At 50.1% G+C, this 162,673-nt stretch carries 149 protein-coding genes, 6 tRNA genes, 1 pseudogene and 1 riboswitch; of the genes and pseudogenes, 104 read left to right on the plus strand and 52 right to left on the minus strand.

All coding sequences use genetic code 11. From position 1 onward, the window contains the following. Positions 1-256 (minus strand): annotated as a pseudogene (locus L1285_RS17905) (IS110 family transposase); the annotation flags it as partial. Positions 257-492: 236 nt separating this feature from the next. Further along, positions 493-1,224, minus strand: coding sequence for a substrate-binding periplasmic protein (locus L1285_RS17910; protein WP_235413548.1), 732 nt, complete (start codon positions 1,222-1,224; stop codon positions 493-495). Positions 1,225-1,333: 109 nt separating this feature from the next. Between L1285_RS17910 and L1285_RS17915 the strand changes: the two genes are divergently transcribed. The 10 genes from L1285_RS17915 (at position 1,334) to L1285_RS17960 (ending at position 17,950) form a co-directional block, all read left to right on the plus strand. After that, positions 1,334-2,026 (plus strand): DNA-3-methyladenine glycosylase I, encoded by a 693-nt coding sequence (locus tag L1285_RS17915; protein ID WP_235413549.1) that lies wholly within the window; start codon positions 1,334-1,336, stop codon positions 2,024-2,026. Then, positions 2,023-3,453 (plus strand): protein adenylyltransferase SelO, encoded by a 1,431-nt coding sequence (locus tag L1285_RS17920; RefSeq protein WP_235413550.1) that lies wholly within the window; start codon positions 2,023-2,025, stop codon positions 3,451-3,453. The genes L1285_RS17915 and L1285_RS17920 overlap by 4 nt, the downstream gene beginning before the upstream one ends. Positions 3,454-3,456: 3 nt before the next feature. After that, on the plus strand, positions 3,457-5,244 hold the full coding sequence (locus tag L1285_RS17925; protein ID WP_235413552.1) for an ABC transporter ATP-binding protein: 1,788 nt from the start codon (positions 3,457-3,459) through the stop codon (positions 5,242-5,244). Positions 5,245-5,355: 111 nt separating this feature from the next. Further along, positions 5,356-6,408: an OmpA family protein gene (locus tag L1285_RS17930; protein WP_235413664.1), complete on the plus strand. Its 1,053-nt coding sequence runs from the start codon at positions 5,356-5,358 to the stop codon at positions 6,406-6,408. 252 nt (positions 6,409-6,660) lie between these two features. Further along, complete coding sequence (gene acnB / locus L1285_RS17935) at positions 6,661-9,258, plus strand: bifunctional aconitate hydratase 2/2-methylisocitrate dehydratase (protein ID WP_235413554.1); 2,598 nt, start codon at positions 6,661-6,663, stop codon at positions 9,256-9,258. Between the two features lie 258 nt (positions 9,259-9,516). Beyond that, positions 9,517-10,497, plus strand: a complete 981-nt coding sequence (locus L1285_RS17940; protein ID WP_235413555.1) for an autotransporter outer membrane beta-barrel domain-containing protein — start codon at positions 9,517-9,519, stop codon at positions 10,495-10,497. Further along, complete coding sequence (locus L1285_RS17945; RefSeq protein ID WP_235413557.1) at positions 10,497-11,477, plus strand: hypothetical protein; 981 nt, start codon at positions 10,497-10,499, stop codon at positions 11,475-11,477. Before L1285_RS17940 ends, L1285_RS17945 begins: the two co-directional genes overlap by 1 nt. A 97-nt stretch (positions 11,478-11,574) precedes the next feature. Further along, on the plus strand, positions 11,575-15,834 hold the full coding sequence (locus L1285_RS17950) for a PKD domain-containing protein (RefSeq protein WP_235413559.1): 4,260 nt from the start codon (positions 11,575-11,577) through the stop codon (positions 15,832-15,834). Positions 15,835-16,069: 235 nt separating this feature from the next. Then, the gene (locus L1285_RS17955; RefSeq protein ID WP_125720310.1) at positions 16,070-16,702 is read left to right on the plus strand and encodes a 2OG-Fe dioxygenase family protein; all 633 of its coding nucleotides are present in this window, start codon (positions 16,070-16,072) and stop codon (positions 16,700-16,702) included. Between the two features lie 9 nt (positions 16,703-16,711). Then, positions 16,712-17,950, plus strand: coding sequence for a cysteine desulfurase-like protein (locus L1285_RS17960; RefSeq protein ID WP_235413561.1), 1,239 nt, complete (start codon positions 16,712-16,714; stop codon positions 17,948-17,950). A gap of 48 nt (positions 17,951-17,998) precedes the next feature. Here the strand turns inward: L1285_RS17960 and L1285_RS17965 are convergent, their stop codons facing one another. The 7 genes from L1285_RS17965 to glnA all read right to left on the minus strand — a co-directional run bounded on the left by L1285_RS17965 (position 17,999) and on the right by glnA (position 23,917). Beyond that, positions 17,999-18,184: a hypothetical protein gene (locus tag L1285_RS17965; protein ID WP_046004885.1), complete on the minus strand. Its 186-nt coding sequence runs from the start codon at positions 18,182-18,184 to the stop codon at positions 17,999-18,001. A gap of 126 nt (positions 18,185-18,310) precedes the next feature. After that, positions 18,311-18,769, minus strand: a complete 459-nt coding sequence (locus L1285_RS17970; RefSeq protein WP_125720304.1) for a cyclic nucleotide-binding domain-containing protein — start codon at positions 18,767-18,769, stop codon at positions 18,311-18,313. 116 nt (positions 18,770-18,885) lie between these two features. Beyond that, on the minus strand, positions 18,886-19,062 hold the full coding sequence (locus L1285_RS17975) for a hypothetical protein (RefSeq protein ID WP_156158646.1): 177 nt from the start codon (positions 19,060-19,062) through the stop codon (positions 18,886-18,888). A 106-nt stretch (positions 19,063-19,168) separates the two neighbouring features. Beyond that, positions 19,169-20,569 carry a nitrogen regulation protein NR(I) gene (ntrC, locus tag L1285_RS17980; protein WP_046004887.1) on the minus strand — a complete coding sequence of 467 codons (1,401 nt, stop codon included), beginning with the start codon at positions 20,567-20,569 and terminating at the stop codon, positions 19,169-19,171. Between the two features lie 53 nt (positions 20,570-20,622). Continuing rightward, complete coding sequence (glnL, locus tag L1285_RS17985) at positions 20,623-21,684, minus strand: nitrogen regulation protein NR(II) (RefSeq protein ID WP_046004888.1); 1,062 nt, start codon at positions 21,682-21,684, stop codon at positions 20,623-20,625. 57 nt (positions 21,685-21,741) lie between these two features. After that, positions 21,742-22,254 carry a DUF4124 domain-containing protein gene (locus L1285_RS17990; protein WP_235413563.1) on the minus strand — a complete coding sequence of 171 codons (513 nt, stop codon included), beginning with the start codon at positions 22,252-22,254 and terminating at the stop codon, positions 21,742-21,744. Positions 22,255-22,510: 256 nt separating this feature from the next. Continuing rightward, a complete protein-coding gene (gene glnA / locus L1285_RS17995) occupies positions 22,511-23,917 on the minus strand; it encodes a glutamate--ammonia ligase (protein ID WP_046004889.1) in 1,407 nt (468 codons plus the stop codon). Positions 23,918-24,329: 412 nt separating this feature from the next. Between glnA and typA the strand changes: the two genes are divergently transcribed. Next, entirely contained in the window at positions 24,330-26,150 is a 1,821-nt protein-coding gene (gene typA / locus L1285_RS18000) for a translational GTPase TypA (RefSeq protein WP_235413564.1), read from the plus strand. Between the two features lie 62 nt (positions 26,151-26,212). On the opposite strand, the gene L1285_RS18005 is transcribed toward typA, so the two are convergent. The 5 genes from L1285_RS18005 to L1285_RS18025 form a co-directional block, all read right to left on the minus strand. Continuing rightward, positions 26,213-27,061: a CZB domain-containing protein gene (locus L1285_RS18005; protein ID WP_235413566.1), complete on the minus strand. Its 849-nt coding sequence runs from the start codon at positions 27,059-27,061 to the stop codon at positions 26,213-26,215. A gap of 41 nt (positions 27,062-27,102) precedes the next feature. Next, on the minus strand, positions 27,103-28,194 hold the full coding sequence (locus L1285_RS18010) for an ABC transporter substrate-binding protein (protein ID WP_235413568.1): 1,092 nt from the start codon (positions 28,192-28,194) through the stop codon (positions 27,103-27,105). Continuing rightward, positions 28,139-30,274 carry a GNAT family N-acetyltransferase gene (locus L1285_RS18015; RefSeq protein WP_235413570.1) on the minus strand — a complete coding sequence of 712 codons (2,136 nt, stop codon included), beginning with the start codon at positions 30,272-30,274 and terminating at the stop codon, positions 28,139-28,141. The genes L1285_RS18010 and L1285_RS18015 overlap by 56 nt, the downstream gene beginning before the upstream one ends. Then, entirely contained in the window at positions 30,222-32,387 is a 2,166-nt protein-coding gene (gene uvrD, locus L1285_RS18020) for a DNA helicase II (protein WP_125720290.1), read from the minus strand. The genes L1285_RS18015 and uvrD overlap by 53 nt, the downstream gene beginning before the upstream one ends. A gap of 147 nt (positions 32,388-32,534) precedes the next feature. Continuing rightward, the gene (locus tag L1285_RS18025) at positions 32,535-33,479 is read right to left on the minus strand and encodes a chemotaxis protein CheV (RefSeq protein ID WP_046004893.1); all 945 of its coding nucleotides are present in this window, start codon (positions 33,477-33,479) and stop codon (positions 32,535-32,537) included. A 200-nt stretch (positions 33,480-33,679) separates the two neighbouring features. Between L1285_RS18025 and L1285_RS18030 the strand changes: the two genes are divergently transcribed. Both L1285_RS18030 and L1285_RS18035 read left to right on the plus strand, forming a co-directional pair. After that, a complete protein-coding gene (locus L1285_RS18030; protein ID WP_046004894.1) occupies positions 33,680-34,741 on the plus strand; it encodes a potassium channel protein in 1,062 nt (353 codons plus the stop codon). Further along, positions 34,738-34,935, plus strand: coding sequence for a hypothetical protein (locus tag L1285_RS18035; RefSeq protein WP_046004895.1), 198 nt, complete (start codon positions 34,738-34,740; stop codon positions 34,933-34,935). Before L1285_RS18030 ends, L1285_RS18035 begins: the two co-directional genes overlap by 4 nt. 26 nt (positions 34,936-34,961) lie before the next feature. Here L1285_RS18035 and L1285_RS18040 read toward each other — a convergent pair whose 3' ends face one another. Then, complete coding sequence (locus tag L1285_RS18040; protein ID WP_235413572.1) at positions 34,962-35,426, minus strand: EVE domain-containing protein; 465 nt, start codon at positions 35,424-35,426, stop codon at positions 34,962-34,964. 172 nt (positions 35,427-35,598) lie between these two features. On the opposite strand from L1285_RS18040, the gene tesB reads away from it, so the two are divergent. Then, positions 35,599-36,465, plus strand: coding sequence for an acyl-CoA thioesterase II (gene tesB, locus L1285_RS18045; RefSeq protein WP_046004897.1), 867 nt, complete (start codon positions 35,599-35,601; stop codon positions 36,463-36,465). Positions 36,466-36,474: 9 nt separating this feature from the next. Here tesB and plsB read toward each other — a convergent pair whose 3' ends face one another. After that, positions 36,475-38,901 (minus strand): glycerol-3-phosphate 1-O-acyltransferase PlsB, encoded by a 2,427-nt coding sequence (gene plsB, locus L1285_RS18050; RefSeq protein ID WP_235413573.1) that lies wholly within the window; start codon positions 38,899-38,901, stop codon positions 36,475-36,477. Between the two features lie 387 nt (positions 38,902-39,288). On the opposite strand from plsB, the gene rpsJ reads away from it, so the two are divergent. The 12 genes from rpsJ (at position 39,289) to L1285_RS18110 (ending at position 45,093) form a co-directional block, all read left to right on the plus strand. Next, positions 39,289-39,600, plus strand: coding sequence for a 30S ribosomal protein S10 (gene rpsJ / locus L1285_RS18055; RefSeq protein WP_005495349.1), 312 nt, complete (start codon positions 39,289-39,291; stop codon positions 39,598-39,600). A 27-nt stretch (positions 39,601-39,627) separates the two neighbouring features. Next, positions 39,628-40,263: a 50S ribosomal protein L3 gene (gene rplC / locus L1285_RS18060; protein ID WP_010386162.1), complete on the plus strand. Its 636-nt coding sequence runs from the start codon at positions 39,628-39,630 to the stop codon at positions 40,261-40,263. A 17-nt stretch (positions 40,264-40,280) separates the two neighbouring features. Next, positions 40,281-40,883 carry a 50S ribosomal protein L4 gene (gene rplD / locus L1285_RS18065; RefSeq protein ID WP_010386164.1) on the plus strand — a complete coding sequence of 201 codons (603 nt, stop codon included), beginning with the start codon at positions 40,281-40,283 and terminating at the stop codon, positions 40,881-40,883. Continuing rightward, positions 40,880-41,182, plus strand: a complete 303-nt coding sequence (gene rplW / locus L1285_RS18070) for a 50S ribosomal protein L23 (protein ID WP_010386165.1) — start codon at positions 40,880-40,882, stop codon at positions 41,180-41,182. Before rplD ends, rplW begins: the two co-directional genes overlap by 4 nt. Positions 41,183-41,199: 17 nt before the next feature. Then, entirely contained in the window at positions 41,200-42,024 is an 825-nt protein-coding gene (gene rplB / locus L1285_RS18075) for a 50S ribosomal protein L2 (RefSeq protein ID WP_046004900.1), read from the plus strand. 16 nt (positions 42,025-42,040) lie between these two features. Then, complete coding sequence (gene rpsS / locus L1285_RS18080; protein ID WP_010367084.1) at positions 42,041-42,319, plus strand: 30S ribosomal protein S19; 279 nt, start codon at positions 42,041-42,043, stop codon at positions 42,317-42,319. Between the two features lie 12 nt (positions 42,320-42,331). Then, the gene (gene rplV / locus L1285_RS18085) at positions 42,332-42,664 is read left to right on the plus strand and encodes a 50S ribosomal protein L22 (RefSeq protein WP_010386167.1); all 333 of its coding nucleotides are present in this window, start codon (positions 42,332-42,334) and stop codon (positions 42,662-42,664) included. A 12-nt stretch (positions 42,665-42,676) separates the two neighbouring features. After that, positions 42,677-43,378 carry a 30S ribosomal protein S3 gene (gene rpsC / locus L1285_RS18090; protein WP_046004901.1) on the plus strand — a complete coding sequence of 234 codons (702 nt, stop codon included), beginning with the start codon at positions 42,677-42,679 and terminating at the stop codon, positions 43,376-43,378. A 13-nt stretch (positions 43,379-43,391) separates the two neighbouring features. Next, on the plus strand, positions 43,392-43,805 hold the full coding sequence (gene rplP / locus L1285_RS18095) for a 50S ribosomal protein L16 (protein ID WP_070986409.1): 414 nt from the start codon (positions 43,392-43,394) through the stop codon (positions 43,803-43,805). Further along, positions 43,806-43,997: a 50S ribosomal protein L29 gene (gene rpmC, locus L1285_RS18100; protein ID WP_010376372.1), complete on the plus strand. Its 192-nt coding sequence runs from the start codon at positions 43,806-43,808 to the stop codon at positions 43,995-43,997. After that, complete coding sequence (gene rpsQ / locus L1285_RS18105) at positions 43,997-44,254, plus strand: 30S ribosomal protein S17 (protein ID WP_049863782.1); 258 nt, start codon at positions 43,997-43,999, stop codon at positions 44,252-44,254. Before rpmC ends, rpsQ begins: the two co-directional genes overlap by 1 nt. Positions 44,255-44,898: 644 nt before the next feature. Next, positions 44,899-45,093 carry a hypothetical protein gene (locus L1285_RS18110; protein WP_049863783.1) on the plus strand — a complete coding sequence of 65 codons (195 nt, stop codon included), beginning with the start codon at positions 44,899-44,901 and terminating at the stop codon, positions 45,091-45,093. A gap of 55 nt (positions 45,094-45,148) precedes the next feature. Here L1285_RS18110 and hemN read toward each other — a convergent pair whose 3' ends face one another. The 3 genes from hemN to L1285_RS18125 all read right to left on the minus strand — a co-directional run bounded on the left by hemN (position 45,149) and on the right by L1285_RS18125 (position 50,773). Beyond that, a complete protein-coding gene (gene hemN, locus L1285_RS18115) occupies positions 45,149-46,519 on the minus strand; it encodes an oxygen-independent coproporphyrinogen III oxidase (RefSeq protein WP_235413575.1) in 1,371 nt (456 codons plus the stop codon). 135 nt (positions 46,520-46,654) lie between these two features. Further along, entirely contained in the window at positions 46,655-48,604 is a 1,950-nt protein-coding gene (locus L1285_RS18120; RefSeq protein ID WP_235413578.1) for a HAMP domain-containing methyl-accepting chemotaxis protein, read from the minus strand. A gap of 138 nt (positions 48,605-48,742) precedes the next feature. After that, positions 48,743-50,773: a methyl-accepting chemotaxis protein gene (locus tag L1285_RS18125; protein ID WP_235413580.1), complete on the minus strand. Its 2,031-nt coding sequence runs from the start codon at positions 50,771-50,773 to the stop codon at positions 48,743-48,745. Between the two features lie 257 nt (positions 50,774-51,030). On the opposite strand from L1285_RS18125, the gene L1285_RS18130 reads away from it, so the two are divergent. Continuing rightward, on the plus strand, positions 51,031-51,792 hold the full coding sequence (locus L1285_RS18130) for an NADP-binding protein (RefSeq protein ID WP_235413581.1): 762 nt from the start codon (positions 51,031-51,033) through the stop codon (positions 51,790-51,792). A gap of 6 nt (positions 51,793-51,798) precedes the next feature. Here the strand turns inward: L1285_RS18130 and hutC are convergent, their stop codons facing one another. Then, complete coding sequence (hutC, locus tag L1285_RS18135; protein ID WP_235413583.1) at positions 51,799-52,509, minus strand: histidine utilization repressor; 711 nt, start codon at positions 52,507-52,509, stop codon at positions 51,799-51,801. A gap of 151 nt (positions 52,510-52,660) precedes the next feature. On the opposite strand from hutC, the gene hutI reads away from it, so the two are divergent. Both hutI and L1285_RS18145 read left to right on the plus strand, forming a co-directional pair. Further along, the gene (hutI, locus tag L1285_RS18140; RefSeq protein ID WP_235413585.1) at positions 52,661-53,881 is read left to right on the plus strand and encodes an imidazolonepropionase; all 1,221 of its coding nucleotides are present in this window, start codon (positions 52,661-52,663) and stop codon (positions 53,879-53,881) included. 24 nt (positions 53,882-53,905) lie between these two features. Beyond that, positions 53,906-55,771: a GGDEF domain-containing phosphodiesterase gene (locus tag L1285_RS18145; RefSeq protein WP_235413587.1), complete on the plus strand. Its 1,866-nt coding sequence runs from the start codon at positions 53,906-53,908 to the stop codon at positions 55,769-55,771. On the opposite strand, the gene L1285_RS18150 is transcribed toward L1285_RS18145, so the two are convergent. Next, on the minus strand, positions 55,768-56,826 hold the full coding sequence (locus tag L1285_RS18150; RefSeq protein ID WP_235413589.1) for a formimidoylglutamase: 1,059 nt from the start codon (positions 56,824-56,826) through the stop codon (positions 55,768-55,770). The genes L1285_RS18145 and L1285_RS18150 overlap by 4 nt on opposite strands. 75 nt (positions 56,827-56,901) lie before the next feature. Next, positions 56,902-57,408: a ribonuclease E activity regulator RraA gene (gene rraA / locus L1285_RS18155; RefSeq protein ID WP_046004914.1), complete on the minus strand. Its 507-nt coding sequence runs from the start codon at positions 57,406-57,408 to the stop codon at positions 56,902-56,904. Between the two features lie 161 nt (positions 57,409-57,569). On the opposite strand from rraA, the gene L1285_RS18160 reads away from it, so the two are divergent. From L1285_RS18160 to L1285_RS18170, 3 genes are all read left to right on the plus strand, one after another. Continuing rightward, on the plus strand, positions 57,570-58,091 hold the full coding sequence (locus tag L1285_RS18160; RefSeq protein ID WP_046004915.1) for a phosphatase PAP2 family protein: 522 nt from the start codon (positions 57,570-57,572) through the stop codon (positions 58,089-58,091). Beyond that, positions 58,088-59,140 carry an MJ1255/VC2487 family glycosyltransferase gene (locus L1285_RS18165; RefSeq protein ID WP_235413590.1) on the plus strand — a complete coding sequence of 351 codons (1,053 nt, stop codon included), beginning with the start codon at positions 58,088-58,090 and terminating at the stop codon, positions 59,138-59,140. The genes L1285_RS18160 and L1285_RS18165 overlap by 4 nt, the downstream gene beginning before the upstream one ends. Before the next feature lie 108 nt (positions 59,141-59,248). Next, the gene (locus L1285_RS18170) at positions 59,249-61,129 is read left to right on the plus strand and encodes a methyl-accepting chemotaxis protein (RefSeq protein WP_235413592.1); all 1,881 of its coding nucleotides are present in this window, start codon (positions 59,249-59,251) and stop codon (positions 61,127-61,129) included. A gap of 62 nt (positions 61,130-61,191) precedes the next feature. Here the strand turns inward: L1285_RS18170 and L1285_RS18175 are convergent, their stop codons facing one another. The 5 genes from L1285_RS18175 to priA form a co-directional block, all read right to left on the minus strand. Next, positions 61,192-61,554, minus strand: a complete 363-nt coding sequence (locus tag L1285_RS18175) for a gamma-butyrobetaine hydroxylase-like domain-containing protein (protein WP_235413666.1) — start codon at positions 61,552-61,554, stop codon at positions 61,192-61,194. Positions 61,555-61,594: 40 nt separating this feature from the next. Then, a complete protein-coding gene (gene hslU / locus L1285_RS18180) occupies positions 61,595-62,923 on the minus strand; it encodes an HslU--HslV peptidase ATPase subunit (protein WP_130244511.1) in 1,329 nt (442 codons plus the stop codon). 11 nt (positions 62,924-62,934) lie between these two features. Beyond that, on the minus strand, positions 62,935-63,453 hold the full coding sequence (hslV, locus tag L1285_RS18185; RefSeq protein WP_046004920.1) for an ATP-dependent protease subunit HslV: 519 nt from the start codon (positions 63,451-63,453) through the stop codon (positions 62,935-62,937). A 76-nt stretch (positions 63,454-63,529) separates the two neighbouring features. Beyond that, positions 63,530-64,063 (minus strand): SPOR domain-containing protein, encoded by a 534-nt coding sequence (locus L1285_RS18190; protein WP_125720260.1) that lies wholly within the window; start codon positions 64,061-64,063, stop codon positions 63,530-63,532. Positions 64,064-64,072: 9 nt separating this feature from the next. Further along, the gene (gene priA, locus L1285_RS18195; RefSeq protein WP_235413594.1) at positions 64,073-66,244 is read right to left on the minus strand and encodes a primosomal protein N'; all 2,172 of its coding nucleotides are present in this window, start codon (positions 66,242-66,244) and stop codon (positions 64,073-64,075) included. Between the two features lie 309 nt (positions 66,245-66,553). Between priA and rpmE the strand changes: the two genes are divergently transcribed. Both rpmE and L1285_RS18205 read left to right on the plus strand, forming a co-directional pair. Beyond that, positions 66,554-66,769, plus strand: a complete 216-nt coding sequence (gene rpmE, locus L1285_RS18200) for a 50S ribosomal protein L31 (protein ID WP_082078901.1) — start codon at positions 66,554-66,556, stop codon at positions 66,767-66,769. 623 nt (positions 66,770-67,392) lie between these two features. Continuing rightward, complete coding sequence (locus L1285_RS18205; protein ID WP_046004923.1) at positions 67,393-68,634, plus strand: malic enzyme-like NAD(P)-binding protein; 1,242 nt, start codon at positions 67,393-67,395, stop codon at positions 68,632-68,634. Between the two features lie 63 nt (positions 68,635-68,697). On the opposite strand, the gene metJ is transcribed toward L1285_RS18205, so the two are convergent. Continuing rightward, positions 68,698-69,018 carry a met regulon transcriptional regulator MetJ gene (gene metJ / locus L1285_RS18210; RefSeq protein WP_010386199.1) on the minus strand — a complete coding sequence of 107 codons (321 nt, stop codon included), beginning with the start codon at positions 69,016-69,018 and terminating at the stop codon, positions 68,698-68,700. A gap of 300 nt (positions 69,019-69,318) precedes the next feature. Between metJ and metB the strand changes: the two genes are divergently transcribed. After that, positions 69,319-70,542, plus strand: a complete 1,224-nt coding sequence (gene metB / locus L1285_RS18215; RefSeq protein WP_125720256.1) for a cystathionine gamma-synthase — start codon at positions 69,319-69,321, stop codon at positions 70,540-70,542. A 5-nt stretch (positions 70,543-70,547) separates the two neighbouring features. Continuing rightward, entirely contained in the window at positions 70,548-72,896 is a 2,349-nt protein-coding gene (gene metL / locus L1285_RS18220) for a bifunctional aspartate kinase/homoserine dehydrogenase II (RefSeq protein WP_235413596.1), read from the plus strand. A 58-nt stretch (positions 72,897-72,954) separates the two neighbouring features. Here the strand turns inward: metL and L1285_RS18225 are convergent, their stop codons facing one another. Continuing rightward, positions 72,955-75,402 carry a penicillin-binding protein 1A gene (locus tag L1285_RS18225; RefSeq protein ID WP_235413597.1) on the minus strand — a complete coding sequence of 816 codons (2,448 nt, stop codon included), beginning with the start codon at positions 75,400-75,402 and terminating at the stop codon, positions 72,955-72,957. 224 nt (positions 75,403-75,626) lie between these two features. Between L1285_RS18225 and L1285_RS18230 the strand changes: the two genes are divergently transcribed. The 9 genes from L1285_RS18230 to L1285_RS18270 all read left to right on the plus strand — a co-directional run bounded on the left by L1285_RS18230 (position 75,627) and on the right by L1285_RS18270 (position 84,608). Continuing rightward, positions 75,627-76,706, plus strand: coding sequence for a pilus assembly protein PilM (locus tag L1285_RS18230; RefSeq protein WP_046004927.1), 1,080 nt, complete (start codon positions 75,627-75,629; stop codon positions 76,704-76,706). Then, on the plus strand, positions 76,694-77,290 hold the full coding sequence (locus tag L1285_RS18235; RefSeq protein ID WP_235413599.1) for a PilN domain-containing protein: 597 nt from the start codon (positions 76,694-76,696) through the stop codon (positions 77,288-77,290). The genes L1285_RS18230 and L1285_RS18235 overlap by 13 nt, the downstream gene beginning before the upstream one ends. 3 nt (positions 77,291-77,293) lie before the next feature. Beyond that, a complete protein-coding gene (locus L1285_RS18240) occupies positions 77,294-77,896 on the plus strand; it encodes a type 4a pilus biogenesis protein PilO (RefSeq protein ID WP_235413601.1) in 603 nt (200 codons plus the stop codon). Then, positions 77,896-78,435 (plus strand): pilus assembly protein PilP, encoded by a 540-nt coding sequence (locus L1285_RS18245; protein WP_235413603.1) that lies wholly within the window; start codon positions 77,896-77,898, stop codon positions 78,433-78,435. The genes L1285_RS18240 and L1285_RS18245 overlap by 1 nt, the downstream gene beginning before the upstream one ends. A gap of 55 nt (positions 78,436-78,490) precedes the next feature. Continuing rightward, a complete protein-coding gene (pilQ, locus tag L1285_RS18250; protein WP_442960517.1) occupies positions 78,491-80,497 on the plus strand; it encodes a type IV pilus secretin PilQ in 2,007 nt (668 codons plus the stop codon). Between the two features lie 151 nt (positions 80,498-80,648). Beyond that, positions 80,649-81,167 (plus strand): shikimate kinase AroK, encoded by a 519-nt coding sequence (aroK, locus tag L1285_RS18255; RefSeq protein WP_046004932.1) that lies wholly within the window; start codon positions 80,649-80,651, stop codon positions 81,165-81,167. 30 nt (positions 81,168-81,197) lie between these two features. Continuing rightward, entirely contained in the window at positions 81,198-82,268 is a 1,071-nt protein-coding gene (aroB, locus tag L1285_RS18260) for a 3-dehydroquinate synthase (RefSeq protein WP_235413605.1), read from the plus strand. Further along, the gene (locus tag L1285_RS18265; RefSeq protein ID WP_235413607.1) at positions 82,268-83,740 is read left to right on the plus strand and encodes an SPOR domain-containing protein; all 1,473 of its coding nucleotides are present in this window, start codon (positions 82,268-82,270) and stop codon (positions 83,738-83,740) included. The genes aroB and L1285_RS18265 overlap by 1 nt, the downstream gene beginning before the upstream one ends. A gap of 37 nt (positions 83,741-83,777) precedes the next feature. Next, positions 83,778-84,608: a Dam family site-specific DNA-(adenine-N6)-methyltransferase gene (locus L1285_RS18270; protein ID WP_235413609.1), complete on the plus strand. Its 831-nt coding sequence runs from the start codon at positions 83,778-83,780 to the stop codon at positions 84,606-84,608. Position 84,609: 1 nt separating this feature from the next. Here L1285_RS18270 and L1285_RS18275 read toward each other — a convergent pair whose 3' ends face one another. Further along, entirely contained in the window at positions 84,610-84,795 is a 186-nt protein-coding gene (locus L1285_RS18275; protein ID WP_235413611.1) for a DUF2970 domain-containing protein, read from the minus strand. Between the two features lie 128 nt (positions 84,796-84,923). Continuing rightward, the gene (locus tag L1285_RS18280; RefSeq protein WP_046004987.1) at positions 84,924-85,223 is read right to left on the minus strand and encodes a hypothetical protein; all 300 of its coding nucleotides are present in this window, start codon (positions 85,221-85,223) and stop codon (positions 84,924-84,926) included. A gap of 176 nt (positions 85,224-85,399) precedes the next feature. Between L1285_RS18280 and rpe the strand changes: the two genes are divergently transcribed. From rpe to trpS, 3 genes are read left to right on the plus strand one after another with little or no spacing between them, the layout of a single operon-like run. After that, positions 85,400-86,089 (plus strand): ribulose-phosphate 3-epimerase, encoded by a 690-nt coding sequence (gene rpe / locus L1285_RS18285; protein ID WP_046004937.1) that lies wholly within the window; start codon positions 85,400-85,402, stop codon positions 86,087-86,089. Next, the gene (locus L1285_RS18290) at positions 86,089-86,754 is read left to right on the plus strand and encodes an HAD-IA family hydrolase (protein ID WP_235413613.1); all 666 of its coding nucleotides are present in this window, start codon (positions 86,089-86,091) and stop codon (positions 86,752-86,754) included. The genes rpe and L1285_RS18290 overlap by 1 nt, the downstream gene beginning before the upstream one ends. A 24-nt stretch (positions 86,755-86,778) precedes the next feature. Further along, a complete protein-coding gene (gene trpS / locus L1285_RS18295; RefSeq protein WP_235413615.1) occupies positions 86,779-87,783 on the plus strand; it encodes a tryptophan--tRNA ligase in 1,005 nt (334 codons plus the stop codon). A gap of 60 nt (positions 87,784-87,843) precedes the next feature. On the opposite strand, the gene L1285_RS18300 is transcribed toward trpS, so the two are convergent. Beyond that, positions 87,844-88,497 carry an XRE family transcriptional regulator gene (locus L1285_RS18300; RefSeq protein WP_046004940.1) on the minus strand — a complete coding sequence of 218 codons (654 nt, stop codon included), beginning with the start codon at positions 88,495-88,497 and terminating at the stop codon, positions 87,844-87,846. A gap of 228 nt (positions 88,498-88,725) precedes the next feature. On the opposite strand from L1285_RS18300, the gene L1285_RS18305 reads away from it, so the two are divergent. Further along, a complete protein-coding gene (locus L1285_RS18305; RefSeq protein WP_235413616.1) occupies positions 88,726-90,042 on the plus strand; it encodes an InlB B-repeat-containing protein in 1,317 nt (438 codons plus the stop codon). Here L1285_RS18305 and L1285_RS18310 read toward each other — a convergent pair. After that, positions 90,039-90,845 (minus strand): AraC family transcriptional regulator, encoded by an 807-nt coding sequence (locus L1285_RS18310; RefSeq protein ID WP_235413618.1) that lies wholly within the window; start codon positions 90,843-90,845, stop codon positions 90,039-90,041. The two genes, L1285_RS18305 and L1285_RS18310, sit on opposite strands and share 4 nt — an antisense overlap. Before the next feature lie 80 nt (positions 90,846-90,925). Here L1285_RS18310 and L1285_RS18315 point away from each other — a divergent pair, with 80 nt between their 5' ends. Further along, positions 90,926-92,089: an MFS transporter gene (locus tag L1285_RS18315; protein WP_235413619.1), complete on the plus strand. Its 1,164-nt coding sequence runs from the start codon at positions 90,926-90,928 to the stop codon at positions 92,087-92,089. Positions 92,090-92,129: 40 nt separating this feature from the next. Here the strand turns inward: L1285_RS18315 and L1285_RS18320 are convergent, their stop codons facing one another. Further along, positions 92,130-94,187 (minus strand): glycoside hydrolase family 97 protein, encoded by a 2,058-nt coding sequence (locus L1285_RS18320; protein WP_235413620.1) that lies wholly within the window; start codon positions 94,185-94,187, stop codon positions 92,130-92,132. Positions 94,188-94,359: 172 nt separating this feature from the next. On the opposite strand from L1285_RS18320, the gene L1285_RS18325 reads away from it, so the two are divergent. Next, complete coding sequence (locus L1285_RS18325; protein ID WP_235413621.1) at positions 94,360-95,022, plus strand: methylamine utilization protein; 663 nt, start codon at positions 94,360-94,362, stop codon at positions 95,020-95,022. Then, the gene (locus tag L1285_RS18330; RefSeq protein ID WP_235413622.1) at positions 95,015-96,265 is read left to right on the plus strand and encodes a hypothetical protein; all 1,251 of its coding nucleotides are present in this window, start codon (positions 95,015-95,017) and stop codon (positions 96,263-96,265) included. The genes L1285_RS18325 and L1285_RS18330 overlap by 8 nt, the downstream gene beginning before the upstream one ends. A gap of 25 nt (positions 96,266-96,290) precedes the next feature. Here the strand turns inward: L1285_RS18330 and sthA are convergent, their stop codons facing one another. Further along, complete coding sequence (sthA, locus tag L1285_RS18335; protein ID WP_235413623.1) at positions 96,291-97,727, minus strand: Si-specific NAD(P)(+) transhydrogenase; 1,437 nt, start codon at positions 97,725-97,727, stop codon at positions 96,291-96,293. Between the two features lie 41 nt (positions 97,728-97,768). Then, entirely contained in the window at positions 97,769-98,902 is a 1,134-nt protein-coding gene (locus tag L1285_RS18340; protein WP_235413624.1) for an acyl-CoA desaturase, read from the minus strand. A 115-nt stretch (positions 98,903-99,017) separates the two neighbouring features. Between L1285_RS18340 and fabR the strand changes: the two genes are divergently transcribed. The 9 genes from fabR (at position 99,018) to speD (ending at position 107,550) form a co-directional block, all read left to right on the plus strand. After that, positions 99,018-99,659, plus strand: coding sequence for an HTH-type transcriptional repressor FabR (gene fabR / locus L1285_RS18345; protein ID WP_046004947.1), 642 nt, complete (start codon positions 99,018-99,020; stop codon positions 99,657-99,659). Between the two features lie 65 nt (positions 99,660-99,724). Next, entirely contained in the window at positions 99,725-100,306 is a 582-nt protein-coding gene (locus L1285_RS18350) for an anthranilate synthase component II (RefSeq protein WP_235413626.1), read from the plus strand. Between the two features lie 44 nt (positions 100,307-100,350). Next, on the plus strand, positions 100,351-101,526 hold the full coding sequence (locus L1285_RS18355) for an HDOD domain-containing protein (protein ID WP_235413628.1): 1,176 nt from the start codon (positions 100,351-100,353) through the stop codon (positions 101,524-101,526). A 322-nt stretch (positions 101,527-101,848) separates the two neighbouring features. Beyond that, positions 101,849-103,060, plus strand: coding sequence for an aspartate aminotransferase family protein (locus L1285_RS18360; RefSeq protein ID WP_046004950.1), 1,212 nt, complete (start codon positions 101,849-101,851; stop codon positions 103,058-103,060). 75 nt (positions 103,061-103,135) lie between these two features. Next, entirely contained in the window at positions 103,136-104,164 is a 1,029-nt protein-coding gene (astA, locus tag L1285_RS18365; protein WP_235413629.1) for an arginine N-succinyltransferase, read from the plus strand. A gap of 13 nt (positions 104,165-104,177) precedes the next feature. After that, complete coding sequence (gene astD / locus L1285_RS18370) at positions 104,178-105,650, plus strand: succinylglutamate-semialdehyde dehydrogenase (protein ID WP_046004952.1); 1,473 nt, start codon at positions 104,178-104,180, stop codon at positions 105,648-105,650. Between the two features lie 175 nt (positions 105,651-105,825). Beyond that, entirely contained in the window at positions 105,826-106,164 is a 339-nt protein-coding gene (locus tag L1285_RS18375) for a DUF3802 family protein (protein WP_046004953.1), read from the plus strand. Between the two features lie 82 nt (positions 106,165-106,246). After that, complete coding sequence (locus L1285_RS18380) at positions 106,247-106,660, plus strand: OsmC family protein (RefSeq protein ID WP_235413631.1); 414 nt, start codon at positions 106,247-106,249, stop codon at positions 106,658-106,660. An 86-nt stretch (positions 106,661-106,746) separates the two neighbouring features. After that, positions 106,747-107,550: an adenosylmethionine decarboxylase gene (gene speD, locus L1285_RS18385; RefSeq protein ID WP_235413632.1), complete on the plus strand. Its 804-nt coding sequence runs from the start codon at positions 106,747-106,749 to the stop codon at positions 107,548-107,550. A 78-nt stretch (positions 107,551-107,628) separates the two neighbouring features. Here the strand turns inward: speD and L1285_RS18390 are convergent, their stop codons facing one another. Further along, entirely contained in the window at positions 107,629-109,722 is a 2,094-nt protein-coding gene (locus L1285_RS18390; RefSeq protein WP_235413633.1) for a TonB-dependent receptor, read from the minus strand. Positions 109,723-109,827: 105 nt separating this feature from the next. Here L1285_RS18390 and L1285_RS18395 point away from each other — a divergent pair, with 105 nt between their 5' ends. The 8 genes from L1285_RS18395 (at position 109,828) to L1285_RS18430 (ending at position 117,381) form a co-directional block, all read left to right on the plus strand. Beyond that, positions 109,828-110,217 (plus strand): acyl-CoA thioesterase, encoded by a 390-nt coding sequence (locus L1285_RS18395; RefSeq protein WP_125782413.1) that lies wholly within the window; start codon positions 109,828-109,830, stop codon positions 110,215-110,217. Between the two features lie 98 nt (positions 110,218-110,315). Next, entirely contained in the window at positions 110,316-110,732 is a 417-nt protein-coding gene (locus L1285_RS18400; protein WP_235413634.1) for an META domain-containing protein, read from the plus strand. 28 nt (positions 110,733-110,760) lie between these two features. Further along, positions 110,761-110,862, plus strand: a riboswitch (TPP riboswitch). Between the two features lie 164 nt (positions 110,863-111,026). Further along, positions 111,027-112,979, plus strand: a complete 1,953-nt coding sequence (gene thiC / locus L1285_RS18405; protein ID WP_235413635.1) for a phosphomethylpyrimidine synthase ThiC — start codon at positions 111,027-111,029, stop codon at positions 112,977-112,979. Between the two features lie 40 nt (positions 112,980-113,019). Then, positions 113,020-114,039, plus strand: coding sequence for an FAD-dependent oxidoreductase (locus tag L1285_RS18410; RefSeq protein ID WP_235413636.1), 1,020 nt, complete (start codon positions 113,020-113,022; stop codon positions 114,037-114,039). Beyond that, complete coding sequence (gene thiS, locus L1285_RS18415) at positions 114,036-114,233, plus strand: sulfur carrier protein ThiS (RefSeq protein WP_125782407.1); 198 nt, start codon at positions 114,036-114,038, stop codon at positions 114,231-114,233. Before L1285_RS18410 ends, thiS begins: the two co-directional genes overlap by 4 nt. A gap of 2 nt (positions 114,234-114,235) precedes the next feature. After that, the gene (locus L1285_RS18420; RefSeq protein ID WP_442960518.1) at positions 114,236-115,027 is read left to right on the plus strand and encodes a thiazole synthase; all 792 of its coding nucleotides are present in this window, start codon (positions 114,236-114,238) and stop codon (positions 115,025-115,027) included. An 84-nt stretch (positions 115,028-115,111) separates the two neighbouring features. Next, positions 115,112-116,632 carry a thiamine phosphate synthase gene (gene thiE / locus L1285_RS18425; RefSeq protein WP_235413638.1) on the plus strand — a complete coding sequence of 507 codons (1,521 nt, stop codon included), beginning with the start codon at positions 115,112-115,114 and terminating at the stop codon, positions 116,630-116,632. After that, complete coding sequence (locus L1285_RS18430) at positions 116,629-117,381, plus strand: HesA/MoeB/ThiF family protein (protein ID WP_235413639.1); 753 nt, start codon at positions 116,629-116,631, stop codon at positions 117,379-117,381. Before thiE ends, L1285_RS18430 begins: the two co-directional genes overlap by 4 nt. A 58-nt stretch (positions 117,382-117,439) precedes the next feature. Here L1285_RS18430 and asd read toward each other — a convergent pair whose 3' ends face one another. Beyond that, complete coding sequence (asd, locus tag L1285_RS18435; RefSeq protein WP_235413640.1) at positions 117,440-118,306, minus strand: archaetidylserine decarboxylase; 867 nt, start codon at positions 118,304-118,306, stop codon at positions 117,440-117,442. 34 nt (positions 118,307-118,340) lie between these two features. Beyond that, positions 118,341-119,393, minus strand: a complete 1,053-nt coding sequence (gene rsgA, locus L1285_RS18440; RefSeq protein ID WP_046004964.1) for a small ribosomal subunit biogenesis GTPase RsgA — start codon at positions 119,391-119,393, stop codon at positions 118,341-118,343. 173 nt (positions 119,394-119,566) lie between these two features. Here rsgA and orn point away from each other — a divergent pair, with 173 nt between their 5' ends. The 19 genes from orn to alr all read left to right on the plus strand — a co-directional run bounded on the left by orn (position 119,567) and on the right by alr (position 131,353). After that, complete coding sequence (orn, locus tag L1285_RS18445; protein ID WP_046004965.1) at positions 119,567-120,112, plus strand: oligoribonuclease; 546 nt, start codon at positions 119,567-119,569, stop codon at positions 120,110-120,112. Between the two features lie 177 nt (positions 120,113-120,289). After that, positions 120,290-120,365: transfer RNA gene (locus L1285_RS18450), tRNA-Gly, on the plus strand. 70 nt (positions 120,366-120,435) lie between these two features. After that, a tRNA-Gly gene (locus L1285_RS18455) sits at positions 120,436-120,511 on the plus strand. Positions 120,512-120,639: 128 nt separating this feature from the next. Then, positions 120,640-120,715 (plus strand) — tRNA-Gly (locus tag L1285_RS18460). Positions 120,716-120,923: 208 nt separating this feature from the next. Next, positions 120,924-120,999: transfer RNA gene (locus L1285_RS18465), tRNA-Gly, on the plus strand. A gap of 220 nt (positions 121,000-121,219) precedes the next feature. Continuing rightward, positions 121,220-121,561, plus strand: coding sequence for a 30S ribosomal protein S6 (gene rpsF / locus L1285_RS18470; RefSeq protein ID WP_010386261.1), 342 nt, complete (start codon positions 121,220-121,222; stop codon positions 121,559-121,561). A 30-nt stretch (positions 121,562-121,591) separates the two neighbouring features. After that, the gene (gene priB, locus L1285_RS18475) at positions 121,592-121,921 is read left to right on the plus strand and encodes a primosomal replication protein N (protein ID WP_125720176.1); all 330 of its coding nucleotides are present in this window, start codon (positions 121,592-121,594) and stop codon (positions 121,919-121,921) included. Between the two features lie 12 nt (positions 121,922-121,933). Beyond that, entirely contained in the window at positions 121,934-122,161 is a 228-nt protein-coding gene (gene rpsR, locus L1285_RS18480) for a 30S ribosomal protein S18 (protein ID WP_002962753.1), read from the plus strand. 35 nt (positions 122,162-122,196) lie between these two features. Beyond that, complete coding sequence (gene rplI, locus L1285_RS18485; protein WP_010386264.1) at positions 122,197-122,649, plus strand: 50S ribosomal protein L9; 453 nt, start codon at positions 122,197-122,199, stop codon at positions 122,647-122,649. A 411-nt stretch (positions 122,650-123,060) separates the two neighbouring features. Beyond that, positions 123,061-123,480, plus strand: coding sequence for a type IV pilin protein (locus L1285_RS18490; protein ID WP_328285055.1), 420 nt, complete (start codon positions 123,061-123,063; stop codon positions 123,478-123,480). Beyond that, entirely contained in the window at positions 123,467-123,928 is a 462-nt protein-coding gene (locus L1285_RS18495) for a pilus assembly FimT family protein (protein WP_235413641.1), read from the plus strand. Before L1285_RS18490 ends, L1285_RS18495 begins: the two co-directional genes overlap by 14 nt. Next, positions 123,919-124,314 carry a type IV pilus modification PilV family protein gene (locus tag L1285_RS18500; RefSeq protein ID WP_235413642.1) on the plus strand — a complete coding sequence of 132 codons (396 nt, stop codon included), beginning with the start codon at positions 123,919-123,921 and terminating at the stop codon, positions 124,312-124,314. The genes L1285_RS18495 and L1285_RS18500 overlap by 10 nt, the downstream gene beginning before the upstream one ends. Before the next feature lie 5 nt (positions 124,315-124,319). Next, the gene (locus tag L1285_RS18505) at positions 124,320-124,835 is read left to right on the plus strand and encodes a PilW family protein (RefSeq protein ID WP_235413643.1); all 516 of its coding nucleotides are present in this window, start codon (positions 124,320-124,322) and stop codon (positions 124,833-124,835) included. Positions 124,836-124,839: 4 nt separating this feature from the next. Beyond that, a complete protein-coding gene (locus L1285_RS18510) occupies positions 124,840-126,582 on the plus strand; it encodes a DUF7305 domain-containing protein (RefSeq protein ID WP_235413645.1) in 1,743 nt (580 codons plus the stop codon). A 154-nt stretch (positions 126,583-126,736) separates the two neighbouring features. Further along, entirely contained in the window at positions 126,737-127,288 is a 552-nt protein-coding gene (locus L1285_RS18515; protein WP_046004970.1) for an RNA polymerase sigma factor, read from the plus strand. Then, on the plus strand, positions 127,281-127,766 hold the full coding sequence (locus L1285_RS18520) for a hypothetical protein (protein ID WP_235413647.1): 486 nt from the start codon (positions 127,281-127,283) through the stop codon (positions 127,764-127,766). The genes L1285_RS18515 and L1285_RS18520 overlap by 8 nt, the downstream gene beginning before the upstream one ends. Positions 127,767-127,775: 9 nt before the next feature. Then, the gene (locus tag L1285_RS18525) at positions 127,776-128,717 is read left to right on the plus strand and encodes a DUF4097 family beta strand repeat-containing protein (RefSeq protein ID WP_235413648.1); all 942 of its coding nucleotides are present in this window, start codon (positions 127,776-127,778) and stop codon (positions 128,715-128,717) included. Between the two features lie 119 nt (positions 128,718-128,836). Beyond that, positions 128,837-130,216: a replicative DNA helicase gene (gene dnaB, locus L1285_RS18530; RefSeq protein WP_046004973.1), complete on the plus strand. Its 1,380-nt coding sequence runs from the start codon at positions 128,837-128,839 to the stop codon at positions 130,214-130,216. Between the two features lie 48 nt (positions 130,217-130,264). After that, positions 130,265-131,353 carry an alanine racemase gene (gene alr / locus L1285_RS18535; protein ID WP_235413650.1) on the plus strand — a complete coding sequence of 363 codons (1,089 nt, stop codon included), beginning with the start codon at positions 130,265-130,267 and terminating at the stop codon, positions 131,351-131,353. A 7-nt stretch (positions 131,354-131,360) separates the two neighbouring features. Here alr and L1285_RS18540 read toward each other — a convergent pair whose 3' ends face one another. The 4 genes from L1285_RS18540 to L1285_RS18555 all read right to left on the minus strand — a co-directional run bounded on the left by L1285_RS18540 (position 131,361) and on the right by L1285_RS18555 (position 135,302). Continuing rightward, positions 131,361-131,792, minus strand: coding sequence for a secondary thiamine-phosphate synthase enzyme YjbQ (locus L1285_RS18540; protein WP_046004975.1), 432 nt, complete (start codon positions 131,790-131,792; stop codon positions 131,361-131,363). After that, entirely contained in the window at positions 131,789-132,256 is a 468-nt protein-coding gene (locus L1285_RS18545; protein ID WP_235413652.1) for a chemotaxis protein CheX, read from the minus strand. Before L1285_RS18545 ends, L1285_RS18540 begins: the two co-directional genes overlap by 4 nt. A gap of 72 nt (positions 132,257-132,328) precedes the next feature. Beyond that, a complete protein-coding gene (locus L1285_RS18550; protein WP_046004977.1) occupies positions 132,329-132,763 on the minus strand; it encodes a transcriptional repressor in 435 nt (144 codons plus the stop codon). Between the two features lie 43 nt (positions 132,764-132,806). Continuing rightward, on the minus strand, positions 132,807-135,302 hold the full coding sequence (locus tag L1285_RS18555) for an EAL domain-containing protein (protein WP_235413653.1): 2,496 nt from the start codon (positions 135,300-135,302) through the stop codon (positions 132,807-132,809). A gap of 268 nt (positions 135,303-135,570) precedes the next feature. On the opposite strand from L1285_RS18555, the gene L1285_RS18560 reads away from it, so the two are divergent. Continuing rightward, positions 135,571-136,065 carry a YbaK/EbsC family protein gene (locus L1285_RS18560; RefSeq protein WP_235413655.1) on the plus strand — a complete coding sequence of 165 codons (495 nt, stop codon included), beginning with the start codon at positions 135,571-135,573 and terminating at the stop codon, positions 136,063-136,065. Between the two features lie 12 nt (positions 136,066-136,077). Here L1285_RS18560 and L1285_RS18565 read toward each other — a convergent pair whose 3' ends face one another. The 9 genes from L1285_RS18565 to cysG form a co-directional block, all read right to left on the minus strand. Beyond that, on the minus strand, positions 136,078-136,653 hold the full coding sequence (locus L1285_RS18565; RefSeq protein ID WP_125720154.1) for a hypothetical protein: 576 nt from the start codon (positions 136,651-136,653) through the stop codon (positions 136,078-136,080). A 151-nt stretch (positions 136,654-136,804) separates the two neighbouring features. After that, positions 136,805-136,881: transfer RNA gene (locus L1285_RS18570), tRNA-Ile, on the minus strand. A gap of 680 nt (positions 136,882-137,561) precedes the next feature. After that, positions 137,562-137,927, minus strand: coding sequence for a cupin domain-containing protein (locus L1285_RS18575; RefSeq protein ID WP_235413657.1), 366 nt, complete (start codon positions 137,925-137,927; stop codon positions 137,562-137,564). A 63-nt stretch (positions 137,928-137,990) separates the two neighbouring features. Beyond that, positions 137,991-138,758 carry a 3'(2'),5'-bisphosphate nucleotidase CysQ gene (gene cysQ, locus L1285_RS18580; protein WP_046003837.1) on the minus strand — a complete coding sequence of 256 codons (768 nt, stop codon included), beginning with the start codon at positions 138,756-138,758 and terminating at the stop codon, positions 137,991-137,993. A 15-nt stretch (positions 138,759-138,773) separates the two neighbouring features. Next, positions 138,774-139,373 carry an adenylyl-sulfate kinase gene (gene cysC / locus L1285_RS18585; RefSeq protein WP_046003838.1) on the minus strand — a complete coding sequence of 200 codons (600 nt, stop codon included), beginning with the start codon at positions 139,371-139,373 and terminating at the stop codon, positions 138,774-138,776. 12 nt (positions 139,374-139,385) lie between these two features. Continuing rightward, positions 139,386-141,110, minus strand: coding sequence for an SLC13 family permease (locus L1285_RS18590; protein ID WP_235413669.1), 1,725 nt, complete (start codon positions 141,108-141,110; stop codon positions 139,386-139,388). A 33-nt stretch (positions 141,111-141,143) separates the two neighbouring features. Continuing rightward, positions 141,144-142,559 (minus strand): sulfate adenylyltransferase subunit CysN, encoded by a 1,416-nt coding sequence (cysN, locus tag L1285_RS18595; RefSeq protein ID WP_235413658.1) that lies wholly within the window; start codon positions 142,557-142,559, stop codon positions 141,144-141,146. Beyond that, positions 142,559-143,506 (minus strand): sulfate adenylyltransferase subunit CysD, encoded by a 948-nt coding sequence (gene cysD / locus L1285_RS18600; protein WP_268795174.1) that lies wholly within the window; start codon positions 143,504-143,506, stop codon positions 142,559-142,561. Before cysD ends, cysN begins: the two co-directional genes overlap by 1 nt. Then, a complete protein-coding gene (cysG, locus tag L1285_RS18605; protein WP_235413659.1) occupies positions 143,503-144,924 on the minus strand; it encodes a siroheme synthase CysG in 1,422 nt (473 codons plus the stop codon). The genes cysD and cysG overlap by 4 nt, the downstream gene beginning before the upstream one ends. A 436-nt stretch (positions 144,925-145,360) precedes the next feature. Between cysG and deoC the strand changes: the two genes are divergently transcribed. The 15 genes from deoC to L1285_RS18680 form a co-directional block, all read left to right on the plus strand. Continuing rightward, on the plus strand, positions 145,361-146,107 hold the full coding sequence (gene deoC / locus L1285_RS18610) for a deoxyribose-phosphate aldolase (protein WP_235413660.1): 747 nt from the start codon (positions 145,361-145,363) through the stop codon (positions 146,105-146,107). A gap of 32 nt (positions 146,108-146,139) precedes the next feature. After that, positions 146,140-146,637, plus strand: a complete 498-nt coding sequence (locus tag L1285_RS18615; RefSeq protein ID WP_235413670.1) for a hypothetical protein — start codon at positions 146,140-146,142, stop codon at positions 146,635-146,637. Between the two features lie 128 nt (positions 146,638-146,765). Beyond that, positions 146,766-146,842: transfer RNA gene (locus L1285_RS18620), tRNA-Trp, on the plus strand. Positions 146,843-146,971: 129 nt separating this feature from the next. After that, positions 146,972-147,349, plus strand: coding sequence for a preprotein translocase subunit SecE (gene secE / locus L1285_RS18625; RefSeq protein ID WP_046003845.1), 378 nt, complete (start codon positions 146,972-146,974; stop codon positions 147,347-147,349). A 37-nt stretch (positions 147,350-147,386) separates the two neighbouring features. Then, positions 147,387-147,944 carry a transcription termination/antitermination protein NusG gene (gene nusG, locus L1285_RS18630; RefSeq protein WP_046003846.1) on the plus strand — a complete coding sequence of 186 codons (558 nt, stop codon included), beginning with the start codon at positions 147,387-147,389 and terminating at the stop codon, positions 147,942-147,944. Between the two features lie 177 nt (positions 147,945-148,121). Next, a complete protein-coding gene (rplK, locus tag L1285_RS18635) occupies positions 148,122-148,550 on the plus strand; it encodes a 50S ribosomal protein L11 (protein ID WP_010387320.1) in 429 nt (142 codons plus the stop codon). A 6-nt stretch (positions 148,551-148,556) separates the two neighbouring features. Then, positions 148,557-149,261 (plus strand): 50S ribosomal protein L1, encoded by a 705-nt coding sequence (rplA, locus tag L1285_RS18640; RefSeq protein WP_010387319.1) that lies wholly within the window; start codon positions 148,557-148,559, stop codon positions 149,259-149,261. Between the two features lie 332 nt (positions 149,262-149,593). Further along, positions 149,594-150,088, plus strand: coding sequence for a 50S ribosomal protein L10 (gene rplJ / locus L1285_RS18645; RefSeq protein WP_046003847.1), 495 nt, complete (start codon positions 149,594-149,596; stop codon positions 150,086-150,088). Positions 150,089-150,158: 70 nt separating this feature from the next. Beyond that, complete coding sequence (rplL, locus tag L1285_RS18650) at positions 150,159-150,521, plus strand: 50S ribosomal protein L7/L12 (protein WP_023400585.1); 363 nt, start codon at positions 150,159-150,161, stop codon at positions 150,519-150,521. A 265-nt stretch (positions 150,522-150,786) separates the two neighbouring features. Beyond that, on the plus strand, positions 150,787-154,812 hold the full coding sequence (rpoB, locus tag L1285_RS18655; protein WP_235413661.1) for a DNA-directed RNA polymerase subunit beta: 4,026 nt from the start codon (positions 150,787-150,789) through the stop codon (positions 154,810-154,812). Positions 154,813-154,907: 95 nt separating this feature from the next. Beyond that, positions 154,908-159,089 (plus strand): DNA-directed RNA polymerase subunit beta', encoded by a 4,182-nt coding sequence (gene rpoC / locus L1285_RS18660; RefSeq protein ID WP_235413662.1) that lies wholly within the window; start codon positions 154,908-154,910, stop codon positions 159,087-159,089. Between the two features lie 190 nt (positions 159,090-159,279). Continuing rightward, a complete protein-coding gene (gene rpsL / locus L1285_RS18665; protein ID WP_010387308.1) occupies positions 159,280-159,654 on the plus strand; it encodes a 30S ribosomal protein S12 in 375 nt (124 codons plus the stop codon). Between the two features lie 102 nt (positions 159,655-159,756). After that, a complete protein-coding gene (rpsG, locus tag L1285_RS18670) occupies positions 159,757-160,227 on the plus strand; it encodes a 30S ribosomal protein S7 (protein WP_046003850.1) in 471 nt (156 codons plus the stop codon). Positions 160,228-160,254: 27 nt separating this feature from the next. Continuing rightward, on the plus strand, positions 160,255-162,369 hold the full coding sequence (fusA, locus tag L1285_RS18675) for an elongation factor G (RefSeq protein WP_054016908.1): 2,115 nt from the start codon (positions 160,255-160,257) through the stop codon (positions 162,367-162,369). A 57-nt stretch (positions 162,370-162,426) separates the two neighbouring features. Then, a partial coding sequence (locus tag L1285_RS18680; RefSeq protein WP_235413663.1) for a GTP-binding protein occupies positions 162,427-162,673 on the plus strand: 247 nt, incomplete at its 3' end.

Genomic DNA, 162,673 nt, shown 5'->3' on the forward strand with positions numbered 1-162,673 from the left:
TACCCTTAACAAAGGGCTTTACGTGAATTGGCGGGATCAGCCTTACCTTGATACCTAGCTTTTCTAACTCACGTCCCCAGTAGTTTGAGCCTGAACAAGCTTCCATAGCGACAATGGCGTCTGGATAGTTCAGCAGGAATGGCAACAGCTTGTTTCTTTTTAGTGCTTTATTAAAAACTGGTTTTCCTGCCTGGTTAACCCCACAGACCTGAAGAATGTTTTTTGCCAAATCAATTCCAATTAGACATACTTTCATCTGAACACCTCTTGTGAGTTATATTGAATCGTCAAATCAATATTGGCGCATTGCGACGCCGTTTGCACTTGAGGTGTTCATCTCATCATCCCTGTGGAGGGCTCCCGGCGCGTAACGCGTGTTATCGGCGTCCATGCCTCGCGTTCCTCGAACTGCGAAGCGGTGCTTCGGTTTCTCGTCACCCTTGTGCAAAGTAAATGTGCTCGCGTTGCTCGCTGTCATTGTACTTTGCACTACTATTCAATGGCTGAGCAGTTTGATTGATAGCGGCTGAGGTAGCTGGGATCAGCTAGCAGCTTTCTAAGCGCTTCATTAAACAGTGGTGCGTACTTCTTGCTCTGCGGGTTGATTAATAAAAACCCCCGATTGATAAAAGCAGGCTTAGGCTGGCGTACAAGACGGGTCTGATCTGTATCGGGCAGGGCTTTTGCGTACACCTTTCCTGTCTGCTCATCTAAAATGATAATATCTGTGCGCTGACGAAGCAGAAGTTGTAAGTTTTTGGTTGTGTAAATGGCTTCAGAAGTTTCGATATCGTATTGTTTGATTGCCTGCCAGAGCGTCTCTGGGTAGGTCAGTCCTTTATTTATCAGAAGTCGATAGGGTTTGAGATCCGCATACGAATCAAATTTAAAAGGTGTCTCATTTAAGTGATAGAAATACAAAATTTCTGAGGTAATGGGGTGAGCGGTATACACGTATTCAGAGGCTCTTTTCTCATTAAAGTACCAATAGGCACTACCGATAAACTCGGACTTTTTCCCTTCTTCATATGCGCGTTGCCAAGGCATAAAAACAAACCGTACTCGGATATCGTGCAAAGCAAAGGCATCTCGGATAAGCTGAGCGGTACATCCCTGATCCTGACGGTGCCTGTCTACGTATGGTGGCCATTGACCTGTTGTAATGTGGACTGTTTCGGCGGCACAAGAGAGACTGTAAAATAAAACAAGAATAATGTATTTCACTGACAATGCTCTGAAAACTGGGCTAAATAAAACTATAGCGCTTATTGTTGAATAAAACGAATAAGCCAGGAAAAGTGATTAACTAACTAATTGAAATTAAGGCTAAGCTGTGGAAAGTTTTGTAGATATTTATGAGCGAGCGTGTCAGCGCAAAGGGAGCACGGAGATATTGGAATCATTACTTAGCGAACCATTATCATCAGTACAGCTCGCTCGGCTTTCCGATGATGTATGGCTGGAGGAGTTCACTCGAAAAATATTTCAAAGTGGCTTTTACTGGTCGGTGATCAACGCCAAGTGGCCCGGGTTTCGCGAAGTCTTTTGGGATTTCTCTGTTGAGAAGCTGCTGTATATGTCACCTGAAATGTATGAGCAGCGTGCTCAGGACGAACGGATAGTACGTAACTATAAAAAAGTACAAAGTATTGCCGACAACTGCCTGATGATCCATGAATTAGCCCTTGAGCATGGCTCTTTTAGCGAGTTGGTTGCGCATTGGCCCGAGGACAACATCATCGAATTGTGGTCACTACTTAAAAAGAAAGGTAGCCGGCTGGGAGGAAATACAGGGGCGTATGCACTGAGGGCAGTTGGCAAAGATACCTTTATTCTAAGCCGGGATGTAGAAGCCTATTTGCGGGCGCACGAGGTGATCTCGGGTGGCCTGCATAGCCTGAAGTCACTTCGCGCTACACAGACATTCTTCAATGAGTTACGTAATCAAAGCGGTTATTCGTTACAAACATTAAGTCAGCTCGTTGCTTACAGTGTGGGTGACAATTTGGCAGGAGTATCATCATGAGTCATTTCTTCCCACGTTACACCGAATTAGGCGAGGCTTATCTGGTGCCACAGCAGCCTTATCAGTTTGAACAAGCTCAGGTATTGCTGACGAACCAGGCGTTGTTAACTGACCTGGGTCTCGACCTCGATCAACAACAGCTAAAAAACTACCTTGCGGGCTTGTCTCAGGTGAATAGCATCCAGCCGGTTGCCATGGCTTACTGCGGACATCAGTTTGGTCATTTTAACCCACAGCTCGGTGATGGGCGGGCACACCTAATTGCGTCATTCACCGCGTCTGATGGCCTGAATTATGACATGCACCTCAAGGGCTCTGGTGCGACTGTGTTCTCCCGTGGGGGCGATGGCCTGTGTGCACTGGGCCCCGCTATCCGGGAATACATTATGAGCCAAGCCATGCACGCGCTCGATGTGCCAACAACCCACTGTCTGGCGGTCTTGTCTACTGGTCAACACGTTATGCGTCAAACGCAGGAACCAGGTGCGGTTGTATGCCGGGTTGCTCGCAGTCATATCCGGGTCGGTACTTTTCAGCTGATGGCGATGAACAAAGATGCAGCAGCCATGGAGCAGCTTGTCGACTTGTGTATTCGCGAGCATTTCAGCGATATTACCTCAAGGGGTGAGGCCCGTATATTCGACTTCTTCAAACATGTGTGCAGCAAGCAATGTGCATTGATTTTAAAATGGATGCAGGTGGGGTTCATTCATGGCGTTATGAATACAGACAACACCCTGATAAATGGTGAGACCATAGATTACGGCCCGTGTGCCATGATGGAGTCTTTTTCATTTGATGCCGTATTTAGCTCCATTGACCGACAGGGGCGTTATGCGTTTGGTCAGCAGCCAAATATTGCCAGCTGGAACTGTGGGCGCCTGGCAGAATCCCTGATGCTGTTAGTCGATGATAAAGACGCCGCACTTGAACGTTTTTCAGAAATTTTAAGTCAGTTTGCCGACGATTTTAATCAAGGCTATCAGCAGATGTGGACCAAAAAGCTCGGCTTATTGACGTGGCAAGAGTCTGATCAGGCTCTGCTGAGTGAGCTACTTTCCCTGATGCAGCAAAATAAGCTGGATTACACCAATACGTTTGCTGCGCTGACTAATTCACTGCACACTAACCCACTGTCGAGCTATACTGTACCGGAGATGCTATCGGGCTGGGTAGCAAAATGGCGCGAGCGGATCGGCGACCCTGGTGAAGCACACGCGATAATGCAATCCGTCAATCCTGCCATTATTCCACGCAATGATATGGTTGAGCACTTTATTGCAGAGTTTAATCAGGGGGACAACAGTAGTGCTTTCACCAGCTGGTTAAATGCGCTGAAAACCCCATACTTATATCAGACTTATCCCGCGCAGTGGCTGGCAACAATGTCCAATGAACAAGCCTACCAGACGTTTTGTGGTACCTGACCTATGAATGAACAGAGCAGTCAGGCACTGACCTGGCAGGAAATTAAACGACAGATACTGACACATAAAACGCCTTTGATTTATGCGCATCTGATAGCGCTGTGTGCAGCGTTGGTCAGCGTGCCAATTCCGCTTATGATGCCCCTGTTGGTGGACGAGGTACTGCTGGCACACCCAGGTACTGCGGTCGAGACCCTCAATCAGGTGTTGCCCGCGCAGTGGCAGGGAGCAACGGGCTATATCATATCGATATTAATCGCGGTGGTCTGTATGCGCTTGAGCGCTCTGGTACTAGGGGTCGCGCAGTCCCGCCAGTTCACGATTATTGGAAAAGACATTTCCTATCGGATCCGGGAGAGACTGCTGGGACATCTGGCACAGGTACAGCTAAAGGAATATGAAACTCAGGGCGCTGCGGCAATTAGTTCACGATGTATCACAGATATCGAGACATTGGACGGGTTTATCAGCCAAACACTCTCTCGCTTTCTGATAGGTATTTTGACCATTGCAGGCACTGCGGTGGTGTTACTCTGGATTGACTGGGTGCTTGGTTTGATCATTCTGACGCTGAACCCGGCCGTGATTTACTTTTCCCGGCAATTCGGCAAACGGGTTAAGGATCTTAAAAAACACCAGAATAATGCATTTGAGGCGTTTCAGAGTGCCCTGGTGGATACCTTAGATGCGATTGCTCAGCTCAAAGCGATGCGCCGGGAGCAAAGCTACTTCGACACGGTTATTACAGCGGCAAAATCACTTCGTCACCATTCTGTGCAGTCTCAATGGAAGACGGACGCGGTTAATCGCCTCAGTTTCACAGTTTTCTTACTGGGTTTTGAAGTATTCCGTGCAATTGCGATGCTGATGGTGGTTTTTTCCGATCTGACTGTAGGACAAATATTCGCGGTGTTTGGGTACCTATGGTTTATGATGGGACCGGTTCAGGAGATCCTGAGTATTCAATATGCTTACTATGGCGCGACCGCAGCCTTGCAACGTCTGAACCAGGTGCTGGCTTTCAGTACTGAGCCGCAGCAATCAAGCAACAGCGAAGTTTTCAATCAGCCAACCATTCAAATCGATTTTCGTCATGTCAGTTTTGCCTATCAGGATGGACTGCCGGTTCTGAATGATGTCACATTGAGTTTACCCAGCGGTAAGAAAACGGCCCTAGTTGCGGTTTCGGGAGGCGGTAAATCGACTCTTGTGCAGCTGTTACTGGGACTATATCAGAAGCAGTCCGGGGATATTTTTATTAACGGTATGCCTGCAGAGGAAGTTGGCTTTCATGCCATTCGGGAGCATGTTGTCACTGTGTTACAGCAGCCCATTTTGTTCAATGCCAGTATTCGGGAAAACCTGGCCATGGGCAAAGTATGTGACGATGAACAGCTATGGCACGCATTAAAGGTCGCAGAGCTGGCCGAAACTGTGATGGCTATGCCACAACAGCTGGATACTGTGGTCGGGCGCAACGGTGTGCGGTTGTCTGGCGGACAAAAGCAGCGCCTGGCCATTGCCCGCATGGTTGCGGCGGATCCGAAAGTGGTTATTTTAGATGAGGCCACTTCGGCATTGGATGTCGAAACAGAAGCGAAGATCCACCGAAATCTCAATACTTTCTTATCGGGCAGAACTACGCTGATCATTGCCCACCGCCTCAGTGCCATCCGCCAGGCAGACCAAATTTACGTGCTGGACGACGGGGTGGTGAGTCAGGCAGGCGATCACCACAGTCTGGTGGCCGAACAGGGCTTGTATCGGGTGTTGTTCGGTCATCAGAGCTGAATGTAAAATTAACAAAAAATTCCTAAATAGTGTTAAGTAAATATTAAGACTTAATCTACTATTATTACTGTAATTTTCAGATTGCACTATTATTTTAGAGAGGGAAGGATGATGAAACTAAGAATGCTGAGCGCTGTTGTTACAGCTTTGATGGCAACCGGAGCGTATGCGGATGACCATAAAGAAGGGGTTTATTTGGGCGTTTTCGGCGACTACTACAACGCTGAGTGGGAGAATAGCCGGGATGCGGCCGGTGTCACTGTTGATGATTCCACCGGTTGGGGCGCTGAGCTGGGCTATCGCTTCAGTAAATACTGGAGTGGTCGTATTGAATATGCTGACATGGACTTTGACTTGTCAGGGCTTCGCACTGATTCCGTTGATGGAGACAGAATCGGTATTGATGGTCTCTACCACTTTAATGGCGGCCCTTTCTATGCACTGTTTGGTCTGAAGTCAATCGATGTGTTTGACAGCAACACATTTGCTAACGTCGGTGCGGGTTATCGTCATCACTTTAGCGAGAACTTTGCTGCGAACTTTGAAACGGCGATTTATCAGGGCATTGATCGTGGTTACACAGATGTAGGTGCAAAACTGGGTATTAACTACTTCTTTGGTGGTTCAAGCAGCAGCAAGCCCGTTGAGCCAGCACCTGCGCCAGAGCCAGAGCCTGTGGTTGTTGTGGCTGCACCTGTAGATACCGATAAAGACGGTATTTATGACATGGACGATCAGTGCGCGAACACACCAATGACTGATGCCGTCGATGCACAGGGCTGTACCTTGTACGAAGATAAAGAAGTCACTGTTAGCCTGCTGGTGCGTTTCCCGAACAATAATTCCAGTGTATCTCAACAGTATCTTGACGATATTCAGGCCGTTGTCAGTTTCCTCAATGAACACCCTGAAACAACCGTAGTACTTGAAGGCCACACTTCAGCGGTGGGTAAAGCCGAGTACAACAAGTGGCTGTCTAAAAAGCGTGCCGATTCAGTTGCAAAGCAGCTGATTGATAAGGGCATTGATAAAATGCGCATCACAACGGTCGGTTTTGGTGAAGAGCGCCTGAAAAACATGGGTGACTCTGCACAGGCCCATGCTGAAAACCGTCGTGTAGAAGCAAAAGTAAAATCTATCGAGCGTGTTAAGGTACAGCGTTAATCCTAACCTGTTTTACAAAGGCCCGGAAATATCCGGGCTTTTTTGTGTCTTAAGCATTCATAAAAACACCGTTTTTCCCTATCTTCATTCATGTGATTTATAGCGAACATAAGGCGACTTAGTGGCCGTTTGATTTTCATCTATACTCTAAGACCTTATAATAAATCATCATATTTTATAGATAAGTAAATTTATTGGAGTTGTTAACTTAAAAATTTAATTATCTGTTCACGTCACCAAGAGGGCAATATTGTGCTTCAAGAATATCGTAAACATGTTGAGGAGCGCGCAGAGCAGGGGATTGTTCCCAAACCACTGGATGCGCAACAAACGGCAGAACTGATCGAGTTATTGAAAACGCCACCAGCAGGTGAAGAAGAGTTTATCGTTGATCTCTTTATCAACCGTGTACCACCTGGGGTGGATGATGCGGCATATGTGAAGGCGGGTTTTTTAGCAGCTATCACCAAAGGCGAAGCGACGTCACCTTTGATCACCAAAGCCTATGCAGCAGAGTTGCTGGGTACTATGCTGGGCGGCTACAACATTGCCCCAATGATTGAATTGCTGGATGACGATGAACTGGCACCTATCGCAGTAAAAGGGCTGTCTCATACGCTGTTAATGTTTGATGCTTTTTACGATGTTGAGGAAAAAGCCAAAGCTGGTAATGCCTTTGCTAAGCAAGTGATTGAGTCCTGGGCCAACGCTGAGTGGTTCCTGGAAAAACCAGCAGTTGCAGACAAAATATCTGTTACCGTATTTAAAGTCACCGGTGAGACGAATACGGATGACCTCTCCCCGGCGCCGGACGCCTGGTCACGACCTGATATTCCATTACATGCACTGGCCATGCTAAAAAATGAGCGTGATGGTATCACTCCGGATAAGGCGGGCGAAGTAGGTCCGGTCACTCAGCTGGAGGCGTTGAAGCAAAAAGGCTTGCCACTGGCGTACGTTGGTGATGTAGTCGGTACGGGCTCTTCACGTAAATCAGCTACTAACTCAGTGCTGTGGTTTATGGGTGATGATATTCCGTTTGTACCGAATAAACGGGTAGGTGGTGTATGCCTGGGTGGTAAGATAGCACCTATTTTCTTCAATACCATGGAAGACTCGGGTGCGCTGCCGATTGAGCTGCCGGTAGACGACCTGAACATGGGTGATCAGATTGACATCTATCCCTACGAAGGGGTTGTGAAGCGTCATGGCAGCGATGAGGTGATCACCACGTTTAGCTTCAAATCTGACGTGATCCTCGACGAAGTGCGCGCAGGCGGCCGTATTCCTCTGATCATTGGTCGCGGCCTGACAGACAAGGCGCGGCAGTCACTGGGTATGGAGCCGGAAGAGATTTTCTGCAAACCTAAGCTAATTGAAGATTCAGGTAAAGGGTTCACACTGGCGCAGAAAATGGTTGGTCGTGCCTGTAATATGCCAGGTGTACGTCCTGGTCAGTATTGTGAACCGACCATGACCACCGTCGGCTCGCAGGATACCACGGGCCCAATGACCCGGGATGAATTGAAAGATCTGGCGTGTCTGGGTTTTTCAGCAGATCTGACAATGCAGTCATTCTGTCATACTTCGGCGTACCCTAAGCCCATTGATGTGAATACGCACCACACCTTGCCTGATTTCATCATGAACCGGGGCGGGGTATCACTGCGCCCGGGTGATGGCGTGATCCACTCATGGCTAAACCGTATGTTGTTGCCCGACACAGTAGGTACTGGCGGTGACTCCCATACGCGTTTCCCGCTGGGCATTTCCTTCCCAGCGGGTTCCGGTGCTGTAGCCTTTGCGGCGGCGACCGGCGTGATGCCACTGGATATGCCTGAATCTGTATTGGTGCGCTTTAAAGGCGAGATGCAGCCCGGGATCACACTGCGTGATTTAGTCCATGCAATTCCATACTACGCCATTAAACAAGGCCTTCTGACGGTTGAAAAGAAGGGTAAGATCAATGAGTTCTCTGGTCGTATTCTGGAAATTGAAGGGGTTGAACACCTCACTGTAGAGCAAGCATTTGAGTTGTCTGATGCGTCGGCTGAGCGCTCTGCGGCAGGCTGTACGGTCAAGCTGTCTCAGGAATCCATTGAAGAGTACCTCAATTCTAATATTGTGATGCTGAAGTGGATGATCTCTGAGGGCTATGGCGATGTCCGTACCATAGAGCGTCGTATCACTAAGATGGAGGAGTGGCTGGCCAATCCAGAGCTGATGACGGCGGATAGCGATGCTGAATATGCCCATACAATAGAGATTGATTTGGCAGAAATCAAAGAACCGATTCTGTGTGCGCCAAACGATCCGGATGATGCGCGTTTGTTGTCCGAGGTAACCGGTGAGAAAATTGATGAAGTCTTCATCGGGTCGTGTATGACTAACATTGGCCATTTCAGAGCGGCTGGTAAACTGCTCGATAATTTTGGTGGCCGTTTACCCACTCAGCTATGGGTTGCGCCACCGACTAAGATGGACAGAGATCAGCTGACCGACGAAGGTTATTACGGTATTTATGGACGGGTTGGTGCGCGTATCGAAACGCCGGGATGTTCATTATGTATGGGTAACCAGGCGCGGGTTGCGGATAAAGCAACGGTGGTTTCTACCTCAACGCGTAACTTCCCCAACCGGCTGGGGACTGGCGCCAATGTCTATTTGGCGTCAGCTGAGCTGGCAGCGGTTGCGGCGATTATGGGTAAGTTACCGACCCCGGCGGAATATCAGGAATATGCCGAGCGGATCAACGCCACGGCAGCAGATACTTATCGCTACCTGAACTTCCATAAAATGCCTCAGTACACCAAAAAAGCAGATAGCGTGATTATTCAGCAGGCTGTTTAAGCGACCGAGTAAACAGCCTTAAAGAGCCAGCTTCAAGCTGGCTCTTTTGTGTTGAGCGTCTGCGACATCTTGCCTGCTTTTTCATTAAATCTTTCATATTGTTTCAGTTGGCTTTCAGTGTCTTAAAGTCATATAGAGCCCCTTGACTATCCTTTCGTCTGGCTTATTATTGTACAACAATGTAAAAATCTGTAACCAGGGAGTGGTGCGTTTTTCCTTGCGTTACTTTTTGATCCACTCTGCGCAAGGTCTAATGTTATGAATAAATCGCTCATTATGGCGTGTTGTCTGGTGTCAGGCACCGCGGCTGCCGCTCCTAACCCATCCTACAGTGAAATTCGACTTGGTTTTGAATCAATCGATTACAGTGAAGCGCTCAATGATTTGAGCGGACTGGGTCGTCTGACCCAGGATGCCACAGTCAGTAACCCCACAATACGACAACTCTCCTACTCAGGTATTAATGACGACTGGGGTGTGTATATTGGGACCGCTGCAACCATATACACAGGTCTGGATACCGAAACCTGGTATGTCAACGATTTCACAGATCCTAATGACAGCTCAGTGACACACCAATTTGGTGCGGTGCAGACCAATGACTTTAAAGTAAAGTCTAACGAAATTGCCCTGAGTGCCGCCTACAATATGACGCGTGCGTTGCAGGTGACTATGGGGGGGCGGGTATTCACCACCAGTTTTACCCGCTCAGACTTCCAGTTTGCACAGCCAGGGGCAGGCCAGTTTGATCAGGTTTTACAGTCAGCCCCCCGTGGGGAGAATGATCCGGTGGCCCGCTTTAACTTACCCGGACAAAACAACTTAGATAGCGGCGATCTCGAAGGATTACCAGGTAATTTACAGTCTGTGGTTTCCACCACTGAAGACCAAATGAGCATCATTGCGGCGGCGGGACTGCGTTATGACAGCAAATTACAGGATGCCTTTAACAAATTTAGCTGGTATGCCGATGCCGAAGTCACGCTTCCCGTTTATACTCGGGTACAAAATACCCGTACCATAGAAAAAACCCTCAGTGAGACATTTAATGGCTGGGGCATTCAGGCACGTGCGGGCGTGCGCTATCAGGTGTTTAAGACTATTGCCGTAATGGCGGGCGTGGATGCTTCCTACAAAGAGCGTGACGCTATCTCTGAGTCCGATGGTAATCGCCGTACTGTGCCAGATATAGAATATACCAACCTTTCTCTTTCAGCTGGCATTCAGTGGAGTTATTAATGAACAAACACAGCAGTATCGCCTTATTATTGGCAGTTTCTTTATTAGGCGGATGTAAAACGCTGGATTCGGTGAGCAACATTGTCAGCAGTAACAAAGCCTCCCCAGAGCAGATCCAGGCCGCGTACAACAAGGCACAGGCAGCCTATCAGGAAGCCCAGCAGGCGCTGGGCTTGTCTGAAGAGGAGGCTTTATCAGAGTACGACAGCGAGCGCACAGCCAAAGCCGACAAGCTTTGGCAATCTCTGCAGGAGGATTTTGCCGAATTACGTGCAAATCCGGCCGAGTCACTTGAAAGCGCCTCTTTATTTTCTTCAGATACAAAAGCAGATGAAGTGATGGCGGCAAGCCAGGAAATTATCAGTTTAATTGCGGCCGCACAAAGTGCAAAGCAAGCGATCATCAGTGTGCTCGAGCCGATCCGCTCGCATTTTGCCGTGCTGGATAAACTGGCAACCCAGCAGCATTTTGAACGCCGTTATGCGCGTCTTGAGGAGCGCCATCAGGACCTGAAAGAAATGCTGGTGGCAGGTAAGCGGGAACAAGTAGAAGGTTACTTACCTGACTTACAGTCTCAGCTAAATGCGCTGGAGCAAGATGCGGCTGAGCATTACTTTCTGGGGAAAGTGCTTGAAGATGTAACCAGGTTGGCAAATTCAGAAAAGGCTGAGGTTTTACCTTCTGTCTATCAGGACGTAAAAGCCACAACGGAGTCTGCACAAAGCTTTATTCGTCAAAATGTGCGCGCGTATGATGATATAGAGCACAAGGTGAACCTGGCAGAGTTACAAGTGAAAAGAATGGAGCAGCTTTTTGCTGAGCATATGAGCAGGAAGGCGGCAATTGACGATAAGCGCTCAGAAGCCCCGTTACTGGCGCTCGAAGCGCAACTTCTGGAAATGACAAATAAGGCAGGCTTAGGGGATCTGCGCCACCTGAGTTTTAGCGAACAACTGGAGGCCATTAATAATAAGCTTTAAATGAATAAACGCATGTTTTTGGGCATGCGCATTTTATCAGCAGGATGGAGCTGTGTGCTTCAACGTGGAACATTATAAATAATAAAGAATGGAAAAGATGGATAAATTAGCGAACTTCAGATGGAAAAATCTGGCTTTGGCTTCGGCCGTCGCCCTGGTATTGACCGGGTGTGGAGGGGGAAGTGATGATCCAGTTTCAGATACTAACGGGGAGCCAACCCCTCCTTCGGTAGACGACAATAATCAGGCACCCGAAGTCAGTATTGCCGATGTGGCTGAACAATTAGAGCAAAACGCGTTTACACTGACTGCCACAGCCAGTGATGCGGACGGCTCTATCGCGGATTATACTTGGTCGCATAATTCACCACTGCAACTGAGCGGCACAGACACAAATAGCGCAAGTCCCTCTTACACAGTGCCCGATATTACTGAAGACACCACCATCACCTTCAGCGTGACTGTCACGGACGATAAAGGTGCTACCCACAGTGCCAGCAAAGCGGTCTTGATCAAGCGAAAAGTGAACTCGGTGACCTTAACGGGGATCGTGACGGATAAGCCAATAGCGAATGCAAATATCACAGTATCTGCTGGTGAGTCTGTCATGCAAACGACCGCGGGCAGTGATGGCTCCTATCGGGCAACACTGACAGTGGATGAAAGCGAAGCCAATAGACCGGTGAGCGTGACAGCTTTAGGCATCGATGGGCAAAGTCAGGTGAAATTTGTATCTGTTCTTAATTCGGTGGCACAGCTTGAGCAGCAGGCTGGTGAAGATGGATTATTGGATAAAGAAGAAAACTTTGGTGTTAATATTACCAATGTCACTACTGCAGAATACGCTTTAATGACTCGCAGCGGCGCCAGTCTCACCACCAACACTGAGCTGGAACAGGCGCTTTTAAATGTAGACGCCGATGAAAAAATCACCCTCGCAGCACTGATTAAAATAGTGGTCGACAACGACGAATTCTCTTTGCCAGACGGAGTCAGCTCAACACTAGACCTGGTTGACGATGAGCAAACGGCGCAGCAGTTTGCAGATGATGTTAATGAAACAGACCCTAACCTGATTGAACAGACCAAAGCAGAGTTGAAAAATGACAGCGACCTGATTGACGACTCGATAGCGTCGCTCAGTGGTGAGTTCATTTTACAGACGGTTAAGCATTACAATGCAAAGGCTTACCATATCAACCTAGACGAGGCTGGTACGGGCTCTATGACGGCGATTAACACCGTTGAGATTGACCGCTGGCAGCAAGAAAATAATAAAATCACAATTGAATTAAAACAGCCATTGCATATTTTTACTCCGCAAAATAACACCAATCGGTCAGATTATATTGAGTCACTGGAAATGACCATATTGGCTGAGAACGATGTTTTCAGAACAGTCGATGTTATTGAGCGCGGAAATACTGTGGTTACCGGTGATAACCCCACAACGGAAATATACGAAGCCAGCTATACCAGTAACTTGCTGAGCAAGCAAAAAACGGCTCAACCTGACTTGGCTGAAATGCTTGGTATTTGGTATCTGCAAATAGGGGATTCGGATGGCCGCACGGAGCAAGATCCGCCGCAGAAGTTTGAGTTTAAGGCTGATGGCAAAATAGTACCACTTGATGACCCTGATGATGTACTGACTTGGAAGATCGTTGATAACATCTTAGCTATCGAATATCAGGAGGGTGAGTATAGCGGTACGATCAACTTTTGGCTAACCAAAAAGCTGGGTGCGGGCTATCAGTTTGTCAGTCTTGACAGCAGTGATCCGCAGTGGCCAATGACTGAATTTGGTTTATGGATCAAAGCGCAAGAGGATGCCAGCTGGACAACAGAAACCATGATAGGACGCTGGCATGGGTTTGTTGGCTTAGCGCAAGACCGCTTCGACATGGATCTGTTTGCCTCTGGGGAGCTGTATATTGATACCATTGATTATCATTATTCATGGCGGCTGACGAATGGTATTTTCTATCGTGAACGCTTTAAGCTAAATGGTGAACTCATCAAATACTGTGATGTTGCCTTAGCTAATTGTCATCTGGAAACCAGGGTGACTCATCAGCTTATCGCGGCGGTTGATGATCACTACTATCTTGAACGCCAGTTTGAGCGCTTTGACGACATGGGCGAACAAACGATGGATCTGCATGATGTACTTATTTATCGCTACTCGGCTTCCACGGCGCAAAATGTCTTTTATCCACGCAATATAGATGGCTGGCATGTGCTTTGGGTGAAAGATGAAGGCAGTGCAAGCTGGTCTCGCATAGAGTTTGGTACCGTAACCTACACAGAAGGGGATGGCAAAACTGTCACTAAAAATGAGCTCTATATCAATGGTAGCCTCCATGAATTTGAATTAGTCGACGGACGGCTGCAATTCACCAAGTCGGGTGTAAGTTATCAACTGGCCCTGTTGGAGTATACCGCGCAAGCGATGCGGATATGTTTATATGAAACCGAGTTGGGTTGTCAGGAGCAGGATCAGCAAACCTGGTACTATCAGCCGACACGGTTCACCCTCACAGCAAGCGCTGACGAGTTTGGACAGGTCTTCCCTGAGTATCAGAAGGTGATTGAAGGTGAGTCGGCCTCATTTTATATCCAGCCTGAACCGGGTTATATGGCGTCAGAAGTAACCGGGTGTAATGGCCAACTGGATGGACAAGAATATTTCATTGGATCTGTCACTGAATCTTGCGATGTGTCGGTTGTTTTTGCCCCATTGCCTGAACTTCAGGTTACGGCCAACACAACGACGGGGGGGAGCCTGTCACCGCTCAGTCAAATGATCACCCAAGGCAACACTGCAGAAATCTCTGTGGCCAGTGAGCAGGGATATGTACTGGACCATATCTTTGGCTGTAATGGTACGCTGGAAGGGGCGCAATATGTGATCCCGAAAGTGATGGAGAATTGCACTGTTGAGGCTTCTTTTAAAGCGGTAGACATCAAGGCTGATGGCTTTTTAAGTGATGTGAAACAGTATTATTCCGATACCGTTCAGTTGACTTACAGTGCAGATCAGAATGCACAAGTCAGCATGGCGCCCTATGGCCAGTTTGATGCGCAGTGGAGTGAGTCCGGTGAGGTGATGGTCTTTGTGCCGCAGCAGGAAGTATCGTGGACTGCCTTTGAGCACATCGCGGATAAGCAGGTTAAGGTAACTCATCGCCTCGAACAGTTAGAGCTGTCTTTGCGTGGCATGCCGAAACAGTTCAACTTTTTGAAAAAATTCACCCGATTGGAAGATGATGTCGAAGTCGACAGCTATGTTGAAAACCTGCAGTTGGATTTTGTTGCCAATACAGAGATGCTGACGCCATTTAATTTGGCCGGCACCTGGAGCGTAGCGGGTTTTGATCCCAATCAACCCACGCTGGATGTCACCTTTAATGATGACGGTACGGGCCTGCAAACCGTATTCGGCCAGGCTGCTGAGCCGATCAGCTGGTCGGTAACGGGAGATCAGTTAAGAGTCGAGCGCCAGGATGGGGAGACCAAGACGGTGCTGTTCTACGTTGAAAAACAATTCGATGTGGGATACCAAGTGATCGCAGTGCCGCAGTTTGACAATCAGGCACCAAGCAAAGGCTTGATGATTAAACATCAGGAGTTGGCACCCCGTACAGCTCAGGATTATATCGGTCGCTGGCGTTATATAGACGGGGTTGAGCTGGACGAAGAAAATTTTGCCATGGAGATTTTCGAAAATGCTGATCAGCCAGACTATCTAGATATTCAGTTTGGCGCCGCAACAACGTCATTTCAGGGGCGCTTGAAAGAGGGTCAACTGTTACGCAGTCGCTATGCCATTCGGGACGGTGAGGGCAATCTGATCGGGTATGAGCGCACTTGTCCACAAGGCAGCAGTTGCGACGAGTTTGATGAAATGGAATATCAACTGGTGGCGGTTTCCGCAGAGCGGCATTACTTTGTCAGAAATGTTTTCTTTAATGGTAACAAAACCAATAGCTTAGGGCGTATTCTTGTGAAAGAGTATACGATGGATACGGGCATACCAGAATCCAAAGATTATCTGTTTGACCGTATGGCAGGGGTTGAAGAGGGCTCAAACACCAATTGGTTGATCGAAGACAGTGCTTGCTCGGGCGAGGCCAATGGCAATGCCTGTGTGACCATCAATGAGGTTCAGCATGAAGCTGAGTTAAAAGCGGGTCATGTCTACTTTAATCGTGACGGAAGCGACTGGGATCTGGCAGTTATCCCGAATAGTAATTCGTTTGGGTTTATCGAGTTGCAGGTGACCGAAGTGCTTCCACCGCCGGGAGAGGGACCGCAAGTACCAGCGCAAAGTTTTGTTGTAAGGTTAGCGCTGTAATACACTGAACTAGATTAAATCTTGCCTGCCCGGTTGTTGGGCAGGCAGTATCAACTTATGTTAATAATCAAGATGGTTGTTCTGCGCAGGAGTTGTTTAGAACTATTATTTACCCAATTCATAAAAGAAGGTTAATTATTTCATTTTGGTGAATAAAACCAACAATTCAAAATCAAAATTCCCCTTCAAATAGATTAAGATCTCCGCCAAATTGTCATCCCTAGGCGAGAGCAAAATGACCGCAGTAAACAACCAGAATTTGCTACAACTTCGTTTTATTCAACAAGCGCAGATCGATGCCGTTAAACCTTCGTTTAACCGTCTGCCAGATAACCCGTATGCAGACGGCGCATTCAGAAAACGCCGTTACTCTGTATTGAAATTTGCCAATGGCGAGGTGGCATTGCAGCCGACCAAAGCCTTTGTCCAGGACGACTCAATCAATACCTTTCAGGGTAATGTTGAGCGCGTGTATGAAAACCTGGAAGACGCCCTGATCCACAGCGAGGGTTTCAAGCACCTGCTCAATGAGTTTAAAGCAATGACAGGTATCAGCGATGAGCGTGATATTGAAGTACACCAGTTCCGCATGCTGGCCATTGAGAGTGATACGCCACCGGCACCAGAAGGCGTGCATCAGGATGGTTTCGATCATGTGTGTGTATGTGGTGTTTCTCATGAGAACATCGCAGGTGGTGAGCTGTTGGTGTACGAGCACAAAGACGCTGAACCCTGCTTTAAAATGGAGATCAAAGATGGTCTGTTTGCCCTGGTCAATGACCGTGAGGTTTGGCACAACGCGACGCCAATGAACAAGTTAGATGCCACGCAGACCGGCTACCTGGACTGCTTTGTGTTCACCGCGTAAGAGGCCATTATGAATCTGAATCAAGTGCGTCGTCAGTTTCCTGCCCTGATGCAGCAAGTCGCAGGTCGCTCTCCTATTTTCCTGGATGGCCCGGGCGGCTCTCAGGTGCCACAGTCTGTGCTAAGTGCCATGTCTGCATACCTTGGGTACTTTAACTCAAACCTGGGCGGGGCGTTTTTCTCCAGCGATAAAACTGTCGAGCTGATGAACAATGCGCGTCAGGCGGTGGCGGATTTACTCAATGCCCCGGCCAAAGAGCAGGTTGTGTTTGGTGCCAACATGACCAGTCTGACCTTTAGCTTTAGCCGCGCGATTTCCCGCGACTGGCAGGCGGGTGATGAAGTGATAGTCACCAACGCCGACCATTTCTCGAACGTGTCGTCATGGCGTCAGGCTGCCGAAGACAAAGGCGCAAGTGTGCATGCGGTGAAAATAAATGAAGCCGACTGTACGCTGGATATGGATCATTTTCGTAGCCTGTTGAGCAGCAAGACCAAGCTGGTGGCGGTGACTTATGCGTCGAACACCACAGGCTCTATTAATGACATAAAGCAGATCGTTGAGCTGGCGCACCAGGTGGGTGCTCTGGTGTATGTTGATGCGGTGCACTATGCGCCCCATGAGCTGATCGATGTGCAGGCACTGGACTGTGATTTTCTGGCATGTTCTGTCTATAAGTTCTTTGGTCCGCACGTGGGTGTGGTTTACGGTAAAATGGCCCACCTAGCTGGCTTTACGCCTTACAAAGTAGAACCGGCCAAAGACGTGGTACCGGGCCGCTGGGAAACCGGGACTCAGAGCTTTGAAGGCCTGGCGGGTGTGGTGGCGGCCATTGATTACATTGCATCTCTGAGCGGTTTGCCAGAAGATACGCCACGACGTGAGCGTCTGAGCGTCGCATTTGCCAACACCAAGGCCCATGAAATGGCGTTAAGTGCGCACTTTTTGTCGCGTTTGCAAGCGTTCCCGCAGATCCGCTTATATGGTATCGCAGACACAGAGCGTCTGGCTGAGCGCACACCGACCTTTGCATTGACCTTTGATGGCATTGCGCCGCGCGCGGTGTCTGAATACCTGGGCAAGCACCATATTTGTGTCTGGGATGGTAACTTCTATGCGCAGGGGTTGTGCGAGCAGCTTGGCGTGATGGAAAGCGGCGGTGTAGTGCGGATTGGCTGTATGCACTATAACACCATCGAAGAGCTGGACGTTCTGTTCGGTCACTTCGAAACGTTACTGGCACAGTAATCATAAAAAAGGCGTCTGGTTAGACGCCTTTTTTAATACAGCTCCCCATTAGCAGCCATACTGAGGCTTGTTACTGACACAGCCCAGATAGCTCATACAGTACCAGGCAGGTTGCGTATGTGGGCAGGTTGCAGGGGCCAGGCTGTTACCGCCGGCAATGTCTTGTGTCTGCTTGTTATTCAGGGGGATAGAATTGAGTTGCTTGATAGATTTTTTCGATAGGGTTAGTTTCATGGTCCTGTCCTTAAGTGTTGTTTTAACAGGTCCATCATATTAGTATTTAGTCAAAGTTGACAATTGAGAAAATTTTAACCAATTATATTTGTCCAACGTGGATCTGTAACTAAAGGCTCACTCTCATTATAAATGATCTTCAATATAATGATTGAGCTGGCCTATCCGGGCGCTCATGCCCTCGATGATCTTATCCTTAATTTTCTCTCTGATCACATTCGGCAGGCGTGTCAGGGCATCGGGTGTAATGGCCAGTAAGATGGTATCTTTGCGTGCCAGCGCGCTGGTGCTGCGCTCCCTGTGAGTGATAAAGGCGCCTTCTCCAAGAAACTCACCCGGACCGACCCGGCCAATGGCATGATGTTGATCCTGAGTATAGATAGACAGCTCGCCGCTGAGCACAATATAGAGTCGGTTATCTTTGTCAAAGCGCCGAAATGCATGCTTATCCTGACTGACCAGGTAAAGGTGGCTGAATGACTCGAGCAACACCTGGCGCTCAGACAGTGTAAATTCTTTAAAAAAGCTCAGTCTGTTGAGTATTTCCAACTGTTTTATCAGCGGGATATGCTCCAGTAATTTCATTATTCAGTGCGCGATAGGATCAAGATGACTGCATAGTGCTTGCTTTTTAAGGTGGGGTCAAGGGACAAGCGCGTGGCGTAAGCCACCGGGTTGAGTCCCGGCGGCCAGGCATGTATTTAGCAGTTTGGATCATAAGGTGAAGTAGGGCAGGTTAGCCCCTGGTAGGTCATACATCCCTTGTTATAGGGGGAGCTGGCATACTGGCCGCCCGCGGCCTGTGGCGTTAACTCCTGCGCCAGCGGAGTTTTGTTGTTTAAGCGTTTGAGTGATTTTTTCTGTAATGTGATTTTCATAGTCGTTCCTTAAATATTGGGTTTTTTTGTGCAACGGCACTTTCTCAAAATACGATTTCCAGCTTTCAGGAACAAGTGATGATTTTTCATACAGGTGGCTGTGTACTCAGGTAAAGTTACGCTCCTTCAGTTTGCGGGTCAGGGTGTTGCGACCCCAACCGATTTTCAGGGCGGCTTCTTGTTTATGGCCATGGCATACAGCGAGCGCCGTTTTTATTAAGCGGGTTTCGAGCTGGGCCTGTACCTGAGGCCAGATGTCTTCTTTACCCTGATGCAGCTCCTGCTCCAGCCAATGCTGAAAGGCGTCGAGCCAGTCACCTTCAATGGCTTCGCTCGTGGCGGCTTTGAGCGGTTGATTCAGCTCCTCTGGCAGATCTGCGACATTGATAACATCGCCCGGGGCCATTACAGTTAACCAGCGGCAGCTGTTCTCAAGTTGACGCACATTGCCAGGCCAGTGAAATGCCTGCATCACAGTGAGCGCCTCTGGCGTCAGTATCTTGCAGGGCACTTTCAACTCTTTGGCACTGCGGGCGAGAAAGTTTTCACTCAGTTTGGCAATGTCTTCCCGGCGTTCCCGCAAAGGAGGGAGCTTAAGACGAACAACGTTCAGGCGGTGGAATAAGTCTTCACGAAACTCACCCTGTTCAACCAGGCGCTCCAGATCCTGATGCGTAGCCGCAATGATCCGCACGTCGACCTTCACACTGTGATGACCGCCCACCCGATAAAATTCGCCGTCTGCCAGCACCCGTAATAAGCGGGTTTGCACATCCAGTGGCATGTCGCCTATTTCATCCAGAAATAAGGTGCCACCATTGGCCTGCTCGAAGCGTCCGCGACGAATGCTGTCAGCACCCGTAAAGGCGCCTTTTTCGTGACCAAACAATTCCGATTCGACCAGATCTTTGGGAATGGCCGCCATATTCAGTGCGATAAATGGCTGCTCACGACGCGGACTGTGATTGTGCAGCGCTCCCGCAACCAGCTCTTTACCCGTGCCCGACTCGCCATTGATCAGCACACTCATGCTGGAGACGGAGAGTTTACCGATCGCCCGGAAAACCTCCTGCATAGCCGGAGCTTCTCCGATAATATCGGGCTGTTTGCCATTGCTGCTGGGGCGTTTGGCTTTGTTATTTTGCGAACTGGCCTGATAGGCGCGCTCCACCAGGGAGACGGCTTCATCCAGGTCAAATGGCTTGGCCAGATATTCAAAGGCGCCCTTTTGAAACGCATTGACAGCAGAGTCCAGATCGGAGTGGGCCGTCATGATGATCACCGGCAGGTTAGGGTGCTGTTCGGCAATCTCTTCCAGCAAGGCCATGCCATCTATGCCCGGCATTCTGACATCAGAGATCAACACGGCAGGCTGATCATAGGTCAGTGCGGTGAGCACATCCTGGCCGTTAGAGAAACTCTCAGTTTGAAAGTCTGCGCGGGCCAGCGCTTTTTCCAGTACAAAGCGAATAGATGCATCATCATCGACAAGCCAAACATTTTTCATGGTGTGATCCCACTTCTTAAACTAGGTTACGAACACACGTCTGTAAGACGTGTTTATGCTTCAAAGGGCAGGTAGATAGCAAACTCGGTATGGCCGGGCCAGCTGTCGCAATCAATAAAGCCATGATGCTGCTCGACCAGTGTCTGGGCAATCGATAAACCCAGCCCAGAGCCGCCTTCCTTATTGGTGACCATTGGGTAAAACAAGGTGGCTTGCATTTCCTGCGCAATACCCGGCCCGTTATCGGTGACCCGGATCTGTAAGGCTTTTTTCATCAGTTGCTTGCCGCGTCTTACCCGGTGACGGATCCGGGTAGATACTTTTATCTCGCCTTGTTCACCCAGCGCTTGCTGTGCGTTGCGAATAATATTGAGTACGACCTGCTGGATCTTGGCTTCGTCCATTATCACATCCGGGATGCTGGGGTCGTAGTCTTTGACCAGATGGATCCCGGGGGCACCATCGAGTTCACTCAGTCGGATCACGGATTCCAGCATGCGATGGACGTTACAGGGCTCCTTTCTGGGTAACTCATTGGGGCCCAGTAGTCTGTCCACCAGTTCGGTCAGGCGGTCGGCCTGTTCAATGATTAACTCTGCGCACTCGTCACGTTCTTCCTGCTGCACTTCGTACTGCAATAATTGCGCCGCTCCTCTGATCCCGCCGAGTGGATTTTTGATTTCATGTGCCAGTCCACGGATCAGGTTGCGGGCAGCCTGATATTGATGGGCCTGATTAAAGGCCTGATCGAAGCGCAGCTCCTCATCGATACGGCGACACTCAAGCTGAATAAACGCCCGACCCTCAAACATAAAACGCCGTGCAAACAGGTTCAATGTGCTGGCGCGGTTATCGATGAACACCACGTCTACCTTGTGCTGCTGGCAGTCGACGCCATCGTCCAGTACATAACGCTGGAGCCGTTTCATGTCGATCATGTGGTGATGAAAAATCGCTTCAAAAGGTTGGTTCAGTAAGCGTTTGCTGCCCAGCCCAAGCAGTTCGCTGGCACTGTTGTTGGCAAAATAAATGGTCAGATCTTCGGTTAGTAAGATCACTGCAGTGGAGAGATTTTGCCATAACTCGTGTATTAATTCAGAGGCGGGTTGTGCCATATTGGATCACCTTGCACCAAGTTGGTGCACAGCAGATTAGCACACCTGTTATTATAATCAACGGTTGAGCAGGCTGGCGCGGTGCAGGAAAAAGGTGGTTACTGCACTTTGGGCAACCAGCATGCCTTTGTCATCAAAAACCTTCATTTGCAATTTGTGTTCCCCCCTGGGCACATCACGCAAGGCAAATGACGCCGAGGTTTGTTTTGGACCAGCAGGCTTGCCATCAAGAAACAGCTGAACCTGAAAACCATTGGCAAATCGGGGGGTCACTAACCCACTCACATAAACGCTGCCACTGTTTTCCCGCAGTGTTTGCTGATCGCTGGGGGCGGTAATTTTTGCCTTATAGGTCACCACAGGCGTTGTCGGATTGGGGGTCAGAATGCTGGTATCCGTGGCCGGCATGGTGAGCATATTGGTGCTGAGTTTGACTTTCTCAGAGCCCTTTTTCGGCACATCGGAGTATACCCAATTGCCGTTTTTGTCTTTCCAGCGGTAGACCTTTTGATCCGATACAGCGCTGCCGCTGTACACCAAACACAGAATCACCCAATAAAGCCGCAACACAATTTCACCTTGCTCAAAAGACGCACATGACCAGCTATAACTTTAGTGCTTTTAGCGCAAGTTTACCATTGCACTGATACGAAAAAAGCCCGCAACGCGGGCTTGAGAACACATATGATTTAAGAGCGCAGAGTCAGCCTGTTCTTTCACCGAGCAGCTGCCTGGCCGGTGAGCGAATACGGCTTAATTAAGCATTCCGGGCTGCGCAGTGCACAAGCCTTATCAGCCTGTACACACCAGAACACAGAAAATCAGCTTATACGCTGTAGTACATTTCGAACTCAACCGGGTGAGTTGTCATGTTCAGCTTCTCAACTTCCTGAGATTTCAATCCGATGTATGCATCAATCAGGTCGTCAGTGAATACACCGCCCTGAGTCAGGAACTCACGGTCTGCATCCAGAGAATCCAGTGCTTCTTGCAGTGATGAGGCAACTGTCGGGATCTCTGCAGCTTCTTCCGCTGGCAGGTCATATAAGTCTTTGTCCATCGCATCGCCAGGGTGGATCTTGTTTTTGATACCATCAAGGCCAGCCATCAGCATGGCAGAGAACGCCAGGTAAGGGTTCGCAGTAGGATCCGGGAAGCGTACTTCAATACGACGTGCTTTTTCAGACGGTACAACCGGGATGCGGATAGACGCTGAACGGTTACGTGCTGAGTAAGCCAGCATAACAGGTGCTTCGAAGCCAGGTACCAGGCGCTTGTACGAGTTGGTAGAAGCGTTTGCAAATGCGTTGATAGCTTTAGCGTGCTTGATGATACCACCGATATAGTAAAGCGCTTCTTCAGACAGACCGCCGTACTTGTCGCCAGCAAAGATGTTTTTGCCATCTTTACCCAGTGACTGGTGACAGTGCATACCAGAACCGTTGTCGCCTACCACAGGCTTAGGCATAAAGGTCGCTGTCTTGCCATACAGGTGCGCCATGTTGTGGATAACGTATTTCATTTCCTGAATTTCGTCAGCCTTGATCACCATAGTATTAAAGCGTGTTGCGATCTCGTTCTGACCGGCAGTGGCTACTTCGTGGTGGTGCGCTTCAACAACCTGACCCATTTCTTCCAGAACCAGACAGGTCGCACTACGCCAGTCACCTGATGAATCTACCGGTGCAACCGGGAAGTAACCGCCTTTTACGCCTGGACGGTGACCCATGTTGCCTTCTTCATAGCTTCTGTCTGAGTTCCAGCTTGCTTCCTGGGCATCAATTTTGTACATAGAGCCAGACATGTCTGTTTTGAACTTCACGTCGTCAAACAGGAAGAACTCAGGCTCAGGGCCGAACAGTACGGTGTCCGCAATACCAGTAGAGCGCATGTAGTCTTCTGCACGCTTAGCAACAGAACGCGGGTCACGTTCGTAACCTTGCATGGTTGATGGCTCAAGTACGTCACAACGTACGATCAGCGTGGTTTCTTCTGAGAAAGGGTCTAGCTTAGCGGTAGAGGCATCTGGCATCAGGACCATGTCTGATTCGTTAATGCCTTTCCAGCCTGCGATTGACGAGCCGTCGAACATCTTGCCGTCTTCAAAGAAGTCTTCATCGGCCTGGTGATGAGGAATAGAAACGTGTTGCTCTTTACCTTTGGTATCCGTGAAACGTAAATCAACGAATTTAACGTCGTGTTCTTTAATAAGGTCTAAAACCGATTGTGACATGTGTCCTCCGACTCGTAGGGTTATTTTTTGTTGCAGTGCTCTGCATTTGCGCACTACTAAGCGTTATTCGTGCCAGTTTTTATAATGCATTATTAATCAATAGTTTATTTTTATCTGTAACATATGGAACCTCAATGCGCACCAAGTTGGTGCGCGTTGATATTGGAATTCGCACCACCCTGGTGCGCTGCGCAATGGTTTCAATGTAGCACATGGCTGTGACTGTGGAGCGATAAAACAGCATACTTTAGTTATTTCACGGGTTGGGCTGTAAAAAAAAGCTGGATAAACTTTCATCTGTCACATTATTAGGGGATAATACGCGACCTTTAATTGTGGATCGGCATCTTAGGTGCGCATTTTTGCGCGATTCGACTAGGATCACTGAGGGCCAACTTCTCTGAGTAAAAATATGAGCATTGAAAAGTTAAGAAATATCGCGATCATCGCGCACGTTGACCATGGTAAAACTACCCTAGTCGATAAGCTGCTAGAACAATCTGGCACATTAGAGACACGCGGTGGCAACGAAGAGCGTGTCATGGACTCGAATGATATTGAAAAAGAGCGTGGCATCACCATCCTGGCGAAAAACACCGCCATCGAGTGGAACGATTACCACATCAATATCGTAGACACCCCGGGACACGCCGACTTTGGTGGTGAGGTAGAGCGTGTACTTTCAATGGTTGACTCAGTATTGCTACTGGTTGATGCCCAGGAAGGTCCGATGCCGCAAACGCGTTTCGTAACGCAAAAAGCATTCGCACTGGGTCTGAAGCCTATCGTTGTTATCAACAAGATCGACAAGCCAGGTGCACGCCCTGACTGGGTAATGGATCAGGTATTTGACCTGTTCGACAACCTGGGCGCGACTGATGAGCAGCTTGACTTCCAGGTTATCTACGCATCTGCTATCAATGGTTGGGCGACGCTTGACCTGGATGAGTCGTCAGACAACATGCAGCCAATGTTCGAAGCGATTGTTGAGCAGGTAGAAAAGCCAGACGCAGATCCGGAAGGCGCGTTCCAGATGCAGATCTCTCAGCTGGACTACAACTCTTACATCGGTGTAATCGGTGTAGGCCGTATCAAGCGTGGTACAGTGAAAGTAAACCAGCAAGTCACTATCGTTGGTGCTGACGGCTCAACACGTAACGGTAAAGTAGGTCAGGTTCTGACTTATTTAGGCCTTGACCGTCATGAAGCGCAAGAAGCACAGGCTGGCGATATCATCGCTATCACAGGTCTGGGTGAGCTGAAAATCTCTGACACTGTGTGTGATGTCAATGCGGTTGAAGCGCTACCTGCGCTGTCTGTTGATGAGCCTACGGTAACCATGACCTTCTCTGTAAACACGTCACCGTTCTCAGGTCAGGAAGGTAAATTCGTTACTTCACGTAACATCCTTGAGCGTCTTCAGGCTGAACTGGTACACAACGTTGCACTGCGCGTTGAAGAAACCGACAACCCGGACAGCTTCCGCGTATCAGGTCGTGGTGAACTGCACTTAGGTATTCTGATTGAAAACATGCGTCGTGAAGGTTACGAGCTGGCGGTATCTCGTCCAGAGGTAATCCTGCGCGAAGTAGATGGTCAGCTGGAAGAACCGTACGAGACAGTAACGGTTGACGTTGAAGAAGAGCACCAGGGTTCTATCATGGAGCAACTGGGCCTGCGTAAAGCAGAAATGACCGACATGGCACCAGATGGTAAAGGCCGTATCCGTATGGACTTCATCATGCCTTCTCGTGGTCTGATCGGTTTCCAGACTGACTTCATGACACTGACTTCAGGTTCAGGTCTGATGTACCACACGTTCGATCACTACGGCCCACACAAAGGCGGTAACATTGGTCAACGTAAGAACGGTGTACTGATCGCAAACGCAGCGGGTAAAGCGCTAACTAACGCCCTGTTCAACCTGCAAGACCGTGGTAAGCTGTTCATCGGTCACGGTGTTGAAGTATACGAAGGTATGATCATCGGTATTCACGCACGTGACAACGACCTGACAGTTAACGCCCTGAAAGGTAAGCAGCTGACTAACGTACGTGCATCGGGTACTGACGAAGCACAGAACCTGGTTCCGCCTATCATCATGACACTTGAGCAAGCGCTTGAGTTTATCGATGATGATGAGCTGGTAGAAGTCACACCAGAAAGCATCCGTATTCGTAAGAAGCTACTGACTGAAAGCGAGCGTAAGCGCGCAAGCCGTCAGGCCAAGTAATTACTGTCGAATACAAAAAACGCCGCATTTGCGGCGTTTTTTTGTTGCTGTAGTTGGCGAGATCAGAATAGCCCATAGGCTTCTGTTTCTTCCGGTTCATAGTCTTGTAAGTGATCCGGACGGAAAATGGCGCTGGGGTCGAGCACCAGGCTGTGATGCTCTCCCTGTTTAATCAGCCCTTTCATCATTTTGCGGGTTTGCGGGTCAATCTCAAAACCCATACTGGTCATTTCATGCAGAGACTTGATGTCCGACTCATCGCAGTGAATATTGTCTTCGACCTGATCGACCAGCAGCCCAATGTGTGGCCGCTGCCCATCTTGGGTGGTAAATACGATGATGGGTTTGTGGTCGAGGATGATCTGATCCCGGGCTGATTCAAACAGGCGGATCAGCTTCATAAAGGTGGTTGCTTTTTCTTTTTCCAGCAATCGCAGGGCCTCATCTTTATCACCCTTGGCATTGAGGGTGAGCAGCTTGTCGGCGAGCGCGTGGAGCTTATTATGGGGCTCCTCAAAGCGTGCCAACAGTGTGCGTAAGTCGTCATTGTCGGTTTTAAAGCTGTAGTACCACTTGCCAAAAGCGCATTGCTTGGGATCTTTGGCTTGGGTAAAAGGCTGATCGTTATAGATGCTGCGTTCCAGCTCTGCGAGCCAGGCTTTGTGATCTTGCTCGCGCTCTTGCAACATAGTGACCATAGACTTGTTTATGTCGTAGGACGATTGGTTATTCAATATCAAACCGAGGTCGAAAATAGGCGTCGGTGTGCCCATATAATCTTTTACCCCCATAAAACTGGGGTTGTCGTTGGGCAAAGAGGTAAGGTTGCCTTCATAGCGCTCCGTCAGCAGGATATCCAGTATCTTTAGTGAAATGGTTTTTTTCCCTACCCGAAAATTGATTAAGTCCATGTCTGCCTCTGTACGTTAACGTTATGCCCTAAGCATAGACATTATTGAAAATAAGATCGATACACACGGGGTTTATTCTCCGTGCCTGTGAGCCCAAAAATAGCCCTGATCACCGGGTCTTTTTTTAGCACCTGTTGCATTGCGCCACTCAGGCATGCACGTTGGACAGGTTGTGGGCAGTAGTTGAGCGCTGAGATAAAAATGGCGGCGTTAAGAAAGCCCTCAAAGATCTGCGGGCTGACAGCCAGTGTATGTTTGGCAGCCAGAGTGCGAAATAAATCACACAGCTGTGCCTTGCACTCATTCGGGTTGGGCACAACTTCGCTTATCATCAGCGTGGGTTGACTGGTCAGCTTGGCAAACAGTGCACTGGACGAAGTGAAAGACACCCCGGTAAAGGTGCCTTTAAACCCCCGGTGCATGGCTTTGTCGATAAACACCGAAAGAGGTTGGTAAGTGCCAATCATCGCCACAGCCGTCACTTCATTGCGCATGATCGCCTTGAGGGCCTTGTTGATATCGGCACTGTTGCGGCGAAAACGCGCCGTGACTTTGGGGGAGAGGCCGCGTGCGTTCAGTGCCTGGCGAAAACTTTTCTCCAGAGTCAGGCCAAACTCGTCGGCCTGGATCAGCAGAGCAATGGCTTTGTGTCCTTGTTCATCAACCAGGTAACGGACCTGTTCAGTGGCTTCATCCATATAGCTGGCGCGCCAGTTAAACACTGGATAAGGTGTGTCGTGGCGCAAAAAGTCCGCACCGGTAAAAGGCATTAAAAATGGCAGTTGATGGTGCGTCAGAATAGCCTGGATGGCATGGGCGGTGGGCGTGCCCATGTTACCAAACAGGGCCAGTACCTTATGCTGCTCAATCAGATAACGGGTGTTGATGACGGTACGGCTGGGTTCGTAGCCGTCATCCAGCACCATCAGTGAAACCGGTTGGTGAGATTTGCCTGGTCGGGCGTTGGCATAATCAAAGTACAGCTGTGCCCCTTGCCTGAGTTGCTGACCAATGTCTTTGGCCGGGCCAGTCAGTGCGACTGACATGCCGAGCCTGAGCTCGTCATCGGCGATAAGCTCAGGGCTGCCCAGCAGGGCAATACAGCAACTCAGGGTTGAGATTAATTTCAGCATGTACTTCCGTCACTATTGACCGCAATGCGGTTTGTCGTTGTTTTTTTGTAGCCAGACTTACAGTATATTCTAATACTTTTGGCGGGTGACGTTGTAATAATAGCCGAATCGTTGTGACTTGGGAACTGGCTGATAATCGGTCCAGAAGCGATGGGTGACAGCGGATCAATTCGTGGAGCAGGGCCGCTATCTGCTGCTCTCCCGCCGGGGCACTGGCAAAGTAGGCCAGTTGTTGTAATAACAAGGCGTCGGGCGTGTTGTGCGGCAGGGTTTTACACAGTTCAGTAACCAAAGCGCAGGGGAAGTCGCGATACAACTCGCTCAGCTGATTAAACCACAGGTGTTTAAACCAGAGTTGCAGTGGCTCCAGCGCGATTGAGTCAGTCACCGGCTTGATCACCAACACGGCAAATTCACCACTGGCTTTGTCCTGCTTAAACCCCAGTTTAACGGGACGGTACTGGTGGTGTTGCCAAAATCTGAGTAACTGTGCGTTACAGCCAAAACTGCTGCCGAAGTAATCTACCTGGCCGCTGAGCTGTTGCTCGGCAAAGCATAACAGCTGACTACCAATGCGTTCTCCCTGTTGCTGTGGTGACACCGCAATCCGCACAACGCGGGCACCAAGGCGCTGAGCAAGTGCCGGGTTGCCGGTCAGTTGTGCAAGCTGCTGCGCCATTAAATGCCCGGCCGGGCGGCGTGTTGTTGCGGCTATATCCTGGCTGAGTTGCGCATCAAAACCGCCTTCCAGCTTGAGCAGGCACACCGCCACCACACAACCTTGCTGACGAACAAGGTATAAGCGATTGTGCGGACTGTCGAGCAGCTGGCGCAGATCGTTCACTGAGGTTTGATAATGTGCCAGCACCAGCAGGGCAAAAACCTGAGACAGGGTCTCTTCATCCGTTGCCAGTTGTGCGCCTGTCAGCGATTCGAATAGCAGTGGTGCCGACGGTGCTGTTGGTTTTTGATAGTCACAATCCAGGGCAAACAGCTGGCGTAACCGGGCTTCAAGCGGATCTTGCTCGCTGTAGCGGATCGGTTGACTGAGAGATAAGCTCAGGCGCTGCGGATGGGTGTGCTCAAGCTGTCTGGCAAAGCGCAGCGTATAGCCCCGGCCATTGCCTTCATAGCCAATCAGGGTGCTGGAAAACACCACTTTAGGGTACGCATTCAACAGCGACATCAGCATGGGCACGGGGATCGCTGCGGCCTCATCAACCAGTAACACATCACAGTCAGGGCGCTGTGCAAGTAGCTGATCGGGCGGCATAAAGCGCAGGTTTGCAAGCTGGTTAAGCTTATCGGTGACCTGCTCATCCAGTGCCGCGCCAAGATGAACAAAACTGTTGTGCACCGCGCGGCGCTGCTGCGCGCATAAAATAAAGCTTAGCGCTGGCAGGTCTGCGGCTAGTTTGCCCAATAACGAAGACTTGCCCCGACCACGGTCGGCGCTGAGTAACACCGGCCCGGGTGCAGGCTGCGTTAAGTGTTCCGTCAGCTGGATGAGCGCGTTGTGTTGCTCGCGGGTGTCGAGTGTCGCGCGCGGCGCGTTGTAGTGCTGTGGCAGTAAATCGCCCTGTGCCTGGCTGATCTGCCACACTGAGTTGCTGCCTAGCAGGCGCTGCCAGCGCTGCAAGTAGGGGCTGGATTGTGCGGTTTCGTTATAAGACAGCCAACGTTCCAGTGCCGGATCGCACCAGCTATGCCATTGAGATAAGTCCGGAGCAAGTAAAATCAACAGGCCGCCAGCTTGCACTGTGCCTGCGGCGGCAGCCAGCTTATTCGGTAGCAAACCGCTGTAGAGGTCGTAAACGACGCTGGAATACTCCTGGCCCAGCACCTGATGCAGATGTTCCGGCCAGCAGGCACCTGGCAGCTCTGTGTGCTGACTCAATATCAGTGTCGAGTCAGCCAGGGTGGGAAACAGGCGCTGCACTTCTTTGTAAGTCCAGTGCTGCTCGCCGCTGATCAGCAACAGCTGACGATGTCTGGCCTGCTTGAGTTGGGTAAGCAGGCGCGCCAGCTTAGAGTGCTTGCAGTCTGGCATAGGCAGTGACCAACCACTTGCTGCCGACATCGTCAAAGTTCACCTGAATACGTGACTGTGCGCCGCTGCCTTCGTAATTGAGTACCGTGCCGGCCCCAAATTTGGCATGTAATACGCGCTGGCCCAGGCTGAAGCCACTGTCTTCAAACGCGGCATGGCTCACCGAGCCGCTGAAACGACCACTGGGGGCCGGGCGTGACACTTGCGTCTTAATGCGAATTTCTTCCAGGCAGTCTTCGGGGATCTCGCGTAAAAAGCGCGACGGGCTGTGGTATTTTTCCTGGCCATAGAGGCGGCGGCTTTCCGCATGACTGATATAGAGCTTTTCCATTGCCCGAGTCATGCCCACGTAACACAGACGACGTTCTTCTTCAAGGCGGCCGGATTCTTCATGGCTTTGTTGTGACGGGAACATGCCTTCTTCTACGCCCACCATAAAGACCAGTGGGAACTCCAGACCCTTGGCCGAGTGCAGCGTCATCATCTGTACCGCATCTTCGTGTTCGTCAGCCTGACCTTCGCCAGACTCCAGCGAGGTATAGGCTAAAAACCCTTGCAGTGGTGAGGTGAACTCTTCTTCAACCGGCAATTCAAACTGACCGCAGGCGTTGATCAATTCCTCAAGGTTTTCGACCCGGGCACGGCCTTTTTCGCCTTTTTCGGCCTGATACATGGCCAGCAGACCCGACAGTTCTATGGTGGTTTTGGCTTGCTCGGCCAGCTCCAGTTCCATCAGCTTGTCGTCGAGCTGTTCAACTAACTCAATAAAGCGGCGAATAGCGGTGGCGGCGCGTCCGGCCAGGTGGCCCTGTTCCAGCACCGCTTTGGCGGCATACCACAGAGGCAGCGACTCAGCGCGGGCACAGTCGCGGATATGACTCAGGGTTTTGTCGCCAATGCCACGGGCAGGAGTGTTGATCACCCGCTCAAAGGCCGCATCGTCGTTGCGATTGCTGATCAGACGCAGATAAGACAGGGCATCTTTGATCTCCTGACGCTCGAAAAAGCGCATGCCACCGTAAATGCGGTACTTCAGACCTTCCTGTAACAGCGCTTCTTCCAGCACCCGCGACTGGGCATTACTGCGATAAAGCACGGCGCAATCGCTCAGTGCGTTGCCGCCTTGCAGCCAGGATTTCACTTTACTGACCATAAAGCGGGCTTCATCCAGCTCATTAAACGCCGCATAGACGGAGATAGGCTCGCCCTGATTGCCATCGGTCCAGAGGCTCTTACCCATGCGCTCGGCGTTGTTCTGGATCAGCGCATTGGAGGCTTTCAGTATGGTGCCGGTAGAGCGATAGTTTTGCTCCAGACGAATGGTTTGCGCATCAAAGTCGGTCAAAAAGCGTTTGATATTTTCAATCCGTGCACCGCGCCAGCCATAAATACTCTGGTCGTCATCGCCCACGATCATAATGTTGCTGTCGCTGCCCGCCAGCAGTTTTAGCCACAAATACTGAATGCTGTTGGTATCCTGAAATTCGTCGACCAGCATATGGCGGAAGCGCTGCTGGTAATGACGCAGTAGCGTGGGGTTTTGTTGCAGTACTTCGTAGCAGCGCAGCAAAATTTCGGCAAAGTCGACCAGTCCGGCGCGATCACAGGCGTCCTGATAGGCGGTATACACCTGTAACATCAATTGTTCGTTGACGTCATAGGCGGTGATGTCTTTGGGGCGCTGACCTTCGTCTTTGCGTGCACTGATATACCAGCTGAGCTGCTTAGGTGGCCACTTTTTATCATCTATGTTCATCGACTTCAGCAGGCGTTTGATCATTCTAAGCTGGTCGTCAGAATCCAAAATCTGAAATGATTCTGGCAGATTGGCCTCGCGATGATGGGCGCGCAAGATACGATGGGCGAGTCCATGGAAGGTGCCGATCCACATGCCACCGACCGGATTTTGCAAGGTCTCTTCGACCCGGGTACGCATCTCTTTGGCGGCTTTGTTGGTAAAGGTTACGGCAAAAATACTGTACGCCGAGGCATGCTCAACCTGCATCAGCCAGGCGATGCGGTGCACCAGCACTCGAGTTTTGCCCGAGCCTGCGCCCGCCAATACCAGCATATTTTGCAGCGGTGCAGCCACCGCTTCACGTTGTTTGTCGTTTAAGCCATCAAGTAATTCTGATACGTCCATCTTTGCGCCCGTCGTCTTTATTCAGCGCAAAGTATACCTAGGGCAGGGCACAAAGCCCAGTTTGGTGCGGGTATTTTGCACGTAGTTAAAATTAACCACATGAAAAATATAAAGTTTAAATTATCACTTACCTGTTTTTATATACAGTTACTGATTAAGTACGTCTTTCAGTCTGCGCTGCATTTCTTCAACCAGGCGATCTGGCTGGAATTTTGACAAAAATACATCACAGCCGACTTTCTCGACCATGGCTTTGTTGAAGCTGCCGCTGAGCGAGGTGTTGAGCACAATATAGAGGTTCTTCAGGCGGCTGTCGTTGCGGATCTCATAGGTTAAGCGATACCCATCCATGACCGGCATCTCCGCATCGGTGATCACCGCCATCAGCTCCTGCTCAACATTGATGCCTTCATCGGCCCAATGTTGCAACAGTTTTAAGGCCTCATGACCATCGGTGGCGGGCAATACTTCAATGCCCAGCTGAGCCAAAGTATCCGACACCTGACGACGGGCAGTGGGAGAGTCATCCACATGCAAAATTTTGCGGCCCTGAAACTCATTGATGATGTTTTTATCCAGGATATTTTCAGGGATCACCACATTGTATTCGATGATCTCAGCCAGCACTTTTTCGACGTCGATGATTTCAACCAGCAGCTCCTGGTCACCCCGTTTCAGCTTAGTCAGTGCGGTTAAATAATGATTGCGACCAACAGAGCGCGGCGGCGGCATAATATCAGACCAGGTGGTGTTGACGATTTGGTCGACCTTGCCGACCAGAAAAGCCTGAATGGTGCGGTTGTATTCGGTGATCACCAGATTACTGTCGCTGTCGTATTCACAATGCGGCATGCAAATGGCCTGACGTAAATCGATCACCGGAATGGATTCACCCCGAATGGTAGTAACACCGGCTATCTTAGGATGGGCATTGGGCATCTTATTCAGGTGAGGCAGCTTAACGACTTCTTTGACTTTAAACACGTTGAGCGCGAACAGGTGTCGGCTGTGCAGATGGAACAGCAATAGCTCAAGGCGGTTTTCACCCACCAATTGTGTGCGTTGATCAACGGATGCTAATACTCCAGCCATAAAGCTACCCTAAGATACGTACCTTCTCTCAGTATATACTTATTAGATAATAAATTAACACTCTCTGTGCATACAATTTGCCCCCAACCAGATACAACAGGATGAAGCCGACAGGTTAGTGTTGTGCAGCGGGGTATCTCAGTTGCATAATCCTGATTATTCAGTATGGTAAATCAGAGACTTGCATTAAAGGAAGGACGATGCCTTTGTTATTTAAGCGTTTGCTGCTGGTATTGCAAACGCACATTGATCAGGCCAGCTGGCCCTTGATTGGACTGGCAACACTGCTGCACATGGGAGCGACCTGGGCGTTGCTGTGGCTGGCACAGGAGCATGCCTTACTGCCCGTCAGTACCTATATCTATTATTACGTGGTGACCACATCAACCGTGGGATATGGTGATTTTAGTGCCACGACGGAGCTGGGGCGCTGGGTGGTGGCTGTATTTCAAATCCCCCTGGGCCTGGCACTGTTTGGTATTTTGCTGGGTAAAGTGGGACAACTAATTACAATTTGGGTTAAAAGAGCAATGAAGGGCGATAAAGACTATTCACATCTGAGCGATCACATCATTATCTTCGGCTGGCATTCAACGCGTACAGAGCGCATGATCGAATATATTCTGGCTGACAACAAGCGTATCGCACGGCGTATTGTGCTCGCGGTCTGTGATGAGATGGAGCATCCGCTGTTGCGTTTTACTGAGGTAGATTTTGTCCGCCTGGTGAGTTTTACCGATGATCAGCAACTGGCGCGCACCGGACTGGCTTATGCGGATAAAATCATTGTTGATGGCCAGGATGATGACCAAACCTTTACTACGGCGTTAAAGCTCAGCCCCATGGTGAAAGACGCAGCGCACATCAGTGCCCATTTTAACGATGAAACCAAAGCTCAGTTGTTGCGCCAGCATTGTCGCAATGTGGAGTGCTCAACGGCTATGTCTGCCGAGATCCTGGTGCGCTCAATGCAAGACCCCGGTTCAAGCCGTATCCAGGAAGAACTGTTATCGACCCTGCATGGCGACACCCAGTTTAGCTTACAGCTACCATTATCGTTGGGCACCTTAACCTTTGGTCAGCTATTTTTATATTTTAAAGAGCATCATAATGCGACTTTGCTGGGCGTGGCACACGACCTCAGTGGTCGCGACATGGACTTAAACCCACCGCTGGATTATGCGCTGAAAGGAGGCGATGTATTGCATTACATTGCACCGCAGCGGGTACTTCATAGTGAGGTAAACTGGGAGCGAGTATGACCGACGAATTGATGTTACTGATGGGGGCACTCTGCCTGTATTTGCTGCCAATCGGACTGGTTGCAGGCAGCAAGCGCACCCGTGGCCATGAAAAAAATGGCTGGCTGATTGGTACCTTGCTGTTTTCCTGGCTGGCGCTGATCTTGTACTTTTCGATGATCCCCAAAGGGGGGAAACAGAAAAAACACCGCTGAAGGGGCTATGCGCTGGCCTGGCGGTGCTATTGAGCGCCGCCAAGCTGGCAGATGTGTGTCCACTCCGTTTCGGTAACGGGCATGATGGATAGTCGGCCGGCTTTTTTCAGCGCCAGCTCGGTGATGGCTGCATCGGCTTTAATTGCCTTAAGTGTCACAGGGCGTGTCAGATGTTGTTCATAGCGCAGTGTTACACCCACCCAGCGAGGGTTGCCCTGGCTGGACTTGGCATCATAATAATCACTGCTCAAGTCAAACTGGTGGGGATCGACCTCTGCGCCCTTAGTGACTGTGGCGATACCCACAACGGCCGGAACTTTACAGCTTGAGTGATAAATAAAGACCTGATCGCCCACTTTTACGTCGTCGCGCAGAAAGTTGCGTGCCTGATAATTGCGGATCCCTTCCCAGAACGTACTTTGCTCCGGGGCCTGATGCAGATCGTCAATGGAGAATGCGTCGGGTTCGGTTTTAAATAACCAGTATGCCATATCAATTACCTTGTCTTTGAAAGCAGGGAGTAAGTGTATCGCACTCTTGTCTGACGGGCTATGTGTTGGCCCCTCTCCTGGCTTAACCACCTGATTTACCATACGATGCCTCTTGTTACTTGCATAATAGTGTATAATTATGGGATCAGCTACGCAGTGAAAGAGGTGTGCAATGAGTCAGGCATTACAGGGGTTGCTGGATCTACTTCAGCTCGAAGAAATCGAACAAGGGATTTACCGAGGCCAAAGCCAGGATCTGGGCTTTCCGCAGGTGTTTGGTGGCCAGGTGATGGGGCAGGCCTTGTCGGCTGCAAAATACACCTTACCGGCTGGCCGTTATGTGCATTCGCTACATTCGTATTTTTTACGGCCGGGCGATGCCAGCAAACCCATAGTGTACGATGTTGAAAATATTCGCGACGGACGCAGTTTCAGCACTCGCCGGGTCAGCGCCATTCAGTACGGCAAACCCATTTTTTATATGACCGCTTCTTTTCAGGGCGACGAGCCCGGTTTGTCACACCAGTCTGAGATGCCTGATGTGCCTGCACCAGAGGCGCTGCGCTCTTCGCTGGAATTCTATCAGGATAAAGCGGATTTAATCCCAGAGCCGCTGCGCGCCAAGTTTACTCAGCCCATGCCGATTGAGATGCGTCCGGTGGAGTTTCACAACCCATTTCAGCCAGAGGTGATGGAGCCAACCCGGCATGTCTGGTTCAAAGCCAATGGGGCTATGCCCGACGACCGTCGTATCCATAATTATCTGCTGGCATATGCGTCGGATTTTGAATTTTTGCCGACTGCGTTGCAGCCACACGGGGTGTCATTTATGCAGCGGAATATGCAAGTGGCGACCATAGATCATGCAATGTGGTTCCACCGGCCATTCCGTATGGATGAATGGCTGCTCTACAGTGTAGACAGCCCCAGTGCCAGCAATGGCCGAGGTTTGGTCAGAGGGCAGTTCTTTAACCGCCAGGGCGAACTGGTGGCGTCGACCATTCAGGAAGGGGTAATGCGCCAGCGCGAAGCGCGCTGACGCATAAGGTTACAGCGTATCTCGGATAGACTGCCAGATCCGTGCTGGCAGCAGATCATTGAGGTGATTAGACAGCGTCGCCAAAGTCGGTGTGGCGTTAATGCTTTGCTTATCGGAAATACAGATAAACCCTTGCTCCTGCAACACACTGATCAGGTTGCTTTGCACTTTCTTATCAAAAAACTCCGGGCTCTTAATGCCGTGTAAGGTGCCCAGTCGTTTTGCCAGCACTTCACTCTCGCTCTCCAACGTGGCACGTGCAATCCCCTGTTCACGCAACAGCAGGCTGACGGTGATGGCGTAGCGCTCCAGCGTGAGGTGGATCACTTTGCCCAGCATTTCAAGCTGTGCCAGTGCCTTGTTGTCTTTGACGACCGTGGCAAGGTGGCCATCAAAGTCAATCAGGCCTTCCTGGGCAAAACTGTTCAGCACCGCTTCAATATAGCCATCGCGCAGGTCGTGCATAAACCACTCTTTGGCAAAAAGCGGGTAAAGGCTGCTGAGGCGTTCCCGACACTCAGTCACGGTCACGCTGTAACGGTTAAACAGCATTTGCGCAATCACACTGGGTACGGCAAACAAGTGCAATATATTGTTGCGGTAATAGTTAAACAGGGTGCGCTCTTTTTCCTTGATGGTGATGATCTCACCCAGCTCGTCTTCCAGTACGTCGAATTTATCCAGCATCAGCGCATGCTTTAGCAGGGCCTCTGCATCTTCATCCGGTGCCGTGACATTGGTGTCGTAAGGTGCCTGGTTTTGCAAACTGAGATAGAAGCGTAGCTGGGTTAGCAGCTTCTGTTTGCTCAGCGCGAACTGCTCATTACACAGCAGCACCATAGCCAGCAGGTTAATGGAATTGAGCGCCGCGCTGGCGTTAATGTTCGTCATGATCTGATCAGCGACCTGTGCCACCTGACCATTCAGCCATTGTGGTTTGGCACCTTCATCCTGGCCAATGGCATCGCGCCAGTCGGACTGATGTTCATTCAGGTACTGATTAAGGTGGATAGGCTCACCAAAGTTCAGATAGCCGCGGCCATAGTTTTTGAGGTTCTTAATGGCTTTAAAGACCCCGGCGACGGACTCATTCTTTTTGCTGCTGCCCGCTAACTCTTTAAGATAGGTGTTGATCTCCATCACATGCTCATAGCCGATATAGACCGGGACGATGGATATAGGCCTGTCGATACCGCGCAGCATCGACTGCATGGTCATGGCCAGCATGCCGGTTTTGGGTGGCAACAAGCGACCGGTGCGGCTGCGACCCCCTTCGGTGTAGAACTTAACGGAATAGCCTTTAATGAACAGCTGGGTCAGATACTCTTTAAAGATGGCGGAGTAGAGCTTGTTACCGGCAAAGGAGCGACGAATAAAGAACGCGCCACAACGGCGGAAGATCCCGCCGGCCGGGAAAAAGTTGAGATTGACCCCGGCGGCTATGTGCGGCGGCACCAGGCCCTGATGGTAAATCACATAGGTCAGCAACAGGTAATCCATGTGGCTGCGGTGGCAGGGCACATAAATGATCTCGTGACCTTTGTCGGCCAGCTCATGCACGCGTTCGGCATTTTTGACTTCAATACCGTTGTAGAGTTTGTTCCACAACCAGGTCAGTACGCGATCGCCCACGCGAACCATGGCTTCGGAATAGTTGGCGGCAACCTCTTCAAGTAACTCCAGCGCCTTTAAACGCGCCTCGTCATGGCTTAGCCCCTTGGACTTGGCTTCATCGGCGATGGCCCGTTTCACCGTGGGGGCAGCTAGCAGGGAGTTAAATAAGGCTTCGCGCGAAGGCAATTTAGGACCCGTCGCGGCCAGTTTCTGACGATGAAAGTGCACCCGTGCGACGCGCAGCAACTTATGAGGCAGTTCGTCGACGTCTGCTTTGTCAGTCATTAGCTGATCCAGCGCGATGGGCGCGGAAAAACGTACCAGGTTGTCGCGACCGGAAAACAGCACCACCATGGCCTTGCGCAACCAGCTGGGGGTCAGTGAATGGCTGAACAGAGTACCTAAGCCTGGCTTTTCTTTACCCGGGTTACGGCCCCACAGCACAGTTACCGGGATCACCTGCGCTTTGATGTCCGGGTGCGCCCGCAGAGCAGAGAAAATGGCTTTACCCTGCTCAATCGCGGTGCTTGGAGCGGGTGTTTTACTCAGCAAGGGCGTTGGATTTTTAATACCGATAAAGCGCGGCAGCGTTTTGCTGCCCAGCAATTGATCCTGCATCGGGCTGGGCAGCCCCAGCTTTTTACACATCGCATTCAGTGCCGCCAAGTCGGCCCGGGAATTGAGTCGGGCAACATAAAAGGTCGGTAAACTTGGGTCCAGATCGAACTGCGACACGGGGTCTGCCGGCAGCAGTTTGCTTCTGACCAGTAAACAGTTGGTCCATTGGGCCACTCGGTTGAGCCCCTGAGAAAGTAAGCGCATAGCGATACCAGATTCGTATTTTTGCTGTATAGAATATCAGGCTTTAACTGGACTGACCATTTGTGTCAGCACAATGACAAGGCCGATGTGTGCAATCCTCTGCGCAAAGTATAGCTGCCTTAATCGACTTATAATGTAGACGGGCCACAGGACAAATAATTTTGCAATAATTGTTGCATTTATCACCAGTGTCATTATAATGCTCAAACTTTCTGTGATTCGTCACACGAAAGTCATACATAGGCCTGGATTTCAGGCACGTAAACAGGAACTCCGATTTGGAGTTCAATGGTAGAAATAGAAGAACAACCGACCTCTTATATTTTGAGATGGCCTCGGGGGTTTTTTTATGCTCTTTTTAAATGCTCTTTTAATTGAGGTTTAAGAATGTCAAATCAACGCATTCGTATTCGCCTAAAAGCTTTTGACCACCGTTTGATTGACCAATCAACGGCGGAAATCGTGGAAACTGCGAAACGCACTGGCGCTCAGGTACGTGGTCCAATCCCACTTCCTACTCGCTTCGAACGTTTCACTGTATTGATCTCTCCGCACGTAAACAAAGACGCGCGTGATCAGTATGAAATCCGCACCCACAAACGTCTGATCGACATCGTAGAACCAACTGACAAGACTGTAGACGCTCTAATGCGCCTAGACCTTGCTGCTGGTGTTGATGTTCAAATCAGCCTGGGTTAATCGAAAGATTAGAGAGGTTTTAGGAAAATGGCATTAGGTCTAGTCGGTCGTAAAGTGGGTATGACACGCATCTTCACTGAAGATGGTGTATCTATCCCTGTGACAGTTATCGAAGCGACTCCTAACCGTGTTACTCAGATCAAATCTGACGCAACAGACGGTTATGACGCGCTTCAAGTTACTGCAGGCGAGAAAAAAGCAAGCCGTGTAAACAAACCAGAAGCGGGTCACTTCGCTAAAGCTGGTGTTGAAGCGGGTCGTGGCCTGTGGGAATTCCGTCTTAACGGCGGTGAAGGTGAGTTTGAAGTAGGTGCTGAGCTTACTGTTGAGCTATTCAACGAAGTAAACAAAGTAGACGTTACTGGTACTTCAAAAGGTAAAGGTTTCCAAGGTGGTGTTAAGCGCTGGAATTTCAGCACGCAAGACGCTACTCACGGTAACTCTCTATCTCACCGTGCTCCTGGTTCAATCGGTCAAAACCAATCACCTGGTAAGGTGTTTAAAGGTAAGAAAATGGCTGGTCAAATGGGTAATGTGCAAACAACTACTCAGAACCTAGAGCTAGTACGTGTTGACGCTGAGCGTAACCTGCTTTTAGTTAAAGGTGCAGTACCTGGCGCTATCGGCGGCGACGTTATCGTTAAACCAGCTGTTAAAGCTTAAGTCCTGGAGATTTAGTGATGGAATTAGCAATTAAAGGCGCTGGTGCGCTTGAAGTTTCCGAAGCTACTTTTGGACGTGAGTTTAACGAAGCATTAGTACACCAAGTAGTTGTTGCTTTCGCAGCAGGTGCTCGTCAGGGTACTAAAGCTCAGAAGACACGTTCTGAAGTTGCTGGTGGTGGTAAAAAACCATTCCGCCAAAAAGGTACTGGCCGTGCACGTGCTGGTACAATCCGCAGCCCAATCTGGCGCAGCGGTGGTGTGAGCTTTGCAGCTAAGCCGCAAGATCACAGCCAAAAAGTTAACCGTAAGATGTATCGCGGTGCGATCAAGAGCATTCTTTCTGAGCTTGTTCGTCAAGATCGTCTAGTAGTTGTTGAAGAATTTGGTCTAGAAGCACCAAAGACGAAAGAACTAGTAGCTAAGCTGAAAGAGCTTGAGCTTAAAGACGTATTAATCGTGACTGAAGAAGTAGATGAGAATCTATTCCTTTCTGCACGTAACCTGTACAAGGTTGACACGCGTGATGTAGCTGGCATCGACCCAGTAAGCCTAATCGCTTTCGATAAGGTACTGATTACTGCTGCTGCTGTTAAGCAACTTGAGGAGGCGCTAGCATGATCCGTGAAGAACGTCTTTTAAAAGTAATCCTTGCTCCACACATCTCTGAGAAAAGCACTGTGTCTGCTGAAGAGAACAACACGATTGTTTTCAAAGTAGTTAAAGATGCAAACAAAGCAGAAATCAAAGCTGCTGTTGAGAAGCTTTTCGAAGTAGAAGTAACTGGTGTTCGCACGCTAAATGTTAAGGGTAAAACTAAGCGTACAGGCATGCGTTTCGGCCGTCGTTCAGACTGGAAGAAAGCCTACGTTACTCTTAAAGAAGGCAGCGAGCTAGACTTTGTCGGCGGCGCCGAGTAATAAGGGGAGTTAGAATTATGGCACTTCAAAAGTGTAAACCAACTTCTGCGGGTCGTCGTCACGTCGTTAAAGTGGTTAACCCTGATCTGCACAAGGGTAAGCCTTACGCTCCGCTATTAGAGAAAAACTCTAAATCAGGTGGTCGTAACAACAACGGTCGTATCACGGTTCGTCACATCGGTGGTGGTCACAAGCAACACTACCGTTTAATCGACTTTAAACGCACCAAAGATGGCATCCCAGCTAAAGTTGAGCGTCTAGAGTACGATCCTAACCGTAGCGCAAACATCGCTCTTGTATTATATGCAGACGGTGAGCGTCGTTACATCATCGCACCTAAAGGTGTTAAAGCGGGTGATGCAATCCAGTCTGGTGTTGATGCACCAATCAAAGCTGGTAACGCAATGCCTATGCGTAACATCCCAGTAGGTACAACGGTACACAATGTTGAGCTTAAGCCTGGTAAAGGTGCTCAGATTGCCCGTTCTGCTGGTGCATATGTACAGATCCTAGCGCGTGAAGGCCAGTACGTGACTCTACGTCTACGTTCAGGTGAAATGCGTAAAGTTGAAGCGGATTGTCGCGCAACTATCGGTGAAGTAGGTAACGCTGAACACATGCTACGTTCACTAGGTAAAGCTGGTGCAACTCGCTGGCGTGGTGTTCGTCCTACAGTTCGTGGTGTTGCCATGAACCCGGTAGACCACCCACACGGTGGTGGTGAAGGTCGTACATCTGGTGGTCGTCACCCTGTGTCTCCATGGGGTAAGCCGACTAAAGGTGCTAAGACACGTAAGAACAAGCGTACTGATAAATTTATCGTACGTCGTCGTACTAAGTAATAGTTGAGGAATTGCCATGCCACGTTCTCTCAAGAAGGGTCCATTCATTGACCTACACTTGCTGAAGAAGGTAGAGAAGGCGTTGGAAAGCGGTGACAAGAAGCCTATCAAGACTTGGAGCCGTCGTTCAATGATCATCCCTAACATGATCGGATTGACCATCGCTGTCCATAATGGTCGTCAGCACGTACCTGTATTCGTTACAGACGAAATGATCGGTCACAAACTAGGTGAATTTGCACCTACACGTACTTACCGCGGTCACGCTGCGGATAAGAAAGCTAAAAAGCGTTAATCGGAGGGTATGATGGAAGCATTAGCTAAACACAAATTCGCCTCTGGTTCGGCGCAAAAAGCACGTCTAGTTGCAGATCAGATCCGCGGACTTCCGGTTGATCGCGCGCTAGAAATCCTAGCGTACAGCCCAAAGAAAGCGGCTGTATTAGTTAAGAAAGTACTTGAGTCTGCTATCGCTAACGCGGAGCACAACGAAGGTGCCGACATTGATGAGCTTAAAGTGGCTAAAGTATTTGTAGACGAAGGTCCTACAATGAAGCGTATTATGCCACGTGCTAAAGGACGCGCAGACCGCATCCTTAAGCGTTCAAGCCACATCACTGTTGTGGTTTCAGATAGCTAGGAGATATAAGTAATGGGACAAAAAGTTCATCCTACTGGTATTCGCCTAGGTATCTCAAAGCCTTGGGTATCTACTTGGTACGCGAATACAAAAGATTTCTCTGAACAGCTTTTTGGTGATCACAAAGTGCGTCAATACCTTACTAAGGAATTGAAAAACGCTTCTGTGTCTAAAATCGTTATTGAGCGTCCAGCTAAATCTATCCGTGTAACAATTCACACAGCTCGTCCTGGTGTTGTTATCGGTAAAAAAGGTGAAGACGTTGAAAAGCTTCGCCACGCTGTAACTAAGCTTGCTGGTGTACCTGCACAAATCAACATTGCAGAAGTACGTAAGCCAGAGCTTGATGCACAACTAGTTGCTGACGGTATCTCTTCACAGCTAGAGCGTCGTGTAATGTTCCGTCGTGCTATGAAGCGCGCGGTACAGAACGCAATGCGTCTGGGTGCAAAGGGTATCAAAGTTGAAGTTAGCGGCCGTCTAGGCGGTGCTGAAATCGCACGTTCTGAGTGGTACCGTGAAGGTCGTGTACCTCTACACACTCTACGTGCTGACATCGACTACGCAACTTCTGAAGCTTTGACCACTTACGGTATCATCGGTGTTAAAGTTTGGATCTTCAAAGGCGAAGTTATCGGTGGTCTTCCACTGAAACAAGAAGCTGAGAAGCCAGCCAAGCGCGCTCCGAAGAAAGCTAAAAAAAGTGCTAAGTAAGAGGTAGCGACTAATGTTACAGCCAAAACGTACAAAATTCCGTAAAGTGCACAAAGGCCGCAACCGTGGTCTTGCAAATAGCGGTAATAAAGTTAGCTTCGGTTCTTTCGGCTTGAAAGCGACTGGCCGTGGCCGTATGACTGCTCGTCAAATCGAAGCAGCTCGTCGTGCTATGACACGTCACATCAAGCGTCAAGGTAAAATCTGGATCCGTGTGTTCCCAGATAAGCCAATTACAGAAAAGCCGCTTGAAGTTCGTATGGGTAAAGGTAAAGGTTCTGTTGAATACTGGGTTGCTGAAATTCAGCCTGGTAAAGTACTTTACGAGATGGAAGGTGTTTCAGAAGAGCTTGCTCGCGAAGCATTCAACCTAGCTGCTCGTAAATTACCTTTCAAAACCACTTTTGTAACTCGGACGGTAATGTAAATGAAAGCTAGCGAACTTAAAGACAAAAGCGTAGAAGAGCTAAATGCTGAACTTCTAGAGCTTCTGCGTGAGCAGTTCAACCTGCGCATGCAAGCGAGCACTGGTCAGCTGGCTCAGACTCACGAGCTGAAAAAAGTACGTCGCAATATTGCGCGTGTTAAAACGGTTATCAACCAGAAGGCAGGTGCATAATGAGCGATAAGATCCGTACTCTTCAAGGTCGTGTAGTTAGCGACAAAATGGACAAGTCAATCGTTGTTGCTATCGAGCGTCAGGTTAAGCACCCGATCTACGGTAAATTCATCAAGCGTACAACTAAGTTGCACGCACACGATGAGAGCAACACTGCGCAAGCAGGTGATACTGTGACTATCCGTGAATGTGCGCCGATCTCTAAGAAAAAATCTTGGACTTTGGTAGACGTTCTGGTTCGTCCTAAGAAAGCTTAATTTTAGTTTTTAACTAAATTAAACTTTTGAAAAGCCCCGGCCTTTTGGCTGGGGCTTTTGCGTTTGGGGCACTCAGACTGTTCAGAAGGGTTTGCTGAATAGCGCGACGTTCCATGAATGTGCAGCATTCCAAAACCCTCTAAGAAAACATCCTGGACTTTGGTAGACGTTCTGGTTCGTCCTAAGAAAGCTTAATTTTAGTTTTTAACTAAATTAAACTTTTGAAAAGCCCCGGCCTTTTGGTCGGGGCTTTTGCGTTTAGGGCGATCAGGTTATTTTAGGGGTCGTCTGAATAGAATGGTCATCCGTGAATGTGCGTCACCACCAAAACCCCGAAGAAAACATCCTGGACTTTGGTAGACGTTCTGGTTCGTCCTAAGAAAGCTTAATTTTAGTTTTTAACTAAATTAAACTTTTGAAAAGCCCCGGCCTTTTGGTCGGGGCTTTTGCGTTTGGGGCGATCAGGTTATTTTAGGGGTCGTCTGAATAGAATGGTCATACGTGAATGTGCGCCATTCCTGGGGGATATTCTTGCAGAGGTACTGTAGCGATGCGTGTTACGTTGCTAAATCAAGGTATTGGGGTTGGTTGTTTTTTGAACTGTGCTCGGTGGTGCAATTCACTTTATTATTAAGGAAAACCCAATGAAATTAAAACTCAACAAAAAGCCGATGAAGGCGTTATCCCCAAGCACAACCACAATGCCTGTTGATATGACCCCAAAAGTTGCGGGTGGCTCACTGCTCGCTTGTTTACCAGTTGGCACGCGCGGTTGTCGAACCAATAAGTCCTGTGATCACTTCTGTTTTATTTCCGATCCTGAGGTTCATGGCTGTTAATTGAAGCACCACTAAACGGGTTGTACGTATGAGGTGCTTCCCCTTTTGTAGGTCCTTAAATCACCCGTGAAAAGCGGGTGTTTTTGATCTGTTGTTGCAGGTAGGCATCAAAACACATGCAGATGATGCGGATAAACAGGTTGCCTCTGGCGGTTACTTCAATACGCCGCTCGCTGAGCTCAACCAAGCCATCGTCCGCCAGTGGCTGAAGCGCCGCCAGGGCATCAGCAAAATAGTCATCAAAGTCGATGCTATGCGCTTTGGCAAAGGCGTCTTTATCAAGCTCAAAGTGGCAGATCAGTTGTTTGATTGCTGCGGCGCGTATTATGTCATCCTGAGTGAGCTTCACGCCTTTATGAATGGCGCTATGGCGCTCAGTCACAGCCTGATAGTAAGGCTTCAGGTCTTTTTCATTTTGTAAAATGGCATTGCCAATCTGTGATATGGACGACACGCCCAGACCCAGCAGATCGCAGTTACCATGAGTGGTGTAGCCCTGGAAATTGCGGTGCAAGTGATTGTGTCGCTGTGCCACAGCCAGTTCGTCATCGGTTTTGGCAAAATGGTCCATGCCAATAAACTGATAGCCTGCGGCGGTCATCTGTTCCAGCGTTTGCTTGAATATGGCGAGTTTTTCCTGTGGTCCCGGCATATCGGCTTCTTTGAGCTTACGTTGTGCAGCAAAGCGCTCCGGCAGATGAGCATAGTTAAATACTGATACCCGGTCCGGGCCGAGTTCAATCAGCTGCGCTATGGTGTCGCGATAGGATGCAACGCTCTGATGTGGCAGGCCGTAGATCATATCCATATTGATGGACTTAAAGCCCAGGTCGCGAGCCTGTTTGAGCAAAGACAGTACTTCGTCAACCTGTTGTGGGCGATTGACTGCTGCTTGTACCTGATCGTTAAAATCCTGCACCCCGAATGATACCCGGTTAAAACCGAGCGTTTTTAACGCTGGCAGCATGTCGCCGGCCAGCGATCTGGGGTCTATTTCAATGCCGCGCTGGGCATCCGGTGTAAAGGTAAAGTGCTGCTCCAGCATGGCGACCAGTCGGGTCATTTGTGCTGTAGTCAGAAAGGTCGGTGTGCCGCCACCGAGATGCAGTTGCTCCACCTGGTAGTCTTTAAACAGAGGCGCCTGAGCGGCGATTTCCAGCTCCAGATGATCAAGATAGACATCCGCCTTAGACTGATGGCGGGTGATAATCTTATTACAGCCACAGTAATAGCAAAGCTGGTGACAAAACGGAATATGGATGTATAACGACAGCGCCCGGCTCTGCGAGTGGGCAATGGCGTCCACCAGATCGCTTTGTGCGTAGCCCGACTCCAGCGAAAGAGCCGTTGGATAAGAGGTATATCTGGGGCCCGAGATATTGTACTTGTTGATAAGGGAGTCATCCCACTGAGGTAATTTAATCACGATCGCACTCTCTTTACTATTGAGAAGGCCAGTGTAAGCAAAGTTGTGCTGTGGGGCGTTGATCTAAAGCAAAAGGAAGCGCGGCGCGGGACCGAAACGACCCGCGCAGAGCCCAGATATTGATTGAAATAGGTATTAGAGCCTGAACTGATCGATTAGGGTATTGAGCTCTCTGGCGACTTTGCTCAATGCTTTGGCATCCTGTGAAACTTGCAGAGCGCCCTGTGCCGTTTCTGCCGCACTTTCACTGACGTTGGTGACACTTTCAGAGATTTGCAGAGACACCGTATTTTGCTCCTCCGACGCACTGGCAATTTGCAGGTTCATGTCGCGAATGGTACTGATTGAGCTGCAAATGGCCTGTAAGGTCGCGCCAGCATGCTCTGTTTGCTCCGCAGAATGCTCTGCATGGTCGACATTGCGATGCATATGCTCTACCGAGCGTTTTGCCTCGCTTTGCAGTCGCGAAATCATCGTCTGGATCTCTTCGGTACTTTGCTGGGTGCGACTGGCCAGGCTGCGCACTTCATCGGCCACCACGGCAAACCCGCGGCCCTGTTCACCGGCTCGTGCTGCCTCAATCGCGGCGTTCAGTGCCAGCAGGTTGGTTTGATCGGCAATGCTGCGGATCACGTCTAAAATGGAGCCCACTGACTCGGTTTCGCTTTCCAGTTGGGTAATGGATTCACTGACCTGCTGAATGCTGCCAACCAGTTCACTCATGGCCTCACGGGAAGCTTGTACCACTTGGATCCCGGTCTGTGATTGTTGATCGGCGTCGGTGGCCGCATCGGCAGCAAGCTGGGCGCTTTGGGTAATTTCCTGGACCGTGGCGCTCATTTGCTGCATGGCGGTGGCGCTTTGGGTTAACTGGTCCTGTTGCTGATCGGTTTCACTTTTGGTTTGCTCTGTGACGGTGATCATGGTGTCTGAGGTATCGTTCAGTGTGGTCGTTGCCGCTTTGATCTTGCCCACGATATCGCGCAGGGTTGTGGTCATTTCTGACATCGCCCGGTAGATACCTGTGGTGTTGGTGGTCGCAAACTGATAACTGAGGTCGCCCTTGGCGATGGCTTTGGCCAGCGCTTCTATCTCTCTGGGTTCTCCGCCTATGGGGTCGTGCAGTAACCTACTGACATACCTGCTCAGGAAGACACCGGCACACACCACTAACACCGAGACGATGGAAACCCACAGCACCGCCTGTTCGCTGGCATGCTGTGTCTGAGCGCCCAGCTTATCCTGGCGTGCTTTTATGTCCAGTTTAATATCTTCAAGGGTATTGGCGACTTTTGGGCCCAGTACGTTAAGGCGTTGTTCAATCAGTTGATTGCGCTGTGAAATGGTCTGATTGATGGCCTTCACACCACTTAGATAGTCCAGTTTGCTTTGTAAAAAGCGCGCCAGCAAGCCCTGTGCAGGTTGCCAGGCAAAGGCACCGGCCTGTTCATCAAGTAAGGTGGCCAGCTTGCTGAACTCAGTTACGGCTCGCTGATAGTCTTCCGCGGCATTGGTGACCAAAAACTTGGTGACAAACAGGCGCCCCAGCATCAGGGTTTCTTCGAGCTTGGCGGCAGCGTATAAAGCTTTGCTGTCCTCACGCTGATAGGCGGTGTCCACCACTTCACTGAGTAAGGTGCGCATTTTGGCTCCGTTGACATCCAGCTGATTGGTCACAATGTCATCGCGGCGGGCATACAGTTGCACAATTTGCTCAAAGGCGGCGCGGTACTGCTCAATTTCGTCTGCACTGGTATTGAGTTGAGCGCGATACTGCGGGTCGTCTATGCTGCTCTGGGCCTGGTCCATTAAATCGCTGAGCAGCGCAAAGCGCTCATTGAATCCGGCGATGTTGGCCGCATTTTGCTCTTTGAGGTATTTCAGGGCATTGAGGCGCACTAACAACAGGTTTGCCTGAACGCGGCCTTCCAGGTTGCCATTGCGGGCCAGAGTACGATACTCAATAAAGTTGTTGTAGCCCGAGCTTAGGCCCAGCCAGGCTACAACAGAAACGATAGCCATCAGAGTAATGAGCGCACCAAATGAGTACGCAAGCAGCTGCGTTAGTTTGAGGTTTTTAAGCATAATTAAGCACGATTTTGCAAAGAGTCACCCTTTAAGTGATCGTCTGCAATGGAGCATTAGTCAAGTTTTAGCAAGAGGCTGGCAATGAAAGAAGCGAGAATAAAGTGCTAGCCCGGCATTCGGGCTAGCAACGTATGATTATAATTTGAATTGGTTTACTGTGTTGTTCAGGGCCTTGGCCAGACTGTTCAGATCCCGTGCTTCATCTGCCAATAAATGGGCATGGTTGGCAGTACTGTTCACCAGGTCGTTAATGGCATTCAGGCTGTTATTGATGTCTTCCGCGACCACCGTTTGTTCTTCCGTCGAAGTGGCTATCTGATGGCTCTGATCCTGAACTGTGCTAACCGACTCCGTGATGTTGCGCAGCGCATCCAGCACTTCCTGGGTCTGTCCAACCGAGCCCTCGGCCCGATCCTGGCCCTGCTGCATCATCACCGATGCCTGCTGCGCAATTTGTTGCAGACGCGAAATCATATTGCGAATATCGTCGGTTGATTCTTGCGTGCGACTGGCCAGGCTGCGTACTTCGTCAGCAACCACCGCGAAACCACGACCCTGCTCACCGGCTCGCGCGGCCTCAATGGCGGCGTTCAAGGCCAGCAGGTTGGTTTGCTCTGCAATGCCATTGATCACATCAATCACGGCACCTATGTTACTGGTTTCCTGCTCCAGGCCGGCCACGACTTTAGCCGCTTCACCGATATGGCTGGCAAGCTCAGTCATCACTTCCTGCGCCTGACCGGAGCGGGCAGCACCGTCATTGGTCATGCTTTGCACCAGATCTGCGGCGCGATTGGTTTCATGGGCATTACGAGAAATTTCCGTGACTGTGGCGGCCATCTCGGTTACAGCAGCACTGACACTGTCGACCTGTTCTTTCTCTTGCTGGATCTCATTATTGGTGTTGGTCGACACATCCTGTAGCTGCGCCGCGGCACCACTGAGCTGTTGCGCCTGCGCGGCGGTATCGAGCATCATGCTGCGTAGCTTGTCGATAAAGGTGTTCATATGGTGCGCCAGCTGGCCGACTTCATCCTGACTGGTAATGTCGATACGGCGGGTCAGATCACCTTCGCCCGATGCAATATCGCGCATGGTGTTGGTCAGTGTCGTGATAGGGGCTGCTATCATGTGCGTGGCCCATAAAATCATCGCAACAATAATGGCAAGGATAAGGACCACCGCTGTCACGGTACTCATTACGGCTTCGTTAACCGGCTCTTCTATCAGGCTAACGGGGATCAGCAAGCCCAGATGCCAGTCCAGGATAGGTTTATCCAGCTTCACATTGTTGAACACCACATAGTAATCCACGCCCTTGAGCGTGACCCTGGCCGCACCTGCACCGTCTGCACGCATTGCCCGGTTAAGCTCGGCAAAGCCCTGGGTGTCGGCAAATTGTCTTTCCAGTGCTTCCAGGCCTTCTTTGCCATTGGGGCCTTCATCTGTGATAGACAGTTGATGACCTGTTCGCTTGGATAAATGCACGACCTTATAGTTGTGGTCGAGCAAGAAGCCATAGCCCTGACCATCGAACTGGATCTGCTCGACCAGCTCACTGATCTTATTGATCTGCAGGTCAACCCCGCCAACGGCAACGAGTTCGCGCTGGGCATTGTAAACGGGCTGCTGCACCACGGCAGAAACCGCACCGGTATTAATGTCGACCGACACCGCACCGACGTATAAACCGCCATGGCTCAGCGCATCTTGCCACCAGGGACGTTTATAAGAGTAATAAGGACGACCGTCTGAGTAGTTAGAGGTACGCTCATTTTCTTTGAAGTATTCACCAGTGCGTGCCGAGGCCATAAAGGCGGACAGAATGTTTTCATCGCTGGCAGAGATCCGGATAAAGTCCTGATTCACTTCCTGGTAGGCCAAGTCCGCACTTAGCGGTTTTTCTCGCTGGGTGTAGCCGTCAAACCAGTTGACGTTGTGCGGGTTGGTAACAAAGGTCTCTACTATGGCACCGTAACGAGAAAAGAAAGATTCCATGGAGAGCTTTTCGGCATATAAGTGGCTCTGCGCTTCGCGCTCTATCCCTTCCCGGGAAAGCTGGGCAATGTGGTTAACGAAATACCCTGATGCAGCAACCAGTAAAATTGAAATGGTACCGCCAATTAAAAAGAGGATTTTTTTTCGAAGAGATAAATTTTCTAACATGCGTTTTTTCTTTTTCTTGGGATCAGGCAAGCCTCAATCAAATCATATCTTGTACAATAAGGCCACAAATTACGGTGGTTGATTGATAACACTTGACGAATAATCTTTACATCCATAATCGGCATTAGGGACAGATACTTTAACTTTTAGCAATAAATCAGCCATTTTTCTTACCGCTTTGAAAGTCATGGGCTATTGCCAGTACATGCCGGGCTGTAGCATCATGCGCACAGCGCGTAAAACCACAGGAAAATGATATGCACAATAAACTCGTTGTGGCCGGGGCCGGCTGGCTGGGTATGCCGGTTGCTCAAGCGGCTGCGGCTCAGGGCTGGCAGGTACAGGCAACCCGGCGACAACCACACGATGATGAACTATCCCGGCAGCTGGTGCATGACGGTAAAACACTTGTCCATAATGTGTCGCTGCAGCAGGCTTTTTGGCTTTGTGCCATGCCACCGGGTGCCCGGCGGGAAGACAGCAATTACCTGGCGACGTTAGAAGCAGCATTAGCGTTGGCCACCGAGTTACAGATGAGCGGGTTTTTGCTGTGCTCCAGCACCGGCGTGTATGCCGATGCAGATGGACACTACACCGAGCATGGGGCGCTGGCAGCAACCGATTCACGACGTCAGCACATTTTGCAGCAGGCTGAGCAATTAGTGTTGTCCCATGGCGGCAAAGTGCTCAGGCTTGCGGGTTTGGTTGGGCCTGGGCGGGAGCCGGGGCTGTTTATTGCGGGCAAAGCATTACGCAGCTCAGCGCAGGAGCGGGTCAACATGGTGCATCGTGATGATGTGGTTGCGGCCATTATGTGCGTCATGAACCAGTGGCCTCAGGCCAGAGCCGTTTATAACATTTGCTCACCGGCCCACCCGCTGAAGCAGGATTACTATCAGGCACATTGTGCCCAGGCTGGCACCGCGCCGCCGAGTTTTGCCAGCGACGACAGCAAGGCGCGGATCATTGATGGTTCAGCCATCGAAGCGCTTGGGTTTAGCTACCAACACGCCATCTGAGGTCCGTTATTTTTTGAAGGTCAGGTGACCGCCCAGGCGATATTTGCTGCCCGGTGAGATTAGCCGGGCAAAACTGACAATCCCCCCTTGCGACCAGGTTCTGCGGATCAATTGCAGGCAGGGCTCTTCATGAAACATGTTCAACCACTGACAAATATCGGGGCCGGGCATAATGGCTTCTACGGTATGGCGCGCCTCGGTCAGCGGGGCAATCTGGATCAGATATTCATGAGGGGTGATCCCGGTGAAGTCCTGCTGCAGATAATCCGGGGCCAGCTGCGGGTTTACAAAACGCTCTTCAACCTGCAAAGGCTGCTCATTTTCGTGATGCACCAGCACGCTGCGATACACCTGACTGTCGACTTCAACACCCAGCGCAATGGCGATTGGCGCAATGGCTGCGATGGATTCAAGCGACAGCACCACGCAGGTGTAATGTCCGCCGCGTTCTTTGAGTTCGTCGGCGATATTGCGGATCTCCAGCAATGACGACTGGGATTTAAACCGTGCCACAAAGGTGCCCAGCCCCTGGCTGCGGGTCAGGATCCCGGCATCACTCAGCTCACTGAGTGCGCGTCTGGCAGTCATGCGACTGACCCTGAATTGGGCAGAGAGCGCGTTTTCAGAGGGAACCCGCTGATCTTCCTGCCAGGCACCACTGCGGATCTGTGCAATGATATGTTGTTTTATTTGTGCAAATTTGGGTTGCGTTGTCACAATCTCATGCCATGGTTAGTAAAGAAAAACCGACTCGGGTGTCAGGCTGAGCGAACATAGCTCACTGATAAACATGGCACACCTCTATTGTATATACAAGCTTTCTTGCTACACTCAAACCAGCAAGTTAGAGATGAGGAATTGCGTGGTGATGGTAGTAGATTTAGTGGTGCTGGATGTTAATCTGGCGACAATGGACCCGGAGATTGAGCGTCCTTATGGCGCCATTGAGCACGGGGCGATGATGGTGAAAGATGGGCTGATCTGTTGGCTGGGTGCGCAGTCGGAACTCCCGGAATTTGATCCGGTGACCACGCCGACTATCTCGGCAAAAGGCGCCTGGATGACACCGGGTCTGATCGATTGCCACACCCATATTTTATTTGCCGGCTCACGGGCCCAGGAATTTGAGCAGCGTCTTAATGGTGTGTCCTATCAAGAAATCGCGCAGCAGGGCGGGGGGATCGCAACAACCATGAAGGCAACCCGTGCGGCGGATCATGAGCACCTGTTTGTGGTTGGTAAAACGCGACTGAATGCGTTGCTCAGCGAGGGGGTGACCACAGTCGAAAGTAAGTCCGGCTATGGTCTGGATTGCGACAGCGAGATCAAGCTGCTGGAAGTCAACCGCATGCTCGATGAGCATCATCCCATCAGTGTACAAAGCACCTTCCTGGGAGCGCACGCGCTACCGCCGGAATATCGTGATGATGCCGATGGCTATATCGACCTGGTATGTGAGCACATGCTTCCTCAGGTCGCAGAACAATCCCTGGCCGATGCGGTCGATGCATTTTGCGAAAACGTCGGCTTTAGCAATGAACAAACGCGCCGCGTGTTTGCCAAAGCAACTGAGCTTGGTCTAAAGGTGAAGTGTCACGCCGAGCAGTTGTCTAATCAGCATGGCAGTGAGCTGGTGGCTGAATTTAATGGTCTGTCCGCCGATCATATTGAGTACCTCGATGAAGCCGGTGTTAAGGCCATGGCCAAAGCGGGGACGGTCGGCGTGGTGCTACCGGGGGCATTTTACTTTTTACGTGAAACCCAGCAGCCACCGATTGAACTGCTGCGCCAGCATAATGTGCCGATTGCCCTGGCCAGCGACTTTAACCCCGGCACTGCACCGCTGTGTTCTTTACGTCTGATGCTGAATATGGCGTGTACCTTATTCCGTATGACGCCGGAAGAAGCATTACTGGGTGTTACACGCCATGGTGCTAAAGCGCTGGGTTTGTCAGACAGAGGTATGCTCAAAGTCGGCATGCGTGCCGATATGGTGCTGTGGCAGGTCGGTCATCCGGCTGAACTCAGTTATCAGTTTGGCGTAAATGACCTGTTAAATACCTGGATTTCGGGTAAACTTGTGCAATAGTAAGAATTTTGCAATGGCCTGTTGATGACAAAAAAATTGCTGCTAAAACAGAGTTTTCACAGCATTCTGATGCTGCTGGCATGCTGTCACCCTGGGGTTATGGCCGCAACGGCCAGTATGTCGGTAGCGTCATTTTGGCAGGCCTCTGATGTTCAGTCCCCCCTGTTAATGGCTTTTATGGCAGGGGCCTTGCTCAGTGCCAGCATCGGTGCTACCAGTGTCAGTCAGCAGCCGTTGCACCGACTGATTTATGCGACCACCACGGCGGTGGCTCTGGCCTATCTGGCCAATTCTGCAGTGTATTTTGCTTATTTACTCATCCCGCTGTTACTCTTGCAAGTGTGGTTGGCCCTGCGCACCAAACAACGGCGATTTCAGCTGATTGCGTGCCTTAGCCTGGGTGGTGCCGTGCTGGCGCTGGGTGGGGCATTGTACTGGGGGTTATCGCCGGGCCTGGTCGTGGCGGCCCTGCTGCCGGTGTTCTTTGCTGAGCTAATGCTGCCCAGAGCTGCAGCTGAGTCGGCGCAACAGCCAGGCACAGATGAAAGCAAAACCGCGGATATTCTCGAATTACCCGATCGGGCCGGGTTTCGCACTGCGTTTTATGATTTCCGTCAGCGCGACCCCAGTGCGGCCATGCTGGTGATGATCCGTCTGGAAGGGTTTCAGCAGGTGAACTTTCATCTCGGCCGCGAGTTTGGTGACCTGTTACTGGCCCAGTCGGCCAATCGCATTAAACAACATTTGCAGCATCCGGACGTCATGCCAATCCCTTTGGGTAATGATGTATCGCGGTTGGCGCATTTAGGCGGGCTGCATTTTGTCTTTGTCTGTAGCCTGGTCAATCAGCACCATTTACATGAGCAGATGGTCAATGAAATCATTGAAAGCACATTAAAACCTTTCAATGTAGGCAACTGCACCATCGAGGTTAAAGCGCGCGCCAGTTATGTCAATTGCGATGAAGAGCAGGGACAGTTTGAGAACTTATTAACCTGCGCATTTCTGGCGCTGGATAGTCAACCCGACAGCCCGATCGCGCCATACCAGCAACAGATGCAAATCAATCGCCTGGAGCAACAAGCCCGGCTGGCTGAGCTGGCACACATCGACTTCAGAAAAGAGCTGGAGCTGTACTTTCAGCCCGTGGTGCGCAATGAAGACGGTGACATTGAATTTCTGGAGCTGCTGCTGCGCTGGCAGCATCCTAAACAAGGGATCCTGGCAGCAGGCAAATTTATTGAAGACATCCGTATCGCCGGTCTGGCCTTACCGGTTGCGCAGTATGTGATTGAACGAGCTGCCGAAATTGCCCTGGCATTGCGCATGGAAGGGATTGCGATGCCGCTGAGTCTGAACCTGTTTGGCCCGGAAATGCTGCATGAGGAATTCATCGAGTTTATCGATCATGTGCTGGTGGAGCACCAACTGAAGCCAGGGGATTTGATCATAGAGTGTCCTTCCAGTTTGTTTACCAGCCTCGACCCTCAGGGCATTGCCATGGTGTCGCGGTTACGCTCCATGGGGCTGCGCTTGTGCATAGACAGCTTTGGCGAAACCCCGGTTACCTTGTCTAAGTTGCCTCAGCTGACCGTTGATTACGTCAAACTGGGTCGCTCTTTAACCTCAGATCATGGTAACCAGGGATCATTCAAAAGTGTCGTGCGTGGGATTGTCGAAATGCAGCAGATCCAGGCTTGCAAAGTGATTTGTGAAGGGGTGGAATCGCCGGAGCAGCTGCAATTTGTGAAAAGTCTCAACACCTTTGCGGCGCAGGGCTATTATTTTGCCCGGCCCCTGAGCAGTGTGGGCATGATCAGCTGGCTGAAGCAATGGCGCTGGGAGCATCCGGAAGATGGCTCAGCTTCGCCTCAGCCAGACTCACATTAAACGCCTGTCTTACGCGCCTGTAAGTAGCTACATACCAAAGAAGCCAATACCTGACCGGCATCGCTCAGCCCTTGCTGCAAGCCTTGTGGGTGGTGCTCCGGTGCCGCTTCACACAGGTGTAAATAGCGGGCGCGCTCCTGGCGGGCGGCCAGGTGAACAAAATGCTCCGCATCATTGGCCGTAAAGCCACAGTTGGTATAGGCGCTGACTGGCATCCCGGAGATGGCATCGACATCCACTTCTATCCCCAATGGCGCTTGTCCGGCAAAACGTTCCAGGCCAGTATGACATGCCTCAGTCAGGGTCAGCGTGCGGCGCACCAGAATATCCTGGTAACTGCTGTAACTGAATCCAGCTTGATCTAATGCACTGATAATAGTGTGATTGTTCTTCTGTTCATGCATGCCGACCACATGGTAATCCGCCAGATAGCCTTGCTCAAAGGCATAGCTAAAACCGTTACCGGAATGGCGTCCTTCCAGCGCGCGAAAATCGGCATGGGGATCGAAATTGATGGCGTGGCAGGCCTGCTGAGTGCTCTGAGATAACGCCTGTAACAGGCCAAAGCAATTATTGTGGCCACCCCCTATCACTATGGGTGCCAGCCCGGCATCAAAGACAGCCCGCATCACCGCGCTTACGCGCTCATCAAGCCGACCGTTCAGCTCGCGTAACTGCTCAAGCTGCGCCGGGTCGCGATTGTCCAGGTCCGCGCCTTGTTGTTGCAGATCATCACAGCGCACTTCGCCCAGCAGCAAAACGTCATCCGGGGTTAAAAAGCGATTACAGGGCAGGTTCAAGAAGCGCTGTAAAAATGCTTGCCAGCCCAGGTGAGCGCCACCTCGACCACAGTTGGCCCGTGGACCCAGATCTTCGTTGATGGCAACCAGGACGTACTTAATGCCAAACTGAGCGGCATCGCGCAGCGCCTGCGTTAGGTCATCTTTGGGTTGCAAAAAAGCCAGGGTTTGCCAGAAGCGTTGTTCGTTTTCACGGCTGGTGCAATAAGCGGCAATGTCCGCTTCGGTATAAATATGAAGCCAGTGGTTACTCATAATTCAGGTCGATCTATGGGGTTGAACCGGGCAAAGGTGAACTTTACCCGGAGAATTAACAAGGTAGTTGCTGTGTTATTCGCCCTGTTCGTCGTCGACTTCCAGTAGCAGCTCTTCAGCAGAGATAATGATGCCGGTGGCATCAGCATACAGGTAATCGTCGTCGTAGAAAGACACGCCGGCAAAGTTGACTGGAATGCCCTGCTCACCACTGCCATGGCTGTCTGCTGCGACCGGAATAGAGGCAATCGCCTGGACGCCAAGATCACATTCTTCCAATTCTTCGACATGGCGCACTGCGCCATAAACGACAATGCCCTGCCAGTTATTCTCGATGGCCAGTTCAGCCAGCTCAATGTCGATGAGTGCACGGCGCGTTGAACCGCCGCCGTCGACCAATAAAACTTGGCCAGTCCCATCCTGCTGAAGTACCTGGTTGATCAACTCATTATTCTCAAAGCACTTAAGCGTTTTGATCCGCCCGCTAAAGGCGCTTTGACCGCCAAAATTGATAAACATTGGCTCTAATACATCAACGGCATCGGCAAAATGGTCACATAAATCGGAAGTGCTGTAATCCATACGGGCGTCCTCGAAAATAACTGAATTCACGGTCCAGTATACTCCCATTATGTAGGGGCGCAATGCTTTGAATCAACATACATAATTGTGTCACAAAATTGTCGTGGCAGTGTTATTTAGCTCTTCTATGCTGAAATTGTGAACAAATGTAAGCATGAACTATGAAAACACAGATCATCAAACTCGATACGGCGCTTTATTTTGCCCTTTATAAACCCGAGTGTAAGCCCTGGTTCAAAATGGTGATGTTGGCACTGTCGAAAAGCGGAAACGGTGGGCTTTATGTGGTACTGGGTATCCTGAGTGCACTGTTTATGGATTCGGTCGGGCAGCAGTTTGCCTTGTGTGCTGTGGTTGCGTTTGCCATTGAACGACCACTCTACCTTTATCTGAAGAACCGTATCGCCAGGGTTCGGCCCTGTGATTGCCTTGCTGTTAAAGCCATGCTTACACCGAGTGATAAATTTAGCATGCCGTCCGGACACAGTGCGGGTGCCTGGTTATATGCGACCTGTCTGATGGAGCATTTTCCGGCATTGGCGCTGCCCTTGATGCTGTGGGCATCAGGTGTGTCGTTATCGAGGATCGTAGTCGGTGTGCATTATCCAATTGATGTCATTCTGGGTGCGATGATAGGCAGCGGATGTGCTTTGCTGGCAATAGGAGTGGTAGGGGAATTATGAAGATTTTATATGGCGTACAAGGAACTGGTAATGGTCATATCACCCGTGCCCGGGTGATGGCAGAGTGCTTTACACGTTTGGGTATAGATGTTGATTACGTGTTTTCCGGTCGTCCGGACGAGCGTTATTTTGATATGTCGGTGTTTGGGGATTATCAAACCCGGCGCGGGATCAGCTTTGCAACCCGACATGGGCGGTTAAATTATCAGGGCACGCTGCAGCAGCTGCGCGTTGGTCGGTTTATTCAAGATGTACGACGCTTCGATATGCGTGGCTATGACATGGTATTCAATGACTTTGAACCGATCACGGCATGGGCTGCGCGCCGTGCTAAAGTGCCGGTCGTTGCCATGAGTCACCAAAGTGCCTTTTTGTCACCGCAGGTGCCGATATTTGGTGGCAACTTTTTGCTGCGCTCATTGATCCGCTGGTTTGCACCCGCTGACATTCACCTCGGTGTGCACTGGCAACCGTTTGCACAAAACATTGTGCCGCCTTTTATCCCTTACCAGCCTGGTGACTTTGGTAATCAGTCGATAGCAAACAAAGTGCTGGTGTACCTGCCATTTGAAGACTTGTCACACATAGTGGAGTTGCTGAAAGACTTTCCGGATAAGGAGTTCTACTGCTATCACCCGGATGCCAAAGATACTTCACTGAATCATATTCACTTGCGTGCCCCTTCGCGTGAAGGGTTTATTGCCGACCTTGCTAATGCGTCGGGGGTGGTGGCCAATGCCGGGTTTGAACTATCCAGCGAGGCGCTTAAGTTTGGCAAAAAACTCCTGCTTAAGCCTTTGCAGGGGCAGTTTGAGCAGCAGAGTAATGCCATGACTTTACAAAACTTGGGACTGGCCCAGGTGATGAATTATCTTAACTCCGAAGCACTGGATGAATGGCTGGAGTTACCCGCCGGACAGCAAATTAATTTTCCCAGTGATGCGACTCCGTTAGCTTTGTGGCTAACTAAGGGACAATGGAGCAATGTCACAGAGCTGCATGATACGCTTTGGCAGGCGGTGCTCAATAAAGCACCAAAGGCCGCTTAATTAATGCGCAATTAGTAATAAAGTCGTGCAAAATTGACAAATAGTGCGCGGCGTTGCTGACGGAATAATCTATACTTATTGCAGGTCTCGTAATAATTGGGTAACCGTATGGCAATTCTGGAAAATCTGACCATTAAACGGCGCTTGCAGTTGAATGCGCTGGTAGTGGGTGTGGCTTTAGTCGTTATGCTGGCAGTGATCATGATCGAAGCCAGTACCATGCGCAAGCTGAATGAAACCATTCAGTACGCGGAGGAACTGGATATTCATGAGCTCTCCATGCGCAAACACGAGAAGAACTTTTTGTTCTACAAAGATACTGAGGCACTAGATTTATATGCCAGGGACTACAGTGAGGTGCAACGTAAAGCAGGTCTGTTGGACGAGATATTTGCTGAGTTCGATATTGACGATAGTAACTTACGCGAGTTTGAACGCCTCGCGCAAACCTATGTAGACGACTTTAACAACGTCGTTGATTTACAAAAAACCATCGGCCTGCATCCCAAAGACGGGCTGTATGGCGCGCTGCGTAGTGCCGTTCATGAAGTCGAAACTATGCTGAAGCAGCAACAGCGTGACGATCTGCTGGTCAGTATGTTGATGCTCAGACGGGCAGAAAAAGACTTTATGCTGCGACTGGATTTAAAGTACCTGAAGAAGTTTGACGATCAAATCAGTAAGTTTGAAGGTCAGGTAAAAGCCGCAGGCTTTGATGCGCAGTACGAGCGCCAGATTTTAACGCTGATCAAGCAATATCAGACTCGTTTCAGAAATCTGGTCGATGCACAGACCAAGCTGGGCCTGGACCTTAACAGTGGCGCTTTGGGCAGCATGAAGCAAAGCGTGGAACAAAGCGATGCGGTAGTGGGCCGGATTGTAGAACAGGCCAAGCAGGCGGTGGCAGAAAACACCCAAATGGCACAGATGGCGGCGCTGATCATCTTTGTGGTGGCATCGGTGCTGGTGATGATTTTGGTATTATCGACCAGCCAGTCGATTATTCGTCCGGTTGAGCGGGTTTATCAGACCATAGAGCGGATCCGCCGTGAGAACAACTTGCGCATTCATATTGAGCAAACGGGTAACGACGAAATCACCCTGATGACCAAAGACTTTAATAGCCTGATTGGCGACTTCAAAGAGCTGATTGGCGATGTGAACAATGCGCTGGCGATCATCAATGACGCAACTCATCACTTGTCAGATACCACGGCACAAACCAGTGCCGGTATGACTGAGCAGCTCCATGAAGCCGATATGGTGGCAACGGCGGCAACTGAAATGCAGGCCACCATTCAGGATATTTCGCACAATACCGAAGCGGCGGCGGAAAAAGCCGAGTCTACCAATAAGAATGCCCAGCTGGGTCGCACTGAGGTGACCTCAACCATTGAGCACATCATGCAGCTGTCTGAGTCTTTGGGTGGGGCATCCGACGTAGTAGGTCAGTTAGAGCGAGATGGTGAGACCATTGGCTCTGTCCTTGATGTGATCCGGGGTATTGCTGAGCAAACCAACCTACTGGCACTGAATGCGGCTATTGAGGCTGCCCGTGCTGGTGAGCAAGGTAGGGGCTTTGCGGTGGTGGCAGACGAAGTCCGCTCGCTGGCGCAGCGTACCCAGGATTCGACTCAGGAAATCGAAAGCATTATTTCGACCTTGCAGCAGCGCACCCGCGAAGTGGTGAATATCATGGAGCAGTGCCGTGAGCAGGGTAACGAGAGTGTGGCACAGGCAGAGCGTGCTGGAAATCTGCTTGGGATGATCACAGAAGATGTGCAGACCATTATGGAAATGAGTACGCATATTGCCACTGCCATTGATGAGCAAAAACAGGTGGCGTCAGAAGTGAACAAGAATGTGGTTAAGATCCGCGATATTGCACAGGTGGCATCGGAGCATGCCAGCAGTAATGCGCAAAGCAGTGAGGAACTGTCCGAGCAAGCTCGTAACTTGTACGAGTCGGTAGAAAAATACCAGGTGTAGTGATGCTATGCCAGGTAAAAGAAAAGGCGACCTCAGTCGCCTTTTTTGTGTCTGGTATGCCCTTATGGCATGAACTTGATCGGCACATCGTGCTTTGCCGACACGCGCTGCTGATAGTCTTGCCACAGTGTCTCGTGTTGTTCGCACAGCTTTCTCAGGTATTGCCAGCTGAACAACCCGGAGTTGTGGCCGTCATCAAACACCAGCCTGACCGCATAGTGGCCGACCGGCTCGATTTCACCAATGGACACATTCTGTTTGTTGAGCACCAGTTGTTGCTGACCGGGGCCATGCCCCTGCACCTCGGCCGAGGGGGAATGAACACGTAAAAACTCAGCGCTGAGCGAATGGCTCAGATCATCATCAAAGTGCACATCGAGTGTTTTTTGCACCTTGTGGTAATGCAGTTTAGTTACTTGATACATAGGCATAAAAAAGCCCGATCCAGGACCGGGCGATTATCTGTTAAAGAATAAAGCGGCTCAGGTCTTCGTCCTGGACCAGCATATCTAAATGTTTATCGACATACGCGGCGTCGATTGTCAGTGACTCACCGGCTTTGTCGGACGCATCGAATGAAATTTCTTCCATCAGCTTTTCCATCACAGTATGCAGACGACGGGCACCGATGTTTTCGGTCTTCTCGTTGACTTGCCAGGCGGCCTGAGCAATACGCTCAATTGCATCATCACTGAATTCGATGCTGACACTTTCTGTGTTCAACAGGGCCTGTTGCTGCTCGGTTAAAGAGGCATGAGGTTCTGTCAGAATACGTTTAAAGTCTTTCGCCGTCAGTGCTTCTAATTCAACGCGAATAGGTAAACGGCCTTGCAGCTCAGGAATAAGATCAGAAGGCTTAGCCATCTGGAACGCACCTGAAGCAATAAACAGAATGTGATCGGTTTTGACCATACCATGCTTAGTGCTGACGGTAGAGCCTTCAATCAGCGGCAGTAAGTCGCGTTGTACGCCTTCGCGGCTGACATCCGGACCTGACGCTTCGCCACGCTTACAGATCTTATCGATTTCATCGACGAACACGATGCCATTTTGCTCAACGGCAAAAATCGCCTGCTCTTTGAGCTCTTCCGGGTTAACCAGCTTAGCGGCTTCTTCTTCGACTAAGAGCTTGAAGGCTTCTTTGATCTTCAGTTTACGGCTTTTCTTCTTGTCGCCAGACAGGTTCTGGAACATGCCCTGCAACTGATTGGTCATTTCTTCCATGCCTGGCGGCGCCATGATCTCTACCTGAGGCGCTGTTTCAGCGATGTCGATGTCGATCTCTTTGTCATCCAGCTGGCCTTCGCGTAGCTTTTTACGGAATACCTGACGCGTAGAGCTGTTATCGCTTTGCTGAGTTTCACCCCAGGCGTCTTTCGCCGGTGGCAGCAGGGCGTCCAAAATACGCTCTTCCGCGGCTTCTTCAGCGCGGTGCTTGTGCTTCTTGGTTTGCTGCTCGCGGGTCATTTTAAATGACACTTCCACCAGATCACGGATAATGGTCTCGACCTCTTTGCCGACATAACCGACTTCGGTGAACTTAGTGGCTTCCACTTTGATAAACGGCGCGTTCGCCAGCTTAGCCAGGCGACGGGCAATTTCGGTTTTACCAACACCCGTTGGGCCGATCATCAGGATGTTCTTTGGCGTCACTTCACTGCGCAGCTCTTCAGGAAGCTGCATGCGGCGCCAGCGGTTTCTCAGTGCAATGGCGACGGCTTTTTTCGCGTTGTCCTGACCAATAATATGTTGGTCCAGTTCATGGACGATTTCTCTTGGGGTCATTGCTGTCATGGCAATTCCTATTACAATTCTTCGATGGTTTGGAAATTGTTGGTAAAAACGCAGATATCTCCTGCGATTGTCAGGCTCTTTTCCACAATTTCACGGGCACTCAGGTCGGTATTTTCAATCAGCGCGGTGGCTGCGGCCTGGGCAAAGTTACCGCCACTGCCGATGGCAATGAGGTCATGCTCAGGCTGGACTACGTCACCATTACCTGTGATGATCAATGACGCGGTTTCGTCTGCAACGGCCAGCAAGGCTTCTAATTTGCGCAGCGCTCTGTCGGTGCGCCAGTCTTTTGCCATTTCAACGGCCGCCCGGGTCAGATGGCCCTGGTGCATTTCCAGTTTGGTTTCAAAGCGTTCAAACAAAGTGAACGCATCGGCAGTGCCACCGGCAAAGCCTGCTAGTACTTTACCGTTGTAGAGGCGACGCACTTTTCTGGCGTTGCCTTTCATTACCGTATTGCCAAGAGAAACCTGGCCATCTCCGCCAATTACGACTTTGTCGCCTCGGCGAACACTCACGATAGTTGTCATAGTATTCCTTAATCAGGAGGCATCAGCCTCATCTGTAAACTCAATTAGGGTAGAGATAGGGACGATTTTACGAAGATCAAGTCCACTTCCAGATCCCACAGCTGACAATATTTACTCGTTCCAGCTTGTTTTTATCGCTCTCGGCGCCGCGTTTGGTGTCGTAAGGACCCAGGCGCACTCGATACCAGACGCCGTTGGAGCCTTCGGTACGGCGGATCTCTGCGATAAGTCCGGCAAAGGCCATCTTGGCTTTCATTTGCTCGGCCTGTTTATAGGTTCTGAACGAGCCGCATTGCATCTGGTAGGGGCCCTGGCTCTCGATTTTCTTGACCTCGACTTTTACCTCGTGATCTTTAATGTCTTTAATAAAATCCGGCGGACGAGGTAAATCTTTTTCGACTTTCGGTTGCTCAGCTTGCTTGGGGGCTGCCGGGCTGGTGGTTTGCACCTCAGGTTTGCCGTGTTGTGTGATGTACCACAGGCCATAACCAAAGGCACTGATCAGTACCAGCGTCAGCGCGGCAAAAAACTTGGGAAAGGGCTTGGCGGCCTTTCCTTTTGCGGCCTTTTTACCGCCCGGTTTCTTATTTATATAGTCGTGTTGTGCCATAACGTATTTTTAATAGGTATCCATTGGGTCAACGTCAATACTCCAGCGCACCCGGTTGGCAAGTTTATGCTGACCGATATAGTCGGCCAGTTGCGCCAGGTATTGATGCAGTACTTTGCGCTGCGCTGCCTGAATATGTAATTGATATCGGTATTTACCGGCCAGACGTTCCATCGGCGCGGGGATCGGTCCGAGCAATTGTATACCAGGGTAGGGGGTGGCTGGAACCAGATCCGACAAAAACGCCATTACCAGCTGCGAGTTGGTGGCTTCTGCGCGGATCAGTGCCAGATGGCTGTATGGAGGCATCTGAGTTTCTTCGCGTTCGCGCAGTGCATAGCGGGCAAAGTCCTGATAGCCATTATTCACCAGATCCTGTAGCAACGGGTGTTCCGGGAAATGGGTTTGCAAAAGTACCGTGCCGGCTTCGCCGCTGCGCCCGGCCCGCCCAGCCACTTGGGTTATCAGCTGAGCCATGTGCTCCGTGGCGCGAAAATCGCAGGAATACAAACCACTGTCTACGTCGAGGATCACCACCAGATTGACGTCGGCGAAGTGGTGGCCTTTGGCGAGCATCTGAGTGCCGATAAGCAGCCGGGCCCCTCCCTGATTAATTTCATCCAGCGCACTTTCGAGGCTGCCCTTGCGGCGGGTAGAGTCGCGGTCGATGCGATGCACGGGAAAGTCGGCAAATTGTTCGGATAAGAACTCTTCCAGCTGCTCTGTACCATATCCGGTTGGCATGATCTGGGTGCTGCCACAGTCGGGGCATTGCAAAGGCACAAAGGCTTGCTCTGAGCAGTGGTGGCAGATCAGCCTGCGCAGTGATTTATGATAAGTGGCGCTGGTACTACAGCGGTCACAGTTGCTGAGCCAGCCGCACTCATGGCAGATCAAAGTGGGGGCAAAACCGCGTCGGTTGAGAAACACCATAACCTGTTGTCCGCGCGCCAGTGTGGCAGCAATGGCATCCAGACTGGCTTTGGCAAATCCCCCCTGATCGGGCTGTCCTTTCATATCCACGAGCATGAAGCGGTTATCCTGCTGGGTTTGCGCCCGTTTTGTCAGTGGCAGCAACTGATAGCGGTTTTGCAGTGCTTTTTGCAGGGTTTCCAGTGCCGGTGTGGCAGTACCGAGGATCAACGGAAACTGGCCCTGTGCGGCGCGATAGGCGGCCAGGTCACGGGCGTGATAGCGCAACCCGTCTTGCTGTTTAAACGAGCCATCATGTTCTTCATCAACCACTATCATACCCAAGGTCTGAAAGGGCAAAAAGATAGCAGAGCGGGTACCAATCACCAGTGCAGATTCTCCCTGCTCGGCTCGTCGCCAGGTGTGTAAGCGCTCATTGTCAGTCAGGTTGGAGTGCCAGAGATCAATCGGTAACCCTTCGAAGCGGCGTTTAAAGCGGTTCACGGTTTGTGGCGTCAGGCCAATTTCCGGCACCAGTACTAAGGCTTGTTTGCCGGCGGCTAAAATGGCCTCCAGACTTTGCAGATATACTTCGGTTTTACCACTGCCCGTGACGCCTTCGAGTAAGAAGGTACGAAACCCGGTTTGACTGTTGATGGCACTGCAGGCGGTGGCCTGCTCCGGGTGAAGTCTTGGTTTACTGCCCAGTTGCAATGGCGCAGACTGCCAGTGGGTGTCGGTACGCAGTTCTTCGCGGATCAGTGCTTTTTCCAGTAAGGCCTTGATCTGTGCCTGCGAGAAGCCCAGTGTTTTTAATTCACTGGCGGTGGCGTCACCGGCGCTACGCAGTTGCTCAAGCAGTGCCAGTTGCTTTTTGGCTCTGAGTTGGGTGGTTTCACGGCCGGCCTCGGTGAGGGTCAGTACCGGCACTTGGGTTTTATCAACCTGCTCACCCTCGCGCAGCGCACCAGGCAGGGCGGTAAACAGGGTTTCGCCTAGCGGATGACAGTAATATTGCGCACTGAAGCGCAAAAAGGCGAGATGATCAGGTGATAATACGGGCGTGGTATCAAGCACCGACTCAAGCGCTTTTATTTTGTCTTCAGGCACGTCGCTGTGAGACTTCAGCGCCACCACGATGGCGATGCAGGCTCGGTTGGCGAATTTTACTCTCACCCGGCCACCCACACAGGGTTGTTGTTCTGGCTCAAGGCGGTAATCAAAGGTTCTGTGTAAAGGTACTTTTAAAGCGACTTCGGCGAAGCGCATGGAAACTCCGGCATCTGAATTTCAATGTTAAGGGCAGCTGTCTGAGTGCACCTTGCTGTGCCGCCAGACTATCTGCCCAGTATACCGTAACGGCATAATAATGTATGCGAATGGTCAGTGAGATTTACAGCAGCTCGATATTTTGCGGGCACAGCACGAAATTGCGCAAAAAATAGCAGTTATTTTGCATTTATTGCTTGTGGAAAGCCCGGATTGACCCTAAAATACGCGTCCACAATTTTTGTATAACTACGTATGGTGCCAGACTTCGGGTTTGGAGAGCGATACGGCCTTAACTAGAGGTGTCCTATGAAAGAAGGTATTCATCCTAAGTACGAAACAATCTCAGCAACTTGTTCGTGCGGTAACAAATTCGAGACTCGTTCAACACTATGTAAAGACATTCACCTGGACGTATGTTCTGCATGTCACCCGTTCTACACTGGTAAGCAGAAGATCCTAGACACAGGTGGTCGTGTTGATCGCTTCAACAAGCGCTTTGGCGCGCTTAGCAGCAAGAAGTAAGTTTTACTTTTGCTGTAGAAAAAGCACCTTCGGGTGCTTTTTTCGTTTCTGCGCACTCATCTCTTACTCTAATCATTTACCATCATCATGCTAAGTGGACGGATCAGTGCCATTTGGTTAGTAAAGTTTCCAGTTTCGCCTCACTCATTTGTACCGAAGAGGGTATAAGCGGGCTTGCACGTGAGAAGTCGGTTGCCACGTAAATCACCACTTTCATCTGTGTGAATGGCCATATTCACCTGATTAATATGCATAGCTATATGTACTAAATGTCGAGTGATATCTGTATTTTTGTCGCTAAATGTTGTGAATTTAAGCTTAAAATGCACTAAATGTCGTAAAGTGTATTTCACCTCGGGTTTTATTTATTTTATTTATACTCTGCATAAAAATGACGCTATTTTGAACTGAAAGTGACACTTATCAGATCATTTATTGTGAGATAAGTTTGCCGAAAAGTAGCAAAAAGGTCGCTAAATCTTGCTAACTGCCAACTATCTTTGCTTTAACAGGATCGACCTGATATCCCTTGAATTAATTTTTAAAAAAGGTATGGTTTAAAGCAGTTAGCGAATTTTTATCTCACTCTCACTTTCAACTTCTTCGTAGGAAAAAATCGCGTCATGTCAGACTTTCGTGAACAAGCGTTACATTATCATGCCCACCCCGTTCCAGGAAAAATCAGCGTTGAGTTGACCAAGCCTGCTGAAACCGTCAAAGACCTGGCCCTGGCATATAGCCCGGGTGTTGCTGAGCCGGTCCGTGAAATTGCTGCCGATCCTAGCAATGCTTACCGCTATACTGGTAAAGGCAATATGGTTGCGGTGATCAGTAACGGTACGGCTATTTTAGGGTTAGGGAATCTCGGTCCACTGGCGTCTAAACCTGTGATGGAAGGTAAGGCGTTGCTGTTCAAGCGATTTGCAGGCCTGGATTCGATTGATATCGAAGTGAAGCACCGCACCACTGAAGACTTTATCAACACGGTTGCCAATATCGCTGACACCTTTGGTGGTATTAATCTGGAAGACATCAAAGCGCCTGAGTGCTTTGAAATTGAGCGCGCGCTAATTGAGCGCTGTGATGTGCCGGTATTCCACGATGACCAGCATGGCACCGCAATCGTTACTGCTGCGGGTATGCTGAACGCGCTGGAGATCCAGGGCAAAAACATCCATGACGCCATTATTGTGTGCCTGGGTGCCGGCGCCGCTGCCATTGCCTGTATGGAATTGCTGATTAAATGTGGTGCACAGCGTGAGCACATTTATATGCTGGACCGCAAAGGGGTGATCCACACGCGTCGTGATGACCTTAACGAATATAAGAAACTGTTTGCCAATAACACGGATAAGCGCACTTTGCAGGACGTGATCGAAGATGCTGACGTGTTCGTTGGTGTATCTGGTCCTGATCTGTTGTCGCCAGAAGATCTGAAACTGATGGCGGACAAGCCTGTGGTGTTTGCGTGTTCGAACCCAGATCCGGAGATCAGCCCGGAAGTGGCGCATGGTGCACGTGATGACTTAATTATGGCAACTGGTCGTTCGGACTATCCAAACCAGGTTAACAACGTATTATGTTTCCCGTTTATCTTCCGCGGTGCGCTGGATGTGCGTGCAACGGCAATTAACGATGAGATGAAGATTGCGGCGGTAGAGGCCATTCGCAGCATTGCCAAAGAGCCAGTGCCTGCTGAAGTGCTAAAAGCGGCAGAGGTAGACAGCCTGGAATTTGGTGAACACTATATTATTCCTAAGCCAATGGACCCGCGTTTGTTGCCGCGTATTGCTAAAGCGGTTGCAGTTGCTGCGGTTGAATCCGGTGTGGCACAAATCGATATGCCAGAAAACTACATGGCATAAGCCCATCAGAGCAATAAAAAAGCCTCACACTGTGAGGCTTTTTTATTTTTGCAACTGACGAAATTATTCTTCGTTGATCTCTGGAATTTCCAGACCCATTTCCGTCATGATCTGACGCACTTCTGCCGGAATTTTTTCCGGGTTGTCTTTACGCAGATCTTCGTCACCGGGCAGCGGCTGGCCGGTAAAGGCATGCAGGAATGCCTCGCACAGTAATTCACTGTTTGTCGCGTGGCGCAGGTTATTGACCTGGCGGCGGGTGCGCTCATCAGTTAGCACTTTAAGTACGTTGAGCGGGATAGACACAGTAATCTTTTTTACCTGTTCTGATTTCTTACCGTGTTCTGCATAAGGGTGAATATATTCACCGTTCCATTTAGCCATAGTGATGTACTTGCCTCAGTGTTGTAGATGCAATGCGAATAAGACTGTGTACTGTGTATGGATCCAACCGTGACACGCAAGCTCTCTGTTGGCAATGTTGCACGTCATTTGCCATAGTTTAAGCTCAAATACTCAGTCTTATTAGCATAGAGTTCGCGTTGAGTGGCGAAATTTTATCGGTTTAAAAAAGATAGTCAAATACTAGTTATTTAGCCATTTAGCGGTATAAATGTTTTGACTTCTAACTTTTGTTAATCTAACCTTTTAGACGTCTAAACATCTAATTGAGTCAGGTGACCTATGAGCCAAAGCAACAAGTCAACCATAGCGGTACGCACAGGCATTGATGCGGATAAGCATCATGGTGCAGTGGTGCCGCCGCTGTATCTGTCGACCACCTATTCTTTTGCCGACTTTGATAAAAAGCGTGATTACGATTACGGGCGCAGCGGTAACCCGAATCGCGATATTCTTGCGCAAACGCTGGCGGAGCTTGAAGGTGGGGCTAAGGGCATCATTACGGCCACCGGGATGGCTGCGGTGCACCTGGTGACTCAGTTGCTGAATGCCGATGATACTTTGGTGATCCCACATGATTGTTACGGCGGCAGCTATCGTTTATTTACCTCGCTGGAAAAGCGCGGTTTGCTCAAGGTTAAAGTGCTCGACCTGACGCGCAGCGAAAGCTTGCAGGAGATCCTGGCCATCAAACCTAAGCTGGTCTGGATTGAAACACCCAGTAACCCCATTTTACGATTAACCGATATCAAAGCGGTCACCGACGTAGCTGCACAGTGCGGTGCACTGGTCGCCGCCGACAACACCTTTTTGTCGCCGGCGTTGCAAAACCCTATCGCATTTGGCGTCGACATCGTGGTGCACTCAACGACTAAATATATCAATGGTCACTCGGATGTCGTCGGCGGCGCGGTGATCGCCAAAACCGAGGAGCTTGGTGATGAACTGGCCTGGTGGGCCAACAATATCGGCATCACGGGCGCGCCGTTTGACAGTTACCTGACTTTACGCGGCTTGCGTACGCTCAATGTGCGCCTGAAACAGCATCAGGAGAATGCGCTGGCGATTGCGCGTTACCTTGAGCAATCTGAGTTTGTTAGCCAGGTGTACTATCCCGGGCTGGAAAGTCACCCTCAGCATGCGCTGGCAAAACAACAGCAACAAGGCTTTGGTGGCATGGTGAGTTTTGACATTAAAGGGGAATTGGCAGATGCAGCTAAGTTCCTGACCAGTGTCAAGCAATTCTCGCTGGCCGAATCGCTGGGTGGGGTTGAGAGTTTGATCTGTCACCCGGCAACCATGACACATGCCGGTATGGATCCCGCAGCTCGCCTCGAAGCGGGCGTCGGTGACACGCTGATCCGTATTTCCGTGGGGATTGAAGAGATCGACGATTTATTGGCAGACCTGGCGCAGGCTTTTGCCGCGGTGAAAGCCGCACAAGGCAGCGCCAGTGATAATGCGAAGGCCTTCAAGCTTTCGCCAGCACATACGGCATTGTGGTAGAAGAAATGACAAAAGCAGTACATAAATTCGGTGGTTCGAGCCTGAGCTCGGCGGCGCGCTATCAGGCGGTTGCCAATATTATTATTGGTCACTGCCAGAGCGGCGACTGTATCGTGGTATCAGCGGCAGGTAAAACCACCAATACCCTGGTTGCCTTGTGGCAGAGTTATCAGCAGCAGGACGAGCGAGCGTTCAGCGACATCCTGCTACAGGTCGAAAATCATCAGTTACAATTGATCAGTGAGTTGTTCCCGACTGCGCAGCAATCACCGCTGACAGCAGAGTTGCGTGATGAGCTGAGCAGCATTGCTCGTCAGGCGCAGTTGCGCCAATTGCAAGAAGCGCCACTACTGGCGTATGGGGAGATCTGGTCGGCGCGCTTACTGGCGGCGTTACTGAATACCCTGAATATTGCTGCACAAGATGTGGATGCCCGCACTTTGTTTACTCAGCATCAGGGACAGCTGATGCACAGCCTGAATCGCAGTGCCTGTCATCAGGCACTCGCTCAGGACAAAATTTACGTGGTCACCGGATTTATTGCCGCTGACAGTGAAGGCAACACGGTCACGCTGGGACGTAACGGCAGCGATTACAGTGCCACCCTGTTAGCCAGCTATCTGGATGCGGCGTCTGTGTCTATCTGGACAGATACACCGGGTGTGTTCAGCACTGATCCGCGCAAAGTAGGTAATGCCATCAAATACAGCAAGGTATGTCGTGCCCAGGCTAATTTACTGGCCCGTCTTGGTAATCCTGTTTTACATGCCAAGACATTATCGCCGTTGAAAGAAACCGCGATTAAGTTGCAGGTACGCAGCAGTTTTGAACCTGATGTGCAGGGCACCGAAGTAGTGAAGCAAGGCTACAGCAAAGAAAAGCGCTTTGTAACTACCTTTGGCGAACTGGACTTGTTGCGCGTCGATACCCTGGTATCGGGCGAAGTTGGCGCGCTTAGCCAACTCATTCAGCATGGTATTCATCACTTTAATCAAAATGGCGAAGACTACTTGCTGGTGCCCAGCGAATTTACCCATCAGGTGGTATTGCGCCTGAGCGGTCGGGTGACCATCGTTGAGTCCCACTTACGTGGCTTTGCCGTGGTCGCGCCTTGTCCGGATATTGCACCCTTGGTGCGCCAGGCTCAGGCAGTGCTGGATGAGCAGGCTGTGGTGGTGCGCTTTACCCACAGTGCAACCGAGTACGCGTTGTTCCTCACCGATCAGGCAATTGATAGTGATGTGCTGGCTATTTTGCATGACAAGTTGGTGAATAAAGGCCGTGAACTGGCGGTGATCATCGCAGGTCTGGGCAATGTGGGTGAGGTGTTCCTCAACCAGTGTCAGCAACAAATTGCGCGCTTACAAAGCCAGTTTGATCTCAAAGTGGTGGCGCTGCTGCGTTCGCAGGAAATGGTGTTCTGCCCAAGCGGGTTGAGTGTGTCGCAATGGCAACAGCAGTGGCAAAGCGAAGCGCAGAGCTACTCTCATGCCGAACTGCTGGATCGCATCAGTGAGCTTGATTACGAACATAAAGTGGTGATTGATATCACCGCCAGCGAAACATTTAGTCAGCTTTACCCGGATTTTGCCGCGCACGATTGTCATCTGATCAGTGCCAATAAGTATGCCGGTACCGCTGCGCATGACTGGTATCATGCACTGCGCACTCAGTTGCAGGAACGCAATCTGCTGTGGCGCTATAACACCAGTGTCGGAGCCGGACTGCCGGTGAATTTTGCGCTGACGGATCTGCAAAACAGCGGCGACAGAGTGGTACGCATTGAAGGGGTCTTCTCTGGTACTTTATCCTGGTTATGTAGCAGCTTTGATGGCGAGCGTCCTTTTTCTGAGCTGGTTTTGGCTGCCCAAGACATGGGCTATACCGAGCCGGATCCCCGCGAAGATCTGTCAGGTCGGGACATGCAGCGCAAACTCTTGATCCTGGCGCGTGAGCTGGGTTTGCAGCTGGAACTGGATGATATTGAACTGGAGGCGCTGATGCCGGCGTCTCTGGCGCAAGGCAGCTGGGAGAGCTTCCTGGCTCGTAAAGATGAATTAGATATGTTTTATCAGCAGCGTGCTGAGGCGGCTCAGGCACAAGGCAAAGTGCTAAGGTATACCGGAGCACTGGAAATTGATGCCGCTGGCAAGGTGCACGCCAAAGTGGGCATTGCACAGGTTGCTCAGGGCAGCGCCATTGCTAACCTGACGCCGGGCGATAATATTTTTGTTATCACCACGGGATGGTACGAACAAAACCCATTGGTGATCCAGGGCCCGGGCGCGGGTAAAGAAGTTACCGCTGCGGGGATCCACTCCGATCTGTACTGGTTAACTCAGCAGCTGAGATAATCACACCGTGATACAAAAAAGGCCGGTTATAATGACCGGCCTTTTTGCGTGATGCGTGTTAGAACAATTCTTCCGTATCTGGTAACTGCTCTTCAAAGGGGGTGCTTGAGCCCGTGTCCAGCACATACTTAGTGGGGGCTGTTCCACGTTCAAAGTGCTCGAAACGGCTGGTGTGATCGTTACGTTCACTCAGCAGTCCGGTTTTTAAGTCGATACGGACCGACACCAGCCCAGGTGGCGGTTCAATGGGGGCCAGCGGCTCATCTTTTAACGCGGCGCGCATAAACTGCACCCAGCCTGGGAGTGCAGAGGTGGCACCGGCTTCGGCACCCACGACTTGTTGTTTGCCGAGGTTGGCATTGTAGGCTGCGCGACCCAGTGATTTACCGGGATCGTCAAAGCCCACCCAGACCGTGGTCAGCACGTTGCGATTAAATCCGGTGAACCAGGTATCGACCGAGTTGTTGGTGGTACCGGTTTTGCCTGCCAGATCCTTACGTTTAAGTGCTTGAGCACGCCAGCCTGTACCACTCCAGCCGGTTTTGTGTTTCCAGCTACCGCCACCCCAGACCACGCTTTTCATGGCATCGGCAATTAAAAATGCATTTTGCTCCGAGATGATCCGTGGTGCACAGGTATACTGGTCGACTTCCCACTCTTCTTCCGTACACACAGTCAGCGGCTGAGCAGCGCCCAGCAGGTTACCGTAACTGTCGGTGAGTTTTTCAATAAAATAGGTTTCGACCAGGTGGCCGCCATTGGCGAAGGCGCTCATACCGCGTGCCATTTCCAGTGGCGTCAGTGAGGCACTACCCAGCGCCAGCGATTCACTGCGTACGATGTCTTCGTTATTAAAGCCAAACTTGAGAATGTGATCGGCGGCGGTGTTCAAGCCCATGCCCCGCAGCAGGCGTACTGACACAACGTTTTTCGATTGTGCCAGGGCACGGCGGATACGAATAGGACCGCTGTACACATCCGGACTGTTCTTCGGACGCCAGGCGACGCCCATGCTTTTATCCCAATGATTGATGGGGGCGTCGTTAATGATGGTCGACAGTGTATAGCCGGATTCCAGCGCACCCGAATAAATAAACGGCTTGATGTTAGAGCCCACCTGGCGTTTTGCCTGAACTGCGCGGTTGTATTGACTTTGCTGGAAGCTATAGCCACCGACCAGGGCTTTGATACGGCCACTTTGAGGGTCCAGTGAGACCAGTGCACTGGCAGGTTGAGGCAGCTGACTGAGCATCCAGGTCTGATCTTTTTCACGTACCCAGATTTGCATGCCTGGTGCCAGAATGTCGCCTGCCTGTTTGGGAGGCAAGCCCTGACGGCGCTCAGTGATATAGGTGCGTGCCCAGTTTAAGCCTGCCCAGGGGATAGTGATTGAAGCACCGTCTTTGAGCAGCACGGTTGCGCTTTGCTCTTCAAGCGCTGTGACCACCCCGGCGCGTAACGGGTCGATTTCTCTTACCTGCTTTAACCGCTCCAGGATCTGAGTCGCTGACCAGGGGGATTCCTCAGCCTGCCAGTACTGCGCCTCTGGGCCGCGGAAACCATGGCGCATATCATAGGCATGCAGATTGTCGATAAGTGCTTGCTGTGCCGCAGCCTGAATGTTGGACTCAACCGTGGTATAGACCTTAAAGCCCGAATTATAGGCCTGATCCTCACCATAGGTTTTCACCATGTAAGCGCGCACCATTTCCGATATATAGGGCGCATAGAGTTCAATCTCCGCGCCATGGCGCTTAGCCGTGATCGGTGCCTGAGTTGCTTCGTTGTATTGTGCCTGGGAAATATAGCCTTCGGTGAGCATCCTGCCCAATACAACGTTCCGGCGTAACTTAGCGCGTTGCGGGTTACGGATAGGGTTTAGCGCAGAAGGGGCTTTGGGCAGACCCGCCAGCATGGCCATTTGTGCCAGGCTCAGCTCGTGCAGCTCTTTGCCATAATACACCTGTGCGGCGGCGCCAATGCCAAACGCGCGGTGGCCCAGCTCTATCTTGTTCAGATAAAGCTCCAGAATCTCATCTTTATTCAGCAGTCGCTCAATATGCAGTGCGATAAAGATTTCTTTCACCTTACGGATATAGGCTTTTTCCCGGGTCAGGAAGAAATTTCGTGCCAGCTGCATGGTAATGGTACTGGCGCCCTGTTTTTTCTCGCCAGTACTGACCAGGACAATAAATGAGCGGACTATGCCTATCGGGTCGATGCCAAAATGGTCGTAAAAGCGGTTGTCTTCGGTGGCCAGAAAGGCCTGGAGTAAAGGCTCGGGAATGTCATTAATTTTAACCGGAATACGGCGTTTTTCACCAAACTGGTTGATCAGTTTGCCGTCGCGGGTAAAGACCTGCATTGGGGTTTGCAGCTGTACATCTTTTAAAACCTTAACACTGGGAATGTCTGATTTGACATAGTAATAAAGGCCGAACAGGGTAAGCAGGCCCAGTGTCGTGCAAAGCAGTATAAGTTGTAGTAATCTTTTTAATAAATTCACGAATTTATCTCTAGCGAGACTCCCAATTACAATCGGACGCTGTTAGTATATCCTGATTAAAAAACGATTAATAATTTTTGCGTAAATTACTTTGTGCCTTATTTAGGTGCAAGGGAGTGTGGCCGAAAGTTGGCAAGTAGTATAACGCTTTTCGCCAAACTGTACCTAAATGACTAAACTCTTAATTAACACTGTACAGAATTCTGGATACTTGGGCTAATGGCATGTTGCGTCAATTCTTAAAAAAACAAGCACCCATGATGGTCGGGGTAGACATAGGGTCACACTGTGTCAAGGCCGTGTTGCTGGCTGAATCGAGCGCGGGTTACCGGGTCGAGGCCGTTGCCATTGAACCTTTGCCTAAGGGCGCCATGAAAGAGCGCGCCATCCAGGACATCGAAGCAGTCGGTAAAGTCATCAGCAAAATACGCAAACGGCTTCCCAAAACCAGTCATTTTGCCGCCGTCGCTGTCTCCGGGCAAACGGTCATCACCAAGATGATTTTTATGGATGTATCATTAAGCGACGCTGAATTGGAATCGCAAATTGCCATTGAGGCTGACAGCCTGATCCCGTATCCGCTCGATGAAGTGAGCCTGGATTTTGAAAAGCTCACCGTTAATGAAGCCGATCCCTCCAAGGTTAATGTCTTGCTGTCAGCGGCCAGAACAGAAAGCGTACAGGCTCGTGTCAGCGCGCTGGAAGAAGCCGGCTTGAAAGCAAAAGTGGTAGATGTTGAAAGCTACGCACTGGCGCGTTCGGTTGAGGTGCTGTATGGCCAGTTACCTTCGGACGCCTACGACAAAGTTGTGGGGATCATCGATATTGGTGCTGTGGTGACGCTAGTGAGTGTGGTGCAGTCAGGTAAAACCTTGTATACCCGTGACCAGGTGTTCGGGGGAGAGCAATATACTAATAGTATTGTTGCTTACTACAATAAAAGCTTTGATCAGGCCGAGCTGGCTAAAACCACCGGCGATTTGCCCCCTAATTACACGTTTGAAGTCCTCGCACCCTTTCAGACCTCCCTGCTGCAACAAGTGCGTCGCGCACTACAAATGTTTATGACCACCAGTGGCCAGGAGCAGGTCGATTATATCATTTTGACAGGCGGTACTGCGCAAGTTGAAGGGCTTGATCGTCTGTTGGTTGATGAGCTTGGCGTACATGCCATTGTGGCTGATCCGTTTGCGAATATGGAAATAGCACCTAAAGTGGATCGGGGTGTGCTGACCAATCACAGGGCGCAGTTTGCGATTGCAACCGGATTGGCACTGAGGAGCTTTTCATCATGCCACATATAAATTTATTACCCTGGCGTGAGCAGCAACGGCAGGCTTCACAGCAAAAATTCCTGACTATACTGGGCGTTATTGTGGCCGCCAGTTTGGCGCTGATGTATGGCATAGGGGCGTTTTACGACACCCTGAAAGAAGGCCAGGAAATCAAGAATCGCTATCTCTCCAGCGAGATTAAAAAGCTGGATAAGCGGATCGGCGAAATCCAGGGGCTTAACCAGCAAAAAGAAAACCTGCAACGGCGTATCCGGTTGATTGAAGAGCTACAAAGTAACCGGAATCTGGGCACGCAGATCATTGATGAAGTGGCGCGGGTGGTGCCTGCGGGTGTTTATCTGACCAGCCTGGAGCGGCAGAAAAATATGATCAAAGTCATCGGTCGCAGTGAATCCAATAACCGCCTGTCGCAGATGCTGCGGGCTGTAGAGTCATCCTATTTACTGCGAGACCCTTTACTCCAGGGCATTGTTGCGGGTGAAAGAGAAGAGCGTTTGCTGAGCAATTTTACCATGAATTTTTACGTCAAAACGTTTGCTCAGATGGAAAAGGAGCGTGCCGAGCTGGCTCAGACAACCGAGGCGGAGAATTAGGCCATGAAACTTGATCTGAAGTCGCTGCAGGAGATTGACTGGAACGAAATCGAACTGGACAACATCGGTGAATGGCCGATGCCGGTCAAGGCCATTTGTTGCGCTGTGGTCGTCGTGATCATGCTGGTTATCGGCTATAGCATGTTGGTGTCGGCGTCGGTGGACAGTTTTGAGCGAGCAGTAAAAAAAGAGGAAGATCTGCGCACCAGTTACCGTATTAAGTATGGTCGGGCGAATAACCTGGAGTTATATCGTCAGCAAATGCAGGATATGGAAGCCCAGTTTTCTCAGTTATTAAGAAAACTACCGACTTCGAATGAAACACCGGGGTTGCTCGATGATTTGACCTATGTGGGCACCTCCAGTGGCCTGACGTTTTTAAAAATAGGCTGGATGCCGGAAGTTAAAAAAGAATTTTATACTGAGCTGCCGATCAACCTCGAAGTGGTCGGGACCTATCATGAGTTTGGTGAATTTGTCAGTAAAGTGGCGCAGTTGCCGCGTATTGTGAGTTTGCATGATTTTCGTATTGAAGGTGCCGGCAACAACCAGCTGGTGTTCAGTGTGGTGGCAAAAACATATCGTTATGAGCAGGAGAGTGAATAATGAAACACCTGCTTGTTTTGCTCACGATAATGGTGCTCACAGGGTGTAACGATAACACCGCAGAACAAAAAGAGTTTATTGACAGGGTTCAGGCCAATGCAACGCCAAGCATTGACCCTATGCCTGAAATGGCCCGCTTTGAACACTTTCCTTACAGTGCTGGCAGACTGCGCAGTCCGTTTGTGGCACCACAGCCGGAAGTAATTGAAAGTCGTCTGGTGCAAGTTAAAAACTGCCTGCATCCGGATCCTAATCGGCCCCGTGATCCGTTGGAAAAATATGCGCTGGATAACCTGACAATGAAAGGAACTATCAAGCGTGGCGAGACCGTTTGGGCGCTTGTCCGCGCTGCGGATCAAGGCTTGTTCAGAATTAAGAAAAACGAATATATGGGTTTGTATCACGGTAAAGTAATCAGCGTACAGGCCGACCATCTGGAGCTGATGGAGCTGATCCCGGATGGGACCGGGTGCTGGAAAGAGCGCCTGAGCAAAGTCGAAATGGTAGAAGCCGAGGACGTCGGTGCCAGTGAAGAATAAAAAAGGTGAAAATATGATTGCGCGCGACGGGATCAAGCACGTTGTGAAAACTCTGATGGGTGGTGTTTTAATGGGCACTGCATTGTTCGCTCAGGCAATGCCGATGCTGTACGATGTCCGCTATAACCCTGTACCCAATGGAGAAACTGAGTTGCAGCTGGTATTTGACGAAAAGCTGGCGATTGAACCCAAAGTGCAAGTGCTCAATGAACCTGCCCGGATCGAGCTGTTTTTTCCGGATGCAGAGTACGAAGAAAGCCTGGAGCTGCTTAAAGTCAACAAAGCGGGCATTGAGCAGATCAAAAGCAGAATGGAAAGCGGGGGCTTTGTACTCAGTGTCGAAATGAAAGCGCTTAAGCTCTATCGTACTGAGGTCAAGAACAACCTGGTTTATGTCAAAGTGTCTGATCAGCCTATTGTGGTTACCAATGATGATGCACAACCAGATACCCTTCACAGCGCCATGAATCGGATCCAGAACATTGATTTTCGACGTACAGATAAAGGCGCTGCGCAGATCCTGGCATTTTTAGACTCCAGCCAGGCCGCAATTGATGTGCAGGAGCGGGGCGGACAGATCTTCGCCGACTTCCATCATATCGCCATTCCGGATGAATTATTGTACGAGCTGGACGTGGTCGATTTTGGCACTGTGGTGAGCTCGGTCGAAACTTTCCGGGAAGACGGTAAGAGCCGGTTAGTGATTAAGCCCAATGGCGCGTTTAAATTCAATTACCAGCAGCTGGACAATATTTTTACCCTGACCGTGGAAAAAGACGATCAGGAATTCTCCTATACCGAGAATAAAAATTACCAGGGTCAGCCAATCACGTTAAACTTCCAGGATATCCCGATCCGCTCTGTGCTACAGATCATCGCCGATACCAACAACTTCAACCTGGTAACCAGTGACTCGGTCACCGGCAACATCACTTTGCGCTTAGATGGCGTGCCGTGGGATCAGGCACTGGACGTAGTGTTGCGGGTAAAAGGCCTGGATAAACGCATGGAAGGGGCGATTTTAATGGTCGCACCGTCAGAGGAGCTGGCCGCTCGAGAAGCCAAAGAGTTGCAGGCCAAGCGCCAGGTTGAAGAACTGGAACCTTTATACAGTGAATATATTCAGCTTAATTACGCCAAAGCAGAAGAGTTTGCTGACTTACTCAAAACCGATGAAAACTCCATTATTAGCCTGCGTGGCAGTGTTTCTGTCGATAAGCGCACCAACACCCTGTTGATTAAGGATACCGCGCGCAGCATCGAGAATGTCAGGCGTATGGTGGAAACACTGGATGTGCCGGTAAAACAGGTTCGTATCGAGTCACGCATGGTGACAGTGTCGGATAACATACAGGAAGACTTGGGGATCCGCTGGGGATTCAGTGATCAGCAAGGCACAGATGCGATTTCGGGCTCTCTGGAGGCCACCAATAAGCTCTCCGGCGGCACTATCCCGGATCTGGCCGAACGTCTGAATGTGAATTTGCCAGTACAAGGTTCGACAGCAGGCAGTATAGGTATGCACATTGCTAAACTGTCAGACGGGACGCTGATAGATTTGGAGCTGTCAGCGTTGGAGCAGGAGAACAAGGGTGAGATCATCGCAACGCCTAGTATCACAACGGCCAATCAGAAGACGGCACGTATTGAGCAAGGTACCGAGATCCCCTATGTGGAATCTGCCTCAAGTGGTGCATCAACCGTGCAGTTCAAAAAAGCGGTATTGAGTTTAGAGGTAACACCGCAAATTACCCCGGATAATAAAATTATTCTGGATTTGGTCATAACCCAGGACACTCGGGGTGATACAGTACAAACTGCCAATGGTCCGGCGGTGGCAATTAACACACAAAGGATCCAGACCCAGGTATTGGTGGAAAATGGTCAAACCGTTGTGCTGGGCGGTATTTATCAGCAGGAAATGACCAATGCGGTGAGCAAGGTGCCGGTACTGGGCGATGTGCCTTATTTGGGTGTCTTATTTAGGAACACGCGAGAAATCAATGAAAAGAGAGAGTTATTGATTTTTGTGACCCCTAAGATCATGCATGACTCACTCTAGACAGGCTAAAATAATAATAATGGGCGTGAAAGTTGCCTTTTGACTTGAAATCACGCAGTGAATGCTGAGATAATCCCCTCCTTAATTTTGGGGCCAGGTCGTTAGGCGGGGTTTTATTTCAAATTTTAGAGTTCGTTTGTACTAAAAAGATATGGCTGAGAAACGTAATATATTTCTGGTAGGCCCAATGGGGGCTGGTAAGAGCACGATTGGTCGTCACATTGCGGACCAATTACATCTGGAGTTCTTCGATTCGGATCAAGAAATCGAGCGCCGCACCGGTGCTGATATCTCTTGGGTGTTCGATATTGAAGGGGAAGAAGGGTTTCGTCGTCGCGAAGAGACCGTGATTTCTGATCTTACCGAAAAGCAAGGCATCGTATTGGCTACTGGCGGCGGCTCGGTCATCAGTAAAGAGGTACGTAACAAACTATCTGCTCGTGGTATTGTGGTTTATCTTGAGACCCCAATTGAGAAGCAAGTAGCGCGTACACAACGCGATAAGCGTCGTCCTTTGCTACAAACAGAAGAAGATTCACGCGATGTACTAGTACGTCTGGCAAACGAACGTGAACCGCTTTATAAAGAAGTGGCGGATCACGTTGTACGCACAGATGAGCAAAGCGCCAAAGTAGTGGCGAATCAAATTATTGAGAAGTTAGATTTCTAAACATGTAGGCTAGATAGGAGGTGACAGCACATGCTTGAATTAACAGTCGATTTAAACGAGCGTAGCTATCCTATCTATATTGGCCAAGATCTTCTCACCGATCAGGGGCGGTTATTGCAGCATATTGGCAATGCACGCCCCGTCATCATCAGCAACGAGACCGTTGCGCCTCTGTATCTTGATACTCTGCTTACACAGTTAGATGGCAAAGCGCCGCTTCATTTTTGCATCCCGGATGGTGAACAGTACAAATCACTGGAGTGGTTTGAGCGCATTAACGCCTTTTTGCTTGAGCACAACTGTGGTCGTGATACCTGCCTGATTGCACTAGGCGGCGGCGTGGTCGGCGATCTGACCGGGTTTGTTGCGGCATGTTACCAGCGCGGTGTGCCTTTTATTCAAATTCCCACCACTTTGCTGTCGCAGGTCGATTCGTCGGTAGGTGGCAAAACGGCGGTTAATCACCCGCTGGGCAAGAATATGATTGGTGCTTTTTATCAGCCGCAAGCGGTGTTTATTGATACCAATACGCTGAAAAGCCTGCCTGCGCGAGAATTTGCCGCAGGTATGGCGGAAGTGATCAAATACGGCCTCATCTACGACAAAGACTTTCTCGATCTGCTTGAGCAGCAGGGGTCAGCATTGCAAAGCCTGGATACTGCGCTATTAATGCAGGTGATCCACCGTTGTTGTGCGATTAAAGCTGAGATTGTGGCACAAGATGAAAAAGAAGCTGGTCTGCGCGCACTGCTAAACCTGGGGCATACGTTTGGCCACGCCATAGAAGCTCAGATGGGTTACGGTGTGTGGCTACATGGCGAAGCCGTGGCGGCGGGCATGATGCTGGCGGCTCGTCTGGCACAGCACAGAGGTGCACTGACGGACGCTGAAGTGACACGTATAGCGGCGTTGCTGGAGACCTACCAGTTACCAGTGGCAGCGCCTGCGTCTATGACGACCGAGCAGTTTATTACGCATATGCGCAAAGACAAGAAAAACAAGCAAGGTAAGATCCGCTTTATCGTGCCAACCAGTCTGGGCAAGTGTCAGCTGGTGGACGACGTCACTGATGACACCTTAGGCCAGCTAATAGGGCACTGATGCAGTCGCAAATACTACCGAGTCGTGCCGCTTTGGTCGACCGGATTGCAATGCAGTTTGAGTATGGCCAAAATCTGATCTGTCTGGTCGGCAATTCCGGGCTAGGTAAAAGCTATCTGGCAGAATCTTTTATCACCGACAAATATCCGGAGTTTAACAAGGCATTTGTTAAGCTGGGTGCACATACCAAAGACACGGAGCTGGTGCAGCAGTTGCTCGAAAACAGTTTTCGGGCACCGCTGGTTGATCATAAGTTATCGTTAACCGAGAACTTTTTTGTTCTATATAATGAGCAACCCTGTGGGCCATGCCTGTGGGTGATTGATGGTGCACGTCACCTTAGTGATGAGCTGATCCAGGAACTCCAGCTGCTTGCTAAAAAAGCGCCGGATACCTTATATATTCTGATCACAGCACAGGCACCCAAGATACTGCCCGAGGCGTTAGATATTCATCTGGAGCCCTTGTCCTTAGTAGAAAGCCGCCGTCTGATGGCGATGTTTTTCCAGCAGCTGCCGCCTCAGGAAGATCCTATATTCAGCACCTTTTTACACGAAGCCGGCGGTAATCCCAGTATTTTGCTGGAGTGGCAGCAAAACCAGCATCAATTAACACTCAAATCTAAGCCGACTCTGAGCCGCAAACAATTGAACCTATTTCTCGGTGCGTTTGTGGTGATCACCACTTTGTTTCTGGTGGCTGTGGTGTACCAAAAAGACCTTGCTGATCTACTGCGGATGCAGCAGGATGTTGCCGCAACGCAAGTCGAGGAATTACCCGAGCCAACGGTACTGACGACCCAGCAAGCGCTATCGGATAACGACAGTCAGAGTGCGGATGACGTTGCGGCAGAGCAAAGCAGTGATGACACTCAGGCCGCAGTGCAGCACGATGTGCAATCAATATTGGGTGCATTAACTGTGAGTCATAGCACACAGGACGGTAACCAGACAAATGAACCGGAAAAAGACAGTGGGAATAAGATAGCCAATGGAGAAGAATCTGACCAGGTAACTGGTCAGGTAACTGGTCAGATAACTGATGCACCGACAGTGGTTGCACAAGCTCTAACCCAGGAAACTGCGGCAGAGGAGCCTGAGGCGACAGGTACGCAGGAACAGATTGAAACGCCACAGCCAGCAGGCGTCTCTGAACAGCCGGGTGATTTATCCGATAATATCTGGTTTATGGCGCAGGACAGCAATGCCTGGACCATTCAATTGTTGGCGGTCACCGATCAGGCGGTGGCGCAGCGGTATGTAGCGCAACATAAGCTAGCGCAGATCCGTATTGCACAGGTTAAACGTAACAACAAAGATTGGTGGTTCGTCACTTTGGCGCCCTTTGCGACCTTAGATGACGCAAAACAGGCGCGAGCTAATTTACCGCAAGCCGTGCTCGCAGGGCAGCCGTTTTTTAAGCGTATCGTGCAAATTAAGCAACAAATCCAACAGTCACAAACACAAAAATAGTGTAGAATCGCGCTACTTTGGGGTAACTAGTCAGATCATGCAAAAAAAGACCAGAGCTTTTCTAAAATGGGCAGGTGGAAAATACGCCTTGGTGGAAGAAATTACCAAGCGCTTGCAAGCCGCAAATGAAGAGGCCGAAACTCTGGTGGAGCCCTTCGTTGGGGCTGGTTCTGTCTTTCTCAACAGTCATTTCAAGCACTATATACTTAATGATATCAATGCCGATCTGATCAACCTTTACAAAGAGCTGCAACGCACGCCCGACGAGTTTATCAGTGATGCCAGAAAGTTATTTGTCGATCTGAACAACCATCCGGACGCTTACTATGCGTATCGTCAGCAGTTTAATGAAAGTGTGGATGTATATGAGCGGGCCATTCTGTTCTTATACATGAATCGCCACGGTTACAATGGGCTGTGTCGTTACAATCTCAAAGGGATTTTCAATGTGCCCTTTGGTAAATACAAACGTCCTTACTTTCCGGAAAATGAGTTGTACTTTTTTTCTGAGAAAGCACAGCAAGCCACCTTTACCTGCCTGAGCTACGAGCAGGTCTTTAAGCGTGTGCCGGATAATGCCGTTGTGTATTGCGATCCACCTTATGTGCCGCTAAGCAAAACGGCGTCGTTTACCGCCTATGCTAAAGGAGGGTTTAACCTGGATGATCAGGCAGAGCTCGCCAACCTGGCAGAAAAGGCCGCCTTCGAGCAGCAAACGCCGGTACTTATCTCCAACCATGACACAGTATTGACGCGCAAGATATACAGTCAGGCTCAGCTGGATGTGATCCAGGTAAAAAGAACCATCAGTCCCAAAGGGTCGGGGCGTAATCGCGTCGACGAGCTGATGGCCCTATATCACGATTAAGTCACAATACAACCGAATTAACGAACCAGGCTAACGTGACCACCAGTGCGATGACAAAGCACACGGCCAGCAAGGCGAAGGGCCAAAAGTGTTTTTGGCTGAAATCGACACGATATTTGGCCTGGCTCTGCACACCAAACATAGCAGCAAGTACACTCTGAATAAGTATAAAGAATCGTTCTGTCACGGCGTCCTGGCTCCTGTGTGAACTAAGATACCGCTCAGTATAGTGCATCAATATCAACTTGTCTTAACGACTTGTCTTAACGACGCGCCAAAAACGCGTGACCATATTAAGTGCGTTGGTATCGATGATTAGAATTGTGAAAATTGGCTCGCCGTTTGCTCGTCACCAGAACCCAACAACAGTTCCAGCAAATCAAGATAATGAAACTGTGCATTGCTGCTGCCACCTGTTAACCAGGCATACCAACTGGTGTGTGACTCTAGTTTGCATACATTTGCTTGCGCATGCTGACTGGCCACAGTGGTAGAGCATTGGCACATATCGTTTTTTGCGATTAAGGTATCGTCGCCATTGAATGACACCACGCCAGCAGATAAGACTACCGCAGCCGTGAGCAAAAGCGTCCGTGTTTTAAGCCGACCTAACATAACCATATCCCCAGTGAATAGTTATCCTTAAATAATACACTATGGATATTTATTAAACAATCGCTTTGTCCTGTAAAAAGTGCCACTGCTCGCAAAATATGTCCCGCTAACAATCAGGTGTTTTTAGCGTTCAGATGGGTTACAGTAGCCGCTGACATTTTGTTTCAGGGGGTAGTATGTCGCAGAACAATAATAAATCCGAGTTCTTAATTGCACCGTCCATTTTGTCTGCCGACTTTGCTCGGTTGGGTGAAGACGTCGCCAAAGTATTGGCTGCGGGTGCGGATGTTGTGCACTTTGATGTGATGGACAATCATTACGTGCCAAATCTGACTTTTGGTCCGATGATCTGTGAGGCGCTGCGTAATTATGGCATCACAGCCCCCATTGATGTTCACCTGATGATTAAGCCAGTGGACAGCTTGATCCCTGAATTTGCCAAAGCGGGTGCTGATATTATTACCTTCCACCCTGAAGCCAGTGAACATATTGATCGCAGCCTGGCACTGATTAAGGAGCAAGGGTGTGAGGCCGGATTGGTGCTTAACCCGGCAACGCCACTGCATTATCTCGATTACGTCATGGACAAAGTGGATCAGATCCTGCTGATGTCTGTGAATCCGGGTTTTGGCGGACAAAGCTTTATTCCTCAGACGCTCGATAAGCTACGTCAGGTACGTGAGCGTATTGAAGCCAGTGGCCGCAAAATTCGTCTCGAAGTCGACGGCGGCATAAAAGTCGACAACATTGCAGAGGTGGCAGAGGCTGGCGCCGATATGTTCGTTGCCGGCTCAGCGATTTTTAATCAACCAGACTATCGGACAGTCATTGATGCGATGCGCTCAGAGCTCGCTAAGGTGGGCTAATGCATTACCAGGGTATTCTATTTGACCTCGATGGCACTTTGGTCGACAGTGCACATGACTTGTATATGGCGCTGAATTTAACGCTGACGGAAGTGGCTTTTCCGGTGGTCAGCCGCACTCAGGTGCTTGAGTGGGTAGGTAATGGCATTGATGTATTGGTACACCGTGGTCTCAGTGGTAGCAATGAGATTAACGCAGAATTACCGCCGCGTTTGGTGGCCGAAGCACAAGAACGCTTTGCCGGACATTATCGGGCGCTGGTAGGTCAGTACTCTTTGCTCTACGCCAATGTCGAAACAGTACTGGCTGCATTCAGCCATGTCCCCAAGGCTGTGGTAACCAATAAAAGCCGCGAATTTACGCTGCAATTGCTTGATAACCTGAATCTGAGCACGCACTTTGATGTGGTGGTATGTGGCGATGATGGCCCTAAAAAGCCAGCTGCTGAGCCGCTGTTGTCTGCCTGTGAGCAACTAAATATCGCACCGCAAGATGCCATCATGGTGGGTGACTCAAAAAGTGATATTCTGGCCGCTCAGGCTGCAAAAATGCCTGTGATTGCACTTAAATATGGGTACAATCAAGGGCTGGACCTGACCCAGTTTAATCCAGAGTACCTCTGTGAGGGCTTCTTGGATATAATCCCCATTTTAAATCGACCTTAAACTAGATAGGAGTAAAGGAACACAATGACTAAACCAGTAGTGTTAAGTGGCATTCAGCCAACCGGTGGTATGACAATAGGCAATTATGTGGGTGCCATTAACCAGTGGCTTAAGCTACAGGAAGATCATGATTGTTTCTTTATGCTGGTTGATTTGCATGCCATCACAATACGTCAGGAGCCAAGTGTCCTGCGTGATCGCGTTTTAGATGGTATCGCGCTATATGCTGCCTGTGGTATCGACCCTGAAAAATCGGCGCTGTTTGTCCAGTCGCAGGTACCAGAGCATGCTCAGTTAAGTTGGGTATTGAATTGTTATGCGCAAATGGGCGAGCTGAACCGCATGACTCAGTTTAAGGACAAGTCAGCGAAAAACACCAACAATGTTAATGTGGGCTTGTTTGCTTATCCGGTACTTCAGGCTGCGGATATTCTGCTTTATCAGGCCGATCAGGTCCCTGTGGGAGAAGATCAGAAACAGCACCTGGAACTGACTCGTGATATCGCAACGCGCTTTAACAACCTATATGGCGACGTATTCAAAGTACCTGAGCCGTATATTCCTGAGCTGGGTGCACGGGTAATGAGCTTACAGGATCCGTTAAAGAAAATGTCTAAATCGGACGATAATCCCAATGCGTATATCATGCTGCTGGATGAGCCGAAGAAGATTGAGAAAAAGCTTAAAAAAGCCGTGACGGATTCAGATGAGCAGGCGCGTATTTACTTTGACCGGGAAGAGAAGCCAGGCGTTTCTAACCTGCTGACTCTGTTGTCAGTGGCAACCAAGCGTGATGTGGCCGATCTGGTGCCTGAGTACGAAGACAAAATGTATGGCCACCTGAAAAAAGACACCGCCGATGCCGTTGTGGCGATGCTGGAGCCGATGCAAGCGCGCTTCAGAGAGATCCGCGAAGACCAGGCATTACTGGATCAGATCATGCGTAATGGCGCTGAAAAAGCAGGGGCTCGCGCAGAGCAAACGCTAAAAGCCGCTTATGAAGCAGTGGGCTTCATCCCACGCCCGTAATCAGTCTGCTCACTAACACAAAAAAGCCAGCAACTCTGCTGGCTTTTTTGTGTATATGGATCACATACTGCGGCCACACCAGACTATCCTGCCTGCAATACCATGCTGCTGCGCATTGTCGGCATGGATCTGCCAGGCCGGGTACTCTGGGTTATCACTCACAACGCTAATATGATCCCGGTGCTGTTGTAAGCGTTTAGCCATCAGACCATCTTCGGTTTGCAGCACAAATACACCCCGTTTGTTCGCGTCACGCTGGCTTAAATCAACCAGCACCATGTCGCCGTGCTGTAAAGTTGGCAGCATACTGTCACCGCGAATAGTCACAAACGCCAGTTGTTCACTGTGCACGCCCAGCTGAGTGCTAAGCCAGCGCTTATTCAGGGCAAACTGCTCTGTGATATCTTCACTGCCATTGATGCTACCAAAACCGGCACTGGCTTCCACATCCAGCTTAGGCACCATTAGCATGTCTCCAGAGCCGCTCACTGCGGATTGCTCAGCAGGCTGTTCGCCGGTCAGCAACCAGTTCAAATCGATATTGAATAAACTATACAAATGCTCCAGATAAGCCACCGATGGACGGCTCAGGCCACGGCAAATACGATAAATATGTGAAGGAGACTTACCCGTGAGTTGCGCAAACTGGCGTTTGTTGCCGGCGCTAAACTGGTCGATCAAGGTAGTAAATCGGCGTGAAAATGCTGTGCTCATGACACCCCATACAGGTTACAACGAAGAAAGAGGCTCAGAGTACTTGGCTCTTGCGTGACTGTACAGCACAGGCGGCTCAATTGCGCAAAGTCTGCCCAGTGTTCACTGTACGGGTAACAAATTGCGACATTTTTAACCAGTGACATAACAGTTTACGGGCACAGCGTACCTATAATAAGCTAGGTACTGTTGGATTTTTCAACGCCATAAGATAATGGAGAAGGAACGATGAATTATATTTCGACGGGTCACTGGGTACTGGTGATGACACTGAGCGCATTGACCGGGTGCTCAGGTGGCAGTGATGATAATCCGCCGGTGAATGAAACACCGCAGTTACTGACTGTCTCAACACTCAGTGCAGGGGGGGGGGCACTGGAACCCGCAGAGTTAAAGGTTAGCAAGGGCAAAACCGCTGAGTTTGTCGCGAAACCCCAGGCTGGTTATGAGCTAACCGAGCTAAGTGGTTGCGCGGGCAAGCGCACCGGCGTGGCTTACAAGGTGGAGCGGGTCGAGCAAAACTGTCAGGTGACTGCACGTTTTTCGCCTATTCGTTACCGCCTGGATGCAACCGTCAGTCAGGGAGGGAATGTGGATACCAGCTCTCAGCAGGTGGCTTATGGTAGTGCCGCTGAGTTTGTCTTCACACCCAACAGTGACCATATTCTGGAGCGCGTCGGAGGTTGTAATGGGGCGCTAACAGAAGGTCGTTATCGTATTTCTGAGGTGACGGGGGCCTGCACAGTGAGTGCGTTATTCTTACCTTATCTTCCCGACCCTGAGTCAGTAACGCGGATCCGCTTACCGGTCGTGGTACATGTGCTGGATAATGGCTATTTTGAACTCAGCGATGAGCAGATCCTATCTCAGCTACGGGCGACCAATTTGCATTTTCGGGGCAAAAATAGTGCTGAAATCGAGACCATTCCCGAAACTTATACTCCCTTTGTTGCAGACACCGGGATCCAGTTTTATCTGGCCGATACAGATCCGGATGGCCAGCCTCACTCAGGGATCGTGAGGGTCGATGCCACGGCCAGTGTCTTTGCACTGGAAGGGTACCCATTTGCCCGCAGCGATGCCGGCGGTTCGGATGCCTGGCCGACAGATCGCTACATTAATATCTGGGTGGGCATCTCACGCACCCGCTTTAATGAGCCTGTCCTTGCGGGCAGGGCGCATGTCCCGGGCATAGCACCTGAACAATATATTGGGGTGTCGATAGAGCAAGGGCTGTTTGGCACCATTGCACCAAGAGAGCCGAATTATGATCAGGGCAAAACCCTGACCCATGAGCTGGGTCATTTCCTGGGCCTAATTGGTCATACTAATCCCCCCTGGAATGACCAAAACACCCACCGTCACCTGAGCTGTGACGGACTTGTGCAGACGGAATGCGTGAATGCGGATCTGACCATGAACTTTATGAGTACCAACGTTTATGACAATGGACAGAAAATGTTTTCACTGAGCCAAAGTCAGCTGATGCGTGCCTGGCTGGAAACGGGACCATTACAGGCGTTGTATGTGAATAATCAGCCCTAACGTTTTAGGTACTGGCGAGGGGTGGTACCAAAGAACTTTTTAAACGCGCTGTTAAATGCCGAACTGGATTCAAAGCCCAGCTGCTGGGCGATGACCTGCTGGGTTTCACCGGCGGTGAGCATCTCTACCGCGCGTAGCGCCCTGAGCTTTTGCTTCCACTGGCTAAAGCTCATGGCAAAGCTTTTGTGAAACAGGCGATTCAGGGTTCTGGCCGATGCCCCTACCTGCTCACCCCATTGCTCAAGCGTGAGCGTGCAGCCCGGGTTAGCGTAGAGTTCACTGACTATCGGCAGCAGCCGCTGATCATCCGCTTTGGGAATAAAAAACGCACTGGTGGGCGCCAGCTCCAGTCTGTCGATAAACACCTGGATAAAGCGCTCAGTTTTATCATCGAGCGGATAGTCTTCGGGCCAGGTGCAGATGGTCAGGATCATTTCTTTGAGCAGGGGATCAACCACCAGGGTTTTTGCCTGGTCGCCCAAGATCTCAGCATACTTTTCATCGATATAGACACTGCGAAAATGTCCGCCATAGCGGCAGAAGGTTTCATGCTCCAGGTTGGGTGGGATCCACAACGCCTGCTGTGGCGGGATGACGAAGGTGCCCTGTGGCGTAAAAATGGTCATGACCGAATCGCTGATGTACGTGATCTGCCCCCAGTGATGACTATGTGCCCGTACGTGCTCATTGGCGGGCATTGTGGTAGGTCGCGGGAAGACGGGCCGGTCCAGTGTCTTACGTTTAAACCGGCTGGATACACTGCGCCAGGAAGCATCTGTCCGATTTGATAAACTTTGTGTCATGATTTTCCATATTAGCCAGCGTGCCTAGCTCATATACTAACCGTGCTAATAACGGCAATCAATGTGCTTAAGGACTGTGAATGAAAAAACCAACCCGACTCTTTGTGCCTTCGCCGATGAGTTTTATGGTACTGGCGACCATTGTCATGGCAATGACGTTTTCTGCGTGGAATGCCTTACTTAATAACTTTGCGATTGAACAGGCCGCGTTCACCGGCGCCCACATCGGCATGTTGCAGTCACTACGTGAAGTCCCCGGATTCCTGGCGTTTACGGCGGTGTTTGTGTTGCTGGTGCTGAAGGAACAAACCTTTGCGCTAGTGAGTTTATGTTTGTTGTCAATCGGGGTCGCACTGACGGGGTTTTTCCCCAGCGTATATGGCCTGTATGCCACAACAGTGCTGATGTCGATCGGCTTTCACTATTTCGAAACGCTTAATCAGTCGCTGAGTCTGCAATGGTTTTCTAAGGAAGAAGCGCCGGAGCAGTTAGGTCGACTGCTGTCGATTAAATCTATGGCCTCTTTGGTCACCTTTGGCCTGATCTGGGTAGCATTCACCTGGCTGGCCACCGATTATGTCTGGGTGTACTTACTATTTGGCGGGGCTGGACTGGCATTGACATTATTTATGGCAGCAACACACCCACACTTTGTTCAGCAGGCGACCCAGCATAAAAAGCTGATCCTGAGAAAGCAATACAGCCTGTATTACATTCTGACGTTCTTCTCCGGTGCCCGTCGGCAGATCTTTATGGTGTTTGCCGGCTTTCTGATGGTCGAAAAGTTTGGTTTTGATGTGGCCGAGATCACCGCGCTGTATATGCTCAACCATGTTGTGAATATTTTCGTTGCCCCAAAAATCGGCCAGATGATCAATCGTATCGGTGAGCAAAAGGCACTGACCCTGGAATATTCCGGCTTAATTTTGGTGTTTGTGGGATATGCGTTGGTGGAGTCGGCTCAGCTGGCGGCGGTATTGTACGTGGTCGACCATATCTTTTTTGCTATGGCCATTGCACTGAAAACCTACTTCCAGAAAATTGCTCAGCCGGAGGACATTGCGGCCACTGCAGGCGTCAGCTTTACCATCAATCACATTGCCGCGGTGGTGATCCCGGCCAGTTTTGGCGTGGTGTGGCTGTATGATCAGTCTCTGGTGTTTTACTTTGGCGCTGCACTTGCTGGGTGTTCTTTGCTGCTGAGTCAGTTTATTACCCCGCATCTCAAAAAAGCGACGGCCTGATAAAAAAGCCGCCCGGTGCGGGCGGCTTTTCATGCGTGCTTTAAAGGGCCTTAAAGCGGATAGCGGTGCCGCCACTGGTGGCCAGCTTCAGCGTTAAGGTATCCTGTGCCGTGACAATCTGTTTTTGAATGCTCAGATCATAGGGGTTGTGTTTCCACTCCGCCTTAGGGCCATCCTGATAGATCTGGGCTTCGAAGCGCTGGCCCGGCTCAAGGAAATCGAGCTTGACGTCAATGCTTCTGGCCTGCTCGTCGGTGATGGCACCTAAATACCAGTCTTTGCCTGAGTACTTGCCGCGTTTACGCTCTTTTCGGGCAAACACCACATAGTCGCCTACCTCACCTGCCAGCGCGATACTCTGCTCCCAGTCTGCCGGCACGTCTTTGATAAACTGGAAGGCATCCGCTCTGGCCAGATAGTTTTCCGGCAAGTCGGCGGCCATTTGTACCGGGCTGTACAGCACCACATAAAGGGCCAGTTGTTTTGCCAGGGTGGTTTGTGGCCGGTTGGTTTTATCGCCCAGACCATTAAAACTCATGTCAAAAATGCCCGGGGTAAAGTCCATCGGACCTGACAACATACGGGTATAGGCCAGCATAGTGGTGTGCTCAGGCGGATTCGGTGGAGTGCCCCAGGCGTTAAACTCCTGACCACGTGCGCCTTCACGGGTCAGCCAGTTTGGGTAGGTGCGGCGTAATCCCGTATCCTTTATTGGTTCATGCGTATTAATGCTGATCTTATGCTTGGCCGCCAGTTTTACATTGTCCAGATACTCATTGACCATAAACTGACCATCGTGCCATTCAAAACGGGCATGGCCACGTTCATCAATGCGTTTGATGTTGCCACCATCGGCCACGTAGCCGGTTTTCACCTGACGGACACCCGCTTTTTCGTACAGAGCAAAGGCATCTGCCATTTGGTCACGATAATTGCTGACATTCCCTGAGGTTTCGTGGTGACCTATCAGGCGGGCACCCACTTGTTCGCCATGTTTGGCAATGGCATCTAAATCGAAATCCGGATACGCCTCGGTAAAGCTGAAAACATCACCATTGTAGAACCAGTCGCCGTCCCAGCCGGTATTCCAGCCTTCCACCAGTACGCCATCAAAGCCATGCTCGGCGGCAAAGCTCAGATACTCTTTGGTGCGCTCTGTGGTTGCGCCATGTTTTTCACCGCTGCCCCAGGTGTTTTTGCCGATGTGCATGCCCCACCAAATGCCGAGGTATTTACCCGGTTCCACCCAGGATACGTCGCCTAACTTATTAGGCTCATTAAGATTCAAGATCAGGCGGGAGTTGAGTAAGTCAGTGGCCTGTGCGCCCACCTGGATCGTTCGCCAGGGGGTGTTAAACTGGCCGTTGGTTTTTACCGCAATGCCATCTGACCAGGGCGTCAGGTCGCTGATAAACGTACCGGGGCGACGCTGGTTCAGAGTCATCGCAGCATAATCAACCAGGGCTGCTTCGTGAATACTGACGTGTACGCCATCTTTGTTCTTGAGTGTGAACGGGGTATGGACATGGGCCGCATCGTGAAGTGGGGTGGTTTTATACGTGTACTCGTAACGGTTCCAGCCGCGGGCCGGGATCCACCAGGCAGTGGCTTTATCGCTGTCAGCGACAGCAAATTCGGTCAGCTCCCGGGTAATATAACGGGCAGAATCGTGTGCAACCTCGTAGCGAAAACCAATGCCGTCATCAAACACCCGTACTCTGAGCTGATATTGAGCTTGTTTTGACTGGCTATCAGCCAGAGTCACGACCAGCTCGTTGTGATGGTCGCGTATTTCTCGTGCTTCACCCCAGGGTTGTTGCCAGCGCTCATCTGCGCTGTTGCGTTGGGTGCTGCTGATAGTCAGGCCATCACGTAATGACGGTGCCCGGGCAAAATCAAAGCCCAGCCTGGAGGGGTTGATCACCGCTTTATTGTTAAAGGTGACCTGGTAACTGGGTTGGCTATGATCATCGCTGATCTGAAAGGTCAGTTTACCATCGGGTGAGCTGACACTGTGTGTCGCAGCGTATGTAGCACTGGTAAATAATCCGGCTACCAGGGTGGCGGCAATGCCTGTTGCACTGAAGACTAATCGCATAAACTATCTCGGTTGCAAATGTGAGTGAGCGTTTAGCATACTGTTATCCTTCACGGGGGATGAACTGTCTGCATACGTATTCAGTTTGAAAATGCGATGAATGGAAACTAACAGTCGTCCGGTCTACATCTGTGGCCTATACTAAACCCAGACCGCAAGGAGCTTTTAGGCAATGATTCAATTAAAACATATTCTTAGTCTGTCTGTGACTGCCTTGTTGCTGGCTGCAACCAGCGCAGTGGCTGGGCAGCTTTCAGTACAGGTGCTGGATAATCAAGGCCAGGCGCTGCCTGGGGCTGCGGTGTGGTTAACCGGGCAAGGTCTGGCAGACGACGCCGAGGTCCTCAAGCGCAGTTATAAAATGGGCCAAAAAAACCGGGCGTTTACACCACACCTGCTGATTGTGCCTAAGCAAGCGCAAGTGTCCTTTCCTAACTATGATTCGATTTTGCACCATGTTTACTCGTTTTCCCCCGCAAAAACCTTCGAGTTTAAGCTTTACCGCGACCAGCCTCAGGCGCTGACCTTTGCAGCGACCGGCGCCGTTGAGTTGGGATGTAATATCCATGACTGGATGCTGGGGTACATTCTGGTGGTTGATTCAACCCACTTTGCCGTGACGGATGCACAGGGCAAGGCACAGATTTCATTACCTGCGGGGCAGCTCAACAACGTCGAGTTGAAAGTCTGGCATGAAGGGTTTGTTGATCTCGACAAGCCCCAAAGTGAGCGGTTGTCGGTAGTCAAAGCGGGCGAGCAACTTAACGTGCAATTGCGCCAGGCGCTCGGCATGTTCCAGGACGATTTCAGCGATGAGTTTGATGACTATGAATAAATCACTTCACTGGCTGACACTGGCAAGTCTCAGTACATTGTTCAGTGCTGCGGCACAGGCAAACACTGTTCAGTATAAGGGCGCGCTTCAGGCAAGCTGGCAAAGCAACAGTGAATATGCCGCCTGGTATAACCGGGGCGTATCAGTTAACCGCTTTGGTACTGAGTCCCAGCGACTGAATCTAAGCAGAGCAGCTATTGACTTGCGCACGGAGCTGGGTAGCACCTGGTCACTACTGGCCAGCGCACAATATGTACCTGATCCTAATAGCAAACTGGGTTTTACCGAGCTGTTTGCTCAGTACCACACCCTGAATAAAGGGCCTAAGCAGTGGCAGGCCCGCTTTGGTGGTTTTTATCCGCGAATGTCGCTGGAAAACCCGGATATCGGCTGGTCGTCTCCCTACAATTACAGTTACAGTGCCATTAATGCCTGGCTTGGTGAGGAGATCCGCACCTTTGGTACGGAAGTGAGCTTTAAGCACAGCGATAACCGATTGTCGCGACGCCAGCGTACAGGCCACAACTGGGAGCTGGTTGGGGCCTTGTATAAGGGCAATGATCCGGCCGGGACTTTGCTGGCCTGGCGTGGCTGGGCTGTGCACGACCGGCAAAGTGTGTTCAACGAAGCCATTGCGTTTGCGCCCATTAATGCCCTAAACGCGCCGCCGTTGGCGAAACAGGCGTGGCGTACGGAGCCCTTTACTGAGGTGGATGGTCGGTTTGGCTATTACCTTGGTGCGCACTGGGATTATCAGAAGCGCCATACGCTACGCCTGTACTGGTACGACAATAACGGCGACCCGAGTGTATTAAACTATCACACCGGACAATATGCCTGGGATACCAAATTTTACAGTGCGGCTTACCGCTTCAAGATCACTCGCTCAACACACCTTGTGATGCAGGCTATGGCCGGTAATACCGCGATGGGCAAGCGCCGTGGGGTGGATAACGACTTCAGCAGCCAGTTTATTCTGCTGACCCACAAATGGCAGGATTACCGTGTCAGTGGGCGGGTAGAGCAGTTTGACGTCAAAGACAGAGACTTCTGGGATTTTGACCCGAATACCAGCGAGGGAGGTGCGGTGACGCTGACTGGTCGCTGGCAGCTAAGTGAGCACTGGCATGTCGGAATGGAATTTCAATATCTGGAGTCTAAGGTGGCAAATCGCGCCGATTTTACAGTACCGACGAGGCAAATAGAACAACTGTGGCGCGCCAGTGCTGAGCTGCGCTTTTAACCGCGCAGCCCAAATGTGGTCAAGGTTAGTCACATAACCGGTTCAGGCCGTTGAGTGCAGCGACCCGGTAGGCTTCAGCCATAGTCGGGTAGTTAAAGGTGGTATTGACGAAGTACTCGACGTTATTGCCTTTGCCTTTTTGTTCCATAATGGCCTGGCCAATGTGAATGATCTCCGAGGCGCGCTCACCAAAACAGTGGATCCCAAGGATTTCTTTGCTTTCAGCATGAAACAGCAGCTTAAGTGAGCCGACTTCGGTGCCGGTGATCTGCGAGCGTGCCAGGTGTTTGAACTGCGCCCGGCCAACTTCATACGGGATTTTGGCGGCGGTCAGCTGTTGTTCGGTTTTGCCCACTGAGCTCATTTCCGGAATGGTGTAAATCCCGGTTGGAATGTCGGTGATCAGGCGGTCATCGCACTTACCATGAACAATGGCGTGCGCTGCAATACGACCCTGATCAAAGGCCGCACTGGCCAGGCTTGGGTAGCCAATCACATCCCCCACGGCATAAACATTGTCGATTTCTGTCTGGTAATGCTCATTGACTTTGAGCTGACCACGGCTGTCGGCTTTGAGGCCGATGGCGTCGAGGTTCAGTGCGTCGGTATTACCTGTTCGGCCATTGGCCCACAAAATACAGTCTGCTTTGACCTTTTTTCCGGATTGCAGGTGCAGTACGACACCTTTGTCCTGGGTTTCAACCTTAGCAAATTCTTCATTGTGGCGGATCACAATGCCACTGTTCCAGAAGTGGTAACTCAGTGCATCGGAGATCTCGTCATCCATAAACGACAGCAGTCGATCGCGGGTGTTGATGAGATCCACTTTGGCGCCCAGGCCTTTAAAGATAGACGCATACTCACAGCCGATCACCCCGGCACCGTAAACCAGCACCCGTTGCGGGTTGTGGGTTAAGTCTAAAATGGTATCACTGTCATAGACGCGTGGGTGGTTAAAGTCGACGCCGGGTGGACGATAAGGGCGAGAGCCGGTCGCAATCACTATGGTTTGTGCAGTCAGTAGCTCCTGTGAGCCGTCCAGATGCTGCACCTGAATGGTATGGGCGTCAACAAAGGTGGCATCACCCTGATATAAATGGATACGATTACGGTCATAAAAGCTGGAACGCAGGCTGGATTGCTTGCTGATCACGTCACTGGCATGGTGCAAAATATCCTGAAAGGTCAGGCGTTGCGGGCGCTCGCTAAAGCGAAACAGTGGGTTGGCTTTGTATTCGATTAAACGGCTGACGGAGTGGCGCAGTGCTTTGGACGGGATAGTGCCCCAGTGTACACAGCCGCCACCGACATCCTTTTGCCGCTCTATCACGGCAACCTTACGATTGCTTTTGGACAGGTTCATGGCGGCACCTTCACCGCCGGGGCCTGTGCCAATGATGATCGCATCATACTGGTAGGATGCTTGTTGCGTGGGTACTTTTGTGGAGGTTTTCTTAGTCACGGCCTCACCTTAAATAATGACTTGTGAGGCCGCTTTTAGGGTTAGCTGGTGGCGCCCTTTAACAGCCTCGAGTTTAATGCCAGCCATGCCTGCTTTTGCGCCTGCCAGGCCTGCTCCAGTTCTTGATACTGTTTTAACAGGGCTGACTGCTCGCATTGTTCGCGCATAGCATGCTTTTTCGTTTCCAGTACCTGCTTTTGCACGGCACAGAAGTGCTGAAGCTTTTTCAGCAGTAAATCATACTCTTGTTGTAACAATGTAAGCTTATCCTGCGCCAAAGGCAATTTTGCCAGGGTAACTTTAGTCTTATTCAGCAAGGTTTCTGCTTTGGCTTTTTCTATTCGTTCAACCGGTGTGCGCTTGAGCTTGCTGGCCAGACCAAGATACGACAGACCACGGATCATCCACTTGGTGGGATCGTAATGATACCAGCGAATGCCGTTGCGATAGTCACTGGCAAAGATGTGGTGGAAATTATGATAGCCCTCACCGTAGGTCAGCAGTGCCAGAAAGCCATTGTCCCGGGCGGTGTTTTTCTCGGTATATGGACGTTTACCCCAGATATGAGCCAGTGAGTTAATGAAGAAGGTGAAATGCTGGCTCAGTACCAGGCGCAATACGCCTGCTAACAGTAGCATGCCCAGGACGTCACCCAGCATCAGGCCAAGTGCCAGCGGAATACCAATATTGGTCAGCAGGACCAGCTTAAGGTAGTGTTTGTGTTGCCACATCACGATTTTATTGCGTTGTAAGTCACGGGCATTGCTGTAATCGCCATAGCTTTCACCCTGATAGTCTCTGAGCATCCAGCCAATGTGGCTGTACCAGAATCCGCGGGTTGCCGCATAGGGGTCTTTTATTGGGTCGTCGACCTGGCCATGGTGAATGCGGTGGTCGCTGCTCCAGTGCAGGGCACTGTTTTGCAGTGCAAAGGCGCCGCCAAAGGCAAAGAAGACCTGAATAACAGGGTGGGCATCGTAGGCTTTGTGTGCCCACAGGCGATGATAACCTGCGGTAATCGACATACCGGCGTAAAACATACAGCCCACAAACGCAATCCAGTGGGTCGCCGTGTAACCATACTCAAAGCCATACCAGGGCACTAACGTAATCGCAGCAAGAAAGGACAGACTAAAGAATAAGACATTAGTCCACAATAAAGGGGGTTTTTTCATTTTCAAAAATCTCAGCGTACACTTGTACGCTAAAATAGTATTTCAAAGTTGCGCCGTCAAGTATTAGACTCCCACTATTATTGATCTGAGCTAATAAATTATAGGAACTGCGACCATGTCAGGTGTCCGTGCCCAGCAAAAACAAAAAACCCGTCAGGCGCTGATAGAGGCGGCGTTTAATCAGCTTAGTGCTGAGCATAGCTTTACCAATCTCAGTTTGCGTGAGGTGGCCCGAGAGGCCGGCATTGCCCCTACGTCGTTTTATCGCCATTTTAAGGACATGAATGAGCTCGGTCTGACCATGGTGGATGAGGCCGGTTTAACATTACGTCAGCTGATGCGTCAGGCGCGGCGCAGGATCGCTAAAGGGGGCGGAAGCGTGATCCACACGTCGGTGCTGACCTTTATGGAGTTCATCGAAACATCCAGCAACCAGTTTCGTTTGCTGCTGCGCGAACGTTCCGGCACCTCGCCTGCATTTCGCGCTGCTGTCGCCAGAGAGATCAAGCACTTCATCATGGAGCTGTCTCACTACCTGGAGACCGAGACCCCTTGTGATGCCAATCATGCGTATATGCAGGCAGAAGCCATGGTGACACTGGTTTTCAGCTCAGGGGCAGAAGCTTTGGATCAGGATGCCCAGCAGCGCGCAGAATTAACCGAGCGCTTGATCTGGCAACTCAGATATATCGTTAAAGGGGCGTCGGGTTATCAAAAAGAAAGCCAGGTACCCGCCACTAAGGCATCGGGCCAGTAGTCGGGCCCGGCATGCTACAATAACACGCAAACCGCTTTACAATGCCATCACAAGGATAGCGCAGTATGCTACTTATGATAGACAATTATGATTCATTTACATTCAATTTAGTGCAATATTTTCAACGCCTTGACCAAGAGGTGGTGGTGCATCGTAATGACGCGCTGTCAGTGTCAGACATTCGCGCATTAAACCCGGATCATATTGTCATCTCACCTGGGCCCTGCTCGCCCAATGAAGCGGGGATATCCCTGTCGGTGGTTGACGCATTTCAGGGGCAGATCCCCATTCTCGGCATTTGTCTGGGCCATCAAACCATAGCGCAGGCACTGGGCGCAAAGGTGGTGCGTGCCAGCCAGGTCATGCATGGTAAAACCTCAACACTGGTGCATAATCACAGCGGATCCTTTAACGGTTTACCCGGGCAGTTTGAGGTGTGTCGCTATCACTCGCTGGTGGTGCAGCCAGACACTTTACCCGATGCGCTGAAGGTCACGGCCTGGACGCAAAATAGTGTGGGTGAACTAGATGAAATCATGGGCTTATGCCATACTGAGCGAGCGTTGGAAGGTGTTCAGTTTCATCCTGAAGCCATACTGACGGAGCATGGCCTGCAGCTACTTGATAACTTTATAAGTCGCTTCTAACCTTAAAAAAGCAACCCCGACAATACCGAAAAAGAACATAATTGATGACTGATGACATTAGGCAATCTCGGATAGCACAGGCTCTGGCAGAGCGTGCCCATGATGTACTAATTAGCCATAACTTTGCTCAGCAGCAGATAGGCTATATTCATACTTTTGATATGAATTTTGGTGAGCGCATACCACAACGCACTATGCTTGAGGTAGAGCTTGCAGCGTCTGCTAAACGTCAGGAGCGCAGTACCAGTCATCATAAATATATTGCCAAAGCCAGTACCCACTTGCATCAGGTCATAGAAGCGGCCATCAATACGCAGCTGGAAGATTTAGACACGATTTACCATGAAGTGGTGGGGATCCAGGAAGCCGTGCCTACGGTGTTGGATATTCTGGCGGTTAAATCGGCGTCAGTCGGCCGGTTAGAGCCGCTGGTCAACGATTTGTCCTGGCTGGGGCGCGACTTGGTCTCGCTGGTCAACTTGCCTCAGTATCGTAAAAAGAGTGCCAAAGGCACAACGGTCAAAGTCGACACGCCCGCACTGGCGCTACGCTACCTGGGGCTGGAAAACCTGCAAATGGTGATCCCGACCTTTGCGATGCGCCACTGGATGCCACATTCAACCGAGCCTTTCCCGCTGCTAAAGCGCAAACTGCGCGATATGAGCATGGCAACCGCCATTGCCGCCAAAACACTCGCACCATTGTATGATGTCAAAGCGCAGCATGCGTTTACCCTGGGGATGTTACTGGATGTCGGTAAAATTGCGCTGACCCGGTTATATCTGCGCACTTTTGAGCGGGTTTGGCAGGGCAAAGTTAAAATCGCGCGCGATAAAAAGCAAAAAGATCTGCACACTGCACTGGTGGGTCTGGAGCCCGATCCCTTGTTTCTGCGCAACTTGTTACTGGAGCACTCGGCAACCGTGTCACAGTATTTGATAGAGCGCATGGAGTTTCGTTACTTGCCGTTCAATGCCGTGATGGAAGAGTTTGCGCAAAGCTATCTGCCAAAGGCGCATAATCATGCCGCGGAGCAACTGCCACTCACCCAGGTGGTGCGCAAAGCCTATTGCTATGCGCAATATCAGGTACTCAAAGACACCCATTTGCTGGAGGCAGATGAAGCCAAAGACTGGCTCGCTTACAATCAGCTCACCGTAGAAGAGCAAGATCTGCTGTCAAAAACAGCACTGCAAAGCCTGCAATTGACAATTCTTTAAAAAAAACCACACTTTTTTCTCGCTTATTCATTCATTACGGGCAAGTAACAGATCTCAGTAAACGCCTTGAAGTTATAGGGGCGTTAATTATGGACGCCTTAATAGTTATTCACTGAGACTGCAATTATATACTAATCCCTTGAATATAAAGGGCTCGCGCGATGTTTAATATGAGACAAATGCGCTTTTTTTTGAAATAATGAGCGTATGAATTTTGCACCAATTGGGACAAATTCAGGTCTTTTACATCGCTGTCGCTGAGATTTCATGTATCACTGCCTGCCCCGGTTGAGTGCTGTACTCACCAAAATGAGGAATCAAAATGACTATCAATCGTGAACTTTTCGATCAGGTAATGGTGCCTAACTATTCACCTTCTGCGGTAATCCCTGTTAAAGGTGAAGGTGCACGTGTATGGGACCAAAATGACAAAGAATACATCGATTTCGCGGGCGGTATCGCAGTAAATTGTCTGGGTCATTGTCACCCTGCACTGGTTGCAGCGCTAAAAGAGCAGGGCGAGAAAATCTGGCACCTGTCTAACGTCATGACCAATGAGCCGGCGCTTCGCCTGGCGAAAAAACTGACTGATGCGACCTTCGCAGACAAAGTTTATTTTGCAAACTCTGGTGCAGAAGCCAACGAAGCCGCGTTAAAGCTGGCGCGTCGTTGGGCACTGGATAACTTCGGTGAGCACAAATCACAAATCATCGCATTTAATAAAGGCTTCCACGGTCGTACTTTCTTCACTGTAACCGTGGGTGGTCAGGCTGCGTATTCAGATGGCTTTGGTCCTAAGCCGGGCGATGTTGTGCACAGCGACTACAATGATCTGGCGGCACTGGAAGCGCTGATCTCAGACAACACTTGTGCGGTAATGATGGAGCCACTACAAGGTGAAGGCGGTATCATTTCACCAGAAGCGGACTTCGTAAAAGGTGTACGTGAATTGTGTGATAAGCACAACGCGCTGCTGATTTTTGATGAAGTACAAACCGGTGTTGGCCGTACTGGTGACCTATATGCCTATCAGGGACTGGGTGTAACACCTGATATCCTGACCACAGCTAAAGCGCTGGGCGGCGGTTTCCCAATCGGTGCGATGATCACCACTACTGAAATTGCCAAGCACCTGAAGATTGGTACACACGGTTCAACCTACGGCGGTAACCCGCTGGCGTGTGCCGTTGCAGAAGCGGCACTGGACACAGTCAACACTCCGGAAGTACTGAATGGCGTTAAAGCCAAAGAAGCGCTGTTCCGCGAGCTGTTGAACGAGATCAACGAGAAGCACCAGGTGTTCAGTGAGATCCGTGGTAAAGGCTTGCTACTGGGTGGTGTACTGAACGACAAATATCAGGGTAAAGCGAAAGAATTCCTGGTAGAAGGTATTAACCAGGGCGTCATGTCTTTGGTTGCCGGTGCAAACGTTGTGCGTTTCACCCCTTCTTTGGTGATCCCTGATGCGGATATCCGTGAAGGTATGGCACGCTTTGAAGCGGCTGTGGCCAAAGTGGTTGCAAACAACGCCTAATACCAGTCGGTGACATGTGGGTCGCACTTAATGTGCGACTCAGCTATCTACATTTTTTGAGGAGTAAGCGGGCTCATGATGATCCTTCGCCCAATCCAGAAAAGCGATTATTCAGCGCTTTTGAACATTGCCCAGGAGTCGGGGCATGGCTTTACTTCATTGCCGGTCAATGAAGAATTGCTGCAAAACAAGATCGAACGCTCAGTTGCTTCATTCGGCAAAGAAACAGACGTGCCTTTTGATGAAGGTTACCTGTTTGTGCTTGAAGACAGTGAAACCGGTGAAGTGGTTGGCACCAGTGCCATCGAAGCTGCAGTGGGTCTTGATGATGCCTTTTATCACTACCACCTAAGTAAAGTGATCCACTCATCGCGGACGTTGAATGTTTACAAAGCAGTGGATATTCTGACCCTGTGTAATGACTACACCGGCGCCACTGAGTTGTGCACATTATTCCTGCGCGATAAATACCGCCGCGGGCTGAATGGCAAGTTATTGTCTAAGTCACGCTTCATGTTTATTAACCAACATCGTGACCGCTTTGCGGACACTGTGATTGCTGAGATGCGCGGCGTGTCTGATGAGAATGGCGACAGCCCATTCTGGCAGTGGCTGGAAGAGCACTTCTTCTCGATGGACTTCCCGACTGCGGACTACCTGACTGGCATTGGTCAAAAAGTCTTTATTGCCGAGCTGATGCCTAAGTACCCTATCTACGTCAACTTGCTGAGCAAAGAAGCCCAGTCAGTGGTGGGTGAAGTCCATGACAACACGCGCCCGGCGATTGAACTGCTTAAGAGCGAAGGTTTTACGTTTAATGGCTATGTCGATATCTTCGACGCAGGTCCCACGGTAGAAGCCAAAGTTGACAACATCCGCACAGTGCGCGAAGTACGTAAGTACACAGTGCGCATTGACGATGCGATGCAGATTGACGCAGAAGGTTCCCCCGTCATGATAGCTAATGATAAACTAGCGGGATATCGTGCGACGGCACTGACGTTAACGCTGCCAGAAAAAGCAACAGAAGTTGCCATCCCTGGTGCGGTGGCGAAGGCCCTGCAGATCGCTGACGGTGACACCGTTAGTATTGCAACTCTTTAATTGGGAAAGAATTATGACAACACACGCAGCACAATTTATCAATGGTGAGTGGCGCTTAGGTGAAGGCGCAGCATTTGCGTCGGTAAACCCGGCCAATAATGAAGAGATCTGGCGTGCCAACGCGGCAACGGCAGAGCAAGTTGACAGTGCCGTAAAAGCGGCCCGCGAAGCCTTCTACAGCTGGGGTGAGCTGGCGTTTGAAGAGCGCCTGACCGTGGTTAAGCGCTTTGCTGAGCTACTGAAAGAAAACAGTGAAGCACTGGCTGTGGCCATTGCACAGGAAACCGGTAAGCCACTGTGGGAAACGCGCACTGAAGCGGGCGCCATGGTTGGTAAAATCGCGATTTCTGAAAAAGCCTATCATGAGCGCACTGGCGTGGTTGAAAATCCAATGCCAGTGGGTCGTGCGGTTATTCGTCACAAAGCACACGGCGTAGTTGCGGTATTTGGTCCTTATAACTTCCCGGGTCACCTGCCAAACGGTCACATTGTACCGGCCCTGCTGGCAGGTAACACAGTGATCTTCAAGCCTTCAGAACTGACGCCTTATGTGGCAGAGCTGACGCTGAAGCTATGGGAGCAGGCAGGTCTGCCAAAAGGGGTGATCAACCTGGTACAGGGTGAAGTAGAAACAGGTAAAGCCCTGGCGTCACACAAAGGCATCGACGGCTTGTTCTTCACAGGTTCTTCACGTACCGGCCACCTGTTGCACGAGCAGTACGCAGGTCAGCCTGGTAAAATTCTGGCACTGGAAATGGGTGGTAACAACCCATTGATCGTCAAAGACGTTGCTGATACCAAAGCAGCCGTTCATGACATCATCCAGTCAGCGTTTATCTCAAGCGGTCAGCGTTGTACGTGTGCGCGTAAACTGTTCCTGCCAGAAGGCGAACAGGGCGATGTGATCCTGGCGCAACTGCTTAAAGCCACTAAAGCTATCAAGATTGGTAATTATGATGCCGAAGATCAGCCGTTTATGGGCTCAATGATCTCTAACAATGCCGCTGCTGGTATGGTTGCTGCGCAGCAACAGCTAGTTGAGCTTGGTGGTGAGATTTTGCTTGAGCTGACACACACTGAAGGCACAGGCTTTGTAACGCCAGGCATCATTGAGTGTACTAAGGTCACCGACTTCCCTGATGATGAGCACTTCGGTCCGTTACTGAAAGTATTCCGATACAGCGATTTCGATGCCGCAATTGAAAAAGCCAACGACACCAGCTTTGGTTTGTCTGCCGGTTTACTGGGTGATAACCAGGCCGATTATGAGCACTTCCTGCGTCGCAGCCGTGCAGGTATCGTGAACTGGAACCGCCCAATCACAGGCGCATCCAGTGCCGCACCATTCGGTGGTATTGGTGCTTCTGGTAACCACAGAGCAAGTGCTTACTATGCAGCAGACTACTGTGCATACCCGGTGGCTTCGGTTGAGCTGGACAAAGTGACTTTGCCAGGCACCTTGAGTCCGGGCCTGACTATCGAGTAAAATCTTACTCAGAGAGAATAAATACTTATTTTCTCACCCTTTAGTATTGAAAAAAGCAGCCAAGCGTCAACTCGGCTGCTTTTTTGTTGGTCTGCAAATATCAAAAGTAGCAATCAAAACTAGTTTCTGCTTAAATCAATAGGAGATGTCATTGATACATTCAGGTGGGCAATATATGGTTTTAGATAAACAAGGATACGATGAGTTAGTCATGTACTTAACGCAACACTTAGCCTTGTTTGAGAAGCCGGGTGTGGTGAAAGCCAATGCACCTAAGGTGTTGGAGTTAATAGAAGATGTGATTGCTGAGCACGTGATCCGCCTCTGTGAGCAACATACCGGATTGACGACCGAACAACGTAGCCTGATAGTCAGAGAAGTTGACGGCATTGTGTATGATTTGCAGGAAGTACTCTCCAGCGTCACTGAGCAGCGCGTTACTGAAGAACAAAGAGAGTTTATTGAGGAATTCGCCGGGCTGGTGAAAAACCTGTTCGACAATGCAATAAACTGACGCAGTCGTCGCTGCTATGTATCAAATATAACACCGCCTATTGGCGGTGTTATTAGTTTTAGGAACTCGAGGAATAATAAACATGCAAGCAAGTGTGAAGTGGGTTGACGGAGATACCTTTATTGGTCGCTCTCATTCTGGTCATAATGTGGTATTCGACGCAGGCGCTGACAGCGCAGCGCCCAGCCCGATGGAAATGGTGTTGATGTCGGCAGGCTGCTGCTCATCTGTGGATGTGGTCAGCATCCTGAAAAAGGCCAAGCAAGACGTCAGTGATGTCTCTGTGGAGCTGAGCGCAGAGCGTGCGGACAGTGCGCCTAGAGTATTCACCAAAATCAATCTACACTTTGTGGTGACTGGCAATAATGTGTCAGAAAAGCACCTGGCGCGCGCAGTGCAATTGTCTGCTGAAAAATACTGTTCGGTAGCCTTAATGCTTGAAAAAGCGGTAGAAATTACTCACAGCCACGAAGTGGTTGAAAACAGCGCGAAATAGGTCTTTTTTGCGACGCTATTTTCGTATAAAATCCGCGAACTTTTATTTCTGCAGCGCAGATTTTCACGTTTTAAGGTGGGTCTATCGTGAACAAGCCCTTTGATAAAATTAAACTCCACGGCTTTAACAACTTAACTAAGAGTTTAAGCTTTAGTATCTATGATATTTGCTATGCCAAGACCGAGCAGCAGCGTAAAGAATATCTGGAATACATCGATGAGCAGTATAGTGCCGATCGCCTGACCGACATTCTGCGCGACGTAGTCGATATCATTGGTGCTAATGTACTGAATATTGCCCGCCAGGATTACGATCCGCAGGGCGCCAGTGTCACCATTTTGGTATCGGAAGAGCCGGTAGAGCAGCAAACCTTCGACAGCAACGAAACACCAGGACCGTTGCCGGATTCTGTGGTGGCGCACCTGGATAAAAGCCATATTTGTGTGCACACGTATCCAGAAGCACATCCGCACGATGGTATTTGTACTTTCCGTGCCGATATTGAAGTATCGACCTGTGGCATTATTTCACCGCTGAAGGCTCTGAATTTCCTGATCCACAAGCTGGAATCAGACGTGGTCACCATTGATTACCGTGTGCGTGGTTTCACCCGCGACGTCAATGGCGTAAAGCACTATATCGACCATGCTATTCATTCTATCCAGAACTACATGACCGAAGATACCAAAGAGGCGTATCACATGGTGGATGTGAATGTGTATCAGGAAAATTTGTTCCACACTAAGATGATGCTCAAAGAAACCGATCTGAATACCTACCTGTTTGGTATCACAACGGATGATTTGGACACAGAAGAGGAAGATCAGATCCGTGAGCGCCTGAATCGTGAGATCCAGGAAGTGTTCTACGGTCGTAACCTGCCAGAATAATTAGCGGGTACTATCCGTTAAAAAAGGCGCTCATTGAGCGCCTTTTTTGTTTCATACTCGTTCGAATTGATATGGGGCTTACAAATCGTACGTGAAGGTCAGGCCAAAGACCCGAGGCTCACCGTACTGAACGTAGTTTCGCGCCGTGTAGCCATCGCGTGGATCATTGCCGAAGTAAAAGCCCCTGACCGGGACATCACGGTCGGCCAGGTTACGACCCCAGGCTGTCAGTGACCATTGTTCACCATAATAACTTACGCTGGCATTGAGCAGGTTCTGACTCGGTGCCTGCTCATTGTGGCTGTCTGAGAAAAAGTAATCATCTTTACCTTCGACACCCACACTCAGCACCAGGTTTTCCAGCACGCTATAGTCTGCCGAAAAGGCATACTGATACTTAGGCGCCTGTGCCTGCTCACGACCATCGAAGTTGGCACCTGAGGTGGTTACAAAGTCTTCTATTTTAGTGTCCAGGTAGCCGAGACTGTAGTTCAGCGTTAGCTGATCTGTGATCAGGCGCTGGCCTTCGATTTCCAGACCATAGTTTTCGCCTTTACCCGCATTGCTGATGAAGCCGGCAAACTGCACACCGTCAATTCGCCACTGTTTAAGCTGCATGTCTTCGCGTTCCATATAGAATGCGGTAACAGACAGGGTGTGTTTTTTATCTTCAGACTGACCTTTTACGCCAAATTCCGCATTCCACAGATATTCTGGCTCAAACGAAAATGCAGAGGCCGGAATGCTGAAGCCTTCATCTTTGGCTTTGGCCAGCGCTTCCCCATTGGCGCCGCCGACCTTATAACCCCGGCTCAGGCTGGTGTAGATCATGGTGCGAGGCACAACCTGATACTCCAGCGCCAGCTTACCACCGACCATAGTGTCATCCTGATCTATGGCAAAACCATTGGTATCCAGGTATTCACTGTCATAGCGTTCAACTCGCAACCCCGTGATCAGTCGGGTCTGATCATTCAGATGCGTGACTTTTTGACCAAATAGCGCCTGACTGGAGACATCATAGCTGGAGCGAAAATCATTGCTCAGCCAGGTGTACTGACGGGTCAGGTCGACATCACGACGCTGTGCGTAAGCACCGAGCACCCAGTCGCCCTGCTTGTCCATTAGCTTGACTTCCAGCGTGCCACGTTCGTGATCGCGCAGATAGCTGTCAAAGCTTTCGTAGTGGTCCGGGTGCAGGCCTGCGGCGCATAGCTTCGGCTGAGTCGCGTCATGGCAGGTCCAGTCTTCATCGTAGCTATATTCTGTATCGGCTTGCAGCCCTGTGCCCTGGAACTCAATATCAAAAGCACTCAGGCCGGTATACAGGGCGCTCAGTGCAAAGGCATCACTTTCTTGGGTGTCTTTACCTGGCTGATTGGCCACACTGTTACGTGTATTGTCCAGCGTAAAGCCATCATAGCCGTTATCGATATCAATATGATGCACTGCCAGGTTCATAGTTAACGCGTCTGTCAGCTGGCTGCTCAGTTTAAAACGGGCCAGACTCTCTTCCTGATCCTGGGTTGGTTTATCCAGATACAGGTTATCGACATAGCCGTCGGAGCCGCGTTGATACAGGCTAATACGTCCTGCGGTGCTGTCCGTTAATCCGGTGCCTGCCGCCAGGCCAGCTTCATAGCTGTTGTAGTTACCCGCGCCAAGGCGCAGTTTTAAGGTGCTGTCCTGGGTTGGGGCATGAGATTGCAGATCGATGATCCCGCCCATGGCATCGGCGCCAAAACGCGTTCCCTGAGGGCCGCGATACAAGGTCACCTGATCAATATCAAACAGCAAGGCACTGCCGCCCAGGCCGGAGTAATTAATGCCATCGACCAGCATACCCACACTGGGAGTAATTGGGTCAACAAACTGAGAGCGTAGTCCTACGCCACGGATCTGCACAAAGCGGCCGCGTGACGCGCCTGCGGTAAAGTTCACATTGGCGGTGCTATTTAATAGTTCATCCAGATAGCTGGCGCCGCGATGGGTCACTTCAACTTCACCCATCACACTGGCGCTGGCACTCAGTGTTTGCAGAGATTCTCTTTGGAAGTCGCCGGTGACTTCAATGGTTTCAAGGGGCGCAGCTGTCGGTAACTCGTCAGCGGCGGCTTGGTTTGACAGGGCAGCCAACAGGCTGATGCTAAGCAAAGAAAGTTTAAGCTTCATGTCTTATCTTGTTCCATTTTTGATTGCGCACAGTGTAGCAAAAGCCCGACCAGTTAACAGTTAATATGTGTTATAAATTCGGCAACTTAGTGAAGAGGAAAGGCCATGACATTTAAGCTTGATTTCAAAGTCAGGGATTACGAATGTGATTTGCAGGGCATAGTGAACAACAGTGTCTATTTTAATTATCTGGAGCATGCCAGGCATGAATTTTTGATTGCCAACGGCGTCGATTTTGCTGCGCTGGCAGAGCAAAAAATCAACCTGGTGGTGATCCGCTCTGAAATGAATTATAAAGATTCATTGAAACCGGGGGACGCATTTTATGTTGAAGTTGAAACACTGCGGGTGAGCAAACTGAAGTTCGCATTTATCCAGCGTATTATCCGCGCCGCAGACGACAAGCTCATGCTGGATGCGGTTGTCACCGGGACATCGGTGAATGAACGGGGGCGTCCGTTCCTACCTGAGGAAATTGATCAGCTTTTTGGCTGATATTTTTACTAAAAAGGCAGAAAATTACAGATTTTTACTGCCTTTTCCACACCGCCTGACGTTATAATATTAATCATATTTTAAGCGGTTGGTTTACCATGAAAAATTCCATTCTTTTATGCCTGATGTGCGTATTAATGGCATGTTCCAGTACAGGGAAGGTAACCAGGGAACAGCTTAAGCACTCTCACTGGCAGTTAGCTCAGGTTGATGGACGTCTTGTTACAGCGGCCTCACCGATAGAAATCGAGTTTCTGGATGCCTTACAGGTGGTTGGTTTTGCTGGGTGTAATCGGTTTTTTGCCGAGGGCAATATGGCGTCTGAGACCCTTAAGCTGAGTCAGCTGGGGATGACCCGAAAGTCCTGTGGTGATGTGCTGGATGCGCGGGAGATGCAGTTTCTGGACATGCTACAGCAGGGCGTGACTGTTACTATTCAGAACAATAAGTTACACCTTAAAGGCCAGCAAACCTGGCAATTTAAAGCACTGGACGCAGAGCCTTTGACTAACTAGGCGCGATTCAGTACACTTTTTCACAGTTCGTTACTTGTCGGAGTGCCCATCTGGGCTGAGATCGCAGTATTGCGGGATCCGTGGACCTGATCAGGTTAATGCCTGCGTAGGGAACAAGCTACCTAAGTTGGTATATCGTAAGATATCTAGGTTGCCAGCCATGTTGTGCCTGTGCCAACATGCTCCACTGAATGAAATCAGCACACAGCGCTTTGCTGTGGGTTTGGTTTGGACCCTTCTCGCTCCCTTTGCGGAGTTCTGACAAGACACCTTAACTTAACAATGAGGCATGTCATGTCAAACAACAGTAGCAAGTTATCACGTCGTGAGTCGCGCGAGGCCGCGTCGGATTTTATCTATAACCTTACCGGACAACCTTTCCCAAATTCCGAGAAAGTGTATGTTGAGGGTGAGCAGGCAGGCGTGCGTGTCGGCATGCGCGAGATCACTTTGAGTGATTCTTTTATTGGTGGTACTGAAGAAGAGCCAATCTATGAGAAAAATGAACCGGTTCGTGTCTACGACACCTCAGGCCCTTACACCGATCCGGATTTTAAGCTGGATGTGCGTACAGGCTTACCGAAATTCCGTGAAAAGTGGATTTTAGACCGCGACGATACCGAAGTGCTGGAGTCGGTCACTTCGCAGTTTTCTCAGCAGCGTATGGCAGACGAAGGTCTGGACCATATTCGTTTTGAAAACCTGCCTAAGATCCGTCGCGCCAAACCCGGACAAAATGTGACACAAATGCACTATGCGCGTCGTGGTATTGTGACGCCGGAAATGGAATACGTCGCCATTCGTGAAAACATGGGTCGCGCGAAAATTCGTGAAGAGTTACTGGCGCAGCAGCACAAGGGCCAATCTTTTGGTGCTGAGATCCCAGACTTTATTACCCCCGAATTTGTCCGTGCTGAAATTGCACGTGGCCGCGCTATCTTGCCAAACAACATCAACCACCCGGAAACCGAGCCTATGATTGTTGGTCGCAACTTCCTCGTGAAGGTGAATGCCAACATAGGTAATTCCTCGGTGACTTCTTCGATTGAAGAAGAGGTTGAGAAGCTGGTGTGGTCAACTCGCTGGGGTGCGGATACGGTCATGGACTTGTCGACAGGCCGATATATTCACGAAACCCGTGAGTGGGTGGTACGGAACTCACCGGTGCCGATTGGTACGGTGCCGATTTATCAGGCGCTGGAAAAAGTGAACGGCGTGGCGGAAGATCTGACCTGGGAAATTTTCCGCGATACGCTGATTGAGCAGGCCGAGCAAGGCGTTGACTACTTCACCATTCACGCAGGTGTGCTGTTACGCTATGTGCCAATGACGGCAAAACGGGTGACGGGCATTGTTTCGCGCGGTGGCTCTATCATGGCCAAATGGTGTCTGGCGCACCATAAAGAAAACTTCCTTTACACCCACTTCGAAGACATCTGCGAGATCATGAAGCAGTATGATGTCTGTTTCTCTCTGGGTGATGGTCTGCGTCCGGGTTCAATCGCCGATGCCAATGACGAAGCACAACTCTCTGAGCTGCGCACTTTGGGTGAGCTGACCACGATTGCCTGGAAGCATGACGTACAAGTGTTCATTGAAGGGCCGGGCCATGTCCCTATGCATCTGATCAAAGAAAACATGGATGAGCAATTAAAGCACTGTCATGAAGCGCCTTTCTATACTCTTGGCCCGCTGACCACAGACATAGCACCGGGCTACGATCACTTCACTTCCGGGATTGGTGCGGCGCAAATCGCCTGGTACGGTACCGCCATGTTGTGTTACGTGACGCCAAAAGAGCATTTGGGTCTGCCAAACAAAGAAGACGTGAAAGAGGGCCTGATCACCTACAAGATTGCGGCGCACGCGGCGGATCTGGCCAAAGGTCATCCGGGCGCACAAATCCGCGACAATGCCTTGTCTAAAGCGCGTTTTGAGTTCCGCTGGCACGATCAGTTCAACCTGAGCCTGGACCCGGAGCGGGCATTGTCTTATCACGACGAAACATTGCCTCAGGAGTCGGGTAAAGTGGCACACTTCTGCTCTATGTGTGGTCCTAAGTTCTGCTCTATGAAGATCACCCAGGATGTGCGCGACTACGCCAAACAGCTTGAAGCCGAGGGCATAGATCCAAATAATGCCGGTGAAGCTATCGCCATCAAAATGATTGATGTGGAGGCCGAAATGAAAAATAAATCACGCGAGTTCAAAGAGACGGGGTCGGAGCTTTACCACAAAGCGCTGTGATTTAGGGTAGCGGGCCCCTTTGGGCCCGTATGGAGGCAAGATGTCCCAGACAAACAAACCACGCGTTGCTATTGTCGGCTTTGGCCTGACAGGGCGGGTTGCTGCCCTGATGTTGGCACAGCAGTATCAGCTGAGCGTATTTGAGCGCGACCCGGTCGCGGCGCCTGCCAGTGTCGGCACTTTGGCCGCCGCGATGCTCGCCCCGATGGCCGAATCCGTAATCTGTGAACAAGACCTGGCAGAGCAGGGCTTACATGCCATGACCTTGTGGCCTGAGTTGCTGGCCAAGCTCGATGCACCGGTGTTCTTTCAGCAGCAGGGCACAGTGATTGTTGCGCACCAGCAAGACAGGGGCGATTTGCTGAGTTTTCAGCGTCGCCTTAAGCCATTGGCTGGCCATCAGGCGCAAAGCCTGGATGGTCGCGGCATTGGTGCGCTGGAGCCTGAACTGGCTGGCCGCTTTCATCAGGGGTTGTACTTACCCTGTGAGGGTCAGCTCGATAATCTGGCATTCTTTGCTGCCAGCCTTAGCACCCTAAAAAACAGGGGCGTGCACTTTCATGAAGGGTCAAATGCACACATCGCACAAGGGCGGGTCAATGGTGAGGCGTTTGACTGGATCATTGACTGCCGTGGGCTGGATGCCAAAGACGACAGCCCCGGGCTGCGTGGGGTGCGTGGCGAAGTTGCCCGCATCTATGCGCCGGAGGTGAGTTTGCAGCGTCCGGTGCGTCTGATGCATCCACGTTATCCGCTCTACATCGCGCCTAAACCAAATCACGAGTTTGTTATTGGGGCGACCGAAATTGAATCTCAGGATCGGGGCGATATCACGGTTCGCTCGACACTGGAGCTGCTGTCGGCCGCATATACGGTACACAGTGGCTTTGCTGAGGGGCGGGTGATGTCGCTGCGCGCAGGTTTGCGCCCGGCGTATAGAGATAATCGCCCGCATATTAGTATCACTGATAATGTGATCCGCATTAACGGTCTGTATCGACACGGGTTTTTGCTGGCACCAGCGGTGGTGCAACACGCGTTACAACAAGGTGTATTATGAATATAAGTTACAATGGTCAGGCGCTCACGCTGTCACAGCCACAGTCTTTGCTGGAGGTGATTGAGGCGCAAGGGGCAAAGGCACCCTTTGCGGTGGCGTTGAACGGGCAATTTGTGCCGCGCAGCACGTTAGCGGAGCAGCGACTGCAAGAGGGTGACAGCATCGAGTTGCTATCGCCTATTCAGGGGGGCTAATGATGCACAGTGATACGCCGTTAACCATTTATGGTGAGCAGTTCAACAGCCGCTTGCTGATAGGCTCGGCACTTTACCCCTCGCCGGAAATCATGCAGCAAAGTCTGGTGGCTTCGCAGGCGCAAATCGTCACCGTCTCTTTGCGACGCCAGAACTCTGTGTCGGCCGGAGGTGACTTCTGGCAACTGATCAAGGATACCGGATTGCGGGTGTTACCTAACACCGCCGGGTGTCACAGTGTTAAAGAAGTGGTGACACTGGCGCAAATGTGCCGGGAAGTGTTTGCAACTGACTGGATCAAGCTGGAACTGATTGGCGATGAATACAATTTACAGCCCGATCCGATTGCCCTGCTGGAAGCTACAGAAATCCTGATAAAGCAGGGCTTTAAAGTGCTGCCATATTGCACCGATGATTTAGTGGTGTGTCAGCGCCTGGCAGATCTGGGCTGCGAAGTACTGATGCCCTGGGGCGCGCCCATTGGCACCGGGAAAGGGTTACTCAACCCCTATAATCTGAAAACCATTCGTGAGCGTTTGCCTGACCACACTCTGATTGTTGACGCGGGACTCGGTTTACCCTCACATGCCGTTCAGGCCCTGGAGCTTGGTTATGATGCCGTGTTGCTGAATTCTGCCATTGCCGGTGCTGGCTGTCCGGTGACCATGGCCAGTGCTTTTAATCATGCGGTGGTTGCCGGGCGTGCTGCCTACGTGGCGCAGGCCATGCCGGAGAAAGAAGTCGCAGCGCCTTCCACCCCGACGATGGGGATGCCCTTTTGGCATCAGAATTAAACACGCGCTATAGTGTCGCTAAGCCTTTGTGGCGCAAAGTACTTAATCATGCGCCCATGTTCAACAGAGTAAGTAGGAGTAATTGTGGCTGAACTGGTATGGACCATTGCCGGGTCGGATTCGGGCGGCGGTGCCGGGATTCAGGCGGATGTCAAAGCAATGCACAGTTTTGGTGTGCAAACCTGCACAGCCGTAACCGCGCTGACGGCGCAAAATAGTTTGGCGGTTGAAGAGATTAATGCGGTCTCGAGTGAAGTGCTGGAATCTCAGCTGCTGGCACTCGAAGCCGATTTAAAAGCAACCGTGATCAAGATTGGCATGCTGGCCAACAGCACACAGGTCCAGCTAGTGGCAGAACATCTGGCGCAGTATAAGAGTCGCTGGGACAATCCCCCTGTGATTGTGTTCGACCCGGTTGCCATTGCATCCAGTGGCGATGCGCTGACCGAAGAAGATACCCTGGATGCGCTGAAAAAGTACCTTTTACCTCTGGTCGATGTGATCACGCCCAATACGCAGGAGACGCAGGTGCTCACTGGCGTATATCTGATTGGCCCGGATGCCGTCAGAGACGCTGCCCGTAAGCTACGTGAATTTGGCGTCAAATCGGTGATCATCAAAGGGGGGCACTGGGATTACCCCAGTGGTTATTGCATCGATTATTGCTGGAGTGAAGGTGAAGAGTATTGGCTGGGTAATGAGGCGATACAAACCCCGCACAGCCACGGCACCGGCTGTAGCTTTGCTTCTTCTGTTGCGGCTTGCCTGGCCAAAGGCTACCCGATTAAAGATGCCTTCATTTTGGCCAAAGCCTATATTAATCAGGGGCTGAAGTTAGCGCAGCGCTTTGGTGAAGGCAGGGGGCCTTTGGCACACTGCGGATTTCCAGAGAATATCTCGGACTTTCCTCAGGTCATAGAGCCTGGCAGCTGGCTGGGTGACGAGCTGGAATTTGCGGTTAGTGAAGAGTTTAACTTTGCCGCCGGGTTTGCGCCCATCGGAGAAGAACTGGGGCTTTATGCCGTCGTTGACTCGGTAGACTGGGTTGAAAAGTGTCTGGCTGAGGGCGTGAAAACGGTGCAACTCAGGATTAAACAGGCTGATCACGCAACTCTGGAAGAGGACATACAGTGTGCTATCACCCTGGGTGAGAAATATCAGGGCCGGGTCTTTATTAACGACCACTGGGAGCTGGCCATTCGCCACGGTGCTTATGGGGTGCACCTTGGTCAGGAAGATCTGGATTCGGCGAATCTGGTTGCCATTCAGCAGGCGGGGTTACGTTTGGGCGTTTCAACGCATGGGTTTTATGAAATGCTGCGAGCCCACAACTATCGGCCCAGCTACCAGGCGTTTGGCGCGATTTACCCGACGACCACTAAGGACATGAGCGGGCAGATCCAGGGGCTCGAAAAGCTCAGACACTTTGTGCCTCTGATGCGTGAAACCTATCCCACCGTGGCAATTGGGGGTATTGACCTGACTCGCACTCCTCAGGTTGCCGCCACCGGAGTGGGCAGTGTGGCCGTGGTGCGCGCCATCACCGAGGCGGCGGATTATAAACAGGCTATCATTGACCTGAAACGGGCCACAGGCGAATCATGAGTACAGCGCTCAGTGATAAAGAGCGGCTAAGGTACAGCCGCCATTTACTGCTCAACGAAGTGTCGGAAGCCGGTCAGCTGTGCCTAAAACAAGCTCGGGTGGCCGTGGTTGGTTGTGGGGGTCTGGGCAGCCCAGCGCTATTTTATCTGGCGGCAAGCGGAGTCGGGCAGCTGACTTTTTGTGATGATGATGCGGTTGAGCTGTCTAATTTGCAAAGGCAAATTATGTACAAGGTCAGTCACATTGGCCAGCCAAAAGCGAAAGCCGCGGGTAAGGTTCTAGCGAGCCTGAATAACCAAATCTCACTGATCCCACAGCCTGTGAGGCTTAATAGCAGCAATATAGACAGCATATTGCAAGACAGTGACTGGATCCTGGATTGCAGCGATAACTTCGCCACGCGCTACTTGCTCAATCAGTATTGCGTACAACACCGTAAAGTGCTGATATCCGGTGCCGCGCTGGGCACTCAGGGCCAGTTTATGGCCTTTGATTTCAGGGCGTCCTCGCCCTGTTATCACTGCATTTTTCCAAAGTCGTCGGCGCAACCGGTATTGAATTGTCAGAACGCAGGTGTGGTGAGCCCGTTATTGGGCATTATCGGCTCTATGCAGGCGATGAAAGCAGTCAGTTTAATTATCTCTGATGTGCCTGATAAACACAGCGAAATGATAGTAGTCGATGCTTTGAGCTTGCAGCAAAGGCAGTTTACGCTGGAAAGAGATACGGCATGTAGCGTGTGTAGCTAATGTGATAGACGATTAAAAAAGCCCGCATCTGCGGGCTTTTTTGAGCGCGCTACCCGGCTTAGTCGCGGATGGTCGCAAATGGGGTGCCCATGCGGGTAACGGTTTCTGGCAATTGGTTGGCCAGGAAGTCGGCTTTATCTTCTCCCCAGGCCAAAATAACCGTCGAGCCCAGCTTAAAGCGGCCCATCTCGTCGCCTTTTTTCAATTTAACGGCGTTGTCGCCCTCTGCGGGATAATCCCAGCTAAAGACGTCTTTACCGGCTGGTGGCGTAACCGTGCCCGCCCAGATGGTTTCGATGCTGGCTACTATGGTGGCGCCCACCAGTACCATAGCCAGTGGACCTATCTCAGTGTCAAAGATAGCGACAACCCGCTCGTTACGTGCAAACAGATTAGGGACGTTTTGCGCAGTCAGCGGGTTTACCGAGAACAGATCGCCAGGTACGTAAATCATCTTTTTCAGCGTACCATCAAGGGGCATATGAATACGGTGATAGTCTTTGGGTGCCAGATAGATAGTGGCAAACTTACCGCCAAGGTACGGTGCTACGTCCGATTCTTTGCCCCCCAGTAGGGTTTGCAGGCTGTAATCATGGCCTTTGGCCTGAATTACCTGACCATCGACCACATCACCTAACTGGCTGATGGCACCGTCGACCGGGTGAGCCACAATGCTGGCTTCTTCGGCAAGTGGGCGGATCCCCGGCTTCAGCGGGCGGGTAAAGAATTCATTAAAGGTTTTATAGTGAGCTGGATCTTCATGCAGGGCTTCACTCATGTCTATCTTGTACTGTTTGATAAACAATTTAATTAAGGTGGTCGTCAGTGCACCCGCTTCGGCTGCGGCCAGTTTTCCCACCAAACGTGATACGGCATGTTTGGGTAAAGCATATTGCAGGGCAATCTTTAGTTTATCCAAGTTCACTTTTATTATTCCTGAAAAAATTTTGAAGATAGTATCAAACTCTTGGCGCGCGCGCACCTGCACGGCCATCCGCCATTGATTCCAGAATACGATGATAGCTGTCAAAACGCAGTTCGCTGATCTTGCCCTCATCAACTGCTTCCAGGATCAAACAACCCGGATCGTTAAGATGCTTGCAATCACGAAAACGACAGCCGCCGATAAACTCACGGAACTCTTTAAAACACCAGGTTACCCGCTCAACTTCCAGGTGCCACAGACCGAACTCACGGATCCCCGGACTGTCTATCAGGTTACCGCCACTGGGCAGGTGATGCAGTTTAGAAACTGTGGTGGTGTGCTGACCCAGGCCACTGTTCTCAGAGACTTCCTGAGTCAGAATGGCGGCATCGGGCAGGACGGTGTTCACTAACGTGGATTTGCCCACACCGGATTGGCCAACAAAGATGTTGTTCTTGTCTGTCAGCAGGGCTTTGAGCTCATCAATCCCTTGACCTGTTTTGTTACTCACCAGCAGGACGCGGTAACCTAGCTCACGATAGATATCCAGCACCTCATCGACATAGTCGAGGCCTTCGTCGTCGAGCAGATCGATTTTGTTGAGCAACAGAATAGGCTCAATGCCCATGTCCTCACAGGCGACCAGGTAGCGGTCAATGATCTGTGGGGTGAATTCAGGCACTACAGCGGACACCATTAAAATTTGGTCAATATTGGCTGCCACCACTTTTACGCCGTCGTAAAAATCCGGACGGGTGAGCTGAGAGCGGCGAGGCTCGACGGCTTCTATCACGCCTGCCAGATCGCCTTCGCTGACTTTGGCGCGACGAAAAATCACGTCGTCGCCACATACGATACTGGTCACAGTACGGCGAATATTACAGCGCAGGACGTCGCCATTTTCGCACTCGACATCGGCATGCTGGCCAAAGCGACTGATCACCACAGCGGGTTCTGTGGGGCCCAGGTTATCGGTTTGCCAAGTCACCTGAGTGTCGGATTGTTGTTTCGCTTTATGCAAGCGTTTTTGATGGTTGGCACTGATCCGTCTGGACTGGCCCTTACTGAGTTTTTTGCGTTTTGCCATATCTTATAAACTCGCGACACGATTTATTGCTATCGAGTGGTATACAGGCCAATCATGGACTATAACTCAATAAATTGCCCCGCTTTGTAAAAAAAAGCTTTTGGTCGAGTGATGAAGCTAATATGATATATCTAATTGCATTGGATCTAAAGGAAAGTACCGTTAGGTAGTGTATGTCTTTTCATGAATCAAACCTGATCTGGCTCGACTTAGAAATGACGGGTCTGGAACCTAAAACAGATAGGATCCTCGAAATTGCCACTGTGATCACCGACTGTGATCTGAATGTACTGGCCGAGGGACCTGTAATTGCTATTCATCAAAGTGATGATTTACTTGATAATATGGATGAGTGGTGTACAAACCAGCACGGCCGTTCCGGTCTGACTGCGCGTTGTAAGGCCAGCACTCACTCTGAATCTGATGCAATCAAACAAACATTAGATTTTCTGAAACAATGGGTACCGCCGGGCAAATCGCCGATGTGTGGTAATTCGATTGGTCAGGATCGTCGCTTCCTCAACAAATACATGCCTGAGCTGGAAGAATATTTCCACTACCGCAACCTGGACGTCAGCACGATTAAAGAGCTGGCACGTCGTTGGAAGCCTGAGCTGTTAAATGGGATCCACAAAAAGAGCTCTCACCTGGCTCTGGACGACATCAAAGACTCCATTATGGAGTTGAAGGTTTACCAGCAAAAATTCTTCAATCTTTAAAAAATTTAGAAAAAGTACTTGCAATGCTTTTTCTATCTTGTAGAATCCTGCCCCGCTCAAGACGGCAAAGCTTATTTGTCTCTGGGGTATTTATAAAGCAGCACTAGCTCAGCTGCTAAAACGTTAGACGCGACCTCAAGGTTGCGCCCAGCGGGAAACTAAGAGCTACATTGTGATGCGGCACTAGCTCAGCTGGTAGAGCGCGACCTTGCCAAGGTCGAGGTCACGAGTTCGAACCTCGTGTGCCGCTCCAATCTACAATCAGTTTACTCGACTGACTAAATAACGAGTTTGTATTGGATTATATTTCCATACCCTGTGATGCGGCACTAGCTCAGCTGGTAGAGCGCGACCTTGCCAAGGTCGAGGTCACGAGTTCGAACCTCGTGTGCCGCTCCAATCTACATCAGTTTACTCGACTGACTAAAAAAGAGTACTCATTGTGATGCGGCACTAGCTCAGCTGCTAAAACGTTAGACGCGACCTCAAGGTTGCGCCCAGCGGGAAATTAAGAGCTACACTGTGATGCGGCACTAGCTCAGCTGGTAGAGCGCGACCTTGCCAAGGTCGAGGTCACGAGTTCGAACCTCGTGTGCCGCTCCAATCTACATCAGTTTACTCGACTGACTAAAAAAGAGTGCTTATTATGAAGCAGCACGAGCTCAGCTGCTAAAACGTTAGACGCGACCTCAAGGTTGCGCACAGCGGGAATCTAAGAGCTACATCAAAATGCGGCACTAGCTCAGCTGCTAAAACGTTAGACGCGACCTCATGGTTGCGCACAGCGGGAATCTAAGAGCTACATCAAAATGCGGCACTAGCTCAGCTGGTAGAGCGCGACCTTGCCAAGGTCGAGGTCACGAGTTCGAACCTCGTGTGCCGCTCCAACTTTCCCCTCTCTTTATATACATAATATACATATTTTCTCACTCTGACCTATTTGCTCAACTTTAAATCTTATTCCACCAATTTTCATCGATAAACTGATTGCTTATTTTTAGTTCGACACGTAAAATACGCGCTCTTTCGGCCTAACTAACTTTAGTTCCTTGCCTTACCCCGACTGGCCGAAACGGGACAAGGCTATATTAACCGTAAGGAATATCCATGCGTCATTACGAAATCGTATTCATGGTTCACCCAGACCAAAGTGAGCAAGTACCTGGTATGATCGAGCGTTATACTGGTGCCATCACAGAAGCTGGCGGTAAAATCCACCGTCTAGAAGACTGGGGTCGTCGTCAACTGGCTTACCCAATCGAAAAGCTTCACAAAGCACACTATGTTCTGTTGAACGTTGAAGCACCTACTGAAGTAATCAGCGAGCTTGAAACTTCTTTCCGCTACAACGATGCAGTGCTTCGTAACCTGGTTATGCGTACTAAGAACGCTGTAACTGAAGCGTCTCCTCTTGCTAAAGAAGAGAAAAAAGAAGCAGCAACTGCTTAATCGTTATTGATTCGGAATTGACCTGGTAGTTTGGTGAGCACTCAGTCTGAACTGTATACAAACCAGCTGGTATTATCCGGCACGGTCTGTAAGCCACCTAAGTACAGTCAAAGCCCCGCGGGCATCGCGCATTGTATTTTTGTTTTAGAACATAAGTCGATGCAGATAGAAGCCGACCTAAATCGTAACAGTTATGTACGTATTCAGGTGGTTGCCAGCGGACAGCAGTTCCGGACTCAACTAGAGCATTTATGCGTTGGGCAGACCTTACAGGTACGCGGTTTTTTAAACCGACACGAGAGCCGCAGTGGCTTGAGTCAACTTGTATTACATGCACAACATATTGAAAGAATTAATTGAGGAAATTTACTCATGGCACGTTATTTCAGACGTCGTAAGTTCTGCCGTTTCAAAGCGGAAGGCGTACAACAAATCGATTACAAAGATCTGGCTACTCTTAGAAACTACGTAACAGAAAGTGGCAAAATCGTACCTAGCCGTATCACAGGTACTAGCGCTAAATATCAGCGTCAGCTAGCAACTGCTATCAAGCGTGCTCGCTACCTAGCCCTTCTTCCGTACACTGACTTACACAAGTAAGCAGCTGATTAACAGTTTTTAAAAGGTGTAGAGACATGCAAGTTATTCTACTAGACAAGATCGCAAACCTAGGTGGCCTAGGTGACCAGGTTTCTGTTAAATCTGGTTTCGCACGTAACTTCCTTTTCCCTAAGGGCAAGGCAGTTCCTGCAACTAAAGCTAACATCGAAACTTTCGAAGCACGTCGTGCTGAGCTTGAAGCGAAAATCGCTGAAGAGCTAACTGCTGCACAAGCGCGCGCTGAAAAACTAGAAGCACTTGCTGAAGTGACTCTGGTTTCTAAAGCGGGTGACGAAGGTAAGCTATTCGGTTCTATCGGTACTCGCGATATCGCCGACGCTATCACAGCAGTAGGTCTGGAAGTTGCTAAGTCAGAAGTTCGTCTGCCTACCGGTACTATCCGTGAGACAGGTGAGTTCGACGTAACTATCCAACTTCACACTGACGTGACAACAGCTATCAAAGTAATCGTGATCGCTGAAGCTTAATTTTATTAAGCACCAACCGCGCGCATCTGTGCGCGGTTGTATTCCCAATCTCTGAAAGACAATAACAACTCCAATTTTCAGTGTGTGGATCTGATGATTATCGGGATCATCATGGAAGATTTACAACACAAGTCGGAAAATTAATCCAAATCAAAACAACGGCGCTCGTAAACGGCTTATAGTCATTACGGGAACAAATGACGCTGATATTTAATGGTCTGACCTCATGGTCATTTTAGGTCAATTCGCCTGGCTGTTATCTCGTGTAAGCGCGTTCCTGTTTTAGCTAATTATATTCTGTGATAGTTTAGTCAACTGTTTTTATTACAGGCACTTTTTTTTATTGGTTAAATGTCATACAGTCTTATTAGAGATTAATGACAGCGTTATCATTTAGGTGGGAAACCCAATATGCTAAAAACCTCCAACATGCGTGGATTCACTTTAATTGAGCTGCTGATCGCCATTGCGATCGTCGCTATTCTGGCCAGTGTGGCATTGCCAAACTATGGTGAGTATGTGCGCGAAAGCAGACGCCTGGATGCACAGCATTTAATGCTGCAAACCAGCGCCACGTTGGAGCGTATTTATTCCCGCAATGGTGGCTATCCCAATGATGAGACGTTTCAGGGTCTGCCCGCCTCAGAATACTACACATTCAGCTACGAAGCGCGTAACAAGCCACAAGGTGCGAACGGTGATTTTCGCAATATGGGCTATATTTTAAGAGCGACACCTGTGCTCAACGGCAGTCAAAGCAGAGACGTGTGTGGGGTGCTAACCCTGGACCACCTTGGCAATCAGGGAGGTAACTTAAATGACTGTTGGTAAGCATATACAGCGTGGCGTAACGCTGATTGAACTGCTGGTTGTATTGGCCATCATCGCCATTTTAGCTATGGTGGCGGCCCCTTCTTTGATAGGCCAGATTAAACAGGACCGGGTGAATACCACCGCGAACCAGCTGAGTAGTTTTTATCGTTTTGCGCGCAGTGAAGCGGTCAAACGCGAAGTGCCGGTTAAGCTGGCGCTGGAGAACAATGACTGGGTCATGAAAGTGGTTGAGCAAGGTCAGGAAGTTACGCTAAAGCGTTTCACGGTGGACCATAACCAGGTTGCGGTTAACCTGGTCGACAGAACGCTGCGCTCAAGCGGTGAGCTGAATGCGTTCAGTAACATATTGATCTCAGATAACGATGCGGCAACGGATGACGTGCGTTTGTGTATTTTACACAGTGGGCAAAGTTGGTTGGGTAAGGCGACAGACAATTGCGCGTAGTTACAGGGTTTTCATTGCTGGAAGTTATGGTGTCTATGGTCATCGCAGCCATAGCCCTGCTCGGGCTTGCAGCAGCGCAGATCAAGGCCATGCAGTTTGCGCAAAACAGCTTTAGCTACACCATAGCGCTGATCCACGGGCAGAACGCGATTGAGCGCATCTGGCCTGATATCTGTCACTATCAGAGTGTGAATACCAGCCTGAATCCCGGTCTTAATCCGACCGCAGCCTGGTTATACCCCAATGATCCACGCTTTACGCTGACGCTGCCCAACACTTTTAGCCTGGACATGAGCCTGACCGTGAGCTGGCACGACGAGCGCATGACAGACACCGGCGTGGACCAAATCTCGCTTCATGCCAGCTTTGTGAATGCCTGCTTATGAATCGTATGATGAATGGTCGTGGATTTACCCTGCTGGAGCTGCTGATTGCACTGTCGATTGGCCTGTTCATGCTTGGCGGTATTGCGGTGGCCTATTCGACCATTCGTAGCACCATTGCGATAAACCAGGAGCTGGCACAAGCGCAGGAAGTGATCCGCTATACCAGCCAACTGATGACCCGTAGCATTAAGCAAACAGCGTCTACACCTCAGGTTATGCGCAGCGGTGAGGCATTAGAAGTCAGCCAGGTTGCCAATACACCGGCCTGCGATGGCAGCGTGCCGATGGTGGATTACACCGAAACCTTTTCGTTGCTAGATGGCTACTTATTATGTGATGTCAGCTCAGATAACTTACCTGCCCAGCGCTTATTACGAGGGGTCAATGGACTGAGCTTTTCGGTCGATGGCCTGATCACGTCCATTACCGTGACGCCCGTAGGCGTGCCTGCACAGTATGCTGCGGGGATCCAGATAGACGTGGCTGCGAGCCAGCAAGTGCTTGCGACGGCCAATTGGTGACACTATGAAGATGCAGAGCATACGACAACGTGGATTTACCCTGATTAAAGTTATGCTACTGAGTTCAGTGGCCAGTGTGGTGGTGTTTGCTGCATTCAAAGATACCCTGGTGCAGGAGCGCCTCAGTGGTAACTACCAAAAAGACCTGAATGCGCGATTACTGGCGGAAAAGGGCGTGATTGAGCGCGGTCAGGCACTTAAGGCGGCACTTACCAATAACCCAAACCTGACACTGGAGCAGGCGGTGCAGCAGATTGGGGCGGGTCTGGGCAGCGGTGAACTGGATGGCACGAGCTTTGACGCTCAGCTATCAGTCAACGGTGATGAAGTAGCGATTGCCAGCCTGGGACAGCGGTATGATGATCAGGCCCAGGCGCGCATGATCTCTTACTTTAAATATACGCCTCCCGAGCGCAGCTCTGTATTCCAAAATGCGGTCACCGGATGTAAAGGGGTGAATCTGGCAGGCAGTGGCCTGGTCGATAGTTATGATTCTACCCAGGGCAGTTACGAAGAGACCCGCACCAGCAACGGCGATGTCAATACGGTGATTGGCGATGCCGATGTGGTGCTAAATGGTCATTCTCCCATTATGGGCGATGTGAAAGCATCTGGAGTACTCTATCTGAAGGGCTCCTCGCCCGTCGTTGGGACAGTGCAATCCAATACCGGGATTGATATTTCTGCCGGCAGTGGTGTGCGAGTTGAGGGCGATGTCCTCACACAGGGGTTTGTGAAGCACAATGGCGGACAGATCACGGGGATATTACGTGCAAACGGCGATGTCACCATGAAGTGGGGCGCCGAAATTCTAAATCAGAATCGGGCCGATCTCGACATTATGTATGGCGGCAGCGGGAGTTTCCAGAGCAGTCATGTTCAGGATGGACTGCATTATTCAGCCGATCGCTTCAATGTGAACCCCGAGGTTGAAGCGGTGCGGGTATACGACCCGAGCTCACCGGATTATGACCCCAATGACCCCAATAAAGAGTGCGACCCACTGGCATTACCGCTGAATATGCCGTCAGTGATCGACAGCAATAACAGCTATGCGGACTTTAGTGTAGGGGCGCAGACCGACTATGTGTTTACGCCAGCTGAAGGGCGTTACATTCGGGGCGGCAGCAGCACCTGGTCATCCAGTCCCGCAGACATCTACTTGTTCCAGCATCTGACGCAAAATCATGGTCAGGGGAGTGGCAGCAGCGAGTATGTGTTTGGCATGAAAAACATGAAGTTGACCAGTGATGGTACCATTACCATAGAAGGCGGCGATGTGATCTGGCTGGTTGACGGAGATCTGAAGATGACGGGCCACACCAGTATTACCATTAAAGCAGGCAGCAGTCTGGCAATTTTTGTCACCGGTAAAGTGGATTTCGGTGCCAGTGCGGTGGTTGTCACAGAGCGAGAAGGGCTGACTGACAGCGGTTTCCCCAGCCTGAGTATTTTCTCCTCCTACTCGGGCCAAAATGGCGTCACAATGCGGGGCGCCAGTTCAATGTATGCGGTTGTGTACGCGCCGGTGACCAGTATCGCTATGCGCGGCAGTGGTCAGTTTTATGGCACCATTCGTGGCGCAACCATAGATGCTACGGGTGGCAGCGGCGTGCATTTTGATGAGGCGCTGAAAAACTTTAACCTTGGCAATGGCGGCGTCACCACACCTGCGAAACTGGAGTTTATGGGCTGGCGTTTTGAGTCCGGCGAGGACTACCAAGTCCCCGATGATGAGGAAGAGTAACGCGTCTGTCTGCCACTGAGAAAAAATTTTCCTGCCCGTTTAAACCTTTCGCTATTTCCCTCGCGTCTTATCCTGCAAACATCACATTATCGGGTTACTTTCTTTATGGCACCTGATATGTCACGATGATGGCTCGGCAACGAGGGAATACTCTATGATAATCAATGCCAAAGAGGCATTTAACCCAGATACGATTGAGCGGTTAGTGCAGCGCGCCCAGCAAGGCGAGCAGGCAGCCTTTGAGCAGCTCTATCAGCAGTGTTATCGCAGGGTCTTTGGATTGTGTTTACGTTTGCTTGCCGATCAGGCCCATGCGGAAGACGCGACGCAGGAAGTGTTTGTTCAGCTTTGGCATAAAATTGCTCAGTTTCAGGGGCAGTCAAAGTTTACGACCTGGCTTCATAGTGTGACATCCAATGTGGCGATCAGCTATTTACGTAAGCAAAAAAACTGGCTGCAAAAAGTCGTGAGCCTTGAGGACAGTGGCATGGAGCAAGCCGAGATAATGCAATGTCAGTCACTCAATGGACTCGATAAGCTGATCTTACGTTTACCAGAGCGTGCACGTCTGGTGTTTGTCCTGCATGCGGTAGAAGGGTATCGCCATGAAGAAGTAGCGGGTATGTTGAATATGGCGGTGGGCTCAAGTAAGTCACAGTTTCACCGAGCCAGGAAATTGTTACAGGAGTGGTATGACAATGAGTAAACCAACATTCGAGCAGTTTCTGAAACAACAGCTGCCGCGACAACAAGAGCAGGATCAATTACCCGAGCCGCAAAGAGACTTATGGCAGGGCATTGAGAACGCCATCAATATGCCAGACTCGGCGTCGCGTATTCGCAGTCCCTGGATAAAGCTGGCGGGCGTCGCTGCCTGTGTGTCGGCTGGATTACTGAGCTGGCAGGTGATTATGACCCAGCCTAAACAAGACACAATGGCACATATGAGCGCTTTTTTTGAGCAGGAAAAACAGACGCTGCTGGTCAAATACGAAGCACAACCCGCGCTGACCAAAGACTGGCAGGGACCATTACAGGAATTAGAAGAAGCAGAGCAGGCCATTAAACTGGCACTGATGAAGGATCCGGACAATGCCGCTCTGCTCAAAATGCTGGCACAGGTTTACCAGCAGCAGTTAGATTTAATCACTAAGGTACATCAGCCCCAGTGGCAACAGATTTAGGAGAAAAGCATGAAAGCAATCATAGTAGGACTGGCCGCGCTGCCGCTGTTTGCCCTGGCAGGTGACACAATTGATGAGCAGATCGAGGTGCCACTGGATGGCAAAGTGGTCATCGAAAACCAGCGAGGCAAGGTCACCATTAAATCATGGGATAAGCCAAGCTTTAAGGTCAGCGGGGAGCTCGATGAGCTGGCCGAAGGGTATACGCTTGAAACGCAGGGCAGTGTGACCGAGTTTATTGTCAAAATGCCACGCCGCACCAAGAGCTGGAACAACCAACGAGAAGGCTCAAGGCTGACTATCTACATGCCTAAGCAAAGTGAGCTCGACTTTGAAGGCGTAAGTGTCGATGTGAATGTCAGTGATTTCGCTGCTGGGGTGGCAGTAACCACAGTCAATGGAGACATTGAAGCGAACCAGCTCAGTGGTAAAGTTGAACTGGAAACCGTGAACGGCGACATTGAAGGCAAAGAGTTATCAGGCAATATTCGCTATGAAACGGTCAATGGTGATATTGAAGACATGGCGTCCAGCGGTAAGCTGCGCTTTAACGCCGTCAATGGCGGCATTGAGAGCATGACGCAGGCCAACGATATTCGGGTTGAAAACGTCAATGGCGAAGTCGATTTTGATATTGCCAGTCTGAAAGATTTACGTATGAGTACCGTCAATGGCGAGATCAGCGTACGTCTCAGAGCCCTGGAGAAAGGGGCAAACGTCCGCTTTGAGTCCGTCAGTGGCGACGTTGACTTTTACTTCCCGGCTGAGCTGTCCGCACGCTTTGACATTGACGCTCATGCCGGCGGGCGGATCATCAATGAACTGTCAGCAGACAAAGAGAAAAAAGCCAAATATGGCCCATCCCGGGAGCTGGAATTTGTCATCAAAGACGGGGATGTGGATGTAGAGATAGACACCGTCAGCGGACGCGTCACTTTAAAGAAACTGTGATGCGGGTCGGGGCGCTGCATATGCGCGCCCCGGTGAAGGTATTCAGCGCATAATCAAGATTCATTTCCACCCCAATTGCGTATACAATAACAGGTCCGTCCCTTAGTGTTTGTAGTGATATGGCGAAACCTGATCAACAAGTCGATACCCTGAAAGTTCCCCCCCATTCCATCGAGGCTGAGCAGTCTGTGCTTGGCGGACTCATGCTTGATAACCAGGCGTTTGACAGAGTGGCAGAGCTGGTCGTCGCGCAGGATTTTTATACCCGCACTCATAAGCTGATATTTGAGGCAATGACCAAACTGGTCGAGGCCAGTCAGCCGATTGACCTTATCACTATTTCGGAAAATCTGGAGAAGAACAACCAGCTGGACACCGTAGGTGGCTTTGCTTATCTGGCTGAGATTGCGAAAAATACCCCCAGTGCGGCGAACATAGACGCTTATGCCAGCATTGTCCGCGAACGTGCGGTGGTCCGTGAGATGATCACGGTTGCCAATGAAATTGCCGAGGCGGGTTTTAACCCGGAAGGACGCGACAGTCACGAATTACTGGATCTGGCGGAAAGTAAGGTGTTCAAAATCGCTGAGCAGCGCACCAAGAGCACCGAAGGTCCGCAAAGCATTCACAGTATTCTCGAAAAAACCGTCGATAAAATCGAAGAGCTTTACCAGTCGCCGCAGGACGGGGTGACCGGGGTGAGCACGGGCTATTCCGACCTTGACCAAATGACCGCAGGCCTGCAACCGTCAGATCTAATCATCGTCGCGGCACGTCCGTCGATGGGTAAAACCACCTTTGCGATGAACCTGGCCGAGCATGCGGCGATGACACAAGACAAGCCGGTGCTTATCTACTCACTGGAGATGCCCTCGGAGCAGATCATGATGAGGATGCTGGCCTCACTGGGCCGGATCAACCAGACCAAAGTACGGACCGGTCAATTGGATGATGACGATTGGGCGCGTTTGTCTTCAACCATGGGCCTGCTGATGGAAAAGGGCCAAATGTACATCGATGATGCCTCAGGTCTGACACCGACCGATGTGCGCTCAAGAGCGCGGCGGATTGCGCGGGATCACGGCGGGATCAGCATGATCATGGTGGATTATTTGCAGCTGATGAGAGTGCCCAGTTTATCGGACAACCGGACCTTAGAGATCGCCGAGATATCTCGTTCACTTAAGGCGCTGGCAAAAGAGCTGCAGTGTCCGGTGATAGCCCTGTCGCAGCTAAACCGTACACTGGAACAACGGGCAGACAAGCGCCCGGTTAACTCGGACTTACGTGAATCGGGGTCTATCGAGCAGGATGCCGACTTAATCATGTTTATCTACCGGGATGAAGTGTATAACGACGACAGCCCGGATAAAGGCGTTGCTGAAATTATTATCGGTAAACAGCGTAATGGTCCGATTGGTAAGGTTAGGTTAACCTTCCAGGGGCAATTCTCTCGGTTCGACAATTATGCCGGTCCTGCTGTGGATGACGAATACTAAGGTATTCGTCCTTTGTGACTGACTCGGCAGCCTGAATTAGGAGTAAGTATGCGCCTGGCAACCGCCGAAATTAACCTCGCGGCATTAAGTTATAATTTAAAACGGATCAAGGCACTGGCACCTGGTGCCCGGGTAATGGCCGTGCTCAAGGCCAATGCCTATGGTCATGGTCTGGTCAAGATTGCGCAGCACCTTAATGATGCAGACGCCTTTGCGGTTGCTCGCATTGATGAAGCGCTGGCACTGCGCGCCGGTGGCCTCACTAAGCCCATCGTGTTGCTCGAAGGTTTTTTTGACCGCGCAGACTTACCGATTCTCATCGCCAACAACTTTGAAACCATCATTCACGATGAAAACCAGCTGCGGGCCATCGAAACCAGTCAGCTTGATGCTCGTTTGTCTGTGTGGCTAAAGGTTGATACAGGCATGCACAGACTGGGGATTGAGCCAGAACAGTTCGAGGCTTTTTATCAGCGCCTTAAAGGCTGTGACAATGTCGACTCTAAAATTAAGCTGATGACCCATTTTTCCTGTGCCGATGATACTAACAGCCCCCAAACACGCCAGCAAATGGAGACGTTTGAGCGGCTGGTAGCGGATAAACCCGAAGCCAGGTGCCTGGCCAATTCGGCAGGTGTGCTTGGTTGGCCGCAGTCTCATGGCGACTGGATCCGCCCAGGTTTGATGATGTACGGTGTCTCGCCTATGCTCAACCAGGTGGGTCCTGAGCATGGTCTGAAGCCGGTAATGCGGCTGACGACTCGGGTCATCGCCATCAAAACAATCGCAGCAGGCGAGAAAGTGGGGTATGGCGGGCGCTGGCAGAGCCAGCAGAAAACGCAACTTGCAGTTGTGGCCATGGGCTATGGAGATGGTTACCCGCGTAATGCACGCAATGGCACTCCAGTGGTGATCAGAGATAAACGCTATGGCATTGTCGGGGCTGTGTCTATGGATATGATCACGGTTGACATAGGCACTAATCCGGATGGGATTGCAGTGGGCGATCAGGTTGAGATGTGGGGACCTGCGCTACCCGTGGAAGAGGTGGCTGCCTGTGCAGGCACCATTCCCTATGAATTACTTTGTAACGTGACACCCAGAGTCAGTTACGAGTACCTTGCGCTATCGGACTAGTCGCGGTTCACTCCAACAATTGACCATGCAAGGTTGCAACGATAGAGCGACTTCCCGCATGGTCTCTGTGTTCGCCAAGGTAGATCCCCTGCCAGGTTCCTAATTGCAGGCGGCCCTGACTGACCGGGATGGTGACTTCACAGCCCAGTGTGCTGGATTTGATATGGGCCGGCATGTCGTCGTCACCTTCATAGTCATGCCGATAATAACTTTGCCGCTCCGGCACAAAGTGATTAAAGTGACTTTCCATATCCATACGTACGGTTGGATCGGCGTTTTCATTGAGGGTGAGGCTGGCCGAAGTATGCTGAATAAATAAATGTAGCAAACCCACTTTGTAGTAACTCAGCTGAGGCAGCTGAGTCAGTACCTCATCATCAATCAAATGAAAGCCGCGTTGACGCGGCCTGAGTGTGATATGTGTTTGATGCCAGCTCATAGCTTGTCGAAGCTCACCTCTATGTTGGCGTTCCCGTCGGCTGACGTGAAGGGCATGATGATTTTGGGGCCGTCACACTTATGAGTGATTGTATGGCCTGGGCCAGAGACCACTATGGGTGTAGCCATATCAAACTCATAGCCTTTTTCGCCCAGCAAGTTTTTAGCACCACCTGTGACCATGTTAGTAATTTCACCAACCATGTCAGTGACTTCTTCATTGATTTTGTCTGGGCGTTCACCCAGCATTCTTTCCATAATGGTCAGTGCCAGGCCTTCATCAAAGCTGATAGAAAAGGAGCCTTTGGTCTGCGGGCCGACCATGCCAATCAACCCGGACACATCACCACATGCCACCTCATCTTTCTTAACCTTTGGCTTGCCTGGCGTTAATTCGGTTTGTGCCATGGTGGCCAGTACATTCATCAGTGATGATAAAAAAGGGTTGATGAATTCTACATTCATATTATTCTTCCCTAGGTTCCTACGTTGTAACGGACGCTGGTTTAAGTGTAGTGGGCTTTTTACTATGCTGCACTACTCATTGCATTTTCCACACCGCCCGTGTGCTTCAATCGTTTGCGCTTTAACAAGAAAGCCATGCTCGGCAGCCAGGTTATTCAGTTCATGTGAAATGGCATTGGAATGTAGCTCTTGTACGTGACCACAGGAGTCACAGATCAAAAGTTGCACAGGGTGAATACAGTCGAAGTGATGGCACAGCATAAATGCATTTGTGCTTTCAATCTTATGAATAAACCCGAGCTCTGAGAGAAAATCCAGTGCGCGGTACACGGTTGCAGGCTTTGCGCTGGACTCAGTCAGTTTGAGCTCTTCTAACAGATCATAGGCGCCTACACCACCTTGTTTGGCAGCGAGTAAGCGAAATACTTTCTCTCGGATTGGGGTAAAACGGGCACCCCGGTTGTCACAAACTTGCTTAGCTTTACTTACCAGTTGTTCTATATTCATGTTCTAAATCCTTACACTGCCATGCAATACTAACATATTCTTTTTAATAGTCTTGTATCGACAGGGATTTATTCATTATATTCTCCGCACGAGAAAAGTTGTGTTCAAGCCAATCCTGAAATGCGGCTTGAGGCATAGGCTGGCCTATCAGGTAACCCTGTCCGATATTACAGTTAAACTCCACCAGTCGATTGAGCTGTTCGTGGTCTTCTATGCCTTCGGCGATCACTTTGAGCCCCATGCCGTGTGCCATGGTGATGATGTTTTTGACCAGATAAGCCGACTCACTACCGGTATGCATATCCGCAATGAAGCTTTGATCTATTTTCAGTACGTCAAACGGATACTGGCGCAGGTAGTTCAATGAAGAATAGCCAGTACCAAAATCATCCATTGAGATCAAAACCCCCATCTTTTGAAGGGTATTAAGGGTTGCCTTAATGGTACTGTCACCGCTTAACAGTAAGCCTTCTGTGATTTCCAGTTCCAGGGTGCCGGGTTGCAAGGCACAGTGGGCTATCAGGTGTTCCACATGGCTGAGCAGTTCCGGATCGTTAAACTGGCGGGGTGATAAGTTGACCGCCAGACGCAATGACGTATTAAACTGCGTATGTATCTGCTGTAACGTACTGGCGGCAGAATTTAGAACAAATTTACCCAAATCAATAATAAAGCCAGTTTGCTCAGCCAATGGAATAAACTCAGCGGGTGAGATTGGTCCCAGGGTTTCACTGTGCCAGCGTAACAATGCCTCAGCGCCGACGACTTTACGTGCTTGCAGGTCAAGCTGAGGCTGATAGTAGACTTCAAACTCCCCACGTTCCAGCGCGCCTTGCATGCTTTCTTCAAGCATCAGCCGTCGCTGCAGCGTATTACTCATGCTTTCAGTAAACAAGCAATAGGTATTGCGACCTTGTTGCTTTGCGTTATACATGGCTGAATCTGCTTTACGCAGCAGGTCATTAGGGGTGTCGGCATCTTGAGGGAAAATCGCGATCCCCAGACTCAGCGAAATATTAAAAGCGCGACCGTCAATGTCAAATGGGGCATGAAAGAGTTTAACCAGCTTGGCTGCAATAGGGTGGATATCAGCGCTGGTTTTCAGATCCCCCAGCAAAATGATGAACTCATCGCCACCTAAGCGAGCCACAGTGTCTTTTTCTCGCAGTGCCGATTTGAGTCGCTGCGCTGAGTGGATCAGGACTTTATCACCGACTTCATGCCCCATCGAGTCATTGACTTTTTTAAAGTCGTCCAGGTCAATAAAGCCAACACCAACCAGTGCCTTGTCTCGTCTGGCATCATGGATCAGTTGCTGGAGACGATCGAGCACCAAAAAGCGATTAGGCAAGTCTGTCAATGTGTCGTAAAAGGCATGGTGAAGAATGATCTCTTCCTGGCGCTTTTTATCTGTAATATTTCTTATTGCGACGACGAGATAATCAGAACCTGGCAGTGCACTCAGTCGGGCTTCAAAATGTCGATTGCCATCGTCGAATGGTAGTGCATATTCAATTTGAGTAAGCTGACCAGGCTTGTCAATGGCATGTATGGCACGGTGAAATGAACGCGCTGTCTGGCTTGGAAGCACATCCTGCATGGTTCGTCCCATGAACTCGTTATCTGCGACAAATAGGTCACTTTTTTGACCGCAGTGATACTCCAAAATCGTCCCTTCCCTGTCAACCACGAAGAACAAGTCCGGTAGCGCAGCAAAGATACCCTCGAGTATTTCATGTTTACGTTTAGCCTGTGCTTCGGCCTGCTGCGTTTGTTTCCAGCCATTTTGCAGGCTACGTGCCATGTTGTTTAAATTGTCGGCAAGACGTTTAAATTCACCTGTTCCTTTTGTTTCTAGCTTATCACTAAAATCAAAGCGGCTGACATGCTCACTGAGCAGCATTAGTTGCGTAACCGGGCGGTGAATAAAGAGCCGTGTAAAATACAACACCATGACTGTGAGCATTGGTGCAACAGCCAAAATGGCTGCGATTTTAATGTGGTTATAATGGAGCAGCCGTGTTGCGTGTGGCTCGATAGAATACTCAGCATAGATAATTGCAGGTAACGTATTTGTGTGTTGTGTCTCTACGTCTTTTTTGTATCTAACGTAAGCTCTGAATAGATACTGTTCTTTTGTATAGTGAATACTGAAATCAGCCGGGGTCTGCGCATTTAGCTCTAAGACTTCGCCTTGCCTAAGATTCGTTTTGCTGGATGGTGGTGGCTGAATTGAACCACTACTATATAAAATGTCGTTTTGAGTATTGAGCAGTGCCAAGTATTTGTAACCCTGATCTTGAGAAAACGCGCTTAGGGTACGTTGTACTTCTGTGTATTCATCTTCCGCAAAATGGTGATGCAATGTTAAGTTTAGGATTGATAAATCTTTTCTGATGGTGGCCTCGCTAAGTGACAGCAGGCTCTCTTTCTGTGTGTGATGATGCAGCTGCATTAACCCTGCGGCCAATAATGCTGCAAATACAAAGGCACCGAGCGTTAACCAGAACTTGAGATCTATGGAGTACAGTTTTGTCACCTGAACGTCTCACTTAGTGAATTTGTTGTGACGAGTATAATTTGCATTCTGACGTGCCTGGCTCACGGCACAGCTATCGCCACTGTCCTGACATTAAGTGTAGTTGAAATGGGCAATTTGCTACCAGGATCCTCATTTTTATAATGCTTTTTCGATCTGAGCCAAGTGGATGAAAGATTTTCAATAGCGCTAAAGCTGATCTATTTGGCCGACGTGCGGTTTATTGGTTAAGGTGAAGTGGTTGGAAAAAATAACTAAAGGAGTGAATATGACCAGCCAAGATACAAAGAACTTGAGCAAAAGTGCTCAGCGGGTTCAGGATGCTATAACGTCTGCAGGGTGTGAATTTACCGTACTGGAATTGCCCGGCAGTACGCGCACGGCGGAGGAGTCGGCAAACACCATTGGGTGTGAACTCGGACAAATTGTAAAATCACTGATATTTAAAGGCAAAGAAAGCGGTAAGCCTGTGTTGTTATTGGTCAGTGGCAGCAATCGGGTGAAAGAAAAGAAGGTGGCCAAATATCTGGGAGAAAAGCTGGTAAAAGCCGACGCTGAGTTTACCCGGGAAGTGACCGGATTTGCCATTGGCGGTATTCCTCCTATCGGACACCTTACCCAGCCTGTCACTTATATTGATGAAGATCTGCTGCAGTACGAGGTCTTATGGGCTGCTGCTGGCACACCACATGCTGTATTTTCACTACCCGCAGATAAGCTGGTTGCCCTGACCCAGGGAGAGGTGGTAGCAGTGAAAGCTTGATAGCGTGCGGCGTTAGCCGGTAAACAATTGCAGTGTGATCTTTACTTCGTCAGACTCAAATTCGGCAACGCCCTCATAGCCTTCGATATTGTAATTAAAGCTGAAAAAGCGTCGTAGCCACAGATCATCTTTGTTCTCTTTTAACACATCGATGGAAATATCCATCAGGCTCTCGGCCACATTCATACCCACCGCATAAAGCGGGTTCGCTGCGGCGGCTGCCACAGTGCGGGTCAGCTCACCAAACGCCGTGGTTTTTCGAACCTGGGCCATTAATTTGGCCGTGCTGCGAATATCACTGTCATCTTCCAGTACGGCAATATGGGCATCAAGAAAACGCGGGATCTGTCCGGCGCGGTTACGATAAATGGTGTAACCCGCAGGACCAAAACTAATGGTGCCGCCCTCGCTGACCGGCATCACGTTTAGCTCCATATTAAATGCATGATCCGCTACGCCATCACTGACCGCACTGAATACTTTGATCTCAAACTTACTTTCACTGAGTAGCTTGTCGACCAGCCCCATCGATTTTACATGAATTGACATAATACGCAGTTCGACATCGGTAAACATTTGATTAGGCATGATATAAATCCTTTGATATGCAGGGGTATTAGGATACTTGGAACCGGGTCAGGGCGCTATGGTTTTTTCTTTCTGGAGTATTCGATTTGACAATAAGCCAGTTGTTTAGTGATAGAGCTGGGGAAATGAAACGTATTTGGAATGAAGAAAATGGTGGCCCCACCTGGACTTGAACCAGGGACCTACCGATTATGAGTCGGGTGCTCTAACCAACTGAGCTATAGGGCCATTTTCAAATTGTAGTGCTCGATAAATTCATCCATGAAGCGAGGTCCTGTCGGCGTCCTGCCTCCACCTCAACAAGCTGCGAAGCGGTGCTTCGGTCTTGTTTCGCCCAACTGAGCTATAGGGCCATTTTCAAATTGTAGTGCTCGATAAATTCATCCATGAAGCGAGGTCCTGTCGGCGTCCTGCCTCCACCTCAACAAGCTGCGAAGCGGTGCTTCGATCTTGTTTCGCCCAACTGAGCTATAGGGCCATTTTCAAATTGTAGTACTCGATAAATTCATCCATGAAGCGAGGTCCTGTCGGCGTCCTGCCTCCACCTCAACAAGCTGCGAAGCGGTGCTTCGGTCTTGTTTCGCCCAACTGAGCTATAGGGCCATTTTCAAATTGTAGTGCTCGATAAATTCATCCATGAAGCGAGGTCCTGTCGGCGTCCTGCCTCCACCTCAACAAGCCGCGAAGCGGTGCTTCGATCTTGTTTCGCCCAACTGAGCTATAGGGCCATTTTTTGTGAGCTTTTTAGCAGAGACCTAAAAAGCGCTGGCAGTATAAAAATTTTTAACAGGCTTGTCACTAGCAAAAGAGGAAAAAGTCGCACATATCTGATTCAATTGCTTAATAAAAAGCCAAACTAGTGCGCTAGCCTGTTTCTTTATTAGGTTCGTTCGCCTTACATCTGGGAGTTAGATCCAGACATCGTTTTGTGCGGTGAGCGCGCTGTCGGCATCTCCGGTGTTGACGACCCCTTTGGGTTCGATAATGAGCACCTGACATTCTTGCTCGGCATAAGGTTTGTGCTCTGCGCCTTTGGGCACAACCAGCATGTCACCAGCTTTCAGATGCGCTGTGCGCTCCCGAAAGGCAATGTGCATCTCTCCGGATAGCACAATAAACACTTCGTCGGTATCGGGGTGATCGTGCCAGACAAATTCCCCCTGAAGTTTTACCAGTTTGAACTGATAGTCGTTCATTTCAGCAATGACTTTTGGGCTCCAGTGTTCAGAAAATAGCGCCAGTTTTTCGGCAAAATTAATGGGTGCGTGTGACATAACATTTCCTTATGGTGACGGACATAAGAGAGAAGCCTTATCCGACCGGATAAGGCTCAAGGATCAGTTGAGTCGTGAGACCACAAAGTAGGGGTTCAGATAAGACTCTTTTTGGTTGTACAGCAGCGGACTGCCGTCCAGCTGAGTGACGGTTGCACCGGCGATTTTCGCCACGGCATGTCCGGCGCCGGTGTCCCACTCGCTGGTTGGGCCCAGGCGCGGATACACATCGGCAGCACTTTCCGCTACCAGACACAGTTTCAGTGAACTGCCTTTTGGCACCATGTTCACATCATCAAATTGTTTGAGATAGTCAGCCAAGTCAGGTGAAGGGTGTGAGCGTGAGCCTACCACTTGGATGGTGCCCTGATTGTCTTTACGAGTGACTTTCAGTTCAATACGGGCCTCGCCACATTCTTTGAAAGCGCCAATGCTGTTGGCGGCGAAGTAACTGACATTCAGCGCGGGCGCATGGACCACGCCCATCACCGGCTCACCGTTTTCAATCAGAGCTATGTTGACCGTGAACTCACCGTTTTTCTTAATAAACTCTTTGGTGCCGTCGATGGGGTCAACCAGCCAGTAGCGCTGCCAGGTTTGGCGTTCCTGCCAGCTGATCTCGGCACTTTCCTCACTGAGAATAGGCAAATCCGGAGTCAGCGTTTGCAGGCCTGCCGTGATCACCTCATTGGCGGCTAAGTCGGCGTCGGTGACCGGGCTTTTATCGTCTTTATATTCAACGTTAAAGTCTTTGGCATAAATGGTGAGGATCTTGTCTCCGGCGCGTCGGGCCAGGTTGACAATTTCCTCGAGTAAGTCGGTGTCGTTCATGGTATTTCCTTGGTACTACAGATGAATTATCTCGCGCTGTTGTAGATACGCTACCAGCTGTTGCACCGATTGGTCCAGACTATTTTCACCGGTATTAATACGGATCTCTGGGTTTTGCGGTGGTTCATAGTCTGAGTCTATGCCGGTAAAGTGTTTGATCTCACCAGCGCGGGCCTTTTTATACAGGCCTTTCGGGTCCCGCTGTTCACACACTTCCAGCGGTGTATCCAGATAAACCTCAATAAACTCGGCGTCTTCAACCAGGTTGCGAACCATATCGCGTTCGGCCTGGAACGGGGAGATAAAGGCGGTCAGTACGATAAGGCCCGCATCGACCATGAGTTTGCTCAGCTCACCCACACGGCGGATGTTCTCAACCCGATCTGCATCGCTGAATCCGAGATCTTTACACAGCCCATGACGTACGTTGTCGCCATCGAGCAGGTATGTGTGTGCGCCGAGCTGTTGCAGGGCACTTTCCAGTGCATTGGCCACGGTGCTTTTGCCCGAGCCAGAATAGCCGGTAAACCACAGAATAACCGGACGATGGCCCTTTTGTTCGCTGCGATGTGTTTTATTCACGGCATAGTTATGCCAAACAATATTCGTATCCATAATTTCTATCCACTAAAACGGGAAAACCAAGGGGATCAGCGTCAGCACAGTGATCGAGTAAATAATTGAAAGCGGCAGGCCCACGGTCACATAGTCTTTGATCCGGTAATTGCCTGCACTGTATACCATCAGATTAGTCTGATAGCCAAAAGGTGAAATAAAGCTGGCCGATGCGCCAAAGGCGACTGCCATCACAAAGGGTAGCGGGTTTACATCAAAACCTATCGCCAGAGCGTATGCAACAGGGAAAGATAGTGCGGCGGCTGCATTGTTGGTGATCAATTCTGTGAACACCACTGTCATCACAAAAATGGCGATAAAGGCACCGTACGGGCCAAAATCACCCAGCACATAAAACAGCGCATCAGAAATCTGTCCAGCTAACCCTGTGTCTATCATCAGCTTAGCTAAGCCAATGGCACTGCCCACGATGGCGAGTAGCTCTATGGGAAAACGACGCTTCATTTCACTGACCTTGATAGAGCCAAACAGCACCAGTCCAAGTAATAAAACCATCAGGCCTTTGACTAAAGGTACAACATCGAAGATACCCAGGCCGATCACGGCAACAAAGGCAGCCATTACTTTATTCGATTGTGGCTGCGTTAAATGGGTTTGCAAGTCCAGGCCAGAGATATAAACAAATTCGCGTTTCAGGTCGGGCAACTGGTAAAAATCTCCGCCAGGGGCGAGGATTAAAGAATCTCCAGCTTGTAGTTTGACCTGACCCAGGCCCCCGGGCAGCCGGTCGTGACCTCTGCGAATGGCAATCACCGCGGCATGAAACTGTTCGCGAAAGCGGATCTCTTTGAGTGTTTTGCCCAAAAACTTGGAAGACTGACTGATCACCACTTCCACCAGGTGTTCGGCGTCTTTTTCGTGTTTGTCGTGTACCACCTGCAGGCCGTCGAAGCGGCGCAATAAGGGCACCGACTTGATGTCGCCAACAAACAACAGCACATCACCCTGCTGGATTTCCTGTTGCGGGGTCACGGCGCAAATGCGGCGCTCGCCGCGAATGATTTCTGCCAGGAATAAATCACGCAGATCGCGCAGGCCATTTTCTTCAACCGTACGGCCAATCAGTTTAGAGCCCGCTGTGACTTTCCCTTCCAGATAAAAAGGCACAACCTCTTCTTCTTTACGGCCATGGTCCGGCAAAAACTTCAGTAATAGGATAATGGTGATCAGGCCCACACTCAGTGCGCCAATACCAACCAGGGTAAAATCAAAAAAGCCCAGCGGTGCCATACCAGCCTCAATCGCAAAGCCATTGACGATTAAATTGGTCGAGGTGCCGATCAGGGTCAGAGTACCGCCCAGAATCGCCGTGTACGACAGCGGCAGTAATAACTTAGAAGGCGAGTGGGTTTTGCTTTCTTTAATGGTACTGATCAAAGACGCCACCACGGCGGTATTGTTGGTAAAAGACGACAAAAAGGCCGTGGATAACCCCAGCTTCATAACCGAGCGCGCCAGCGAACCATTGGCCAGCGAGCGGGCAAGGTATTGCACCAGAGTGGTTTTTTCGATGGCGATAGACACCAGAACCAGTAAAACCAGGGTGATCAAGGATGGGTTTGCATAATTGACCAGCATGGTTTCAAGGTCGATCAATCCGGCCAGATAGGCGCTGCTGATAGCGCCAACGAATAACCAGGCCGGATTAAGCCGCGTGCCAAAAAGACACGCGACCAGCACGAGCATGATGCCTGTTAAGATGATCTGCTCTAGCAGCATAGATAACTCCCGTTAACAGGCATAAGGCCGTTACTTCAGCTTGCTCAAGTCAAGCGCTTGCCAGTGTGGGAAGTGCTTGCGAACCAGGGCATTAAGCTCCAGCTCAAACTCACTGAACTGCTGTTTTTCACTGACTTGCTCATCCAAAATGGCATCAATCATGCCCGCACCCACCGTCAGGTTGCTCAGACGGTCGATCAGGATAAAGGCGCCGGTTTCGTGGTTATCACGATATACGTCGGCCGCAATGGTTTCGGTCAGTTCCAGCGTAACAATGGCAATCTCATTCAATTGCAAGCTCTCAGCTTCGCCGTGTTCCAGCGTATTGACGTCAATGGTGTGGTCAATCTGCTTCACGATGGCAGCCGTGCTTTTAGCTCCGAGCTTGAAGTTATAGGTTTTGCCCAGCACCAGCGGCGCCTCGTGCATCCACACCAGTTTGGCCTGGATCAGGTTAGTTGCCTTAGTTGCAGAGTCTGCCGGGACAATCACATCACCACGACTGACATCCACTTCGTCATTCAAAGTGATGGTCAGTGCCTGACCGGTTTCAGCTTGCTCGAGGTTACCGTCAAACGTGACCAGTTCTTTGATGGTGCTGGTTTTACCCGAAGGTAAAATCTTAATCGCCTGACCAACACTTAGTGCACCTGACGTCAACGTGCCCTGAAAACCACGAAAATCCAGGTTAGGGCGTACGACGTATTGCACCGGGAAGCGGGCTTCGAAGGCACTGTTTGGCTCCGCAGCCGGAGAGTCTTCCAGCAGCGCCATCAGTGGCTGATCAGTGTAGTAAGGTGTGTGCTCAGAACGGGTAACGACGTTGTCACCTTTCAGAGCCGAAATGGGCACGAACTTGATGTCATTAACGTCCAGCTGCTCAGCAAACTTCAGATAATCGGCCTTGATCTTTTCGAACACCGCTTCATCAAAGTCAACGATGTCCATTTTGTTGATGGCCACAACGAATTGCTTGATCCCCAGCGAGTCACAGATAAAACTGTGGCGCTTGGTCTGGATCTGCACACCATAGCGGGCATCAACCAGAATAATGGCCAGATCGCTGGTTGAAGCGCCGGTTACCATGTTACGGGTATACTGCTCATGCCCAGGTGTGTCCGCGATGATGAACTTGCGCTTGGCCGTTGAGAAATAGCGATATGCGACGTCGATGGTGATACCTTGCTCACGCTCTGCCTGCAAACCGTCAACCAGCAAGGCAAGGTCCAGTTCTTCACCGGCATTACCGACTTTTTCATTGTCTTTGTGCAGCGCTGCCAGCTGATCTTCATAGATCTGGTGGCTGTCGTGCAGCAAACGGCCGATCAGGGTGGATTTACCATCGTCTACACTGCCGCAGGTCATCATGCGCAACAGGCTTTTGTCCTGTTGGCGTGATAAATAGGTTTCAATCCCCAGTTCTTTTACTTCATTTGCGGTAGACATTAGAAATACCCCTCACGTTTTTTCTTCTCCATTGACCCGGATGAGTCATGGTCGATGACCCGGCCTTCACGCTCGGAAGAGGTCGATAACAACATTTCTTCGATGATCCCGGTCAGGGTGTTTGCTTCTGACTCAACTGCACCGGTCAGCGGGTAGCAGCCCAGCGTTCGGAAACGTACAGACTTCATCTCAGGCACTTCCCCTTCCGCCAGCGGCATACGCTCGTCGTCAACCATGATCAACGTACCATCGCGCTCAACCACCGGGCGTTTCTCTGCCAGGTAAAGCGGTACTATCTCAATGTTTTCCTGATAGATGTATTGCCAGATATCCAGTTCAGTCCAGTTCGACAGCGGGAATACACGAATACTTTCGCCCGGGTTGACCTGACCATTGTAGGTATTCCACAGCTCGGGTCGCTGATTTTTTGGGTCCCAGCGGTGGTGTTTGTCGCGGAATGAATACACACGCTCTTTGGCACGAGACTTTTCTTCATCACGGCGTGCACCACCAAATGCGGCATCGAAGCCGTACTTATTTAATGCCTGTTTAAGGCCCTGGGTTTTCATGATGTCAGTGTGTTTGGCTGAGCCGTGGGTGAATGGACCAACGCCCATCTCTAACCCTTCCGGGTTCTTGTGCACAATCAGGTCAAAGTTATATTCTTTGGCCAGACGATCACGAAACTCAATCATCTCGCGGAATTTCCAGTCCGTGTCTACATGCAGCAGAGGGAAAGGGATCTTTGCCGGGAAAAACGCTTTACGTGCTAAGTGAAGGAGTACCGATGAGTCTTTACCGATGGAGTAAAGCATCACTGGGTTTTCAAACTCAGCAGCGACTTCGCGAATAATCTTTATACTTTCAGCCTCAAGTTGCTGAAGGTGAGTTAAAGCCATTGTCGTCGTCCTACTTAAATACGAAAAATAAAGTGGTTCATGTGTCAGGCGATCTTAGCGAGCGGCTGAGCGTAACTTGCAATTTGTTCTGTTTTACCAAACCAGGCCAGCTCCTGATGCAAAGCGGCTACTTCGCCGATAATCAGCAGCGCTGGAGACTGGATATTGTTGGCTTCGATTTGCGCTGCCAGTTGACCAAGTTCAGTGGTCACAACACGCTGTGATTTGCGTGTACCATTTTCAACGATGGCCACAGGCGTGTGTTCACTGCGGCCATGGGCCAGCAGTTGGGCCTGTATATGCGGCGATTTAATAACCCCCATATAAATAGCCAAAGTCTGGTTGGGCTTGGCCAGCGACTGCCAGTCCAGTTCTTGCCCTTCTTTTTTACAATGTCCTGTCACAAACTGAATAGCCTGAGCATGGTCTCGGTGTGTAAGCGGTATACCCGCATAGGCACTGCACCCCGCAGCAGCGGTAATACCAGGCACAATTTGATAGCGGATGTTTGCCGCGGCCAGTACCTGAACTTCTTCGCCACCCCGGCCGTAAATGAACGGGTCACCGCCTTTGATGCGGCATACCTTTTTACCTTGTTGGGCCAGCTCAACCAACATCTGATTGGTGTCTTCCTGTTTAACACTGTGGTGTCCGGCACGCTTACCGACACAGATTAGGTCGGCATCGCGTCTGACCAGTTCCATAATTTCATCGGACACTAGGTAGTCATACACCACCACATCAGCTTGTTGCATCAATTGCAGTGCCTTGAGCGTCAGTAGTTCCGGATCGCCCGGGCCTGCGCCTACGACACAGACTTCGCCTTGTGGCTCTGCGGTGTCGTCCAGCATGTCATGCAGTTGCTGCTGTGCCCCTGCGGTATCACCGCTTTGGACTTTGCTGACCACATGTGAGTCGAACACCCGCTCCCAGAACTGGCGGCGATCGGCAAAGTGTTTAAAACGGCCTTTAACTTTGTCTCTGAATCCGCCAACCAGCTGGGCCAGCGGGCCAATATGCTGTGGGATCAGGGTTTCAAGTTTTTCTCTTAAACGACGTGCCAGTACGGGCGCGGTGCCGGCACTGGAAATCGCAATGGTGATGGGGTTGCGGTCAACGATAGACGGAAAAATAAAGCTACACTTGGGCTGATCATCAACCACATTGACGAAAATATTACGTGCATCTGCCGCATCGCTGACCTGAGCATTGACGTCATCGTTGTCGGTGGCAGCAATGACCAGGGCCATGCCGTCAACGGCTTCGGCACTGAAGTAAGCTTGTTTCAGGCTTAGCTCACCTTGCTCAGACAGCTGGATAAGCTCGTCGCAAAACTCCGGCGCCAGTACAGTCACATCGGCGCGGGCTTTAAGCAGCGCGCGGATCTTCCTGAGTGCAACTTCACCACCGCCGACGACCAGCACGGGTTTGTTGTCCAACTTGGTAAAGATAGGTAAGTACTGCACGCTGTTGCCCCTTAAACATCGTAAACTTGATATAAGCCAACTCTGGCTTTTTCTAGAGTGGCAGAATATCCCGCGCGCAGGCAGGGAAAAAATAACTTAAACCCAGTTTTTATAACTAAAAGTTATATCAATCCGGTAAAACAGGCTTACCTCATATATATCAAGGGGTTTAGCGTGATAGTGCGAGTCGGACAACAGATATAGCTATTGGTTATGAGTTATAATTTCGACAATCTAGCGCCTGGTAGCTGTGCTGAAACGATCAAAGCGCACTATTTTGTTGCCTTGCGGCTCGGTGACAGGGCTACTGGACCTGGCTTTCAATTCAGTGCGGACAAATGTCCTGTGGTAGGGCGGGGCAAGCGGCTAACGTTGAGGTCCGACTCATATGATGCAACCATGCCAAGAGGCTGGGGGCAGAAAAAAGGAAACGAATATGAAAATGCAAGCCGTCGCACGCGAGGTGCTTGGATTAATGGATCTGACGTCGTTAAACGAGCAGGATAACGAGGCCAGTATCATTGCATTGTTAGACAGCATTCGGCCGGAGCTTGGGCTGCCTGCAGCCGTGTGTGTGTACCCACAGTTTGTGGCAGTGTGTAAAAGTGAACTGGCGCGGCGTGGTTGGTCACAGGTCAAAGTGGCCACAGTCACCAACTTCCCCAGCGGCAAGCAGTCGTTGCAGCAAGTGCTGGCACAGACCAAAGAGGCCTTACAGGCCGGGGCGGATGAGATTGATCTGGTGATGCCTTATCAGCAGTTACAGGCGGGTGATCCGGATACGCCCTGGCAGTACGTGCGCTCCAGCAAACAGTTGTGTGGTGCGCAGGTCAAGCTTAAAGTGATCATTGAATCTGGGGTGCTGGAAAATGCGCAGCAGATAGCCCAGGCCAGTGATGTTGCCATTCTTGCCGGGGCCGACTTTATTAAAACCAGCACGGGCAAAGTGCCGGTGAATGCGACGTTAGAAGCAACAAAAATCATGCTTGAGCGCATCCGAGTATCGGGCAAGCCAGTTGGCTTTAAAGCGGCCGGTGGCGTTAAAAGTGTTGAGCAAGCAAGTGATTACTTACAAGTTGCAGTTGATATCATGGGTAAAGACTGGCTGTGTGCGGCGCACTTCCGGTTTGGCGCATCGAGTTTGCTACAAGATGTGCATCACCAGCTGGACTGTTCAGACTAACGGAGGGTAAGGTGAAACGTGACCAGGCTGCAATGCGCGATAGTGAGCGAGAGAAGCAGCAGCTGGAGCATGGCGCTGCAAAGCTGTTTATGCGCAGCTATGAGCGGCTCACGCACACGCCGATGCGTCACATCTGGCATAATCAGCCCGCCAAACCCGATGTCAGTTGTTATCTGGGAGAGTCACAACTCGACATCGAAATTGCCCATCTGTATGCCAGTGAAACGGAAGCCATGGCCGTGCTTGGCCGTCCACTGTCGCTGGTGATGCAACAAGAACTGGCCGTGATGGCGCAGGCACCGAGTTCGCAGCGCCTCGCCACCGGTCTGTCACGGTTACTGCTGCAAAAGGCGGGAAAGCATTATCACTCCCAGCGCGTCTGGCTATTGATCCGCAATGCCAGTCCGATGTGGCACCGAACTGATTTTGAAAGCGCATTGCCGCATTTAACGGTGCCCGACGCCCATCCTTTCGAGCAGATATGGTTGCTGTGTGATTTCTTCTGTGGTGATCCGCTGCGTTTGTATTAGCCGTGAAATTGCCCTTGTGCACAGCCTGGTTGACGCTCAGCTTAGCTGAAATTGCCACAAATAGCGCTTTGCGCATCTTTTACTCTTGTTTTCAGTTTGTTCGTCAGTATAATGGGCATCCACTTTGCAGGGGCGTAGTTCCAATTGGTAGAACAGCGGTCTCCAAAACCGATGGTTGCGGGTTCGAGTCCTGCCGCCCCTGCCACTCTAACAGTCAGTCCAAATCTAAAATAATGGGTCTTGTCATCACCGCTTATTTGTAAATTTGGATTGAAATGGATTAACCCTGTTTTATGCAGGGTTGTTGTGTCTGTATTTAAGGTAAAAATAAATTATGAGCACTAATGTTGAAAACCCGTCTAGCTCGATGGACACGGTAAAGTGGTTGCTGGTTGCAATTTTGCTAACTGGCGCAGTGGTTGGTAACTACATGTACGCTGACATGTCAGTGTTGATCCGCGCGATTGGTGTCGTGGTGGCTGTAGGTGCCGGACTGGGCATTGCCGCAACGACAGAGAAAGGGCGTACCTTTATCGCTTTTGCTAAAGAGTCTAGAATTGAGGTTCGCAAAGTAGTTTGGCCAACGCGTCAGGAAACAACACACACGACCTTTATCGTGATGGCCGCGACAGTTGTTATGGCGCTGATCCTGTGGGGATTAGACGGCATTCTGTTCCGCGCCGTTGGTTTTTTAACCGGCTTGACCTTTTAATAGGCTAGCGTTTTAACTGGATTGGAGATCTGATCCCATGTCGGATGAGAACAAAGAAAAGAAATTACGTTGGTACGTAATTCAGGCGTTTTCAGGTTTTGAAAAGCGCGTTGCTCAAACCATTATTGAGCACATTAAAATCGAAGGTCTGGAAGACTACTTCGGTGAAGTACTAGTCCCGACTGAAGAAGTTGTGGAGATGCGTGCCGGACAAAAACGTAAGTCTGAGCGTAAATTCTTCCCGGGCTACGTGTTAGTTGAAATGGTGATGGATGATGCATCCTGGCACCTGGTCAACAGTACACCGCGTGTAATGGGCTTTGTGGGTGGTACGTCAGATCGTCCAGCACCAATCAGCAAAAAAGAAGCTGATCGCATTCTTAACCGTCTGCAGGAAAATGCAGAAGCACCTAAGCCAGCGACTCTGTTCGAGCCTGGTGAAGTGGTCCGTGTTATCGATGGCCCGTTTGCTGACTTCAACGGTGTGGTTGAAGAGGTGGATTACGAGAAGAGCCGCCTGAAAGTATCGGTTCTGATCTTCGGCCGCTCTACGCCGGTTGACCTGGAATTTGGACAGGTTGAACAAGACAAGTAATTTTGTTGTTTAAAACAGCAAAAGTTATTGCCAAAGGCCGCTGGTTAATCTATAATCAGCGGCCTTTTTGTATGTCATTACGATGACGCACAAAAAGTGTAATTTTTTAATTGGGAAGCCGTCTGAGTACGCGTCCTCGCGCGCACAAGGCTAAGACCCACATAACGAGGTATTATCATGGCTAAAAAAGTTGAAGCTTTAATCAAGCTACAAGTTGCTGCTGGTATGGCTAATCCTAGTCCTCCAGTAGGTCCTGCACTAGGTCAACACGGTGTAAACATCATGGAATTCTGTAAAGCGTTCAACGCACGTACAGAGTCTATCGAGAAAGGCGCACCGGTTCCTGTAATCATTTCTGTTTACAACGACCGTTCTTTCACTTTCGACATGAAAACTCCGCCTGCTTCTTACCTTCTTAAGAAAGCAGCTGGTATCAAGTCTGGTTCTGGCCGTCCTAACACTGAGAAAGTGGGTACTGTTACTCGCGCTCAGCTTGAAGAGATCGTTGAGACTAAACGTCCGGATCTTACTGCTGCTGATATGGACGCAGCTGTACGCACGATTGCAGGTTCTGCACGTGCAATGGGCTTGAACGTAGAGGGGTAATTGAGAATGGCTAAATTAACTAAGCGTATGCGTACTATCCGCGAAAAAGTGGATGTTACTAAAGAATACGAAATCAACGAAGCTGTTGCTCTTCTTAAAGAACTGGCTACTGCTAAGTTCGTTGAAAGTGTAGACGTTGCTGTAAACCTGGGTATCGATGCTCGTAAATCTGACCAAAACGTACGTGGTGCAACTGTACTACCTCACGGTACTGGTCGTGAAGTACGCGTAGCGGTATTCACTCAAGGTGCAAACGCGGACGCAGCGAAAGAAGCTGGCGCTGACCTGGTTGGCATGGAAGATCTTGCTGAGCAGGTTAAGAAAGGCGAAATGAACTTCGACGTAGTTGTTGCTTCTCCGGATGCAATGCGCGTAGTTGGTCAACTAGGTCAAATCCTAGGTCCACGTGGCCTTATGCCTAACCCTAAGACTGGCACTGTAACACCTAACGTTGCAGAAGCAGTTAAAAACGCGAAAGCGGGTCAGGTTCGCTACCGTAACGACAAAAACGGCATCATCCACACCACTATCGGTAAGGTTGATTTCGACGCGAACCAGCTTCAGGAAAACCTGGAAGCACTTATCGTTGCGCTTAAGAAGGCTAAGCCTTCACAAGCTAAAGGTACTTACGTGAAGAAAGTAAGCATCTCAACGACTATGGGCGCGGGTGTTGCTGTAGACCAAGCTACTCTAAACACGCAAGTGGCTTAATTTAGAGATAAGCGTTTACATGGCGTAAAAATTAGACTATAATTTTGCGCCATTTCGTTGAGAGCTGTGCTCAAAACGAAGCAAAGAATTCGGGTTGAAGCGCATAATTTCGGCACTTTGCAGACTTTATAGTCTACAATGATCCGATAAATTGCGTTTCCGTCCAAGACCGTAGGTGTAACTAAGTTACTTAATTCCCTACGTAGACGGTGTGAATCCCAGCTAGATTTTCCTAATCTTCTGGTTCTCGCCGTAAAAAGCAGCTCTGAGTCGAAAGACAATGAGTAAAGTAGAACTGGGACACGTTCCCATCATAACCAGGAGTAACACCCATGGCTTTAAATCTTCAAGACAAAAAAGCAATTGTTGCTGAAGTCAACGAAGCTGCCAAAGGTGCTCTGTCTGCAGTTGTTGCAGATTCTCGTGGTGTAACAGTAGATGCGATCACTGCGCTTCGTAAAGAAGCTCGTGAAGCTGGCGTATGGATGAAAGTTGTCCGTAACACGCTTGCTAAACGCGCTGTTGAAGGTACTGAATATGAGTGCCTTAACGAATCGCTAGTAGGCCCAAGCCTAATCGCTTTCTCTTCAGAGCACCCAGGTGCTGCGGCTCGTATCTTCGCTGATTTCGCGAAGAAAAACGAGTTGTTCGAACTGAAAGCGGCTGCATTTGAAGGCAATGTTGTTGACGTAGACATGCTAGCTAAGCTGCCTACTTACGACGAAGCTGTTGCACGCCTAATGAGCGCTATGAAAGAAGCGTCAGCTGGTAAATTGTGTAAAACAATTGAAGCTGTACGTGTTCAGAAAGCTGAAGCAGCTGCTTAATAGCACGCTTCTTACTTTCACAAATAAATTTTTAGAACCCCATGGTTCGTGATTAATTAGGAAACTTAAAATGTCTGTAACTAAAGACCAAATCCTTGACGCGATTGCTGAAATGTCAGTAATGGAAGTTGTTGAACTAGTTGAAGCAATGGAAGAAAAATTCGGCGTAACTGCAGCTGCTGCTGTTGTTGCTGCTGGTCCTGCTGAAGCTGCTGAAGAGAAGACAGAGTTCGACGTAATCCTAGCTGGCGCTGGCGGTAACAAAGTTGCTGCTATCAAAGCTGTACGTGGTGCAACTGGTCTTGGCCTTAAAGAAGCAAAAGCTCTTGTTGAGTCTGCTCCTGCGCCAATCAAAGAAGCTGTTTCTAAAGAAGAAGCTGAAGCACTTAAGAAAGATCTTGAAGAAGCTGGTGCTGAAGTTGAGATCAAGTAATCTGGCATTTGCTAGGTTCGCTGCCTGAGCAATCAGGCAAGGGCTGGTGATTATTTAATCACCGGCCCTTTTGCGCTATAGAGCGACGCTTTCCTGTTGCGCAATAAATTCCTATGTTTTTTCTTATTTTTCAATTTGTTAGTAGTATTTTGAAAGTGAGTGACTCATAGGACGACAATTAGATGTTGTTATCATGGCTTAGATGCCAATGAAGTCTGTTCTCCATGAACAGGTTGGGTCAAAGATCAGCAAGCTGAGGAACCCCATGGCTTACTCTTATTCTGAAAAGAAACGTATCCGTAAGGATTTTGGTAAACGTCCACAAGTTTTGGACATACCTTTCCTTTTGCAAACGCAGTTGGAATCGTTCAAAAAGTTCATTACACCGGACGCTGATGGTGATACCGGACTGGAAGCGGCATTCCGTTCTGTGTTCCCGATCAAAAGCTACTCGGGCAATTCTGAGCTTCAATACGTCAGCTATCGTATTGGAGAGCCAGTATTCGATGTAAAAGAATGTCAAATTCGCGGTGTGACTTTTTCTGCTCCACTTCGCGTAAAACTTCGTCTTGTGCTAATGGACAAAGATGCACCAGGCACAGTCAAAGACATTAAAGAGCAAGAAGTTTACATGGGCGAAATCCCGCTCATGACTGACACAGGTACTTTTGTTATCAACGGTACTGAACGTGTTATCGTTTCTCAGCTACACCGTTCACCTGGTGTATTCTTTGATAACGACCGTGGTAAATCACACTCGTCGGGTAAAGTTCTATATAACGCACGCGTGATCCCTTACCGTGGTTCGTGGTTAGACTTTGAATTCGATGTAAAAGATAACCTGTTTGTACGTATCGACCGTCGTCGTAAACTGCCTGCGTCAATCATTCTGCGTGCCCTTGAGTTCACGACAGATGAAATCTTGGCAATGTTCTTCGAAACCACTGCGTTCGAAGTAACTAACGGCAAAGTAATGATGGAGTTGGTACCATCTCGACTGCGTGGTGAAACTGCTGCCTTTGATATCAAAGATGCAGACGGTGAAGTCCTGGTTGAGCAGGGTCGTCGTATCACAGCCCGTCATATAAAAACAATCGAGAAAAAGGGCATTGACCAGTTAGAAGTACCGCATGAGTACATCATTGGTCGTGTGGTTGCGCGAAACTACATCGATGAGTCAACCGGTGAGATCATTGCAGAAGCGAATGCTGAGCTGTCTCTGGAGTTGATGGCCGAGCTGGTTAAAGCAGGTCACACTAAAATCGATACCCTGTACATCAACGATGTAGACAGCGGTGCCTACATGTCGGAAACACTGCGCATTGACAGCACAGCAAACCGTCTTGAAGCACTGGTAGAAATCTACCGTATGATGCGCCCGGGTGAGCCACCAACAAAAGAAGCAGCAGAAGCCTTGTTTGACAATCTGTTCTTCTCTGACGAGCGTTATGACTTGTCAACGGTTGGTCGTATGAAGTTCAACAGCCGTGTTGGTTATGATACTGACACAGGCCCAGGCACGCTGAGCAAAGAAGACATTGTGAGCGTGATGAAGGTGTTGATCGACATCCGTAACGGTAAAGGCGATGTGGACGATATCGACCACTTAGGTAACCGTCGTATCCGTTCTGTAGGTGAAATGGCAGAGAACCAGTTCCGCGTAGGTCTGGTACGTGTTGAGCGTGCTGTACGCGAGCGTCTGAGCTTAGGTGATCTGGACAACGTAATGCCTCAGGATCTGATCAACGCGAAGCCAATTTCTGCTGCCGTTAAAGAATTCTTTGGTTCTTCACAGCTGTCTCAGTTCATGGACCAGAACAACCCGCTGTCAGAAGTAACGCACAAGCGTCGTATTTCTGCACTTGGTCCGGGTGGTCTGACACGTGAACGTGCTGGCTTCGAGGTTCGAGACGTACACGTAACGCACTACGGTCGTGTTTGTCCAATCGAAACGCCTGAAGGTCCAAACATCGGTCTGATCAACTCATTGTCTACGTACGCACGTACTAACGATTATGGTTTCCTTGAAACCCCATATCGTAAAGTGGTTGACGGTGTAGTAACCGATGACGTTGATTACCTGTCTGCAATTGAAGAAGGTCAGTTCGTAATCGCACAGGCGAATACCAACCTGACTGAAGCAAACCAGTTTGCAGAAGAACTGATCCCATGTCGTTACAAAGGTGAATCAACCTTTATGCCAAGCGACAGCATCCAGTATATGGATGTATCTCCGCAGCAGGTTATCTCTGTGGCAGCGGCACTTATCCCATTCCTTGAACACGATGATGCGAACCGTGCATTGATGGGATCGAACATGCAACGTCAGGCTGTACCAACACTGCGCGCAGATAAGCCGCTGGTAGGTACAGGTATCGAGCGTACGCTGGCAAAAGACTCTGGTGTAACCATTGTTGCTAAGCGTGGCGGTGTGGTGAAGTATGCTGATGCAAGCCGTATCGTTGTTAACGTGAACGAAGAAGAGCGCGTACCTGGTGAAGCGGGTATCGACATCTACAACCTGACCAAATACACCCGTTCTAACCAGAACACCTGTATCAACCAAAAGCCAACTTGTATGGTAGGTGAGCCGGTTGTCCGTGGTGACGTACTGGCGGATGGTCCTTCGACTGACCTGGGCGACCTGGCTCTTGGTCAAAACCTGCGCGTGGCATTCATGCCGTGGAATGGTTATAACTTCGAGGATTCAATCCTACTATCAGAGCGCGTTGTTCAGGAAGATCGTCTAACTACAATCCACATCCAGGAACTACAGTGTATTGCGCGTGATACTAAGCTTGGTCCAGAAGAGATCACAGCTGATATCCCGAATGTGGGTGAGTCTGCGCTAGGTAAGCTGGACGAATCAGGTGTTGTATACATCGGTGCTGAAGTAAAAGGCGGCGATATCCTGGTTGGTAAAGTAACACCAAAAGGCGAAACTCAGCTGACGCCAGAAGAAAAGCTACTACGTGCTATCTTCGGTGAAAAAGCGTCTGACGTAAAAGACAGCTCACTGCGTGTGCCTAACTCTGTTTCTGGTACGGTTATCGACGTTCAGGTCTTTACCCGTGATGGCGTAGAGAAAGACAAGCGTGCGCTGGAAGTTGAAGACATGCAGCTTCGCGAAGCGAAGAAAGACTTCAACGAAGAGTTCCGTATCCTTGAAGGCGGTGTACTGACACGTGCGCGTGACCTGCTGGTACGTGCTGGTCTGAGCGAAGAGAAAATCGCTGAACTGAACGCTGAAAAACTACTGACGCAAAGCCTGGCTGACGAAGAGCAGCAAGCTGAATTAGAGCAACTGGCTGCGCAGTACGACGAGCTGAAAGCTGAATACGATAAGAAGTTCGAGAACAAGCGTCGCAAGATCACCCAAGGTGATGACCTGGCGCCTGGCGTACTGAAGATCGTTAAGGTTTATCTGGCTGTTAAACGTCGCATCCAACCGGGTGATAAGATGGCGGGTCGTCACGGTAACAAGGGTGTAATCTCTACTATCGTGCCTGTTGAAGACATGCCTTACGACGAAAAAGGTCGTACGGTAGACATCGTTCTGAACCCACTGGGTGTACCATCGCGGATGAACATCGGTCAGATCCTGGAAACTCACATGGGTCTTGCTGCACGCGGTATCGGTGAGCGCATCGAAGACATGATGAAAGAGCAACGTGAACTTCACGAAATGCGCGACTTCATCAAGAAAGCTTACGAAATCGGTGATTGCCGTCAGAAAGTCGATATTGAAAACTTCTCTGATGATGAGATCCGTCGTTTGGCGCACAACCTGAAAGGCGGTCTGCCAATCGCAACACCTGCGTTTGACGGTGCACGCGAAGCTGAAATCAAAGACATGCTAGAGCTGGGTGGTTATCCAAGAAGCGGTCAGGTAACCCTGTACGATGGTCGTACCGGTGACGCATTCGAGCGTCAGGTAACGGTTGGCTACATGTACATGCTGAAACTGAACCACCTTGTTGATGACAAGATGCACGCACGTTCTACCGGTTCTTACAGCCTGGTTACTCAGCAGCCGCTGGGTGGTAAGGCACAGTTCGGTGGTCAGCGTTTCGGTGAGATGGAGGTATGGGCACTTGAAGCATACGGTGCTGCCTACACGCTACAGGAAATGCTGACAGTTAAGTCGGATGACGTAAATGGTCGTACTAAGATGTATAAGAACATCGTAGACGGCAACCATAAGATGGAGCCGGGCATGCCGGAGTCGTTCAACGTATTGTTGAAAGAGATCCGCTCGCTGGGTATCAACATCGAATTGGAAGAAAGTTGATCCGCCGGGCCGCGTAAGCGGCCCAGACCGGACTGAAAAGAATGAAGGGGCAAGCCTGGCTTGCCCTCAAGATTAACTCCGACAGGAGAGCTAAGGTGAAAGACTTACTTAAGTTTCTGAAGCAACAAAATAAGACCGAAGAATTCGATGCAATTCGCATTGGTCTTGCTTCGCCGGACATGGTGCGTTCATGGTCCTATGGTGAGGTAAAGAAACCTGAGACAATTAACTACCGTACTTTCAAGCCTGAGCGTGACGGCTTATTCTGTGCCCGTATCTTCGGCCCAGTAAAAGATTATGAGTGTTTGTGTGGTAAGTACAAGCGCTTGAAGCACCGTGGTGTGATCTGTGAAAAGTGTGGCGTTGAAGTTACACTGACTAAAGTACGCCGTGACCGCATGGGTCACATTGAACTGGCCAGCCCAGTTGCCCACATTTGGTTCCTAAAATCATTGCCGTCTCGTATCGGCCTGATGCTGGACATGACGCTACGTGACATCGAGCGTGTACTTTACTTCGAATCATTCGTTGTAACTGAGCCTGGTATGACAACGCTTGAGCGTGGTCAGCTGCTAGGTGAAGAAGAGTACCTGGATGCACTGGAAGAGCACGGTGACGAGTTTGAAGCTAAGATGGGTGCCGAAGCGGTACTTGATCTACTGCGCGACCTGGACCTGGGTCAACTGATCGCAGAAATGCGTGAAGAGCTGCCAACTATCAACTCTGAAACTAAGCGTAAGAAGATTACTAAGCGTCTTAAGTTGATGGAAGCGTTCCACCAGTCAGGTAACAACCCTGAGTGGATGGTAATGAGCGTACTGCCAGTTCTGCCACCTGATCTACGTCCATTGGTACCACTGGATGGTGGTCGTTTTGCGACGTCTGATCTGAACGATTTATACCGTCGTGTTATCAACCGTAACAACCGTCTTAAGCGTCTACTTGACCTGGCTGCACCAGACATCATCGTACGTAACGAAAAGCGTATGTTGCAAGAAGCGGTCGATGCACTATTAGATAACGGTCGTCGTGGCCGTGCGATCACTGGTTCTAACAAGCGTCCTCTGAAATCGCTTGCAGACATGATCAAAGGTAAGCAAGGTCGTTTCCGTCAAAACCTGCTAGGTAAGCGTGTAGACTACTCTGGCCGTTCTGTAATCACAGTTGGTCCTACACTGAAACTACATCAGTGTGGTCTGCCTAAGAAAATGGCACTTGAGCTATTCAAGCCATTCATCTACGGCAAACTAGAGCGCCGCGGCATGGCGACTACCATCAAAGCTGCGAAGAAGATGGTAGAGCGCGAAGTACCAGAGGTTTGGGACGTACTTGACGAAGTGATCCGTGAGCACCCGGTTCTTCTGAACCGTGCACCAACACTTCACAGACTTGGTATCCAGGCGTTTGAACCGGTACTAATCGAAGGTAAAGCAATCCACCTGCACCCGCTAGTGTGTGCGGCGTATAACGCTGACTTCGACGGCGACCAAATGGCGGTACACGTACCGTTGACACTGGAAGCACAGCTTGAAGCACGTGCGCTGATGATGTCGACCAACAACATTCTGTCTCCTGCGAACGGTGAGCCAATCATCGTACCGTCACAGGACGTTGTATTGGGTCTGTACTACATGACGCGTGACCGCATCAATGCAAAAGGTGAAGGCATTGTCTTCAAAGATGCGAAAGAAGCTGAAAAAGCATATCGTACTGGCGCTGCAGAATTACACGCACGCGTAAAAGTACGTATCGCAGAAGTCCACATTGATGGCGAAACAGGTGAACGTAAAGATGTGACCGAAGTGGTTGAAACCACAGTTGGTCGTGCCATCCTGTCTTTGATCATGCCGACTGGCCTGCCGTTTGAACTAATCAACCGTGCGCTGGGTAAAAAGCAGATCTCTGGCCTGTTGAACGAGTGTTATCGTCGTCTGGGTCTGAAAGATACCGTTATCTTTGCGGACCAGGTGATGTACACCGGTTTCCACTACGCGATGAAGTCGGGTGTTTCTATCGGTATCAACGATATGGAAATCCCACCAACTAAAACAGGCATCATCGAAGCGGCAGAAGCTGAAGTTACTGAAATTAACCAGCAATTCCAGTCTGGTCTTGTAACTGCGGGTGAGAAATACAACAAAGTTATCGATATCTGGTCACGTGTTAATGAAAACTTGTCACGCGAGATGATGGCGAACTTGTCGAAAGACACGGTTGTGAATGCGCAGGGTGAAGAAGAAGAGCAAGATTCTTTCAACTCAGTGTTCATGATGGCCGACTCGGGCGCACGTGGTAGTGCTGCTCAGATCCGTCAGCTAGCCGGTATGCGTGGTCTGATGGCACGTCCGGATGGTTCAATCATCGAAACACCTATTACCGCAAACTTCCGTGAAGGTCTGAACGTACTACAGTACTTCATCTCGACGCACGGTGCGCGTAAAGGTCTTGCGGATACTGCACTTAAGACAGCGAACTCGGGTTACCTGACTCGTCGTCTGGTAGACGTTGCACAAGACTTGGTCATCAACGAAACCGATTGTGGTACCCTTGAAGGTACAGTGATGAAGCCGCTGATTGAAGGTGGTGACGTTGTAGAACCACTACGCGAGCGTGTATTGGGTCGTGTTGTAGCTGAAGACGTGGTTATCCCAGGCACTGACGAAGTGCTGGTTGAACGTAACGTGATGCTTGATGAGAAGCTGTGTGACCTGTTAGAAGAGCACTCAGTGGACGAAGTAAAAGTACGTTCAGTTATCACCTGTGAAAACGACTTTGGTGTATGTGCTAAGTGTTATGGTCGTGACCTGGCACGTGGCCACATCATCAACGCGGGTGAGTCTGTTGGTGTTATCGCGGCACAGTCAATCGGTGAGCCGGGTACCCAGCTTACGATGCGTACCTTCCACATCGGTGGTGCGGCATCTCGAGCGTCTGCAGAAAACAGCGTTCAGGTTAAGAACAACGGTAGCATGAAGCTGCACAATGCGAAGTTTGTAATCAATACCGACGGCAAGATAGTGATCACCTCACGTTCAACCGAAATTACGGTTATTGACGAGCAGGGCCGTGAGAAAGAGCGCTATAAAGTGCCTTACGGTGCCGTATTGTCAGTGAGTGACGGTGCAGAAGTGAAAGGTAACGACATTGTCGCGACCTGGGACCCGCATAGTCACCCAATCATCATCGAGCACGAGTCTAAAGTATCGTTCAGCGACATCGACGATTCTAACACTGAAGCACAAACAGACGAGCTAACTGGTCTGACGCGTGTGGTTGTTAAAGACCTTGCTAAGGTGAATGCAAAAGAACCTAAGCTGATCATTGAAAATGAAGAGCGTGGCCTGCAGGAAATTCGTCTGCCTTCGTTCACTACCATCGAAATCACAGATGGTGCAACGGCACAGCCGGGTGACGTATTGGCACGTATTCCTCAGGAAGGTTCGAAGACACGTGATATCACGGGTGGTCTACCTCGAGTTGCTGACTTGTTTGAAGCGCGTAAGCCAAAAGATCCAGCAATCCTGGCAGAAATCACAGGTACCGTTAGCTTTGGTAAAGAAACCAAAGGTAAGAAGCGCCTGGTGATCACGCCGGAAGAGGGTGATGCATACGAAGAAATGATCCCGAAATGGCGTCAGCTGAACGTGTTCGAGGGTGAGCAGGTATCCAAAGGTGAAGTTATCGCCGATGGTCCTGAGTCTCCGCACGACATCTTACGTCTGCGTGGTGTGACTGACGTATCTAACTACATCGTAAACGAAGTACAAGAAGTATATCGTCTACAGGGTGTAAAGATTAACGATAAGCACATCGAAACCATCATTCGTCAGATGCTACGTAAATGTATCATCATCGATGGTGGTGACAGTGAGTTCCTGGCAGGCGAGCAAGCCGAAGTGGCGCGCGTTAACATCGCAAACCGTGAGCTAGAGAAACAAGGTAAGATCCCAGCTAAGTTCGAAATTCAGCTGATGGGTATTACCAAAGCCTCACTGGCAACAGAGTCTTTCATCTCTGCAGCCTCGTTCCAGGAGACAACACGTGTCCTGACTGAAGCGGCAGTAAATGGTAAGAGTGATGAGCTACGTGGTCTGAAAGAAAACGTTATCGTGGGTCGTTTGATCCCAGCGGGTACCGGTTTCTCTTACCACCTAGATCGCATCAACCGTCGTAAGCAAAATGAAGCTGCAGTTGAAGAGCAGACAGTAAGTGCTGAAGAAGCATCTCAAGCACTGACTGACGCACTAAATGCAGACTTGCTTGGCGGCCAAGACTAAAATTGACGAAAAACGCGTCAATTGCAATAAAAAGGCAGCTTTAACGCTGCCTTTTTAGTTGTTTTGGTTGACAGGTTAAACTTTGCTCATTAAAATTCCGCCACCCATTTATTCGTTCGAATAACCGAACGCTTAAAATGGCGAAATTTGATTTTTTCAGTAGTAATTTTATTAATTCAGGAGCTATTTAATGGCAACTATTAACCAGCTAGTACGTAAGCCACGTCGCAGCAAGGTTACTAAGAGCAACTCAGCTGCTCTTAAAGCTTGTCCTCAAAAGCGTGGTGTATGTACTCGTGTATATACAACTACACCTAAGAAGCCAAACTCTGCACTACGTAAAGTAGCGCGTGTTCGTCTAACGAACGGCTTCGAAGTAACATCTTACATTGGTGGTGAAGGCCACAACTTGCAAGAGCACAGTGTTATCCTAATCCGTGGTGGTCGTGTTAAAGACTTACCAGGTGTGCGTTTCCACACAGTACGTGGCGCGCTTGACTGTGCTGGCGTAAACGACCGTAAACAAGGTCGTTCTAAGTACGGTGCAAAACGTCCTAAGGGCTAATGGTTCTCCGTTAGTAAGGCCAAGCACTTAAGTTTTAATTTATATATTTTGTTTTGGGAATTCGTCGTAGTAAGACGAACCTGAAGATACCGGAGAGAGAAAATGCCTAGAAGACGCGTAATAGGTCAACGTAAAATTCTTCCAGATCCGAAGTTCGGATCAGAGCTTCTTGCTAAATTCGTAAACGTAGTAATGCTAGACGGCAAGAAGTCTACTGCTGAAAAAATCGTATATGGTGCGCTAGACGTGGCTGCTGAAAAATCAGGCAAGTCGCACCTAGAAATCTTCGAGTCTGCACTTGATAACGTACGCCCACAGGTTGAGGTTAAATCTCGCCGTGTTGGTGGTTCTACGTACCAAGTACCAGTTGAAGTACGTCCAGTTCGTCGCAACGCACTAGGTATGCGTTGGTTGGTTGAAGCTGCACGTAAGCGTGGCGAGAAATCAATGGGCCTTCGTCTGGCTCAAGAGATGCTTGACGCTGCTGACAACAAAGGCACTGCGGTTAAGAAACGTGAAGACGTTCACCGTATGGCTGAAGCGAACAAAGCATTCGCTCACTACCGTTGGTAATCTGCCCGAGACCTTTAAGAGGATAATATGGCACGTACAACTCCTATTGAGCGCTACCGTAATATCGGGATCTGTGCTCACGTAGATGCGGGGAAAACCACCACCACGGAACGTGTACTTTATTACACGGGCCTGTCTCACAAAATTGGTGAGGTACATGATGGTGCCGCAACTATGGACTGGATGGAGCAGGAGCAGGAGCGTGGTATTACCATTACTTCTGCTGCGACCACGTGTTTCTGGAAAGGGATGGATGCTCAGTTTGATGAGCATCGTATAAACATCATCGATACTCCCGGACACGTAGACTTCACCATCGAAGTAGAACGTTCATTACGTGTACTAGATGGGGCTGTAGTCGTATTATGTGCTTCATCAGGTGTACAACCACAAACGGAAACCGTTTGGCGTCAGGCGAACAAGTACGAAGTACCTCGCATGATTTTCGTCAATAAAATGGACCGTACCGGCGCAGATTTCCTCGCCGTTGTGGATCAGGTGAAAAAGCGTCTTGGCGCTACGCCTGTGCCAATTCAGCTACCAATTGGTGCTGAAGATGAATTTAAAGGTGTTATTGATCTCATCAAGATGAAAGCAATCAACTGGAATGCTGAAGACCAGGGGATGACTTTCAATTACGAAGAGATCCCGGCAGAACTTCAGGAGCTGGCAGAGGAGTGGCGCGCAGAGCTACTCGAATCTGCCGCAGAAGCTTCTGAAGAGCTAATGGACAAATATCTTGAAGAAGGTGAACTGAACGAGGCCGAAATTAAGGCCGCGATCCGTCAGCGTACATTGAACAATGAAATTGTTCCAATGACCTGTGGTAGTGCGTTCAAAAACAAAGGTGTTCAGGCTGTGCTTGATGCTGTTGTTGAATACATGCCATCTCCAACTGAGGTTAAAGAGATCCAGGGTATCCTGGAAGATGAAAGCGAAGCAACGCGTCCTGCGGACGACAGCGCACCGTTTTCTGCTCTGGCGTTTAAGATCGCCACCGACCCATTTGTTGGTACGCTTACCTTCTTCCGAGTTTATTCCGGCACAGTAGGTCAGGGTGACTCGGTTTATAACCCAGTTAAAGGCAAAAAAGAGCGCTTTGGACGTATCGTTCAGATGCACTCTAACTCGCGTGAAGAGATCAAAGAAGTTCGCGCCGGGGACATTGCTGCTGCAATTGGTCTCAAAGACGTTACCACAGGTGACACGCTTTGTGCCCATGATGCTGTTATCACGTTAGAGCGTATGGAATTCCCAGAGCCTGTGATTTCAGTGGCAGTAGAGCCTAAGACCGTTGCTGACCAAGAAAAAATGGGTATCGCGCTGGGTAAACTGGCGGCGGAAGACCCGTCTTTCAGAGTTGAAACCGACGAAGAATCAGGCCAAACCATTATTTCAGGTATGGGTGAACTCCACCTGGATATCATCGTAGATCGTATGAAACGTGAATTCAGTGTTGAATGTAACGTAGGTAAGCCACAAGTTGCTTATCGTGAAACGATCCGCGGTTCGGTTGAAGCCGAAGGTAAATTCGTACGTCAGTCAGGCGGACGCGGCCAGTACGGTCACGTTTGGTTGAAGCTCGAGCCTATGGATGTTGCTGATGAAGACGCGCCAATTTACGAATTCGTAAACGAAATCGTAGGTGGCACGGTTCCTAAGGAATACATTCCTGCGGTTGACAAAGGCATCCAGGAGCAGATGAAGCAAGGTGTTCTTGCGGGTTATCCTATGCTGGGTGTGAAAGCTACCTTGTTTGACGGCTCGTTCCACGATGTCGACTCAAATGAGATGGCGTTTAAGATTGCCGGCGCAATGGGCTTCAAGAAAGGTGCGCTTGATGCGCAGCCTGTGATTCTTGAGCCTGTTATGAAGGTAGAAGTCACCACCCCTGAAGCAAACATGGGTGATGTCGTTGGCGACCTCAACCGTCGTCGAGGCATAATCGAAGGTATGGAAGACTCATTTGGTGGTCTGAAGCAAGTTAATGCTCAGGTGCCACTGTCTGAAATGTTTGGTTATGCAACCGATCTTCGTTCTGCAACACAAGGTCGAGCTTCGTACTCAATGGAATTTTCCAAGTACGCAGAAGCGGCGAAAAACGTTGCTGACGCAATTATTGCAGCTCGCGCTGTTAAGTAATTTTAGTTCGGTCCGGTCTTAGGGCTGGACTTTAATTTCTTTATAGGAATTTTGAAAATGGCAAAAGAAAAGTTTGAACGTTCGAAACCGCACGTTAACGTTGGTACTATCGGCCACGTTGACCACGGTAAAACTACCCTAACTGCAGCAATCACTAACGTACTTGCAAAAGTATACGGTGGTGAAGCGAAAGACTTCGCATCAATCGATAACGCTCCAGAAGAGCGTGAGCGTGGTATCACAATCTCAACTTCACACGTTGAGTACGACACACCAACTCGCCACTACGCGCACGTTGACTGTC

The sequence above is a fragment of the Pseudoalteromonas sp. DL2-H2.2 genome (genome assembly GCF_021532535.1).
GTDB classification, from domain to species: Bacteria; Pseudomonadota; Gammaproteobacteria; order Enterobacterales; family Alteromonadaceae; genus Pseudoalteromonas; species Pseudoalteromonas rubra_A.

Coding starts and splice junctions, on each gene's coding strand:
- L1285_RS18550 (WP_046004977.1), bottom strand. CDS start 132,763: ATGAATATAGAACAACTGGTAAGTAAAGCTAAGCAAGTTTGTGACAAC.
- nusG (WP_046003846.1), top strand. CDS start 147,387: ATGTCGGATGAGAACAAAGAAAAGAAATTACGTTGGTACGTAATTCAG.
- L1285_RS18240 (WP_235413601.1), top strand. CDS start 77,294: ATGAAACTTGATCTGAAGTCGCTGCAGGAGATTGACTGGAACGAAATC.
- plsB (WP_235413573.1), bottom strand. CDS start 38,901: ATGCGCTTACTTTCTCAGGGGCTCAACCGAGTGGCCCAATGGACCAAC.
- rpsF (WP_010386261.1), top strand. CDS start 121,220: ATGCGTCATTACGAAATCGTATTCATGGTTCACCCAGACCAAAGTGAG.
- secE (WP_046003845.1), top strand. CDS start 146,972: ATGAGCACTAATGTTGAAAACCCGTCTAGCTCGATGGACACGGTAAAG.
- cysC (WP_046003838.1), bottom strand. CDS start 139,373: ATGGATACGAATATTGTTTGGCATAACTATGCCGTGAATAAAACACAT.
- rpsL (WP_010387308.1), top strand. CDS start 159,280: ATGGCAACTATTAACCAGCTAGTACGTAAGCCACGTCGCAGCAAGGTT.
- L1285_RS18525 (WP_235413648.1), top strand. CDS start 127,776: ATGAAAGCAATCATAGTAGGACTGGCCGCGCTGCCGCTGTTTGCCCTG.
- L1285_RS18280 (WP_046004987.1), bottom strand. CDS start 85,223: ATGTTAGGTCGGCTTAAAACACGGACGCTTTTGCTCACGGCTGCGGTA.
- rpmE (WP_082078901.1), top strand. CDS start 66,554: ATGAAAGAAGGTATTCATCCTAAGTACGAAACAATCTCAGCAACTTGT.
- hslV (WP_046004920.1), bottom strand. CDS start 63,453: ATGACAACTATCGTGAGTGTTCGCCGAGGCGACAAAGTCGTAATTGGC.
- L1285_RS18290 (WP_235413613.1), top strand. CDS start 86,089: ATGCATTACCAGGGTATTCTATTTGACCTCGATGGCACTTTGGTCGAC.
- L1285_RS18325 (WP_235413621.1), top strand. CDS start 94,360: ATGATTCAATTAAAACATATTCTTAGTCTGTCTGTGACTGCCTTGTTG.
- rpmC (WP_010376372.1), top strand. CDS start 43,806: ATGAAAGCTAGCGAACTTAAAGACAAAAGCGTAGAAGAGCTAAATGCT.
- trpS (WP_235413615.1), top strand. CDS start 86,779: ATGACTAAACCAGTAGTGTTAAGTGGCATTCAGCCAACCGGTGGTATG.
- fabR (WP_046004947.1), top strand. CDS start 99,018: ATGTCAGGTGTCCGTGCCCAGCAAAAACAAAAAACCCGTCAGGCGCTG.
- L1285_RS18355 (WP_235413628.1), top strand. CDS start 100,351: ATGACTGATGACATTAGGCAATCTCGGATAGCACAGGCTCTGGCAGAG.
- rplC (WP_010386162.1), top strand. CDS start 39,628: ATGGCATTAGGTCTAGTCGGTCGTAAAGTGGGTATGACACGCATCTTC.
- rpsR (WP_002962753.1), top strand. CDS start 121,934: ATGGCACGTTATTTCAGACGTCGTAAGTTCTGCCGTTTCAAAGCGGAA.
- L1285_RS18615 (WP_235413670.1), top strand. CDS start 146,140: ATGCGCGATAGTGAGCGAGAGAAGCAGCAGCTGGAGCATGGCGCTGCA.
- L1285_RS18235 (WP_235413599.1), top strand. CDS start 76,694: ATGCCACATATAAATTTATTACCCTGGCGTGAGCAGCAACGGCAGGCT.
- L1285_RS18360 (WP_046004950.1), top strand. CDS start 101,849: ATGACTATCAATCGTGAACTTTTCGATCAGGTAATGGTGCCTAACTAT.
- L1285_RS18300 (WP_046004940.1), bottom strand. CDS start 88,497: ATGAGCACAGCATTTTCACGCCGATTTACTACCTTGATCGACCAGTTT.
- metJ (WP_010386199.1), bottom strand. CDS start 69,018: ATGGCTAAATGGAACGGTGAATATATTCACCCTTATGCAGAACACGGT.
- rpe (WP_046004937.1), top strand. CDS start 85,400: ATGTCGCAGAACAATAATAAATCCGAGTTCTTAATTGCACCGTCCATT.
- L1285_RS17950 (WP_235413559.1), top strand. CDS start 11,575: ATGGATAAATTAGCGAACTTCAGATGGAAAAATCTGGCTTTGGCTTCG.
- L1285_RS17975 (WP_156158646.1), bottom strand. CDS start 19,062: ATGAAAATCACATTACAGAAAAAATCACTCAAACGCTTAAACAACAAA.
- thiC (WP_235413635.1), top strand. CDS start 111,027: ATGTCAAACAACAGTAGCAAGTTATCACGTCGTGAGTCGCGCGAGGCC.
- L1285_RS18490 (WP_328285055.1), top strand. CDS start 123,061: ATGCTAAAAACCTCCAACATGCGTGGATTCACTTTAATTGAGCTGCTG.
- metB (WP_125720256.1), top strand. CDS start 69,319: ATGAGCCAAAGCAACAAGTCAACCATAGCGGTACGCACAGGCATTGAT.
- L1285_RS18230 (WP_046004927.1), top strand. CDS start 75,627: ATGTTGCGTCAATTCTTAAAAAAACAAGCACCCATGATGGTCGGGGTA.
- L1285_RS18305 (WP_235413616.1), top strand. CDS start 88,726: ATGAATTATATTTCGACGGGTCACTGGGTACTGGTGATGACACTGAGC.
- thiS (WP_125782407.1), top strand. CDS start 114,036: ATGAATATAAGTTACAATGGTCAGGCGCTCACGCTGTCACAGCCACAG.
- rsgA (WP_046004964.1), bottom strand. CDS start 119,393: ATGGCAAAACGCAAAAAACTCAGTAAGGGCCAGTCCAGACGGATCAGT.
- L1285_RS17960 (WP_235413561.1), top strand. CDS start 16,712: ATGAATCTGAATCAAGTGCGTCGTCAGTTTCCTGCCCTGATGCAGCAA.
- L1285_RS18165 (WP_235413590.1), top strand. CDS start 58,088: ATGAAGATTTTATATGGCGTACAAGGAACTGGTAATGGTCATATCACC.
- cysQ (WP_046003837.1), bottom strand. CDS start 138,758: ATGAACGACACCGACTTACTCGAGGAAATTGTCAACCTGGCCCGACGC.
- typA (WP_235413564.1), top strand. CDS start 24,330: ATGAGCATTGAAAAGTTAAGAAATATCGCGATCATCGCGCACGTTGAC.
- rplJ (WP_046003847.1), top strand. CDS start 149,594: ATGGCTTTAAATCTTCAAGACAAAAAAGCAATTGTTGCTGAAGTCAAC.
- L1285_RS17955 (WP_125720310.1), top strand. CDS start 16,070: ATGACCGCAGTAAACAACCAGAATTTGCTACAACTTCGTTTTATTCAA.
- glnA (WP_046004889.1), bottom strand. CDS start 23,917: ATGTCACAATCGGTTTTAGACCTTATTAAAGAACACGACGTTAAATTC.
- L1285_RS18035 (WP_046004895.1), top strand. CDS start 34,738: ATGACCGACGAATTGATGTTACTGATGGGGGCACTCTGCCTGTATTTG.
- rpsJ (WP_005495349.1), top strand. CDS start 39,289: ATGTCAAATCAACGCATTCGTATTCGCCTAAAAGCTTTTGACCACCGT.
- glnL (WP_046004888.1), bottom strand. CDS start 21,684: ATGGCACAACCCGCCTCTGAATTAATACACGAGTTATGGCAAAATCTC.
- priA (WP_235413594.1), bottom strand. CDS start 66,244: ATGCGCTTCGCCGAAGTCGCTTTAAAAGTACCTTTACACAGAACCTTT.
- uvrD (WP_125720290.1), bottom strand. CDS start 32,387: ATGGACGTATCAGAATTACTTGATGGCTTAAACGACAAACAACGTGAA.
- hutI (WP_235413585.1), top strand. CDS start 52,661: ATGGTAGTAGATTTAGTGGTGCTGGATGTTAATCTGGCGACAATGGAC.
- L1285_RS18005 (WP_235413566.1), bottom strand. CDS start 27,061: ATGGACTTAATCAATTTTCGGGTAGGGAAAAAAACCATTTCACTAAAG.
- L1285_RS18040 (WP_235413572.1), bottom strand. CDS start 35,426: ATGGCATACTGGTTATTTAAAACCGAACCCGACGCATTCTCCATTGAC.
- L1285_RS18330 (WP_235413622.1), top strand. CDS start 95,015: ATGAATAAATCACTTCACTGGCTGACACTGGCAAGTCTCAGTACATTG.
- orn (WP_046004965.1), top strand. CDS start 119,567: ATGTCTTTTCATGAATCAAACCTGATCTGGCTCGACTTAGAAATGACG.
- L1285_RS18340 (WP_235413624.1), bottom strand. CDS start 98,902: ATGAAAAAACCCCCTTTATTGTGGACTAATGTCTTATTCTTTAGTCTG.
- L1285_RS18565 (WP_125720154.1), bottom strand. CDS start 136,653: ATGCCTAATCAAATGTTTACCGATGTCGAACTGCGTATTATGTCAATT.
- L1285_RS18380 (WP_235413631.1), top strand. CDS start 106,247: ATGCAAGCAAGTGTGAAGTGGGTTGACGGAGATACCTTTATTGGTCGC.
- L1285_RS18430 (WP_235413639.1), top strand. CDS start 116,629: ATGAGTACAGCGCTCAGTGATAAAGAGCGGCTAAGGTACAGCCGCCAT.
- L1285_RS17930 (WP_235413664.1), top strand. CDS start 5,356: ATGAAACTAAGAATGCTGAGCGCTGTTGTTACAGCTTTGATGGCAACC.
- L1285_RS18495 (WP_235413641.1), top strand. CDS start 123,467: ATGACTGTTGGTAAGCATATACAGCGTGGCGTAACGCTGATTGAACTG.
- L1285_RS18395 (WP_125782413.1), top strand. CDS start 109,828: ATGACATTTAAGCTTGATTTCAAAGTCAGGGATTACGAATGTGATTTG.
- metL (WP_235413596.1), top strand. CDS start 70,548: ATGACAAAAGCAGTACATAAATTCGGTGGTTCGAGCCTGAGCTCGGCG.
- rplL (WP_023400585.1), top strand. CDS start 150,159: ATGTCTGTAACTAAAGACCAAATCCTTGACGCGATTGCTGAAATGTCA.
- L1285_RS18520 (WP_235413647.1), top strand. CDS start 127,281: ATGAGTAAACCAACATTCGAGCAGTTTCTGAAACAACAGCTGCCGCGA.
- astD (WP_046004952.1), top strand. CDS start 104,178: ATGACAACACACGCAGCACAATTTATCAATGGTGAGTGGCGCTTAGGT.
- rplD (WP_010386164.1), top strand. CDS start 40,281: ATGGAATTAGCAATTAAAGGCGCTGGTGCGCTTGAAGTTTCCGAAGCT.
- L1285_RS18015 (WP_235413570.1), bottom strand. CDS start 30,274: ATGTCGGCAGCAAGTGGTTGGTCACTGCCTATGCCAGACTGCAAGCAC.
- rpoB (WP_235413661.1), top strand. CDS start 150,787: ATGGCTTACTCTTATTCTGAAAAGAAACGTATCCGTAAGGATTTTGGT.
- tesB (WP_046004897.1), top strand. CDS start 35,599: ATGAGTCAGGCATTACAGGGGTTGCTGGATCTACTTCAGCTCGAAGAA.
- rraA (WP_046004914.1), bottom strand. CDS start 57,408: ATGGATTACAGCACTTCCGATTTATGTGACCATTTTGCCGATGCCGTT.
- L1285_RS18125 (WP_235413580.1), bottom strand. CDS start 50,773: ATGTTAGAAAATTTATCTCTTCGAAAAAAAATCCTCTTTTTAATTGGC.
- L1285_RS18515 (WP_046004970.1), top strand. CDS start 126,737: ATGATAATCAATGCCAAAGAGGCATTTAACCCAGATACGATTGAGCGG.
- dnaB (WP_046004973.1), top strand. CDS start 128,837: ATGGCGAAACCTGATCAACAAGTCGATACCCTGAAAGTTCCCCCCCAT.
- L1285_RS18505 (WP_235413643.1), top strand. CDS start 124,320: ATGATGAATGGTCGTGGATTTACCCTGCTGGAGCTGCTGATTGCACTG.
- L1285_RS18110 (WP_049863783.1), top strand. CDS start 44,899: ATGAAATTAAAACTCAACAAAAAGCCGATGAAGGCGTTATCCCCAAGC.
- L1285_RS18390 (WP_235413633.1), bottom strand. CDS start 109,722: ATGAAGCTTAAACTTTCTTTGCTTAGCATCAGCCTGTTGGCTGCCCTG.
- L1285_RS18315 (WP_235413619.1), top strand. CDS start 90,926: ATGAAAAAACCAACCCGACTCTTTGTGCCTTCGCCGATGAGTTTTATG.
- rpsG (WP_046003850.1), top strand. CDS start 159,757: ATGCCTAGAAGACGCGTAATAGGTCAACGTAAAATTCTTCCAGATCCG.
- rplB (WP_046004900.1), top strand. CDS start 41,200: ATGGCACTTCAAAAGTGTAAACCAACTTCTGCGGGTCGTCGTCACGTC.
- L1285_RS17920 (WP_235413550.1), top strand. CDS start 2,023: ATGAGTCATTTCTTCCCACGTTACACCGAATTAGGCGAGGCTTATCTG.
- deoC (WP_235413660.1), top strand. CDS start 145,361: ATGAAAATGCAAGCCGTCGCACGCGAGGTGCTTGGATTAATGGATCTG.
- L1285_RS18560 (WP_235413655.1), top strand. CDS start 135,571: ATGACCAGCCAAGATACAAAGAACTTGAGCAAAAGTGCTCAGCGGGTT.
- L1285_RS17940 (WP_235413555.1), top strand. CDS start 9,517: ATGAATAAATCGCTCATTATGGCGTGTTGTCTGGTGTCAGGCACCGCG.
- L1285_RS18575 (WP_235413657.1), bottom strand. CDS start 137,927: ATGTCACACGCACCCATTAATTTTGCCGAAAAACTGGCGCTATTTTCT.
- L1285_RS18400 (WP_235413634.1), top strand. CDS start 110,316: ATGAAAAATTCCATTCTTTTATGCCTGATGTGCGTATTAATGGCATGT.
- L1285_RS18375 (WP_046004953.1), top strand. CDS start 105,826: ATGGTTTTAGATAAACAAGGATACGATGAGTTAGTCATGTACTTAACG.
- pilQ (WP_442960517.1), top strand. CDS start 78,491: ATGGGTGGTGTTTTAATGGGCACTGCATTGTTCGCTCAGGCAATGCCG.
- L1285_RS18410 (WP_235413636.1), top strand. CDS start 113,020: ATGTCCCAGACAAACAAACCACGCGTTGCTATTGTCGGCTTTGGCCTG.
- L1285_RS18245 (WP_235413603.1), top strand. CDS start 77,896: ATGAAACACCTGCTTGTTTTGCTCACGATAATGGTGCTCACAGGGTGT.
- rplW (WP_010386165.1), top strand. CDS start 40,880: ATGATCCGTGAAGAACGTCTTTTAAAAGTAATCCTTGCTCCACACATC.
- L1285_RS18190 (WP_125720260.1), bottom strand. CDS start 64,063: ATGGCACAACACGACTATATAAATAAGAAACCGGGCGGTAAAAAGGCC.
- L1285_RS17925 (WP_235413552.1), top strand. CDS start 3,457: ATGAATGAACAGAGCAGTCAGGCACTGACCTGGCAGGAAATTAAACGA.
- L1285_RS18350 (WP_235413626.1), top strand. CDS start 99,725: ATGCTACTTATGATAGACAATTATGATTCATTTACATTCAATTTAGTG.
- L1285_RS18030 (WP_046004894.1), top strand. CDS start 33,680: ATGCCTTTGTTATTTAAGCGTTTGCTGCTGGTATTGCAAACGCACATT.
- L1285_RS18175 (WP_235413666.1), bottom strand. CDS start 61,554: ATGTATCAAGTAACTAAACTGCATTACCACAAGGTGCAAAAAACACTC.
- fusA (WP_054016908.1), top strand. CDS start 160,255: ATGGCACGTACAACTCCTATTGAGCGCTACCGTAATATCGGGATCTGT.
- L1285_RS18265 (WP_235413607.1), top strand. CDS start 82,268: ATGCAGTCGCAAATACTACCGAGTCGTGCCGCTTTGGTCGACCGGATT.
- aroB (WP_235413605.1), top strand. CDS start 81,198: ATGCTTGAATTAACAGTCGATTTAAACGAGCGTAGCTATCCTATCTAT.
- L1285_RS18545 (WP_235413652.1), bottom strand. CDS start 132,256: ATGAATGTAGAATTCATCAACCCTTTTTTATCATCACTGATGAATGTA.
- L1285_RS18130 (WP_235413581.1), top strand. CDS start 51,031: ATGCACAATAAACTCGTTGTGGCCGGGGCCGGCTGGCTGGGTATGCCG.
- L1285_RS18010 (WP_235413568.1), bottom strand. CDS start 28,194: ATGCTGAAATTAATCTCAACCCTGAGTTGCTGTATTGCCCTGCTGGGC.
- astA (WP_235413629.1), top strand. CDS start 103,136: ATGATGATCCTTCGCCCAATCCAGAAAAGCGATTATTCAGCGCTTTTG.
- L1285_RS18510 (WP_235413645.1), top strand. CDS start 124,840: ATGAAGATGCAGAGCATACGACAACGTGGATTTACCCTGATTAAAGTT.
- rpsC (WP_046004901.1), top strand. CDS start 42,677: ATGGGACAAAAAGTTCATCCTACTGGTATTCGCCTAGGTATCTCAAAG.
- hslU (WP_130244511.1), bottom strand. CDS start 62,923: ATGACAGCAATGACCCCAAGAGAAATCGTCCATGAACTGGACCAACAT.
- L1285_RS18540 (WP_046004975.1), bottom strand. CDS start 131,792: ATGAGCTGGCATCAAACACATATCACACTCAGGCCGCGTCAACGCGGC.
- rplP (WP_070986409.1), top strand. CDS start 43,392: ATGTTACAGCCAAAACGTACAAAATTCCGTAAAGTGCACAAAGGCCGC.
- L1285_RS17970 (WP_125720304.1), bottom strand. CDS start 18,769: ATGAAATTACTGGAGCATATCCCGCTGATAAAACAGTTGGAAATACTC.
- L1285_RS17965 (WP_046004885.1), bottom strand. CDS start 18,184: ATGAAACTAACCCTATCGAAAAAATCTATCAAGCAACTCAATTCTATC.
- cysN (WP_235413658.1), bottom strand. CDS start 142,559: ATGTCTACCGCAAATGAAGTAAAAGAACTGGGGATTGAAACCTATTTA.
- rplV (WP_010386167.1), top strand. CDS start 42,332: ATGGAAGCATTAGCTAAACACAAATTCGCCTCTGGTTCGGCGCAAAAA.
- rplI (WP_010386264.1), top strand. CDS start 122,197: ATGCAAGTTATTCTACTAGACAAGATCGCAAACCTAGGTGGCCTAGGT.
- aroK (WP_046004932.1), top strand. CDS start 80,649: ATGGCTGAGAAACGTAATATATTTCTGGTAGGCCCAATGGGGGCTGGT.
- L1285_RS18170 (WP_235413592.1), top strand. CDS start 59,249: ATGGCAATTCTGGAAAATCTGACCATTAAACGGCGCTTGCAGTTGAAT.
- alr (WP_235413650.1), top strand. CDS start 130,265: ATGCGCCTGGCAACCGCCGAAATTAACCTCGCGGCATTAAGTTATAAT.
- L1285_RS18205 (WP_046004923.1), top strand. CDS start 67,393: ATGTCAGACTTTCGTGAACAAGCGTTACATTATCATGCCCACCCCGTT.
- L1285_RS18150 (WP_235413589.1), bottom strand. CDS start 56,826: ATGAGTAACCACTGGCTTCATATTTATACCGAAGCGGACATTGCCGCT.
- L1285_RS18145 (WP_235413587.1), top strand. CDS start 53,906: ATGACAAAAAAATTGCTGCTAAAACAGAGTTTTCACAGCATTCTGATG.
- rplA (WP_010387319.1), top strand. CDS start 148,557: ATGGCTAAATTAACTAAGCGTATGCGTACTATCCGCGAAAAAGTGGAT.
- L1285_RS17945 (WP_235413557.1), top strand. CDS start 10,497: ATGAACAAACACAGCAGTATCGCCTTATTATTGGCAGTTTCTTTATTA.
- L1285_RS18420 (WP_442960518.1), top strand. CDS start 114,236: ATGCACAGTGATACGCCGTTAACCATTTATGGTGAGCAGTTCAACAGC.
- L1285_RS18025 (WP_046004893.1), bottom strand. CDS start 33,479: ATGGCTGGAGTATTAGCATCCGTTGATCAACGCACACAATTGGTGGGT.
- L1285_RS18270 (WP_235413609.1), top strand. CDS start 83,778: ATGCAAAAAAAGACCAGAGCTTTTCTAAAATGGGCAGGTGGAAAATAC.
- ntrC (WP_046004887.1), bottom strand. CDS start 20,569: ATGAAAAATGTTTGGCTTGTCGATGATGATGCATCTATTCGCTTTGTA.
- rpsQ (WP_049863782.1), top strand. CDS start 43,997: ATGAGCGATAAGATCCGTACTCTTCAAGGTCGTGTAGTTAGCGACAAA.
- rplK (WP_010387320.1), top strand. CDS start 148,122: ATGGCTAAAAAAGTTGAAGCTTTAATCAAGCTACAAGTTGCTGCTGGT.
- L1285_RS18310 (WP_235413618.1), bottom strand. CDS start 90,845: ATGACACAAAGTTTATCAAATCGGACAGATGCTTCCTGGCGCAGTGTA.
- L1285_RS18160 (WP_046004915.1), top strand. CDS start 57,570: ATGAAAACACAGATCATCAAACTCGATACGGCGCTTTATTTTGCCCTT.
- L1285_RS18120 (WP_235413578.1), bottom strand. CDS start 48,604: ATGCTTAAAAACCTCAAACTAACGCAGCTGCTTGCGTACTCATTTGGT.
- L1285_RS18320 (WP_235413620.1), bottom strand. CDS start 94,187: ATGCGATTAGTCTTCAGTGCAACAGGCATTGCCGCCACCCTGGTAGCC.
- rpsS (WP_010367084.1), top strand. CDS start 42,041: ATGCCACGTTCTCTCAAGAAGGGTCCATTCATTGACCTACACTTGCTG.